Annotated in this window: 212 protein-coding genes and 2 pseudogenes (2 of these 214 only partly in view); 110 read left to right on the top strand and 104 right to left on the bottom strand. The window is 50.4% G+C overall.

Features of this window, described 5'->3' with window-relative positions; translation table 11 throughout:
* Positions 1-513 carry the 5' portion of a signal peptidase I gene (gene lepB / locus TK45_RS16340; protein WP_131257881.1) on the bottom strand. 345 nt of this gene lie to the left of the window's left edge, so the window shows 513 of its 858 coding nt (coding positions 1-513); the start codon lies at positions 511-513; the stop codon falls past the left edge of the window.
* Between the two features lie 246 nt (positions 514-759).
* Positions 760-1,218, bottom strand: a complete 459-nt coding sequence (locus TK45_RS06750; RefSeq protein WP_131257880.1) for a YciI family protein — start codon at positions 1,216-1,218, stop codon at positions 760-762.
* A 142-nt stretch (positions 1,219-1,360) separates the two neighbouring features.
* Between TK45_RS06750 and TK45_RS06745 the strand changes: the two genes are divergently transcribed.
* The 3 genes from TK45_RS06745 to TK45_RS06735 are packed head-to-tail and all read left to right on the top strand — an operon-like array spanning position 1,361 to position 4,187.
* The gene (locus tag TK45_RS06745; RefSeq protein WP_131257879.1) at positions 1,361-2,851 is read left to right on the top strand and encodes an NAD(P)/FAD-dependent oxidoreductase; all 1,491 of its coding nucleotides are present in this window, start codon (positions 1,361-1,363) and stop codon (positions 2,849-2,851) included.
* Positions 2,848-3,777: an alpha/beta fold hydrolase gene (locus TK45_RS06740; RefSeq protein ID WP_131257878.1), complete on the top strand. Its 930-nt coding sequence runs from the start codon at positions 2,848-2,850 to the stop codon at positions 3,775-3,777. The genes TK45_RS06745 and TK45_RS06740 overlap by 4 nt, the downstream gene beginning before the upstream one ends.
* Positions 3,774-4,187: a hypothetical protein gene (locus TK45_RS06735; protein WP_131257877.1), complete on the top strand. Its 414-nt coding sequence runs from the start codon at positions 3,774-3,776 to the stop codon at positions 4,185-4,187. Before TK45_RS06740 ends, TK45_RS06735 begins: the two co-directional genes overlap by 4 nt.
* Here the strand turns inward: TK45_RS06735 and TK45_RS06730 are convergent.
* The 4 genes from TK45_RS06730 to mpl all read right to left on the bottom strand — a co-directional run bounded on the left by TK45_RS06730 (position 4,135) and on the right by mpl (position 8,210).
* A complete protein-coding gene (locus TK45_RS06730; protein ID WP_165490724.1) occupies positions 4,135-4,992 on the bottom strand; it encodes a prolyl oligopeptidase family serine peptidase in 858 nt (285 codons plus the stop codon). The two genes, TK45_RS06735 and TK45_RS06730, sit on opposite strands and share 53 nt — an antisense overlap.
* Positions 4,947-6,149 carry a DUF418 domain-containing protein gene (locus TK45_RS06725; protein ID WP_131257875.1) on the bottom strand — a complete coding sequence of 401 codons (1,203 nt, stop codon included), beginning with the start codon at positions 6,147-6,149 and terminating at the stop codon, positions 4,947-4,949. The genes TK45_RS06730 and TK45_RS06725 overlap by 46 nt, the downstream gene beginning before the upstream one ends.
* Positions 6,150-6,241: 92 nt before the next feature.
* A complete protein-coding gene (locus TK45_RS06720; RefSeq protein WP_131257874.1) occupies positions 6,242-6,862 on the bottom strand; it encodes a flavin prenyltransferase UbiX in 621 nt (206 codons plus the stop codon).
* The gene (gene mpl / locus TK45_RS06715) at positions 6,855-8,210 is read right to left on the bottom strand and encodes a UDP-N-acetylmuramate:L-alanyl-gamma-D-glutamyl-meso-diaminopimelate ligase (RefSeq protein ID WP_131257873.1); all 1,356 of its coding nucleotides are present in this window, start codon (positions 8,208-8,210) and stop codon (positions 6,855-6,857) included. The genes TK45_RS06720 and mpl overlap by 8 nt, the downstream gene beginning before the upstream one ends.
* A 197-nt stretch (positions 8,211-8,407) precedes the next feature.
* On the opposite strand from mpl, the gene TK45_RS06710 reads away from it, so the two are divergent.
* Positions 8,408-9,376, top strand: coding sequence for a class 1 fructose-bisphosphatase (locus TK45_RS06710; protein WP_131257872.1), 969 nt, complete (start codon positions 8,408-8,410; stop codon positions 9,374-9,376).
* A gap of 37 nt (positions 9,377-9,413) precedes the next feature.
* On the opposite strand, the gene TK45_RS06705 is transcribed toward TK45_RS06710, so the two are convergent.
* From TK45_RS06705 to TK45_RS06670, 8 genes are all read right to left on the bottom strand, one after another.
* Positions 9,414-10,571 carry a M14 family metallopeptidase gene (locus tag TK45_RS06705; RefSeq protein WP_131257871.1) on the bottom strand — a complete coding sequence of 386 codons (1,158 nt, stop codon included), beginning with the start codon at positions 10,569-10,571 and terminating at the stop codon, positions 9,414-9,416.
* Positions 10,568-11,374, bottom strand: a complete 807-nt coding sequence (locus TK45_RS06700) for a DUF4886 domain-containing protein (RefSeq protein ID WP_131257870.1) — start codon at positions 11,372-11,374, stop codon at positions 10,568-10,570. The genes TK45_RS06705 and TK45_RS06700 overlap by 4 nt, the downstream gene beginning before the upstream one ends.
* A 13-nt stretch (positions 11,375-11,387) precedes the next feature.
* On the bottom strand, positions 11,388-12,878 hold the full coding sequence (locus tag TK45_RS06695) for a DASS family sodium-coupled anion symporter (protein WP_131257869.1): 1,491 nt from the start codon (positions 12,876-12,878) through the stop codon (positions 11,388-11,390).
* A 58-nt stretch (positions 12,879-12,936) separates the two neighbouring features.
* Positions 12,937-15,930, bottom strand: a complete 2,994-nt coding sequence (locus TK45_RS06690; protein ID WP_131257868.1) for a TonB-dependent receptor domain-containing protein — start codon at positions 15,928-15,930, stop codon at positions 12,937-12,939.
* Positions 15,931-16,132: 202 nt separating this feature from the next.
* Positions 16,133-16,477: a DUF4880 domain-containing protein gene (locus tag TK45_RS06685; RefSeq protein ID WP_131257867.1), complete on the bottom strand. Its 345-nt coding sequence runs from the start codon at positions 16,475-16,477 to the stop codon at positions 16,133-16,135.
* Positions 16,474-17,046, bottom strand: coding sequence for an RNA polymerase sigma factor (locus tag TK45_RS06680; protein WP_131257866.1), 573 nt, complete (start codon positions 17,044-17,046; stop codon positions 16,474-16,476). Before TK45_RS06680 ends, TK45_RS06685 begins: the two co-directional genes overlap by 4 nt.
* A 125-nt stretch (positions 17,047-17,171) precedes the next feature.
* Positions 17,172-17,831: a DUF1707 domain-containing protein gene (locus TK45_RS06675; protein ID WP_131257865.1), complete on the bottom strand. Its 660-nt coding sequence runs from the start codon at positions 17,829-17,831 to the stop codon at positions 17,172-17,174.
* A gap of 85 nt (positions 17,832-17,916) precedes the next feature.
* Positions 17,917-18,099, bottom strand: coding sequence for a DUF2798 domain-containing protein (locus tag TK45_RS06670; RefSeq protein ID WP_256372526.1), 183 nt, complete (start codon positions 18,097-18,099; stop codon positions 17,917-17,919).
* Positions 18,100-18,328: 229 nt separating this feature from the next.
* Here TK45_RS06670 and TK45_RS06665 point away from each other — a divergent pair, with 229 nt between their 5' ends.
* The 3 genes from TK45_RS06665 (at position 18,329) to pckA (ending at position 21,835) form a co-directional block, all read left to right on the top strand.
* The gene (locus tag TK45_RS06665; RefSeq protein ID WP_131257863.1) at positions 18,329-19,051 is read left to right on the top strand and encodes an ABC transporter substrate-binding protein; all 723 of its coding nucleotides are present in this window, start codon (positions 18,329-18,331) and stop codon (positions 19,049-19,051) included.
* 108 nt (positions 19,052-19,159) lie between these two features.
* A complete protein-coding gene (locus tag TK45_RS06660) occupies positions 19,160-19,882 on the top strand; it encodes an ABC transporter substrate-binding protein (RefSeq protein WP_131257862.1) in 723 nt (240 codons plus the stop codon).
* A gap of 342 nt (positions 19,883-20,224) precedes the next feature.
* Positions 20,225-21,835, top strand: a complete 1,611-nt coding sequence (gene pckA, locus TK45_RS06655) for a phosphoenolpyruvate carboxykinase (ATP) (protein ID WP_131257861.1) — start codon at positions 20,225-20,227, stop codon at positions 21,833-21,835.
* A gap of 70 nt (positions 21,836-21,905) precedes the next feature.
* On the opposite strand, the gene TK45_RS06650 is transcribed toward pckA, so the two are convergent.
* The gene (locus tag TK45_RS06650) at positions 21,906-23,945 is read right to left on the bottom strand and encodes an endonuclease (RefSeq protein WP_131257860.1); all 2,040 of its coding nucleotides are present in this window, start codon (positions 23,943-23,945) and stop codon (positions 21,906-21,908) included.
* Between the two features lie 321 nt (positions 23,946-24,266).
* Here TK45_RS06650 and TK45_RS06645 point away from each other — a divergent pair, with 321 nt between their 5' ends.
* The 9 genes from TK45_RS06645 (at position 24,267) to TK45_RS06605 (ending at position 33,823) form a co-directional block, all read left to right on the top strand.
* Positions 24,267-26,324 carry a glycoside hydrolase family 97 protein gene (locus TK45_RS06645; protein ID WP_131257859.1) on the top strand — a complete coding sequence of 686 codons (2,058 nt, stop codon included), beginning with the start codon at positions 24,267-24,269 and terminating at the stop codon, positions 26,322-26,324.
* 117 nt (positions 26,325-26,441) lie between these two features.
* A complete protein-coding gene (locus TK45_RS06640) occupies positions 26,442-28,196 on the top strand; it encodes a choice-of-anchor I family protein (RefSeq protein WP_131257858.1) in 1,755 nt (584 codons plus the stop codon).
* Positions 28,197-28,411: 215 nt separating this feature from the next.
* Positions 28,412-28,906: a hypothetical protein gene (locus TK45_RS06635; RefSeq protein WP_131257857.1), complete on the top strand. Its 495-nt coding sequence runs from the start codon at positions 28,412-28,414 to the stop codon at positions 28,904-28,906.
* A gap of 93 nt (positions 28,907-28,999) precedes the next feature.
* Positions 29,000-29,932: an ABC transporter ATP-binding protein gene (locus TK45_RS06630; RefSeq protein WP_131257856.1), complete on the top strand. Its 933-nt coding sequence runs from the start codon at positions 29,000-29,002 to the stop codon at positions 29,930-29,932.
* Entirely contained in the window at positions 29,925-30,695 is a 771-nt protein-coding gene (locus TK45_RS06625) for an ABC transporter permease (protein WP_131257855.1), read from the top strand. Before TK45_RS06630 ends, TK45_RS06625 begins: the two co-directional genes overlap by 8 nt.
* Complete coding sequence (locus TK45_RS06620) at positions 30,695-31,360, top strand: tRNA (guanosine(46)-N(7))-methyltransferase TrmB (protein WP_131257854.1); 666 nt, start codon at positions 30,695-30,697, stop codon at positions 31,358-31,360. The genes TK45_RS06625 and TK45_RS06620 overlap by 1 nt, the downstream gene beginning before the upstream one ends.
* A gap of 216 nt (positions 31,361-31,576) precedes the next feature.
* Positions 31,577-32,272 carry a helix-turn-helix domain-containing protein gene (locus TK45_RS06615; RefSeq protein ID WP_131257853.1) on the top strand — a complete coding sequence of 232 codons (696 nt, stop codon included), beginning with the start codon at positions 31,577-31,579 and terminating at the stop codon, positions 32,270-32,272.
* A gap of 106 nt (positions 32,273-32,378) precedes the next feature.
* The gene (locus tag TK45_RS06610; RefSeq protein ID WP_131257852.1) at positions 32,379-33,212 is read left to right on the top strand and encodes a S1 RNA-binding domain-containing protein; all 834 of its coding nucleotides are present in this window, start codon (positions 32,379-32,381) and stop codon (positions 33,210-33,212) included.
* Positions 33,213-33,223: 11 nt separating this feature from the next.
* Complete coding sequence (locus TK45_RS06605; protein ID WP_131257851.1) at positions 33,224-33,823, top strand: bifunctional 2-polyprenyl-6-hydroxyphenol methylase/3-demethylubiquinol 3-O-methyltransferase UbiG; 600 nt, start codon at positions 33,224-33,226, stop codon at positions 33,821-33,823.
* 33 nt (positions 33,824-33,856) lie between these two features.
* Here TK45_RS06605 and TK45_RS06600 read toward each other — a convergent pair whose 3' ends face one another.
* Positions 33,857-35,878 carry a methyl-accepting chemotaxis protein gene (locus TK45_RS06600; protein ID WP_131257850.1) on the bottom strand — a complete coding sequence of 674 codons (2,022 nt, stop codon included), beginning with the start codon at positions 35,876-35,878 and terminating at the stop codon, positions 33,857-33,859.
* A 334-nt stretch (positions 35,879-36,212) separates the two neighbouring features.
* On the opposite strand from TK45_RS06600, the gene TK45_RS06595 reads away from it, so the two are divergent.
* Both TK45_RS06595 and TK45_RS06590 read left to right on the top strand, forming a co-directional pair.
* A complete protein-coding gene (locus TK45_RS06595; RefSeq protein WP_131257849.1) occupies positions 36,213-37,928 on the top strand; it encodes an autotransporter assembly complex family protein in 1,716 nt (571 codons plus the stop codon).
* On the top strand, positions 37,925-41,662 hold the full coding sequence (locus TK45_RS06590; protein WP_131257848.1) for a translocation/assembly module TamB domain-containing protein: 3,738 nt from the start codon (positions 37,925-37,927) through the stop codon (positions 41,660-41,662). Before TK45_RS06595 ends, TK45_RS06590 begins: the two co-directional genes overlap by 4 nt.
* Here TK45_RS06590 and TK45_RS06585 read toward each other — a convergent pair.
* Complete coding sequence (locus TK45_RS06585) at positions 41,659-42,423, bottom strand: EAL domain-containing protein (protein ID WP_131257847.1); 765 nt, start codon at positions 42,421-42,423, stop codon at positions 41,659-41,661. The two genes, TK45_RS06590 and TK45_RS06585, sit on opposite strands and share 4 nt — an antisense overlap.
* 145 nt (positions 42,424-42,568) lie before the next feature.
* On the opposite strand from TK45_RS06585, the gene panP reads away from it, so the two are divergent.
* The gene (gene panP, locus TK45_RS06580; RefSeq protein WP_131257846.1) at positions 42,569-44,188 is read left to right on the top strand and encodes a pyridoxal-dependent aspartate 1-decarboxylase PanP; all 1,620 of its coding nucleotides are present in this window, start codon (positions 42,569-42,571) and stop codon (positions 44,186-44,188) included.
* Positions 44,189-44,213: 25 nt separating this feature from the next.
* On the opposite strand, the gene panC is transcribed toward panP, so the two are convergent.
* The 8 genes from panC to sfsA form a co-directional block, all read right to left on the bottom strand.
* Positions 44,214-45,065 carry a pantoate--beta-alanine ligase gene (gene panC / locus TK45_RS06575; RefSeq protein WP_131257845.1) on the bottom strand — a complete coding sequence of 284 codons (852 nt, stop codon included), beginning with the start codon at positions 45,063-45,065 and terminating at the stop codon, positions 44,214-44,216.
* Between the two features lie 9 nt (positions 45,066-45,074).
* Positions 45,075-45,875, bottom strand: coding sequence for a 3-methyl-2-oxobutanoate hydroxymethyltransferase (gene panB, locus TK45_RS06570; protein ID WP_131257844.1), 801 nt, complete (start codon positions 45,873-45,875; stop codon positions 45,075-45,077).
* 17 nt (positions 45,876-45,892) lie between these two features.
* Positions 45,893-46,381, bottom strand: coding sequence for a 2-amino-4-hydroxy-6-hydroxymethyldihydropteridine diphosphokinase (folK, locus tag TK45_RS06565; RefSeq protein ID WP_131257843.1), 489 nt, complete (start codon positions 46,379-46,381; stop codon positions 45,893-45,895).
* Positions 46,381-47,703: a polynucleotide adenylyltransferase PcnB gene (pcnB, locus tag TK45_RS06560; RefSeq protein ID WP_131257842.1), complete on the bottom strand. Its 1,323-nt coding sequence runs from the start codon at positions 47,701-47,703 to the stop codon at positions 46,381-46,383. The genes folK and pcnB overlap by 1 nt, the downstream gene beginning before the upstream one ends.
* Positions 47,704-47,827: 124 nt before the next feature.
* Positions 47,828-48,364, bottom strand: a complete 537-nt coding sequence (locus TK45_RS06555) for a hypothetical protein (protein ID WP_131257841.1) — start codon at positions 48,362-48,364, stop codon at positions 47,828-47,830.
* The gene (gene gluQRS, locus TK45_RS06550; protein WP_131257840.1) at positions 48,352-49,254 is read right to left on the bottom strand and encodes a tRNA glutamyl-Q(34) synthetase GluQRS; all 903 of its coding nucleotides are present in this window, start codon (positions 49,252-49,254) and stop codon (positions 48,352-48,354) included. Before gluQRS ends, TK45_RS06555 begins: the two co-directional genes overlap by 13 nt.
* A 64-nt stretch (positions 49,255-49,318) precedes the next feature.
* Positions 49,319-49,774 carry an RNA polymerase-binding protein DksA gene (gene dksA / locus TK45_RS06545; RefSeq protein ID WP_131257839.1) on the bottom strand — a complete coding sequence of 152 codons (456 nt, stop codon included), beginning with the start codon at positions 49,772-49,774 and terminating at the stop codon, positions 49,319-49,321.
* Between the two features lie 144 nt (positions 49,775-49,918).
* Positions 49,919-50,632 (bottom strand): DNA/RNA nuclease SfsA, encoded by a 714-nt coding sequence (sfsA, locus tag TK45_RS06540; protein ID WP_131257838.1) that lies wholly within the window; start codon positions 50,630-50,632, stop codon positions 49,919-49,921.
* A 68-nt stretch (positions 50,633-50,700) separates the two neighbouring features.
* On the opposite strand from sfsA, the gene pepB reads away from it, so the two are divergent.
* Entirely contained in the window at positions 50,701-51,984 is a 1,284-nt protein-coding gene (gene pepB, locus TK45_RS06535) for an aminopeptidase PepB (protein ID WP_131257837.1), read from the top strand.
* Positions 51,985-52,030: 46 nt separating this feature from the next.
* Here pepB and TK45_RS06530 read toward each other — a convergent pair whose 3' ends face one another.
* On the bottom strand, positions 52,031-52,213 hold the full coding sequence (locus TK45_RS06530; RefSeq protein WP_131257836.1) for a helix-turn-helix domain-containing protein: 183 nt from the start codon (positions 52,211-52,213) through the stop codon (positions 52,031-52,033).
* 193 nt (positions 52,214-52,406) lie between these two features.
* On the opposite strand from TK45_RS06530, the gene TK45_RS06525 reads away from it, so the two are divergent.
* The 3 genes from TK45_RS06525 (at position 52,407) to tpx (ending at position 54,144) form a co-directional block, all read left to right on the top strand.
* Entirely contained in the window at positions 52,407-52,997 is a 591-nt protein-coding gene (locus TK45_RS06525; protein ID WP_131257835.1) for a YhgN family NAAT transporter, read from the top strand.
* Positions 52,994-53,584, top strand: a complete 591-nt coding sequence (locus tag TK45_RS06520; protein ID WP_174719774.1) for a YjaG family protein — start codon at positions 52,994-52,996, stop codon at positions 53,582-53,584. The genes TK45_RS06525 and TK45_RS06520 overlap by 4 nt, the downstream gene beginning before the upstream one ends.
* Positions 53,585-53,649: 65 nt before the next feature.
* Positions 53,650-54,144: a thiol peroxidase gene (gene tpx, locus TK45_RS06515; protein WP_131257833.1), complete on the top strand. Its 495-nt coding sequence runs from the start codon at positions 53,650-53,652 to the stop codon at positions 54,142-54,144.
* 50 nt (positions 54,145-54,194) lie between these two features.
* On the opposite strand, the gene TK45_RS06510 is transcribed toward tpx, so the two are convergent.
* Positions 54,195-54,587 carry a diacylglycerol kinase gene (locus TK45_RS06510; RefSeq protein WP_131257832.1) on the bottom strand — a complete coding sequence of 131 codons (393 nt, stop codon included), beginning with the start codon at positions 54,585-54,587 and terminating at the stop codon, positions 54,195-54,197.
* The gene (gene rsmD / locus TK45_RS06505) at positions 54,584-55,294 is read right to left on the bottom strand and encodes a 16S rRNA (guanine(966)-N(2))-methyltransferase RsmD (protein ID WP_371414263.1); all 711 of its coding nucleotides are present in this window, start codon (positions 55,292-55,294) and stop codon (positions 54,584-54,586) included. The genes TK45_RS06510 and rsmD overlap by 4 nt, the downstream gene beginning before the upstream one ends.
* Before the next feature lie 202 nt (positions 55,295-55,496).
* On the opposite strand from rsmD, the pseudogene ftsY reads away from it, so the two are divergent.
* The 3 genes and pseudogenes from ftsY to ftsX form a co-directional block, all read left to right on the top strand.
* Positions 55,497-56,426: pseudogene (ftsY, locus tag TK45_RS06500) on the top strand (signal recognition particle-docking protein FtsY); the annotation flags it as partial.
* Positions 56,427-56,429: 3 nt separating this feature from the next.
* Positions 56,430-57,119, top strand: a complete 690-nt coding sequence (gene ftsE, locus TK45_RS06495; RefSeq protein WP_131257830.1) for a cell division ATP-binding protein FtsE — start codon at positions 56,430-56,432, stop codon at positions 57,117-57,119.
* Entirely contained in the window at positions 57,116-58,099 is a 984-nt protein-coding gene (gene ftsX / locus TK45_RS06490) for a permease-like cell division protein FtsX (RefSeq protein ID WP_131257829.1), read from the top strand. The genes ftsE and ftsX overlap by 4 nt, the downstream gene beginning before the upstream one ends.
* 4 nt (positions 58,100-58,103) lie before the next feature.
* Here the strand turns inward: ftsX and TK45_RS06485 are convergent, their stop codons facing one another.
* The 3 genes from TK45_RS06485 to TK45_RS06475 form a co-directional block, all read right to left on the bottom strand.
* Complete coding sequence (locus TK45_RS06485) at positions 58,104-59,321, bottom strand: EAL and HDOD domain-containing protein (protein WP_131257828.1); 1,218 nt, start codon at positions 59,319-59,321, stop codon at positions 58,104-58,106.
* Positions 59,322-59,406: 85 nt separating this feature from the next.
* Positions 59,407-60,468: an MJ1255/VC2487 family glycosyltransferase gene (locus tag TK45_RS06480; RefSeq protein WP_131257827.1), complete on the bottom strand. Its 1,062-nt coding sequence runs from the start codon at positions 60,466-60,468 to the stop codon at positions 59,407-59,409.
* A gap of 14 nt (positions 60,469-60,482) precedes the next feature.
* Positions 60,483-60,995 carry a phosphatase PAP2 family protein gene (locus TK45_RS06475; RefSeq protein WP_131257826.1) on the bottom strand — a complete coding sequence of 171 codons (513 nt, stop codon included), beginning with the start codon at positions 60,993-60,995 and terminating at the stop codon, positions 60,483-60,485.
* Between the two features lie 172 nt (positions 60,996-61,167).
* On the opposite strand from TK45_RS06475, the gene dapE reads away from it, so the two are divergent.
* The gene (gene dapE / locus TK45_RS06470) at positions 61,168-62,340 is read left to right on the top strand and encodes a succinyl-diaminopimelate desuccinylase (protein WP_131257825.1); all 1,173 of its coding nucleotides are present in this window, start codon (positions 61,168-61,170) and stop codon (positions 62,338-62,340) included.
* Positions 62,341-62,345: 5 nt separating this feature from the next.
* Here the strand turns inward: dapE and TK45_RS06465 are convergent, their stop codons facing one another.
* The 8 genes from TK45_RS06465 to pdsO form a co-directional block, all read right to left on the bottom strand.
* The gene (locus TK45_RS06465; protein WP_165490723.1) at positions 62,346-63,017 is read right to left on the bottom strand and encodes a DUF2202 domain-containing protein; all 672 of its coding nucleotides are present in this window, start codon (positions 63,015-63,017) and stop codon (positions 62,346-62,348) included.
* A 127-nt stretch (positions 63,018-63,144) separates the two neighbouring features.
* The gene (locus tag TK45_RS06460; protein WP_131257823.1) at positions 63,145-64,860 is read right to left on the bottom strand and encodes a lysophospholipid acyltransferase family protein; all 1,716 of its coding nucleotides are present in this window, start codon (positions 64,858-64,860) and stop codon (positions 63,145-63,147) included.
* An 85-nt stretch (positions 64,861-64,945) separates the two neighbouring features.
* Complete coding sequence (locus TK45_RS06455) at positions 64,946-65,740, bottom strand: UDP-2,3-diacylglucosamine diphosphatase (RefSeq protein ID WP_131257822.1); 795 nt, start codon at positions 65,738-65,740, stop codon at positions 64,946-64,948.
* A gap of 71 nt (positions 65,741-65,811) precedes the next feature.
* On the bottom strand, positions 65,812-66,627 hold the full coding sequence (locus tag TK45_RS06450; protein ID WP_131257821.1) for a peptidoglycan-binding protein: 816 nt from the start codon (positions 66,625-66,627) through the stop codon (positions 65,812-65,814).
* 346 nt (positions 66,628-66,973) lie between these two features.
* Positions 66,974-67,963, bottom strand: coding sequence for a sensor domain-containing diguanylate cyclase (locus TK45_RS06445; protein ID WP_131257820.1), 990 nt, complete (start codon positions 67,961-67,963; stop codon positions 66,974-66,976).
* Positions 67,964-68,020: 57 nt separating this feature from the next.
* Complete coding sequence (locus tag TK45_RS06440; protein ID WP_131257819.1) at positions 68,021-68,608, bottom strand: class GN sortase; 588 nt, start codon at positions 68,606-68,608, stop codon at positions 68,021-68,023.
* Entirely contained in the window at positions 68,608-70,605 is a 1,998-nt protein-coding gene (locus TK45_RS06435) for a marine proteobacterial sortase target protein (protein WP_131257818.1), read from the bottom strand. Before TK45_RS06435 ends, TK45_RS06440 begins: the two co-directional genes overlap by 1 nt.
* Positions 70,606-70,616: 11 nt before the next feature.
* On the bottom strand, positions 70,617-71,351 hold the full coding sequence (pdsO, locus tag TK45_RS06430; protein ID WP_131257817.1) for a sortase-associated OmpA-like protein PdsO: 735 nt from the start codon (positions 71,349-71,351) through the stop codon (positions 70,617-70,619).
* Between the two features lie 267 nt (positions 71,352-71,618).
* Between pdsO and TK45_RS06425 the strand changes: the two genes are divergently transcribed.
* Positions 71,619-72,935, top strand: a complete 1,317-nt coding sequence (locus TK45_RS06425; RefSeq protein ID WP_131257816.1) for a M24 family metallopeptidase — start codon at positions 71,619-71,621, stop codon at positions 72,933-72,935.
* A gap of 11 nt (positions 72,936-72,946) precedes the next feature.
* Positions 72,947-73,540, top strand: a complete 594-nt coding sequence (locus TK45_RS06420; RefSeq protein WP_131257815.1) for a cold shock and DUF1294 domain-containing protein — start codon at positions 72,947-72,949, stop codon at positions 73,538-73,540.
* Between the two features lie 67 nt (positions 73,541-73,607).
* On the opposite strand, the gene TK45_RS06415 is transcribed toward TK45_RS06420, so the two are convergent.
* Positions 73,608-74,234 carry a YIP1 family protein gene (locus TK45_RS06415; RefSeq protein ID WP_131257814.1) on the bottom strand — a complete coding sequence of 209 codons (627 nt, stop codon included), beginning with the start codon at positions 74,232-74,234 and terminating at the stop codon, positions 73,608-73,610.
* A gap of 325 nt (positions 74,235-74,559) precedes the next feature.
* Here TK45_RS06415 and TK45_RS06410 point away from each other — a divergent pair, with 325 nt between their 5' ends.
* From TK45_RS06410 to TK45_RS06400, 3 genes are all read left to right on the top strand, one after another.
* Positions 74,560-76,587, top strand: a complete 2,028-nt coding sequence (locus tag TK45_RS06410) for a TonB-dependent siderophore receptor (RefSeq protein ID WP_131257813.1) — start codon at positions 74,560-74,562, stop codon at positions 76,585-76,587.
* 12 nt (positions 76,588-76,599) lie between these two features.
* Positions 76,600-78,489, top strand: a complete 1,890-nt coding sequence (locus TK45_RS06405; protein WP_165490722.1) for a YfiR/HmsC family protein — start codon at positions 76,600-76,602, stop codon at positions 78,487-78,489.
* A gap of 87 nt (positions 78,490-78,576) precedes the next feature.
* On the top strand, positions 78,577-79,344 hold the full coding sequence (locus tag TK45_RS06400; RefSeq protein WP_131257811.1) for a hypothetical protein: 768 nt from the start codon (positions 78,577-78,579) through the stop codon (positions 79,342-79,344).
* Here TK45_RS06400 and TK45_RS06395 read toward each other — a convergent pair.
* From TK45_RS06395 to TK45_RS06385, 3 genes are all read right to left on the bottom strand, one after another.
* Positions 79,341-79,961 carry an FMN-binding negative transcriptional regulator gene (locus TK45_RS06395; protein ID WP_254426552.1) on the bottom strand — a complete coding sequence of 207 codons (621 nt, stop codon included), beginning with the start codon at positions 79,959-79,961 and terminating at the stop codon, positions 79,341-79,343. The two genes, TK45_RS06400 and TK45_RS06395, sit on opposite strands and share 4 nt — an antisense overlap.
* 66 nt (positions 79,962-80,027) lie before the next feature.
* Entirely contained in the window at positions 80,028-81,608 is a 1,581-nt protein-coding gene (locus TK45_RS06390) for a hypothetical protein (protein ID WP_131257810.1), read from the bottom strand.
* Positions 81,609-81,729: 121 nt separating this feature from the next.
* On the bottom strand, positions 81,730-86,901 hold the full coding sequence (locus TK45_RS06385; protein WP_165490721.1) for an MG2 domain-containing protein: 5,172 nt from the start codon (positions 86,899-86,901) through the stop codon (positions 81,730-81,732).
* 197 nt (positions 86,902-87,098) lie between these two features.
* On the opposite strand from TK45_RS06385, the gene pdsR reads away from it, so the two are divergent.
* Both pdsR and pdsS read left to right on the top strand, forming a co-directional pair.
* Positions 87,099-87,788, top strand: coding sequence for a proteobacterial dedicated sortase system response regulator (gene pdsR, locus TK45_RS06380; protein ID WP_131257808.1), 690 nt, complete (start codon positions 87,099-87,101; stop codon positions 87,786-87,788).
* A complete protein-coding gene (gene pdsS / locus TK45_RS06375) occupies positions 87,788-89,908 on the top strand; it encodes a proteobacterial dedicated sortase system histidine kinase (RefSeq protein ID WP_131257807.1) in 2,121 nt (706 codons plus the stop codon). Before pdsR ends, pdsS begins: the two co-directional genes overlap by 1 nt.
* A gap of 60 nt (positions 89,909-89,968) precedes the next feature.
* Here pdsS and TK45_RS06370 read toward each other — a convergent pair whose 3' ends face one another.
* A complete protein-coding gene (locus TK45_RS06370) occupies positions 89,969-90,313 on the bottom strand; it encodes a DUF6471 domain-containing protein (RefSeq protein ID WP_217350812.1) in 345 nt (114 codons plus the stop codon).
* A gap of 140 nt (positions 90,314-90,453) precedes the next feature.
* Between TK45_RS06370 and TK45_RS06365 the strand changes: the two genes are divergently transcribed.
* The 8 genes from TK45_RS06365 (at position 90,454) to TK45_RS06330 (ending at position 96,142) form a co-directional block, all read left to right on the top strand.
* Complete coding sequence (locus TK45_RS06365; protein WP_131257805.1) at positions 90,454-90,873, top strand: DUF2170 family protein; 420 nt, start codon at positions 90,454-90,456, stop codon at positions 90,871-90,873.
* 32 nt (positions 90,874-90,905) lie between these two features.
* Positions 90,906-91,580, top strand: coding sequence for a PspA/IM30 family protein (locus tag TK45_RS06360; RefSeq protein WP_131257804.1), 675 nt, complete (start codon positions 90,906-90,908; stop codon positions 91,578-91,580).
* A gap of 89 nt (positions 91,581-91,669) precedes the next feature.
* Positions 91,670-92,314: an OB-fold-containig protein gene (locus tag TK45_RS06355; RefSeq protein WP_131257803.1), complete on the top strand. Its 645-nt coding sequence runs from the start codon at positions 91,670-91,672 to the stop codon at positions 92,312-92,314.
* Positions 92,315-92,353: 39 nt separating this feature from the next.
* On the top strand, positions 92,354-94,078 hold the full coding sequence (locus tag TK45_RS06350; RefSeq protein WP_371414265.1) for a flotillin family protein: 1,725 nt from the start codon (positions 92,354-92,356) through the stop codon (positions 94,076-94,078).
* Positions 94,079-94,191: 113 nt separating this feature from the next.
* Positions 94,192-94,647 carry an OsmC family protein gene (locus tag TK45_RS06345; protein ID WP_131257801.1) on the top strand — a complete coding sequence of 152 codons (456 nt, stop codon included), beginning with the start codon at positions 94,192-94,194 and terminating at the stop codon, positions 94,645-94,647.
* 57 nt (positions 94,648-94,704) lie between these two features.
* Positions 94,705-95,124, top strand: a complete 420-nt coding sequence (locus TK45_RS06340; RefSeq protein WP_131257800.1) for an MAPEG family protein — start codon at positions 94,705-94,707, stop codon at positions 95,122-95,124.
* Positions 95,124-95,834: an SGNH/GDSL hydrolase family protein gene (locus TK45_RS06335; RefSeq protein WP_131257799.1), complete on the top strand. Its 711-nt coding sequence runs from the start codon at positions 95,124-95,126 to the stop codon at positions 95,832-95,834. Before TK45_RS06340 ends, TK45_RS06335 begins: the two co-directional genes overlap by 1 nt.
* Positions 95,831-96,142 carry a hypothetical protein gene (locus TK45_RS06330; RefSeq protein WP_131257798.1) on the top strand — a complete coding sequence of 104 codons (312 nt, stop codon included), beginning with the start codon at positions 95,831-95,833 and terminating at the stop codon, positions 96,140-96,142. The genes TK45_RS06335 and TK45_RS06330 overlap by 4 nt, the downstream gene beginning before the upstream one ends.
* Before the next feature lie 39 nt (positions 96,143-96,181).
* On the opposite strand, the gene TK45_RS06325 is transcribed toward TK45_RS06330, so the two are convergent.
* A complete protein-coding gene (locus tag TK45_RS06325) occupies positions 96,182-98,086 on the bottom strand; it encodes a M1 family metallopeptidase (RefSeq protein ID WP_131257797.1) in 1,905 nt (634 codons plus the stop codon).
* Between the two features lie 108 nt (positions 98,087-98,194).
* Positions 98,195-99,628: a YdiU family protein gene (locus tag TK45_RS06320; RefSeq protein ID WP_131257796.1), complete on the bottom strand. Its 1,434-nt coding sequence runs from the start codon at positions 99,626-99,628 to the stop codon at positions 98,195-98,197.
* A gap of 174 nt (positions 99,629-99,802) precedes the next feature.
* Between TK45_RS06320 and TK45_RS06315 the strand changes: the two genes are divergently transcribed.
* Positions 99,803-100,105, top strand: a complete 303-nt coding sequence (locus TK45_RS06315; protein ID WP_131257795.1) for a cytochrome c — start codon at positions 99,803-99,805, stop codon at positions 100,103-100,105.
* A gap of 67 nt (positions 100,106-100,172) precedes the next feature.
* Here the strand turns inward: TK45_RS06315 and TK45_RS06310 are convergent, their stop codons facing one another.
* The 3 genes from TK45_RS06310 to recQ form a co-directional block, all read right to left on the bottom strand.
* On the bottom strand, positions 100,173-102,200 hold the full coding sequence (locus tag TK45_RS06310) for a M13 family metallopeptidase (RefSeq protein WP_131257794.1): 2,028 nt from the start codon (positions 102,198-102,200) through the stop codon (positions 100,173-100,175).
* A 153-nt stretch (positions 102,201-102,353) separates the two neighbouring features.
* Positions 102,354-103,112, bottom strand: coding sequence for an MBL fold metallo-hydrolase (locus TK45_RS06305; RefSeq protein ID WP_131257793.1), 759 nt, complete (start codon positions 103,110-103,112; stop codon positions 102,354-102,356).
* Between the two features lie 5 nt (positions 103,113-103,117).
* Positions 103,118-104,917, bottom strand: a complete 1,800-nt coding sequence (recQ, locus tag TK45_RS06300) for a DNA helicase RecQ (protein WP_131257792.1) — start codon at positions 104,915-104,917, stop codon at positions 103,118-103,120.
* Between the two features lie 131 nt (positions 104,918-105,048).
* Between recQ and TK45_RS06295 the strand changes: the two genes are divergently transcribed.
* The 3 genes from TK45_RS06295 (at position 105,049) to rarD (ending at position 106,931) form a co-directional block, all read left to right on the top strand.
* Positions 105,049-105,504 (top strand): thioesterase family protein, encoded by a 456-nt coding sequence (locus TK45_RS06295; protein WP_131257791.1) that lies wholly within the window; start codon positions 105,049-105,051, stop codon positions 105,502-105,504.
* Positions 105,504-105,956, top strand: a complete 453-nt coding sequence (locus tag TK45_RS06290; RefSeq protein WP_131257790.1) for a GNAT family N-acetyltransferase — start codon at positions 105,504-105,506, stop codon at positions 105,954-105,956. Before TK45_RS06295 ends, TK45_RS06290 begins: the two co-directional genes overlap by 1 nt.
* A gap of 72 nt (positions 105,957-106,028) precedes the next feature.
* A complete protein-coding gene (gene rarD / locus TK45_RS06285) occupies positions 106,029-106,931 on the top strand; it encodes an EamA family transporter RarD (RefSeq protein WP_371414262.1) in 903 nt (300 codons plus the stop codon).
* Here the strand turns inward: rarD and TK45_RS06280 are convergent.
* From TK45_RS06280 to uvrD, 3 genes are all read right to left on the bottom strand, one after another.
* The gene (locus TK45_RS06280; protein WP_131257788.1) at positions 106,928-107,392 is read right to left on the bottom strand and encodes a DUF4440 domain-containing protein; all 465 of its coding nucleotides are present in this window, start codon (positions 107,390-107,392) and stop codon (positions 106,928-106,930) included. The genes rarD and TK45_RS06280 overlap by 4 nt on opposite strands.
* A 12-nt stretch (positions 107,393-107,404) precedes the next feature.
* Positions 107,405-108,637, bottom strand: a complete 1,233-nt coding sequence (locus tag TK45_RS06275; RefSeq protein WP_131257787.1) for a diguanylate cyclase — start codon at positions 108,635-108,637, stop codon at positions 107,405-107,407.
* A 66-nt stretch (positions 108,638-108,703) separates the two neighbouring features.
* Positions 108,704-110,881, bottom strand: coding sequence for a DNA helicase II (uvrD, locus tag TK45_RS06270; protein WP_131257786.1), 2,178 nt, complete (start codon positions 110,879-110,881; stop codon positions 108,704-108,706).
* Between the two features lie 146 nt (positions 110,882-111,027).
* Here uvrD and TK45_RS06265 point away from each other — a divergent pair, with 146 nt between their 5' ends.
* Positions 111,028-111,399 (top strand): VOC family protein, encoded by a 372-nt coding sequence (locus TK45_RS06265; protein WP_131257785.1) that lies wholly within the window; start codon positions 111,028-111,030, stop codon positions 111,397-111,399.
* Here TK45_RS06265 and TK45_RS06260 read toward each other — a convergent pair.
* The 3 genes from TK45_RS06260 to ompR are packed head-to-tail and all read right to left on the bottom strand — an operon-like array spanning position 111,344 to position 114,239.
* Positions 111,344-112,204 (bottom strand): PhzF family phenazine biosynthesis protein, encoded by an 861-nt coding sequence (locus tag TK45_RS06260; protein ID WP_131257784.1) that lies wholly within the window; start codon positions 112,202-112,204, stop codon positions 111,344-111,346. The genes TK45_RS06265 and TK45_RS06260 overlap by 56 nt on opposite strands.
* On the bottom strand, positions 112,204-113,514 hold the full coding sequence (gene envZ / locus TK45_RS06255) for a two-component system sensor histidine kinase EnvZ (protein WP_131257783.1): 1,311 nt from the start codon (positions 113,512-113,514) through the stop codon (positions 112,204-112,206). Before envZ ends, TK45_RS06260 begins: the two co-directional genes overlap by 1 nt.
* Positions 113,514-114,239 (bottom strand): two-component system response regulator OmpR, encoded by a 726-nt coding sequence (ompR, locus tag TK45_RS06250; protein ID WP_131257782.1) that lies wholly within the window; start codon positions 114,237-114,239, stop codon positions 113,514-113,516. The genes envZ and ompR overlap by 1 nt, the downstream gene beginning before the upstream one ends.
* A gap of 141 nt (positions 114,240-114,380) precedes the next feature.
* On the opposite strand from ompR, the gene TK45_RS06245 reads away from it, so the two are divergent.
* The 5 genes from TK45_RS06245 (at position 114,381) to TK45_RS06225 (ending at position 119,248) form a co-directional block, all read left to right on the top strand.
* On the top strand, positions 114,381-114,782 hold the full coding sequence (locus tag TK45_RS06245; RefSeq protein ID WP_131257781.1) for an OsmC family protein: 402 nt from the start codon (positions 114,381-114,383) through the stop codon (positions 114,780-114,782).
* Positions 114,782-115,159, top strand: a complete 378-nt coding sequence (locus tag TK45_RS06240) for a CidA/LrgA family protein (RefSeq protein WP_131257780.1) — start codon at positions 114,782-114,784, stop codon at positions 115,157-115,159. The genes TK45_RS06245 and TK45_RS06240 overlap by 1 nt, the downstream gene beginning before the upstream one ends.
* Positions 115,149-115,868, top strand: a complete 720-nt coding sequence (locus TK45_RS06235; RefSeq protein WP_165490720.1) for an LrgB family protein — start codon at positions 115,149-115,151, stop codon at positions 115,866-115,868. The genes TK45_RS06240 and TK45_RS06235 overlap by 11 nt, the downstream gene beginning before the upstream one ends.
* Before the next feature lie 191 nt (positions 115,869-116,059).
* Complete coding sequence (locus tag TK45_RS06230) at positions 116,060-117,901, top strand: S8 family serine peptidase (protein WP_131257778.1); 1,842 nt, start codon at positions 116,060-116,062, stop codon at positions 117,899-117,901.
* Positions 117,902-118,069: 168 nt separating this feature from the next.
* A complete protein-coding gene (locus tag TK45_RS06225) occupies positions 118,070-119,248 on the top strand; it encodes a methyl-accepting chemotaxis protein (protein ID WP_131257777.1) in 1,179 nt (392 codons plus the stop codon).
* On the opposite strand, the gene TK45_RS06220 is transcribed toward TK45_RS06225, so the two are convergent.
* The 4 genes from TK45_RS06220 to TK45_RS06205 form a co-directional block, all read right to left on the bottom strand.
* Positions 119,245-120,462 carry a phosphoenolpyruvate carboxylase gene (locus TK45_RS06220; RefSeq protein ID WP_131257776.1) on the bottom strand — a complete coding sequence of 406 codons (1,218 nt, stop codon included), beginning with the start codon at positions 120,460-120,462 and terminating at the stop codon, positions 119,245-119,247. The genes TK45_RS06225 and TK45_RS06220 overlap by 4 nt on opposite strands.
* Positions 120,459-121,094 (bottom strand): hypothetical protein, encoded by a 636-nt coding sequence (locus TK45_RS06215; RefSeq protein ID WP_131257775.1) that lies wholly within the window; start codon positions 121,092-121,094, stop codon positions 120,459-120,461. Before TK45_RS06215 ends, TK45_RS06220 begins: the two co-directional genes overlap by 4 nt.
* Positions 121,091-124,768, bottom strand: coding sequence for an ATP-binding protein (locus tag TK45_RS06210; protein WP_131257774.1), 3,678 nt, complete (start codon positions 124,766-124,768; stop codon positions 121,091-121,093). The genes TK45_RS06215 and TK45_RS06210 overlap by 4 nt, the downstream gene beginning before the upstream one ends.
* Before the next feature lie 203 nt (positions 124,769-124,971).
* Positions 124,972-125,544 (bottom strand): outer membrane beta-barrel protein, encoded by a 573-nt coding sequence (locus TK45_RS06205; RefSeq protein WP_131257773.1) that lies wholly within the window; start codon positions 125,542-125,544, stop codon positions 124,972-124,974.
* Positions 125,545-125,893: 349 nt separating this feature from the next.
* Here TK45_RS06205 and TK45_RS06200 point away from each other — a divergent pair, with 349 nt between their 5' ends.
* The 3 genes from TK45_RS06200 to TK45_RS06190 all read left to right on the top strand — a co-directional run bounded on the left by TK45_RS06200 (position 125,894) and on the right by TK45_RS06190 (position 130,562).
* Positions 125,894-127,855, top strand: a complete 1,962-nt coding sequence (locus TK45_RS06200; RefSeq protein WP_131257772.1) for a methyl-accepting chemotaxis protein — start codon at positions 125,894-125,896, stop codon at positions 127,853-127,855.
* Between the two features lie 441 nt (positions 127,856-128,296).
* Complete coding sequence (locus TK45_RS06195; protein ID WP_165490719.1) at positions 128,297-129,640, top strand: diguanylate cyclase domain-containing protein; 1,344 nt, start codon at positions 128,297-128,299, stop codon at positions 129,638-129,640.
* On the top strand, positions 129,615-130,562 hold the full coding sequence (locus TK45_RS06190; protein ID WP_131257770.1) for a hypothetical protein: 948 nt from the start codon (positions 129,615-129,617) through the stop codon (positions 130,560-130,562). Before TK45_RS06195 ends, TK45_RS06190 begins: the two co-directional genes overlap by 26 nt.
* Here TK45_RS06190 and TK45_RS06185 read toward each other — a convergent pair.
* Together TK45_RS06185 and ppc are read right to left on the bottom strand one after the other, a co-directional pair.
* Positions 130,513-131,412 (bottom strand): histone deacetylase, encoded by a 900-nt coding sequence (locus TK45_RS06185; RefSeq protein WP_371414264.1) that lies wholly within the window; start codon positions 131,410-131,412, stop codon positions 130,513-130,515. The genes TK45_RS06190 and TK45_RS06185 overlap by 50 nt on opposite strands.
* A 51-nt stretch (positions 131,413-131,463) precedes the next feature.
* Complete coding sequence (gene ppc, locus TK45_RS06180; protein WP_131257768.1) at positions 131,464-134,085, bottom strand: phosphoenolpyruvate carboxylase; 2,622 nt, start codon at positions 134,083-134,085, stop codon at positions 131,464-131,466.
* A gap of 110 nt (positions 134,086-134,195) precedes the next feature.
* On the opposite strand from ppc, the gene TK45_RS06175 reads away from it, so the two are divergent.
* The 3 genes from TK45_RS06175 (at position 134,196) to TK45_RS06165 (ending at position 137,397) form a co-directional block, all read left to right on the top strand.
* Entirely contained in the window at positions 134,196-134,813 is a 618-nt protein-coding gene (locus TK45_RS06175) for an FKBP-type peptidyl-prolyl cis-trans isomerase (protein ID WP_131257767.1), read from the top strand.
* A gap of 139 nt (positions 134,814-134,952) precedes the next feature.
* Positions 134,953-136,518, top strand: coding sequence for a SulP family inorganic anion transporter (locus TK45_RS06170; protein ID WP_131257766.1), 1,566 nt, complete (start codon positions 134,953-134,955; stop codon positions 136,516-136,518).
* Positions 136,519-136,692: 174 nt separating this feature from the next.
* Entirely contained in the window at positions 136,693-137,397 is a 705-nt protein-coding gene (locus TK45_RS06165) for a hypothetical protein (RefSeq protein WP_131257765.1), read from the top strand.
* A gap of 62 nt (positions 137,398-137,459) precedes the next feature.
* Here the strand turns inward: TK45_RS06165 and TK45_RS06160 are convergent, their stop codons facing one another.
* The 8 genes from TK45_RS06160 to TK45_RS06125 form a co-directional block, all read right to left on the bottom strand.
* Positions 137,460-137,825: a hypothetical protein gene (locus TK45_RS06160; RefSeq protein ID WP_131257764.1), complete on the bottom strand. Its 366-nt coding sequence runs from the start codon at positions 137,823-137,825 to the stop codon at positions 137,460-137,462.
* Between the two features lie 135 nt (positions 137,826-137,960).
* On the bottom strand, positions 137,961-138,419 hold the full coding sequence (locus TK45_RS06155) for a hypothetical protein (RefSeq protein WP_131257763.1): 459 nt from the start codon (positions 138,417-138,419) through the stop codon (positions 137,961-137,963).
* Position 138,420: 1 nt separating this feature from the next.
* Entirely contained in the window at positions 138,421-138,747 is a 327-nt protein-coding gene (locus tag TK45_RS06150; protein ID WP_131257762.1) for a PadR family transcriptional regulator, read from the bottom strand.
* 151 nt (positions 138,748-138,898) lie between these two features.
* Positions 138,899-139,111: a helix-turn-helix transcriptional regulator gene (locus TK45_RS06145; RefSeq protein WP_131257761.1), complete on the bottom strand. Its 213-nt coding sequence runs from the start codon at positions 139,109-139,111 to the stop codon at positions 138,899-138,901.
* A gap of 43 nt (positions 139,112-139,154) precedes the next feature.
* Positions 139,155-139,604, bottom strand: coding sequence for a hypothetical protein (locus tag TK45_RS06140; RefSeq protein ID WP_131257760.1), 450 nt, complete (start codon positions 139,602-139,604; stop codon positions 139,155-139,157).
* A gap of 188 nt (positions 139,605-139,792) precedes the next feature.
* Positions 139,793-140,134 carry a DUF2750 domain-containing protein gene (locus tag TK45_RS06135; protein WP_131257759.1) on the bottom strand — a complete coding sequence of 114 codons (342 nt, stop codon included), beginning with the start codon at positions 140,132-140,134 and terminating at the stop codon, positions 139,793-139,795.
* A 2-nt stretch (positions 140,135-140,136) separates the two neighbouring features.
* The gene (locus TK45_RS06130; protein WP_131257758.1) at positions 140,137-140,373 is read right to left on the bottom strand and encodes a TIGR02647 family protein; all 237 of its coding nucleotides are present in this window, start codon (positions 140,371-140,373) and stop codon (positions 140,137-140,139) included.
* Between the two features lie 177 nt (positions 140,374-140,550).
* Positions 140,551-141,036, bottom strand: coding sequence for a DUF1579 domain-containing protein (locus TK45_RS06125; RefSeq protein ID WP_131257757.1), 486 nt, complete (start codon positions 141,034-141,036; stop codon positions 140,551-140,553).
* Between the two features lie 106 nt (positions 141,037-141,142).
* Here TK45_RS06125 and ubiD point away from each other — a divergent pair, with 106 nt between their 5' ends.
* Together ubiD and fre are read left to right on the top strand one after the other, a co-directional pair.
* Positions 141,143-142,618 carry a 4-hydroxy-3-polyprenylbenzoate decarboxylase gene (gene ubiD, locus TK45_RS06120; RefSeq protein ID WP_131257756.1) on the top strand — a complete coding sequence of 492 codons (1,476 nt, stop codon included), beginning with the start codon at positions 141,143-141,145 and terminating at the stop codon, positions 142,616-142,618.
* 11 nt (positions 142,619-142,629) lie between these two features.
* A complete protein-coding gene (fre, locus tag TK45_RS06115; RefSeq protein WP_131257755.1) occupies positions 142,630-143,325 on the top strand; it encodes an NAD(P)H-flavin reductase in 696 nt (231 codons plus the stop codon).
* Positions 143,326-143,330: 5 nt separating this feature from the next.
* Here the strand turns inward: fre and TK45_RS06110 are convergent, their stop codons facing one another.
* The 5 genes from TK45_RS06110 to TK45_RS06090 all read right to left on the bottom strand — a co-directional run bounded on the left by TK45_RS06110 (position 143,331) and on the right by TK45_RS06090 (position 146,155).
* On the bottom strand, positions 143,331-144,245 hold the full coding sequence (locus TK45_RS06110; protein WP_131257754.1) for a glyoxylate/hydroxypyruvate reductase A: 915 nt from the start codon (positions 144,243-144,245) through the stop codon (positions 143,331-143,333).
* On the bottom strand, positions 144,245-144,616 hold the full coding sequence (locus tag TK45_RS06105) for a hypothetical protein (protein ID WP_131257753.1): 372 nt from the start codon (positions 144,614-144,616) through the stop codon (positions 144,245-144,247). The genes TK45_RS06110 and TK45_RS06105 overlap by 1 nt, the downstream gene beginning before the upstream one ends.
* Before the next feature lie 83 nt (positions 144,617-144,699).
* The gene (locus TK45_RS06100; protein WP_131257752.1) at positions 144,700-145,179 is read right to left on the bottom strand and encodes a YbaK/EbsC family protein; all 480 of its coding nucleotides are present in this window, start codon (positions 145,177-145,179) and stop codon (positions 144,700-144,702) included.
* Entirely contained in the window at positions 145,176-145,616 is a 441-nt protein-coding gene (locus TK45_RS06095) for a CPCC family cysteine-rich protein (RefSeq protein ID WP_131257751.1), read from the bottom strand. The genes TK45_RS06100 and TK45_RS06095 overlap by 4 nt, the downstream gene beginning before the upstream one ends.
* The gene (locus TK45_RS06090; RefSeq protein WP_131257750.1) at positions 145,613-146,155 is read right to left on the bottom strand and encodes an isochorismatase family protein; all 543 of its coding nucleotides are present in this window, start codon (positions 146,153-146,155) and stop codon (positions 145,613-145,615) included. Before TK45_RS06090 ends, TK45_RS06095 begins: the two co-directional genes overlap by 4 nt.
* 76 nt (positions 146,156-146,231) lie before the next feature.
* Here TK45_RS06090 and TK45_RS06085 point away from each other — a divergent pair, with 76 nt between their 5' ends.
* Positions 146,232-147,539, top strand: coding sequence for a DUF2254 domain-containing protein (locus TK45_RS06085; protein WP_131257749.1), 1,308 nt, complete (start codon positions 146,232-146,234; stop codon positions 147,537-147,539).
* A 10-nt stretch (positions 147,540-147,549) separates the two neighbouring features.
* Here the strand turns inward: TK45_RS06085 and TK45_RS06080 are convergent, their stop codons facing one another.
* The gene (locus TK45_RS06080) at positions 147,550-148,065 is read right to left on the bottom strand and encodes a lipocalin family protein (protein ID WP_131257748.1); all 516 of its coding nucleotides are present in this window, start codon (positions 148,063-148,065) and stop codon (positions 147,550-147,552) included.
* Between the two features lie 211 nt (positions 148,066-148,276).
* On the opposite strand from TK45_RS06080, the gene TK45_RS06075 reads away from it, so the two are divergent.
* On the top strand, positions 148,277-148,798 hold the full coding sequence (locus tag TK45_RS06075) for a hypothetical protein (RefSeq protein ID WP_217350811.1): 522 nt from the start codon (positions 148,277-148,279) through the stop codon (positions 148,796-148,798).
* On the opposite strand, the gene TK45_RS06070 is transcribed toward TK45_RS06075, so the two are convergent.
* From TK45_RS06070 to TK45_RS06040, 7 genes are all read right to left on the bottom strand, one after another.
* Complete coding sequence (locus tag TK45_RS06070) at positions 148,769-150,187, bottom strand: DUF1996 domain-containing protein (RefSeq protein WP_217350810.1); 1,419 nt, start codon at positions 150,185-150,187, stop codon at positions 148,769-148,771. The genes TK45_RS06075 and TK45_RS06070 overlap by 30 nt on opposite strands.
* 101 nt (positions 150,188-150,288) lie before the next feature.
* Positions 150,289-150,693 (bottom strand): GFA family protein, encoded by a 405-nt coding sequence (locus TK45_RS06065; protein WP_131257747.1) that lies wholly within the window; start codon positions 150,691-150,693, stop codon positions 150,289-150,291.
* 103 nt (positions 150,694-150,796) lie between these two features.
* Positions 150,797-151,483, bottom strand: a complete 687-nt coding sequence (locus tag TK45_RS06060) for a hypothetical protein (protein WP_131257746.1) — start codon at positions 151,481-151,483, stop codon at positions 150,797-150,799.
* A gap of 62 nt (positions 151,484-151,545) precedes the next feature.
* The gene (locus tag TK45_RS06055) at positions 151,546-152,310 is read right to left on the bottom strand and encodes an alpha/beta hydrolase (RefSeq protein ID WP_131257745.1); all 765 of its coding nucleotides are present in this window, start codon (positions 152,308-152,310) and stop codon (positions 151,546-151,548) included.
* A 49-nt stretch (positions 152,311-152,359) separates the two neighbouring features.
* Entirely contained in the window at positions 152,360-152,854 is a 495-nt protein-coding gene (locus TK45_RS06050; RefSeq protein WP_371414261.1) for a GNAT family N-acetyltransferase, read from the bottom strand.
* A complete protein-coding gene (locus TK45_RS06045; RefSeq protein WP_131257744.1) occupies positions 152,851-153,165 on the bottom strand; it encodes a helix-hairpin-helix domain-containing protein in 315 nt (104 codons plus the stop codon). The genes TK45_RS06050 and TK45_RS06045 overlap by 4 nt, the downstream gene beginning before the upstream one ends.
* A 45-nt stretch (positions 153,166-153,210) precedes the next feature.
* Entirely contained in the window at positions 153,211-153,564 is a 354-nt protein-coding gene (locus TK45_RS06040; RefSeq protein ID WP_131257743.1) for an antibiotic biosynthesis monooxygenase, read from the bottom strand.
* A 277-nt stretch (positions 153,565-153,841) separates the two neighbouring features.
* On the opposite strand from TK45_RS06040, the pseudogene TK45_RS16460 reads away from it, so the two are divergent.
* A pseudogene (locus TK45_RS16460) lies at positions 153,842-153,913 on the top strand (hypothetical protein); the annotation flags it as partial.
* A 131-nt stretch (positions 153,914-154,044) separates the two neighbouring features.
* Positions 154,045-154,956, top strand: a complete 912-nt coding sequence (locus TK45_RS06030) for a hypothetical protein (RefSeq protein ID WP_131257742.1) — start codon at positions 154,045-154,047, stop codon at positions 154,954-154,956.
* Between the two features lie 246 nt (positions 154,957-155,202).
* On the opposite strand, the gene groL is transcribed toward TK45_RS06030, so the two are convergent.
* The 4 genes from groL to TK45_RS06010 all read right to left on the bottom strand — a co-directional run bounded on the left by groL (position 155,203) and on the right by TK45_RS06010 (position 158,385).
* Complete coding sequence (groL, locus tag TK45_RS06025; RefSeq protein ID WP_131257741.1) at positions 155,203-156,837, bottom strand: chaperonin GroEL; 1,635 nt, start codon at positions 156,835-156,837, stop codon at positions 155,203-155,205.
* Positions 156,838-156,869: 32 nt separating this feature from the next.
* Positions 156,870-157,163, bottom strand: coding sequence for a co-chaperone GroES (locus tag TK45_RS06020; RefSeq protein ID WP_131257740.1), 294 nt, complete (start codon positions 157,161-157,163; stop codon positions 156,870-156,872).
* Positions 157,164-157,323: 160 nt separating this feature from the next.
* Positions 157,324-157,911 (bottom strand): DUF502 domain-containing protein, encoded by a 588-nt coding sequence (locus TK45_RS06015; RefSeq protein WP_131257739.1) that lies wholly within the window; start codon positions 157,909-157,911, stop codon positions 157,324-157,326.
* 6 nt (positions 157,912-157,917) lie between these two features.
* Positions 157,918-158,385, bottom strand: coding sequence for an FxsA family protein (locus TK45_RS06010; protein ID WP_131257738.1), 468 nt, complete (start codon positions 158,383-158,385; stop codon positions 157,918-157,920).
* Positions 158,386-158,531: 146 nt separating this feature from the next.
* Here TK45_RS06010 and TK45_RS06005 point away from each other — a divergent pair, with 146 nt between their 5' ends.
* The 4 genes from TK45_RS06005 to TK45_RS05990 all read left to right on the top strand — a co-directional run bounded on the left by TK45_RS06005 (position 158,532) and on the right by TK45_RS05990 (position 162,757).
* Positions 158,532-159,173: a hypothetical protein gene (locus TK45_RS06005; protein ID WP_131257737.1), complete on the top strand. Its 642-nt coding sequence runs from the start codon at positions 158,532-158,534 to the stop codon at positions 159,171-159,173.
* On the top strand, positions 159,158-160,576 hold the full coding sequence (locus tag TK45_RS06000) for a serine protease (RefSeq protein ID WP_131257736.1): 1,419 nt from the start codon (positions 159,158-159,160) through the stop codon (positions 160,574-160,576). The genes TK45_RS06005 and TK45_RS06000 overlap by 16 nt, the downstream gene beginning before the upstream one ends.
* 91 nt (positions 160,577-160,667) lie before the next feature.
* The gene (cutA, locus tag TK45_RS05995) at positions 160,668-160,985 is read left to right on the top strand and encodes a divalent-cation tolerance protein CutA (RefSeq protein WP_131257735.1); all 318 of its coding nucleotides are present in this window, start codon (positions 160,668-160,670) and stop codon (positions 160,983-160,985) included.
* A complete protein-coding gene (locus tag TK45_RS05990) occupies positions 160,982-162,757 on the top strand; it encodes a protein-disulfide reductase DsbD (RefSeq protein ID WP_131257734.1) in 1,776 nt (591 codons plus the stop codon). Before cutA ends, TK45_RS05990 begins: the two co-directional genes overlap by 4 nt.
* 11 nt (positions 162,758-162,768) lie before the next feature.
* Here the strand turns inward: TK45_RS05990 and TK45_RS05985 are convergent, their stop codons facing one another.
* On the bottom strand, positions 162,769-163,800 hold the full coding sequence (locus tag TK45_RS05985; RefSeq protein WP_131257733.1) for a LacI family DNA-binding transcriptional regulator: 1,032 nt from the start codon (positions 163,798-163,800) through the stop codon (positions 162,769-162,771).
* 324 nt (positions 163,801-164,124) lie between these two features.
* On the opposite strand from TK45_RS05985, the gene TK45_RS05980 reads away from it, so the two are divergent.
* The 15 genes from TK45_RS05980 (at position 164,125) to TK45_RS05910 (ending at position 181,851) form a co-directional block, all read left to right on the top strand.
* Complete coding sequence (locus TK45_RS05980) at positions 164,125-166,662, top strand: TonB-dependent receptor (protein WP_254426551.1); 2,538 nt, start codon at positions 164,125-164,127, stop codon at positions 166,660-166,662.
* A 147-nt stretch (positions 166,663-166,809) separates the two neighbouring features.
* Positions 166,810-167,514 (top strand): SapC family protein, encoded by a 705-nt coding sequence (locus TK45_RS05975; RefSeq protein WP_131257731.1) that lies wholly within the window; start codon positions 166,810-166,812, stop codon positions 167,512-167,514.
* Between the two features lie 8 nt (positions 167,515-167,522).
* Positions 167,523-169,079 carry a tryptophan halogenase family protein gene (locus TK45_RS05970; protein ID WP_131257730.1) on the top strand — a complete coding sequence of 519 codons (1,557 nt, stop codon included), beginning with the start codon at positions 167,523-167,525 and terminating at the stop codon, positions 169,077-169,079.
* The gene (locus TK45_RS05965) at positions 169,076-170,626 is read left to right on the top strand and encodes a tryptophan halogenase family protein (protein ID WP_131257729.1); all 1,551 of its coding nucleotides are present in this window, start codon (positions 169,076-169,078) and stop codon (positions 170,624-170,626) included. Before TK45_RS05970 ends, TK45_RS05965 begins: the two co-directional genes overlap by 4 nt.
* A complete protein-coding gene (locus TK45_RS05960; RefSeq protein ID WP_131257728.1) occupies positions 170,623-173,211 on the top strand; it encodes a family 20 glycosylhydrolase in 2,589 nt (862 codons plus the stop codon). The genes TK45_RS05965 and TK45_RS05960 overlap by 4 nt, the downstream gene beginning before the upstream one ends.
* 127 nt (positions 173,212-173,338) lie before the next feature.
* Positions 173,339-174,214 (top strand): BadF/BadG/BcrA/BcrD ATPase family protein, encoded by an 876-nt coding sequence (locus TK45_RS05955; protein ID WP_165490718.1) that lies wholly within the window; start codon positions 173,339-173,341, stop codon positions 174,212-174,214.
* Positions 174,207-175,205 carry a glucosamine-6-phosphate deaminase NagB-II gene (gene nagB-II / locus TK45_RS05950; RefSeq protein ID WP_131257726.1) on the top strand — a complete coding sequence of 333 codons (999 nt, stop codon included), beginning with the start codon at positions 174,207-174,209 and terminating at the stop codon, positions 175,203-175,205. The genes TK45_RS05955 and nagB-II overlap by 8 nt, the downstream gene beginning before the upstream one ends.
* Before the next feature lie 8 nt (positions 175,206-175,213).
* Positions 175,214-176,350 (top strand): N-acetylglucosamine-6-phosphate deacetylase, encoded by a 1,137-nt coding sequence (nagA, locus tag TK45_RS05945; protein WP_131257725.1) that lies wholly within the window; start codon positions 175,214-175,216, stop codon positions 176,348-176,350.
* A 19-nt stretch (positions 176,351-176,369) separates the two neighbouring features.
* The gene (locus TK45_RS05940) at positions 176,370-177,686 is read left to right on the top strand and encodes a sugar MFS transporter (protein ID WP_131257724.1); all 1,317 of its coding nucleotides are present in this window, start codon (positions 176,370-176,372) and stop codon (positions 177,684-177,686) included.
* 179 nt (positions 177,687-177,865) lie between these two features.
* On the top strand, positions 177,866-178,336 hold the full coding sequence (gene aroQ / locus TK45_RS05935; RefSeq protein WP_131257723.1) for a type II 3-dehydroquinate dehydratase: 471 nt from the start codon (positions 177,866-177,868) through the stop codon (positions 178,334-178,336).
* Between the two features lie 18 nt (positions 178,337-178,354).
* The gene (gene accB, locus TK45_RS05930; protein ID WP_131257722.1) at positions 178,355-178,810 is read left to right on the top strand and encodes an acetyl-CoA carboxylase biotin carboxyl carrier protein; all 456 of its coding nucleotides are present in this window, start codon (positions 178,355-178,357) and stop codon (positions 178,808-178,810) included.
* A 10-nt stretch (positions 178,811-178,820) separates the two neighbouring features.
* Complete coding sequence (gene accC, locus TK45_RS05925) at positions 178,821-180,167, top strand: acetyl-CoA carboxylase biotin carboxylase subunit (RefSeq protein WP_131257721.1); 1,347 nt, start codon at positions 178,821-178,823, stop codon at positions 180,165-180,167.
* Positions 180,168-180,482: 315 nt separating this feature from the next.
* Complete coding sequence (locus tag TK45_RS05920) at positions 180,483-180,905, top strand: GNAT family N-acetyltransferase (RefSeq protein WP_131257720.1); 423 nt, start codon at positions 180,483-180,485, stop codon at positions 180,903-180,905.
* Positions 180,906-180,971: 66 nt separating this feature from the next.
* Positions 180,972-181,412 carry a DUF3429 domain-containing protein gene (locus TK45_RS05915; protein WP_131257719.1) on the top strand — a complete coding sequence of 147 codons (441 nt, stop codon included), beginning with the start codon at positions 180,972-180,974 and terminating at the stop codon, positions 181,410-181,412.
* 34 nt (positions 181,413-181,446) lie between these two features.
* On the top strand, positions 181,447-181,851 hold the full coding sequence (locus TK45_RS05910) for a thiol-disulfide oxidoreductase DCC family protein (RefSeq protein WP_131257718.1): 405 nt from the start codon (positions 181,447-181,449) through the stop codon (positions 181,849-181,851).
* On the opposite strand, the gene TK45_RS05905 is transcribed toward TK45_RS05910, so the two are convergent.
* Together TK45_RS05905 and TK45_RS05900 are read right to left on the bottom strand one after the other, a co-directional pair.
* Entirely contained in the window at positions 181,848-182,273 is a 426-nt protein-coding gene (locus tag TK45_RS05905) for a hypothetical protein (protein WP_131257717.1), read from the bottom strand. The genes TK45_RS05910 and TK45_RS05905 overlap by 4 nt on opposite strands.
* Positions 182,274-182,339: 66 nt before the next feature.
* On the bottom strand, positions 182,340-182,795 hold the full coding sequence (locus TK45_RS05900; RefSeq protein ID WP_131257716.1) for a hypothetical protein: 456 nt from the start codon (positions 182,793-182,795) through the stop codon (positions 182,340-182,342).
* A 130-nt stretch (positions 182,796-182,925) separates the two neighbouring features.
* Here TK45_RS05900 and prmA point away from each other — a divergent pair, with 130 nt between their 5' ends.
* From prmA to TK45_RS05870, 6 genes are all read left to right on the top strand, one after another.
* A complete protein-coding gene (gene prmA, locus TK45_RS05895) occupies positions 182,926-183,810 on the top strand; it encodes a 50S ribosomal protein L11 methyltransferase (protein ID WP_131257715.1) in 885 nt (294 codons plus the stop codon).
* A 280-nt stretch (positions 183,811-184,090) separates the two neighbouring features.
* The gene (dusB, locus tag TK45_RS05890) at positions 184,091-185,077 is read left to right on the top strand and encodes a tRNA dihydrouridine synthase DusB (protein WP_131257975.1); all 987 of its coding nucleotides are present in this window, start codon (positions 184,091-184,093) and stop codon (positions 185,075-185,077) included.
* 33 nt (positions 185,078-185,110) lie between these two features.
* Complete coding sequence (gene fis, locus TK45_RS05885; protein WP_131257714.1) at positions 185,111-185,404, top strand: DNA-binding transcriptional regulator Fis; 294 nt, start codon at positions 185,111-185,113, stop codon at positions 185,402-185,404.
* A 120-nt stretch (positions 185,405-185,524) separates the two neighbouring features.
* Positions 185,525-187,123 carry a bifunctional phosphoribosylaminoimidazolecarboxamide formyltransferase/IMP cyclohydrolase gene (gene purH, locus TK45_RS05880; RefSeq protein WP_131257713.1) on the top strand — a complete coding sequence of 533 codons (1,599 nt, stop codon included), beginning with the start codon at positions 185,525-185,527 and terminating at the stop codon, positions 187,121-187,123.
* 21 nt (positions 187,124-187,144) lie between these two features.
* Positions 187,145-188,431 (top strand): phosphoribosylamine--glycine ligase, encoded by a 1,287-nt coding sequence (gene purD / locus TK45_RS05875; protein ID WP_131257712.1) that lies wholly within the window; start codon positions 187,145-187,147, stop codon positions 188,429-188,431.
* 160 nt (positions 188,432-188,591) lie between these two features.
* Positions 188,592-189,494: a phosphoribulokinase gene (locus TK45_RS05870; RefSeq protein ID WP_131257711.1), complete on the top strand. Its 903-nt coding sequence runs from the start codon at positions 188,592-188,594 to the stop codon at positions 189,492-189,494.
* A gap of 416 nt (positions 189,495-189,910) precedes the next feature.
* Here TK45_RS05870 and TK45_RS05865 read toward each other — a convergent pair whose 3' ends face one another.
* Together TK45_RS05865 and TK45_RS05860 are read right to left on the bottom strand one after the other, a co-directional pair.
* Positions 189,911-190,423 (bottom strand): DUF6436 domain-containing protein, encoded by a 513-nt coding sequence (locus TK45_RS05865; protein WP_131257710.1) that lies wholly within the window; start codon positions 190,421-190,423, stop codon positions 189,911-189,913.
* A 5-nt stretch (positions 190,424-190,428) separates the two neighbouring features.
* Positions 190,429-191,931, bottom strand: a complete 1,503-nt coding sequence (locus tag TK45_RS05860; protein WP_131257709.1) for a methyl-accepting chemotaxis protein — start codon at positions 191,929-191,931, stop codon at positions 190,429-190,431.
* Positions 191,932-192,063: 132 nt separating this feature from the next.
* On the opposite strand from TK45_RS05860, the gene TK45_RS05855 reads away from it, so the two are divergent.
* Both TK45_RS05855 and TK45_RS05850 read left to right on the top strand, forming a co-directional pair.
* A complete protein-coding gene (locus TK45_RS05855) occupies positions 192,064-194,916 on the top strand; it encodes an EAL domain-containing protein (protein ID WP_165490717.1) in 2,853 nt (950 codons plus the stop codon).
* Positions 194,917-194,935: 19 nt separating this feature from the next.
* Entirely contained in the window at positions 194,936-195,676 is a 741-nt protein-coding gene (locus tag TK45_RS05850; RefSeq protein ID WP_131257707.1) for a ferredoxin--NADP reductase, read from the top strand.
* Positions 195,677-195,683: 7 nt separating this feature from the next.
* Here TK45_RS05850 and TK45_RS05845 read toward each other — a convergent pair whose 3' ends face one another.
* Both TK45_RS05845 and TK45_RS05840 read right to left on the bottom strand, forming a co-directional pair.
* Entirely contained in the window at positions 195,684-196,157 is a 474-nt protein-coding gene (locus TK45_RS05845; protein ID WP_131257706.1) for a MarR family winged helix-turn-helix transcriptional regulator, read from the bottom strand.
* 55 nt (positions 196,158-196,212) lie between these two features.
* A complete protein-coding gene (locus tag TK45_RS05840; RefSeq protein ID WP_131257705.1) occupies positions 196,213-197,046 on the bottom strand; it encodes a GyrI-like domain-containing protein in 834 nt (277 codons plus the stop codon).
* Between the two features lie 187 nt (positions 197,047-197,233).
* Between TK45_RS05840 and trxA the strand changes: the two genes are divergently transcribed.
* The 4 genes from trxA to TK45_RS05820 are packed head-to-tail and all read left to right on the top strand — an operon-like array spanning position 197,234 to position 199,718.
* On the top strand, positions 197,234-197,653 hold the full coding sequence (gene trxA, locus TK45_RS05835) for a thioredoxin (protein WP_131257704.1): 420 nt from the start codon (positions 197,234-197,236) through the stop codon (positions 197,651-197,653).
* Positions 197,654-197,683: 30 nt separating this feature from the next.
* Positions 197,684-198,553 carry an MBL fold metallo-hydrolase gene (locus TK45_RS05830; protein ID WP_131257703.1) on the top strand — a complete coding sequence of 290 codons (870 nt, stop codon included), beginning with the start codon at positions 197,684-197,686 and terminating at the stop codon, positions 198,551-198,553.
* A gap of 6 nt (positions 198,554-198,559) precedes the next feature.
* Complete coding sequence (locus TK45_RS05825; protein WP_131257702.1) at positions 198,560-199,309, top strand: sulfite exporter TauE/SafE family protein; 750 nt, start codon at positions 198,560-198,562, stop codon at positions 199,307-199,309.
* 13 nt (positions 199,310-199,322) lie between these two features.
* On the top strand, positions 199,323-199,718 hold the full coding sequence (locus tag TK45_RS05820) for a rhodanese-like domain-containing protein (RefSeq protein ID WP_131257701.1): 396 nt from the start codon (positions 199,323-199,325) through the stop codon (positions 199,716-199,718).
* 2 nt (positions 199,719-199,720) lie between these two features.
* On the opposite strand, the gene TK45_RS05815 is transcribed toward TK45_RS05820, so the two are convergent.
* Positions 199,721-201,634: a methyl-accepting chemotaxis protein gene (locus TK45_RS05815; protein WP_254426550.1), complete on the bottom strand. Its 1,914-nt coding sequence runs from the start codon at positions 201,632-201,634 to the stop codon at positions 199,721-199,723.
* 248 nt (positions 201,635-201,882) lie between these two features.
* Here TK45_RS05815 and TK45_RS05810 point away from each other — a divergent pair, with 248 nt between their 5' ends.
* From TK45_RS05810 to TK45_RS05800, 3 genes are all read left to right on the top strand, one after another.
* On the top strand, positions 201,883-202,689 hold the full coding sequence (locus TK45_RS05810; protein WP_131257700.1) for a crotonase/enoyl-CoA hydratase family protein: 807 nt from the start codon (positions 201,883-201,885) through the stop codon (positions 202,687-202,689).
* A gap of 16 nt (positions 202,690-202,705) precedes the next feature.
* A complete protein-coding gene (locus TK45_RS05805) occupies positions 202,706-203,863 on the top strand; it encodes a hypothetical protein (protein ID WP_131257699.1) in 1,158 nt (385 codons plus the stop codon).
* Between the two features lie 179 nt (positions 203,864-204,042).
* Positions 204,043-204,519, top strand: coding sequence for a DUF1456 family protein (locus tag TK45_RS05800; protein WP_131257698.1), 477 nt, complete (start codon positions 204,043-204,045; stop codon positions 204,517-204,519).
* 137 nt (positions 204,520-204,656) lie between these two features.
* Here the strand turns inward: TK45_RS05800 and TK45_RS05795 are convergent, their stop codons facing one another.
* The gene (locus tag TK45_RS05795) at positions 204,657-206,690 is read right to left on the bottom strand and encodes a winged helix-turn-helix domain-containing protein (protein ID WP_131257697.1); all 2,034 of its coding nucleotides are present in this window, start codon (positions 206,688-206,690) and stop codon (positions 204,657-204,659) included.
* A 153-nt stretch (positions 206,691-206,843) separates the two neighbouring features.
* Here TK45_RS05795 and TK45_RS05790 point away from each other — a divergent pair, with 153 nt between their 5' ends.
* Both TK45_RS05790 and TK45_RS16210 read left to right on the top strand, forming a co-directional pair.
* Complete coding sequence (locus TK45_RS05790; RefSeq protein ID WP_131257696.1) at positions 206,844-209,132, top strand: CocE/NonD family hydrolase; 2,289 nt, start codon at positions 206,844-206,846, stop codon at positions 209,130-209,132.
* Positions 209,133-209,247: 115 nt separating this feature from the next.
* Positions 209,248-209,415 (top strand): hypothetical protein, encoded by a 168-nt coding sequence (locus TK45_RS16210; protein WP_165490716.1) that lies wholly within the window; start codon positions 209,248-209,250, stop codon positions 209,413-209,415.
* A 137-nt stretch (positions 209,416-209,552) separates the two neighbouring features.
* Here TK45_RS16210 and TK45_RS05785 read toward each other — a convergent pair whose 3' ends face one another.
* From TK45_RS05785 to TK45_RS05755, 7 genes are read right to left on the bottom strand one after another with little or no spacing between them, the layout of a single operon-like run.
* Entirely contained in the window at positions 209,553-210,005 is a 453-nt protein-coding gene (locus TK45_RS05785) for a hypothetical protein (RefSeq protein WP_131257695.1), read from the bottom strand.
* A 13-nt stretch (positions 210,006-210,018) separates the two neighbouring features.
* Positions 210,019-210,318, bottom strand: a complete 300-nt coding sequence (locus TK45_RS05780; RefSeq protein WP_131257694.1) for a hypothetical protein — start codon at positions 210,316-210,318, stop codon at positions 210,019-210,021.
* Positions 210,318-211,904, bottom strand: a complete 1,587-nt coding sequence (locus tag TK45_RS05775) for a TnsD family Tn7-like transposition protein (protein WP_131257693.1) — start codon at positions 211,902-211,904, stop codon at positions 210,318-210,320. Before TK45_RS05775 ends, TK45_RS05780 begins: the two co-directional genes overlap by 1 nt.
* Positions 211,876-212,802 carry a TniQ family protein gene (locus TK45_RS05770; RefSeq protein WP_131257692.1) on the bottom strand — a complete coding sequence of 309 codons (927 nt, stop codon included), beginning with the start codon at positions 212,800-212,802 and terminating at the stop codon, positions 211,876-211,878. The genes TK45_RS05775 and TK45_RS05770 overlap by 29 nt, the downstream gene beginning before the upstream one ends.
* Positions 212,799-214,268 (bottom strand): TniB family NTP-binding protein, encoded by a 1,470-nt coding sequence (locus TK45_RS05765; protein ID WP_165490715.1) that lies wholly within the window; start codon positions 214,266-214,268, stop codon positions 212,799-212,801. Before TK45_RS05765 ends, TK45_RS05770 begins: the two co-directional genes overlap by 4 nt.
* A complete protein-coding gene (locus TK45_RS05760; RefSeq protein WP_165490714.1) occupies positions 214,261-216,429 on the bottom strand; it encodes a DDE-type integrase/transposase/recombinase in 2,169 nt (722 codons plus the stop codon). Before TK45_RS05760 ends, TK45_RS05765 begins: the two co-directional genes overlap by 8 nt.
* Entirely contained in the window at positions 216,401-217,282 is an 882-nt protein-coding gene (locus tag TK45_RS05755; RefSeq protein WP_131257689.1) for a TnsA endonuclease N-terminal domain-containing protein, read from the bottom strand. Before TK45_RS05755 ends, TK45_RS05760 begins: the two co-directional genes overlap by 29 nt.
* Before the next feature lie 361 nt (positions 217,283-217,643).
* Between TK45_RS05755 and TK45_RS05750 the strand changes: the two genes are divergently transcribed.
* Genes TK45_RS05750 through TK45_RS05720 form a run of 7 tightly spaced genes read left to right on the top strand, consistent with a single transcriptional unit; the run spans position 217,644 to position 226,566 of the window.
* Positions 217,644-217,817: a helix-turn-helix domain-containing protein gene (locus TK45_RS05750; RefSeq protein ID WP_131257688.1), complete on the top strand. Its 174-nt coding sequence runs from the start codon at positions 217,644-217,646 to the stop codon at positions 217,815-217,817.
* Between the two features lie 9 nt (positions 217,818-217,826).
* Positions 217,827-218,741, top strand: coding sequence for a restriction endonuclease (locus TK45_RS05745; RefSeq protein WP_131257687.1), 915 nt, complete (start codon positions 217,827-217,829; stop codon positions 218,739-218,741).
* Between the two features lie 11 nt (positions 218,742-218,752).
* Positions 218,753-221,479, top strand: a complete 2,727-nt coding sequence (locus TK45_RS05740) for an N-6 DNA methylase (RefSeq protein ID WP_131257686.1) — start codon at positions 218,753-218,755, stop codon at positions 221,477-221,479.
* Positions 221,479-222,861 carry a restriction endonuclease subunit S gene (locus TK45_RS05735; RefSeq protein WP_131257685.1) on the top strand — a complete coding sequence of 461 codons (1,383 nt, stop codon included), beginning with the start codon at positions 221,479-221,481 and terminating at the stop codon, positions 222,859-222,861. The genes TK45_RS05740 and TK45_RS05735 overlap by 1 nt, the downstream gene beginning before the upstream one ends.
* Positions 222,861-223,049: a DNA modification system-associated small protein gene (locus tag TK45_RS05730; protein WP_045611013.1), complete on the top strand. Its 189-nt coding sequence runs from the start codon at positions 222,861-222,863 to the stop codon at positions 223,047-223,049. The genes TK45_RS05735 and TK45_RS05730 overlap by 1 nt, the downstream gene beginning before the upstream one ends.
* On the top strand, positions 223,046-225,040 hold the full coding sequence (dndD, locus tag TK45_RS05725) for a DNA sulfur modification protein DndD (protein WP_131257684.1): 1,995 nt from the start codon (positions 223,046-223,048) through the stop codon (positions 225,038-225,040). The genes TK45_RS05730 and dndD overlap by 4 nt, the downstream gene beginning before the upstream one ends.
* Positions 225,040-226,566, top strand: a complete 1,527-nt coding sequence (locus TK45_RS05720; RefSeq protein WP_131257683.1) for a DndE family protein — start codon at positions 225,040-225,042, stop codon at positions 226,564-226,566. The genes dndD and TK45_RS05720 overlap by 1 nt, the downstream gene beginning before the upstream one ends.
* Positions 226,567-226,695: 129 nt before the next feature.
* On the opposite strand, the gene TK45_RS05715 is transcribed toward TK45_RS05720, so the two are convergent.
* Positions 226,696-227,877 (bottom strand): NAD(P)/FAD-dependent oxidoreductase, encoded by a 1,182-nt coding sequence (locus TK45_RS05715; RefSeq protein WP_131257682.1) that lies wholly within the window; start codon positions 227,875-227,877, stop codon positions 226,696-226,698.
* Between the two features lie 174 nt (positions 227,878-228,051).
* Here TK45_RS05715 and TK45_RS05710 point away from each other — a divergent pair, with 174 nt between their 5' ends.
* Positions 228,052-228,441 carry a DUF3718 domain-containing protein gene (locus TK45_RS05710; RefSeq protein ID WP_131257681.1) on the top strand — a complete coding sequence of 130 codons (390 nt, stop codon included), beginning with the start codon at positions 228,052-228,054 and terminating at the stop codon, positions 228,439-228,441.
* Positions 228,442-228,568: 127 nt separating this feature from the next.
* Here the strand turns inward: TK45_RS05710 and TK45_RS05705 are convergent, their stop codons facing one another.
* Entirely contained in the window at positions 228,569-229,258 is a 690-nt protein-coding gene (locus TK45_RS05705) for a choice-of-anchor H family protein (protein ID WP_131257680.1), read from the bottom strand.
* Positions 229,259-229,405: 147 nt separating this feature from the next.
* Here TK45_RS05705 and TK45_RS05700 point away from each other — a divergent pair, with 147 nt between their 5' ends.
* Together TK45_RS05700 and yjjG are read left to right on the top strand one after the other, a co-directional pair.
* Positions 229,406-230,212, top strand: coding sequence for an alpha/beta hydrolase (locus TK45_RS05700; RefSeq protein WP_131257679.1), 807 nt, complete (start codon positions 229,406-229,408; stop codon positions 230,210-230,212).
* A gap of 8 nt (positions 230,213-230,220) precedes the next feature.
* Positions 230,221-230,686, top strand: the 5' portion of a protein-coding gene (gene yjjG / locus TK45_RS05695; RefSeq protein ID WP_131257678.1) for a pyrimidine 5'-nucleotidase. The gene runs 227 nt beyond the window's last position; 466 of the gene's 693 nt are visible here — the first part of the coding sequence; its start codon is at positions 230,221-230,223; the stop codon falls past the right edge of the window.

Genomic DNA, 230,686 nt, shown 5'->3' with positions numbered 1-230,686 from the left:
GACATAAATATGACCTCTTTGAACTAGCATCTCATCAGCCAGATCAGTGTTTACAACGTCAATTCCATACGTTGAATAACCACCAAACCCCCATTTCTTCACTATTAAATGATCTCCAACATTCAAAGTAGGACTCATCGATGATGCAGAAATATTAAAGGGCTCAAACAAAAAGGCTCTGAATAAGAAAATCGGAATAAAGTACGCGGCATAAATACAAGGTATAGCCCACCATCGCGTATACCAATTTCTTAGTTGGTTTGAATCGTAAGACTTTGTAATTTTGTACGCGTGTATAGGACAAATTACTATGAATAACCAACTTAGATATGTGTACTCAAATATGCTGTCTTTAACTAAATTACCGTGCAATAAATAGTCAAGAAACGTAACTACGATTGAAGCACAAAAATAACACCAAAATAATCTGGGTCTATTAACATAAAGGAAAACAAATGGCTGAAAAATGATGCCAACAATAATGGCTATCCATCCTTTAGGCTTCCAATGCATATTTTAACGTCCTCCTAATCTTTAACGAATTACATACGAAAAAGTTGTTCCTTGACTGGCTCAATGTATCTTCTAAAAAGCTTTTATATCAAGCATTTAGGGTCTAAAAAATCACGATAACGCCACTGAAATGGATTGACTAAGTTATGAACGTGGAGAACTGCAAAGTGCTAATTCTGCACATGCACAAAAAGCGCCCGTGGGCGCTTTGTTGACTCTGGCGACTTTATATTAGTTCGCAGGTGATTAAATATCCGTCTTCTGAATTTTCTTGTGGGTTTCGTTGATTAACATCAGCGCGGCAGAACTATAAAACTTGGTCAGTTCATAGTTGAACACACCTGCCGCCACGGCCGGATCGGTTTTCACCAGGGCTTCGGCTTCTTCAATGGTCGCGACGTTAAACACAAACAGTCCACGCTTAGGCGGCGACTCCATCAACGGGCCGGCCAGTACCAGTTTTCCTTCATCCGCCAGTCGCCCCATATTGGCAAAATGGCCGGCAAATACCTTGTTGCGCTCATCTTTATCGGTGAGGGTGGCGTCGTTCGGCCCAGTAACTAACGTAACCAGTACATAAGAACGCATGCCATATTGATCGGCACCTAATTTGTCGGCCAGTGCCGCATCAAACTCTTGCGGGTCGGCCCATGCAGGCGTGGTGACAATGGCAGCCAGCAGGCTGAGTAATATCCGTATCTTCATAAAAACTCGTTAAAAAGCAGATTGTTGCCAGATCCTAGCGGACTTTTTTCCGAACACCTAATTGGATCGGGTAGAGGGTTTGCGCCGACCTGCGCTCAGGGTATGCTGGTGAATAATGACCCAATAACAAACTGATAATGTCATGCGTGAATCACTTCCCCAGCCCTGGCTGGATGTCCTCATCGTCGGTGCCGGCATCTCTGGCATCGGTGCGGCTTATTACCTGCAAAAGTCCAATCCGCACAAAACCTATGCGATTTTAGAAGCCCGTGAGCACAGCGGTGGTACTTGGGCCTTATTTAAATATCCGGGCATTCGCAGTGATTCAGATTTACATACTTTCGGCTTTGCGTTTAAGGCCTGGACAGAAGATAAAGCCATTGCCGATGCTCCGTCGATCCTTAACTACCTGCGTAACACCGCCAACGAATACGGCATATCCGCGCACATCCGTTATCAGCACAAAGTCATTGCCGCCAACTGGCACAGCGACGGCGCCTATTGGCAGGTGACGGTGCAACAGGGCGATGGCACCCGGCAAACTCTGTATTGTCGCTGGCTGTTCTGTGCCGGTGGCTATTACAACTATGAGCAAGGTTTTCGCCCGCATTTTAGTGGCGAACAAGACTTTGCCGGTCAGTTAATTCACCCCCAGCACTGGCCGGATGATCTCGATTATCAGGGTAAAAAAGTAGTCGTGATTGGCAGTGGCGCTACGGCGGTTACGCTGGTGCCCGCTATGGCCAAAGAGGCGGCCCATGTGACTATGTTGCAGCGCACTCCCACCTACATTCTGCCGGTACCGGCCGAGGATAAAATTGCTAATCTGCTGCGGGCTATATTGCCCGCTGACTGGGCCTATGCTTTAACGCGGCGTAAAAATATCGCCAAGCAGCGTTATCTGTGGCGCTTTTGCATTCGTTTTCCCAACCTGGCCAAGCGCCTGATCCGCTGGGTAAACCGCAAGTCCCTGCCGGCGGGCTATGAAGTCGATAAACATTTCACCCCACCCTACAACCCCTGGGATCAGCGCCTGTGCGCCGTGCCGGACGGCGATTTGTACGAGGCGATCAACACCGCACGGGCGGATATCGTCACCGACCAAATTGAACGCATCACAGCCAACGGCATTTTACTTAAATCCGGTCAGCACCTGGATGCCGATATCATCGTCACCGCGACCGGCTTAAATATTCTGCCTTTTGGCGGCATTCAGCTGTCGGTGAACAACCAGCCTGTTGTGCTGAAAAACACCGTAGCGTTTCGCGGCATGATGCTGTCCGACGTGCCTAATTTTGCCTTTGCCGTCGGTTATACCAACGCATCCTGGACCCTGAAAGTTGACCTGTTAAGTCAGCATTTTTGCCGGATTTTGCAGTATATGGATGAGCACGACTACGCGGTGTACCTGGCCAAAGTCAGTGATCCGGCGATGCCAACCCGGCCGCTTTTGGATTTTGACGCCGGCTATATAAAGCGTGCACTGGATGAGTTACCGCGCCAGGGGCCAGCCCGCCCCTGGGTGATGTCGATGGATTATTTCGAAGACGTTAAAATACTTAAAAAGGATGCGGTCACCGATCCCGAGCTGCACTTTTATCCGCTCACGACCAATAAAGGACAAGCCGCGTGAATTTTAGCGATGCCACCCTCGAGCAATTCTGTACCACGCCAGCCAACGTGCGTTTGTGTTACCGCACCGCCGGTGACGTGAATAACCCCACGGTTTTACTGGTGCTTGGCCTGGGCCTGCAATTGATTTACTGGCCACAAGGTTTGATTGATAACCTGGTTGAACAGGGCTACCACGTGGTGTGGTTTGATAATCGCGATGTGGGGCAAAGCAGCCACTTAACCACGCCAACGCCCGGCGTGCTGGACTTACTGCTGCGCCGCAAGCTAGATGGTGCCTATGATCTTTCTGATATGGCAGCCGACAGCATCGCCTTATTGGATCATCTGCGCATCCAACAGGCCCATTGGGTGGGCATGTCTATGGGTGGCATGATCGCGCAAACCGCTGCAGCACTTTACCCTGAGCGCTGCCTGAGCCTGACCTCAATATTCTCCACCACCGGGGCGCGTACCGTTGGGCAACCGGCGTTTTCCACCATGTGGAAACTGATTCAGCCCGGAGCCAAAACCAAGCAGCAGGCTATCAGTAAGTATCTCGACATGGCGCGGCATATTTCCGATAGCGGCTTCCCGATGGATGAAGACATCGCCATCGCCTACGCAGCCCTCGCCTGGGAGCGGGGCGCAATGGCGGATGAGAGCAAAGGCACTGCCCGTCAGGTGGCGGCAATCATAAAATCCGGTAACCGCACCCGCTTAATTCAGCAGGTACGTGTGCCCACGCTGGTCATCCACGGCGATAAAGATCCGATTGTACATCCCAGCGGCGGGCTGGCTACTGCCAAAGCCATCATTAACGCTCAGCATCGCAGCATTAAGGGCATGGGACACTACATCAGTGAAGCCCTGGCACCAGACCTAACTCAGATCATCCACCAACACGTACAATCTGCCAGACTAAGCACCTTAGGGAATGACCGATGAATCATACGATATTGGCCAGTAGCGGCTTGTTTATCAGTTGCTGTCTGGCACTGACCTTTTTCACCGGTCCTTGGCTGAACTGGATGCTGCCGGGCAACATACCGCTTGGCAACCTGGTTGCCATTCTGGCCTATCTCAGTGGTGCATGGTTGAGTCGTTTACTTGCGCCAGCACGGGGCGTGTTAGCCGTATTATCGATACTGGCTGTAATTGCAGCACTGAGTTGGTTTCCACTGGGTGTATGGCTGGCGGGCAATCTACAGCTTAACTTTATTGCCGCCCCTGAACGCGCCAGGTGGTTTGTGCAATTAAGCCTGGTCTTAGCCGCTTATATCCTCACGGTGCTGCTCGCCACGCTTATTCTGCGCGGATATCGCCGCCGTTCAGTCGTTGACTCAGCAACCAGCTGAGAAGATCGGGTTCGGCAAAGGCATTGTGCCAGCTATCGTGGCCAGTGTCGGGGTACAACGTCAGACTCACATCCATCCCGCGCGCCCGCATGGCGGCGTACAGATCGCGGGAAAACTGCGGGATCACTACCCGATCCTGCTCACCGTGATACAACCTAATCGGCAGGCTCTGACGGTAAAGGTTGACGATATCGGTGCGTGCACCACCGCAAATGGCGATAGCCGCCGCAAAGGTATGCGGACGACGGGCCACAATCTCCAGCGTGCCCATGCCCCCCATAGATAAACCCATTACGTAAACCCGGGTAGGATCCACATCCTTACGGCTAATCATACTGTCGACCAGCGTCAACAGCCCGGTCATCGCAGGTGTGGGTGTCAGCGGATGTTGGCCGTCATATAAATATTCAAATTCAAAGGGGTCGCTTTGGCGGTTGATATTGGCATTTACCCAGTAATCATCGGTGCGTACCTGTGGGAACACCACAATCGCCTGAGCGTCCGCGCGATGTTGCACAAACAGACCCGCGCCGTGGGTAAGCTGAGCCTGATTATCCTCGCCCCGCTCACCGGCGCCATGCAGAAAAAAAATCAGCGGATAACGCTTTTCAGGCTGGTAGTCCTGTGGATACAGCACACGATAATCAATCGACTCGCCCTGATGGGCGGCAAATAGATCCAGCCAAGGGGGCTGTTGCGCATAAGACGACATGTTCACCCCCCCTATTAATAAGGCCAGGATCCAACGCACCCGCTTCATTAGCGCCGCATCGGTTGCATGCTGCGGTAGCTCAGGCTGCGCCATGCCCATTCAAACGGACCATAACGGAAAGACTTCAGCCATACATGCGACCAGATAATTTGCACCACCCAGATAGTCGCAACCACGATCCACAGTTCGGCGCGAGTCATGCTGTTATACCAGCCCAGACCCCAGCCGTAGAATAGGAACGCACCGATAATGCTTTGTGTCAGGTAGTTGGTAAATGCCATACGTCCGACCGGGATCAACGTGCGGGCAATCACATGACGCTGCTTAACCAGTAACATCATCCCACACAGGTAGCCCCAGGCAGTGATTAGCGCGGCCCAATAGTTATATTGTCCACCGGTGGCATAAACGACTTTCAGATCAAAATCACTGGCAATCATGCCCATCGCGCCCTGATAACTGATAAACCAGCCAAGGGCGATAAACACGAGGGCATTAACCAGATAAAAACCGGCAGAACGCGCCGCTGTCAGTACGCCGGATTTGTACAACGCCATACCCAGCAACATAATGCCGCCCATGCGGAAAATCGAGAACACCACAAAGCCGATCTGATACTGGAAGGTGGTTTCTACCCTAAGTGGCGTTTGCTCCCACCAGCTGCCTAATTGCATATGCGCTTCGTCCGCCAGTTGTTGTGCGTCCGGCGCCATCATGCGCTGAATATCCGCCATTTGCTCCGGGGTCATATGCTCCCAGCCAAGGCCCATCAACATCATCAATAACGCCAGCAAGCCATTGGCAATCAGGCCGATGGCAATCAGGTTGAACACGGTGAGGTTGCGCAGCAGATAGACCAGCATGCCGCATACCGAATAAACGAACAGAATGTCGCCGGACCACAACACATAACCATGCAGCAGACCAAACATCATCAACCAGAACATACGGCGGTAATGCAGCCCGGTTGGCGAAGTTTCGTTACGCGAGGCGCGTTCGGCCATCATGGCAATCCCGGCACCAAATAATGCAGAAAACAACGCATAGAATTTTTCAGCAAAGATGGCGTAGTTGGCAATCCAAAGAGATTGGCTGGTCGCGTCCATTGCCCCGTTAGCCACCGGATTCATATACACCGCCTGCGGCATGGCAAAAAACACGATATTCATGGCGAGGATCCCCAGCACGGCCAGGCCGCGCAGGGCATCGAGCGACTCAATGCGCTCATTTAATTGGGTACTTAACTGCATGCTACTTCCCTGTTGGATTTTCAGACAGGGAACAGCTTACGCACTACTGCGGCTCTAGAAAACCAGTATTAACAATTGGTTACGTTTGGACGTTATTCACCCTGTCGCTGATCGTAACCCCAGCGTTGCATGATGCTTTGTTCGATACCCAGATGATCGAGAATCCGCGCCACCACAAAATCCACCAGATCGGCGATGGATTGGGGATTGTGGTAAAAGCCCGGTGCGGCTGGCATCACAGTCACGCCATTTTGTGACAGGGTCAGCATATTTTGCAGGTGGATGGTCGACAATGGCATCTCGCGCGGCACCACAATCAACTGGCCTTTTTCCTTGATAACCACATCGGCGGCGCGTTCCAGTAAGTTATCACTGGCACCACAGGCAATCGCCGACAGAGTGCCGGTCGAACACGGGCAAATCACCATCTGCTTTGGCGCAGCCGAGCCAGAGGCCACCGGCGAAAACCACTCGTCTTTGCCACATACACGTAACTGCCCGGGTTTCGCTGCATACAGTTGGCTGAGTTGCTCGGTAGCCTGTTCAGGATTGGCCGCCAGCTTCAGATCCTGCTCGGTCGCCAGCACCACCCGCGCTGCCGATGACACCAATAAAAACACCTGGTAATCCGCCTTGAGCAGGATTTCTAACAGACGCAACCCGTAAGGCGCGCCAGACGCGCCACTAAACGCCAGCGTGATTTGTTTAGCCAAATTTCACCTCTAATTGTTCCAGCAGTTGCTGATGGATCCCGCCGAAGCCACCGTTACTCATCACCAAAATACTATCGCCCGGTTGCGCTTCGGCCACCACAGCGCGCGCCAATTGGGCGACATCATCACTGATCTGCACCGGCACTTCACTCTGCCCGGCGACCGATTGCATCGACCAGTCCAGTCCTGACGGTTCAAATACAAACGCCATATTCGCTTGCTGCCAGCTAGGTGCCAGCAGGTGCTTCAGCGAGCCTTGCTTCATGGTATTCGAGCGCGGTTCCAGCACCGCCAGAATGCGCTGGTGACCGACCCGCGCGCGCAACCCGGCCAGCGTGGTTTCAATCGCCGTGGGATGATGAGCAAAATCATCGTATACGGTGATACCGGCCACCACACCACGTATCTCCATCCGCCGCTTGGCATTAATAAACTGTCCCAACGCCTCACAGGCAAGATCCGGTTTAACCCCGGCATGGCGCGCCGCTGCAACTGCCATCACCGCATTATGCATATTGTGCGCGCCGATCAATTGCCAGCGCACCTTGCCGACCACCTCGCCATGCAGGCACACCTCAAACTCACTGCCATCGGCGTTGTGTCGCCCCAGCGACCATTGCTGGCCAAGCTGCTCCTGCTCAGACCAACAGCCTTTGCCGAGGGTCTCTTCGATAGCTGCTACACCGGCCGGGCTCAGGATACGGCCATTACCGGGTACCATACGCACCAGGTGATGGAACTGGGTCTGTATCGCAGCTAAATCAGCAAAAATATCCGCGTGATCGAACTCCAGATTATTGATAATCAGCGTGCGCGGGCGGTAATGGACAAACTTACTGCGCTTATCGAAAAACGCCGTGTCGTATTCATCCGCCTCGATAACAAAAAACGGCGCCGCACCTAACCGCGCGGATAAACCAAAATTCTGCGCTATACCACCGATCAAAAACCCCGGCTGCAAGCCGGCATAGTCGAGGATCCAGGCCAGCATACCGGATGTGGTGGTTTTGCCATGGGTGCCGGCAGCAGCCAGTACCCAGCGATCTTTCAGCAGATTATCCTGCAGCCACTGGGGGCCACTGGTGTAGGGCAAATTACGGTTCAGCACATACTCCACCGCCGGATTCCCGCGGCTCATGGCGTTGCCAATAATGACTAAATCCGGTTCCTCGGCAAACTGAACTTCGTCAAAGCCCTGATAAAGACTGATGCCCAGTGCTTCCAGTTGGGTACTCATGGGGGGATAAACATTGGCATCACTACCGGTAACCTTATGACCCAGCGCCTGCGCCAGTGCGGCGATGCCGCCCATAAAGGTGCCACAAATGCCCAGAATATGTATGTGCATAATTTCACAGCAAATATTTCGTTGCCGCTAAGCCTACCAGAATTGCAAAAGTTTACATCTTACAGTGTGGCGAAAGCAGATTGTGGATGGTTCGAGCGGCGAAATTAAGTACAATCGGCGTGTGGACTCAGAATAAGAAGGTTAAAGCCTGCGGTTCACTGACCCTACACCCAAAAAATCAAAGGTTTGATAACAATATGAAACGACTCAACTCGCAATTGCAGGCCGACGGTTGTCCGTTAGAGCTGATCCTGCTGATTCGCACTTTGCTTGCAGCCTGTAAGGAAATTTCCTTCCGGGTCAGTCAGGGTGCGCTGGCCGGTGTGCTGGGCTCAACCCTGAGTGAAAACGTACAGGGCGAAACCCAGAAAAAACTGGATGTGATCTCTAACCGCATCATCCTCGATACATTGCGTGAATCGGGCTACGTCAAAGCCATTTCATCGGAAGAAGAAGAGAAAGTCGTTGGTTGTAATCCGGAAGGTAAGTATCTGGTCAGCTTCGACCCACTGGATGGCTCGTCAAATACCGAAATCAACAGCTTAATCGGCACGATTTTCTCCATTTCCCATGCACCGCAGTGGATGGATGCGGACGATCCTGCCGCGTTTCTGCAACCGGGCAGTCAGCAAGTCGCTGCCGGCTATGTCCTGTATGGCCCATCCACTATGCTGGCCATGACCACCGGCCGCGGTACGCACTTGTATACCCTGGATAAAACCCACGGCGGCTTCCTGGTCACTCAGGCCAATATTCAGGTACCACAGGACACTGCCGAGTTCGCCATCAACAGTTCGAACCAGCGTCATTGGCAGGAGCCAATGCAACGTTACGTGGCGGATTTGCTCGCAGGTACCGAAGGCCCGCGTGGCAAGGATTACAATATGCGTTGGGTGGCGGCCATGGTGGGTGATATTCACCGCGTGTTATGTCGTGGCGGTATCTTTGCCTATCCGTTTGATAAGCGTAATCCCAAAACCCCTGGCAAATTACGCCTGCTATACGAAGCCAACCCCATGGCATTTCTGATGGAACAGGCCGGCGGTTTGGCCAGTACCGGCAATGGCCGCATCATGGAAATCATGCCGCAAGAAATCCACCAGCGCGTACCAGTGATTCTCGGTTCCAAAAACGAGGTGGAAGCCTGCCTCGAGTACTACAAATAAATTGCTGAATAAAAGCCACCCTCGGGTGGCTTTTTTGTCAGGACTTATCCAGCCGGCTGAGTAACTGCTGCATAAAGGTATCTGCAGCAATTTCGGCCGTCTCGTGCAGGCCCTCTGCGGCTGTATCGGCCATCTCATAAGTGATCGCGGGCACCTGATATTGGCTGTAAAACCAGGTTTTTGAAGTAGGGCTGGTTGGGTTATGCCCCGGTGCCAGCACTAAATCCAATGGGATATTGGCGTGCTGCATAGCCTGTAACCATTGCTCGGCGAACTCTGGCAGCAGCGATGGTTGATCCTGTTTTTGCACATACAACACATTACGCTGAGTGGAGTGGAAATCCAGCATCGCAACCAGTTGCTTGTCTTTGAGGTAGTTGTGAATAAAGGCATGTGAACCACGCGTTTCCGGCTGGGTAAACGGCCCCCAATCGCGGTTCAAATCAACGCCATTCATATTATGCCGCCAATAGCCGTGTTCGACGCCGTCGGGGTTAAGATTCGGCAGCATCAGCAGTGAGAATCGCTCGCGAAAGCGCTTTGCCAGCGCAGTAGCACCATTTAATCGCAGTAAAAACGACTGCATCGCGAAGGCCCCGGTGACTTCCGGCGGATGTGCTCGTCCCAGCAACAGCACGACTTGCTTCCCTTCAGTGGCGCGACTTTCAAGTAACCTAATCGGTCGGTTTTCCACGGAGTGGGCAACCACATGGGGAATCAAACCCGGATTGCTCTGTTGCAGTTGATTACGCCAGCTTTGGTAGACCTCGTTGGTCACTAAAGGCTGTGCGCTGAGGGTATATTCCCCCTGCTCCAGTGATAAATGAATAACCGCCTGACTACCATCCTCATTGACGACAACCTGCTCTGCTTGCAGATACACAGGCTTTACGTCACCTATTTTGCTGACTTTGGGGATATAACGGTGCTTACCAAACTGATATTCGAGGCTAATCGTTACCTTTCCGGGTTCTGCCACGGATAACGCCATGGCATACCAAGGGCTGGGATTAATCGGGGTATTTTCCGGTGCTACTCCGACAACAAAGTCATACTCACTTTTCACCGCACAACTGGCAATATTGCCACCGGCAAAATCATCTGTGATATGTACTTTGCCGCTTTCGCACTCCGTTGCCCAACTCCACTGACTGGCTAACAGCAGACCAGCCATCAACCCCGCACGTCTGATCATTTTGCCTCACCATAAAACTGCGTATAGGTTTGCCATGCCTGGCGTTGCAGTGTTTCTGCCGTAGATTTATCAAGGCCGGCGGTATAGGCCAAACCCAGCGGTGATTGCTGATAGAAGGTCGCATAGAACATGCATGCCGCCAGATAAGTGCCAGCCAGCGATGGATGTTTAATCGTTGCATCATAGATAGTATTGCCGGCCTCATCGAAACCACTGACATCCGGGCTATATAGATTTATCTCTGGATGCTGGCGCGCAATCTGCGCAAACGCCAACCCGACCGGTACGACCAATGCGCTCTGGGCATTCCCTAGCTGCACATAGTTATCGGCCAGCATTTGTGCCATCTCTGGCTGCCCTGCGTATCCCCAGGTCATAAACAGTACAGGCGTGGCTTTATGCTGTCGCACTTGCTTAATTAACTCATTAGCGGCACGGATAAAGCCAGCCTGACGTTTTGGTTCAACCGGCTCAGAGGAATGGCCCTGAATCACCACGACATCCCACTCACGACCAGTCGGTTGTTTGATCAAACTGCTAAACCCGTCCACATGTTCAGCCAATCGGCCGCCAGAAAGCGTTTTCAAACGGTAGCGATTGGTGCCGGTTTGCCATTTTCCTGCAGCTTTTATCAGGCTCGACACATGGTTGTGTAACCCGTTATTGAAATAACTAAAGCTGTTGCCAACAAACAGCACGCGTTGTGGCGTGGTCTGCGGTGCTTGCTGCGCCGCGTCGTCCGCCGCCGCAGCGTGAAACGTGACAAAGGCAAAGCCGATGAAAATAAGACGTCGAATTAACATAAAGAATCCATTGTTAAAGCAATACATAAGGCGCCCACCACACAGCAACCAACGACAGTAAAATCATGCCAAGAATGTTCAGCATCACGCCACTGCGCATCATTTGTGGGATCGTCAGATAGCCTGAAGCAAATACAATCGCATTGGGTGGTGTGGCAACCGGCAACATAAAGGCGCAACTGGCCGCCAAGGTGACCGGAACCGTTAGCAAAATCGGCGACACATCGGTTTGTAACGCGATGGAGGCAACAACCGGCAACAGTGTGGCGGCTGTAGCCAGATTGCTGGTTAATTCGGTCAGGAAGATCACCAGTGCAGTCGCCGCTACAATCAACGCAGCAATGCCAAAGACGGTTAGCGGCTTCAGTGACTCACCAAGAAACGTGGCTAAACCACTGGAAGAAACAGCTGCGGCCAGACTCAACCCGCCACCGAACAGCACCAGTACGCCCCATGGCACGCGACTGGCGTCATGCCAGTTCAGAATAGGCGCTGATACCTCACGATTGGCCGGGATGAGGAACAACATTAACGCGCCCCACATGGCAATCCCGGCATCTGAAACACCCGAGATCCCTAACCAGTTACTAAGCGGGGTACGGGCAATCCATAATAAAATGACGATAAAGAACACGATGCCTACACGCTTTTCTGCACTGCTAACCGGCCCCAGTTCGCGATGCAATTGGGCGAAATGTTCACGTACGCTGTGATCGGCTTTTATATCTACTGTGAAGATCCAGCGGGTCAACAACCACCAGGTTGCAGGTAGCATCACGAGGCTGATTGGCACCCCGACTTTCATCCAGTCGAGGAAATCGATCTGAATGCCATAGTTGTCGGTCAAAAAAGCCGCCAGCAACGCATTCGGGGGTGTACCAATCAAGGTAGACAAACCACCAATCGTAGTGGCATAAGCGAGCCCCAACATCATGGCTATCTGAAAATGTACTTTCTGGCGCTCGCTCGCGTCAGGTGCGTTGTCGATGATAACTTTGACCACCGACATACAAATTGGCATCAGCATTAACGTGGTCGAGGTATTGCTCATCCACATCGACAAAAATGCGCCAACCAGCATAAATCCGCCCACCAATCTGGGGCTACGCGTACCGGTCACACGTAAAATTAACAGCGCGATACGTTTGTGCAGGTTGCTTTTTTCTACCGCAATCGCTAGTAAAAACGCCCCTAAAAACAAAAAGATAATCGGGTTCGCAAAGGGCATCGCGGCATCTTTAAAACTGGCAATTCCCAGCAGATCAAACGTCACCAGCGGGACAAATGCCGTCGCTGGCACAGGAATCGCTTCGGTCGCCCACCAAATGGCCATCCAAATACCAATCGCGGCAACACGCCACGCGGTGACATCCATCACCTGTTGACTGGCATCAAACAGCATAAACACCGCAAACAAGATCGGCCCAAGTAGCAAACCGATATTCTGATATCGCGCTCGTGCCGGTTCATCGAGGTAATTTTTAAATTCTTGTGGTTGTGTCATAACACTTCTTAACGTCAAAAGTACGCCGGCTACCCACAGGTAACCGGCATGGTGCTATCTAGAATTCTGCTTTGATATCCAGATAGAAGTTTCGGCCTAAGTCAGAGTGCGCGTCAGAGAAGTAACCAAAGTTATCGTCTGCCAACGGCGCTCGTGCATCCGTTAAGTTCTTGATACCAAAACGGAAGCGGGTTTTCACATCATATATCGCGGTACGGAAATCCACACTCGCGTCATAGGTGGTCATCGCCGGGATCACATAACGGGTGCCATCTTCCAGGGTTAAATCATCCTGATAGAAACTGCCGATGCGGTTACCCGACACGGCTGCGCCCCAATCGCCTTTACGCCAGGAGACTTTCATATGGTGACGTGACTTTTGATTGCCATTTTTACCAATCAAATCAGCAAAGCCTGCCACTGGATAGTCCGCTGACAGCAAACCACTTTCCTGCGCTGCCACCAGTTTTTGCGCATCACCACCGGCCTTTTGCTCAAACTTCTGCAAGAACGAGCCGTTGTAATCCACACTGACCTTACCAAAGTCGAAGGTTTCTGTGTAATACACACCAATGTCGTAGCCGCGTACTGTGCGGGTATCAAGGTTGGCATAATTATCGTCGATATACTTGATATCACCGGCAGGACAAATCCCGGCAGCCTCGTAGATAGCAATTTGATCGGCCGTTGCATCAACCCGGTTTACCGCAGAATTGGTTGTACATGCAGCGCCACTTTCCAATCGGTAAACCAAATCCAGCAAGGTATGGTTTTCTTCGCCCAGCAACCCAATCGTGTTGTTTTTCTCTATCGACCAGAAGTCGACAGTAAAGGTCAACGATTCGGTTGGGGTAAGCACCAATCCCACCGAGGTATTGGTGGAGTCTTCCGGCACCAGATTCGAACTACCCTGCGCTATACGCTGGGTCGAATTAACGCAATCCAGTACATCCTGATCCGGATCACCACCATTTTCCGCAGCGTATATACAGGTCCAGTCTGTACGGGTGTTATTCCGTGCCACGATTTCTTCGTTGATGGTCACCAGATTTGGCGCACGGAAGGCCTCTGACCATGAGCCTCTGACAAGTACATAATCATTAGGGTGCCAACCAAATGCGACTTTACCGACTGTGGTATCTTCCACGTCCGAGAAGTTTTCATAACGCAGCGCTAACTGCACATCCAAACTATCGAACACCGGTAGTTGCAGTTCGGTAAACAACGAGGTCACGTTACGACTGCCCTCGTTATCCGGGGTTGGACTGGAGTTGACGATATCTGACACATACGGATAGGTATCACCTTCCCAGTCAGTGAAAACAATAGTGCCATCCAGGCGTGGGTCACGGTCATCCTTAAAGGTTTCACGCCGCCAGTCTACACCAAGTAAGAAACCTGCTTGACCGCCAGGCAACTCGAACAGCGCGGGATGCACCATTTTGAAATCCAGCGTGGTTAAACTGGTTTCGCCATCGCGATACACGTCCACTAGCGCCCGCTCAATATTGTTGTTTACGCCTCCGCTGAACGGGTTGTACGCCGCAGCGGTAGAATCAAACAACGCCTCTTGCATCAGCGTGTTGGAAACCCGGTTGTGAGTCACATCACTGCTGGACGCTTTCGAATATGCAAAGGCGGTTTCCCATTCCCACTCATTCCACAGGCCTCTGAAGCCTTGCAGGAAGCGGTAGCTGTCTTGCGATACATCGATAATCCGCGGCTTTTCGGCAAAACGGTAGTTATCCATGATCAGTTCAAGGCCTTCACATGGCACGCCGGGGATCACGTCATCTGGCAGACGGTTGGGCGAACCACATGGCCCGAATGGGTTGTAATAGTTCTCGGCACCAACCCGTAATGCCGATGTTGAAAACGACGCAGATGGATGACGAATTAAATTAGAGTCGGAGGTGTAATAAGACATCTCCGTAAAACTCTCGGTGCCATTTTCAAAAGTGTGATTAACGAAAACAAACAGGTTGGTGCGATCCAGAGCAGAGACTAAATCACGTCCCATCGCGTTGTAATCCAGGCGATAGGTGCCCTGACCATCAATCCCGCCGCAAATGTAATCATTAATAGCGTATTGGCAGCGATCGTCACCGATAGGGTAAGTCTCAAATTCACCAGCACTATCTGTCAGTGTACCGGATAAACCCACAGAGGATGCCCGGGTGACTACATCATACTGGCCATAAAGCGAGTTGGCCGTGTCATTGCGAAACGCAGTATCACCTTCCCAGGCAGACCCGGCAGGGATACGGCTGCGGAAATCGGAACTGGCCCAACGTGGGTCGTCTAATGAACTGACGCGGCCACGATCGTAATAATTGAAGTAAGCGCTAACGTTAGTTCTGCCACCATTAAAATCCTTACCCCATTCGACGTTAAGACTCTTGTCATCGCGAGGTAAATGCTCAAATTCCTTTAAACGAACACTGACATTTAAACCGGTAAAATCAGTTTTTAGTACATTGTTAACCACACCTGCAACGGCATCTGCACCATAAATTGCAGAGGCACCATCGCGCAGTACCTCAAGGCGGCTCAAGCCACCGACCGGAATGGCATTGGAGTTCACGCTGTTAACGGGCACGAAACTCCCACCGACTTCTTCCGTCTGATAAGTAGGCGCGTTAACCATACGGCGGCCATTTAGCAGTACGAGCGTATTGCCGGTGCCTAAATTACGCAGGTTATAGGCACCGACGTCACCACGGGCAGAGTTGACCCCACCACTGATGTTGGCAGCTTCATTAAAAAAGTTTTGCCCGTTCTCGGGGATCATATCCAGTAGTTCATCACCAGAATCGATACCCAGCTCGGCGATGTCTTCGGCACTGAAGACCGACACTGCCAATGCCTCACTGACCTGACCGCCGCGAATTTGCGAGCCGACCACCGAGATTTTTTCTACTTCTGCTTCGTCTTTTTTAGTGGATTCCTGCTCCTGCGCCGCGGCCTGTGAGGCATATGCCATCAATAGTGTTGCCATGGTGAGTGAGGAGGAATACTTGCTGCAAATTGCTTTTGTTATTTTGTTCAGCATGCTTGCTCCGATAGTTGATTTGTCACCCTTGCCTGCTGACACTCGCTTGGCAGCGTCTCAGCGGCTTGTGTTATCGCCGTCAACGCCATGCCGCGGCATGGCAGGCCACAGATAACCTCAATTAAAAATGGGTTATCAGAAGGTAAGACGCACGAGCGAGCAAAACCCCCTACGCCTTTGTTAAATTTTTATTTATTTTTTGTTACTGAAGGGCCGAGCCGAGTAGCACGCCAGCAAAAACGGCAGCCAGTGTGATCAGGGTATAAAGGTCTGCACGGGAAATTCTCGCAGGCGCGGCTGCGGGCTTATGCGCGGTTTGAATCGCGATTGGCGATAACGAGGTGCGCACGACAGATGACTTGGCCCACACCGTAGACACATCCTCAAACGCCCAGCGATGCTCCGGTTGTGCATCTAGCCAGGACTTGAATTGCTGGTGCTGCGCTTCATCCATTTCGCCGGACTCGAGTTTAACCAACCAGGCAATGGCAGCATCGGTAATTTCTTCCGGCAAACCATAGCCGGTCCATTCTTCGATAGACATCATTTACCCGACTGGTGACGAGCCTTGTCGATAGATTGGTGATTGCTGCTGATTCGACACGCCTGCAAACAGGCTTTCATGCCCTTGGCAATATGGTTCTCAACGGTTTTCACCGAGATACCCATAATGTCGGCAATTTCTTTATGGCTATAGCCGTGCATTTTGCGTAATACGAATACCTGCCGGCACACCGGTGGTAGCTGTTCAATCGCCGCGGTGAGGCGTTGTTTCTGGTGTTCGGCGAAAAGCGTATCTTGCGATACGTTAGATGGGAGTTCGAGACCCGTGGCCTCTTGCTCGGACAGAAATTGTTGTCGGACGCCTTGTGAACGCAGACGCGAAATAGCCAGATTGCGCGCCACGGTATAAACAAATGCTCTGGGGTTGTCCGGCACCGATTTATCGCACTGTTCCATCAGTGCCACAAAGGAATCCTGCACAATCTCGTCCGCATCAGATACCGAGACCATGGCACGCAACGCCTTTTTCAGCGGCCAGCGCAAAGCAGTAAACAATTGTTCAAACCACTGACTGGTAACGCTTTCTGCCTTGTTATTCTCGTTGGAAGGCATGGCCTGCGGCTCCCTGGCATATGAGGTACAGAAATGAATATCTGTTTTTATATTACACAGCGCGGGGTAAAAACCACATTTAATTTAATGCCAACGCATCTCTAAGCAATACGGTGCCGCAGCGACTATCGCCCTGACTCACCCGCCAACACAGCTTTTACTTCATTGGCAAAGCGCAGAAAACGATCCTTTAAACTCCGTCTGACACCAATCTTGATGGCGCCCAATACCATCGCCCCTTCGATAATGATGGTCGGCGCCTGGCGGTGGGCGATAGCGCGATTTTGGTTGGTCACGCTACTGAGAATATTGGAGGCACGGACGACCACGTTGACGTTCTCCGGCACCCAAATCACCTCTTCAGCGAGGATACTGGTCAATTTAATTGTCACAGTTGGGTGCTGAAATATCGCATCCGTGAAGTCCAGCTTGTTGTTACCCAGTAAGGTTTTAATCCGCAAAGTGCGTGGCACCACCCAGGGGCCATTCCGATGGTTGGAAGACAACACAGTTAACTGAGAGTCAAACTCAGCACCGACGCCGGGTTCGTAACGAACATCCAGATTTTGCGCTTTGCGCTGGTGATACTGTTCATCTGGCTGACCCAGTTCCAAATCCGCCACTAACGCTACCAGTTGTGCGTTGGACTGCGCAGCCATCGCCAGATCAAGACGACGTTCAAACGCTTCAGCGGAAATCACTCCGTGGCTGTAGTTATGAATCAATTGATCAATAACTTCTTCTTTCACTTGTTCGCGCGGACGGTCTTCTAATGCCACTGCCATGATTACACTCTCCTGCTAAGGCTGATTGGTTATCCTAGCAAGGCGGGATCAGCTCGCCAGCGACAAAGCGTTACAAAGTATGTCGTCAGACTTTCACCAGGCGAGCCACGATGCGATGCACCACAGGCGCTACCAGCATGACTGCGGGAAAGGCCACGACGAAGGCAAACAACCAGGCATGTAACCAGATTTCGACGATATTACTGACCAGCCCAACATTGAAAAGCGAAATCACCATGCTCATCAGGCCACTCATAAACAACGCCATAAAAAAAGCAAATACTACGGCACGGGACTTTTTCGGTAAGTACATCTTGCAGGGAGCTAACTTTGGAATTTAGGTGGCGCGACACTAACATGATTCGGCGCGTTCGAAAACGCGCGAATGTCGCAAATTATCGGGCGTTGAGCCCCACCTGACCCTTGCGCAGCTGGCTAAAAATCGCAAACTAACTACGCTTGTTGCATGCCTTTCCAACTGAAGTGCCCACTGTGTAATGCGATGTTATTTACTACTTCTGACGCTATGCGCCATCCCTTTTTCATACGCCAGTGATAAGGGCTTACCTAAATTAACGGTCATTACCGAAGATTTACCACCACTGCAGATTACCCATAATAACCAACTAGTCGATGGCATTGCCTACCAACAGGTACAGCGCGTACTGGATATCAGTGAGCTCAATTACAATCTGGATGTGCTGCTCTGGGCGCGTGCATTTAAGGTAGCAACGGAGCAGCCTAATGTGCTGCTGTTTTCACTGGTGCGCACCCCTGAACGGGAAAAGCATTTTATCTGGCTAACCCAGATCGTCGATATGGATCTGTATTTGGTCAGTTTAAAAAGTGCCGACATCAACATCACCACATTGCAACAAGCCAGGCAATTGCTGATCGGGGTGAAACGCCATGATGTGGTTTACGATTATCTGACTGGTCAGGGATTTTCTGATCAAAAGAACTTGCTGATCATGCGCGATACCCTTGACACTTATGATGGCTTGTTGCGCGGGCGGGTAACCCTGGCACCGGGCAATCCGGAGGTACTGAGCGCCTATTGTAAAGATCGCACCTGTAAAACTGATATGTTCCGCTACAACGTGTTGATCCCGGAATTACGCCAAAATTTTTATTTAGCCGCCTCACAGGGAACGGACCCGCGCTTATTAGCCCGCTTGAAAATTGCCATTGCAGACAGTGGCTTATTGGTTGAACGTTAGGTTTTCAGGCAAAGTTTCAGCTCAACCGGATACTAATCAAGGTTGTTATTGGCCAAGGATTTGCTACTTTCAGATCCACAGATCCATTTATTAATCCATGCAGTAAAAATGTTAAAAAAGCTTCTGTGGGTCCTGTTGGTGATAGGAACATATGTCACAGCGACTGAACCCCCATTACCCAAATTAATGGTCCTCACGGAAGACCTGCCACCCTTACAAATCACCGAAAATAACATTCTGGTCGATGGCATCGCCTTTCATGCCGTGCGCCACTTACTGGATAGCAGCGAATTGAATTACAGCATGGATGTCATGCCCTGGGCTCGCGCCTATAAAATTGCTCAGGAACAACCTAATGTCTTGTTATTTTCGTTGGTACGAACCCCGCATCGGGAAAACGCATTCCACTGGCTGACCCGCATCGCCGATATGGACATGTACCTGGTCAGCGCCAAAACGGCGCATGTTGGGCTGACAACCCTCGAAGAAGCGCGAAAGGTATTAATTGGCGTGAAGCGCAATGATGTGGTGTATGAATACCTATCGGCCAACGGTTTCGTGGATAATCAAAACCTGCTGATCATGCGTGACACTCAGGATACCTATGATGCGCTGATTAATCACCGCGTACAACTGGCACCGGCCAACCCGGAACTAATCAACGCCTATTGCAAGCTAACTGGCTGTAATCTAGAAAGTTTTCGCTTTAACGTATTGATGCCGGACATGCATCAGGATTTTTACCTGGCCGCGTCGATGGGTACCGATCCTCGTATACTTAAGCGTATTCGCCAAACCATAGTGGCAACCGGTGAGCTTGCTGCTAAATAGTACATTTCACATTCGCTGATTCATCCGATAGCAACGCCAGTTGCGTAGTGTTGAACGAAAAAACGCAGCGCCTGACCCAACTGGTAGCACAATTTACCTTGTAAAGTATTCATCACTGGCAATAACGGCGATAGCGCAGGTTTATGGGATTAGCAATTTAACTTTAGGGCTAATTTCTTTACACTGTGCTTCGCCTGTGCCGAGGTTCACAGCGCGTTGATGCAAAACAACAAAACAACGCACAACGTGATACAACCTGAAGAATATCGAGCAGTCACCCTACATGACAATTCCAGCACTCGCTCGATACGCCAATATACAAAGCGTAAGGAGTTCATTTGTATGGCTATCCATACACCAGATCTGGCCAACTATGGCATCACGGACGTTGCTGAGATTATCCATAATCCGTCCTACCAGCAGCTGTTTGAAGAAGAAACCCGTCCGGATTTAACCGGTTATGAGAAAGGCGTAGTAACCGAATCAGGTGCTGTCGCCGTACACACTGGCGTATTTACAGGCCGCTCTCCCAAAGATAAATACATTGTGCTGGACGACGTTACCCGCGATACCGTGTGGTGGAATAGCCCGGAAGCACCGAATGATAACAAACCACTTGATCCGGCTGTTTGGCAGGATCTCAAAGCGCTGGTATCCAAACAGTTATCCGGCAAACGCTTATTTGTGGTGGACACATTCTGCGGCGCCAACCCGAACTCACGTTTAAAAGTGCGTTTTATTACCGAAGTGGCCTGGCAGGCGCACTTTGTGAAAAACATGTTCATTCGCCCAAGCGATGATGAACTGGCAAGCTATGGTGAGCCGGACTTCGTGGTAATGAATGGCTCGAAAACCAGCAACCCGGATTTCGAAAAACACGGCATGAACTCTGAAGTATTTACCGTGTTTAACCTGACTGAGAAGATGCAAATCATCGGCGGCACCTGGTATGGTGGCGAGATGAAAAAAGGCATGTTCGCCATGATGAACTATTACCTGCCGCTAAATGGCATGGCCTCGATGCACTGCTCGGCCAATACCGGAAAAGATGGCGATGTGGCGATTTTCTTTGGCTTGTCAGGTACAGGCAAAACCACCTTATCAACAGATCCCAATCGTGAATTGATTGGTGATGATGAGCATGGCTGGGACGACGACGGCATCTTCAATTTTGAAGGTGGCTGTTACGCCAAAACCATCAATCTGGATCCAGAAAGTGAGCCGGATATTTATAACGCGATCCGCCGCGATGCCCTGCTGGAAAACGTTACTGTCGATGCCAATGGCAAAGTCGATTACACCGATGGGTCGGTAACCGAAAACACCCGCGTGTCCTATCCGATCTACCATATCGAGAATATCGTAAAGCCGGTGTCAAAAGGCGGTCACGCGACCAAAGTGATTTTCTTAACCGCGGATGCCTTCGGAGTTCTGCCGCCGGTATCTAAGTTGGACCATGCGCAGACCCAGTATCACTTCCTGTCAGGCTTTACCGCTAAGCTAGCCGGTACCGAACGTGGCATAACGCAGCCAACACCGACGTTCTCGGCGTGTTTCGGCAAAGCATTCTTGAGCCTGCATCCGGTGCGCTACGGCGAAGAACTGGTGAAGAAAATGGACGCCGTCGGTGCGAAAGCCTATCTGGTAAATACCGGTTGGAACGGCACAGGCAAGCGCATCTCCATCAAAGACACCCGCGCTATCATCGACCGTATTTTGGATGGTTCGATTGAGGAAGCCGACACTCAGACGCTGCCAATTTTTGGTCTGCAGATCCCTAAAGCACTGCCAGGTGTTGATCCGGCGATTTTGGATCCACGCGACACCTATGCCGACCCGGCACAGTGGCAAACCAAAGCGCGCGAACTGGCTGGCTTGTTTATCAATAACTTTGAAAACTTTACCGGCAATGCCGAAGGCAAAGCCCTGGTAGCAGCAGGCCCTAAACTGTAATCCTGCGAGTTTGATCAAAAAAGGCTGCATACGCAGCCTTTTTTTATTACCTATTGCATGACAGATAGCGTTAGTTAGCGTTAGCTTCCAACGTCACGCCGCTAAAGGCTTCATAACCATAAATACCCATGTACCAGGTACCTGCAGCCGGATTGTTGATTACGCAGCTTTCGTTGTTACCAGTGAGGTAAGGGCGGCAATCGTATTTGCGCGTGGTTGGCTGACTACCAAACCGCACGTAAAGATCTGCATCACCGCTGCCGCCACTCATGTTCACCACGAGTTGAGTTGTGCCAGCCGGTACATCCAGGCTGTAGTTAAGCCAGGTACGCTTAGCCGCATTCAGATTGATCTCATACACACCGCTGGATTGTACCGGTGCCGTCACGCTGACTGTTTGCGTTGACGTCGCCGTAGCACCCTGATTATCAGTAACTGTCAGTGTTACACTGTAGCTACCTTCGCTGGCGAAGCTGTGTGCCGTAGTGACACCTGATGCGCTCTGGCCGTCACCAAACGTCCAACTGTATGCATTGATGCTGCCATCTGCATCGCTACTGGCAGCTGCATCAAAGTTACAGTCCAGATCATTACAGCTCACATTGAATGCCGCCACAGGTGCCTGATTTACAGGCGTGGTCGAGCCACCAAAACTTTGCCCATTATTGATAGCGCCCGCTGTATGCGCCGCCGAACCCTGCCAGCTAAATGCACTGTACTCTGTACCTGTACCGGCTAATTGCAGAGAGTAACCGACAGCAGAGGTTGAACTTTCGCTAACACCGATGTCGCTGGAGGTCATGCCTGATGCCACACCATCTGTGGCGGTCATGCTGCCTTCGTAGCTGATAAACTGCACAACCGTGCCGGTGTTGTCCACCAGCGCCAGACCATCCGGCGCACCATTTTGCAGGCCAGTCGCATCAAAGCTCATCACACCGAAACCGTTTTGCATATCGGTAACCGTGCCAGATAGATCGATGGTTTTATACTGCGCTCCGCCATTACCGTTGTAGGCAATAACCTGCCAACCACTGAGATTGGTTCCTGCCGACGCAGCGATTTCAACAAATTCGTTGCTGTCGGTGCCATCGTTGTCGTAGTGCAATTCATTGATCCAGGCCGTGGCTGGCTCACCGCCAGTTCCACCGCCGGTACCGCCACCAGTTCCACCGCCGGTGCCGCCACCAGTTCCACCGCCGGTGCCGCCACCGGTAATGCCACTACAGATGTCGTAGAACACACATTCCACATACTCCGGGTGATCGATAAACGGGTTACGGTTGCCCTGTATGCTGTAAACCACATCGTTACGACGTCGTTCCATGTCATCAACCGGATCATCCTGGTGCCATTGCAATAACACCGACTTCAGCCCCATGTATGCCGCGCTCAGATTAGTCCCCTGATTTGAACTGGCAATTAAGGCACGATCATCTGTCAGTTCCAGGTCCGGCTCAGCGTAACCAGTCACACCATGGGTGCCACCTTCATAACGCACGGACAGATACATCAGCGCACGTGCTACTTCACCGCGACGTCCGCTCCAAGTTTCCCATGTGCCGGTATCGCCTGAACCTTCGGTCCAGTTGGATTCATTGACGGAACCGCCACGTCCTGCATTTATCTCAGTCGTTTTTTCAGCACACGTGGCACCGCAGTCACCATAAGGCTTGTTCGAACGTGAAGAGTTATAGCTGGAATCGGCAACAAACAGATGATGAGCATCTGTGTATGGATAGTTTGTGGCACCATCGTTAGGGAAGCCATAAGACTTCGGCCAACTGTGTTCACGGTTGTAGAAGGTATTTCCTGCACCCGCTTTTACGTAACTGGCATTTTTATAAATATCCAGTACGTTGGCCGGGTTGGTAGGATCTTCATCAGCAGAATCGAGAATATCCCAGGTATCAGTGCTGGTAGAGGTATAAGGGATCTTGGTGTGATCATCGATGATCTCATGCAAGCTGGCCTTTAACGTAGCACCGTTGGTTGGATCGATAGTGTTGTAATAATCAGCGGGCTCTGCGGCAAACACAGTGGCACTGAATACAACACTCAGCATAACGCCAGGCAAAAATGCCCGCGCAAACGAGTTGGAAGTTTTCATAGGTTTCCCTGATTAAATTATTTTTCGTTATTTTTGTGAGGATCAGGTTTTGGCAGGTATCTGCCGCTGAAAATCCGTTCAGAAGGATGGATCCGTGCATCCGGGCGATGACCACTACACGGGAAGACATTCTACAAGATTATGTTACATTTCAGTGAATTAATTAGGCTTTTTAACAAAAAAACTGTGATTCATAGTAAATATCTGCAATTCGACGCGTTTCCATCATCATCCGACCGCGACTAAATCGTTTAAGTTTTTGGTTTATTTTTATCGTTTCGCTGCTAGGCTTACAGCTCTGTTTCTAATGAGAACAAAGCAATGCGTCTTGTGATAATGCTATGTGTGCTACTTTCGTCGCCTTTGTTGGCCAAAGATATTTCGGTGTCTTCACCAGACAAGCGACTCAATCTTGCGGTCAGCGATCAAAATGGTATCGCCACCTATCGGCTCGACAAAGCAGGAAACAGCCTGATTCGTGACAGCAAACTGGGATTTACATTCCGCGATGCTCCGCCCCTGTATAAAGATTTCACTGTGTCCGAAATCAGCCGAAGCAGTCATGACAGCAGCTGGCAGCAGCCCTGGGGCGAGCAGCAAACTATTCGTGACCAGCATAATGAACTGCTGGTGCGATTTGCCCAAAAAGACAATCCGTCGCAGCAGTTTACCGTGCGCTTTCGCCTGTTCAATGATGGCATCGGCTTTCGTTACGAAGTACCAGCCGAAGGGCAGCGCATCATTACCCGTGAGTTAACCGAGTTTGCCCTGGCGGACTCTCATAAAGCGACGGCGTTTTGGATCCCGGCGCAAAATCGGGACAGACAGGAATACCTTTACCACAACACACCATTACAAGACGTCGCACTGGCACAAACGCCCTTTACCGTCGTATATGAAAACGGCACCCATGTAGCGATTCACGAAGCGGCCTTAGTCGACTATGCAGGCATGAGCCTGAAACGTTACCAGTTGGGAACCTTTATTGCCGAGCTGGCACCTCGCTCTGACGGCAGTAAAGTGCACAAATCAGGAAGTTTCATCACCCCTTGGCGCACCATTACCGTCGCCGACGATGCACCCGGTCTGGCCAATTCTTTTATTGGCCTGAATCTCAACGAGCCCGCTGAATTATCTGACACCAGTTGGATCATGCCTGGCAAATACATTGGGATCTGGTGGTGTATGCACATCACCAAATGCACCTGGGGCTCAGGGCCCAAACATGGTGCAACCACAAAACGAACTATCGACTATATGCAATTCGCTTCGGAACATGGCTTTGATGGCGTATTAGTAGAAGGCTGGAATGTCGGCTGGGACGGTAACTGGATTGCCAACTCAGAACTGTTCTCTTTTACCCAACCCTACGAGGACTTCGACATTGCCGCAATCAGCCAATTTGGCAAACAGCATGGCGTGCGACTCATCGGCCATCATGAAACCTCTGGTGGCATCACCAATTACGAAGAGCAAATGCAGGAAGCGTTCGCCTTTTATCAGCGTTATGGCGTAACACAGGTTAAAACGGGCTATGTTGCCTTTGGACAAAATCTCAAGCAAAAAGATGCTCAGGGAGTGATGCGCTATGAATTTACCGACAGCCAGCCGGTGGTGAATCATTTCCTGCATAACGTCAAAACGGCCGCCAACTATCAAATTTCCATTAACACCCATGAAGCGGTGAAGGATACCGGCCTGCGCCGCACCTATCCCAACTGGATTTCCAGAGAAAGTGCCCGTGGGCAGGAATACAATGCGGGTTGGGCTACGCCGAATCCCCCCAATCACCTGCCAACATTGGTGTTCACCCGGATGCTAGCCGGTCCGATGGACTTCACCCCGGGGATATTCGATTTCGACTATCCACCCATCCCACCCGGCGGTGAGGAATTTGGTCTGAGCGATATCATGCGCCCCCACTCCACCCTGGCTAAACAACTGGCGGAATATGTGGTGATTTACAGCCCAATACAAATGGCGGCCGACCTACCTGAGAATTATCTGAAACATCCGCGTGCTTTCCAGTTTATCAAAGATGTCCCCACCGACTGGCAAACCAGTCAGGTGTTGCAGGGTGAGGTTGGCGAGTTTGTCGTGACTGCCCGCCAGGAAAAACGCCACCGCCACTACAGCGGCAACGACTGGTATGTGGGCGCACTGACGGGTGAAGCTGCCCGCACCATTACCCTACCCCTGACGTTTCTCGATGCAACACAACGCTACGAAGCGCAAATCTACCGTGATGGAGAACAGGCCGACTGGCGGGCAAATCCTTATGCCATGATCATCGAAACGAAGACGGTCACGGCCAAAGATGTCCTTACACTGCCTATCGCCGCAGCGGGCGGCTTCGCGATTCGCTTCAAGCAACTTTAAAAACGCGGGGCTTTGCCCCGCCCGCACTGACCATCATAAAAACGTCATCTACTCGTAACCTGATTTTCATCAATCGCCGGTAGCGTGCCCGCAGCACATGGAAAAACAGGAAAAACGATGAGCGTATCATTCAAACATTCGTTGCTGGCGTTGGGACTTGGACTTGTCCTCAGTGGCTGCGGCAGCGATGGCAAAGACGGTATTGATGGCGTAAATGGTGCAGACGGCGCCAAAGGCGAGGCTGGCCAGAATGCCCCAACAGGCTTACATGCCAGTGTCGTTGGTCGCTTCGTTACTGCGGCGGCTGACCGCGAAGGGGCGGCAGAAATCGTCCAATACCATCCTGCAACCAATACTGTCTACTCGATCAATAGTTCTGGCAGCACGCCAACACTGGAAATTATTGATGCGGCCACCTTAGCCGAAGTGAGCGACCCACTTACCGCGAATAACCTCAACCACAGCAGTTTTGATTTGGCGACAGAGGTGTCACTGGGCGCAACCACACGCTTGTTATCCGACGCAAACAGTATCGCTATTCACGGCAATTTATTGGCCGTGGCCATGGCGGCCAGCGCCAAGGCAGATAATGGTGCCGTGCTATTTTATGATATCAGCACTACTACGCCGGTATTTATCAAGGCCGTCGAAGCAGGCAATTTACCGGATATGGTCGGCTTTACCCCTGACGGCAGCAAAGTGCTGGTCGCCAACGAGGGCGAACCGGCCGCCGATTACAGCCTCGATCCGGAAGGCAGCGTCTCTGTTATCAGTGTGACTAATGGCGTGCCGGCAGACACGGCTGTGGCGATCACCTTCACTGCCTTTAACACAGAGATGGCAGCGTTGGCGGAACAGGGCATTCGCTTTTCTAATCCGGGTAGCAGCACCGTGGCTCAGGACTTAGAGCCCGAATACATTACCGCCAGTAATGACTTTGCCTGGGTATCGTTGCAGGAAAACAACGCTATCGCGCGCATCAATCTTTCTGACAACAGTGTCACCCTGCATGCGCTGGGCGAGAAAGACTGGTCGCAATACACCATTGATGTGTCCAATAAAGACGGCATCAATTTCCAGACCTATCCTGGCCTGTACGGACTGTATATGCCAGATACCCTGGCCAGTTACAGCTGGAACGGCGCGCATTTTATTCTGTCTGCCAACGAAGGTGACTCCAGAGAGTATGTGTATAACACCGACGCATCTGACTGTGCAGCGGCAGGCCATACCTACAACGAAGACGATGAAGTCTGTGAGGCATACATTGACGAAGCGCGGGTAAAAGATTTGGTGTTAGACGCCAATGCGCCATTTTTCGCCAATTACAACAAAGACGTACTGGGTCGCCTGAAAGTCACACCTATGATGGGTGATACCGACAACGACGGCGATTTTGACAAACTCTACGCGTTTGGTGCCCGCTCTTTCAGTATCTGGGACAGCAATGGTCTGCAGGTATTCGACTCGGGTGATGATTTCGGTCGTATCAGCGCCTCTGTGCATGGTGACGCGTTTAACAACGACGAAGATGTCAATGAAGGCGATAGCCGTTCTGATGATAAAGGTGGCGAACCCGAGGCGTTGGCCGTCGGTAAGATAGGCGATCGCACCTTTGCCTTTATCGGTCAGGAACGGATGGGGTCTGTGTTCATCTACGACATTACCAATCCATATAACGTTAGCTTTGTGGACTATTTCTATAACCGCGATCTCAGCGAAGGTCTGGAAGTACCGGATATCGATGGCGATCTGGCTCCCGAAGGTATGGCATTTGTCACAGCAGATAACAGCCCTACTGGCGAAGCCCTATTGATCATCGGTAACGAAATCAGCGGTTCTGTCACAATCTGGCAAATCAATCCCCGCTAACTTAGCGCCCGCAGTCTGAATGTCGCGTTCAGGCTGCGGTTTTTATGGCTTCAATGGCGCCCTGTTGCCATTGCGGTGAAGCCTCTTTCTCAGCCCAGCGGCTGCAAATAAAAAACATCATGAGTTTGGTTGCAAATTCAGCAAGTTGGCGTAATGTGAAAACATAAATCACCCGCTGGAGAGGCGTCATCAACCGGTCATTTATTCCAACCATTATGGATATCGAAGCCAGTGGCTTTGGTGCTAACAGCTACCCTATCGAGATTGGCGTTGCCATCAGCGATGGCACACGTTACTGCCGCCTGATCAAACCATTTGAACACTGGACTCATTGGGACAGCGAGGCCGAGGCCTTGCACGGTATCAGCCGTGAGATCCTTGCCCAACATGGGGTTGACCCGCGTCAGGTTTGCGAAGATCTCAATCACCTGCTCAAAGACCGTAGTGTCTATTCCGATGGTTGGGTGGTGGACAATCCCTGGCTGATTAAATTGTATGAAGCCTGCGGCATGCAACCTACCTTTACCTTCAGTGCGCTGGAAATGGTACTGAGTGAACCACAAATGGTGGTGTGGCATGCGATTAAACAAGACCTTACTGAACGTTGGCCTCAGGCTCGCCACCGTGCCAGTGCCGATGCGGATCTGATTCAAAACACCTGGCTGGTCAGTCGTCAGCAAACCAATGCACAGGCAGCAGCTGCCGGTTGAAAATGCCCCTCTGCACCACCATGTGCACTGTTAACCGATAATTTCGCCCTGTTACCCGTAACGGGGCGACTTTTTTAATCCCATAAGGACACTATGAACGCCCTTGAAATCAGTGGCCTGCAGAAGACTTATGCAGGTGGCACCCAAGCCCTCAAAGGTATTGACCTCAACGTCCGCCAGGGTGATTTTTTCGCTCTGCTCGGTCCCAACGGCGCAGGCAAATCCACCACCATCGGCATTATCGCCTCGTTGGTGAACAAATCCGCCGGTACGGTACTGGTCGATGGTCACTCGGTGGATACCGATTTAGTCCGCGCCAAGGCCAGCATCGGGCTGGTACCTCAGGAGTTTAATTTTAATCAGTTTGAAACTCTGCTGCAGATTGTTGTGAATCAGGCTGGCTATTACGGCGTACCCCGCCACATCGCCAAACAACGGGCAGAAAAGTATCTCAAACAATTAGATTTGTGGGAAAAACGCGATAGTGCAGCACGTACCCTGTCGGGTGGGATGAAACGGCGCTTAATGATCGCCCGCGCCCTGATGCATGAACCGAAAATACTTATTCTTGATGAGCCTACTGCTGGGGTGGATATTGAGATTCGCCGTTCTATGTGGGAATTCCTTAAGAAAATCAACGAACAGGGCATCACTATCATTCTCACTACCCATTATTTGGAAGAGGCTGAGATGCTGTGTCGCAATATCGCGATTATCGATAAAGGGCAGATTGTGGAAAACACCAGCATGAAATCCTTGCTGGCCAAACTCAATATGGAAACTTTTATTCTTGATTTAGCACCGACCGATAACACGCCGACGCTGGCAGGCTTCACCTGCCGCCTGCTGGATAACCACACCCTGGAAGTGGATGTCGCCAAACAGGATGGGTTAAATCCGGTGTTTAGTCAGCTTAGCGAGCAAGGTATTCAGGTACTGAGCATGCGCAACAAAGCCAACCGACTGGAAGAGTTGTTTATGACCCTGTTACAAAACGGCCGTAAACCGGAGGTGAGCCATGGCTAATCCAACCTTCGTCGCGCTGCGCACTATCTGGATCAAAGAAATCACCCGTTTTATGCGCATCTGGGTACAGACCCTGGTGCCCCCCGCTATCACCATGACGCTGTATTTTGTGATCTTCGGCAACCTGATCGGTAGCCGGATTGGCGAGATGAACGGCTTTAGCTACATGGAGTTTATCGTCCCCGGCCTGATTATGATGGCAGTGATTACCAACAGTTATGCCAACGTGTCATCATCATTTTTCAGCGCCAAGTTTCAGCGCAACGTTGAAGAGTTGCTGGTTGCGCCAGTGCCTAACTGGGTGATCATTGCCGGTTATGTGGGCGGCGGGGTGGCGCGTGCCTTGTTGATTGGCATCATTGTGACCAGCGTGTCGATGCTGTTTGTGGACTTGTCTATTTACAACCCGCTGGCCATTGCGTTGACACTGCTGCTAACCGCGACGCTGTTTTCCTGCGCGGGCCTGATTAATGCGGTTTACGCCAAGACCTTTGATGATATCAGTATCGTGCCCACCTTTGTGTTAACCCCGCTGACCTATCTGGGTGGTGTGTTCTATAGCCTGTCGCTGTTACCACCATTCTGGCAGGCGGTCAGCAAAGCCAATCCTATCGTATATATGGTCGACGGTTTCCGCTTCGGATTTCTGGGTCATGCCGATGTCAGCTTCAGCGTATCTATGGCTTTGCTGCTGGGCTTTAATGTGCTGTTGTTTGGCATTGCCTGGACACTGATTAACCGCGGCGTGGGCATTCGCAGCTAATGAGCGATGGTAATTCACGCTGGGTGACCTCTAATCAGCAAGGGCCACATCCCGATGTGGCCAAGGTGGTGGCACGTCATCTGGCCCATCCCAACCAGAAGCCGGTCAGTGAACACACCCTGCAGGCATTTGAGCAGGCAGGTGAGTGGCTGGCCGACTGGCAGGGCGACCTTATTCTTGACGCCTGTTGCGGGATTGGCGAAAGCACCCATCGACTGGCTAAGTTACATCCCCACGCACGGGTCATTGGCATCGATAAATCCGCACACCGGCTGGATAAACACACTGGTCACTTCGGCGAGGCGCCGGCCAATGCCCTGTTACTGCGCGCCGATGTGGGGGATTTCTGGCGGTTAGCAAAACAAGCCAACTGGCAAATCAGCCAACATTATCTGCTATATCCCAATCCTTACCCGAAAAAAAGTCAGCTACAAAAGCGCTGGCATGGCCACCCTGCATTCGTGGATTTGGTCGCGCTGGGCGGCCATTTAACGGTGCGCAGTAACTGGCAGACCTACATTCAGGAATTTGCCAACGCGCTGCAATGTCTGCAGGTTAAAAGTGATATTTCTGAATACCGCGATGACGAGGCCTTTACCCCGTTTGAACGTAAGTATTGGGCCAGCGGCCAGTCAAGCTGGCAACTTCAGGCGAACCTGTCGTAATCACGGATACAACTAACCTTTTTAGCCTTTTGTCGCTATACCGGGACACTGATGACTGATTTACCACGGACTTTTCTATTCCACCTTTGTTCTCTAACTGGCTGATTTTAAAGGATTGTCGTGTAGTGTCGGGGGAAAGTCGTTATATAATTCTGGTATCCGGCACGCCGATGACAATACTCGCCCCGTTGTCTGTTAACGTTATTGGAGATTAGGTTGCGGCTCTCAACGACGAAATTAAAAACCCTGCGCTTAGATAAAGGCTGGTCGCAAGAGGTGTTAGCCAAAGCTAGTGGATTATCGGTGCGTACCATTCAACGTATCGAAGCGGATGGCAACGCCTCGGCTGAAACCACTCTGGCCATAGCGGCAGTATTTGATTTATCTCCTCAGGCATTACAGGCAACGTCAACTGATATTGAAGTTAACTGGACGAGGAAAAACATTGTGAAGAATAGTATCGCATTAGCCGTGATTTCCGGCGCAATTGGCATGTTGATGTGGCTTGGCGCCGATGCCTATTTCTTTTTGGATGGCCCATCAGCATTGTATTTAATACTGTTTGTCTATGCCTCCACTATTATCACCTTCGGTACCAATGGCATGCTCAAATCCCTGAGTTGCCTGAGATATCTGTTTAGCGACGAGATGGTCGGCGGGCAACAGGCGAAGTATCTGGCCACTGTGTATGCCAGCCAGCGCAAGTTTTGTTACGGCGGAGCAGTTATTGGTTTATTGATCGGTTCTATTTCGATTCACGGCAACATTGATACCTTCGAAAACTTTTTACTTCACCGGGCCTATGCAGTGAACCTTATAGTGTTGTTGTATGCAGCGGTGCTGGGCGAAGGGCTTTTCAGACCTCTGAGCCTGAAACTGAAAACCTGCGATATGGCTCAGCCAGCGTTCTAAAAACCGGACAGCCTGCCACTTTCATTTGTGGCAGGCAAAAATGCTTTGACAGGGCTAGCATATAGCAACACCATGACGGGCTTTTTTACTTTGGATCCACACTGACATGCTGCAAATCGGTAAATCACAAACCCTGACCTTCGATGAGGAAATCCCCTACGGTGCCTATCTGATCTGTGAGGATGGGGAGCGGATTATGCTGCCATTGTCGCAGCTACCTGAAGACGCCAATGTGGGCGATGCCCTGACAGTATTTGTATATCAGGATCATGATGGACAACTAACCGCCACCACGCGTATGCCGGTGATGCAGGTTGGCGAGTGTGGGTATGTCAAAGTGGTCGGCACTAACCCGGGTGGCGCATTTGTCGACTGGGGCCTGGATAAAGACCTGTTTGTACCGAAAAAGCAGCAGGATAAACCCATGGAAGTGGGCAAATCCTACGTGGTTGTGCCGTACCTGGATGAACGGGATGGGCGCCTGACCGGCTCCAGCAAACTGCACCAGCATCTGCGTGAAAAGAATGTCTATTTCCAAGCAGGTGAAAAGGTTAACTTATTGATTTGCGGCCGTTCTGACTTAGGCTACAAAGCGGTTGTGAATAACCATTCTCTGGGTCTCTTGTATCAGGATGACGTCTTTCAGCGCCTGCGTATTGGTGAATCCGTCAGTGGCTATATCAAGCAAATTCGCCCGGATGGCAAAATTGATCTGACCCTGCGCGCTCCTGCTGGCCAGGACCGCGATGAGCTCAGTGATAAAATCCTCCAGCATCTGGCCGAACAGGGTGGCGTGTCCGCGATCACCGACAAGGCCGATCCAAACCTGATTTACCGGGTGTTCGGGGTCAGCAAAGGGGATTACAAAAAGGCCATAGGCGCGTTGTATAAACAACAAAAAATCAGCCTGAGCAAAACCGAGATTCGTTTACTGGATTAATGGAGTGACCCATGTGGGATGAACGCTACGCACAGGATGGCTTCGCTTATGGCACCGAGCCCAATGACTTTTTACGTGCCCAGTTCACCCGCATTCCTCCAGGTGGCAAAGTCCTGTGCTTAGCCGATGGCGAAGGGCGTAATGGTGTATTCCTTGCCCAGCAAGGCTTTGATGTTACCTCCGTGGATTTATCCGTGGTTGGCTTGCAAAAAGCCCAGCGCCTCGCTAGTGAAAGAGGCGTCAGCTTAACCACCGCGCAAGCGGATCTGACCCAGTTTGATCCCGGCAGCAATTATTGGGATGGGGTTATCTCTATTTTTGCCCATCTGCCCGCCGAGCCCAGAGGACATTTACACCGCCGACTGGTGAGAAGCCTGAAACCCCATGGTGTGTTTATCCTCGAAGCCTACACCCCGGCACAATTAGCCACCTCGGGAGTCGGTGGCCCGCCAGCGCAACAGGCTGAGATGCTGATGACCCTCAACGCACTGAAATTTGAACTGTCCGGATTGGACTTTGTAATCGGTCATGAAACCGTACGAGAAATTCAGGAAGGCCAGTACCACCATGGCGAAAGCGCGGTGGTCCAGGTGGTGGCGACCAAGTCTTAAAAAACCGGCGTAATGAATACGCCGGACTGTCTATCAGATCTTAAATTGCCCGACTATTTCGCGCAGCTCACCGGCGACACCACTTAGCTGCACGGCTTCTGTGGCCAGTTGCTCGGCATGGGCAGAGGTGCCATCACTTAATCCAGTGATGGTCTGCAATGATTTATTGATGCTTTCTGCGGCGACGGTTTGCTGCTCAGTGGCCACGGCAATCTGACTGGACTGATGCTGCACTGAGCCAATCGCATCGCTTATCGCCTGCAATGAAGTCACCACCTGCTGCGCCTTGTCTACGCCCACATCAGATTTGTGTTTACCATCCTGCATGACGGTATCGGCCTGCTGCGCCATGCTTTGCAGGCGTTCCACCATTCGGCGGATATTTTCAGTCGACTCCTGAGTACGGCTTGCCAACGAACGTACTTCATCGGCCACCACAGCAAAGCCGCGTCCCTGTTCGCCGGCACGTGCGGCTTCAATGGCTGCGTTGAGTGCTAAAAGGTTAGTTTGCTCGGCGATACTATTGATCACATCAATCACCGCGCCGATATTTTCCGATTCATTTCCAAGGCCACTGACCACTTCCGCCGCCTGATTGATACTGCTGGCCAGACTGGCAATCTCCGCCATCGCCTCTTTGGCCTGCTCACTGCCGCTGTGGGTCAGCTTATCGGCCTCTGCCGCTGCCTGACTGGACATGGCCGCATTTTGCGAGATTTCCTGCACTGTGGTGGCCATCTGGGTCACCGCACTGGACACCATATCAACATGCTGGCGTTCTACCTGCATTTCCTGACTGGTTTGTTTCGACACATCTTTGAGGCGGTCGGCAGCCTGCGATACATCACGGGTGTGCACTGCTGTGGCAGATATCAGCGTCTGCAGTTTTTCCGTAAACAGGTTAAATTCGGTGGCCAATTGGCCGATCTCATCATGGCTACGCACTTCCAGACGACGGGTTAGATCCCCCTCACCGCTGGCGATTTTCGCCATGGCTCTGCGCATGCCTTTTAGCGGTCCGGTGATCGCCCGGCTGGCGAAATAGGTCACCACCGTAATCAGCAAAATAATCACAAACGATACGATCGTAGATGTGGTGATGGCAGCATTAATCGGCTGCTGAATCAGACTGGCCGGTATCATCATGCCCAGCGTCCAGTCCATTTTTGGGTCTTTCAGGCTGGCTGGACGAAACACCGCCAGATATTCCTCGCCGTGGAAATTAACCGGCACAAATGCCTGGCTCCCTGCGCGAATTGCATTGGTTAACTCGGCAAAGCCGTCAGTATCGCGCAATACGGTATCCAGTGACGCCAACGGCGAACTCAATTCAAAAGGTTCTGTTTGTTTCGGGAAGTACACCAGGTTTTGCTGTTCATCGACCACAAAGGCGAAGCCCTGATTGTCATAACGAATCTTATCGATGACCTGGCCTATGGTACTGATCAGGATATCCACCCCGCCGACGCCCAGTAAGGTGCCGTTTTTATACAGGGGCGCCTGTACCACCGCCGATACTGAGCCATCCTGCGAGTCCACCGCCGGAGGCGTCACATACAATTTGCCTTGCGCTACCGCGGTATTAAACCATGGGCGCTTAGTGGTGAAATATCCTTTGGTGACATCACCCGCGTCCGGGCCATCCGAGTCCACACCGACGATACCTTCTTCATAAAAGTATTCACCGGTTTGTGCAGTACCAAAAAACGCCGATTTAATATTGGCATCGCTGGAACTGATGTTGGTGAACATGGCAAACACATTTTCGCTTTGCGGAATCGCGTTCTGCGCTATCCCGCGCCGTTGATGATTTGCGAAAAAGTCCTGCAGGAATGGATTGTTCAGGAATGTGCGGGCAACGCCGCCATAGGTGGCAAAAAATTCTTCAACGGTCTGCGCTTCTAATTCCACCAGACCAACCACTTCCTGTTCTACTCTCACTCTGGCGCTATCGCCGATAAAACCGACAGTGAGAAACGCAGTGATAAACAGCATGACGGCAATGCTGCCGCCTACGATAAGCATAAACTTACGTTGCAGAGACATGGATTTCATTGGCCTACTCATTATTTTTGTTATTGTTGCTGGCGCAAAAGCCATGCATTCCTTTGCAGCCATTCATTGGCTACCCGTACGGTTATATCAAAACTGGCTAAAAAATGAAGATGCCGGACAAAATTTCACCGCTCATTCACTCCAATTCATCGGCTATGGCTCGTGATACTTAAGCTAAGCGTCTAAATTATCTACAAATATTATCAATCAAGCGGCTATGATTGGCTGACCGCGCACCGTACACTACAACCAGCAAACTGGCGCACTCTTTGCGTACATTCAGGATAGACTTGATTGCGTCCATGACGCGCCGTGAGGCAGGGATCACATCAATATGAAGGTTTTTCGCCGGCTCTTTATTACCAGCTGGCTTTGTTTCAGTAGTCTGGCCTGGGCACAGACCGTCTCGTTTGAATTGCAGGGTGCGCCGCAAGGCCCCGTCGCGGACAACATCCGCGCCTATTTACAGGGCATGGATGTGCCGCTGTCTGGTTACAGTCGCTTTAGTGATCAGGTCAAAAAGGCCTGTCAGCAGGCTATGCAGGTGTATGGTTATTACGAGCCGCTTATTGAACCGGAGCGCATTAAAGATGACCAGTGGCGGGTAAAAATTACCCCCGGAGCGCAAGTCTTACTGGCTGAACCCCAAATCCGTGTCACCACACCCGACCTGAAGCAAAGCGCATTTACCAGTGTGATAAAAGAATTCAACCTGCGCGCTGGCAAGCCACTTAATCAGGTGCAGTATGAAAAACTCAAAACGGCCCTGCAAACCCGCGCGCTAACGCTGGGATATTTTGATTTCCAGTTCAGCCAAAGTGAAATTCGCGTCAACCTCAGCGAGCAAAGCGCACAAATCATATTGCTGGCAGAATCTGGGCCGCGTTACCGCATTGGCGAAATTCGAATGCCCGAAGATGAAATCGCGCTGGAGCTGATAGGTAGCCTGCAACCGCTGCACAGTGGTGATGTCTACAGCGTGGAAAAGCTGGCTGAGTTTAACAACCTGTTGCGTGAAACCGGCTATTTTCAGCGGGTATTGGTGCGCCCTATCGTTGCCGAGGCCAAAAACGCTCACGTGCCGCTGGAGGTTAACGTCACCCACAAGCCACGGGATAATTTTGATGTAGGTGGCGGCGTTTCGTCAGACGACGAAGGGCCACGTTTTCGGCTTAAATGGCGTCGTCCCTGGGTCAATCCATTCGGGCATTCCATGGGCGCAGAAATCTTCGCCAGCCAGAAAGAACAAAATCTGGCAGTGGACTATCGGCTCCCGCTGGAAGATGCGGCCAAAAACTATGCGTCTTTCCAGTTTGGTTATCAGGTCCTGCATGAGGAAGACACCGTTCTGGATAAATTTACTTTAGGTGCCCAGCGTCACTGGCAACCCTTGGATGCCGACTGGCAGCGCATCGCATTTTTGCGTTTGGAGCGTGAAACCTTTAGCCAGGCCAATGAGCCCGAGCAGGTCAGTAACCTGCTTATCCCCGGTTTAACGCTTTCGCGTTACCGGCATCGGGGCGGTTTGGATATGGACTGGGGCGATCGCCAGACTCTCACCGTCGAGCTGGCCGCCGATGATGTGTATTCAGATATTAATATGTTGCGGATCACCGCTAACTCACGCTGGCTGCGCAGCATTGATGAGCACCGTTTTGTATGGCGTTTCGAAGCCGGCGCGATTGCCACCAATGAATTTGATCAGGTGCCTTCATCGCTGCGGTTCTTCGCTGGCGGTGACCAATCGGTGCGTGGCTTCAGATACCGCAGCTTGTCGCCAACCGATGCACAAGGGGATCTGACCGGCGGACGCTATCTGGCTGTCGCCAGTGTGGAATACTCCTATCCGGTGACGGATAGCTGGCGGGCTGCGGTATTTGTTGATGCCGGCAGTGTATCGAATAAGTTCGCCGCCGATCCGGCCATTGGTGCCGGTATAGGCGCGATCTGGCTGTCGCCGGTTGGCCCGGTGCGGGTTTATCTTGGTCGCGGTAAAAATGATATCGATACCTATACCCGCCTGCACATCACCATGGGGCCAGCATTATGAGTTGGGCAAAACGCGCAGCCTGGTTGGTACTGGTACTGTGTGCCAGCTTAGTGCTACTGACAGGTATGTTACTGACCCCTTGGGGCGCGCGTCTGTTGGTCAGCCAGCTTAATGGCGTGGCTGGTATTGAGATGCAATATCAGCAAGGTAGTCTTTGGTCTGGCCTGACGGTCTCAGATGTGGCGATGACGCAGCCCGGTTTGCAAATAAACGCCAGCAGGCTATCGGTGGATATCTCCATCACTGCCCTGCTAAAAAGTGAGATTACCCTCAGTGAATTGAGCGCCGACTCACTCACAGTGGCGTTGCTCGCGGTAAGCGCGTCGAACGATCAATCCGCCCCTCAAGCGATCCAATCGCCGATCCCAATTCGGATCAAACAACTGAAAATCAATGATTTACAGCTCAATACTGAGTGGGGACAACTTCAGGTAGCGCAACTGGGCAGCGGCCTGAAGTTTGATAACACGCTAGCACTCACGCACACAGTTATCCACAAACCACAGTGGCAGACCGCTGCGCAGAGCAATCCCCCGGACTCATCCAGCGGCTTTAATCCACATAATCTGACGCTGCCAGCAATTCATCTGCCGCCTGTGTATATCCCTGTCGATATTCAATTAGCGAGTGTCACGATCGCCGAACCGGTAATTGATGATCAAAGTCAGATCAAGTCGATCCAACTAAGTGGGCGCTTACATCAGCACAACATCGAAATAAAATCACTGGTAGTGGACAGCACACCCGCTTCACTGACAGTACAGGCCATGCTGAGCCTGACAGACTCCCCCAGCATTGACCTGCAAAGCCATATTCAGTTGCAGGATGCGACCTTACCCATCCAGCAGATTCAGGCCAGCGCTAAGGGCTCGTTACAACAACTGCTCACTAATGTGCAGGTCAGTAACCCGCAGGGTGGCAATCTCGTTGTTAAAGGCACGGTGGACCTTACTCAGGCATTTTATCCGGCCGATCTGACGGTCGATGCCCGAAACTGGCAAGTGGCAGACGCACAACTCAGCAGTATCAACGCCCATGCGACCTTCAGCGGTCCACTCAACCAGTTCAGAGCGAGCCTGAGTGCCAAAGCAAAGCATGCAAAAGCGGGCCCGCTGGAGTTGCAGCTGGATGCCAGCGGAGAACCGGTAGCCGTCGAGGTTAGCCGCCTGAGTCTGAATCAGGCGCAATTGACCAGCATGACATCCGGTACCTTACTCTGGCAGCAGGGTTGGCACTGGCAGGGTAGCAGCCGTCTTAATCTGGCCGAATTAGATAGTGTACTGCCCGATTTACGGGGCTTTAATAATCGCGTCGCCGGCAGCCTGAGCCATCAATTCCAGTTCAATGACGGACACTGGCAGGCCAGCTTCGAGCAAATTGATTTTCAGGGGCAATGGCTTAGCCTGCCCTTGTCTTTGCACGGCGCGGTGCAACTGGATGATAAACTCGATATCCAGTTATCAGACCTGCGCCTGCTGCAAGGCAGCAACCAGATTAGTCTGAGCGGCCGGATTACCCAGCAACAAACCGAAGACATTCAGGTGGCGGCGAATCTGCCCGATTTAGCCAGCTTTTATCCTGGCTTGCACGGCAAGTTAATGCTCAATGGCCACATTAGCGGCACCCTGCAACAACCGGAGGCACAATTTGAGCTAGATGGCACCGCGCTGGGTTATGGTGAATGGTTTAGTCAGGGCGTTGACGGCGAAATGACCTGGCAGGATAAGGACGACTTCAACCTCTATCTGCTGCTCAGTCAGGCGGGCAGTGCCAACCATCAGGTTGATAAAGCGACCCTGTCGCTGTCTGGCGCCCTCGACGAGCACATTTTTAAAATCAAAACCCTGGGGGGCGAAGGCCAACTGGCAGCAGAGATCCACGGTAAACTCAGCGACAACCAATGGCAGGGTCGCTGGCACAGTGGCCGGATTAGCTCGCGCTACGTCACCCTGAATCTGCTCGATCCGTTTGATATCAGCGCGAACTGGCAAACCCAGCGTTACCGGTTGTCGGCCCATTGCTGGGCGGAAAATGACACCAAACTCTGTATTCAGGAAGCGCGCCTGGTGGATAACCAGCTTGACTGGATGATAACCATCGAAGAAGTGGCAGTGAAACCTTTGCTCAATCGCTGGGTGAGCAACATTCCGCCACTGGATACCACCAGCCAGCTGAATATCGATCTGGTTGGCAGCTGGCCACTGGCCACCTTACCGACGATGACGGTCACCGCTATGCTCACCCCTGCCGACTGGCAGTTGAATGTGGGTAAAAAAGGTACGCAACTGCATATCAATGATCTGGTGATGATTGCGGAAATGAATCCCAAAGACGCACAGGTCATCTTCAATCTGGACAGCCCACAGCTAGGCAAGCTGAATTTGCAAACGGCCATCAAGGATCTTGGCGGTGCGCGCATGCTGGATGGCAACTGGCAACTGGACGCGTTGAATCTCAAGCCGTTCAAAGATTTAAGCGTGGATATTGATGCCATCGAGGGGATCGTATCCGGCAATGCCAAACTCAGTGGCAGTCTGCAAGATCCGCAAACCCACGGGAAAATTACCTTAACCCAGGGCCTGTTTGCCTTACGTGGACTCCCCATGCGGCTGGAGAATATCGAGCAAACCTTCACCCTGAACGGGCAAAAGGCGGACATTGATGGCAGTTTCAAATCAGGTCAGGGCAACGGGGAGCTGTCCGGCAATGTTCAGTGGCTGCCAGATTTTCGCGGTAATCTGGCCCTTATCGGTGACAATCTGACTGTCGCTTATCAGCGCGATCTTCGCGCCGTTATCAGCCCACATTTACTGCTGGGCTTTACCCCCAGTCAATTGGATGTGGCGGGTAAAATCGTCGTTCCAGAGGCGCACGTTAAAATTCGTAAGTTACCCACTAGTGCGGACACACCTTCAAATGACGTAATAATTGTCGACAGTGAGTCATCACAAACCAATCAGCGTCAACGGATTAAACTGGACTTAGATGTCCTTATCGATCCGAATGAAAACGACAAAGTGTATCTGGATGCTTTTGGCCTCACCACATTCCTGCAGGGCGAGTTATCTATTCGTCAGCGACCACAGGGTCTGCATACCGATGGTATCCTGCGTCTGGTCGATGGCCGCTACCGTGCCTATGGCCAAAACCTGTTAATCCGCACCGGTGAACTGCAATTCAACGGACCCATTGAGCAGCCATTGATTTCGGTGGAGGCCATCCGTAATCCGGACTTAACCCAGGACAACGTGATTGCCGGATTGCGTTTAAGTGGCAACATTAATCAGCCACAAATCAGCTTCTTCTCCGAGCCGGGCATGGATGACGCCGCATCACTGTCCTATTTACTGCGCGGCAGTGCGCCGGATAGTGGCGGCAGTAGTCAAAGTCAGGATGCGGTGTTTGCCAGCATGCTGATGGCGGCGGGTTTGAGCCGCAGCGAAAACCTGATCGGTAAAATTGGCGATACATTTGGGGTGGATAATCTGGCCATGGACGCCAGTGGTCAGGGCGATGACACCAAGTTGAACCTCACTGGCTACATCGCGCCGGGCGTACAACTGCGCTACGGTATCGGTATCTTTAACTCCGCCGCCGAGGTGGCGATCCGTTATGAATTACAGCCCAAACTTTATATTGAGGCTGTCAGCACCGCGTTGAATACCGCATTGGATATTTACTGGCGCTTTAGTCTGGATGACGATGAAAAATCGAAAGCGCCTAAGCCGGATTAAACCCTTGCCTGAGGCTGACTGAAATAAAAGCCCTGTGCATAGCGGATCCCTAGTTCGCGGGCGGCCTCGAGGGTCGCTTCGTCTTCGATATGTTCGGCGATCAGCACAATATTTTTTGCCGCAGACTGCTGGGCAAGCTCGCGAATTTGCTGCTGTACCTGCACGTCACTGGCAAAATGACGACTCAATTGCCCGTCCAGTTTAATGCCCTGAATCGGCAGACTTAAGATATGCGCGGCTGGCGAGATGGCGGGGTCAAAACGATCAATCACCACATTGATACCCGTTTCCCGACACCAACCAAGAAACTCCGCAAAGCGTTCGGCACAGGCCAGCGCCGATTCGCCTTTGACCTCAAGCGTTACCCGATGAGGGTCTGGGTAATCGCCCAGTTGCTCGCGGATAAACACCAGAAACTGCTTATCACACACATCACTGGCACATAAATTAATACTCCAGGCGGTGCTGGTATCACGAAAATAGTGGGCACTAAGGCTAAAGATACGCTGGGCCAATTGGCCACTGCAGGCATCCTGCTCTACCAATGACAAAAATTCCGAGGGCAAAAACAACTGGGCACTGGCCGTAACCAGACGCGCCAGACATTCGTAACTGACAACCGAATGGGTGTGTAAATCAATCACCGGCTGAAAGTAGGGCACTATGTGATCAAGATCGACTTTGCCATCAATGAGTTTTACATGCATGTGTGAACCAAAAACCAGATAGATTTCAAATAGTAGCGTATCTGCTGGTTTCATTCTAAGGTTGCAATCTGATCGATGTAAACAGTTTGTAACGTAACAGGGAAAGCCGGGCTGCCAGTGTGACACCGTGCGACTCACTTGGTGGAACGCCAAAATTAAGGTAAAGTCCGCCCCCCTGATGCTGTAATAGGACAATTGTGTGAATAAAGCCCGCGCCAGTCTGGAACACCTCTACCGCGTATTTACCGCGCCTGAGGGTAGTGATTCCAAGCTTGCCCAGATCGAGCAGCATTTGTCTGTCAATCTGGCGGACTTTTTGTCGCGCCACGTGGTCGCCCGTGCCACCTCGCTTGAACAAATCGAGCAGGACTTCAATGACTTCCGGGTTCCGGAAGATCCGGAGTTTGTAAGCGATCACGCCGAAAAGCTGCTGAACAAACTGGTGGCTAACTCGGTTAACACCTATTCACCACAATTTATCGGGCATATGACCTCGGCGCTGCCGTATTTTCATATGCCGCTGGCCAAACTACTGGTCGGGTTAAACCAGAACCTGGTTAAAATCGAAACCTCTAAAGCCTTTACGCCACTGGAGCGTCAGGTGCTGGGGATGATGCACCAACTGGTGTATCAGGGTGATGAGGCCTTCTACAGCACCTATTTACACAGCGCCAACCATTCCCTTGGTGCGTTTTGCTCCGGCGGCACTATCGCCAATATTTCTGCTTTGTGGGTAGCCCGCAATCAGTTGTTTAAGGCGCGCGGGCGTTTCCGTGGTATCGCCAAAAGCGGTCTGCAAGGTGCCATGCAGGAATACGGCTATAACCGCTTAGTGGTGATCACCTCTCAGCGCGGCCATTATTCATTACGTAAAGCCGCCGATTTACTCGGTATCGGTCGGGATAACCTGATTGCGCTGGATTGTCCCGGACAGACACTCGATCCGGCACGCGCATTGGAAATGGGTCAGCAAATTCAAGCCGAAGGCGGCAAAGTGCTGGCGCTGGTCGGCATTGCCGGTACCACAGAAACCGGTCATATCGACCCATTAACTGAGTTGGCCGCCGTTGCCAACCAGCTTGAGTGCCATTTTCATGTGGACGCTGCCTGGGGCGGTGCCACACTGTTTTCCAATCAATACCGCGGCCTGTTGGCCGGCATAGAACTGGCTGACTCCGTCACACTGGATGCCCACAAGCAGATGTATGTGCCGATGGGTGCTGGCATGGTGCTGTTTAAAGATCCGGACGCCAGTAATGCAGTGCGCCACCACGCCAACTATATCCTGCGTGAAGGCTCCAAAGATTTGGGCGCGACCACGCTGGAAGGCTCACGCAATGGTATGGCCATGATGTTGTATGCGGCCATGCATATTTTCGGACGTCAGGGTTATCAGCTGCTGATCGATATCAGCATCGAAAAGGCGCGACACTTTGCCAATCTGATTAATCATCACGAGGATTTTGAGCTTACCACCGAGCCGACCCTGTGCCTGATGACCTATCGTTGCGTTCCGTCGTTTGTAAAGCAGGCGCTGCTTGAAGCCCCGCATTTGCAGCCAGCCCTCAACAGTAAGCTGGATGAATTAACCGTGTGGATCCAGAAGAGCCAGCGTGAAGCGGGTAAATCCTTTGTATCACGCACCCGTTTGACCATAGAAAAGTATCCGGACCAACCGATTTCGGTGTTCCGCACGGTATTGGCCAACCCGTTGACCAATTCACAACATCTGCAGGAAATACTGCGCGAACAAACAGAAATTGCCCGCCGCTCGCCGCTATGGAACGAGCTACAGGCAATGTGTCTGCAGGAAGCCTGAGCAGGATTATCTGCTCAGGACACGATCAGCTCAGGCTGACCGGCAGGTTATCAATCAGGCGGGTTTTGCCCAAAAACGCGGCAATCAGAATCACCAATTGCAGCTCTTCAAACCCGGGCTTGAGCAGGCTAGTAGCAGAGCGAATCTCGATATAATCGGTTTTAAAGCCAACGCTATTCAGCGCCGCGGCATGTTCCGCAATCAGCTTGTCAAAGTCACGACGACCCAGTTGAATCTGCTCCGCGATGCTGGTCAGGGTTTGATAGACCTTGGGCGCCAGCTGACGCTGTTCTGCGCTGAGGTAACCATTACGGGAACTCATGGCCAGGCCATCGGCTTCACGTCGGGTAGGCACGCCGTGGATGGTCAGATTCATCGACAAATCCTGCACCATAGTGCGGATCACCTGCAGTTGCTGAAAGTCTTTCTCGCCGAAAAACGCGTGATTTGGCTGCACCATATTGAACAGCTTACACACGATAGTCGCCACCCCACGGAAATGCCCCGGCCGGCTGGCGCCACAAATCATATAGGATAAGCCCGGCACTTCGACGAAGGTTTGCTGCTCCAGCCCGCGGGGATAAATGTCTTTTGCCTGCGGGGTAAACAACACATCCACGTTAAGGCTGCGCAGTTTCGCTTTGTCTTCATCTAGCGTGCGCGGGTAGGCATCCAAATCTTCGTTTTCGCCAAATTGCATCGGGTTAACGAAAATCGACACCACCACCACGTCGCAATGTTCCCGCGCACAGCGCACCAGCTCAAGGTGGCCATCATGCAGGTTACCCATAGTCGGTACAAAACCAATCACTTTGCCGTCCAGTTGCCACTGACGGCGTTGTTCACGCAGACTCAGAATGTCACTGATGGTTTGCACAACTTACCCTTACTGAAAGCTATGTTCGGCACCGGGGAAATCACCGGCGCGCACGTCGTTGATGTACTGACTGACTGCTGCGCGCAGATCACCGGTTTCCGCCAGATAATTTTTAGAGAACTTTGGCATGTAATTGGCGCTCACTCCCAACATGTCATGCATCACCAGAATCTGACCATCACAATCAACACCGGCACCGATACCAATCACCGGGATGGTCAGGGCGTCACGGATTTTCTTCGCCAACGGCGATGGGATGCATTCCAGTACCAGTAACTGAATTCCGGCTTTTTCCAATGCTTTGGCTTGCTCGAGGATTTGTTCAGCCTGCAGATCAGAGCGGCCCTGCACCTTAAAGCCACCAAATACATGAACCGACTGCGGGGTGAGCCCTAAATGGCCACATACCGGCACACTGCGTTCGACTAACATACGTACCGTATGCAGTAGCCATTCGCCACCTTCAAGCTTAACCATGCTGGCACCCGCCACCATCAGTTTCGCCGCGTTCATACAGGCCTGTTCCGGGGTGGCGTAGCTCATAAATGGCATATCTGCGATAACAAACGCCCGCTGTGTACCCGCGCGCACTGCACGGGTGTGGTACGCCACATCATCGACACTCACTGGCAGGGTGTCATTGTGGCCTTGCAAAACCATACCGAGCGAGTCACCAATCAGGATGACATCGATGCCCTGTTCGTCGAACAACTTGGCAAAGCTGGCATCATAGGCGGTCAATGCGCAGATTTTCTCACCCTGCTGTTTCATAGTAAGCAGTGTCGCAGTACTGATTTTCTTTTGTGTCATATCACTGACCTTTTCGTTTATTGCGCGCTGAGACGAATCAGCCCGTTTACATCGCAGGTATGTTGTAAATCACTCAGCGGCGTGCCATCCGGCAACACCAGCTGCGGGGCAATTTCCAGCAATGGATAAATCACGAACTCACGCTGACGCATTCCGTAATGGGGAATGGTCAGTCTTTCATCGCTAAATTGCAAATCGTCGAACAGCAGAATATCCAGATCCAGCGTACGTGGCCCCCAACGTTCTGCCTTACGCACACGACCATGCTCCAGCTCAATTCGCTGCAAAGCATCAAGTAATTGATGGGGCGTCAGGCTGGTCTGCAGCGCGACCACGGCATTCACGTAATCCGGTTGGTCTTGCGGCCCCATAGGTTTGCTGCCGTACAGGGAAGACTGTGCGATTAGCTGGGTATCAGCTAACTGGGTCATGGCATGCAGTGCGGCCTGAATTTGCGCCGCAGGCTGGGCCAGATTACTGCCCAACCCGATAAACGCACGGGCCATCAGGATTCCTGCTTTTTCGGACGCGGTGCACGGCGACGGCGCGGACGCTTTTTCGCCTGAGTAGGTTGACGCTCCAGCATCGCACGGCGGGCATCGTTATCAGCCTCCTGAAACGCCTGCCACCACTGGGTAAGCTCTTCTGCCTGGCCACCCTCGGCCTGACCGCGTACCAACAAGAAATCAAATCCGGCCCGGAAGCGCGGATGTTCAAAGGTTTGCCAGGCCCTGCGCCCCTGACGGCGGGTCAGACGCTGCTGCATTTGCCAAATTTCACGGATCGGGGTGGTGAAGCGACGCGGGATCATAATCCGGCGGATCTGCTGTTCAATCACCTCGGTCATGGCCAGATTAAATGCATCGTTCTCGCTCAGGCCGGACTCCGCGCGCAGCTGTCCGTAGCGTATCTCAACCGGGTACCACATTAACGCCGCGTAGATAAAAGCAGGCGTGACAGATAATCCGTCCGCGATACGTTGATCGCTGTTACGCATCACCTGACGCAGGAATGCCCATTCCTTACTGTCGCGCTGTTTAACCAGTGGCGTCAGCGCCGGGAAAAGGGGCTGCAGCAGGTTGTAATCCGCCATCAATTCCAGCGTGCGTTCACCATGACCGGATAAAAACAGTTTGATCACTTCTTCAAATAAACGCGCCGGCGGAATGTTGCTCAGTAACGACGCCAACGTGCGAATCGGCTTGGCACTGCGCTCAGCAATTTGCATATCCAGCTTGGCTGCAAAGCGTGCGGCGCGCAGCATACGCACCGGGTCTTCGCGGTAGCGGGTTTCCGGATCACCGATTAAATCCAGCTTACGGGCTTGCAACGCCTCTACACCACCGGCGAAATCATGCACGGTAAAATCGGCGATGTTGTAATACATGGCGTTCACGCTGAAATCACGGCGTTCGGCATCTTCTTCGATGCTGCCAAATACGTTGTCACGCAGAATTTGACCGTGGTCGTTCTGTTTGCCGTGATTCTCATCATCCTGATGATGGCCACGGAATGTCGCCACTTCGATAATGTCGCGGCCAAAAATCACGTGCACCAACTGGAAACGGCGGCCAATTAAACGGCTGTTACGGAATAACTTACGCACTTGCTCCGGCGTGGCATTGGTCACCACATCAAAGTCTTTCGGGTGCAGGCCTAGCATCAGGTCACGGACGCAGCCGCCGACCAGATAGGCTTCATAACCGGCATTGTGCAGGCGATAAAGGACTTTCAGCGCGCTGTCATCGATATCATTACGGCTGATTCCATGCTGTTCACGGGTGAAGATGCGCCGTGAAATCACCGGCGATGCGCTTTTACCACGCATAGCATTCTTCACTCTGGATAGGACGCGCTTAATAATGACCTTGTCTCCTGCAAAAACACGCAAAAATGGGCGCACATTCTAGCCCAGACAGGGACAAATGAGAATCACCCTGCCAATCGCCGGGTTAATTGCAAAGATAATCGGTGAAATAGGTTTCGGCGCAGGCATCGAAACCTGCGGATAACGGATTCATAAAGCCGTGTGCATACGCGCAATCCCGCACCTTTACACCGGCCAAATGACTGAGCTTGGCCATGACAGCCTGCACATCAAAATGCGCTTCGTGGGCGGCGAAAATCAACTCGCAGGGTACCTGCGGCTGTTTATTCAGATAATGGCGAACCTGACCGGGATAAAAGCACAGCAACTGTCTGGCGCTGAAACTGTCACTGCAAGCCGCCAACCAAGCTGCGGCACCACCGGCGCTAAACCCCACTACCCGTTGTGGCTGAAAGCGCTTGACCCCGTCTAGTACCCTGGCGGCAAAGCGTTCAATGTCGCTGTGCACAGTAAAATGTGCATAGGCCGCGTGATCGTCAGCAAATCTCGGTGGCTGCGTGGAATAGGGCTGCACAATCTGTGCCTCACCCGGCAGGCGTGCGCACCACGACTCAAGCTCGGGCGTGTGACCAAAGATATCGCTGACAATTAACCAGCGCATTGGGGGCCTAGCTCATCTGGTAACACTTCCTGGCTGTTAGGCAGACGACTCACCTGCCAGTTGGCCACCGCCCAGGATAACATTTCACTGACTGGCGCCCCGATTAATTCGCTCGGCAAAGGATGATTCAGCCAACCCAGTACTTTGGCGATATTATCTGCCGCGCAAGCACTATCGATAGCCGGCGCGTGATTTTGCTTACTTAATTTTTGCCCTGGCTCAGTGCTAATCACCGGTAGGTGCAAATAAGCTGGCGGGGTGAGATTGAGTGCATGATAAAGCGCTAACTGGCAGGCAGTAGGTTGCAGCAAATCTGCCCCGCGCACCACTTCAGTGATAGCCGATGCGGCATCATCCACCACCGAGGCCAGATGGTAGGCATACAGTCCATCTTTTCTGCGTAGGACAAAATCCTCACAAGCAAAACCCCTATCGGCATGTATCTCACCCAGATGGGCATCCTGAAATGTCATCACCGGCTCGGTATTCAGAAACCGCAGCGAGTTACCATCGGCACCTAACCCGGCACGGCGGCAGGCGCCCAGATAGTGCCCACCGGCGGCTTTAATTTGCGCACGGGTACACTGACAAAAATAGGCTCGTCCTTGTTGCTGCAAAGCAGCCAGAGCGGCGTCGTAAGCCTCACTTCGCTGGCTTTGCCAGATGACAGACTCATCCCATTCCAACCCGTGACCTGCTAACTGACGCAAAATAAGGTCTGCCGCACCCGGCGCTTCACGGGGCGGATCGATATCTTCGATGCGTACCAGCCACAGGCCGTTGTGGGATTTGGCCTGCAAATAGGATCCCAATGCGGCCACCAGCGAGCCAAAATGCAATGGACCTGATGGGGATGGGGCAAAGCGCCCACGATAGATTGTGTCTGTCATCATCATTGCCGTAAAAACAACAAAAGCTGCCAATGGGCAGCTTTTGCAGGAAGCACAGAAGGGGTTAACCCATCATTTGCTTTTCTTTGATTTCTGCCATGGTTTTGCAGTCAATGCACAGGTCAGCGGTTGGACGCGCTTCCAGGCGGCGGATACCGATTTCGATACCGCATTGATCACAAAAACCAAAGTCATCATCTTCCAGACGACGCAGGGTCTTTTCAATTTTCTTGATCAGTTTACGCTCGCGGTCACGGGCGCGCAGTTCCAGGCTGAATTCCTCTTCCTGAGCAGCGCGGTCTACCGGATCCGGGAAATTCGCCGCTTCATCCTGCATATGATGCACGGTGCGATCGACTTCCTCACGCAACTGATTTCGCCATGCCTGCAACAGTTTACGGAAATGATCCATCTGGGCATCATTCATGTACTCTTCGCCCGGCTTTTCCTGATAGGGCATTACACCTGCCAGCGCTAGCAGGCCTGTTGCTGTATTTTTAGAATTATTTGCAGTTGGCATCAGCCTTCTCTCCTGAACTAAATGCAAACAGGTCGGTTTGACAAAGCGTGAAGGTATAGCAAAAACCCCAATCCTTGACAATCTCGCTTTGCGGTCTACCCGACCCGAAGTTAGCTTGCCAATATGGCGCTAACCTAAAAAAAATCAACCTTTTTCACCCAAACTATCATTGAGCACTTGATCTGCAAGGTATTTTTCTCCTTCCCGGCGTGCTTTGAGGGCAATCACCTGCACCCCATGGGCCTTCGCCTGCTCGAGCAAATCGGCATAGACAGGGTCGATATGTGCCGCCGCGCTGACATTGAATATCCCTTCATGTTGCACGAGAAACAACAACACCGCGCGATGGCCCTCATCCACCATCTGCATCAAATCCTGCAAATGCTTCTGCCCACGCGTACTCGCAGCATCGGGGAAGTAGCCCTGGCCATTTTCCAGCAAGGTCACGGATTTAACTTCCACATAGCAATCTGCCATTCCCTCTGCGCTAAGCAAGAAATCAATACGACTGTTCTGCGCATATTTCACCTCTCGCCGTACCTGGCTGTAGCCGGCCAGGGAAGGAATCTTGCGCTGTGTCAGGGCTTCTTCCACCAGCTTGTTCGCCATACCGGTATTGAGGCCAATCCAATGTCCTTGCGGGTTTTGACTAAACTCCAGGGTGTAGGCGAGTTTGCGTTTGGGGTTATCCGAGTGGGACAACAATACTGGCCAGCCTTCGCCGATACAGTGGCGCATCGAGCCTGTATTGGGGCAATGGGCGGTGACGATGTCGCCATTTTCAAGGCGCGCATCGACAAAGAAGCGTTTGTAACGATTAATAAATTTGGCACTGGTCAGTGCGCTGGGATAGTGCATAATCTTGTCTGTTAATCTAATTCAGCTGATAAATTTGTCAGCGCCCATCATAACCTGAGGTACAAACTATGTCGCAACTGGCGGTTTATTTAAGCCGTGATCCTGCCCCCGCTCAGTGGGGTGATTCCGCTCTGGTGTCATTTGACGCAGAACGCATTTTTATTCACTTACATAAAGACGACTCATTACGCACCATACGCAAAGCAGCCCGTCTGCTGGATAGCGTTACCGGCCGTGATCTGCTGTTAAGTGGAAAATGGCAGGCGGATCAGCAATGGGCATTTGCGACCAGCTTTGGTTCCGTGCGTAAGCCAGCCAAAATTAAATGGTGTCAGGACGAACATGCCGCGCACCTGCAAAAAATGTACGAGGCGCTGGTCTTTACCCGCAACCTGATCAACGAAACCCCACAAAACCTGTCGCCGGAATTGCTCGCGGCGCGTGTCACCAGTTGGTTAAAAGAACTGGGTGGTGATGCTATCAGCGCTACGCGCATTGTCGGTGAAGATCTGGTGAAAGCCGGTTGGATGGGGATCTGGGAAGTAGGCCGTGGCAGTGATCGCCCGCCGGTATTCCTGGAAGTGGATTATAACCCCAGCGGATTGAGCACAGCGCCAGTGGCGGCGGCGCTGGTTGGTAAAGGCATCACCTTCGACAGCGGTGGCTACAGCATTAAAGCCTCCGAGGGCATGCTGACCATGAAATGCGATATGGGCGGCGCGGCGACTGTAGCGGGCGCGTTAGGCCTGGCCATTTCACAGGGGCTGAACAAACGGGTCAAACTGTTCTTGTGCTGTGCAGAAAACTTAATCAGCGGTCATGCCTATAAACTGGGTGACATCATCACCTATAAAAACGGCACCACAGTTGAAGTGGTCAACACCGATGCGGAAGGGCGTCTGGTGTTAGCCGATGGCCTGCTGGCAGCGGGCGAAACTGGTGCCCATACCATTATTGATGCTGCAACCTTAACCGGCGCAGCGATGACCGCGGTTGGCAGTGATTTCCACGCGCTGTTTGCGCTGGATAAAGACTATCAGACTCACGCCATGGCAGTGGCAAACGAAGAATTAGAACCCGTCTGGCCACTGCCACTGGAGAAATGGCACCAGGAAGCCTGTCCATCACCCTATGCGGACACCGCAAACAGTCGTGCGGTTAAAGGTGGCGGCGCCGGCGGTGCCTCCAATGCGGCCGGTTTCCTGTCACGCTTTGTACCTCGTGATGGCGCTGGCTGGTTGCACTTTGATCTGGCGGCGGCGTTTAATAACTCCGCGACCAACCTGTATCCGGCCGGTGCGACCGGGCTGGGTATTCGCACCATTGCCCGCTTGCTACATGAAGCGGAATAAACAAAAAAGGCGCCTCTGTGGCGCCTTTTTACTGTAAATCCTGTTGTTACAAACCGCCGAGTCGTTCCGCGAATTCTTTATACTTCACTACGTCTTCGCGTTTAAACATAGGTTTGCCATTTTCGTCCTGGCCGGCAGCCACTAGCAGGCTTTCCCGCTCTAAACGTTCTACACGAATTTCCTGTACGCCGAGAAATTCCGCGACATCCGAAACTGACATTAATGACATGTTGATCCTCTTGGTTTTTAAAATTTTTTTTACAATGTAATCGCAAAACTGTCGTTTCGCTAGTTCATCAGCAGAACGACCGCATAAACCGGCTAACCTAGGGTGGTTTTGCGCAGTAATTATTTAACCATTTGAATTACTGCCTGTTTTTTAAATGCTAGAATAGCCCAGTTAATTACTTAAAGAGAGTCCCATGGATATTTGGTCAGCCGCCGTGATGTTGTTTTTGATCATGGATCCACTTGGCAATTTGCCGGTGTTTATGTCGGTTCTGAAATCTATCGAGCCCAAGCGGCGCCGTATTATTCTTGCCAGAGAACTAGTTTTCTCTTTATTAATCATGGGCTTATTCCTTTTTAGTGGTCAGCAGATTCTGGATTTCCTGAATGTACGTCAGGAAAGTGTCAGCATCGCGGGCGGGATTATTCTGTTTTTGATTGCCCTGCGGATGATTTTCCCACAGCCAGGCGGCGTGATTGGCACCGCGGTCGGTGAAGAGCCGTTTTTAGTCCCATTAGCCGTACCGATGATTGCTGGCCCGTCGATTCTGGCCGCGTTGATACTGCTGGCTAATCAGGATCCCAGCCGCATGACAGACTGGAGCATTGCACTGTTTGCAGCCTGGTTAGTCAGTGCCGCAATTTTAATGTTCAGTAATCTGTTCCACCGCCTGCTCGGCGAAAAAGGCCTGACCGCCATGGAGCGCCTGATGGGTATGATTCTGGTCATGATTTCCATTCAAATGCTGCTCGATGGGGTGGCCACCTATCTGGGGCATAAATAATGAAGAAAAAGCTCAGTACTTTCGCCCGCGCCCGCGCGTTGACAGACAAATCGGCGATTGCCTTCTCCGCGGCACTGCTGGAACGCATGCTGACTAACTATCAGTTATTCAGTGAAGCGACCGAATTTGGCGATGCCAGTGAATTTCGTACCACCCTCAATTGTGTGTGGGAATGGTTGAGCGTGCCAAAAGCGAAAATGAATTTCGCCACCCGCCTGGAACGCATTGAAGAAATCACACCGGACGCGGCCGACTTCGACATGTATGGTGTTTACCCCGCGATTGATACGGCGATGTCCATGCAGGCATTGCTGCAGTTGATTCTGGGTGAAGATCTGCAAGGTGCAGTGGTGGTAAGTAAGTTATCCCAGGGCAGCGTCGAGGCTTATATCCTGCAGGAAGCCGGTGATGATTTAGAAAATCAGCAGATTGCCGCTCATCCCCTGATGCAATGGGAAGTCGCGTTGCAAAATGAATTGCTGGATATCATAGAAGCGGAAAGCGTCAGCGCGGCGCTATGTAAGCAATTGCGCACGTTGGTGCGTGAAGAAGGTATTTCAAATATCGGTATTGAATTAACCGACTAACCCCACTGAGTGATCGCAGCACTACCCAACTCAGTATTGGCATTGCCACTTTAAAGGAGACAACTATGGCTAGCGTGACACTAAAAGGTAACCCATTTAACACCACTGGCGATCTGCCTGCCGTCGGCAGCAAAGCGCCTGCATTCGATTTAGTCAAAACTGATTTAAGCCCGGCAACCAGCGCCGACTTCAGCGGCAAACGCGTTGTGCTGAATATTTTTCCCAGTGTCGATACCCCTACCTGTGCCCAGTCGGTGCGCCAGTTTAATCAACAGGCCTCCACAATGGATAACACGGCTGTGGTGTGTGTTTCGATGGATTTACCTTTTGCACTGGCGCGCTTTTGTGGCGCCGAAGGCCTGCAAAATGTCGTGCCCGCATCTGCGTTCCGCAGCTCGTTCGCATCTGACTATGGGGTGAAAATGGTAGATGGACCGCTGGCCGGATTAACTGCCCGCGCTGTGGTCGTATTGAACGAAAAAGGTGAGGTATTACATACCGAACTGGTCAGCGAAATCGCTAACGAACCTGATTACGACGCCGCACTGGCCGTTCTGTAAGCCTGACAAACAGGTTTGCCATCCCGGCAGACCTGTTTTTCTTATTTCCCTTAGCCCACCAGATAGTTCTGATACAGCACACTGCCCCAGCACAGGGCAATAATCAGCAAGGTAATAAACACCGCTGAGGAGCCCAGATCTTTAGCCTTTTTCGACAAAGGGTGAATTTCCGCACCGATACGGTCGATGGCCGCTTCAATCGCACTGTTAAAGATTTCCACCACCAACAGCGCCATTAACGGAATGACTAACAGCAACCACTGATTTATGCTTTGCGCCAACCAGCAAGCCAGCGCAGTGCCGATCACCGCCATCAGCATTTCCTGGCGAAACGCCGCTTCATCGCGCCATGCACTAACCAACCCATCGAATGAACATTTGGTCGCTTTGATAATTCGGCCAATACCACTGCCATTGGGTTTTACGTGCTGTCCGTGACTCATGCGTCGCGATCTCCTGTCTGATAAAGTTGATAGCTAAATTGCTGGGTTTGCTTTTGTTTCAACAACTGCCAGCCACCTGGCAAATTCAGTGGCATCGCCGTTAACTCACATTCCACATAAACCAGTGCATCAGGTTTAAGACAACCTGACTGACTGAGCCAATCAATGGCCTGCTGCGCCAACCCCCGGTTAAACGGCGGATCGACAAACACGACATCGTAGCTGGCCTCCGGCAGATGTTGCTGGAACAAACTGCCCTGGCGCACGTCCGCCGCCTGCGCAGACAGTTTCAACAGATCGCGATTGGCCAATATCTGTTTGGCGGCCTGCTTATCCAATTCAACAAAGGTGCAATGGCTGGCATAACGGGATAACGCCTCAAATCCTAACGACCCGGCTCCTGCGAAGGCATCCAGACAATTCGTCTCGGCCAGATATGGGGTTAACCAGTTAAACACCGTTTCCTTGGTGCGATCCGTGGTCGGCCGCAGGCCTTCTACATCCAGAACGGGTAGCTTTCGGCCTCGCCATTGGCCGGCAATAATACGAATGGCACCCGTCGCGGGGGATTTTTGTTTGACCTGTCGCTTCATGGAAATGTTATGATTACCCGGATAAATTAAGACCAACTTAATTCCCCGTAGTGTAACGTTTTGCGCCGTGTTGAAACAGCCCAGACACATGGCCATAGAATAAAGGTCTCCCATGTCGAAATTCTTTTCCTGGTTTGGCAAAAATAAAGATCAGGCCCCCGAGCAGGATGCGCCTACTTCGGCCGCCGAAAATGCCGAGCAACAAAGCACTGCAGCAGTGCCGCAGGCCGAACCCACTGACACCACCTCAGTGCCGGCACCGAGCGCCACTGCGCCAGTTAGCCAGACTGAAACACCGCCGGCATTAAAAGAGAAAAAGCCTTCTCTTTTTGAACGCCTGAAAGCCGGTTTATCCAAGACTAGTGAGAATATTGGTTCTGGCTTTTTAAACCTGTTCAGCGGCAAAAAAATTGATGACGAATTGTTCGAGGAACTGGAAACCCAGTTATTGGTTGCTGATTTGGGCATGGATACCACCCAGAAAATCATCACCGAGTTGACCGAACGCGCCAATCGCAAGCAATTACAGGATGGTGAAGCGTTATATGGCGTGCTGAAGGAGCAAATGGAACAGTTGCTGCAACCGGTCAGTCAGCCACTGGACGTGGCCAGCGCAGGCAACGGGCCGTTTGTGATCCTGATGGTAGGCGTCAACGGCGTGGGCAAAACCACCACTATCGGCAAAATGGCCAAGCAGTTCCAACAACAAGGCAAGAAAGTCATGCTGGCTGCCGGCGATACGTTCCGTGCGGCTGCCGTTGAACAATTGCAGGTATGGGGCGAGCGCAACAATATTCCGGTGATTGCCCAGCATACCGGTGCAGACAGTGCTTCGGTGTTGTTCGACGCACTGCAAGCGGCGCAGGCTCGTGATGTGGATGTGCTGATTGCCGATACCGCCGGACGCTTGCAGAACAAAGACCACCTGATGGAAGAATTGAAGAAAGTCGTCCGGGTAATGAAAAAACTTAATCCGGATGCCCCCCATGAGGTCATGCTGGCACTGGATGCCGGTACCGGACAAAACGCCCTGAGCCAGTGTAAATTATTCAGTGAAGCGGTGGGATTAACCGGCATTACCCTGACCAAATTGGATGGTACTGCAAAAGGGGGTGTAATTTTCGCCATAGCTGATAAATTTGGCATACCAATCAGATACATAGGCGTTGGTGAAGGGATTGACGATTTACGCCCGTTTGACAGCAAAGAATTCGTCGATGCCCTGTTTGAACAGCAACAAGGCTAAGGCATGATTAAATTTGAGCAGGTAAGCAAAACCTATCCGGGCGGACAACAAGCGTTGCGTCAGGTCAGTTTTCATATTCCACCCGGCGAAATGGCGTTTTTGACCGGCCATTCCGGTGCCGGAAAAAGCACCCTGCTCAAGTTAATCAGTATCATGGAACGCCCGACCGTAGGACGGGTGCTCATCAACGGCCATGACCTGGGTAAAATCAAAAACCGTCAGGTGCCGTATATTCGCCGTGATATTGGCATGATCTTCCAAAGCCATCAGCTACTGATGGACAAGACAGCCTTTGACAATGTGGCCTTGCCGTTGGTCATCGAAGGCTACAGCCGCCGCGACATTACCCGCAAGGTGCATGCGGCACTGGATTTGGTTGGGCTGGCTGACAAAATTAATTCGTTACCGATTACCCTGTCCGGTGGTGAGCAGCAACGGGTAGGTATTGCCCGCGCCATCGTTAATAAGCCACCGATTCTGCTTGCCGACGAGCCTACCGGCAACCTGGATCCTAAGCTGTCGATGGAAATCATCAATCTGTTTGAGAAACTCAATCAAGCCGGTGTGTCTGTGTTGATTGCAACCCACGATCTGGGCCTGATTGCCCGCATGCGCTACCGCACACTGACATTGCGTAACGGCCAGATGATTACCGATGGTCTGGTGGAAGACTGGCGGGGGGACTCAGAATGAGCATTCTGTTTACCGGCCGCAGTAGTCAGGGCGCTAGCCAGCAAAAAATATCTTCATTGCAAAAAGTACTGATGTTTTTCGTCGACCATGTGCGTCAGGCATTAGCCAGCCTCGGTGAACTGTGGCGCGCGCCGGCAGACTCTATGCTCACCATTGCGGTTTTGGGCTTAGCCATTACCCTGCCATCGACCTTGTATGTGCTGGTCAAAAATACCGAACAAATCAGTTCCGGTTGGGAACAGGCCGCTGAGATCTCGTTATTTTTACGCCAGGATCTACCCGCTGGTGATATTCAACAGTTAATTCGTCGCATTAATGCCTGGCCGGAGGTCGAACAGGTGGTGCATATCACCGCCGAACAGGGCCTGAAAGATTTTCAGCAGCGCTCCGGCATGGGCGATGCACTCAAGTATCTCAACAAAAATCCACTACCCGATGTACTGCTGGTTATGCCAACCGCACGCCACACCGGGCCAACCGCAGCGGCCTTGTTGCTGGATAAATTGCGCAATGAGCGCGAAGTGGAGTTTGGCAAACTGGATATCGATTGGCTCAATCGCCTGCATGCTGCAGTCGAGATGGCGCACGATTTAGTACTGATGATCGCCCTGCTATTGTTTATGGCGGTGGTGGTGATCATCGGTAATACCATTCGCCTGAATATTTTGAATAAACGCAGCGAAATTCAGATTATGAAGCTGGTGGGTGCCACCGATGCCTTTATTCAGCGCCCGTTTTTGTATACCGGTTTCTGGTACGGCTTGCTAGGCGGGCTATCGGCGTGGTTTGCGGTGATGTTGCTGCTATGGTGGGCCGAGTCGAGCATCGCCAGCCTGACCGAGTTGTATGCCCATGACTTCAACCTGACGGGTCTGCAGGGTAATGAACTGCTTACCATGCTGGGCCTATCCATCGGCTTGGGTTTGGTCGGCTCGATGCTCAGCGTTTATCGCCATGTAAAAGACATCGAACCGCAGTAAGGCGTTAAATGGCGGTGTTTTTCAATTCATCCGCCCACTGAATCGCCTGTTGGTATTTCACTGCCATCAGGTCAGCCGGTATCGCCAGTGCTTCCGCCAGATGTTCCGTTTGCGTCCAATTCGCCTGCTCATAAGCCTGTGCCAATTCTAAATAGCGACGTAAATCCCCGCTCTCGCCACGCAGTGCCGCACTGATATCGTCTGCCAGCGGCAATCTGCGCACAATGTCCTGCATACTCAAATCCAGCATGGCATCGAGGGTGGATAACAGGCCGATCAGAAAGCCTTTGGGAGGATTTTGTTCGTCGCCCCGGTAGTCGGCGACTGCCTGACAAAATTTCGCCCGGCTCAGCGATAGGGTCAACAATTCATCCGGCTTGCTATCACCGAGGTTGGCCATGGCCAACAACGCGATGAATTTTTTCACCTCGATCTGCCCCATGTAATTCAGGGCATGCAGCAAGGACGATATCTTCTGGCGCTGATAATTGGCCGGATTATTCATATAGCGTAATAACTTAAACGCCAGCGAAGCGTCCCGCTCCAATACGCTATTCATATCACTCATAGCAAAATCATGGCGCGCACTGATTTCAATCATGCGTAACAAATTAAGCTTCATCACCGGTAGATCTTTGCGCTGCATGACTTCCGGACGGGTGAAAAAATAGCCCTGAAAATAATCCACTCCCAAGGCCAGAAACTGCTCAAACTGCACATTTGTTTCAATCCGCTCAACCACGACCTTAACCGGGCGATGACGGATACGCTCAAGCAAACCGGGAAGCTGCTGCAAAGAGCGTTCATCTGCCTCAATCTTGACCATCGCAACATAAGGAAACAGGGGATCCCAACGGGTGTCAAAATCGTAATCATCCAGCGCCAGCTTGTAGCCAAGGTCGTGCAGATGTTTGCATGCGCGGATCAGTTCGGCATCAACCTCAGTGGTTTCGATCACCTCAATCACGGTGGTGAGCGGATCTAACGATGTGGGGAAACGATAAAGCAAGGTATCGCGATAGAAATTCAGAAATGCCTTTTTACCGTCGGTGATATCGGTCAATTCGGTACTTAAATGATGCTGATTTATCAGCTTGGAGGTGGCTTCGTCTGGTTCAATATTGGGATAACAGTTTTGCTGGCCATCGCGAAACAGCAACTCGTAACCAATAACCTCTTTAGCGCGATCGAAGATAGCCTGGCGCGCAACATATGCATACATGAAAGAAAGACCCCGAAACTGATGTGACTTTCCATGTAACTGCTAAGCGTCCTGCCCCGAAAGTATATGCAGAATTGGGCTATGTTCAAATTCCGGCCAGTTTTTGTTTTACGTCAGGAGGAAACGACACCTGCTGCCACAGTGCATCACACAATTCACGGCTATCCTGCCAGTTTTCATCCAGGATCCATTCAACTAATAAATCTGCTTTAGCCGGAAATCGCACCGGCTCAACGCTATCGAAGGTCAGCCAGCGGCGTACGGCACTGGCATCCAGACGCTGCATAGTCTGGCAGCGCCCCATTTTTTCCAGCGTCACAACATTGGACAATTGCTCAAATTGGCCATGTAGCGGCTTCAACAGTAATTTTTTACCCAGATGCAGACATTCACTGGACAGTTCAAAGCCCGCGTTGCCAATCACCCCGTCACTTGCCTGTAAACAGTGCTTAAACGCGTTTTTACACGGCACATACCAGTGAATATTGTCCTGTTGAGTGTCACTGGTGAGATGAGGGTGGAACACGTCGAAGCCTTGCTCAGGAAACTGCCTCAGCAATGCACCGATTTCGTTCAGTTCCTCAAAGGGTAAATACACCAGAATACGCCCACTGGGTGCCACCGGCTGGGAAACGTCTGTGACAAATGGCGGTAAAATTGATTGGCCGAAATGATACCAATGCACCCCCAGATTATAAGTGGTTGGGGCAAAATAGCGCAACAGCAAATTATCCAGCATGCCTTTGCCTATGTTAGGCACAGGTGACAAAAAACAAGCCTGATGGCTGATAGAAATCGACGGCACATGACGTAACTGCGCGGCCCAGGCACTGATTGGCTCAAAATCGTTGATCACCAGATCATAGTCGCCCATGGGTAATTGCTGCACGTCATCGATTAATTGACGCAATTTCAGTTGTCTGGCTGTTTGCCAGCGATCCACCCGACCTTTGTGGGTTACAAAAGTCATACCCTGTTTAGTCTGATATTCGTCAAAAATCTGCATATCGAAGTATTGCTGCGGCTCACGGCCGCTAAATAGATAATCGACCTGAATATCACTGCGTCGGGATAATGCCTCGGCCAGCACTCTGGCGCGGGTAATATGGCCATTACCGGTACCCTGCACACCGTAAAGAATATTCATTTTCACAACACACCTCAGTGCAAAATGGCGATACTGGTCACAGAGATGGTCAGCCCGAGACAGGCACCGGCAAGAATATCCGTGGGATAATGGACGCCAAGCAGGATGCGTGACAGTCCCACACAGGTTGCCCAAAGGAATACCGGAATCGTCACCAGGGGATAAAACCAGCTAAGTAATGACGCCATCAAAAAGGCCGCCGCGGTGTGCCCGGATGGCAAGCTGAATTTGTCCGAAGGCTTGATGTGGGCACGGAAGTTAAACAATAGGTCGCAAGGGCGTGGACGCTTAAATGCCTTTTTAAGAATCACATAAACCGGTAATTCCAGTGCGTAGGCCAACAGCGCCGTATACATAAATAACGCACCGTGCTCTGGCTCAAAGGCCCACAATAAAATCCCCAGCAGCAGATAAAGATGACCATCACCGGTGCGCGAAATCCATTTAATCGCCTTTCCCTCGTAACTGGCAGTTTTAGCGAACAACCAACGAAACAATTGCATGTCTTTATCAGTAATCAGCCGCATCACACGTCCCTCTCTTCGCATTGATTAAAGTTTGCGCAGCCCGTGTGACTTTCCCGTGACAATTTCACGAAGACTTTATGACATCAGCACATGTCACAGGATTGTTGCCAAACTGACACGTGTCTGTCATCCAGCGCAGATGTAATGGCGTCATCCTGTGTAGGAGATGACCATGCAAAATCAACGGTTAAATCAGTCAGAATCACACGCTCATCAGAGCATCAGCTTCAGCCAGACATTAATGCAGCGAGTGTCTATTACCCCGGATGATGGCGGATGTCAGGAGTGGCTGGCTGCCCAACTGAGTGCGCTGGGTTTTACCTGTCACGCCTTTGAGCAACAGGGGGTGCGCAATCTGCTGGCAACCATTGGCAACGGGCCACAAACCATCGCTTTTGCCGGACATACCGATGTTGTGCCAACCGGACCGCGTGAAAAATGGCGTTTTGACCCGTTTGCAGCTCACATTGAAGACAACAAACTTTATGGCCGTGGTGCCGCCGATATGAAAACCGGTATCGCCGCCATGTTGGGTGCCTGGCACCAGCATATTGGCCTGCAGCGGCCTATCCGTCAGCGTTTTATGTGGCTAATCACGAGTGATGAAGAGGGTGAGGCAGAGCATGGCAGCAAAGCCATCCGCCAATGGCTGGACGACAAACGGATTGCGCTGGACAAAGTGATTATTGGCGAGCCCACCGCGCATTTACGCAGTGGCGATACCATTAAAGTCGGACGACGTGGCGCGGTATCCGCCAAGTTGATTCTGCGCGGTAAAGCCGGCCACGTAGCCTATCCGCAGCAAACCCGCAATGCACTGCATCAGGCCGCTAATGTCATCACGGCTCTGCAGCAACTTCCCTGGGATCAGGGCAGTGCGGATTTTCCCGGCACCACATTACAAATCACCTACTGCAATTCCGGTGACTTTACCGACAATATTGTACCGGCACGCTGCGAACTGTGTTTCAACGTACGCTATTCCCATCACTTCGAATTAGCCGGTTTACAACAGTTAATTGAGAACGCCATCAGCGCCCAAACCGATGATTATGAACTGCACTGGGAGCGCGCCTGTGAACCCTATTTCACTGCCAACAGCCATGCGGGCGGATTAATACATGCTGCCGAGCAGGCGATTGTGAAAACCACGGGGTGTTACCCTATGATGTCCACCGCTGGCGGCACCTCAGACGGGCGTTTCTTCGCCGGTCCACACACAGAGGTGGTCGAGTTAGGTGTACCGAATCATAGTATCCACCAAATCAATGAGCACGTGGCGCTAACCGACATCGTGACGCTGGAAGATATCTACACGGAGTTGCTTGCTAATCTGCTGAGCTGAGCGCGTTAACCGCGCTCAATATCGCTATTGATGATAGCGTTGAACTCATCAGCACTCAGGTACACTGGCGTATAGCTACCGCCATTACTGACTATTTGCTGGTAAAAAGCGCGCAGATGATTACGCGATCCGCGCTTAAGATTGTCATAAACCAGCGCGATATCTGCATTGTCCTCTAACTGCGTCTCCAAACGACTAATATCGGCAATATCCAACTCCTCGATACGCGCCCCGATACTCAGCCCGGCAACTAAATCCGAGCTGCCTTCGTCAACCAATTGCACATACAGCTGTTGAAGCTGAGGGTCAGTAAAACTTCCGATGCCCTGACTGCCAACCGGATCGGTCAGGTTGTAGCGCTGCACAAGCAGTAGCATTGCCTGCATATGAGTTTCTTCAATGTCGGCGATGTTATCAAAGATCGGCTGACTGAAAAGGTTTGCCAGACTGCGATATACATCACGGGCAAGTTTTTCTTCTTCGCGCATTAGCAGGACGCCAGCTGTCTCATCTGCGCTTAGGGTACCAACCGTCAAATTAGTTAATTGCACACTTAACTGGTTATTGTTAACCGTGGTGTAACCATTGCGATCAACACTGGCAATAGAGATAGAACCACCGTCGCCACCACAACCACCTAACAACACAAGTATGACGATCAGTAAAAAATATCTCACGCCCATCATCCGCTCCTTATTTCATTAATTTAGTTACTTGCGAAATAAGATAGAGATTGGCTGAGTTAAGTTCCATATTATTTTAGATAAGTACGAATTATATGAAGGACGGGCTGACACAGGTCAATCAGGCGGCCTTTTCGTGACGCTCAGTCAGGTAACGCTGATATTTTTTCGGCTTAAGCTGCGTAATATCCACCAGCACCAATCCATCAACGCAATCGGCAAAGTCCGCATCGACGCTAAAGCTGAGGAATTGCACGCCACCTGGCTCACACAATTCAGTGTATTGCTTATACAAAGTCGGCACGGACACGCCCATATTCGCCAACAGATGTTTGAGGGTGGTGAAATCCTGCAAATAATCCTCGCCAGAAAACATGTCCTGCAAGCCGTCCGGTAACGGATAAGCAGACTTAGGCGAGGCATATTGCTGCACCGAACCGAAGTAACGCTGGTAAAAATGTACCAGTAAGTCCTTAGCTGCCGTCGGATAGGCATTACTCAGGCTCACTGGCCCGAACAAATAACGATAATGGGGATATTTGCGCAAAAATGCGCCAATGCCATACCACAGGTATTCCAGACTGCGTTTGCCCCAATACTTGGGCTGGACAAAGCTACGGCCTAATTCCAGGCCCTGCTCAAAGTACTCGGCCGGCATATCCGTGTAATCAAATAGCGTTGCCGTGTATAGCCCCTGCAAACCTTTGCTGGCTATTTGCTGGCGGGCATCACCTAAGCGATAGGCGCCCACAATTTCTAAATCATCGCGATCCCATAAAATCAGGTGAAAGTAATCGTTGTCGTAGCCGTCGATATCCCGACGACGGTTGCTGCCTTCACCTACCGCGCGAAACGCAATTTCTCGTAAACGGCCAATTTCACGCAGGATCGGGGAACTGTCGGCATGTTGGTATAGATAAATCTGTTTGCCGTCGGCGGTTTCACCCAGCAACTCGCATTGGCGAATCGCCCTTTGCAGCGTCCGACGTTCTTCCGGCAGCGCGATCGCGGCCTGTGTAGCAAATACGCCCGCTTTACCAGCGCCAACGGCGTACAAATGGCGTTTAAACAACTTACTCAGAATTTTGAGCGGCAGAGCCTGATTCTGCCAGCTACTGAACGGGATTAACTCACCAACCCGCATGGGTAAGTGCCGCTGCTTACGCACGAACATCTCGCGCACCAGCAGTAACGTTGCCAGTGGCTTATATAACATGGATACGCCGTAAAATAATGGCGAGTTTTTCCCGTCGATAAACACCGGCAATATAGGTGCTTTGGCTTCTCTTGCAATACGTAAAAAGCCTGTTCGCCAACGGGTATCGCGCACCCCCTGAGGACGCAGGCGCGAGACCTCACCCGCCGGGAAAATAATCAGTACGCCTTCCTGATGCAGATGCTCAGAGATCGCCTGCAACTGCACTTTAGCAGTTGCGCCCTGAAATACATTTACGGGCAGCAACAGGCTGTGCAAGGGTTTGAGTGTCATCAACATATCGTTGGCGACCACTTTAATGTCGCTGCGTACTTCACTGATCAACTTTATCAGTGCCAACGCATCGAGCGAGCCAATCGGATGATTGGCCACAATAATGGCGCGTCCCTGCTCGGGGATCCTTTCCTTTTCAACATCCCTGACCGAATAACTGGTGGCAAAATAACTCAGCACCTGCTCGACGAAATCCAGCCCCTGTACATGGGGATAGCTGGCACCGAACTCTTGTACCTCACGTTCGTGCAATAAATGGCGCAATACAAAACTGGTAGATTTGAACAACAGTGGCTTCTCAGCCATGCCCGGAAAATGCTCGTTAAGTACCTGCTGCACGCTAAACATGGGAGTTTCCTGTTATTTTGCTGCTGGCATTATCTAAAGCCTTAGTGACAATCTGGTTGCACTTATATGAAGAAAAAATGTCCGGTTAAGCCACTTTTCGCGTGGGTGTATTCTCCACCGCATACAAAATGTTTGGCCGCTTCACTGAGGTCCAGGACAGGATCTGTAATTCTCCGCGATGGTTTTCGGTCAGTGCGCAACAGCTTTCCAGCCAGTCACCGTCATTGCAATACAAGGTACCATCCACATCCGTCACTTCGGCGTGATGGATATGCCCGCACACCACACCATCCAGGCCCCGCGACACGGCTGCGTCGACACAGGCCTGCCGGTAACGTTGCATCGCAATATTGGCACTCAGTACTTTGCTTTTGATATGACCGGCCAGCGACCAGTAGCGGCCACCCAGCGCGATGCGTGCTTTGTTGTACCAACGATTAACGAACAACAGCAGATCGTATGCCTTATCGCCTATCCAGGCATGCAAGCGGCCGAAACAGACTTCCTCATCAAATTGGTCACCATGTAATACCAATAAACGTTTGCCGTCGGCGGTGGTATGGATCAGTTCGCGGCGAATGTCGATATCGGCAAAACTCAGCCCATCATACTTTTGCACCGGTGCATCATGATTGCCGGGCAGATAAATCACCTGCGTGCCCTGAGCGGTCAGGGTTAACAATCTATGGAGTAGTTGATTGTGGGATTCAGGCCACAGCAGGCGTTTGCTCATTTCCCACATATCAACAATATCGCCAACCAAATACAGGGTATCGATGCGCACATGGTTGAGAAAATCCAGCAGGAATTCGGCTTTACAATCTTTGTGACCCAAATGAATGTCTGACAGCCAGACAGTACGGAAGTGTTGCTTTTGCATGGTGGCACTCCATAGCAGGTTTTGCTTAACCTAGGTTGTGCCTGTGACAACTGCGTGACTAAATTTTGAAGTTAGGATGACAATCCGTCTTGCAGTAATTGTTTACCCAGTCGATAGCAGCGGCTGAATTCCGGCAAGCCGTGGGATCCACCGTTAATCAGGCGGCGTGCAGCTTTTAAATCATCGTTTGCCAATGCTTCGCGCAGCGGTTCCTCGCAACGTTTCAGAAAACTGGCCAGCACTTTGGCTGCCACATCGGGATCATTGGCTAACTCCGGATCATGCTCTAACTCGTTGTTCATGCCGATACGTTTACTGATATCCCGATAATTGGCGCGCCCCGTCAACTGAATGTAGCCACGGCCTTTATAGCGGGCACCGTCCGGGTATCCGAGATTGCCCAGGTCCTTGCGATCATCATATTTATCAAAGGGATGGCCAGTAGCCGTGGAGTTGAAGCGGGATTCGTATTCATCCAGCGGTGCAAAGCGCCCGGTCTCCACATACACAGTCGCCACGGCCATCAATAGCATGTCGTTATCGCTAAGCTCTTCGTCCAGCATGGCATCGAGAATACGTGGCCAATGATAGGCAATATTTTGTGCCGGGGAATCGTGACAAATACGTTGTACCAGTCCCACATCGAAATGCTCGCCGTCATAGCTGCGCGCCTCATCGGACAAATCCAAGCCTAACTGGCCCATGGTCCGACGCCCAACCACGCCATCTGTCACCAGCCCGTGATGCTGTTGATAGGCTTCGACGGCGGCCAGCGTTTTGGCACCAAAGTCGCCATCCAACGACGCCTGATAGAAACCCAGTTGGGTTAAGGTTTGCTGCAGGCGCCGTACTAATTCGCCACGGCAACCAAATCGTAATGTCTGCACTCGTTGCGTCCTGTGGTTTTACTGCAAAGGGTAGCAGGCAAGCGCTAAAGGTCAGGTGCAGAACGAAAATTTTTTACATCGTGGCCGCTATACGCAAACTGCGCCAGCCGCGGGCACGCCATTTGACTGCCAGTGGTGCCGGTAATCTTGCTAGTTTTTGCCAAAGGGATTTCATGGTCTTTCTCCGTAACAGTTCATCCAACATGATGAACTTTCCTAATACCTAACCAACTTCCATGCCAAATCGATAGGCCGACATAAACTATTGAAAATAAAGCAATTGTTGATTTTAGAAGAACAACGAGAGAAATCAGCAATTGGTCAGTTTCACCACTTTGTTTAGATTTTACTCACTGCCTGTTGAAAACTGACGCTGACGACGTTGCTGACTTTTAATGGTGTACATTGAACTATCCGCGGCATGTAACAGCGCATCCAATGAATCAGTAATCTGCTCCTTGCTAAAGAGTGCCGTACCATGGGCATAACTTAATCTGAACGGCTCATGGGTGCGTTGATTGAACGCGTTAACCTCGTCCGCCAGACGTTTTTTCGCGACTTCCAACCCGGCCTCATCAATGTCCGAGTGCAGGCAAACAAACTCATCACCGCCGATGCGCGCGACCACATCACTCTCGCGAAACACCTTAGCAATCAACGAGGCAAATGCCTGTAGCGCCCGGTCACCCACTATGTGGCCAAACTTATCATTAATTTGTTTGAAGTCATTCAGGTCGAGCAAGCTGATCCCCAACGAATGCTTTTCCCGTCGCACCAATTTAACCACCTGCCCGGCTACCATATAAAAGCCGCGGCGATTGATCAGGCCAGTAAGTTCATCGGTGTGGGCAATCTGATGGGCTTCCATCTCACTTTCCACCGACGCAGCTAAATCGCTCAGCAATAATTTATCTTCATCGCTGAGTTTGCGTGGTTGGCTATCCAGAATACAAATCGTGCCCATGGTGTAACCGCCGGAACGAATCGAACAGCCTGCATAAAAACGGATAAACGGCTCTCCAATCACCAGCGGATTATCAAAGAAGCGTGAGTCTTTAAGGGTATCCTGCACTTCAAAAATACCGCCGGTTAAAATGGCATGCCCGCAGAAGGACACGCAACGGTCGGTCTCCGACGCGTCTATGCCCTGACGGGACTTAAACCACTGGCGATGCTCGTCCACCAGGCTAATCACGCAGGTTTTAACATTAAATAACCGGCATCCCATACGTGTTAAACGGTCGAAGCGCTCTTCCGGCTCGGTATCGAGCAGCTGCAACGAATGCAGTTGTTTGAGACGTTCAGCGTCATCAGCAGGGATTTCAGGTAACTTCACATAATGCTCCGGTTGATAGACTCGTTCCATAAGCCTATATCAAGCTGGAAATAAGTGTTATTTCAAAGTGTTAAATTCATGCGCTGGCCCCACCGGCAATGCCGTGACCACCATGCGCTGAGTCGCCTGACCGGCCAGCCCATCAAACGGATAGCAGGTGATCAGGGTAAGGCGATCATCTCCTTTTTGGTGCAAAACCTGCGTGTCGGACTCGCTTACCACCTGAATATTGGCAATGCGATAGTGTCTTGTACCGCGCGCCGACTCCAACCAAATATCGTCACCCAGGCTGGCCTCAGCCAATCGGGCAAAATGGGTATCGCGGTGAGCTGCCAATACAATATTGCCAGACTCACCGGGCAACGCCGTGCCAGTGACATGACCGGGTGCAAACGCCAGGGTGCGGCCCGACGACCCGGCTAATACAAAACTATCGTCCTCAGCAATCGTTAAACGACCAAGGGGATAGGTATCTGCCCAGCGCCACGGTTTGGCCTGTTCGCCGGTTTGCACAGTGACATACCAGGCTTCAGCAATCAGATACTGAGCCACATGAGCTTTTAACCAGATGTAGCCCCCGGCAAACGCCTGCCAACTGGCCAGTAAGATAAGCCCACCCACGATTAGATGTTTTCTGGCTGGCATCAGAGTCTCCGGTTAATCCATAGCGCACAAAGGCCAGCAAACAGTGCAAGCAGCAGATTCAGCTTCCAGCCGCTGGCACCAATTGGCAGCATCCCCAGTGGCAATGCATTGGGCACTCCGCGTAGTAAGGCCAACTCTCGTTCTGGTTTCGTCGGTGTCTTATCCACTGCCACCAGCGAGGTAAATTCGCTGACCAGCTCAAATTCCAGTGCAACATCGGTAATCGCCTGATTAAACGCTTCAGGCTCCTGTGCCTGACGGCGCTCACGCTCCAACTGAGTAATTTTGCTGCGCGCCCATAGCTTTTCCAGCCCCTGTGCAGCCGATTGCTGCATGACCAGAGGTTGCTCAAATGGCATACCATCAAACATGCCGCTTAAAACGAGATCCCTTTGCCTGGCATTGCTCCGAAACGTCACACTAAGCGGTTGATCGATATAGACATCCGGCAAGACACGGGGGAAAAATTCGGTATCACTGCTGAAATTAATCGCCAGATCGGTCAAAGCCACGTAGCGCAATTTATTCAGCAAGACCGTCATCTGACTGCTTACTTCGCGAATATCTCCAATCAGGGTATATGCGCCGCGCCCCATCTCGGCCGCTTCACTCATAAAATAGCTGTTGGGTGCCGAGCCGATCCCCACAGTAAACAGCCGGGACACCCCTAACCGACGCTGGATAATCTGCATCAATTGCTCTTCGTTGCCCACCGCGCCATCAGTAATAAAGACAATCTGACGTAATCTGTCCGTCGGTTCGGAGTCTTGCAGGGCAAAGGTCAAAGCCGATGCCATTTCAGTGCCCCCATCGGCCTGCAGAGCATAAACAAACCTCTGCGCCAGTTGAATGTTCTGTGCAGTGGCAACCTGCGCAACAGGCCACACAGCACGAAAATCCGAATTAAATTCAATCAGGTTGAATGTATCTGCATCGGTCAGACTGCCCAAAGCCTGCCTCACCGCCGCCTTGGCCTGCTCTATCGCATCACCGTACATGGAGCCTGAGGTATCCAGCAGCAGGATTAATTCCCGCGCCTGTACCTGTCGTTGATCAGGTTGGCTGGCGGGAACCACCATCAATACGCCGTAGTCGCCCTGCTGAATCACAGATATTTGTGGCACCGCAGATTGCGCAGCGCGCCAGCGCAACTGAAAGTCCCGGTTGGCGATATCGGTTTGTTTCAGTTGCACTTCATATTGTTGCTCAGCGCGATTCACGGTGACATCGTGATATGGGCTAGACAGCCCGGCCAGTTTAAAACCTGGCAATAATGTGGCGCGTAACGAAATCTGGTTGGCTGGCCGCCCATGGGGATCATGTAAATGCGAAAGCGCTGCGACTTCCTCCAATAAATTGCGCGGCTTGGCCTCTACCCCCTCTTCCTGTTGCCAGGTGGGTAACAGGGGCGAGTAGCGTGGCGTCACTGTCATCGGGAAACGCACGTGGAACTGGCCGTTGTCATATAACACAGTCTGTTGATAACGAATTTCGACTTCAATGCGTTCACCCGGTCCGATATTAGCAATCTCATTGGTAAACAGGTTGGGACGATGCTGCTCGACCAGACTGGCTTTTTTGCCCTGCGCTTTGGCTTGTTCGAAAGTTTCCCGCGCCTGTTGTTTAGCCTGAATCTCGCCTTCAATTAATCTGTCACCAATACGCATCGTCAGACCGTCGACCGCCGACTGTTCCGGTAGCGGAAACAGGTAGGTCGCATTTACCCACTGATTATCTGGGTTATAGAAGCGTTGTTTAACTGTGACCCGTGCAACCAACCCGGTGATCTGCATGTCCACCTGGGTATCCAGTTGCGGACTCAGGCGCATGCCATCCCAATCCGGATGGCGCAATAGCAAACTGCCCTGCTGGATGTCATCCAGACTGGTCAGGGGTGGGGTAGCGAACGTTTGTGCATGGCTGAAAAAAGGCGCTGCAAACAGCAGCGCCAAACAACAAATCAGCCAGCCCTGAGGCATCGTGGTGCTGTTTGTCATGGGGACTTTCCTTATTGATCTGCCGCTTGTGCCATCATGCCGGTTTGGCTGGTGACCACGTTCAGCATCACCCGACGGTCAAAGAAATTGCCCTCATTGCTGCCATCGGTATTTACCAGTTCCTGTTCGCCTTTGGCGCTGGCGATAATTTGCGACCCGTCAACGCCTTTATCCAATAAATACTGGCGGACCCGTTCGACGCGCTGCTCAGACAGGCTTAGGTTGTAGCCATCGTCACCACGCTGATCGGCAAACCCGGTCAGGCTGACTGACAACGCCGGATTACTCAGCAGGCTGTCAGCCAGCGTATCTAATTGTTGCTGGTAGTGCGGCTCCAGATTGGCGGATGCCGTTCTGAACTGAATGTTGCTACTGAGCGAGCTGGGTAAACGCTCCAGATGTTGTTGCACTGAAGCCAGTTGGCTGGCCTTTTCCCGGTAATGCACCAGCGATTTATGCAAGGCGACTAACTCCGATTGCTTGGCATCCAGTTGTGCATTGGCATCGGCTAACTCCGCCTGCTTACTGGTCAAACGGTGCTCGTCGTTGACGTCATCAACCAACAACACGCCGAATGTCGCGCCAAGAATGGCACCAATGGGGCCGCCAACCAATGCACCGGCCACCAGGCCAGAGCCAAAGCCAATCGCTTCATTGCGTTTTTGCTCCTTTTCGGTCGGTACAGCAGCAAAGGCAGCAGTGTTAAATAACATGGCAGTAGTCAGGGCTAATACAGTCTTTTTCATGAGAATCTCCAACAGGTTGTTTGTTTGCTTCCCTGTTAGTAAACCAAGCGCGGATGGCAAAAGCGGGCAGCCTTTATGGCAATGTGGCGATCAAATATGGCGAAAATATGCAAAGCAGCGGTGAAGTACATACTCAACACTCGGGTGCCGCTCACCCAGGAATATAAGATATAGGTTATCTTCAATTGGGGTAGCTCGAAACGGCTGGATTGAAGCGGCGCAAACAACCTGATAGCTTGTTCAAATCCATGATTAAAAGGACTTTTTATGAGACTGATTAGTCTTTTCCTGTTACTTATCAGCAGCGTGAGTGTGGCTACGGAGCTTCCTCTGCCCATGCGTGAGCGAGCGCAGATCATCGACGACATTCTACAGGAGCGCCTGACCACTGTACTGCCGACGCTGATGCGTCGTGAAGGCATTGATATGTGGGTGCTGATTTCCCGCGAATACAATGAAGATCCGGTCCTCAAAACCATGCTGCCCAGCACCTGGCTTTCCGCCCGGCGCCGCACCATTCTGGTGATTTATACCCCCAGTGTCGGCGAGCCGGAGTTTTATGCTATTGCGCGCTACAAAGTCGGTGAGCTGTTCGAAAAAGCCTGGGACAAAGAAGCACAACCAGACCAGTGGCAAGCACTGGTTGACTTGATCAAAGCTAAAAGCCCCAAAGCAATTGGCGTCAATCAATCTGCGCGAACGGCGCTGGCAGACGGCATCAGCGCCACCGAACTGACGGCATTCAGACAAGCCATGGGCGAGGCACAAAACAAAATTGTGTCGGCGCAGAATCTGGCCATCGCCTGGCTGGAAACCCGCAGCCCTAAAGAGCTGGCGGTTTATCCGCAGATTGTAGCCATGGGGCATGACATTATTGCCGAGGCATTTTCTAATCGGGTTATCACCCCTGGCAAAACCACCACCGACGATGTGGTTTGGTGGCTGCGAGAAAAATCCCGGGAAATGAAACTGACCAATTGGTTTCATCCCACTGTCTCTATTCAGCGTGCCAACGCGGATAAATTCGACCATCTGCAGGCCTTTAGTGAACGTCCCGGCGAACAGGTGATTCTGCCCGGTGATTTGTTGCACGTGGATTTTGGCATCACCTACCTGCGCCTCAATACCGATCAGCAGCAACATGCCTACGTGCTGCGTGCGGGTGAGACCGATGCACCGGATTACCTTAAGCAAGCGCTAGCCAATGCCAATCGTGTACAGGACATCTTTACCGCCAACTTTAAGGCCTGTCGAACCGGCAATGAAGTACTCAAAATGTCATTAGAACAGGGCAAAGCTGAAGGGCTGCGCCCGCATATTTACACCCATCCTATCGGCTATCATGGGCATGCGGCAGGCACTACGTTGGGCATGTGGGATGCACAGCAGGGTGTACCCGGAGAGGGCGACTATCCGCTGCATCTGAATACCGCTTACTCCATCGAACTGAACGCGGCGACCGACATTCCGCAATGGGGTAAAGACATTCGCATTATGCTGGAAGAAAATGCGCTGTTTGACGATAAAGGCGTGCATTATCTGGATGGTCGCCAAACAAAATTTCATTTGATTAACAGCCAGTAAGGGTCATCGCGGTGGGTTATCAAGGACGATTACAAAGTTGGAATGACGATAAAGGCTTTGGCTTTGTCGAACCCAATGGCGGTGGACAGCGCTGTTTTGTGCATATCAGTCAGTTTGTACGCCGTACGCCCCGACCCGAAGACGGCGAACTGCTTGTGTATGACGCGGTTCGCGATGAAAAAGGAAAATGGCAAGCGGCAAATATTGAGCGCCCTGCTGATAGAAAACGAACGTTGCAACGGCCACACAAACCAACCCCACATGCCGTTTACCTGGGCGTGCTTTACCTGATTGTGCTCGCTGGCCTCGCCTCTAAACAGCTGATACCACTCAATCTGTTATGGGTGATCTTAGGCGCTAACTTATTGGGTTATATGGCCTACGCCCGAGATAAAGCATCCGCGCAAAGTGGAGCTTGGCGCGTTAAGGAGTCGACACTTCACCTGTTCGCTTTGCTGGGCGGCTGGCCCGCCGCCGCATTGGCGCAGCAGCGCCTGCGACACAAATCCGCTAAAGCCAGCTTTCGCCGGGTCTATTGGTCAACCGTTATCATCAATATTAGTGGCCTGACCTGGTGGTTAACTCATCCAACCTTCACGTTGTAAAACCACAACGGGGTAAAAGTGTTTTTTGCCTTACCCAACTAAGTGTAAGGCACCCCGGAAGTTAGGTTTACATACTGGTAAACAGCAGCACCACCATCACAATCGGAACGGCCACAACCAGCATTGCGACAATACTATTGGCGAGCGCCATCCAGGCTGAAAACCCCTGCACCTGACCGAGACATTTTAAAAACACCACGATGGCCCATACTCCGATAACGATTTCGATCAAACCGTAAACAATCAGTGCAACAGCCAAGCCAAGATTGCCGTCTAAACTGGATGTGTCGCTGGTGAAAAGTACATCGCCAAACATCGCGATGGCAGGGATCCAAAGTAGTCCGGCCCAGATCACCGGCACGCTCGACCAGGCGATTGCAGCACGAATCGTCTCAGATGAGCCAGTTCCACCCATCCAGTTACCCACCCAACGCAGCAGTGCACCACCCAGATACAAACCAATGATGCCCCCAATTGGCCCGCTTATCGCGGCGATGGCAATAATGGTCGTAATGTCATATTTATCGCCCATGTCGCGCATGCTGGCGCGGTCTAAAGCATGCAAAAATCCTGACACCGCACTTAGCAATAAAACCAGATGAAATGGATCTGAGGTAACAATTTGCTGAATCGTGGCACGCGGGCGCGTCCACATAGAGAACCAAGGATTAAGCGTAACCTGGCTAGTTTCCATCTACATTTTTCCCTTTATAAAAACTGACGAATAAGCAACCGACACCGGTCGCGTTTAAAAAATAATAATCAACAAATCAGGCGATCAAGACAAGCATTTGTTTTCCATTGTGTTTCTCTCGTTGGGCAGTTCGATGATGACTCAATCCTGTAAGCACTCGACACAACTGGTATTCACAACGTCACGTTAGCCGCTGCCTAAATACGGTTTGTTAACCCTATTAACTTGATACACCTCAAACTTTCACGAAATCACAGCGTCGCGGTTAACCGTTTCAAGCCGCACAATCTACACTCAAGTCTTATCCGTAAAATAGAAGCGTTTTATGCCCGAGCAGGCAAGTAAGGGAGTTGTTCGATTGACCAGCGGCGCGTTAATCACTGTGCTGATGACACCGCTATGGGCAGAGGAGATAGCTGATATATACAGTTTGTCACTTGCTGATCTGCTCAATGTCAAAATTGAATCTAATACCCTCACAGAGAAGACGATTCGCGATATTCCTGCCCCTGCCACCATTTTTACCCGTACTGAAATTGACGCGCTTGGCGTCAGATATCTGCATGAATTGCTTGAGTTTGTGCCCGGTTATCAGGTGTCACGCTATAGCACATACCCCTATGAATACTCGGCCAGCTCTCGGGGGCTGAGTGACGGTTCTTCCTCAAAAAAAATCCTGTTTTTACTGGATGGTCATGCCATAAACGCCCCGAGATCCGGCAACGTTGCTCACCTGGCGAATTTCTCTTTGCAGCATGTTGAACGGGTGGAGATCTTAAGAGGGCCGGGATCGTCAATTTATGGCAGCAACGCATTTACCGGCGTGGTCAATATAGTGTCTCGGAAAGATATCTCGGCCGCCTCACTCTCGTCTGGAAATCGGCTCGACTATGACCTGTTTGCCGCCCATTCATTTCAGGACACGCTGAATTTGACCATTCAGGCCAATATCGCCGACGCTCGCGGCGAGCCCTATCTGGTGGCAGACAGCTACAGTAATCAACGCGTCACCACGTCAGATCCATTCAAACAACATTCATTACACGTGGCGCTGGAAGGCGAGCACTCACGCATCGAATGGCACACCCGTGAACTGCAGATGGCGGATTTTTATCACACCAGTCGTATCAGCAATCAATACAACCGATCGTTACAAAAGGCCCAGTTCCTGTTTGCAGAACATGAATTCCAACTCACTGAGCAGATTCAATCTACGCTACTCATGGACTGGGTTGAAACGGAAATCCACAACGGCAATCAGAGCACAGCCCCGGGGCTATTCGCCACTATCAGTCAACCTGCCAGTGATGAGCCATTACATGGCGTTGGCATATTTGAAGACAGACGCATTGCCCTCAACTGGCAGAATAACTGGTCTTATTCCCCTCAAACCAATGTGCAATTTGGTCTCGAATGGCAACAAAATAGCGAACTGCGGGCGGAGGGCTATACCAATTTCGACCTCGTGAGTCTGCTATCACGCGACTACCCCATCCAATATTTCCCCAACACCGACAGTGTCAGCAAAATCGGTACTGAAGGCTCGCAACGTTTCATGGGCGCCTATACGCAGATACAGACCCATGCCATGGGAGTTGACTGGATTTTAGGAGGTCGCTATGACAGATATCAGGGCCTGTCGGGCCAATTCAATCTGCGTTTAGGCGCCATTTTCTATCCTACGGACGCGTGGCAGCTCAAATTGCTTTACGGTGAGGCATTCCGCGCACCGGAGATCAGTGAAACAGGCCTGATTCGCGGGATTACCCGGGCTGGTAACCCATATTTAATCAGCGAATCAATCAATACCACCGACATTATCCTGCAGTATCTTGGTGACGACCTGCTGCTATCCGTCGGGGCCTTTTACAACCATTACACTCATCCCATCATTGTCGGCGATGTGGATGGACTGGTCAGTTTTGTTAACGGTACGCAGCAATCCAGTCAGGGGCTGGAAACGGAATTGCACTGGCAGCTTAACAATCAAACCCGACTGCGTGTCACTGCAACGCATTTTTTTAAACTCCCAACCGCGGCTTTTCGTGAATCAGACAGCATGGCGTCGATTCAGCTAACCAACCAGTGGCAACGCTGGCAAACCAGCCTCTCCGCCGTGTATCGTGCTGAGCGTGAAACCGAAGCATTAAATAATGATCTCACCACACTGGACGCTTATTGGCTTTGGCGCGCTCGCATCGCTTACCAAATGAATAAAGACTGGTCGCTGGCGCTCAACATCGACAATATCGCCAATACCGATTATCGCTCGCCATCCATCAGCGCGGAAATACCCGATGGCGTACCCAACAAGCGTCGAAATTGGACGCTGTCGCTCAACTGGGCATTTTAAATGGGAATATTGGTGGGCAGACGACTAGTGTTGGTGATGATGGCTGGGCTGATAGTGTTATCAGGCATGCTGCATGCTCAGTCTCAGGTTTCCGAGGCACAGCTGAAGGCTGCATTTATTGCCCGATTTAAAGAGAGTATTCAATGGCCTGAAAACCGCGCGACGCTCAACGCACTGTACTGGGGTAACGACGACGAATACTGGCAAAGCCTGCAACAAATGTCGCAACGCCCAACCGGTAAAAAATCGATCACCCTGCGCCGAATTAACCGACTCAGCGATATCCAGTCGGCGGACATCCTGATCCTCGCTGCCAATCAGAGTCGCGAACTGGAAGCAGTCAACGGCATTATTGCGCGCCACGCCACATTAGTAATCAGTGAAGGTGAGAACAACCAAAATCTTATCGGTATCAACTTCAGGGTCAAAGACGAAGGTACCCTGAGTTTCGAATTGAACCGCTATAACCTGGTATACCAGGGCCTGTCTTTAGATGAAAACTTTGTGCTGCTGGGTGGGTCGGAAATTGATATCGCCAGCATGGTACGCGATATGTCTGTCAGGCTGTCCGAGTCTACCGGCTTGATCACTAAGTTAAATTCACAAATTACCCAGCTCAACCAATCGCTTGAAGACAAACAGCGCCAGCTTACCCATAAAACCGATGAACTAGCGACGCTCAGCACCAATCTGCAAAAAGCACAATCCGACTATCAACGTTCGATTCAACAGATCAACGATGAATTAGCGTCAGCACGCACAGAGCTCCAGCGAGAATCTGACCGGGTCGAACAAAAGCAACGTGAGGTATCCGACAGTCAGCAGGAACTATCGCAACTTAGTCAGGAGCAACAAAAGCTCAACCAGCAGGTCATTGAAAATATTGAAAAAATCAGAACGCAGACGCTGCAACTCAGTGAATTGGAGCGAAATCTGCACGGCACTGAAAGCCTGCTCGAGAGCACCGTACAAACGGTACAGCAACGCACGCAAGGCTTGTATATTAGTCTTGTGGTCTTGGGCTTACTGTTACTTATGGTGTTAATGATGTATCGCCAGTACCGCACCAAACAACGCTTAAGTGAGCTACTCGTTGCACGAAATCAGGAATTGCAACAGGCCAATAAACAGTTGGTCGCCACCCAAACACAACTGGTGGAGGCAGAGAAAATGTCGGCGCTGGCGAGCCTGGTGACTGGCGTGGCCCATGAGGTGAATACCCCTTTGGGTTCGGCAATCACCGCAATTTCCAGTTGCTCTGATGTGATTGATGAGCTGTTATCAGACTTCAACGCTAATCGCCTGAAACGCAGTGAATTTGTGCAAAAACTCAGTCTTACAGTGGAATCCTCCCATATTGCACTGAATAACCTGATGCGCGCGGCCGAGTTAATTCGTAGTTTTAAACAGGTGTCGGTAGATCAGGTGGCAGAAGATGCCAGAGAGTTTAATCTGGACAGCTACGTGGAAGGAGTCACCACCAGCCTGTATCACGAATGTAAACGCCGGGGAGTAACCATTGAACGCCACTGTGACCCGAGCCTTAGCATTTACAACTACCCTGGCGTGCTGTCGCAGATACTGACCAACCTGATTATGAATTCCATGGTGCATGGCTTTAAAGAGACCGAATCGCCCCGAATAACCATGACATTTAGCGAGCAACAGAATGACATTATGTTGCGCTATCAAGACAATGGCTGCGGCATTACCGAAGCTGTGCGTCCGAAAATATTCGACCCCTTCTTTACCACCAATCGCGCCAACGGCGGATCCGGCTTAGGTCTGCATATTTGCTATAACCTGGTCACGCAAAAAATGGGTGGGGCGGTCAGCTGTTTACCCAGCGAAGGTGGTGCGCTATTTGAGCTGCACTTTGCCAAAGATATACGCAGCCACTAAACACTTACCCTTTTAGCCAGTTTTACAGGCGTTTTTCTGCATATAAGTTATTGTTTTAAAAAGTATCCTCAAGCATTGAGAAGCATTATGTTCGGTCGAGCACACGTCCACCTCCTATTCGCCCTGTTGTTAGTCACACCATCTGCGTTTGCCGATACCGAACTACATATTCAGCAAGCGGCATTAGTTCAACCCTTCGGTGACCAAGCGGGTAGCAAAGCCGATACACTGATTTTTACCCTGCAACACAGCAGCAACTGGGCTTATGGCAGCAATTTTTTCTTTGTGGATACCATCCGGACCCGTTACAACACCGACTTCTATGCTGAGTGGTATCCCAGTCTAAGTAGTGCCAAAGCCTTTGATTGGCAGTTTTCAGGCTGGATAAAAGACCTGCGCCTGGTGGCCGGCATCAATGCTGGCGCAGATAGCAACGTCATGAAGTACCTGCCCGGCGTGCAAATAAGTTGGGATATGCCCGGCTTTACCTTTTTTAATACCATGCTGACTGGCTATCTGGATGACAATCAGGGCCTCGCCTCCGGTGGCGCGCCGCGAGAAGGGGATAGCTGGATGCTGGATATTGCCTGGCGTTACCCGATCAGCACATCCTCACAAAAGTTTTCTATTGAGGGACACGCAGAATTTATTCAGGGCCGTAGCACCGAACTGGCAAATGTGCGCAAGAAAGACTGGGTACTGGCGCAGATTCAACTGCGCTGGGATCTGGGCCATGCTTTGTGGAACACACCTAATCAGTTGTTTGTAGGCACCGAATATCAAATCTGGCGGAATAAACTGGGCACATCACTAAACGAGGATGTCGCACAAATATTAGTGGTGTGGCGCTTTTAGTCGTCCAGCCCCAGCCCAAGCTGGCGCTGCTGCATATAACTTAACAGCGGCGCCGCATCCGGATGCTGACTGGCCGATAAACCCGTCACAACGCCTTGTTGATCTGCAGCGCTGCGGTGCTGACCAAGCTTCTCTTTGCCCTGCACCTCATCCAGTTCAATACGAAATGCCACAATGGCCTTACGTAACTTGTGTTGATAGGCCATATCGCTGTCGGAAAGACGGTTTTGCCAGCCCGGCTCATATTGCGCCATCAACTGATCAAGAATATCTGCAGTTAGCGTTTCATCAACCAGCACAAAACGACCATAGGCATGCACTGCCGCATAATTCCAGGTCGGCACAGCTGGCCCTGCCGCATACCAGGCAGGAGAAATATAGCTATGTGGCCCCTGGAAAACAGCCACACAGCGCTGCCCTTGCAACGATTTCCAGTGGGGATTGGCCCGTGCCATATGCCCGATTAACACGCCGAGACCGTCGGTTTCAGTCACCCACTGCAAAGGCACATGGGTGACCTGCAAATCCTCACCTGCCAGCATGGCAAAGCCAAATTTACCAACAAAGTCCCGCTGAACATCCACATCGGTTAACGCCATATTTTTCGGGGTATACACCGCATTACTCCTAACGCCTTTGGTGCCAATTTGGCTAACACCACACAGATGTACTTGTTGAAAATGTTACTTCGCTTCTTTTTCCTTGCGCATCTGCTCAAAGAAGTGAGACGACAAGCTGGTCAATTCCAATGCCCATGTCGCGCCATCATCCTGTGAATTCTGAATCATCTCGAAGCCATAGGCGCCGTTTGAAACCAGAAATAACCCGTGATTTTTGGTCGTCCACAGTTTGTCGGACAAGGCATTTTCATTAGAAATCTTAAACCAGTTCAGACCACCGTTTTTAGAGGCATAAATCCCCTCGTCACTGAATACGCCCCCTACTTCTAATATAAGGTCTTCACGCAGCACCAATGGCGCCGATGCTTTAACGGAGTATGGGGAATCTGTCTCTGTCCAGGTTTGTCCGCAATTAGCAGAATAATGAGTCTTGGCGAATACACCAGCGAATCCACCTCCTGCTCCGGTCAAAATGCCCACGTAATCGTTCGATGCCGCAGCGGCGACGGCGATAACCGGACGTTTATCTGGCGTGCTGTTTTCGGTCCAATTACCACTTGCGAAGTCATAACACTTCACACTGCCGTCAACTGACGCGCTAAACCCGATACCGTTCGGTCGACGCCAGTAGATACCGTAGCGCATGCCATCCCAGGTGTTCATTCCCACTTCGGCACGGTTTATTTGTTGCCATTCACCCTGTTGCAGATTGCTCGACTGATACAATTCGGTAAAACCGTCACGGGTTAACGCAACAAACCACTGGCGGTAGTCTGGCGAGGAATGAATGAAATCTACTTTACCGTCAGGTAAGTTGCCTTTGTTCACTTCAGTTAACTTGCCTTCATCAGACACGGTATATAGCAGACCAAATTCATCGACCAACACGGCGATCTCATCGCCCTGCTCATAGGCTGCGGTGGCCACTATCTGGTGCAGATTCTTATTGCTGGATAACGTCCGCCACTTACCGTCTTCACTGCGGATCAGCGTCATCCCCATACGGGTGCCTGCGATAATTTTTCCGTTGGTTAACTCAGAAAAATTACTCACGCCCTGTGGATGGACGAGCGCAAATGCTTCTACCACATCAATTTCCTGATGCGGCTTCGACCAGCCATAGAATGTTCCGGTTTGCAGAACTTGCTCAGTTGGGAAGAAGCGTGCCACCAGCTCGTCATTGGACACAATGTACTGACTGCGCCCCACGCCGGCTTTCAGATCCAGTGCGGAGAACACCAAACGGCCCAAATCAGCCACTTCACCGGCTTTTACCGTGAATGTCCCCAACACGGAGGCATCATCAATATTCAGATACTTGCTCCCCGTGGGAATAGCCGCAGCCACTTTTGAAATACGATACTCACCGGCCGGTAGCGAACCCCAAAACAGCGATGTACTGTGAGATTTGCCCCCAATTTGGTTATACAGCAGGTAATCTTCGGACTTCTTGCCCATCAGGCTTTTAACCGTCACTACACTCAACGGTGGAATCTCACCTGTGTTTACGGTGGTAGACATCAATACCAGTCCGGATGTCTGCCGGTTCACCTGAAAATCACTGATACTGCCAGCCGTATTGGTGGATTGGCAGCCTGACAGCAACGCAAATACAGCCAGCAGAGACGCGAGTTTCCTCAACATTTTGATTTCCTTTGTTGTTATTATTCTTTGACTAAAAAGCGTTCAAGAATAATGGTTCCATTACACAAGTGTAAAGCGAAAAGGCGCAGTAAACCGCGCCTTTTCTAGGACATAAAAGCACTTAGGGCTGCACTTGCCACCAACTGGCCGCGCCCCGTCCATTCACCTCTGGCTGGTACATGGCCTCTATCTGACTCCCCGGCGCCAGATAGCGTCCGGCAAAGCGTACTTCGGCCTGGTAACTGAAACGGCTTGAGCCACTTGGTAACCAATATGGGTAAAAGAACACTTTGTTCTGGAATGCCTCCACCGGGGTGCGCGGCCAACTGCGCAGCCCACCCAGCTGTTGGCTATCTTGCTGCACCACGTGCCAGCCGGCAGGGACGAAGTCGGTTAGCGCTATCTGTTTACGCTCGATAGGCGATTCGACCAACAACTCCACCTTGATGCGATCGCCGATCGCTAGCGGCGTATCCACATCAATCACCTGCCAATTCTGTCCTTGCAGACGATACACCTGACGTTTCACCGTTAAGCCATTGCGCTGCACCGGCAACTGCGCCAGCGACTGCTGGAAACTGGTATCCAGCCACAACATATTTTGCGCAGGTAACGTCAGATTCAGCTGCCACTGCTCATCGACTTTTTGCAGCGAGTCGGCCTTTATCTCATGCATAACCGGCTGCTTCGCATAGCCATGCAGGGCAACCGCACACACAGCGTTGGTCACAGTGTTACCAAAGCGTCCCTGTTGCGCCTGCTCCCGTAATACCTGAGCCAGAATGTGCTGATGCTGTTTATGGGTGCTGGGTAACACCATCAATGCCAGACACCGACTCTGGTTATCACCAAAGCGGCTGCTACTGGTGTCCTGATAGCCCGTATCCAGTAATGTCTGCATGTCGCCTTGTACGTCATCACCTGCCCACTGACGCGCCAGCAATAATTTAAGCTGTGATTCCGGGCTGTTGTGGCCAAGGTCCTTCACCGCCAGCTTTGCCCCCATACCCGCTTTAGCCAGTGCCAGGTTGGCCATCAGACGAGCATCATCACTTAGGTCGCTGTTATCACGAATTGCGCGGGTACGTACCACCAGTGGTGCAAATTCAGAGGTAAAGTCGACACCCACATCCTTCAACCAACTATGTGCCAGCAAGGTATAGGCAGTCAGCCATTCACTGTCGTCAGTCTGCGGGAAATAACCATAGCCATCGCGGCTGATAAAACGTGCCTGCTCGGCCAGCAATGCCTGTAATTCTGCTTTACCCTGCGGCCAGATTTCTGCCGCTTGGGGGTTGTAGGCATAGGCCAGTAGCCGCGACAGGATCTGCTCCCAGCATTGATGCAGATAATCACGGTTATACACCAGCTCTGCCTGCCAGTTGGGACTCACCTCACTGGCATCAAAATAGCGCAGATTCAGTGAATCAGGCAGCATCGCCTGACTAACCCGCACCGCCTGCTGCTGCAAGCTATCGAACAACCAGCGCGCTGCTACCTGATTGGTCGTTGGCACCAATGCCAATGCCGCCCGACTTTCAAAATCCGGATTTTGCAGTGAAATTAAGCGCAACTGATGGGAGCCCTGCGCCAGCATCGGCAGGCGCAGCGAGCGGTTGGTCAGCCCGGGCGCCAGTGTCAGGGTTAAACGTGCCAGTTCCTGATCGCCATTGAGCAATACATAGGTGTCGGTCGCGCTTACATCGGTGAAATTATTGAAGCTCAGATTCAGCTGAATCTCATCATCGACAAACGCGCGTTTCGGCGCGCGCAGGCGATATTCCACATCCTGTTTTACCTCCAATTCGCTGATCGCGATGCTGCTGCCGGAGGCATGCACACCCAGCGCCAACACCTGCCAGCCGGACAGCAACATCGGCGCGTGATAAGTCAGCGTCGCGGGCTGCTGTTTGCCTACCGCAACTATCCCCAGCGATTGGCTATGGGCAAACAGGCTATCCGGTAGTGGCTGCGTTGACTCATCGGCTTCTAGCCGCGATCCAGTCACTTCAATGGCTTCTGTCGTGTCATTTCTGCTTACCCGCTGCGATTCTGCCTCTGCCATCATCATGGGTGCCATTTGCCGTATGCTGGTTTGTTTGGCCAATGCATCCAGCTGTTCAGGGGGTAATTTGTCGCTCAATTGACGCGCGATATCCTGCCATGCACCATAAAAATCATAGCCATTTTGGCGTAAATCGCGGGACAGGCGTTCCATCAGATCCGGCATCACCTGTTCAGCCATTTCAAACAGGGCTTTATCCACCAGCCAGACCTGTACATCGGCATCCTGATCACTTTGCACAATCAGGCTTTGCTGAGTACCGGGTTTCACCTCCTGCTGTTTTGGCGTCACCCGAATAATTGGTGGCGGATTGGCTGGCAGCACCTCAATGTCAGCACTGGCCTGATAGCTGCGTGAGCCGGCCTGCACATCCTGTTGTTGCGCGCGGGGGAGCTGCATATAAGCGTAAAGGCGCGCACTGGGCAGGTCAGCCGCAGAAAAAGATAATTCAATTGGATTCGCGCCAACTTGCGCGGCTATCTGCCAGTGCTGTAAACCCCGCGGGGTTTGCAATACCAGTTGCACTGTACCGGCGATATCGGACTGCAGGTTAAGCTTAAGCCCTTTACCGGCACGGGTGGCCAGCGTCTCGCCCTGCAATGGTAAAATCTGTAGCCCGGTAATCTGGCGCTGATTATCCAGCGGGCGCCAGCCCAGCCACAGGGATTTGATCAGAGTAGGCTGATTCGGCGCGCTGAACTGCACCTGAAAATTGTCCGGGCGGTTAGCCGGTAACTCACAGGTTTGCGAAGTCTTGCTTAACAGGCACTGTCCCAGAACTTCCTGCACGCCGAAGTTATCGGCGATAAAGCGCAATTTTGCCCCTGCTGGCGGTAGAGCCGGCTCGCCGTTTGCATTGAGTAACATCACCTGTAATGCGTTTTCCTCAACGCGCACACCCGGATACAGCGTCAGCCCGCGATAAAGTTGAGTATGCGAGAAATTGCGGGTTTCGCCCGCCGCTGACGTCACACTGATTTCATTGGTTACCCACAAAAATGGCCAGGCTGCGCTTAAGCTTGGATAGCCCAGTTGATATTCACCCGGCGTGGTCAGCTGACTGATTTCACTGGAATATTGCGGCAAAGATTGCGCACTTTCGAAATCAAATTCGAAGTCCTGCGGCCAGCTATCCGGCGCATGCCCCGCATCAACCTCGGTATGCACCAGCACTTTCGCTTGCTGTATCGGTTGGCCATTAATCTGCAGCAACGAGAAGTCGACCGTTTTACGGGTATTTATCGGCAGTTGACCGTTATCGTCAACAAAGCTGAGGCTAAATTCCGGCGCGATATACTCCTCGACCCGCACACTGGACAGGTATTGCGTACTGTTATCTGGCCCTTGCAATATCAGGCGGTAATGACCGGGTTTAGCATCATCGGCCAGGGAATAACTGAATTCCGCCAGGCCAAAGCGGCTAAGGTTACTGAGCGGCCAATTGGCTAATTCGACTCGCTCATCGTCCTGCAGCGTCAGACGGTACTGACTCATATCGCCAGCTGGCTTCCAGCCCTGATTAAAGCGTTTTACCAACGCGCCGATGTGCAATGTCTCTCCGGCCTGATAAACCGGCTGCGCTATCCAGGCAGTCACCAGCGGCTGCGACGCTTTTTTATTGCGCACGTAACGACGTTGTAGCTCCAGCAGGGCCGAATCATCGCCTCGTTGAGCCCACAAATAGCAATCTTCACGAAATACCGGCGCCAGCTCAGCCACCTGCAACCACCCGCTGGCGTCTGTTTGCCCTAGTGCAGTAATGCCACTGGCACACACCCGACTGATGGCAACATTGTTAAGCGGCGCGGCCTGTTGCCAGTCAAATGCGCCCACCAGCAGATCATCCTGATTCAATGCCACCAGATTAAAAGCAGCCCGCTGGGCACTGGCCCCCTGAGGGCCATAAGCAACGTTTTCAATTGGAACTTGCATTTGGACCTGTCCAGACCCGCTGTCTAACCAGCGTGCCGGGTCGACTTCGTTGCCTTGAGTGTCTTGCCAGATTGGCGTGGGTTGTTGTTTTGCAAACAGGTTACGGCCACTGGCTAACCAACGTTGCAGATCCTGCGGGGTCTCGATTGGCCACACATAGGCGTCTTTACTGGCAAAGCCGTATTGCTGCACCTGCCAGTTAAGCGGCGCATCTGCCTCAGTCACTAAATTGGGCGGAAGTAACATCCAGTACTTTTCCGGCGCCGGCGTGGTCAAAGCTACCTCGGGCGTGCTTTCCAGTGAACTGCCGAATACATCCTGTAGCCCGCTGAGATTCAGGCGGTAATCGGAGAGAGGCTGCCACGCTGGATAATAGTAAACCCCATCATCGGCGAAAATGTCCTGAATATTGGGTGACTGGCCTGCGTCGTCTTGGATAAATGCCGCGTTGCCTTTGGCGTACAATGATGCCAGTGGCCGCGAAAAGCCGATAATGATGCGGCCACTTTTGCAAACCAGCGGCGCAGCGCCATCTTCATTTAAGCGGGTGCGGGTGCCGTTGCCTTCTTCACAAAACAGCCCCAGATAGCGGAAGTGCTCAAAATACCGTGCCTGACCCAGTTCGGTAACGGTATTCATGCGGTCGCTTCCGGCAGCCGGACGATAACCAGCATCGATATAGAAGCGATAGACGCCCGCCTTAGGCGTTTGCAATGGCGCAATGCTAACACCCTGTCGCCAATAATTGCTTAACGACTCGCCGGCAGAAAGAGCGACTTTGCTGCCATCTTCGTGCTCTGCCCACAGATGTCCCTGCAAGCGGCTGAAATCCAGCGGAAAATTCCCGTCGAAAGTGATACGCGCATTGCCCGGGAAAGCGCTAGCGCGGTAATCATGCTCCAGCGTCAGGCGTGGCACTGGCGTTGCAAAGGCAAAGCGGGCAGGCTCGGTTAATTGCTGACCTTTGGCAATAAAATCGCGGGTTAAGGTGGCGACAAAGGCTGCGTTGGGCGGCAGTGACTTTTGCAGTTCACATGCCAGCCTGGTTTCGCTGACAAAACGCCAGTCGCAAGCCAGGCCCGGACCTTGCAGCGTAATCGCGGCCAGTTGCTGATCATTGGGCACTTCGCCCTGCAGCGCCACATCAGTGCCAAACTGAAAGACAATCTGTTTGGGGTTGCCGGGGTTGTCCAACGTAACCGCCGTCACCCCCAAGGCAGGTAACGCCCCGTGACCACTGGCTAGGCAACTGCTGAGTAATAAGCTAACAATCGGAATTAAAAATGATTTTTTCATAGTGTGCCCAGCCTGGCGGTTTTTCCCTGAACGAATGATGAACCTCATTGGGGTTAGCTCATCATGAAAGACAATGTGCAATAAAACCAGCCTAACCACCAATTGTGGCGAAAAAATGGAAATTGCCGGTGCCAGCTTATCTGCGCAGCAGAATCTGGTTATAGTGTTGGCAAACAGTCGTTAAAAACCAACTACCTATGAGTAAACGTATCGCGCTGATTGAGGATGATGCCGCCATCCGCGAGAACTACACCGCAGCGCTAAACAAGCAAGGTTACGAAGTCAAAGCCTATCCAAATCGTGCGTTGGCAGAGCAGGCTTTTGCCAATCGCCTGCCGGATCTGGCCATTATCGACATTGGTTTACAGGGTGAGATTGATGGCGGTTTTGCGCTGTGTCAGTGGTTGCGCAACCAGAGTAAAACCCTGCCAATCATCTTTTTTACCGCCCGGGATAATGATTACGACACCATCTGTGGCCTGCGTATGGGCGCCGATGATTACCTGACCAAAGACATCAGCCTGCCACATTTGCTGGCAAGGATTGCGGCGTTATTCCGCCGTACTGAATTGCTTAATCAACCCATCCAGCAACAGGATTTGCTCGAATGCGGGCAGTTAGTGATGGACAGTAATCGCATGACCGTAAGCTGGCACGGTCAGGCCATCGAGCTGACTGTGACCGAATTCTGGATGCTGCACGCCATCGCCAAATACGCCGGCCATGTAAAGAGCCGCCAGCAACTGATGGACGAGTCACGCATGGTGGTCGACGACACCACCATTACCTCTCATATCAAGCGTATCCGTAAAAAGTTTATCCACACCGACAGCCAGTTCGATTGTATCGAAACGGTCTACGGTATGGGTTATCGCTGGAAGTGCTGATGCCACATCTACGTATCGGCATTCGCCTCAAACTGGTTCTGCTGTCGTTATTCCTGTTTGCCATCCCCTGGCTGGGTTATCGCTACGTGTGGGAGCTGGAAAGCTTTCTGCGCCTGGGGCAGGAACAAACGCTGGTTGGCACGGCGCGCGCGGTGGCAACGGCACTGCATGAACGCCCCGCACTGTTTGATAAGCAATCGGCGTTTTTACCCAACGTAAAGCCCGGTACCGACCTGTATGCGCATAAATTGCCCACGCCTATCCGCCTCGATGGTGACCTGAGCGACTGGCAGGAAATGCGCCATCTGGCCACCTGGTACGACGATAAATACCTCATCGATCCGGTTGAGCCATGGCAACCGGCCAGCCTGAGCTTTGAGCATATGGTCGGCCAGTATCAACAGTATCTGTATGCGCTGTTTGCCGTGCTGGATGACGTGGTGGTGATGCGCCCACCAACCAGCGCGCGGGTCGACGGCAATGATTTTTTGCAACTGTCCATGACCAGTGCCAATGGCGAGTTTGAACGCTATATCATCGCCCCTTATCAATCCGGCTGGGTCAATGCGTATCGGCTCAGCGAGGACGACACTATGCGCCCGGTTAGCCTGGAAACCCGTATTCAGGGCTACTGGCAACAAACACCGCAGGGTTACAACATCGAGCTGCGTTTTCCGCTGGCCATGACCGACGGCAAAATCGCCTTTGCGATTAACGACATCGACGACCCGACCCAACGCGCCCGCCAGTACGCGATTGGCACTGCCAATCCAGAGCAGGTTGATTCGCTGGGTACTGTGCTGGTGCCATCACCAGAAATTGAGAACATTATCAAAGGGTTACAATACTCGGATGCAAGGGTTTGGGTGGTCGACAAACACATGCGGGTGTTGGCACGCTCCGGCTCCATTAGTGAAGCCAGTGGTATCCATGCCCAACCAGACAGTGACCCCAGCCCGATGTGGGACGCAATCAAACGCCTGCTGCAGCCGCTTTATGACAGGATTCTGACCCGCCCTCCGGCAGATTTTATTGATGAACTCAACGATGCCTACGCATTGCAGGGGCAGGATATCGCCAATGCCCTGCAGGGTCAGGCAGATACCCTGTGGCGCTTAACCCCGGATAACAAAGCGGTGATCCTGTCGGCTGCCCATCCCATTTATATTGACGGTCAGGTGATGGGCGCAGTGGTCGCCGAACAAACCACCCATGGTATTCGTACGCTGCGTAATCAGGCGCTGGAAAAACTGTTCAACGTAATTCTTGCGGTCATGGGGCTGGGGACACTGGCGCTGTTTTTGTTTGCTTCACGCATGAGTTTTCGCATTCGCACCCTGCGCAATCAGACCGAGGGCGCCATCGATAGTCATGGCAAAATAATCGGCACCTTTACCCCGTCGCCGACCCGGGATGAAATTGGCGACTTATCCCGTACCTTCCATAACGTGCTGGAGCGACTAAGTCAGTACAACCAATATCTGGAAAATATGGCCTCACGCCTGAGCCATGAGCTGCGCACACCGGTAGCCATTGTCAATTCGTCGCTGGAAAATCTGGCTATGGAGCAGGACAAACACAGCCCCTATGTTGAGCGCGCACAACAGGGCATTCAGCGTTTATCGAAAATTCTCTCCAGCATGAGCGAAGCCACCCGACTGGAGCAGGCCATTCAGCAACATGAGCGCGAAGCGTTTGCCCTGCGCGCTGTGGTACAAGGTTGTGTGATGGGTTACCAAAGTGCCTACCCACAGCACAGCTTCGAACTATCGGGTGACAGCGATCTCACCCTGCAAGGTTCGCCCGAATTATTTGCCCAGATGCTGGACAAAATCATCAGCAATGCCTGTGATTTTGACGATGGTCGCACGCCAATTCAGATCGTGCTGGCTGCCAACGCCCTGACCATTACCAACAGCGGCCCATCATTACCCGATGGCATGCAGGATAAATTGCTGGACTCCATGGTATCGATGCGTTCTGCTCAAGAAGATGGCAATCAGCCTCACCTTGGGCTGGGCTTATATATTGCACGCCTGATTGCGGAATATCATGGTGGGAGTATCAGTTTACAAAATATGACTGAACACGCTGGCGTGGCTGTGAAATTAAAGTTCTAGCTAGCAATCAACGGACAGCGGTGAATGCCGATTTGGATAATCGGCCAGCGATGCACTCGCCTAGCTCTGTCCCTCATTCTTTGTCTTAATTTTGAGCGCCGCACGGTCATAACACTCCCTGATTTCACCCAGATTGACTTGTTGATCACAAATTAACAAAATTTGCAGCAGCAGTTGTCCGTCGACCGTTCCCTGACTGAACTTAGAGCGTAAATTAGTGGTTTTTTGACGCACGTTAAATTGTGACCATAACTGTTTTGACAGTTCATCATGGTCAATACCTGCTCGTTTAATAAATGCGGGGAGCCAGGTTTTAAGCGTCTCTTTCCATTCCAACTTACTCACCACCAGCAAATTTTCCATTGCCTGACTGATGGCTGGATCTTTCTTGGGCATAGCTGCCATTCGTCCACTTGTTATCAATGCTTACAGCATACGCGACCATTCAATATTTTCAACATTAATTAAATATTTTTAATTTTTATTGATTATTTTAAATCTCAAACTTATAGTCGATGTTAAATTAGTCAACCAAGGATGTTGTTATGAGCTGGACTGTGGAAACCATTGAACAGCAATTTATCGAAAGCGGATTTTTTGCCCGATACGATATCGTTGCGCAACGTAGGGAAGATTCACTGCTTCTGACCTTTACCACCAGAGGGGATCTCCCGGTAGTACTGGTCGTTGGAGAAAAGCAGATACTGGCTGAAGTGGCTCTGGTGGAGCGTGATGAATTTACTGATCCCAAAGAAATTGATTATCGCCTGTTAACAACCCACAAATATCTGCCACTAAGTTGTATCGCCATTCAAAGCATTGCTGGCACAGATTGGTACGTGTTGTTTGGGGCACTGTCGATTCATTCGAAAATCGAAGTCATCGGTGAAGAGTTGATTGAACTGGTGAACAACACGTTCTCAGTGATTGATGCACTGGAACCCCTATACAAATTCAACAATTAAGTGGCGCCAAGCGCACACAAGGAGAATTATCCATGAACATTTTCAGTAAAATTTTTAGTGCTTTAAAAGGCGGCGCCAACGAAATGGGCGAAGCGATAGTCGATGCTAACGCGATTCGGATTTTTGAACAGGAATTGCGTGACGCAAGGGCTGACCTTGCCAAAGCAAAAGAAAGCGAAGTGTCGCTGGTTGCAAGTAGAAAGCAGTCGGAAGCGAAGCTGGCACACATCACTCAGCAAATTAGTGAATACGAAAATCACGCACGTAAAGCGCTGGAACAAGGTAACGAAAATCTGGCATTAGAGACTGCAGGCCGGGTGGCTTCATTACAAAATGAGCATACCCGCTTACAAGCTGATATCGGCGGATTGCAAGCTAGCTGCGAAAAGATTCGACAACAAGTCAGTAAAACCGAGCGCGAGATTCAGGAAATGGAAAACCATCTGGCACAAGTCAAAGCCACTGACTCAGTGCAAAAAGCGCAGGAATCGATTCATAGCAACATTTTGGCGGGCAGTTCTTCGGTAACGTCTGCGAAAGAGAGTCTGGAGAGAATCAAAGCCAAACAGGCCGCTTTTGATGCCCGTCAGGCTGCGGCGGAAGAGCTGGCAACACAGGATGACCTCGATAAGCAATTAGCAGATGCTGGAATCAAGAAGAACGGCGTTTCCGCACAAGACGTTTTAGCTAAATTGCGCAGCGAATAATAACTGCGCGAATAAAAAACGTTTTGGTCCATTGGATTGGCAATGCTATAAGGTCGGTCCTCAGGATTTCGTAGACAAGGAGTTTGCTTATGCTGTCGTTCCTCACAAACGATGCTAATAGTCTGTTCAATATTGCGGTGCTCATAGTGATTGCATTGGGCATCATTGAAGGACTTGGATTATTGGTCGGTCTCAGCCTGGCCAATGCACTCGACTCATTAACTCCCTTCGACATCGATGTCGATTTTGATGCCGATGTATCCAGTGGTGGCTTAACAGCATTACTTGGGTGGTTGTGTTTGAACCGACTACCTCTGATGGTTTGGTTGGTGCTGTTTCTGACCTGTTTCGCTATTTGCGGATACCTCATCAATTTCACACTGATGAAATTGCATCCTGCTCTTATGGCTGGTTGGTTAAGCGCATCTGGCGCCCTATTGCTAGGAAGTTTGCTAACCAACAAAGCTGGTAAACGTCTTGCCAAGCTGGTCCCAAAAAACGAGTCGAGCGCAATTAGTACAGAAACCTTTGCCGGACGCATTGCCACAATTACTTCAGGCAACGCACGTCAGGGTTACCCGACTGAAGCAAGCTTTGTCGATAACTTCCAACAAAAACATTATCTGCTCGTGGAACCAATTGAGGCAGATGAACAGTTTCAAGCCGGCCAACAAGTTGTGCTGGTACAAAAAGGATCAAACGGATGGCAGGCCACCCGTTTGTCAGTGGAATAACGTGTAAGGAACTCACTAATGTTAGAAACTAACAACACTATGTTTATTGTTGCCATGGCTGCCATATCCTTAATTGGCATCCTGACAATTGCGCTAATTCTGGCCAAATTGTATGTACGTGCGACCAAAGAAATGGCTTTTGTACGTACCGGTTTGGGCGGGGAAAAAGTTATCAAAGATGGCGGTGCGATTGTCCTGCCAATTTTGCACGAAACCATACCGGTTAATATGAACACGCTGCGCATTGAAGTAGAGAAAACTCAAAAAGACGCACTGATCACCAAAGACCGGATGCGAGTCGATGTTAAAGCAGACTTCTACTTGCGAGTGGCGCCTAACGCTAACGGCATTTCTATGGCTGCGCAGACTCTCGGCACTCGTACTACACGTGCCGAGGAAGTGAAAAAACTCATGGAATCTAAATTCGTCGACGTTCTGCGTGCGGTTGCAGCAGAAATGACGATGACCGAAATGCATGAGCAGCGCGCCGACTTTGTGCAAAAAGTACAGCAAAGCGTTGCCAACGACCTGGAGAAAAACGGTCTTGAACTGGAGTCCGTATCACTCACCGGATTTGACCAGACTGACCTGCAATTCTTCAATGAAAATAATGCATTTGACGCAGAAGGCCGCGCACGCCTGGCCAAAATCATCGAAGAAAAGCGTAAGGAAACTAACGATATTCAGCAGGAAAACCGCATCAAGATCGAACAACGTAACCTTGAAGCGGAGAAAATGTCGCTGGAAATTAAACGCGATGAAGAAGAAGCACGCTTGTTACAGGAGCAGGTGCTGGCATTTAAACGCCAAGAGCAAAAAGCAGAAATCGCTAAGCAACGTGAAATGAAGCAACGGGAAGAACGCGAGGCTGAGATCGCGAAAGAACGCGCCATCGAAGCAGCTGAAATTGAAAAATCCCGCGAAATTGAAACACAGGAAATCGCCAAACGTCAGGCGCTTGAACAGGCTCGCATTCGTCAACAACAGGAAGTTGAAGTTGCTGAACAGGTGAAACAAATTGCAGTCGCAATCAAGTCCGAAGAGGAATCCGCCGCCCGCGCCAAGGCTGCCGAAGCGGAAAAAACTAAAGTCGAAAAAGAAGAAGCGGTTATCACTGCCCGCCAAGTCGCTGACGCCAACCGCCGCAAAGAAATCGAAGTTATCGATGCGAAGAAGGAAGCAGAACGTGACGCAGTAGGGATCACTGTCGAAGCTCAAGCCAAGAAGGAAGCAGCGGAAAATACGGCAGCGGCGATTCTGACTGAAGCTAAGGCCAATGCCGATGCCAAGAAATTACAGGCAGAGGCAGATGAAAAAGTCCTGGCGGTCGAGGCGGCCGGTAAACAGGCTTTATATGAAGCAGAAAACACACTGAAAAATGAGCAAATTGAACTGCAACGCGCCTTGGCAATTCTGAAAGTGCTGCCAGAAATCGTCGCGAATGCCGTCAAACCACTGGAAAATATTGAAGGGATCAAGATTTTGCAGGGTTATGGTGCAGCCAACGGCCAGCAGGGTGCTTTATCAACTTCCTCTGGAAATGGTGGCTTAGCCGAACAAGTTACCGGTGCTGCACTCAGTTATCGCGCGAATGCCCCGGTGGTTGATGCATTACTGCAAGAATTAGGGCTAGTAGAAGGGGAAAAAGGTGGGCTTAGCGACCTTTTGACCGGCAATAGTCCGATGCTTACCCGGGCTAATGGGCATCTGAATGGTCAGTCTGTGGAGTTATCTCCCAGTCCACAAGCCGATCAGGAACATTAAAAAATCAGCCGCCTCTTCAGGCGGCTTTTTTTATATTTTATTGCGCTGGCGCAGGGTTTAATTGGCTGGGCTATTCAATACTGGCTGCACACCTCGTGAGGGAGAAACAAAAGATGAGTGACGAACAGCACACTATTGATGTGCAGTTAACATTGCTGGACGGCTACAAATTTGAAGTGGATTTTGGCGAAATGGGTCAGTTATTTACCGACGAACCTCCGCCACTGGGCAAGGGGCATGGCCCGAACCCGGGTAAATTGTTGATTGCGTCGGTGGCCAATTGTCTGGCCGCCAGCCTGATGTTTGCCATACGCAAGTTTAAAGAAGACCCGGGTAAAGTGTCCGCCAATGTGCGTGGAGATATGCAACGCATCGATGGTCGCTGGCGCATCACACACATTCAGGTGGATCTCAAACTAGGTAAAACGGCAGCGGAGATGCCCCATCTGCAGCGAGCATTGGCGCAATTTGAAGACTTTTGTATTGTGACCCAAAGCGTGCGCAGCGGGATTGATGTGACGGTCAATGTCACCGACAAGCAAAACCAGCCTCTGATGCTAAAGCCCTGACAAAGCAGTAAAAAAGCCATACATTGGTCATTCTTTAAGCAAGACGGATGGCCACATATGTTCTCTTACACTGCAATTGCTCTGCTTGGACTGGTGCTATGGACGCTGCTACTGTTGGTGTGGATGGAAACACTGCGCAGTAAACTGGTGATCAGCGGGGCCATTGCCTCTAATCAGTTTCAGCCGGATAACGGCAACCTGTCTCCCTTTATGCAAAGACTCGCCAGAGCCCATGCAAACTGTGTAGAAAATCTGCCGATTTTCGCTTCGTTAATGCTGTTGGCAATCAGCACAGAGTCGCACTTTATTACCGATTCGTTGGCGATGTGGTTGCTGTTGTCACGGTTCGGACAATCCTGTATCCACCTCGTCTCCCTCAGCGTCTGGGCGGTCAATCTGCGCTTTAGCCTTTTTGTGGTACAGGTGGCCATCGCGCTTTACTGGACCATTAACCTGCTGATCCATTTTCATCAGTGATGCAACTGTATCAACTAAGTTTACCGTTACTGGCACCGCTGTTGCTGCAGCAGGGTAAACGCGTTCGCCGCGATACTCTGCGGCTGCCGGAGGCCGAAGGGGACAGAACAGGCCAGCAAGGACATGGCCGGCCTTTACGGTTACTGATTTTTGGCGATTCTGCGGCCGCGGGTGTTGGTGCAACACATCAACATCAGGCACTTAGCGGCCAACTAATCCAATGTCTGACACCGCATCACCCTGTCGATTGGCAACTTATCGCCCATAGTGGCCTGACGACCGCTAACGCTTTGGCGTTCCTGCAATCCCAATCGCCCCGACCGGCGGATGTGTTGGTGCTCAGTCTTGGGGTGAATGATGTTACGTCACGTATCAGCGTAAAAGAATGGATATTCCAATACGAAAAACTCTTAAATTTCGCCCGTCAGCAGCTGGATGTCTCACATATCCTAGCCACCGCCGTACCACCCATGCACCAGTTTCCGGCATTGCCACAACCGCTGCGTTGGTACTTAGGCCAGCGTGCGCAGCACTTTAATCAGACTCTCGCCGCGCATTTACACTCTGCCAATGACGGCGAATTTGTTAGTATCGCCGGCCAGTTAACCGGCCAGCATATGGCTAGTGACGGATTTCACCCGGGCCCCGCGATATATCAGGCATGGGCCAACACCATCGCAAAGCGGATTTTGACCCGATTATCAAAATGACAGAACAACAACTCATTCAAGCACTCACCGCGTTATGTGAACAGTGCAAACAAGACAACAACGGTTTTGGGTGGCTTACCCATACCGGGCGACCTACCTCCCCCGTGGTGATTGCCGTTTTCGAACATGAAGCGCAGCGTATTGCCGCATTAAAAAGCGGCTGGGATGAGGTGTTCTCACAGCGCCTTGACGCTCATCTGGCTGGGTTAGATTGCAGGGTAAAGTCCATACGCTTCGACAGTGAGCAGGCCTGCACCCAAATCAGCAACGGCAACTGGGAGCGCCATTTACAGCGCAAACCCCATTAAAAAAGCCGGCATTGGCCGGCTTTTAGTCAGTACTCAGGTTTATTCAAAGAAACCTTCATTGGCTTTCACCGTTAACGGGTGATAGCCGGGCTTGGCTTCCTCGAAGGCTTTCTTACCGAATGCCTTGCCTTTTTCAGTCTTGGCCAGTTCGCGATACAGCGGCTTGACCAGTTTATTACGACCGATATGGGTCAGGTAATCATACAGACGCGGCAGAGCAGGTTCATACCAGTTACGCACCACATGCATCAGCCAGCTGTGGGCAATCTCATTGTTAGTGGACTTGGTTAAACCCAACGCGGCATCCAGTTCAGCCAGTTGCTCTGCGCTCAACTGCTCAGGCAAATTATTCAGGAAGAATAACCACTGGTGTGTGGTCCAGGCTTTGGTATCAATATCCGCCGCCATGACTTCGCCATTGAGCCAGTTGTTACGGGCCTGATCGACAATCGCAAACGCGTCTGACTGCGGTACCGGTGCGCCTTCCGGAATACCCGGGGTGAAGATCCATTGCTGAATACGCTCCTGAGACAGTTGCTCAGGATATTGCTTCAACAGGGTTTCCTGCAGGTAAGTTAAAAACTCATCGGTGGTGATACTCTGGAACGCGAAGTGCTTAAAGTAGCCCATCAGGAACGCATCGAAATTATCACGGCCAATCTTTTGCTCGATTTCACGCAGGAATAACGCGCCCTTCTCATAAGGGATATTCGAGAACACATCATCCGGGTCACGACCACGCAGGTCGATGGCGAGGATTTCGTCGCCCTCTTCTAACGAGTCGACGTCCGCCTGCAGATCCTGATAACCCAGCACGGCTTCCTGATTAAAGCGGTCTTCACCATAGATAATTTCCATAATGCGATAGGTCAGATAGGTGGTGAAACCTTCGTTCAGCCACAGATCACGCCAGGTGGCGTTGGTCACGGTATTCCCCGACCAGCTGTGTGCCAGTTCATGGGCAATCAATGATACCAGTGACTTGTCGCCGGCAATCACGGTTGGCGTGATAAAGCTCAGGCGCGGGTTTTCCATGCCGCCAAACGGGAACGACGGTGGCAGGATCAACAAATCATAGCGGTCCCAGCTGTACGGCCCATAACGCTTTTCGGTGGCAATCAGCATGGATTCGGTATCTTCAAACTCTTTCGCCGCCGCATCCAGCATCGCCGGCTCTGCATACACACCGGTACGCTCGCCCATCGGCTTAAATTGCAGATCACCCACGCCCAGCGCGATCAAATAAGACGGAATCGGCTGTGGCATATTGAAATGATATTCACCATCACGGGCGGTATTAGGATCATTAGCCGCACTCATTACCGCCAACAATTCTTTCGGGGTATGAATCGTCGCTTCGTAAGTTACCCGCACCTGCGGAGAATCTTGCAGGGGGACAAAGCTACGTGCATGGGTCGCTTGTGCCTGAGTAAACAGGAATGGATGTTCTTTACCTGCAGTTTGTGCCGGTGTCAGCCATTGCACACCTGATGCGTCAGGCGAGGTCGCGTATTCGATGGTCAGGCTGGTGCCCTCGGCCGGCAGGTCGATGGTTAATGGTGCACCCATATGATCGCTGGCTTCACCCAGGGTGTAATTCAATGGCTGGCCGTTGGCAGTGATACTGCTAATGGTCAGATCACGGGTATCTAATACCAGTTGCTCAGCAGCCGGATCGACTTTGCTGAAATCCAGCGTGGCGGAACCACTGATGATGTTGGTATCGAAATTGACGTTCAAATCCAGTGCCAGGTGCTTTACCACCACCTGCTCAGGATTAGAGAATGAATGATAATCATGGCCGGCCAGCATCTCTGCATGGCTATTCAGCATTTCTTTGGCACCGTGCTGTGCCTCAGTAACCGTTTGCTCTGGCGCAGGCTGGCTGCACGCAGTCAAACCAGCGGCGGCAAACAGCGCCAATAATGTTTTTGTTGGAGTCATGGAAGGTTTCCTTGTTGTAACCCGCTAATACTACTGGCTTGCACGCCCGTTGATAAGTGGTTGGCACATATTTGCGTGCCATTTACCCGTTTTAGCAGTTAGAACACATCAGGTTCCACAAAACGTGCGGTAACCCACATCACCATTTTCAGGTACATCCTGATAGCGACCGGTTAATGCACTTTGCTGGTAGGGTTGGCTCAGAACCTGTAAAAAATCCTGCATATCCGCTAACCCGGCATGTTGCTCATAGTGGCTGAGTAATCGTTCCACATGGTGGTTACGCGGAATTACAACGGGGTTTGTTGTGGCCATTAATTGCTGTGCTTGTTCATCGGCGGAAACGCGTGCCAACCAACGCTCAACCCACTGGCCCAGGCTGGCTTTTAAAGAAGAACAAACAGTTTCATTTGTGAGGCTCTCGCCAAGTTGCGAGAAGGTATGGGTGTAATCCAGCTTGAGGGTTTCCATCAGGGCCAGCAATTCCCCGATAAGCGCCGCGTCCTGTTCACTGTGGATATCGCGCAGACCAATTTTATTCGCCATCATTTGCTGATACTGTCGCGTGTAGTGTTGATCGAAGCTATCCAGAATCGGCATCACTTTGTCGACCGCTTGCTGCTGGTTCTGGTCAATTAAAGGCAATAAGGCCTCGGCCAGACGCGCCATATTCCATTTGCCGATGCCGGCCTGATTGTTAAATGCGTAACGCCCGTCCCGATCGATGGAGCTGAAAACCGCATCGGGGCGGTAAATACTCAGCATGGCGCAAGGCCCAAAATCAATGGTTTCACCACTGATGGCGCAGTTATCTGTATTCATCACACCATGGATAAAGCCAACCCGCATCCAGTGCACCATGAGGCTAATCTGGCGCTGCATGACCGCATCAAGAAACTGTAGCGCCGCGTCCGGAGCCTGGCTATCGATGTGCGGATAATGACGCGCGATGCTGTAATCCAACAGTTTATTCAGCGCGGGCAGATTATCCCGCGCCGCAAAATACTGGAATGTACCGACCCGGATATGGCTACTGGCAACACGGGCCACCACGCCTCCCGGTACTGACAACTGGCGGAATACCCGCTCACCTGTGGTACAGACAGCCAACGTGCGGGTGGTAGGTACACCCAGATGGTACATGGCCTCACTCATAATATATTCGCGTAGCGCCGGGCCAATCCCGCAACGACCATCTCCATTACGGGAAAAGGGTGTGCGCCCTGAGCCTTTTAAATGCAGATCCCAGTGTTTGCCCTGGGTATCCTGCAGTTCACCCAGCAAGTGGGCGCGGCCATCGCCCAAATAGGGATTGAAATGGCCAAACTGATGACCAGAATAGGCCATCGCAACCGGCTTCGAGCTGGGATGTAGCTGATTACCACTGAGAATCTGCGCCAGTTGCTGTTCACTGGCATCAATAGCCAAATTGGCCATTAACGGCCGGTTGAGCAATAACAATGTCGGTTCGGCAACCGGAACAGGCTGGGCGGCAACCGCAAACTCTTCGCCAAGTTCCTGATAGCTATTGAAAAATTTCATGAGAAAAGCCAGCTAATCGAATTAAGTGTGTTATACGTAACACCATTGAGTAAGGATGTTTGACGCCCGTCAAACTGCAAATGGATATTTCTGCTAGGCTGCATGATTCAAATTTTATGACATGACGGCATACCCGCACAGGGGTGTTATGCCACAGACAACAGGAGAGTAACAATGAAAAAGTTTTTGGTGATCGCCGCAGCTGCGCTGGCATTTAATGCCACTGCAGGTGATGTTGCCGCCGGTAAGGCCAAAGCCGCTGTTTGTGCTGCGTGCCATGGTGCCAATGGCATCTCACAGATCCCCATGTACCCCAATCTGGCAGGCCAGAAAGAACAGTACCTGCAACTCCAGCTTAAAGCCTTCCGCAGTGGTGAGCGTAAGAATGCCATCATGAGTGGTCAGGCCGCTGCCCTGAGCGACGCGGATATCGATAATCTGGCCGCTTACTTTGCCAGCCTCAATCCAGCAGGCTAACTGATACGGCCACTGGCGTGCGATGCCAGTGGCTTTAAACAGAACTAAACATTCTTCTATCTTTGCATCACCAGAAACTGGCGCGTAACTCAGGCGCGAGATAATGCTTATCTCCCGGCTTGACGCCGAACGCGGCATAAAATTCCGGTATGTTCTGCACCACACCATTTACCCGATAGCGCAGCGGCGCATGGGGATCATTCACGGCCTGGGCTAACAGCGCAGAATCTGTCAATTTACCGCGACGTGTCATGGCATAACCGATAAAAAAGCGCTGCTCACCACTAAAGCCATCCAACACCGGAGACGGCTTACCTTGCAAACTGTCCAGATACGCATAATAAGCGAGACGCAAACCAGCCAAATCGCCGATATTTTCATTCAGGGTTAACTTGGCATTCACTTTCAGATCTGGCAACACGTCGAACTGACTGTACTGGGCAATCAGCTTATCGGCGCGCTCGGCAAACGCCTGTTTGTCCTTATCCGTCCACCAGTGTCGCAAGTTGCCGTTGGCATCAAAGCGGCTGCCCTGACTATCAAAACCATGGCTGATTTCATGGCCAATAATGGCTCCAATCGCTCCGTAGTTTACCGCATCATCGGCTTCCAGCTGGAAAAACGGAGCTTGTAAACGGGCCGCCGGAAACACGATTTCATTCATGGTGGGGTCGTAATAGGCATTGACCGTTTGCGGCGACATAAACCATTCAGTTCTGTCCACCGGTGCTTTCAGTTTGCGCAGTTCCGCCTGGTAATTGAACAGAGCCAGTTGTCTGACGTTATCCATGTGCTTTTTCGGGTCGAACGTTAACCCGCTGAAATCGCGCCAGCTTGTTGGATAACCGATCTTAGTACCAAAGCGCTGTAACTTTTCCAGCGCCGCCAGTTTGGTCTCATCACTCATCCAATCCAGCACTTTTAAACGCTTTTCAAAGGTGGTGAGCACCTGTGACACCATTTTTTCGACGCGCTGCTTGGCCTCTGGCGGGAAGTTCTCCGCAACATATAATTTGCCAAGCGGGTCGGCCATACGCTGGCTGATAAATGACACTGAACGGCGCCAACGGGTCTTTTTCTGCTGTTGACCGGATAAGATAGTGCCATGTAATAAATGATGCATATCATCAACCGCGGCAGGCAAATGTCGGGCCCGGCTATCAATCAAGCGATACAGCAAATAGGCCTGCCAGTCCTCGAGCGGGGTGTTGTGCAACACAGATGCTAACCCCTGCAGGTAACGGGGATGATCAATATTGATGCGGTCGGTGTAATCCGCCAACACGTCTAACCCTGCCCACGGAAATTGCGGGCTAATTTGTGCCAGCTCGTCCAGTGCATAAGGATGATAGGTTTCATCGGTGTCGCGACTACTCATCTCTTCTATATGCAACGACGCCAATTGTTGTTCTATACCCAGCACGGCCGGCACGCGCTTCTGCCATACCGGGTCAGGCAGAAATCCCAACATTTGTTGTACATATAAGCCCAACGCCTGACGATAGCCGGCAAACTGGGTGTTGTCGTTGTCCAGATAATAGCGGCGTGACGGCAGGGTCAGGCCGTTCTGGTGCAGGTAAAGTAAGTTGCGGGTAGCGTCTTTTAAATCCGGTTGCACATACAGCGTAAAGGGCACCATCACGCCACGCATTTCCAGAAACAGCATGCAACGCACCAGTTCTTCATGATTACTAATGGCAAGGATTTGGCGGATTTCAGGAGTAAGTGGCGTTAATCCCAGCAGCTCAATCTGCGCAGTGTCCATCCAGCTCCGGTATAAATCAGCAATCAAGCGTTGCTCATCGCTGGGATCACGAGCCTGCGCAGCCTGCTCAACAATACGCTTTAACGCCTGTTCGGTCTGTTCGTAGGCTTCGGTATAGATGGAATAACTGGTGAATTGTGCGGGAATCTTAGTACGCGCCAGCCAGGTGCCGTTCACATACTGATAAAAGTCATCCTGAGGGCGAATACTGGTGTCCATCGCTGCGAGATCAAGCCCGCTTTGCACCGGTACTGTGACCTGAGCAAATCCGCTGACAGTAAGCGCAACCCACAGGATCGCAGCATGCACAATTTTCGCGCCATTTCCCATGCTGTACGTTACGTCCCTGATCCTGTTTAAGCCCACCACATTACCTTAATTTTGCTTAATTAGCTCACAACAAACGCAATCTTAATGAAATTATCATGCACTCAGGACCTGCAGAGTCTGTGGCCAAACCCCGCTCTGATTCAACCTTGTGTATCAGTTTTTACTGGTACGCAGAATCAACTGACGCACCTTTAATTTGGTGGCACGCCAATGGGTTTTCGGTTTATTCGGCGCCAGCGTCAGAACATGTTCAAACTGGGCGTCTGTTAACGTTACCTCACCCACATGGGCAAGCCATAGCGCGGCGGGCTGCATGGCTCTGACTTTGTGCAGAGATGCACGGTATTGATTAGGATGAAACACGGGAAATGGCGGGCAAAAACGGCCCTTAACCTGCACCATTAAATCGGCCACATACATCTTGTTGCTTGGCATGTGCCACAACGAAATATCGCGGTCAGTATGCCCGGGAGTCGTCACCACCTGCCAGTCCTCAAAGCCAGGCAAAAGTTGCCCATCAGCCAGCTGCCGATCGGGTCGTAGCAACGGGGAATACCACACATTTTGCCGGCGCTTACCAATACGCCCAGCCACCCACTGGGTCAGGATCAGATCCGTAGCAAACATCAGCCAACCGGACATACCGCGATACCACGGCCGCTCAACCACGCCACTGATGATCTGACAACCGGTTAAATCCCTGAGTGTATGTGCAGCGCCAGCATGATCCGGGTGCATATGGGTGACCACCACCAGCTTTAAGTCGCTAAAAGGCCGCGCCAAGGTTTGCTGGATAAAGTCCCTGAGCAGGCTGACATCAGGACGACTACAGCCATCCAGCAACAACAACCCATGAGGGTACTCAACCAGATATATTTTTTGGATGTAACCATCAAGAATATGTAGTTTCACAACCGTCAGCCCTCGGCCAGATAAGTTTGGATGGCGTCGAGAAATTCCTGCCCATAGCGTTCCAGTTTAGTCTGCCCAATCCCGTAAATTGCCAGCATTTCGGTCAGGCTTTCCGGCGTAACATCCGCCAGTTCCATCAGCGTTTGATCACTAAAGACCACGTATGGGGGCACTGCGTCACGCTCAGCGATTTGCTTGCGTTTATGTTTCAGACGGGCATACAAACGTTTGTCATAGAAACGTCGCTCTGGCTTGGCCCGCTGCTGCCAGTCCATGGTCAGACGAGGCACCGCGAGGGTTACCGTCTGTTCGCCTTTCAATACAGGGCGCGCCGCTTCAGTGAGCTTCAATACCGCCCGCTGCGTGATATCCACCCGCAATAATCCCTGATGAATCAATTGGTTAATCACATTGTGCCAATAGGCATCAGGGGAGTCATGGCCAATCCCGAAGGTGGTGAGCTGATCGTGACCCGCATCCACTATGTGTGCGAGCTTTTTGCCACGCAATATATCCACCACATAATCACTGTCGGATGTCTGCTTTAGCCGGTAGACACAAGACAGCACTTTTTGCGCGATTTCGCTGCCGTCGAACTGGCGCGGCGGATCGAGACAGATATCGCAGTTACCGCAGGCTTTGGCATTGTATTCACCAAAGTAGTTCAACAGCACCTGACGACGACAGGTTTGTGCCTCGGCCAGTGCATGCATGGCTGCAAAGCGCTGCAACTCGACAGCCTGACGCTCCGGGTTATCATTTTCACTGATCCACTGGCGGATTTTAGCCACATCCTTTTCATCAAACAGCAATAAGGCTTCCGCCGGCAAGCCGTCCCGCCCGGCACGACCAGTTTCCTGATAATAAGACTCGATACTGCGCGGCAAATCCACATGCACCACAAAGCGTACATCCGGCTTATTGATGCCCATGCCAAACGCCACAGTGGCTACCACCACATCGATACGATCCTGAATAAATGCCCGCTGCACATACTCGCGCATATCGCTTTCCATGCCAGCATGGTAGGCCATGCAATTGATGCCCTGCGCGGCCAGCTTAGCGGCCACGTCGTCCACCTTACGACGACTATTGCAATACACGATGCCGCTGCCTTCCTGGGTGGCGATGTATTTTTGTAATTGTTCCTGGGGCTTAAACTTAAGTAATTGTGAGTAGCGAATGTTGGGGCGATCAAAACTGCCCTGATAAATAAATGGATTTTGCAGGCCCAACTGAATCAGGATATCGCGCCGGGTTGCCAGATCGGCAGTGGCGGTTAGCCCCATCACCGGAATGGCCGGAAACAGCTGTTTAAGCTGCCCAAGTTGGCAGTATTCCTTTCGAAAATCGTGTCCCCAATGAGACACACAGTGCGCTTCATCGATGGCAAATAACTGCACATCCCACTCCTGCACCCGGTGCAGGAAGTCCGCCTGCATCAGACGCTCGGGAGCAACATACAGAATCTTAATTCTTGCTTCATGCAGGGCATTGAGCACCGCAATTTGCTGCTCTTTAGGTTGCGACGAATTGAGTAACTCCGCCGCCACACCCGCCACTTTGAGCGCATCGACCTGATCGCGCATCAGCGAGATCAGTGGCGACACCACGATAGTCAGACCGGGTAATAACAACGCAGGAATTTGATAACACAATGACTTCCCCCCGCCAGTGGGCATCAGCACCAGCGTATCCTGACCATCGAGGGTGTGTTCAATCACACTCTCCTGCCCTGGCCGGAAAGTACGATAGCCAAATACCTGTTTAAGTACCGAGAGGGCACTAGTATGCGGTGTTGTCATTATTCCTGTTGATGGTTATGGGTCCGGCCGCGCAGTTTAGCGCAAAAGCCGCTCTCGCTGGAGCAGGACTTACTTGAATTTACCTAAAAGGCAGGAGATAGTCAGACTACATCCAAGACTAGCTATTCTGTATGCAACAAACTGATACAATCAATGAGGCTATTACGCAGATTTTCCGCGATATGCCATTTAACCAGCTACTCGGCCTGGTATTCGTCCGCTACGATAACGAACAGGTGGAAATCCACATGCCAGCCAATCAGCAGCTGACCGGTAACCCCATGCTGGGGATATTACACGGCGGGGTAACCGCGTCGATTTTGGATACGGCCGGCGGTTTGATGGCGGTGTTAGAAGCCGTGCGCCACATGCCAGATGTGGCCATTGATGAACTACGCCAGCGCTTACGCAAAGTCGGCACCATTGATATGCGTGTGGATTATCTGCGTCCGGGTTCGGGTGACACCTTCATTGCTACCGCCCATGTGATTCGCAAAGGCAGTCGGGTCGCGGTCTGTCGCATGGAATTACATAACGATCAGGGTACCCATATCGCAGTAGGTACCGGTACCTATATGATTAGCTGATGACAGAACTCAGACCTTTCGACCTCACAGATTTCGACACACTGACCGGTTGGTTTCCCAATGAACACGCGGTATTCCAGTGGGCAGGGCCTAGTGGAGGTTTTCCACTTCGGCACGAACACCTGCAACTGGCCAGCTGTCACAGTTTCAGCCTGTGGCACAACCAGCAATTGGTGGGGTTTGGTCAGTTTTATCTTCGCCACCAGCGGGCGCATATGGCCCGGTTGGCCATCGCACCGCACGCACGCGGTCAGGGGTTAATCCAGACATTACTCAATGGGCTGGAACAGACCGCACAACAAACGCTGGCGCATCATGGCTTTAGTCTGTTTGTACTGGCCGACAATACCCCCGCGCGACAGGCTTATGAGCGCGCCGGTTATTCTTATGCCGACTATCCGGATGTTATGCCGCTGGAAAATTGTCTGTATATGCTAAAAGTGGCTAACTAAGCGCTGAACAGAATTGTAATTTCATTGCGCTTAGCGCACCATTTGCGCCCATTTCCCTGACCTGACGTGACCATGCAGCAAAATCCAGCGCGTGCCGGTGTACTCTATGCCATCGCAGCTTACAGCATGTGGGGCTTTGCCCCTGTCTATTTCAAAGCGATCAAAGCCATTCCCGCCACTGAGATACTGATGCACCGCATCGTATGGTCCATGTTAATTTTGGTGGTACTGGCGTTTGGATTAAAAAATATTCACAAGGTCAAAGCTGCGTTACGCCAACCCGCGGTGCTGAAAACCCTGCTGATTTCCGGGGTGTTGCTGGCCGGCAACTGGCTGTTGTTTATCTGGGCGGTGAATAATGATCATCTTCTCGAGGCGAGCCTCGGTTACTACATAAATCCACTAATCAACGTGTTACTGGGTTTTGTCTTCCTCGGTGAACGCTTATATCGGCTGCAACAGGTAGCAGTAGGACTGGCGCTGATTGGGGTCAGTTATCTGGTGATCAGTGTGGGGCATTTACCATGGATCGCTCTGGTATTGGCCGGCAGTTTTGGCATTTATGGCTTGTTGCGTAAGCAGGTGGCAGTGGACTCGTTACCCGGCTTGTTGATCGAAACCAGCATGATGATGCCCTTTGCGCTGGGTTACTGGATTTGGTTCGCCAGTCCCAGTGCCGACTTCACCCAAAATAGCAGCAGTCTGAATTTATTGCTGATGGCCGCCGGCATTGTCACCACCGCGCCGTTGCTGTGCTTTACCGCCGCGGCCAAGCGTTTGATGTATTCAACCCTGGGGTTCTTTCAGTATATCGGCCCGAGTGTGATGTTTATTCTGGCCGTCGCCTTGTACAACGAACCACTAGAACCGGCACGCCTGGTCACATTTGGCTTTGTGTGGACAGCATTGGCGCTGTTTAGTTTTGACTCATACCGGCGCTACCGTCAGCAGCGCCGTGCGCGAAAGACCGCTTAAGATTTTGGATTGGGTAACGGCTGGACAGTAAGCTGATAAAGCTTCCAGCCATCGCCTTCGCGATGCCAGGTCTCCGCCAGCGCAGACGTGGACATAGAACTTTGCTGATTTGGGCCGATATAGGCTTCAGTCACAATGCGGCGACTAAACGCGAAGTCCCCTTTAACCTGAATATCAACAATATCGGCGGTACGCGCCGCCACTGACCAGCCACGTGCAATCCAGGTCGACACACCCTCAACCCAGCCATCTTTGTCATTCACCGCCTGGCTGCCAATGGTCCAGCGAGTGAAATCGTCACACAACTGGCTGGCATAGTCGTCGATACTGGCAGACTTATAATCACTGGCATCGGCCAGTTGCTGCATGGCGTGGACAATTTGTTGCTGTTGCTCATCCCAGCGTGGCGCAGCGTTAACTGTGCCGGCTAACCACAATGCTATCCAAAGTAATCTTCGCATTTGCTGTTCCTGTTAATCACTAATGACGCGGTTACGCCCCTGTTGTTTGGCGCAATATAGTCGCTTGTCTGCTGATGCAATTGCCGCATCCAGCTCAAAACTGCGAATTTGTGCCACGCCAATACTTATGGTGCATTGCAGTGTTTGCTGACGATAGCGAATGGTCAGGCTCTCAACCTGTTGGCGTAACCCATCCAGCCGTTGCCGGATAACCTCTGGCTCACCATGCAGCAGCAATACAAATTCTTCACCGCCCATGCGGGCTGCCAGACCATCCGCACTGTTTTGTTTAATAATACCGGCAACGGCCTTAAGCGCGGCATCACCAGCATCATGGCCATAGGTATCATTGACCATTTTAAAGTGATCAATATCCAGCAGTGCCACCTGGCTGGATTTAAAGCGACGCAAAAAATCCGGCGCCTGCGCGAAAAAATGCCGGCGATTAGACAGCCCGGTAAGCCAATCCGAATGTGCGGCCTCGCTTAACGCGCCAATCACATCCAGATAGTCCACGTTCAACTGCACCCGACAGAGCATCTCTTCGACACTGAAGGGCTCAATAATATAGTCATTGGCGCCGCCTTTGATAAAACTAGCTGATACCCCGTTGGACTTGTCTGGCGCTACACCAAGAATAGCCAGTCTGTCTTTGCTGTATTGCTGGCGCAACTGCTCCACCAACAAAATGCCTGACTGACCGGCAATCTCATCGGCAACAATCAACAAACGGATATGTGGGTACTGACTGAGCATTCGATTGACCTTTTTCAGGTCATTTACCGCAAACACATCAAAATTGTAGCGCTGTAAAATCTGCTGGATATTACGTCGCTTGCGTTCAATGGCCTCCACCACTAACACCCCAACGGCACGGTTCTTATCCAGCCGGGTCAGTAAGCGGCTGATATAGTCATACACCTGGGCATTGCCTTTGGCGAAATAATCCACCACCGGTATTTTGAACATGGCGTTACGCACACTGGGCTCGTCGGTATCGGCCATCACAATCACCGGAATATAGGCGTCGAGCATTTCGCGTACAGCTTCACCATGACGCGCATCTGGCAGGGCATAATCAACAATGGCGCACAGATAAGTTTCTGGCTGATCCTCAGCAAACAGATAGCGTGCCTGGGTCAGGCTGGTGGTCATCACAGGTTCAAAGCCGGCGGTATCCACCACCTGACGCAAAATCTCGCCAACCTGTTGGTTATCCTCAATGACCAGCACTTTTAGCCGCATGCAGCAACTCCCCCACTCTGTGATTGCAGCGCAACGAATAAAAGCCAACGCCGCAAAATGATCGGCTTAACTTAACGCCTGCAATTTAGCGTAGGCGACCATCAACCATTTGCTACCTACATCGTCGAAGTTGATCTGCACTTTCGCCAATTCACCACTACCTTCGTAGCTGATCACCACACCTTCACCAAATTTCTGGTGCAGCACCCGCTGTCCGAGCTTAAATCCGGTTGATTCAAATGCCAGGTGCGACGTAGCTGATTGCATGCTGCGCCCGGTGTGCACAGGGCGGCTGACTGTGGTGCGCAAGCGTACTTCCTGCACACATTCAGCAGGAATCTCGCGGATAAATCTGGATGGACGATGGAATTTTTCCTGACCGTACAAGCGGCGCGACTCCGCATGAGAAATGACCAGCTTCTCCATTGCGCGGGTCATGCCCACATAACAAAGACGCCGCTCTTCTTCCAGGCGTCCCGGTTCTTCATTGGTTTGCTGGCTGGGGAACATGCCTTCTTCTACCCCGGCGAGGAAGACTAACGGGAATTCCAAACCTTTCGCGGTGTGAATGGTCATCATCTGTACCGCGTCCTGATCGGTGTCAGCCTGGGTTTCGCCTGCCTCCAGCGAAGCGTGGGCCAGGAATGCAGTGAGTGGCGTCATTTCTTCCGCGTCTTCCGGCATCTCAAAACTCTTACAGGCAGTGACTAATTCATCCAGGTTGTCGATGCGGCTTTGAGCCTTTTCACCCTTTTCCGCCTGATACATGGCACGTAAACCACTTTGATTGATCGCCACTTTGGCCTGGTTATCCAGGGTCAGTTCGCGACAGGCGTCCTGCAGTTCTTCCACCAGTTGAATAAAGCTACTGAGGGCATTGGCCGCACGGCCAGACAGACGCTTCTCGCTGATCATCTGCATTGCGGTATGCCACATGGATTTATCATGATGGCGAGCCAGTTCCCGGATCTGTTCCAGCGTGCGATCGCCGATACCACGGCTCGGTGTATTGACCACCCGCTCAAACGCCGCATCATCCATCGGCTGGGCAATCATGCGCAAATATCCCAATGCGTCTTTGATTTCCTGACGCTCGAAGAAGCGCGTGCCGCCATACATGCGGTAAGGGATCGCCTGGGTTAACAGCGCCTCTTCCAACACCCGCGACTGCGCGTTGTTACGGTACAAAATCGCTGTATCGGTTAATGCGCCGCCTTTATCCCGCCAGTCACTGATTTGCGCCACGATAAAGCGAGCCTCATCCAGTTCGTTAAATGCGCTGTACAGAGAAATAGCCTCGCCATCCGAGCCGTCGGTCCACAGTTCTTTACCTAAACGCCCTGCGTTGTTATCAATAACGGCATTCGCCGCTTGCAGGATTTTGCCGGTTGAGCGGTAATTCTGTTCGAGACGAATGGTTTCTGCGCCCGGATAATCACGCAAAAAGTGCGAAATATTTTCCACGTTGGCACCGCGCCAGCCATAGATAGACTGATCGTCGTCGCCCACAATCATGGTGTTGTTATCGGGGCATTGCAGCAAGCGTAACCAGGCATACTGGATGTTATTGGTGTCCTGAAATTCGTCCACCAGAATGGCGCGAAAACGGCGACGATAGTGAGCCAGGATCTCCGGATTATTCGCCCACAATTCATACGCGCGCAGCAGCAGTTCGGCAAAGTCCACCAGCCCGGAGCGATCGCAGGTTTGTTGGTATGCCGCGTAAATGTCACGCATCTTCGCTTGCTGGGCATCGCCATAAGTTTCGATATGCTGCGGGCGTAATCCTTCATCTTTATTGCTGTTGATGTACCACTGCACATGCTTGGGCTGATAATGCTTTTCGTCCAGATTCAGGCTTTTCAGTACGCGGCGAATCAGACGGTACTGATCGTCCGAGTCAAGGATCTGAAAGGTCTGTGGTAATTTACATTCTTCAAAATGGCGGCGCAGCAAGCGGTGCGCAATACCGTGGAACGTGCCCATCCACATGCCATGCAAACTGGTCTGCATCAACGACTCAATCCGGCCGCGCATCTCACGGGCGGCTTTATTGGTAAAGGTCACGGCCAGAATGCTATGAGAGGAAATCCCTTCGACCTGCATCAGCCACGCGATACGGTGTACCAGCACCCGGGTTTTACCTGAACCAGCGCCGGCCAATACCAGCATATCCTGGCGTGGCGCGGATACTGCCGCACGTTGTTTATCGTTCAGGTCATCAATCAGGTGGGATACATCCATCGGCTTACTCGTTGTGGCAGATCTATTGGCGCAAAGTATACCAAGCATACTGTTTTTTTATACATTAAATTCGGTGCGGATCGGTCTGTTGCTTTTTCCGACAAGGGCTGCCATAACCAGAGCATCAACAAAAAGGACACATGACAATGACGAATCCAATCGGTTGGTTTGAAATTTATGTACAGGACATGCCACGGGCAAAAGCATTTTATCAGCAGGTTTTTCAGCGCGGGTTTTCCCCCATCAGCGACACGGGCGCCGTGCAAATGTGGTCATTTGATAACGATATGCAAAATTACGGCAGTGGCGGCGCATTAGTCCGGATTGACGGTATGCCATCCGGCAACAACAGCACCATTGTGTATTTTCAATGTGAAGACTGCAGTGTCGAACAAGGCCGGGTAGAACAAGCGGGAGGCAAAGTGTATCGCGCTAAAATGGCAATCGGTGAATATGGCTTTGTCAGTCTGGTGAAAGATCCGGATGGCAATCTGCTTGGCCTGCATTCGATGCAATAACGTCAGCATTAATCTGCCCCTGGGAGTAGGTCAGTGCGTAACCCGCGACATTGACCCGCTCACTGCCTACCTGACAATAAAGCGTGCCTCCGCGTTTTGATACTTGTTTGGCCACCAGTGTGGATTTATTCAGCCGGGTCGCCCAATACGGCGCGAGCCCTGCGTGGATTGACCCGGTGACCGGGTCTTCATCACTCCCATTAGCCGGCCAGAAATAACGGCTGACAAAATCTGCCTGGGCCGACGAATCCGGCGCGGTCGCTACCACATCATAGGGTGCCAGCAATTTAAGCTGTGCGGAATCCGTCGTTAATTCAACTACCTGACTGGCATCCGGATAAATAGCAAACCAGGCCTGTGTGCTGCGTAATACTGCGATGGGTGGAATGGATAAACCGGCCAGCAAGGCAGCAGGCGTAGCATCAATGGGCTCAGGCTCACGTCTCGGAAAGTCCATTTCAATCCGTCCTTCAGGCCCCCGGCAAACCACCAGCTGCCCCACTTTTTCGGTGTGAAAGACCAGTTGCCCTTCTAGATGCTTATGATGAAACAACACATGGGCACTGGCTAACGTGGCGTGACCACAAAAATCCACCTCAGTAAGCGGGGAAAACCAGCGAATTGCATAATGATTTGGGGCGCTGAGCGGCTGCACAAATGCCGTTTCAGAAAGATTATTCTCACTGGCGATGGCTTGCATCAGTGCTTCGGGCAAGGCTTCGTCCAGTAGCACCACTGCAGCAGGATTACCGGCAAAGGCCTGCTGAGTAAATGCATCAACCACATAAAGCGGTAACGTTTGCATCAGCCCAGCAATCCCAACTTAACCGGTAAACGCACGGTTGCCATCAGGCCACCCTGAGGATGGTTGGTCAGCTGAATTTCACCAGAGTGCATATCCACAATACGCTTGATAATCGCCAGGCCAAGACCAGAACCCACGCTACCGCGCGCTTTATCGCCCTGAGCAAAAGGCTGGAATAAATTTTCAATCTGGTTTTCATCGATGCCCGGGCCATGGTCACGCACCACAAAATACACACGCTTGGCGCGCTTATCATAGCCGGTGGTGATATCGACCTGTTCGCCACCGTAACGGAAGGCGTTTTCCAGTAAGTTATCCAGTACCCGTTTGATGGCGACCCGGCGAATTTGCACATCCGGAACCTGGGATAGTTCCAGCGACACCTGACGGGATTCTTCGCGTTCCCAACGGGACGCCACTTCATCTATCAGATGATTGATATTGCTGACTTCAATTTTTTCGGTCTGATCCTGGCGCACATAATCAATAAACTGGTCGATAATCGCGTTCATATCTTCTATGTCAGACACAATGCCATCTTTAATCCATTCGGCTTCTTGCGGCATCATCTCAGTAGCCAGGCGTATGCGGGTCAGCGGTGTGCGCAGATCATGGGAAATACCTGCGGTTAGCAAGGCACGATCATCTTCTAACTGTTTGATACCTTTAGACATTTGGTTGAACGCCCGCGTCACCGCCATCAGCTCGGTCGAGCCCCCTTCTTTGAGTGGTTTGGGGAACATTCCTCGTCCCACCTGCATCGCAGCCAACTGCAAAGCCTTTAATGGTCGATTCAGGCGCCGCACAAATAACCAGCCACCGGCCACCGACAGCACGCCGATCACCATCAGGTAAATGGTCAATGGCGACAAGGCTTCCGATTCACGCGCGCCATCCAGCGGTACTACTACCCAATAATCCGGATGATGATCACTGCGGATCCACACCAGATACGGCGATGTAGCCGACATATGCACCTCGGCGTTCAGCCCCAGTTGCTGAGACATTTCGCGAGATAACACCTGGTAATACTTGGCCTGTTTTAGCCCGTTGTTTTCCGCTTCAGCATTGCTAAGAATGCGTATTCCTGTTTGCTGCTGAAGTAAATCGCGGCTTTTAGGGTCAACAATGAAGTGCTCGTCCAGATATATCAGGCCAACCTGCTTGGCCATCAAACTATTAATTTGCTGGTAGCTGGGCAAAATAAAGTAGTAGGTGACCGACACATAGGACACCACCTGATTAATCAGTAGCAATACGCCAATGAGCAACACTGTTTGCCCAAAGGCGCTACGTGGCAGGACGCGCATCAGGCTGAGGCTTCACCATCTGGTACGAAAACATAACCTAAGCCCCATACAGTTTGAATGTAACGGGGGTTGGCAGGGTCAACTTCCAGCATACGGCGCAGACGCGATACCTGCACATCAATCGAGCGTTCCAGCGCACTGTAATCACGTCCGCGCGCCAGATTCATCAGTTTGTCACGGGACAGTGGCTCACGCGGATGGGTCACCAGCGATTTCAGTACCGCAAATTCGCCGCTGGTCAGCAACATTGGTTCACCATTTTTGCTCATTTCACGGGTAGCCAGATTGAGTTTGTATTCACCAAACTCAACCACTTGCTCTTCTTTGGAAGGTGCGCCCGGTGCATCGTTGGATTTGCGACGCAACACCGCCTTGGCACGCGCCAGCAATTCTCTTGGATTAAACGGTTTTGGCAGGTAATCATCCGCGCCCATTTCCAGGCCGATGATGCGATCCACTTCATCGCCTTTGGCGGTAAGCATGATGATCGGGATCTCATTCTCGCGCTGTCGCAAACGACGGCAGATAGACAGGCCATCCTCACCGGGCAGCATCAAATCCAGCACCATCAGGTGAAAGTTTTCTCGCTCCAACAAACGGTCCATTTGCTCACTGTTTGCCGCCGCGCGCACCTGAAAGCCCTGCTCGACCAGATAACGTTCCAGCAGGCTGCGCAAACGCATATCATCGTCTACGACTAATATCTTAGGTGTTTCCTGCCCCATGAGATTGCTCCACAATTTTGCTTTATGACACTATAAGTGAAAGGTAACTGTTTCAAAAGCGTCGCTTTTTTTGTTTGTAGCTTGCTTTGTTACAAAGTTTGTCGGGTAAACTACACACACAAAAGTTAACGGAGATTTTCCATGCAAGTAGAAGTGAAATGGCAAGGCGAACTGCAGTTTGAAGCAACCACCGAATCCGGCAACAAATTGGTGTTAAGTGGCGATAAAACCCAGGGCACCACACCGATGGAAGCCGTATTGGCCGCCGCCGCCAGTTGTTCGTCGGTCGATGTCGTGAGTATTTTGCAAAAGGCTCGTCAAAACGTCAGTGGCGTGGAAGTGAAAGTATCAGCCGTACGCGCCGATGCGGTTCCTGCTGTATTTACCGATATTCACCTGCATTTTGTGGTGACCGGAATCGAGGTTAATCCTAAGCAGGTCGAACGTGCGGTGGATTTATCTGCTGAGAAATATTGTTCGGTATCGATCATGCTCGGCCATGCAGCAAAAGTGACCCATTCCTACGAAGTAAAATCAGCCTGATGAAATCCCGCAACGCGTGGTGGCAGATTCCACTAAGTGCTGCAGCCCTGGTGCTGCTGCTGGAAATCAGTGCCCGCGTTGCCCCTCTGCTTCCCTTTACCCTGCCAGTACCGCTGTTCGCACTGTTTATACTGCTCGTCAGCTTTATGCTGCTCGGCCGGGTTCCTGCTGGCATTCGCGCGATATCTAAAGTGCTGCTCAGCCACTTGAGCATCTTTTTTGTGCCGGCAGTCATCGGGGTTGGCCTGTATATGCAGCAGCTTTTGCCCTGGTTAAGCACACTGGGCTTTGCGCTGGTGATCAGTACCGCAGTCAGCCTGGTTGTCACCGCGTGGCTGGCGCAAAAGCTGGAAAAGGAGCACCCCAGTGCTGACTAAGCTACTGGACGCCTGCATCGGATTAACTCAGTGGCACAATTTGCTGTGGCTACTGGCGACCTTGCTGTGTTATTGGCTGGCACTGCGACTGGCTAAATGGGGCAAACAGCATACCTTGCTGCATCCACTCAGTCTGACCGTACTGATGATTACCGCGCTGATGTTAGTGACCGATACGTCCGTCATGACTTACCGACACGCCAACAGCATTATCGATTGGTTATTGATTCCGGCCACGGCCATTCTCGCGGTACCCATATTCGATCAACTGCAGTACTTGCGCCGCCATTGGCAACGGCTGCTTATTCCGATTATCGCGGGCGGCATTATCGGCCCGCTGCTCGCCACGGCCTGGATGGCCTTCAATGGTGCGGATGCGGCCTTACAAGCCACCATGGCGACTAAGTCCATCACCTCACCGCTGGCGATGGAAGCCAGCAAAGTGATCGGCGGGTGGCCAGATGTGGCGGCCACGCTGGTGATCATCACAGGCCTTATCGGCGCGCTGATTGGCCCGCTGCTGTTTAAGATCTTCCATTTACACTCCGAAACCGCCCAGGGTATTGCTTATGGTACCGCCGCGCACGTGGTAGGTACGGCGAGAGCATTCCGGGTAAGTCCCCGTGCTGGCGCTATGGGAACCGTGGCACTTTGTGTGAACGGTATTCTGACCGCGATTATCCTGCCCATCCTGTATTTGTGGTTATAAAACCAGCGTTACTTTCGATTCGAAATTTTTACCGTTTACCGTAATTTCTTGTTGTTTCGTCGTTGAACATAATTTATGTTCAGGTCACGAGGGAGTGAGAATCCAAATAAAAAACTATTATCCAGGGCGGTGCTGTACTGGTCAGGGAGACCTGCACATCAAAATAAAATATATAATAAAGACAACAAGTTATGAAAAAATTTGCATTAAAGCCGCTAGCCGCGGCGACGCTGACACTGGCGTCAATCTCCACCGCTGCATTCGCAGCAGACGATCGTTACATCATTCAGGTAGATAACAACGGAAAAGGCATTGTGAAAGCACTGGCTAAGCAGCTGGGTGCGGATATTCACATCGATGCTGACGGTTTTATCGCCGCCACTTTCGCCGGAAAATCATTGGACGACGTCCGTGGTCTGATGAACAACCCGCATGTCAAACTGGTAGAGGCTGACCATCGTCGTCAACTGATGAGCCTGTACAGCGATGATATGGGCGATCCGATGCAGCAGCAGTTAACCCCTTACGCGGTTTACCAGTCCAATGCTAATCAGGTGAGCTTCGATGCCAATGCGGGTATCAAGGTGTGTATCATCGACTCAGGTCTGGATGCATCTAACCCTGACTTCGTATGGTCAAATATCACCGGTGATAACGATCCGGGTACAGGTAACTGGTACGTCAACGGTGGCCCACACGGTACACACGTAGCCGGTACCATCGCCGCAGCCGACAACTCATTCGGTGTAGTGGGTATGGCACCGGGTGTGGACTTACATATCATCAAAGTATTTAACGAAAGTGGCTGGGGATACTCTTCTGGTCTGGCACAAGCAGCACAATTGTGCGGTAACGCCGGTGCCAACATCATCAGCATGAGTTTAGGTGGTGGTGGTTCAAGCTCGACCGAAGACAATGCATTTAAAGCCTTTAACGACGCTGGCGGTTTAGTTGTCGCAGCTGCAGGTAACGACGGCAATAGTGTACGTTCTTACCCGGCCGGTTATTCCTCAGTCATGATGGTTGGCGCTAACGATGCCAACAACAACATCGCGGATTTCTCGCAGTTCCCAAGCTGTACCACGGGTCGCGGTAAATCTGTCACCACTGACGAGTCTATCTGTGTGGAAGTCACTGCAGGTGGTGTGGACACCCTGTCTACCTACCCGGCTGGCGGCGCAACTGTACCTGCTCTGACCGTTGACGGTACAGGCCTTGCCACTTCTGCGATGGAAAACACCGGTTCTGCCTCTGCTGCGGCTTACTTCATGGGCACCGCCGAGTCTGTCGACAGCAATGCTGCCGGTAAAGTGTGCGTGATCGACCGTGGCGTGATCTCTTTCCACGATAAAGTGCTGAACTGTGAAAACTCAGGCGGTGTCGCGGCGGTGGTTATCAACAACGTTGACGGCATGCTGTATGGCACATTGGGCGATCCAAACCAAACCAGCATTCCGGCAGTAGGCGCAGATTTCGCAGACCGTGCCGCCTTGTTGGCCGCAGGTAGCATCAGCGTTGCCGTTGAGCCAGGCGACTACGGCTATATGAGCGGTACCTCCATGGCGACGCCAGCGGTTTCTGGTATGGCTGCACTGGTTTGGTCAAACCATCCTGAGTGTACCGGTCAGGAAATCCGTGCCGCACTGAAAGCGACTGCAGTAGACAGTGGTGCAGCGGGTAAAGACGTGTACTTCGGTTACGGTATTGTTGATGCCAAAGCCGCACATGATTACCTGACCGCCAATGCGTGTGCCGGCGGCGATAATGGCGGCGGTACCGGTGGCACCGGTGGTGATTTCAGCCTGAGCGCGACTGGCTACAAAGTAAAAGGTTCACCACGCGTTGACCTGAGCTGGTCAGGTGCCACTGGCAGCAACGTAGACGTGTACCGTGATGGCCAGAAAGTAGTTACCACGGCTAACGATGGTGCTTACACTGACAGCCTGAACTTCAAAGGCGGTGCGGTATTCACCTACCAAATCTGTGAAGCAGGCACAGCGACCTGTTCCGACACAATTCAGGTTGTATTCTAAGACTTAACGAACCCAACCGAATGTAAAGGCCGCTTTTGCGGCCTTTTTTCTTGCGCTTTACCCAACCTCTACTTAACTAACTAATGCAGTAATCATTTCCTTATCTTTCCGGCGGTTACTAAAACCTTTCCTAGCAGGACATCCGTTCGTTATCAGCAAGAGGACAACATGAAAAACAGTGTTTTACGTCAGCAGTTTCTCGCGTTTGTGGGCTTTGGTTTAGTAATGGGATTAATTTTTCCGTTGTTTGCCAGCCTGTTTGTGGAATGGAAAGACGGTATGCGTGGCTGGTTTGTGGTGAGCTGCTTAGTCGCTGGCGTGACCATTGGTCTGGTCAATTTCTATCTGGTCAAAGTCCTGCTGTTACCCAAAATTGCCGAGGTCGCCGATGTTGCTAAGGCTGTTGGCCAGAATGACCTGACCCGCACCTGCCGGGTCGAAAGTCAGGATGTTATCGGTAAAATCACCACCAGCGTCAACAACATGGTGATTAAACTGCGCGATATCGTGCAGCAATTACAAGACATGAGTTGTGCCTTGAATGATGAAACCAGCACATTGGCACAAGTCAGTGGCAACGCCCGCAATCGCGTTATCGAGCAACAAAAACTCACCGATGCAGTCATGCAACTGCTAGATAACACCGTCGCACGTTTGAATGATATCGCCGGCTCGGCCAATGAAGCCGTTACGCTCGCCAATGAAGCCGATCAACATGCGCACAGCAGTCTTAAGTCGATTGAGGTCAGCCTGAAACGCACCACCGAGCTAACTAACAACGTCGAGGCTGCCAGTGATGCGATGCAGACCCTGGCACAACAGACTGAAAATATTGGGTTGGTGCTGGATGTAATTCGCGGGATTGCCGATCAAACCAACCTGCTGGCACTGAATGCCGCGATTGAAGCAGCGCGCGCTGGCGAGACCGGACGCGGCTTTGCCGTGGTTGCCGATGAAGTGCGAACGTTGGCAAACCGTACCCAACAATCCACCACTGAAATTCAGCAAATTATTGGCGAATTACAGCAGGGCTCCGGCACGGTTCTGCAATTGATGAAAGTCAGCCGCGACAATGCCAGCAGCACCCTGGCGGAAGCAAAGAATGTCGCTAACACCCTGCAAACAGTAAGTCAGGCGACCCATCAGATAAAACTCAGCAATGATCGCATTACCATTTCTACCCAAGAGCAGGTGAAAATGACCGGCGAAGCCAACCGTCAATTAAGGGCATTAAACGAACTGACTGGCACCGCTGCGCAGGGCGTCACGCGCCTCGCGCAAGCCATGGACAGCCTGAGCAATGCGTCTGCCAGTATGGATAAGCTAATCGGCCAGTTTCGCCGTTAACGCAGGCCGAGCTCCACATCCTGCACAATAAAGTTACCGGAATAGATCGGGTGTGGCTGCCCGGTAGTATCGATAGCAAAATATTCCTGCTCTTCGGCACTTAACCCCTGATAGCCACCTATCACCTGATAGATCCACGCCTCCGGGTCGAACTCCAGCTGTTGTTGCTGCAGATAATCCAGCGCGGTAAGGCGTTTACCCGAGTCGATAACCTGCAGGAAGTAGGCTTCCACCGCTTTTTTCAGCGCATTATCTTCCACCGTAATCGCCGCCTGTTGCTGCACCACAATGGTCGATGCGGTTCTTTCGCTGGCCGCTTTAGGCGTGTGATACAGCGCTTTGATACGCCCCACTAACTGGTGCAGTTCCGCCTCATGGGCAACGTTCGTGACGTCTGCGTGCGCCGGCCCCATCACTCCTGTCGCTTGGTTAAATAGCATCGGTACCTGAGTCAGTTTGGCGTAATTGCCCGGCTCAAAGCCCGGATGTTGCTCCATATGCAGCACGAAGCCTTTCAGCAGACGCGTACGCCCGCGATATTCGCGGAAGCGCCCCAGCAACTCCAGCAGGCGCCCCTGCACGATAGAGAGTTCCTGATTAACCCGCGCAAATGCCTGCTGCAGAGTGACCACCAGCAATAAGCGTAATTCACGGTTGGCACCGGCCAAATCAGATAGTTCATCGAAGCGGAACAGTTCAATCTGACGCAGCAATTCTGACACCTGCGACTGGGCTAATTCGTTTTCGCGAATTTTGGCATCGATAGAAGACACATAGCCGAACTCGTTATTAATACGGCCAAACAAAACCCGCACGCTGTTACCAAGCGATTCGGTCAGCGCATAAACATGTTCGCGCAAGTCGCCCAGATAGCCCTGAGACTCGGCAAAACGGCCGTAGTGCAGGGCTTCTTTGTAGTGCCCCGCCAAAGTTTTCAGGCTACCCAACGCCGAGCCGATATTGGCGTCGATCTGACGATTGCGTTCATCCTGCAACGACGATTCCAGCAGATTTCGCACCGCAGATTTAAGGCGTAATCCGGCCTCGCTCTCCGGGCGCCACAACACCCCAGCTTTGACCAGATTGTCGATAATTTGCGGCGTGGTGCTGGCTTCATCCAGGCTACCATTGAGGTAAACCTGCATAATCAAATCAGCATGGCGGCTGAGAGTATTGAGCAGCTTTACCCCGGCTTGTTGCAGATTGTGGTTCACAGCAATGACCCTTGTGACGCGGCCTGCTCCGCCTGCTCAGCCAGTGACAACGACTCGGTTTCATCTATAAAGCGCAACACATCGAACAGGTATTCGACCTTGCCGGTGGCCAGATAAATCTGTTTATCCTGATTCGGCTTAATCAGATAGCCCAAATCCACCAGGCGCTTAAACACCAGCTTGAGCTGGGCATCCACTTCACTACTAGTGGAACCAAACAGGCGGTAGCGGGCAATTTTTGCCAGCTGCTCTTTGTACGCGGGCGTGTCTTCAATCTGGGTTTGTAGTTCCGGCAAACGAATTGCTTGCCCCTGTGCTAACGGCACATCATCGGCTTTGGCTTGTTGCACCAGCAGCAGCCATTCCACCAGCGGCAACAACCCCGCGGCTGTCTCCTGAAACTGATTGGTCAGAACTTTGCGCTCATCATCACCGAGACTTTGATAGCCGGCAAAAAACACATCGCCATCGGCACAACTGGCCAGCGTGCGGTTAAGCGTATTCAAATAGCCTTCCACCGCCTGGGCATGCCCGCTGTTTTTCAGATAACGCCAGCCATCTTCGTCGCTGATCTGGCAGATAAACGCGCCGGACAAGAGTTTTTCAAGAATACGACCCTGTTCGCTAATCATTGTGCGACCTCCTGTTTACGCTGACGGATACGCTCGCTCAGCGCGCTCACCCGAGGCTGCACTACCTGCAGCTGACGCGTGGTTTTATCAATCAGATAGCGGTTATTAAACAACTGCAGTACCTCTGATTCCGGATTCGGGAAAGCCCCCAACACACAAATATTGTTGTTCTGGCAGGCATCGAAAATTTTCTTCACGTTGCTCTGGTGTAGCGTACCCAATTCGTCAATCGGCCAGTGGATAGTGGCATCCACATCGCCGCGCAACAGGCGGGTAAACGCCAACAGGAACTTACATAAAATCAGATAAGCCATACCGTGGCTGGACGATTCGTTTAACTGACGGTCAGTACGAATGGTCAGGTGACTGTTGCCCTCTTTAATGTGCAACTCGATATCCAGCAGGTTAAATACGCCACCGCTTAACGATGCGCGGCCGAGAATATCCAGCACGCGGCGCATGCTCTGCGCGTAGTCGTCATCCGGCAACTGGTTGGCACCACTTTCCATCCACTCATTGTACAAACGAATAAACTGGCTCAGTTCCGGCCAGAACTCTAACTCACTGATTCTTGAACGGATTTTCACTGCAGAGTCGGATACACCATCAAGGAACAGTTCTTCATCCACCTCTTTGGTGATGCGCTTACTCTGGCCTTCGATGCGCTTATCGATATCCGCCAGCACGTTGTAATACTGGGCCAAATCGGCACCAAAAATGCGACCCTGTTCTTTCAAACCCTGTAACTTCTGCGGCACCATTTCATTCAGCAGACGTGACAAATGCCCAACGAGGCGACGATGATCGAGCACACGTACGCCCTGTGGATTAACCGCCATACATTCCTCGCGGGCACGATCCCAGGTATCTGATAAGCCTGTACCGGCTTGCTGGGCAATCACCTGATCGAAATGCTCTACCAGTTGACGCACGTCCTGAGTCAGTTGTTCGCGGGTTTGTAGTAGCTCTTGTCCCTCAGAAATGCGCTGCGCCAATTGATGCTTATCCCCGCCAATTTCACCCGCTTCCACCGTTGGCAGACGCAGTTTATTCAGGGTTTTAAGCATGGCAGTCAGGCTTTCACGCTGCTCTTTGGCTACACGCAGGCTTTGTTCCAGCGCCGTTTGCTGCTGTTTATCCGCCTCACGACGGCTGGTGTACTCCTGTTGCTGACGCAGCAGGGTGCGCTCCGCCTCACCGGCCGCCTTTTTGGCTTTTTCCAGCAGGTTTTGCCATTTGACCTTGTGCCCGGTAAACACGGTTTTGTACCAGTGCTCGTAGTCGCGCACTTTGTGACGGTTGGCGTCGGTATGGCTTATGCGCGTTTTGAGATCTTTAATATTGCGCTGCAGGGAACCGATCTCGTCCACATCCACACCACGTTTATTCAGCTCATCCTGCAGCCACTTGGCAGCCTGTTTCTTTTCCAGTTCGGCTTGCTGACGGGTTTTATCCCGTAGCTGACGCGCCTGGGTTAGCTGCGCATCCACATCACCTAACACCTGCTGCCAATGGAACTGGCGTTCCGTTTCCGCTTCACTTTGTTGATCGTGCAGCAATCCCAGCGCTTCATCGTGTTGGGCCTGACACTTTTGTAATTCCTGTTCGGCTTTTTGCAGGCGCTTGCGCCCGGATTGCTTACGCTCAGACAAGGCAGCCAGATACTCCTGACGCAATTGCTCCCGATCCTGCGCGGCACGCTTACGGTTAGCCTGCGCGGTGCGGGCAGCTGACTCGGCTTTGGCCTGGGTCAGTTCGGCGCTACGTACTGTTTCGGCGGCCTTGGTTACGTCCTGCTCAACCTGACTGAATGCCTCATGCAGGGTTTCCATCTCAGCGCGGGCTTCAGCTAAGCGGGTTTGTAGTTGTTGTTCGTTTTGTGCAAATTCTGGTGCATCGATACCCGCCAGTTCCAGCTTCAACCCGAACAGGCTGTCACTTTGCCCATCCGCTGCCGGCTTGAGATCTTTGCGAGTTAACAGATCGGCACGCAACACCTTACCCAGATTGGTCTCCCAGCCCGGCATATCACGACGCAGGAACTCCAATAGTGTGTTATCGCCCGGATAGAGCAGAGCTTCGATACGGTCGATGGCGCTTTGTTGTTGCTGCACCTTACGGCTGGTGTCATCCAGTGTCTGAGACAGGCGTTGGCGTTGCTGCTGAGCCTGATGGGTCGCACTACGCGCCAGGCTCAAGGCCTCATTGGCCGCTTCCTCGGCTGCCGTGGCCTCTTGCACACCGGCTTCGAGCAGATCCAGCTGGCTTTGTTCGAATTCGCTGAATCCGGCGTTTTTCAGGCTGGCGTTAATTTCCGCCAGTTCAATTTTAAGCGCCGCCGATTGGGCCTGAAAATCCTCATTCAGGCGGGCACGCTGAGCCTGATAATCCTCACGAATAGAAAGCATATCGGCCTGTTCAGCCGCCTGTTGCTGACCACGCTTGTGTTGTAAGTCCTGAATTTGCTCGTTGTAGGTATCCAGCTCCAGTAACAGCTTTTCGTCCAGCTCGGCCAAACGGCGGTTATAGCTGGACTCCACATCCTGATGCTTTTCAGTCAACAGAATGTAGCGGCTTTCCAGGGTTTCCAGCTCGGTTTGCCACTGGGGTAATTGCTGTACGTTGGCCTGCAGGGTATCAATATCCTGCGCCTGCCAGTCACCAAATTCCTGTTCTACCTGATCCAGGTCTGCCGACAATTTACTTACATCTCCTTTGGCAGCAGAGAGCGTCTGGTTCAGTGCATCACGGGTTTCGCTCCACTGGGCATCCTGCACCTTGCGATCCAGTTGCAGGGTTTCCAACTGGCCTTCCTGTGCGACGATATCGGCCGCCAGAGTATTGTTATCGCTGACAAAACGCTGCTGTAATCCGGCCAGACGCTGTTCAGTCTGCTGTAACTGATCATCCGCCTGCTGCAACTTGCCAAATTGCGGGCGAATGGCGTCGAACTCTTTAATCAGGTGGCATTCACGGATCCAATCTTCCACCCGATGGCGGCTAAGGCGCGACTCCGGCGGTGTGACGCCATCTTCTTCCAAAATCGCAGCAATCATAGCCTTGATGGTTTCCATCTTGCCTTCTTTGCTGTGCACCGCTTTGGCCAGTTTCTCGATATGGCGTAAATTACCCTTTTCGCCAGACAGGCTGAAAATCCGCGCATAGCCCAGCAATTCACGGCTGCTGGCACTGGCGGTCAGGGTCGGTTTATCGTTCTGCAATACCGCGCGGTATTCTTTGGTGTTGAGCAGGTTAGTGACCAACACATTGGTCCGTTTGAGATTACGCGCCAGCTCATTCATGGTCAGGCTATGCAGCTCGCCCGCTTTGTTCTTATACAGATAGTCATCCAGGTCGAATGGCTTGGCAATAAAACGGTATTGCACCCCATTGCCGTTTGAACTCAGCACCACCTGGCATAAATCACCTTCGGCACGCACAAATTCGTAGATGATAAAACTGGATTGACGCGGCAGATACCAGCGTTCAAAGCTGTCACGGGTGGCCGGTACCACGCGGCTGGGGTACTCGCCATAAAACACCGGGATCAGCCGTTGTAATGTGGTTTTACCGGATGCGTTGGTACCACAAATATTGGTGTGGCCGTCCAGCTTAAGTTCGACCACACCTGGCAAATGTGTGTCGATTAGAACTATGCGCGTTAACCCTGGCATGCTGCTCCTTGGTGTTCTGTTTTACGGCGAGATTCCGCGGGTAGAAAGGCTGGATTTTACCGCTATTTATACGGCTAACACCACCCCTGCGAAAGGCAATATGCCAGCGCTCTGGCGCGCCAAAACGGAGTAAGGGGATATTCGTGCGTAAGCCACAGACAAAAAACAAAAAAGGCTGCATCAAGCAGCCTTTTGGCGGGTGATTAGAAGTGGTATCTGACGGTGACCTGCGTCACATCGTAACTGTCCAGATTTTCATAGCTGGCGCCAACGGAAAATTGTGGGTCAAAGTAATACTGGGCACCGACTTTAAAGGTCAGATCGTCATCGCCACCATCCCATGACAAGTATCCAATTTGGCCTGACAGTTCCAGAACATTGGTGATCATGCTGCGCACACCGGCATCCAGACTAAAGCCATCCGGATCATTGCCGTCCACGTCCAGACGTTCATAGTTAATGCCGGCAAAGGCATCCGTGCGCGTTGATAACGGCATAATGTAACCGACACCCACGGTTAGCGTGTTTACATCGATGTTTTCATCAAATAAATCACTTTCCATGTAATCGTATTCGCCATGCACATATATTTGTGGGGCGATTAATGTCATGCCCTTAATGACGAACCCATCCGGGTCGAAACCACCATCATAACCATCAAAATCCATGGTGGTGTAGCCACCTTCTACAAAATGCCAGCGTGGACCGTCTGCCATCGCAGTGGCACTGAGTAAAACCGTTGAGGTTGCAGCGAGTGTTGTCAATGTGTTTCGCATTCTAGACTCCTGTAATTCATGGATTGGCCGAGACGCCATGCCAATTCAACAGCAAACCTTGTTCCACTATGTAAATTAGATGAATATATTAATTAAATCAGCTGGTTACGCTTTTCTCCCAACATAAATTCATGTGCAAACAACTTGCTTCACGGTAAGAATTTCCGCTGAACATGCAGCTTTTTCTTAAACTGGCCGCGCGGCACACAAACTAAAATATGAGAAAAACCATCAACTTGACAAAAACGATTAAGAATTGTGCAAATAACCCTTGCGAATAATGGACTTTGCGGCACAATCGCGCCAAACGCTGCATTCTGGTTAAATTTCGACCCACCAGGAGTTAGTTATGAAGTTCAGCTCACGCATCCGCCTGTTTGTTCTTGGCGCCACCATCCTGCCTGTGTTAATTGCACTGATCATCACGGAAGTCATTGCTAATCAGCAAATCGCAACCCTGAATGAGCAACGCCTTGTCGCCGTGCGCGATATCAAGCGCGATCAAATTCTGAGTCTATTTGAAGAGTTCAGGAATAATCTGACAAGCATTGCCGACGTCAGCAAACTGATACACAAAGACTTAGGTAGCGATGCCCATCATCAGTTGTTGACCAAGCTCAACACTGAGCTGGGCTTTTACGATATTTTCCTGATCAATCCGGCCGGGGAAGTGGTGTATACCGTCGCCAGAGAAAAGGATTATCGCACTAATATGCTCAGCGGCCCCTACGCCTCGAGTGGGCTGGGTAACTTGACCCGGGCCATCCTAAAAAACAATCAGGCTGAATACCTCGCAGACTTCGAACCTTATGCCCCCTCCAATGATGAACCGGCTGCTTTTATGGGCAAAGCCACGATGCTGGATGGGCAAAAATGGATCGTCGCGGTGCAGCTGTCCACCGGCCGTATCAATGATGTGATGACTGCTCGCGCGGGCATGGGAAAAACCGGTGAAACATACCTGATTGGCAGCGATAAACTCATGCGTTCTGACTCTTTCCTTGACCCTACAGGCCATTCAATCAAGGCCTCGTTTGCCGGTAACGTCGCGCAAAATGGCGTGGATACGGAAGCCGCCACTCTGGCACTGAGTGGGCAAACGGCAGTAAAGGAAATTATCGATTACAACGGCAACCCAGTTTTATCGGCATTTGTACCGATCGAATTTATGGGGCTTGATTGGGCATTGCTGGCAGAAATCGATGTGGCGGAAATCGAAGAAACCGCGGCGATTTTACAAAAAGATGGCGTGTTGATTGTTATTGGCGCACTGATCATCGGTTTTTTCGCTGCCTGGAAAATTAAGCACATGGTGATGCGCCCACTCGGTGGTGAGCCGGGCGAAATGCGCCGATTAATGGAGCAGGTTGCCACCGGTGACTTCTCCCTAACCATCGATCGTAAAGCCGATGGCAGTTTACGTGAATCGCTGGCGAACGTGGTCGATACATTAAACAGCGTGATGTCACAAATACGCTCAACGTCCCAGCAACTGGCATCTTCCTCGCGGGAGTTGACGACAGTTAATACGCAAACCGAAGTCAACGTCACCCAACAGCATCGGGAACTGGATCAATCGGCTGCCTCGGTGGAAGAATTAAGTGCGTCCATTGCAGATGTGGCCAGAAGTGCCGTAACGGCAGCGCAACACTCTACCCACGCCAGCGATCGTTGCGGAAATGGTAGCCGCGAAATTACCGTAACTATCGAGAACATCAACCGCATGGCCGGCATCGTCGCCGAAGGCCACCAGGGTGTATTGCGACTGGCAGAAAATATTCAGGAAATCAGCGGTGTACTGGATGTTATTCGTGGTGTATCGGAACAAACCAATCTATTGGCACTCAATGCCGCTATAGAAGCGGCGCGGGCAGGCGAACACGGGCGCGGATTTGCGGTGGTTGCCGACGAAGTCAGAAAATTAGCGCAACGCGCACAGGAAGCGACCACCCGAATTGAAAACATGATTCATCAGGTTACCGCGCAATCTGGTACCACGGTAACCGGCATTCAGGGCGCTAATCAGGAAGCGCTGGATGCCGTGCAACACGTTAAAGACGTGGGCTTATCCATTCAACGCATAAGCGACGCTTTAAAAGAGCTACAGGATCAGGCCGATTCAGTCAGCAGTGCCACAGAGCAACAGGCGTTAGCCTCGGGTCAGGTCGGCAAGAGTCTGGTGCGTTTGCGTGACCTGTCGCAAGAAACTTTGCAAGCCGTTCATCACACCGCCAGTTGCAGTGAAGAACTCTCTAAGATGGCGACAAATCTTAACGATATCTTGGGTAAATTTGCCCTGCGGGTCGCATAACGAACGATTGTCAGCGGCCATGCCGCTGACTGCGACCAACGCACGATAATTCAAGACCGCTGATTTGCAGGCGAACGGATAAGTTGGCATTTTTGCCAATACCCAACCATGCTTGTCAGGCACCTTCTGATAGTGGTTTTTGAACATGCTGAATAATGTGACTCATGATGACCTGCGCGAGCTGCGCTCCAAAGCCAAGCGGCTCACAACCACATGCCATTTTGAATATCGGCCAATCACCACGATAAAGGTCAACAAGCCGGCTGGCACTGTGTATGTAATCACTCCCAAAAGAATTAACCGGAAATCGTAAGTTCTTCAATTCTGGTAACATTTCCTCACTGTTCTACGCTTTCCTTTCCTTCATTTTTCGTGCAACTGACTATTTAACTAGCGTTAAACTCTGTTATGTTAAGAACATATTTTCAGACTTGGTGCGTCGTGCGATTCACTAAAGACACCCGTCGCTTGTTCATGGTCGTTATTTCAGCGCTTTATTTTGCCGCTGGGCTAATTGCCGCACAGCGGATAATTGCCGTGGTGGCTGAGAATAATGACCACCAGAACGAACTGCAGTTTGAGCAACAGGTGGCAGTATTCCGCTCCAATCTGGAGTCGGCCATTTACAACGACATTTATTTAGCGGCGTCCTTTGCCACGCTGGTCACAGTTAAACCCAGCATTATCAGTGAGCAATGGGACACGTTTGCCGAAGCAATCACCCGCCAATATACGGATATAACTAGTATCAGCGTGTATCCGAATGACGTTATCAGCTATGTCTATCCGCTCACAGGGAATGAGTCCGCGTTGGGATTAGACTTTCGGAATTTGCCAAAGCAATACAAGATTGTAGAGAAGGCGCGGGAGACTCAAAACGTGGTTATATCCTCGCCGTTTACGCTGGTACAGGGCGGGACCGCTATAGCGATTCGCATACCGATTTTTGCGGATTACCCGCAGAACAATGATTATTGGGGTGGAATAAGCCTGTTGATCAATTACGACCTGCATTTGCAGCAAGCGATGCCAAGTGGATTACCGCCTGATTTTCTGGCTATTCAGGATATTTCCAATCCGCTTTCCCCTCAGTTGTATTGGGGAAATCCTGCGATTCCTAATACCGCTACCAGCAGCTTGCCAGTTCGTTTTCCGGGTGGCGAGTGGTTATTAAGTGCACGCTACGAACCCAGTGCAGCCCCCAAGCAAACGCTGACTGTAAACATTATCCGCTATGTAAGCTACGGGTTAATTATTCTTGTTTATCTGATGGTTTTATTGCTTTACCGGGCTTTTGTGCGCACGCGCCGCCTGGCTTATCAGGATGAGCTAACCAAGTTAGCCAATCGTCGCTACGTCATGAAAAAGCTGCACGAACAGGTAGAACAACCCTCAAATAAAAAGGATTTCGCCGTACTGCTAATGGACGTCAATAAATTCAAATCGGTGAATGACGCCTATGGCCATGATGCGGGGGATAAGCTGTTAAAATTTATTGCCCATGGGCTAAAAGATATGCTGCGCACAACAGACACGGTAGCCAGATTAGGCGGCGATGAGTTTTTGGTGTTATTGAGCAGAATAAAAGACGAGGCCGCGATCGCTAAAGTAATCAGTACCATACAGGACTACTTTGCAAACAACAGGTTCGAATATAAACAGCATTCAATGCCAGTGTCCTTAAGCATTGGGTACGCCATGGCGAATAATGAAACAACTGAGATTAGTGAGCTTCTGCATGCAGCAGATCAGGTGATGTATGCGAATAAACAAGCAACCAGATAATCCCATTCGCTGGCTGGTCAGGCTCTCGCTGCTCTTTATATGCGCGAGCAGCAGCGCCCAGGACAGCATAAAACTGGTTGATGCCAGCGCCAGCAATGTTAATGACCACAGTCACTATTTTGTTAAGTTGCTCACGGCCAGTTTAGAGGCGACGAAAGAGGAATATGGTGGGTTTAGTCTGGAGCCCCACAACATTACCATTGGTCAAACACGTCAGTTACGTGAACTTTCGAAAGGCACCTTTGACGTATTCTGGACATTATCCACGCCCGCCCGGGAAACACAGGCACGTGCGATAAACATACCGCTGATGAAAGGCGCATATGGCATCCGCCTGTTGGTGGCAAATACGGCGGATATTGGCACATTTGAGTCACTTTCATCCGCTCAGCTAGCAGAGCATCCCGCGCTACTTGGTGTGGATTGGCCAGACACCTCGATATTGAGAGTTAACCGGCTAACGGTGGAAACCTCATTACAGGACAACCAATTTTACGACCTTTTGCGTAAGCGCCCCGGTTATTATTTCCCGCGCGGCTTTTTTGAAGCTGTGCCTGAGATTCAGGACTTTCCTGCCGGCACATTCGGCATCGTTAAAAATAAAATACTCTTGTACCCCATCTCAATGAAATTTTTTGTTGCGCCAGACAACGAGCGTCTTGCGGCACGTCTGGCATTAGGACTATCGCGGCTTAAAGAGAATGGGATGTTTGATAAACTTTTTTACGAATTCACCCCACACAAACAAACCATCGACGCCCTTACTCTGCAGCAACCAGACGTTATTGAACTGGTAAATCCCTTCTTGCCAAGTCTAAAGGACGCAGCGGAAATTTACGCAGAACAGTATCAATTACTCGAGCGAATTGGGGTTAAAGTACCTTCACGCCAGCAGCGAAAAATAACTGTAGATGCACCTTAACCAGCGCATCAATATCCCGCTGGTAACCACCACCAATTACACTGGCAACCGGCACGCCATGCTTCCTGCAGGTATTGATAACTAATTGATCACGGCACAATACGCCTTGTGTGGTGATATTCAGCAGCCCTAAATCATCATCCACATGGATATCCACCCCAGCATCATAGATCACTGCATCGGCACCACTTTGCATAAATGCCAGATGCAGCGCCTGCTCAAGTGTCGTGAGGTATTCATCATCCTCGCAGCCACTTTGCAGCGCGAAATCCAAATCGGAAATTTGTTTACGATAAGGGAAGTTCTTTTCGCCATGCAAAGACAGGGTAAAGACGTCATTATCATTTGCCGCCAACGCGGCGGTACCATCCCCTTGATGCACATCGCAATCGACAATCAATACCCGGTCGACTCCCGGTTGGGTCAACATGTGTCGTGCCGCCAGATACAAATCGTTAAAGATACAAAACCCCGAACCAAAGTCGGCAAACGCGTGGTGATAACCCCCGGTCAGATTCAGCGCAATCCCCTGCTCCAATGCACGTTTGGCGGTCAGCAAGGTGCCGCCCACGGCAGTGCGGGTGCGCCTGACCAGTTGTTCAGACCAGGGAAAACCAATCCGCCGCATGGCCTGTGGTGGCAGCTGGTTGGTCAGAAACTGCTGAACATAATCAGCCTGAAAAAACTCGGTAAGCAAATGCTCACTTATCTCATCAGGCCTTTCATACATAATTTCAGGATTTAGCCGGTTTAACGCATCGGCAATGCCCTGATACTTTTCAATAGGAAAGCGATGCCGCTCGGGCAAATCAAGCTGACTATAAATGGGATGGAATATTAATGCTGGCATCATAAGCGAGGCAGGATAATTGGGCTGAGCTAATGCCCAGCCCACAATACATTAACCAGTATTACGCATACCTACCGCGATACCCGCAATGGTAATCATCATGGCGCGCTCCAATACCGGGCTAACCGGTTGCTCGCCGTATTTGCGCACCCGCTCTAACAGTTCAATCTGCAGGAAATGCAGGGGTTGTAAGTAGTGCGCGCGCAGCTGCATGGAGGCTTTGCCTTGCGGGTCTTTCTCCATCACTTCCTGTTGACCGAGTAAGTCGAGGATCAGCGCCATACTGTCGGCCAGCTCAGTACGTAAGCGGTCACCAAAGTAACGAATGTCTTCCGGCACCAAACGACTGTCATAAGCCGCACTGATACTGGCATCGGCCTTATGAAACACCATGTCCAGCATAGATAAACGTGAGTGGAAAAACGGCCAGTCACTCAGCATTTGCTCGATGTGTTCACGTTGCCCCTGTTCTATGGCCTGACGAATGGCCGGCATTACGCCCAGCCAACTTGGCAATACCAGGCGTGTCTGGGCCCAGGCAAAAATCCACGGAATAGCACGCAAACTTTCCACCCCACCTTCCGGGCGCCGTTTCGCCGGGCGGCTGCCTAGTGGCAATTTACCCAGCTCCAGTTCCGGTGTGGCGGCGCGGAAATAGGGCACAAAGTTTTTATCATGACGCACAACCGCACGATAATTATCGCAGGCCTGTTGCGCCATGCTATCCAGCAGGTCACGCCATGCCTGTTTAGGTGCCGGTGGAGGGGCAACGACCGCCTGTAATATCGCACTGGCGTACAACGCCAGGCTTTGCAAAGCCAATTTAGGCATACCAAACTTATAGCGAATAGTTTCACCCTGTTCAGTGACACGGAAACCGCCATCCAATGAACCCGGAGGTTGTGAATGAATCGCCTGTGCCGCCGGCAAACCTCCACGACCAATCGTGCCGCCACGTCCGTGGAATAAGGTTAGTGTGACGTTATGTGCTTTGGCGAGCGCGACCAGCGCTTCCTGCGAGCGATATTGCGCCCAGCCTGCGGCCAGTGCACCCGCATCTTTGGCGGAGTCAGAATAGCCAATCATCACATACTGACGGCCGTCGATTTCCCGTTTATACCACTCACATTCCAGTAGCTTTTGTGTGGTCGCGGCAGCCTGATTCAGGTCATCCAAGGTTTCAAACAAGGGGGCCACCGGCATCGACCAGCTTACACCGCATTCTTTTAGTAACAGCTTCACGGCCAGTACATCCGAGGCTTCCGATGCCATAGAAATAATGTAAATGCCAAAGCCGGTCTGCTCGTTAGCGGCAATCACCCGGCAGGTATCAATTACTTCCTGCACCTCAGAAGACGGTTGCCACGCGCGCGGGAATAGCGGGCGTTTGGATTGTAATTCCTGCAATAGGAACGCCTGCTTCTGTTGTTCATCCCAGTTGGCATAATCACCCAAATCCAGGTAACGGGTCAGCTCGGAGAATACATCAGCATGGCGGCCGGAATCCTGACGGATATCCAGGCGCAGCAGGGTACAACCAAAGGCGTGCACCCGACGAATACAGTCCAGCAAGGCGCCATCGGCAATTTTGCCCATGCCACAATGGTGTAGGGAGCGGTAGCACAGCATCAATGGGGTGAGCAGTTGTTCATCTTTGGTGATCCACTGAGCCCGACTGACCTCTTCACCACTTAGCGTGGCGACGATACCCCGATAGGTTTGACGTAATTGCTCACGCAATTCACGCAGCACCGCACGATAGGGTTCATGGGCTTCGTCACCCACTGCGGCGCGCAGAGCATCGTCACAGACATTCATCGACAATTCTGACTGCAACGCATCCACATCTTTGAAAAACAGATCGGTCGCGCGGCGACGGGCCAGTAACAACACACGCTCGGTAACTTTAGCGGTTACAAACGGATTTCCGTCGCGATCGCCGCCCATCCAGGAGCTAAAGCGCACCGGCACGGCGTCGAGCGGCACACCTTTGGCAAATTTTTGCTGCAGGGTATGGTCCAGTTCGCGGATAAAGTCCGGCACGGCCTGCCACAGTGACTTTTCAATTACCGAGAAACCCCATTGCGCTTCGTCTTCAGGGGTTGGGCGAGTGGTACGGATTTCATCGGTGTACCAGGCTTGCGCCACGAGTTCGGCGATGCGTTCTTCGACTTTTTCGCGTTCACGCTCAGTCAAATGACTCTGGTGAATTTGTTTTAAACACTCGGCCAGTTCAGTGTATTTATGGATCAGAGTACGGCGACTCACTTCGGTAGGGTGGGCCGTCAGTACCAAATCAATTTGCAGCTTAGTTAATGCCTGTTCCAACGTATCGGCGTCCACATCCAGCGTGCTCAACGCATGATTCAGTTGTGCCAGCGGATCGCTGTGCTGCTGCGCAACGTTATATTCCTGCTCTGCAATATTGGCCAAATTCAGGAATTGGCAGAACGCGCGGCCGAGAACTAACAAGTCCTCATCCTGTAACTCCGCGAACAGCGTTTTAAGGTGGTCGGTTGCGCTGGCATCCCCTTCATTGGAACGGCGACCGGTTTTGCGCACGTCTTCAATACGTGCCAGCCATTCTGGCCCCAGTTGCTGCTGGATAGTTAAACCCAGCATCTTGCCTAAATCACGCACTGTGTTTTGCAACTCAGAGTCAAAAAACGCCATGAGATTCCTTTGGTTGGAGAATGAACTATTTACCTTAACTGATTTAAACGGATATTTGTGCTAGTCTGGCGGCCTTTTTTGCAATTTAACTCAGCATTTTTGGAATAAGCATGTCAGAAAAATTCACAACGATTGAGCAGCGCGCCAGCTACGGCATCGGTCTGCAAATGGGTCAGCAACTGGGTCAGAATCCTTTCGATGGATTCGATATCGACGCGGCACTGGCCGGTATTCAAACCGCATTTAACCGTGCGCCCAGCGAAGTCAGCAACGAAGACATGCAAGCGGCCTTTCAGGAAATCAGCCAGCGTATTCAAGCTGCTAAAGCTGAGCAATCTAAAGCGGTTATCGAAGAAGGTGAAAAATTCCTGGCTGATAACGCTGCCCGTGAAGGTGTATTCGTCACTGAATCTGGCCTGCAGTATGAAATCATCACAGAAGGTAATGGTGATAAGCCAGTGGCCAGCTCGACTGTGCGTACCCACTACCACGGCACCCTGATCGACGGTACGGTTTTCGACAGCTCTTATCAGCGTAACCAGCCAGCTGAATTCCCGGTCGGTGGCGTGATCAAAGGTTGGACTGAAGCCCTGCAAATGATGCCGGTTGGTTCAAAATGGCGTTTATACGTACCATACAATCTGGCTTACGGTGAACAGGGCGCAGGCTCAGCCATTGGCCCATACACCACATTAATTTTCGACGTAGAGTTACTGGATATCCTGTAATCGCTTCGGTGCCTGCGTTCTGCGGGCACCTTTTCTGCCTTTTGCACTACCCTTTTTAACATTCTGTTAAACACATCCTGGCGCAGAAGCTGGTAAACTCGCGCACTTTTCGCACACATACTCACTTTTTGGAGAGATGATGTTTGATCTATTCACCAATCGCGACAGCAACGTAAAAAATGATGTGCTGTCGGGTATTACCGTCGCGCTGGCGTTGGTACCGGAAGCCGTTGCTTTCGCTTTTGTTGCCGGCGTTGAGCCGATGGTCGGTTTATATGCCGCCTTTATGATGGGGCTTATCACGTCAGCCATTGGCGGACGACCGGGGATGATTTCCGGTGCCACCGGTGCCACTGCCGTGGTGATGGTAGCGCTGGTGTCTCAATACGGGATTCAGTATCTGTTTGCCGCTGTGTTGTTGGCCGGTTTACTACAGATCATGGCCGGGATATTTAAGTTAGGGAAATTTATCCGTCTGGTGCCCTATCCGGTCATGCTGGGCTTTGTTAATGGCCTGGCGATTGTGATCTTCCTCGCTCAGCTGGGTCAGTTTAAATTTGTCAACGAGCTAGGGCAGAGTCAGTGGCTGCAAGGCAGTATGCTTTACATCATGCTGGGTCTGGTGGCACTGACCATGGCCATTATCTATTTCCTGCCCAAGCTCACCACAGCCGTACCTGCCTCTTTAGTGGCGATAATAAGTGTCACGTTGCTAGTACATGGACTAGATTTAGACGCGCGCACGGTTATCGACTTTGTGCGCGATATTGTACCGGCAGAGCAAAAGGCCACAGTTACCTTAGCCGGCGAATTACCCACGTTCAGCATCCCTATGGTGCCGTTTACCTGGGATACGCTGATGATTATTCTGCCCACCGCAGTGATTTTATGTCTGGTTGGCCTGATTGAATCATTGCTTACCCTGACACTAATTGACGATATGACTAACACCCGCGGTTCAGGTAACCGTGAATGTATAGGTCAGGGCGTTGCGAATACGGTTAACGGCGTATTCGGTGGCATGGGTGGCTGTGCCATGATTGGCCAGTCGATGATTAATATTAACTCCGGTGGTCGCGGCCGTTTATCCGGCATCACGGCGGCATTAGTGCTGCTTGGCTTTATTCTGTTTGCAGCCCCGCTGATTGAAATGATCCCGCTTGCCGCGTTGGTGGGTGTGATGTTTGTGGTGGTGATTGGCACCTTTGAATGGGCCTCTTTCCGCATTATTCGCGGTGTAAATAAAGAAGACGCAATTGTGCTGTTCCTGGTTACTGCGATTACGGTTATCGCCGATCTGGCCATTGCCGTGGTAGTAGGTGTAATCGTGTCGGCCCTGGTGTTTGCCTGGAAACATGCCACCCATATCGCGGCCAAGACCCATACGGATAATGACGGTTGGAAGGTCTATGAACTGGATGGTCCGTTGTTTTTCGGCTCTGTCAGCTACTTTAAAGATCTGTTTGACCCAGCCAATGACCCGCAGGACGTGGTAATTGATTTCAACGAATCACGTATCTGGGATTCATCTGGTGTCGATGCACTGGATAGTCTGGCCGATAAATACGAGGCACTGGGCAAAAAGCTGCATATTCGTCATATCTCGGAGGATTGTCGAAACCTGCTGCACAAAGCGCAGAAGTTCGTTGAGATGAATGTCAACGAGGATCCACGCTATCGGGTCGCGACTGACCAGTTAGATTAAGTATTAGAAAGCCGGGAATCTCCCGGCTTTTTAATGTCGGCTTTTTTTACATTATTTCACATAACTTAACTCGTCATGCATTAACTTATTGTTTTTTATATATTTTAATGTTGGCACTTTATTTGTATTGCAGACTCTGTAAATAAAAATTTTTGTAGTAGAGGTTGAAGTAAAATGAAATTAATCAAAGTTTTAACTGGGCTTGTCAGTAGTTTATTTCTATCTACCTATGCGATTGCTGGTTATATTCCTGTGGGTGTGCAGACAGATGTACAAGCGACAACATTTGACACTTGGGGTTGGACGGCTTGTTATCAAAAAGTCGAAAATACAGCTGACTACACAACTATTTCACAAATATCTTCACGTTGTAACGGCGGATACACCCTGATGGGGCTGTATGATATTGCCAATCAGAGCTATGCAATCCTAGCAGCCGGTGAATCCAATGTGGTGTTTAATCAAACTCCCGGAGTTTTCGGTAGCTACTTAGTCGATGGCTTCAACATCTCCAATGGCGTTAATTGGTATTTGTACGATAATCCGACATCCGTTTACGGAGGATGGGGTTTCTTTTCACCTGATTCAACAGTCAGACCCATTCACTGCGACTATCAGGACCAGGGCAACGTTAATAAATACTCTATGTGTCTGCACATGCGAGATATCGATGGTGCAGGGGACGGTGACTCATCAGATGACTACTATAATGATGTCTATACTTACTTCAATGCGGGACAAATGACATCCGCAGGCACTAATTTCGAAATTCGTTTGTTTACACAAGACATTACTACGAATGATGTTCCTGAGCCGTTTAGTATTGCTCTCGTTTTGTTTGGACTTTTGGGCTTACGTTTTACAACAAAGTCAAAATAAATAGTCATTATTACGAAGCCGGGAATCTCCCGGCTTTTTAATGTCGGCTAACGTCCCAACGTTTAACCAACGATGACTTCCTGCTTACTAACCTTAAACATTAAATAGCTTTCCATCGCTTTAATTAGTGATGCGTCTGGATCGTCTGCACAAAATCGTTGCAAGTGTGGGAGTAAAACCTCTTCGTATTCAGTTGCAGACGCTGGGCTTTTACCATCCAGAAAATACACATTTTTGCCACTGAAATAGCCAGCCATCCAGGCATTAAACAACATACTTTTGTTATCTTCCGCCTGTAAATGTTCGCTGACTTTTGCACAGTTAAAATTCCCCAATCCTATAGCGGATTTTTTAAAATCCTCTGCATTAGCCACTAGCGCACTACATAATGTGAAAAGCGTAAATATAATTCTATTAAACTTTATCATACTGTTTCCTTGTGCTTTCTCTTTACCTGCACGCTATCAAGCAACGAATGTTAGCGTTCGCTAACACTTGTTAATGCATAAAGTACAGGTCAAAAATAAGTCAATCAAAATAATTCCTAAAAGCAAAGTGAATGCTCACTTAATGACGATTTCACGCTTGCTGTTAAGACTAAATATGCTCATCAAGGCCAGCGGTACGTAGACAAAAATGGTCAGATATTTCGAATTTGGATGATCCCCCACTAATATCGCGCTCGCTAACATTGCTGCCGCCCATAAAATAGATTGGGTCACAATTACTTTGGCGCGTTTATAATTATCAGGTGTTTGTTGTTTACCACACTCCAATTCAATTAGTTTATTAAACAGGCGATTTTTTACTTTCTCATTATCCCTTAACAGTGGGTGCTGTCGTATCGAATCTACCGCACAGGTAAATGCCGATTTAGCCGATAACCCTTCTGCAATTCTGCTCTCAATTTCACACATCAGATGATCCTGTAACTCATCAATATGCGCCTCGTCAACCATGTGCTCCCGTTTGAGCAGGCTAACCCATGCCTCAACTGCCTGTTGCAGATTAAAGTCGTTCATTTTATTCCCCTTCTGTCAGGTTAATTAGCACGTCCGATACTGTGTACCAGGCATCGATTGCCTCACCCAGATGTTGTTCACCGGCCGGCAACAGGTGATAGTACTTGCGCTTACGTCCGGTCTCAGCTTCGCCCCAGCGAGCTTCCACAAAACCATTTTTCTCCAGACGATGCAGCACCGGATATAACATGCCTTCGGTCCAATCCAGGATGCCATCAGACTGCATTTTTATCCGACGTTGAATGTCATAGCCGTAACTTGGCCCTTTGCGTAAAACTGCCAGCACTAACATATTGCTGATGGCCGCATTGAGTTCTTTTGAGATCATAATTACCTTGCACTATTAGGTATAAACCTAGATTAGCTAGGTAAAAATTTTTAAACAAGGAAAAATTTGGAGAGATGCATAGAAGTCCTATGCATAATTTGTAACATGATGTTTTTATTAAAATAATTGAGATATTTTACAAACAGCAGGCCTAAGCCTGCTGTTTAAGAGAAAAAACCGCATCTACCGGTAGGTTAAAAAATTGCGCAATTTTTAACGCGATCACCACCGAGGGCGTAAAGCGTCCGGTCTCTACGGTGCTGATGGTTTTGCGTGAAACGCCAATCGCATCGGCCAGTTCCTGCTGGGAAACCTTGTGTTCCAGCCGCAGTTTATGAATGTGATTATCTAATTCGTCGTGCATCGCGAATTACCCCAACCTTTTCCATAATGGCGCATAAGATTGATTAATCTTCATCGGTATCTCTCATTCCTTTTACGATCGTAATGCCCATACTCAGGAACCAGATCGCTGCCAATGTTTGGCAGAATTCGGCGATGCTCATACCCTGAGGTATTAGCCATGAAAGATCATCCAACATTGCAAATGCTAATATCACAAAGCCAAGAATACCCAGGCCCACCCTGTTCGCCAGATCATAGACATGTTGGGAAAACTCATCTTCAAAGGTACCTAACCAAAATGCTTTCGCTTTTATTTTCCCGACAAGCTTAAGATTTTTCACCACTTCATAAATGAGATACATCAACAGACCAATTCCCAAAGCGGTAAACCATGCGTTATCCGGGAGCACCGAGGACTTATCCAAACGATAAAGCGCAATAAATGAACCGAGAGTGACACTCAAGCGCCCGGTACTTTTTAAATAATCAACTTCTGCATCTACCTTGCTCATCAATTTTCCCTTACGTCAAAACGATTGTTAAATATTGAACCTAAGGGTTACAAATGAAACCCTTAGGTTACTATTGATACCCTAGGGTTACAGTTTTGGCAAGTAGAGAGTATAAATTATTTTGTATTGAGTCTTTCGCGAGTAATAAAAAACGCGCCATCTGGCGCGTTTTTATTCAAATTAAGTAATCAGGCTAGAGGGGATTCGACGACGCCACCATCGTGTTGCAGTGGAAACACGATGATGTCCAAATCATCATCTGCCAAACCGGGTAACCATTTTTGCTGCCAGTCCTGTAACGAAATTTTATGCGGACGGCAGTGCGCCCAATCTTCGTTAATCCACTCTTTGACAAACACTTCTGCCGGCCACACCGGCACACAGTCCAGTTCCTCATCCACCAACAATACCGCACCGTCATCGTCGATGAGGGTCCACACTTCGCGATTGGCGGTGACAGACTGGTGATGATATTCGGCACGTTTGTCGGCGTTCATCGCCAGCACTTTCTGAATTTCATCTGCGTTCATAATTACTGCTCCTTTAACGCATTGAAAATAAGGTGAGCATGATGACTGAGGTCCAGCCCCAGATCAGTCAGGTATCCACCATCGGGTTTGTCTATTATGCCCTTATCAAACAAGCGCTGACAGGCCGCTAGCATCGCGGGATCGGCATCATGGTGAACTTTTAAGCCCTGTAAACGGCTATCGGTAGGAAAAGTCAGTAACAATCCGAGCTCGTCGGCAACGTGTTGAGGTAACTGCATGGTGCGTTCCTTCTGGTTAGGATAGGTATCCGACAATCAGTGTAGACCAGTTAATCAGGCTTGCTGAGGGCAGAAAATACCGGTTAACAAACCATAGGGTTTTCACTGATACGACTGTCAGAATACGCCTACCCGGCTAAATTAGACAATTGATAATTTTAGAATTTTTCCTGTAATTCAATGCATTGGCACATAATGGCCATCAAACACCGTCTGCCACTCACCTAGTTCCGCCAGGCGACTTTGCCAGTGCTGGCGCACGCTGCCATCCGGATTAGGCGTCCATCTTATTTTGTGGGTAACAGCATTGCCTTGTTGGTCGGTGCCACTGCCCTGTAACACCATGTCTCCGTTAACCAGTTTACCCTCCAGCAACAACAGCGTACCGGCATTATCAATCCAGGTTTGATGCCATACCTGACGCGACGCATCGTAACTGTTCACACTCAATCCTTTGAATCCGGTGGGGGTGGCGTAACTTTCTTTGATCACACAATGCGTCAGGTCAGCCTCAATGCGATTGGTGCCAACCACCTTCCCACCGGCCAACACCTGCCAGTTGCCTAACCAAAAGTCGAACTCGTGGGCATTACCGTCACAGGCATAGGAACCCGACGATATACAAAACAGGCCGGTTATCAGCAGCTTACTCAATGGCTTCATCAAGCTTTCCTCGAATCAACAGGGCGTCACAGGTATACTAGCGGCAGTTTATCCCGCTGCGAATATCCTGCGCCGGGCAACCCAACGACACGACCAATGGGTAACAATGAAATACAACGACTTACGCGACTTTATTAGCCAGTTAGAAAAACGCGGCCTGCTGAAACGTGTGACGCAGGAAATCGATCCCGTGCTGGAAATGACCGAGATCTCTGACCGCACCTTGCGCGCCGGCGGCCCGGCAATTTTATTTGAGAATCCCAAAGGGCATAGCATGCCCGTGCTGGCGAATTTATTCGGCACGCCGGAACGGGTCGCGTTGGGCATGGGTCAGGAATCCGTCGAAGCGCTGCGAGAAGTGGGTAAGCTGCTGGCGATGTTGAAAGAACCCGAGCCACCAAAAGGCTTTAAAGACGCCTGGGAAAAGCTGCCGGTATTTAAACAGGTACTCAACATGTCGCCGAAAGTAGTCAAAAAGGCCGCGTGTCAGGAAGTGGTGTTAAGCGGTGACGACGTGGATCTGACTCAATTGCCGATTCAAACCTGCTGGCCAGGCGATGTGGCACCACTGATTACCTGGGGTCTGACGGTTACCCGCGGCCCTAACAAAGCACGTCAGAATTTGGGGATTTACCGTCAGCAATTGTTAGGTAAGAACAGACTGATTATGCGCTGGTTATCCCACCGCGGTGGCGCACTGGATTTTCGTGAGTGGTGCCAGCAACATCCGGGTCAACCTTATCCTGTCGCAGTTGCCTTAGGCGCTGATCCAGCCACTATCTTAGGTGCGGTTACCCCCGTTCCGGATACATTATCCGAATATGCCTTCGCGGGCTTATTGCGTGGCGATAAAACAGAGGTTGTACAGTGTGTGAGCAATGACTTACAAGTCCCTGCCAGCGCTGAAATCGTGTTGGAAGGGTATATCGCTCAGGACGAATCTGCGCCAGAAGGGCCGTACGGCGATCACACCGGTTATTACAACGAAGTGGATAATTTCCCGGTATTTACCGTGACCCACATTACCCATCGTAAACAGCCTATTTACCACAGCACCTATACTGGCCGGCCACCGGATGAACCTGCCATTCTGGGTGTGGCCCTGAATGAAGTGTTTGTACCGATTTTGCAGAAGCAATTCCCGGAAATCGTGGATTTTTATCTGCCACCGGAAGGCTGCTCCTATCGCCTCGCCGTGGTGACCATGAAGAAACAGTATCCAGGTCATGCCAAGCGCGTGATGATGGGCGTGTGGTCTTTCCTGCGTCAGTTTATGTATACCAAGTTTGTGATTGTATGCGATGACGATGTGAATGCCCGGGATTGGCAAGATGTAATCTGGGCAATTACCACGCGGATGGATCCTGCACGGGATACTGCGCTGATAGAAAATACCCCGATTGACTACCTGGACTTCGCCTCACCAGTATCTGGCCTGGGCTCTAAAATGGGGATGGATGCCACCAATAAATGGCCGGGTGAAACAGATCGCGAATGGGGTGAGCCGATCGTGATGTCGGACGAAATTAAACAACGAATTGACGCAATCTGGGACGACCTCGGCTTGCTGGATAACCAATAGAAATAACTCAGATGACTGAAATACGCTGTAAACTGCAACACCTGGAACCCTTAACTGACGCCGTGCAGAAAGTCGTACTGCGGCCAGAAACGCCGATGCCGTTTATGCACGGCCAATACCTGCGGGTTGTGATGGGTGCCGACGACCGTCGCCCGTTCTCCATTGCCAATACCCCCGACGATGACACGCTGGAATTACACATTGGCGCAACGCCGGACAACGCCTATGCGTGGGCGGTGCTGGAAGCGATCAAAAGCAATCAGGGTTGCAGCATCGACGGACCTCATGGCAACGCCCATTTGCGCACTGACAAAACCATGCCAAGCATTTTGCTGGCTGGCGGCACCGGCTATTCCTATGTGCATTCGGTGTTACAAGGTTTGTTGAAACACAATGGCAAAGAGCCGGTTTTCCTGTACTGGGGCGTACGTCACGCCGCTGATTTGTACGATATGGAAAATCTGCTGGCACTACAAACCACCCACAAACACCTGCGGATCATTCCCGTGGTGGAGTTTGCCGACGCAGATTGGCAAGGCCGCACAGGACGGGTACACGAAGCCGTCGAAGCGGATTTCACCAGTCTCGAGCCATATCGTGTTTATGTGGCCGGGCGCTTTGAAATGGCTGGGGTAGCCCGTGAAGCCTTCCGTGAAAAAGGCCTGCTCAGTGACAATCTGTTTGGTGATGCCTACGCGTTTATCTGAACAGGCTAATAGCCGCGCTGGCGATCAATCAGGTGCTTAAGCGGCTGGTTGTTCATCAGCGCATGATAGTTTTCAATGATCTGCGCCGCCACCGCGTTGATATCGGTCAGACTGGCGCAGTGCGGAGTGATCAAGATATCCGGATGCTGCCAGAATGGATGGCCGGCCGGTAATGGCTCCTGACTAAACACATCCAGCGCAGCGGCAGATAACTGCCCACTGGCAAGTGCACTGAGTAAATCCGCTTCAACCAGATGCGGTCCACGCCCCACATTAATCAATACCGCGCCTTGTGGTAACTGTGCAAACAACTGGCGTTCGAGGATACCTTCAGTAACTGGGGTGAGTGGCAGGCAATTGATCAACACCTGACAGCGCGGTAAAAAGTGCTCCAGTTCGGTTGCGCCAAAACAGCTTACATTTGGTATGCCTTTTCTGGTATGTGACCACCCACTTACATTAAAACCATTACCTGAAAAACCCTCTGCAATAACACGACCGACCTCACCTAAGCCCATTACCCCCACCGAGGTTTTCGCCATCATACTATGCCGGCGTGGTTGCCATAATGCCTGCTGTTGTTGCCGGCGGTAATGATGCAGATCCCGTGTAAAATACAAGGTGGTGGCCAGGGCGTATTCAAACATAGCTTGTCCCAATGTGGGTTCCACCAGCCTGCCGATTGCCACCGTGTCAGGGATCGTCTCATCTTGCAGCAAAAAATCGACCCCAGCGCCCATGCTATAAATGGCTTTGAGATTAGGAAACCGGGCGCACACATTGGCGTCGGGTTTCCAGCACAGCAGCATAGTAACCTCATCAGGGTTTTGAATGTCTGGCACAGCTGCGGCGGGGATATGCGGGGTGAGAGCGTTTAACCAGGGCTGATAGCGATTGTCATGTCGGGCGATGGCAAGCATCAATTCTCATCCAACAGCCAGCTTATACCTGCGTCGCGGTCTTCAAAATTGCGTAATTGCACATCCAACTGACTGAATACCTGCTCAATCATCGTTTGACGGTAGTCTTCACTATTAACCACTCTTGCAACTTTAAAGTCTTTAATCAGGTCAGCCAGTCGGTGAGAAACGTCTACTACGCTGGCCGATGAATACGCCAAATCGGATTGGCAAAAATCCAGTAACAAACGGGTAATCTTATGGGTGTTACCGATAAAGGTAAAAACCTGATACAAAGCAATCACGTCCTGAGAGTTCAATAAACCCTGCACAGTGGCGCGTAGCAGATTCTGCTCGGTATCGACGTCTATCTGGTATTGCAAAGCCTGCATAATATTCCCGAAGGCCCGGTAATGATGGTTATTACTCTACTGCACTTGGCGCTAATCTCAAGCGCTACCCCGCCCAAACGCACCTAAGAACAGACAGAAATCCATTGCCCACCCGTCAGGCTGGCTAACTGCGCAGGAGAAAGTGGCATCACACAGTGAGGTGTTCCTGCCGCGGCCCAGATAAGCGGATATTGCTGTAGCGTTTCATCCAAATAAAGCGCAACTGGTGTCAAATGGGCGCACGGCGCGACACCGCCGATGGCAAATCCTGTTGTTTTGCGCACGAAGTCAGCATCCGCCTTGACCAGATTCAACTGATAACGCGTTGCCATATAGCCGATATCCACCTGATGACTGCCACTGACCACCAACATCACCGCCTTTTGCGTATTTTCATCTTTGAAGATCAATGATTTGGCAATATGTTCGACCCGGCACCCCAACGCATCCGCCGCTTCCTGCGCGCTGCGGGTAGACGCGTCGAGTTGCTGAATCTGGCTATCGATACCTGCCTGATGCAACGCAACGTGTACGCGCAAGGCGGCGTCCGGTAATTGACTCATAAGGTACCTTTGCGGCGATAAGTCGCCATTTTCCGATTGAACTGCTTTTCCACTGCCAGCATATCCTGCCAGCTTTGTTTGCTATTTTTCGTCAGCGCTTCGCTCATCACGGTATAAAGGCTCAGACGCAGCGTTTCAGTCACCTTTTGTTCGGCATACAGGGCATGCTCTGGCGGGTACATGGTACGGAAACGATCAAAATTATGCCGCGCTTCAGTCAGGGTAAGCCCATGATTTGGCCCGCCCAGATAGACATCTGCATCCTCATTGTCCTGACCATCATCTTCCCAAAAACAGATGGCGCAAATCTCATAACTGCCCCGGCGAGTCAGGGTTGGCATAAAACAACAGGGGCACAGAAAACGGTCACGTACTTTCACCCCGCGCGGCGCGGTTTCACGCCATTTGGCATATTCAATTAACCACGCAATGCTCATAGCGCTTTTACCAGCGGTAATATCTGCCGGAACACCGGGGCATGACTATCGCCTATCAGCTCATAGATGGCCATCTCCACGCTGGTTAATTCGGCACCGGCACGTAGCATTTTTTCCAGCGCCAGATCACGGTTTGCGGACTCCCGGGAGGAACATACATCACTCACCAACTGCACCTTTTTACCCAGCTTAAGTAAGTCTGATACCGTCTGATACACACAGATATGCGTCTCAATCCCGCACACCAGCCACTGTGTGATGCCACTGGACTTTATCGCATGCAGGATTTCCTCATCCCCCAAGGCGCTGAAGGTATGCTTGGCAAAAATCGGGGCGTACAACAGATTGGCAATCTCAGGGACAGTCTCACCTAACTTTTCTGGTGTTTGCTGGACGGTGATAACCGGTAAATCCAATAATTGTGCGACCTTAATCAGGGTAGCGGTGCGCTGAATCACCTGATGGCTGTTGACCACCAACTCGGCCAGCCGCCCCTGAATATCAATTACCAGCACCCCACAATTCGCTGCCTGTAACATTTGCATCTCCACTTGCGTTTGCCCTTCAATCACTTTACTTCTATCTATACAACTTGCCCAGCACAAGGACTTTGTGATGAAAAACCTGTTCGGCCAACAGTTTATCCTCCATCAGTGGGAACGTTTTCGCGCTAGCTACTGGTTTATTCCCGTGTGTCTGATGCTAATTTCCTGTAGTAGTGCATTCGTTTTTATCAGTCTGATTGACCGCCCCGACTTACCTGACTGGGTGCAAACCATCGCACCGATGATTGAACAGGACGCCGCGCGGCAACTGCTCTCGACGCTGGCGTCGTCGATTATTACCGCCACATCCATCGCGTTCTCCATGACCATCGTGGCGCTCACTATGGCCTCGGCACAATTTGGCCCACGGTTATTGCGCACGTTTATGCTGGACAAGGGCACACAGTGGATTCTGGGTATTTTGTTATCCAGCTTTTTGTTTTGCCTGATTGCCACCCATCAACTGGACAGTTTCGCCGAATTTGCTGACGCGCGTTCCTTGTTAGTTGCCACTGCCATGCTGGCAATGATCATCGATATATTCGGCATGATTTACTTCCTGCACCATATCGCCAGGTTTATTCAGGCAGATCAGGTAATTTACCGTAGCTACCGCGAGTTTATTGGCAATATCAATCACTTATTTCCGCAGCCTGCGGCGAAATCAACGATTCGTGTTATCGCAGACAGCTTGCCTCAGCCGACGGAATTTCAGCATGCTGTGTTTGCCGCCGATTGTGGCTACGTGGAATATATAGATTATGAATGCCTGCTACAGACGCACCCTGACCTGATTGCAGGCATCGAAGTGTTTGCCCGCAGTGGTGACCATATTTTTACCGGCCATCGCCTGATGACCATTCATGCCAATCTGCCAGTAAGTGATGCCCATCTGGCAGACTTTGCCAAACAGATTCGCGTTGGCACAAATCGTACGCCGATTCAGGATGTGGAATTTGCGATTTCACAGCTGGTTGAACTGGCACTACGCGCGCTGTCCCCTGGCATTAACGACCCTTACAGTGCGATGGCGTGCCTGGATAAGCTCACCAGCGCCTGTGCCGCCATCGGCCAACTGGAATTTCCCGCCCAAAGCATCGTAGACACCCAGTCCAATAGCTGGTTGAAACGGCGGACATTCACCCTCGAAGGCGTGATCAATACCGCGTATGACCAGATTCGACAGGCCAGTGTCTGTCATGTGGCAATGATAATTTACCAGTTACAGTCGCTGTACTCGTTAAGGAAAGCCATGCCTGACACAGTGCAGCCGCTTATCAGCGCCCACTGTGATGCCATTTTTCAGCTCACGGACCAACAGGACTTTTGTGGCAAAGACCGCCGCGATATTGAAGAAGCCTACGCGCTAGCCCGCTAATCAGCGCGGGCTACTGCTGTTCCGAGTAAATTAATTTGCTGGTGTCGAAACCAAGCTCAGCAGCCGTTTGCTGAAAATGCGCCAGCAACTCGGGGCTAACCGTTGGCGTGCGGGCCAGAAACCACAAGTATTCCCGATCCGGACCAGATACGAAGGCATACTGATAGTTCAGGTGATCCAGTTCAAACACCACATAAGCACCATAGAACGGACCAAAGAAAGACACTTTCAAATGGCCAATTTGGTTATCCTCCACAAAATACGCTTTACCTTCCGCCTGCTGCCATTTTCCGGCATCGGTGTCATAACCACGGTTAATGACTTTTACACCACCATCTTCGCGCAGACTGTAATTGGCCGTCACCTGATTCAGGCCATCCTCAAAACTATGGGGCATGCGGGCGATTTCATACCAGGTGCCTAAATAGCGCTCCAGATTAAATGGCGAGACCGGCTTGATCCCCTCGGGCACGCCGGTACAGGCTGACAACAAGATTAATCCAATCGCTATGCAAAGTTGGCGCATCATGACCTCCTTTATTAATTTGATGAACTCATACGTTAACGACCCGCCATTAGATTTACTGCCTCCCAACAAATTTGCCACCAATTAAACAAAATAACCGTATTTCATTGGGTTACGGCGTTGCGATATGCTGACGCCTGCATAATGGCAGTGCTGGTTTTGATAAACTGGCAGAGCAACCAACAATTAAAAACAACAGGAAGTGACATTCGTGCGGGTATTTTTCAGCTATCTCATCATCGTTTTTGCTGCTGGCTGCGCATCTCGTCAGCAAGCTCTGCAGGACGCGGCAGGCACCCCATTGACTGATCTCAACATCGTTCGTCAGGAGATTCCGGCACCCTTAGTGCAAGCCTGCGATAACCCTTATTTCCTGCCAAACGACTTAATGTGTGTGAGTATTTTCAGCGAAATCCGTGAATTAGATTTATTGCTGCCTGCAGATTTCGACGCGCCGAAGGGTGTCAAAGACGATAGCTTGCTCAACAAGGGCTCTGACACACTGGCGCAAGCTTCAGTGGATGCGGTAAAACGCACGGCATCCGATATCATTCCTTTCCGCAGTTGGATTCGGAAATTGACCGGTGCACAGCGTCACTCAGATCTGGTAAAGCGCGCCATATTAGCCGGCAATGTTCGTAGAGCATTTCTCAAGGGAGTGGCATCAGCTCAACGCTGCTATGTTGAGCCGCCACAGGAAAACTCAGTGCCCTCTGCCCTCGTTGATAATTAATGGTTCTGTTTGTATGCCCGGTCTTGTGCCGCTGAGTCTGAATCCATTGGCAAGATTGCCATCGTGACAATCAAGTCCCTGGCGAATACACCCTTCGAGTATCTGCTGCATAATCTGCGGATGCCAGGCATTAAACCAGTCTCCGTGTAATGACATTCCACCGGGATTAAGCTCGTCAACCTGGTAGGAATCAGACGCAAATCGCCAACCTTTGCTACTTTGCGTGACCGGCTCATAAACATCCGGTTTAACACCAAATGCATAGTGAAAACTAACGCGGACCAGCGGGATTGGATGGGAAGAGGGGCAGGTCAGTGTCCTGTCGCCTCCCTCGCTCACCGGGTATGCCATATGACTTTTGTGATCTGCTGAATCCAGGTCTGCTCCATTCCAACAACTGGGGAAAAACACATCCATTCTGACACGGTCTGGCGCGACACATTCAGGGATACTGCTACTCCAGCGTGGATTGGTAGCGTCATTGGACTCCCAGGACTGACAGTGCCATCGCACGATAGCAGTATCCTGTTCATTGCCCGGCTTACCCATGTGGTCACCGGCAATCATTTTTAAGCCGACGGGAATGGGCTGAATCGATGAAAGATCAGACACGCCCGCCGAATAATAAAAAATCTCATGTGCTTCCTCATCGTTGCCCACAACGGCAGGTACCGCTTTCCATGCCGGTTCGCCCTGTGAGTCAATAACCCGATCACCTGATATCGGATCATAATCAGGCGCAAGCAGGGCTGGCACCCAATAGGCAGAACGATTGAGAAAATTCCCCTGACAACTGGACTCACCGAGGGTAAAAAGCGTCTCCGTCGTGCTATTTTCGTCGGTTAATGTGTTGCCATAAAAGTGGTGCAGATGCGCTGCATTACTCTGATTAGGAAACACAATGGGATCGTTATATGCACCATGGGAAAAGTCACAATTTATCCTGAAAATGCCGCGCCAGCTCAATGGGTCGGCTGGTTCAGGATGAATGCCTGTGACGATTACATCCTCAGGTACCTGACCGACAAACACATCGTCTACCGACCACTGATACTCCTGCCCTTGCCCGGCTACGCCGTTATCGTCGACAGCTCGCACAGTAAACGAATGGGGACCTTTTTCCAGCGGATATATCAATTCAGGACTGTTGCACAGATAGGGAGACTCATCGTCCAATTGGCACTCGAACTGATTTGTGTGGATGGAGCTAAACCCAAAGCGTACATAGGCTTGCTGGGTCTGCGTCCCGGGTACGTCAACAAAAGTTGGGGCGGCAAGAAGTGTGTCGCCGGCGCTGTCTTTGATGGCACTTTGGGTATCCTCACCTGCACATCCAGCAAGGTAAATGACGGTTAAAAGTCCGCATAGTCTGTATTGACCTGACATCATTTCTGTCTCTCTTATTCAACATCAAACAACCTGTGCCGTTAAGTGTAAAAAGAGATATGTCAGTTGCGGTCAATGCAATGTAAATGTTCTGTAAAGGTCAATCAGCGACCGGGTTCGTGAGCGACATAGTGAGGTAAATCAGCGTCAAGCTCTTCCCAGTTGGCTTTGGACGTGACGAAATTATGTGACATGGGGCGTTCGCAAATATCACTATCGAGACTGCCGATACGCAAACGATAACGCTCCGGAGAGTTGGGATTGGCGCTGTAAATGGGCGTGCCACAGTGACGACAGAAGTACTTACGCGTGCCAGCTTTGCTTTCAAAAAATGTTAGCGTGTTTTGCTTGTCTGTCAGGGCAAAATCTTGAGCCTGAATAAAGCCATTGGTGGCATAGGCACTACCGGTCGCTTTGCGGCAAAGCGAGCAGTGGCAGTGAATAATATTGCTAATCGCACCTTGCAGCGTATAGGTGAGTGAACCGCATAAACAACTTCCACTGTACATTTAGATTTTTCTCTATTTTATCAATCGCTTACATATATGGATAGAATGCCACGCATCAACAGGCATGTCCGCATTGATCCAACATTATTCACATCGCGCCGCTTTAGTCAGTCACAACCAGCTTATATTCCAGCGTGCCAGTTAGCTGTGTGCTGGCATGAACAGCAATAAAATATTGTTCGCCAGGGATCAGATAGGGGCGGCTAAACACATGGCCGTTGGCCTCAGGCACAGCAGTAGTATCGAGCAACACCCGGTTGTGATCGTAGAGCGCTAAATACATTTGATCTCCCTGGTACCAGGGTTGCAAACAATCATCCGGGGTTTCACACAGATAAATAAGAATGGACGCATCACCATCCACAATAAACGCGTACATATCGGCCTGATCAGTGTTTGCATCCAGTGAGCCCCGAATCAATACACCAGAACTGGCACGCAAAATAAATGGCTGAGCTTGATCAAATGTGGAGTTGGGCTCTTTATCTGTCAGGCTGCTGGTCGTCCAGTTTGCCGCAATAAAATTATCATCAATGATGCCATTGGCAGGATCTACAGCAGGCAAGTTAGGGTCATCTGCACACACCACTTCACGAGTGCACTGGCCGCTATACCACGCCAGTGTGAAAGAAATACCAAACGGATCAGTAAAGGCGGAGCTGGGGCAATAATAGATACTCGTTTGGGTACAAACCTTCGGCGGCTCTGCCTCGGTACCCTCTTCGCCACCACAACCCAATAAAGAAAACAGCAACATTAGCAGGACGAACGAACGCAATATTTTGCTCATTTTCACCGCTCCCGTTTTTACATCCTTAGCAGGGAGTATAGCGCTGTGGCATCACAAGATGACTACTGAGTGCCAAGTGACTGGAGTTGTACACAGTTAAGATTGCGCAGTGACCCCGACACAACCTGCGCAATATGCTCTTTGAGCCAAAGTGGGCCCTGATCGGTCAGTTCGTTATGTTTAGCACCGGCTATGGTAAGCACACAGGCATCAAATCGGGCTTTCTCCGACTCACTCAGCAACACACCCTCATCGGCCGGGAAGTCGCTGGCGCGTATCGATAACACCCTGATATTTTTATTTCGTGGCAACGGTACACGTCGGTGATCCAGTGTAATCAGGGCACTCACCAGTTCGGGATGCGCGTTGGCGAACCAGGCAGATATATCGCCGCCATTGGAGTGGCCAACCAGAGTCAGACGGGAAAAATCAAAGCCGGGCAGTTGGGTTTGCAGTGCTTGCTGCACAAACTCCAGCGTTACCGCTCCGCGCTGCCAGTTTTCACGACGGGTCTCAAATAAATTACCCTGCACGGACAGGGGAGGATCCTGGGCTAATTCGTGGCCAATGGCGACGACCAGATACCCGGCCCGGTTCAGCACCTCAGCCACAAAGCGGTACTCGGTATGGGCCACGCCATAGCCGGCGCTGAGCAAGGCCACCGGGCATGGATGCGTTGCCAAACAGTCATTCGCATTCGCCGGATAATATAATTCGATGGGGATTTGTCGTTGGCGACTGGCATCAAACAGGGTTGTGGCCGTACCTATGGCGGGATATAAAACCCACGCAAGCAGACAACACCGGAAAAAATTTAGCAGTCCCATCGAAGACATTCCATGCAGTAACATTAACGCTCGGAATATATCATAAAAATCAATACGTTAATGACTTTTGCCAGAACACGGCGCTACCAGCCGTAGGATCCAGTTCATACCCGGCAAAGCCATACTTTTGATAGGCAGATTTAGCCACATGATTATTACTCAGGACCTCCAGCGTGATCTTGCAGCACTCTCGTTGACGGGCCAGCTCTTCGACTTTCGCCAGCAATTTTTGGCTCACACCCAGCCCACGGAATTCTGCACGCACACAAATATCGTGGATGTTAATCAAAGGCTTACACGCAAATGTTGAGAATCCTTCAAAGCAATTAGCCAGCCCTGCTGGCTCACCATTCACATAAGCAAGTACGCTGAATGCATGAGGTAAGGCCTGAAGTCGTGTTACCAGATTCTGCATGACCTGTTCGGTTAAGGGCGTGCCACCGCCCATCGGGTCGCAAGCGTATGCATTTAGCAGCAGTGGAATATGTTGCCGATGGCGCTCGTTGTTGTAGTCCGCCTGAGTCACCTGTATATCCATCGTCATCTTTGCTCACTAGATTCTTTTTCGTTACCTAACAAGGCATTTTTGCGCTCCTCGGTATATTCCCACCAAACTTTTGGTGCTTCACCGTGCATAAAGCGGGTAACGGAAATAAACACATCGATGACACAGGGGTCGTGGCGCTGCCTTGTTATTACACATAGCTGTTCATACATCTGGTAAGGATCTCGCCCGAGCAAATCCTGTGGGCTGTTGATACCCAATAAGACCAGATCTGCTGCCCCTGCCTTTCCTATATTAGGCAGGTCGGTGAGCTTGCGGGTGGTGTCACGAACCACTTTATCCGGATGCATGATATTCCTTAACTTGCCTGGCTGAATGACATTAGCGGCGATTGGTTATAGCAGATTGTCGCCGAGGGTTTCATCGATGATGACATACTGCCCCGGTGAGACGCTAATTGGCGCCGGAAACCCCTTGCCCAACACTTTGCGTCCGTCGCGGTTTTCGCCCTCAGCATTGTCGAAACCGGCATTCACCACCTGCTGAAAATGTTCGATGGATTGCCACACCACAGTGTTGATGTAGCGAATAGCGCCGTCCGGCTCCCGCTGCAGCGCGCGATAAAAGGTGGAACTGACAAAGCCCGCCTGCTGGCTAAAATACGCCACGTAATCATGACGAATGTCTTCGGCCATCTGTTCCATACCGGCAGGTACGGTAATCGTATTAATCACACTGATGTGCTGCATGCGTCCCTCTCCCTTGTTCATCCTTCTGACACCACACTATTGTGCCAGTCAGTGCAAAGTAAAACAGAATACTTGCGGCCACATCAACTATGTAGATCCCAAACGTAACTAATGATGTGGCAGCAATAAAAAACCCGGCCGAAGCCGGGTTTTCTAATTTGGATTTGAACGTATTTTTACGTCGGGAAATTGCGGTCTGACAAGGCGTTGTGCGCGTCGCGTAGTTAATCCTACATGAGCGAAACAGTGAGCGCATTAATATCCGGTTAACGTTGTCTGGGTGCGAGGACATGACGGTATCGTTAGGAATGAACTTGCAGATAGCCTAGCGACTGAAGCGTTATCGTGACTCAATATGCAAGTTTATATGTTTACAAAATAAATTAATAATCGCCCTCTTTTGTTGAATTTTCATTAATGAGGGCGTATTGAGTATAGGTTCAGTTAATATCGCTACATTTCAATACAATAGGGAAGACAATGTATTCAATTAAACGTTGGAGCTTAAATAGTCCGCTTGAGGAAAAAATAACACAAAAAGAATATGTCGAGTTAAAAAATGCTAAAGAGACCCTGTCTTCTGGACTTGCAATGGAAGAAAAATATGAAATCCTAATTTCTAACTATTTAGATTTTGAGAAAGAATGCCTCAATCAAATGACAGACTATATGATGAGATCAGATTTTATTTATGAAAGAAGTTTCCAAACTAGGCTGACTTTAAACACTCGTTTTGTAAACCTCCTAACATCTGCACGACTTTATGTAGATCAAATTCGTCAACATGTGGGAGCATGTGCAGAAGATAGCGAATTTGCTAAGACCGAAATCAAAACCCTAATGGCTTCGATGTACGATTCAATATTTGAATATCGCTTTATGGAAGCTATTCGCAACTTTGTGCAACATAGAGGCTTAGCTATACACAAAATTAGCTACAATGGAAAATGGACATCAATCAATGAACCTGATTCTGAATTAGAGTATAGAATTTTGATATCAGCCATGAAATCAAAACTTAGCGGAGATAGCGCGTTCAAAAAAGGGGTATATAACGATATGCCAGATGAGGTGAATATATCTGAGGCTACTAGAGTGTATATTGCCGCACTCAATCAAATTCACTCTAGAGCAAGAGAGTTAACAAACCAAAACCTCACCATAGCTAGAAGCATGATTTCAGATGTTATCGACAAATATAAACCTGCCAAAGAGGAAGATAACTTTGGCATTGAGGCAATTCATTTTACGAATGGTACTGAGACCTTAGAGGTGCTTGAAAGGCTTCCACTGATGTTAGAGTGGGACGACATGAGATTAGCGCTTTATAAAAAAAATAAGAATATCTCAAACCTTAGGAAATGGGTTGTGACAAGTAGCCTAAATCACTAATGCTAACCTTTGATCTAGAATCGAAGTAAGTCATGAAAAAATAGCCTTCGTGCAACTTAAACGTCGACCTAATTACTGAACCTCCGTATACAAAGAGCTTGCATTAAAAAAGGCGCTGAGTGTTAACCCAACGCCTTCTTTTAGTACTTCAGAGTGTCTTCAAAAGTGTCTACATTTCTGTCTACTATTGACTACGCATGCCGCGTAAATCATTGATTTTTAAAGACTAGCTCTTTGGTTGGTGGCTTACATCATGCCGCCCATTCCGCCCATACCACCCATATCCGGGGCAGCTGGTGCTTCTTTAGGAATTTCTGCAACCATGGCTTCAGTAGTAATCATCAAAGAAGCGATAGACGCAGCGAATTGCAGCGCACTACGGGTTACTTTAGTTGGATCCAGGATACCCATTTCCAGCATGTCACCGTAGGTGTCGTTACCCGCGTTGTAACCGAAGTTACCTTCACCACCTTTAACCGCGTTTACAACAACAGATGCTTCAGCACCGGCGTTAGACGCGATTTGACGCAGAGGCGCTTCCATCGCACGCAGAGCCAGTTTGATACCGTGAGTCTGGTCTTCGTTGTCACCGGTCAGGTCAACCAGTTTAGAGGCAGCACGTACCAGTGCTACACCACCACCAGCAACCACGCCTTCTTCAACCGCAGCACGGGTAGCGTGCAGGGCGTCTTCTACGCGGTCTTTCTTCTCTTTCATTTCTACTTCGGTCGCAGCGCCGACTTTGATTACTGCTACACCACCAGACAGTTTCGCCAGACGCTCCTGCAGTTTTTCTTTGTCGTAATCAGAGGTTGATTCTTCAATCTGACCTTTGATTTGCGCACAACGGCCTTTAATCGCGTCTTCTTCACCAGCGCCATCAACGATAGTGGTGTTGTCTTTGTTGATAACAACACGCTTAGCAGTACCTAAGTCTTCCAGCTGAGCTTTTTCAAGCTCCAGACCGATTTCTTCAGAAATAACCGTACCACCAGTCAATACAGCGATGTCTTGCAGCATAGCTTTACGACGGTCACCGAAACCTGGGGCTTTCACCGCAGCCGTTTTCACGATACCGCGCATGTTGTTCACAACCAGGGTTGCCAACGCTTCGCCTTCAACGTCTTCTGCGATAATAACCAGTGGCTTACCGGCTTTGGCTACGCCTTCCAGTACTGGCAGTAATTCGCGGATGTTTGAAATTTTCTTGTCAACCAACAGGATGAATGGATTATCCAGCTCAACGGTGCCATTTTCCTGATTATTAATGAAGTACGGAGACAGGTAACCACGGTCGAACTGCATACCTTCTACAACATCCAGCTCGTTCTGCAGCGCCTGACCTTCTTCAACGGTAATTACGCCTTCTTTACCTACTTTCTCCATTGCATTGGCAATGATTTCGCCAATTTCAGAGTCAGAGTTGGCAGAGATGGTACCTACCTGCGCGATCGCTTTGCTATCAGCACAAGGTACTGACAGTGCTTTCAGTTCAGCCACGGCTGCAATAACCGCTTTATCGATACCGCGCTTCAGATCCATCGGGTTCATACCCGCAGCCACAGACTTCAGACCTTCTACGATGATGGCCTGTGCCAGTACGGTTGCAGTAGTAGTACCGTCACCCGCTTCATCGTTGGCTTTAGACGCAACTTCTTTAACCATCTGTGCGCCCATGTTTTCGAACTTGTCTTCCAGCTCGATTTCTTTGGCAACAGACACACCATCTTTAGTGATAGTCGGTGAACCGAATGACTTATCCAGTACCACGTTACGGCCTTTAGGGCCCAGGGTAACTTTTACAGCGTTGGCCAGGATGTTTACGCCTTTCAGCATCTTTGTGCGGGCGTCATCACCAAAACGTACTTCTTTTGCTGACATAATTGATTTCCTCTTGAGATTCGTTTGACTAATTAGGCTTCAACGATGGCGAGAATGTCGCTTTCGCTCATGATCAGGACGTCTTCACCGTCCAGCTTTTCGGTTTTTACACCGTAGCCATCGTTGAAAATCACGATGTCACCTACTTTTACGTCTAACGGTTTCACGTTACCGTTTTCCAGCACGCGGCCATTACCTACTGCTAGCACTTTACCGCGAGTAGATTTTTCGGCTGCAGAGCCAGTTAAAACGATGCCACCAGCAGATTTAGTTTCCTGCTCCTGGCGCTTAACGATAACGCGATCATGTAACGGACGAATTGCCATTTTCATCTCTCCTGAAAATTACAGTTTTACTGCCCCGCATCGCGGGAATTGGGCAAGGTGGCGTGGATTCACACCACCTCAAAACTTTGCTGCCTGCCAAGATGGGGGTTAACAGCCTTAGTTCAAGTGTGGGAATAAATTTTTTTATAAAAAATTCTAACTATTTGAGCTTGTTTGATTTTTTAGCCTTACCCGGGCCACTGCCGGTAATCGCCATACGCATCGCCTGTTCGACCGGAATATCCAGCGGGGTCAACTTGCTGCGCGACACATACAGGGTATAGCCACCTATCTGGTAACTGAATGGCATGTACACCGCCACTACATCCTCATTACCCAATAAGGTTTTGCCCACCTCTTCATTGGTGATAAAGCCAATTAACTGCATACCTTCGCTGATTTCGACCATCACGGCTTTATTCAAATTGGCGTGCTTGTTTTGATTAAACAAGGTCGCCACATCCTGTAGCGCCGCATAGAGGGACTTCACCAACGGGATCTTTTCCAGCAATCGGTCGCTAAGGTTGATAAGTAAACGAAACGCGAAGCCATGCACCAGCAGGCCCACGGCGACCAATAGTGCCAGTCCGGTTAAGATTCCCGCACCGGGGAAATACCAATGGGCAGGAATAAACGGCCCAACCAAAGACTCCAGCGAAGAAAATGCCCAGAACAGCACCCATAGAGTCAGGGCGACTGGCAGGACTGTCAGCAAGCCAGTTAAGACCAAATTGGCCAGTTTACGCATAGTGTTTTAATCCAGTTTATTGTGGTCGGTGCGACGATATTCGCCTTCGAACACATCGCCATCCTGCGTTGGCGCTTGATTGAATGGGTTGCTTTGATGAGGCTGGCCGTGGCGGACCGTTTGCACCACCATCCGCGCCATAAGCGCTTTGACAAAGTATTTACGACTCAGCGGGAACGCCAGTAAGAAGCCAATACCATCGGTAATAAATCCCGGTGTCACCAGCAGCACGCCGGCGACAACCAACAGTAAGCCTTCTGCCATTTCCTGTCCGGGCAGCTGCCCCTGCTGCATCTTTTGCTGCGCGGTGAAAAAGGTTTCAATGCCCTGCTGACGCACCAGATACGCCCCCGCCGCGGCGGTTAAGATCACCAGTGCCACGGTATTCCAGCCACCAATACGCTCCCCCACATTAAGTAACAGGGAAATTTCAGCAATAGGCATCAACACAAATAAAAAAAACAGTTTTCCCACGTCGGCATCCTTTGATTGCAAACTGGTTAAATGGGGATCATTCGTCCGGGTACAAGCATACCATGGGCGACTTTTAATCGCGCGACTAAGCAGATTCCCGTGCGCCAGCTATGCTCAGAGTATTCAGCAATACAGGGAAACGTCTTGTGCTGGTCTTCTCTCAACTATTCGCCAGTCTTGGCATTGGTTTACTCATCGGTTTGTTAGTCGGTTTATCCGCGTCCCCTGTGGTCGGCATGTTGGTCGGTGCAGTTACCGCGCTACTGGCCTCATTACTTGGCGTTAAGCTACCGGAAAAAAATGGTGAGCAAGAAAGTCTGCGACAACAACAGCAACGCACTCTGTTAACCGGGATGCGCGCAGGCATGTTTGGTGTGGCGTGTATTGCCGGATTGTTCACCGGCATGCTGATCCGCACGCACAACTGGCTGTCCCCGCCCGCACCAACCTTGCTGGACTATAAAATGGAGTTGCTCGCTGCGGGGCTTAGCGAGCCGGACGTGAACCAGTTAGTCAAGCAGCGGGCTGGTGTACCCGCTTCGTCAGCAGCCGCCAAGCCTGCACCGACCGCGCAAGATTCCGTATTGTTTGGTGTCAGTGCCGAACTGTGCGAAAAACTCCCACCGCGGCGTTTTGCCACCTTACAGGCAGCCGCCGATTACTACCGGAATGTTGAACAAACAAAATTAGCCGAACTGACTGAAACCCTGATTCGCGGTACTGAATCCGAGGCACAACAACGCTCACTGTTAACCCAAATGGTGGATCTGATATGTACCGACGACTAATCCCCTTACTCACGCTGTTAAGCCCATTACTTCAAGCTCAGGTACCTGAACATATTCTGCGTCAGGTAAGCCCTTCGATTGTAAAGATTGAAACCACCAGCAGTGCCGCCAGTGGGTTTATCTGGCAGGATAAACACCATGTTGTCACCGCCCTGCATGTTATCGATGGCAAAGGCCCGATCACGGTCAGTTATGTTAATGAACACGGGCAAATCTCGGCCAGCAGCGCCGCCACAGTCATCAAGGTGTTCAAAGAAGCGGATCTGGTGTTATTGCAATTAAGCAATCCGCAGCCCCGCACACCGCTGACGGTACAAACCAGTTTACCGGCCATCAAACAACAACTGGATGCCGTCGGTTTCCCCATGAACATTGCCGGGCAAAGCAGCACCGAGGTGAAAGTTCGCTTTGGTGGCAACCAACTGGTGTCCATCGTGCCGCCAAAGGTACTGGCAAAAATTGTTGATTACCCCAGTGTTACTGAGCCCATTGTGAATCTGGAGGGCAACCTGGTACCCGGCTTGTCCGGTGGGCCGATTGTCGATCACAACGGCCATGTGGTGGGGGTAGTCAACGGTGGGCTGGAGCACGGTGCAGTGGGCATTTGCTGGGGCATTCCATCCAAACAGCTTGATAAACTCGCGGCCTCGACTATCAGCAAGACACCCGGGGGCAATGGCATCAACGAACTGTTTTCCGCCGATCTGGATGTCAGTATTGATACCGTGAAGGTGGCCGGACAAACCCTGATAAAGTTGCGCAGCCGCAGCTTTGCGGAACTGGCAGAAACAGCCGATGACCAACTAGGGCTGGCGCAATTAGCGGATGTATTTCAGGCATTTAACCCAGCCGGATTTATGTTCGACATCTACCAAGATGACGCATCCGGCGGCATCATCGTGGTGCCAAGTGGGGCAACTATGACACAGGTAGAGGGCTATACCGCGGCAACGCTTGAGGATGGCCGCAACCTGATGGTGTACAAGGTATTTCGAGGCAACGGCATCATGGACCTCAATGACAAAAGCAATCAGTTTGAAAATGAATTGCTGGAACTGGACGATACCTCCACTGCACAACTGGACCCAAACTGGAGTTATCTGGAACCCTATCAATTTGGTGACGTACTGATTAACCGCAAGGCGTTTTTCCGCCATGTGCACGACGGATTTCAATGGCAATCGGAACGCTATTACTTTGAAACACTGGCAGCCAACGACGATACATTACTAGCGGTCGCAGCGGTAGATATGACTAAAACGCCCGACGTATTGGCAGCCGAAATGCTTTGTAGCCAGGGTTATGTGGATCCCTATTGCCAGACACTGATCACCCAGAACCGGAACTGGGCGCATCTCGTGTTAGCCGTGTTGTTTGCCACTATTCCGCCCAGTCAGTTTTAATCTCGTTATCCCGCCGCCGGCCGCAAGGCTGGCGATCTTATCCAGAAAAGTGCCAAAATGGACGGCATCAATTCCCGTTACCAGATGCGTTATGTCGGATTATTGTATTGCTTTGTGTACCTGCCCCGATCGTGACACTGCCGAACAGATTGCCCGTACGGTGGTGAGCGAAAAGCTGGCAGCCTGCGTAAATATCCTGCCGGGCATCACCTCGGTCTATGCGTGGCAAGGCGAGATTTGTTGTGATAATGAGGTGCAATTAATCTTCAAGACCCGCCATCGCGACGCGGACAAACTTTTTAATCGGGTGTTAATGTTGCATCCGTACGATGTTCCGGAATGGTTGTTACTGGATGTCGCCGATGGCGGCGCGGATTATCTGAAGTGGATCGCAAGCAGTCTCTCATGAAAAAACTGATGTTATTACTGGTCTCCTGTTGGACCCTATTCGCCATGCCGGCGCTGGCACAAATCGATAAGTCGGAGTTGGCAGATTTATTTGCCGAAAAAGACGATGAATTTCTGCCGGTTGATGATGCCTTCGGGTTTGAATTCTCACAGCAAGGCAATCAGCTGGTACTGACCTGGCAGATTGCCGACGGCTACTATTTATATAAACACCAGTTCAAGACGGTAAATAAAGATGCCGTACTGGGTGAGGCACAGTTTCCACCGGCCAGCCCTCATGAAGATGAATTCTTTGGCGTTACCGAGGTGTACTACCAAACCGTCAGTATTCGTTTTGATATTCAGCAGGCGCAGCAGGATGGCGTAGTCAAAGTCCAGTACCAGGGCTGTGCCGAAGCCGGGCTGTGTTACCCGCCAACGGTCAAAGTTGTGTATCTGGATCAGGTGGAAGCGGGCACTGGCACCACACCGGCAGCAGACAGCACACCACCCGAGTCTGAGCAATTCCAGCTGGCACGCTTACTGGAAAGTAACCTGCCGCTGGCGTTACTGACGCTACTGGGCGGTGGCTTATTGCTGGCGTTTACGCCCTGCGTATTCCCTATGTTCCCTATCGTCTCAGCGATCGTGCTGGGCGGTAAAAAGCAAGTCAGTACCTCTCGGGCATTTACCCTGAGCGCCGTTTATGTGCAGGGCATGGCGCTGACCTATTCCATTCTGGGGTTGGTGGTGGCTTCGGTTGGCGTGCAATTCCAGGCCATGCTGCAACATCCTTACATTCTATCTGTGTTTATTGTGCTGTTTATTGTGTTGGCAGCGGCGATGTTTGGGTTGTGGGAGTTGCAGTTACCCTCAAGCTGGCAGGTGAAATTAAATAATGTCAGTAACCAGCAACAGGGCGGCAGCCTGTTCGGCGTATTCCTGATGGGCGCGATTTCCGGGCTGGTTGCCAGCCCTTGCACCACCGCACCACTGACAGCAGTATTACTGGTTGTGGCACAAAGTGGGGACTTACTTACCGGATTTGTTGCCCTCTATGCGTTATCCATTGGCATGGGCATTCCATTGATTTTATTTGCCATGACCGGCGGTAAACTGCTGCCCAAAGCCGGCGCGTGGATGAATGTGGTTAAAACCATCTTCGGTTTTATGATGCTCAGCGTGGCGTTGTTTTTTGTCGAACGCATGGTCAGCAATATGTGGACGGAACTGGCATGGGCCGCGTTGGGTTTGACGATGTTCACCTATCTCAGCGTGTTTAATCAAACCACCGCCGCCAGCTTTGCCAAAGGTGTGCGTGCACTGGTCATTTTCCTCGGCTTGTTCGCCAGTGCCATGTATGGCTACCAGCAGCTGAATCTGGGATCACCACAAACCGGCACCTCGCAAGCGAGCAGCACAACACACAGCAGCGACTTTATGCGGGTACGTGATTTAGCTGATTTTGAACAGAAACTGGCGGCTGCCAATGCCGCCGGCAAATCGGTGATGGTCGACTTGTACGCTGACTGGTGTGTAGCCTGTAAGGAATTCGAGAAATACACCTTCCCTGCGCCCGAAGTGAAAGCCGCGCTGGCCAATACGGTTTTGATGCAAATCGACTTAACCGACAACACCCCGACCAATCTGGCATTTCAGCAACATTTTGATGTGAAGGGCCTGCCGACCATTTTGTTATTTGATACAAACGGCAAGGAGCTAAATCGCGCGCGGGTTACCGGCTTTATGAATGCCGAAAAATTTGCGGCTCATGTCAATCAGGCGCTGAATTAGCGCCGGATGTATCAGCCTTGCAGTGGCTGAGTGGAATCGCGTAATACCAACGTTGGCTGGAAATGTTGGTGCATGCTACCACCGCCTTTCTGGCCACGGCTGACACCAATATTTCTGATCAACGAAGACGCAGCCTGTCTGGCAATCTGTCGGGTTGGCTGTGCCGCCGTTGTCAGCTTTGGCAATGTCTGGCGGGAAAACGGGCTATCCTCGAAACCCGCAATCGACAGCTGCCCTGGGACATTCACCCCAGCGAGACGCGCGGCGAACAAGGCACCAGCCGCGATCTCATCGTTACAGCCAAATATGGCCGTTGGCGGGTGCGGGCATGCTAAAAGCTGCTGCGCACCACTGACGCCTGAATCGAACGCATAGCGACCATCTACTTCCCATTCAGGCTCGATGCTGAGTCCGGCCTGTTGCATGGCTTGGCGGTAACCGGCTAGTCGTTCCAAGGTAGAATTGTGATCTTTCTCACCACTGATAAACGCAATTTTTTTGTGTCCCATCTGAATCAAGTTATCCGTGATTTCAAACGCAGCTTCACGGTCGTGAATAAACACGCAGGGGGTATGCTGGGTGGATTCATCCGAGCCGGAAACTACCCGAATAAACTGGATATCCAGTTCGGCAAGCTCATCCATTAATTCACTGTTTTCAGACAAAGGCGGGCAAATAATCAAACCACTTAGCTGAGAACGACGTACCAGTTTGGCTATTTCATCGACCACTTGGGCGTTATCGGCTTCACAGGGGTGAATCAGCAGTTCATAACCCTTTTCCTGACATTCATCCAAAATGCCCCGTTGCATATCGATAACGTAATAAGCGTTGGGGTTGTTGTATATAAAACCGAGCGCATAGGCACGGGTGCCAGCCAGTGATCGGGCGGCATTGTTTGGTTGATAACCCAGTTGAGTAATGGCGTCCCGCACCCGGGCGACCGTATCAGGCTTGACTGAATCTTCATTATTAATGACGCGCGAGACCGTCTTAAACGATACGCCGGCCAGTTTTGCGACATCTTTAATAGTGGATTTCATCGTATTCCTTATTTTTATTATTGATGTTCCATACCCCCGCCAATCTGCGCCAGATAAGGGGTTTCATCCTGAGTGGAACGACAGAATAACAACTTATTTGTAACAATTATGTAATTTTTATTTGCCTTCGCCTAGAGCCTGTTGTAGATTCTTTGAGCAAATGACAACGCTGTCATGACAGTTTACCTAGTTTTTTGTCAGCGGTCATTTTTTTTAAATGATAAATGACAGCGTTGTCATTTCCCTGAAAATGCGACCAGAGTGAACATAACCATGAAGACTGTGAAGATAAATAAATTGACACACAGCATTAACGCAGCACTTATGAGTACCGCCCTTGGCGGGGTTATTGCCCTACCTGCCACTGCGATTGCACAGGAAGCTACTGCAGACAATGTTGAAGTAATCCAGGTAAAAGGTCTGCGCGCCAGTGCTGCAGAAAACCTTAACCAAAAACGTTTCTCCGATAGCATCGTCGATGCCATCACCGCCGAAGATATCGGTAAATTCCCAGATAAAAACGTAGCTGAATCACTGCAACGTATTTCTGGCGTTACCATCCAGCGCCAGTTTGGCGAAGGTGCCGGTGTCTCGATCCGTGGTGCGGGTCTGGATTTGACCCTGACTACGCTTAACGGCCAAAACGTTGCGTCTACTGGCTGGTTTGTTCTTGAGCCTGCCAAGCGCTCGTTTAACTATGAATTACTGCCTTCTGAGCTGGTAGGTAACCTGGAAGTGTATAAGAGCACTCAGGCCGACCTGGCTGAGGGTGGCGTTGGTGGTACCGTGGTGGTTAACACCCGTAAGCCATTATCGTTGGATGCCAACACTTTCTATGGATCTGTAGAAGCCCAATACCAGACAGACTCTGGCGAAACCGACCCGCAATTATCGGGCATGTATAGCTGGAAAAACGACGAAGAAAACTTCGGTGTATTGGTTTCTGCCGTGATGCAACAACGTTCTTTGCAACGTCAGGGTAACGAAGCATTCTGGGAATGGGGTGCAGGCCCAGTTGCGTTTGAACAGGAACGTGAGCGTCAGGCGTTATCCGCTACATTGCAATATGCACCATCCGCCAATCTGGACTTCGTATTGAATGTCATGGATATGCAGATGGATGCCAACAACACTAACTATGCGCTTTGGTTAACACAAGCAGATACCACCTGGGGTGTAGGCACCACCACAGCGTGGATCGGTGGTGACGGCAGTGGCGCTGACGCGGGTGTTCAGGCAGCGGGCCCATTAAACGTCCTTTACTATCAGGCGCGCCCTCGTGAAGCGACAATGAAATCAGACGTTATCGATCTGACCATGAACTACAGCACTGACGATTACAGCATCAAACTGCAGGTTGGTGACACAGGTTCAAGCGGTGGTACCGATTTCGAAATGGTGGTGGATGACGGCACAGGCGGCACACCGGTGAACGGCACATACGATTTCACCAACGGCCACCAAACCTGGAGCTACACCTCTGAACAGATGGCAGCCTACGATCCGGGTTCACTGGCCATGGGTACCGGCTCTGCGTTCAATAAAACCCCAAAAACCGATGACGAAACCTATGCACAGGTTGACGTGGAATTTAACGTTGAATACGGCCCAATCAACAGCATCAAAACCGGGTTCAAATATTCGGATCACAATACCACCAGCCGTCAGTTCTTCTTTGACCAGGTTGATGGCTTTAATAATGTTATCTCTACCAGTGGTTTAGGACAGGGTACCGTAGATGTAGGTGCCGGCGATTATCAAATTATGAAGTTTGATGCCGATGCGCTGAAAGACTGGGCGAAAGCCAGTATCGTCGGCGAAACTGAGTCGTTGGGATCTTACAGCGAAATTCAGGAAGACAACCTCGCGGCTTATGTCATGGCAACTTATCAGTCAGAGCATATTCGCGGTAACTTTGGTCTGCGCTATGTCAGTACCGATGCCACATCCATTTATTACCTGGACGATCAAAAAACCAGTACGGATGCCAGCTACTCTGAATTCCTGCCAAGCTTCAATATGGCAATGGATTTAGCTGATGATGTGATTTTACGTGTGTCTGCTGGTCGCGCCATGGCTCGTCCTCAGTATGTTGACATGTACGTCAATCCAAGCCCAATCGGGGTTAACGACGATACACCAAACAACCAATACTGGGTGGTGGGTAACGTTGGCCTGAAGCCATTCATTGCAGACCAGTTCGACTTAGGTCTGGAATGGTATTTTGATGCCAGCTCCATGGTGTCTGCGACGTGGTTTAAGAAGGACGTGAAGAACTTCGTGACCATTTCTGAATACTCTGCGACCAACGCGGAAGTGCCATTCCAGGGTACTTTGCGTCCGGATGAGCAGGGTTGGACTGTGCAGGAAAAAGATAACGGCAAATCAGCTGAAATCGAAGGTCTAGAACTGCAATATCAGCAGGACTTTGATAATGGTTTCGGCGCCATTGTTAACTACACCTACACAGATGCTCGCGCAGATGAGATGACATTTACCGATATGAATGCGGTATTAAGCGATAGCTCGCGCCATTCATATAACGTGTCAGGCTACTACGAAGATGAGCGCTTCCAGGTACGTGTAAGCTATAACTGGCGTAGCGAATATATGCTTCGTGAGTCAGGTTCGTATGGTAACCGTTTGCATGACGCCTTCGGTAGTTTGGATCTGAGCGCGGTTTATCACCTGACCGACAGCATCGATCTGAAACTGGATGCAAATAACCTGCTGGAAGAGTCATCGGTACAAACCGGTAACAATAACTTCCAAACCAACTACAGTGGTTTCGCTCGCGGATTCCCATTGTATGAGTACGAAATGGCCCGCCGCATCACCTTTGGTGCAAGCGTGCGCTTCTAGTCCCGTTAAGACAACAGGCCGGAGGGGATTCCCCTCCCGCTGCCTGTTTGTCTTACCGCTTTCTCCTTTTTTAAAAGGGATGAAGCGATAAGGCAAACACGCCATACTGGCGAAAAATCCGCCAACAGAACAATAACGAGATGTAGCATGACGCAATCAATAGCCGCCCTGAATCCTGCCCGCCACGGCAAGCTCCACGTTGTGACACAACGCGATTTCTCCCACGCCAGTGAGGATCAACTGGTGCCCGTGGTCGTGCAGGAATGTGTTGATGCCGCCACTGAATTCCCGCTGGTATTTGTTAAAAACGCACAAACCGGGGAGTTTACATTGGTGGCAATGATGGGACTGCAACCGCAACAAAATCTGTATTGCGGTCAAGGTGACATTCAGGCCAATTACGTTCCACAAGTCCTGCGCCTGCATCCATTCTCGTTGCGCCCCTCTGAACAGGCCGAACAGCTCATGCTATGTATTGATGAGCAGAGTAACTGTGTCTCTGAGGAACACGGGCAGGCGCTTTTCGACGAGCAAGGCAATAAAACTGCATTTTTACAGGCGCAATCGGATGCTTGTATGCAATTCATCGAACACCAGCAAATTACACGTCAATTCGCGCAACTCCTGTTGCAGCACAATTTACTGACGGCGCAACGATTAACCATTCGTTTAGGTGACGAGCAGCCACGTACTATTGATGGGGTGTATATCATCGATCAAAAGCGGCTGTCTGAGCTCGATGCTGAAACGCTCGCAACACTCAATCGCAATGGCGCCTTGCAGGTTATTCACGCCCAGTTGTTGTCACTAAAGCAGCTCAATCGCCTGTCAAAACGGGCCAGCCAGCGCTGAGTGTCAGTATGGAGACACCAAAAAAGATTTCGTCGGTAATTGTGCTCGGTGGTGGAACGGCGGGATGGCTGACCGCCAATCACCTGGCCAAGAAGCTGCAACCGGGTACGGCAAATGGGGTTTGTGTGACCCTGATTGAGTCACCCGACATTCCAACGATTGGTGTCGGTGAAGGCACCGTGCCGGCCATCCGGGATACGTTGAAATACCTTGGTATCAGCGAAACCGAATTACTGCGCGAATGCGATGCCACCTTCAAGCAAAGTATCGAATTTATCAACTGGATGGCACCAAGCGACCGACAAACACATCGTTACCACCATGTGTTTGACTATCCGCCAGCCGAATATGCACCGCATTTGCTGGACTGGGTGATGCAAAAAGAGCAAAAGCCCGACTTTGCCAATGCATTTTCCTATCAGCAAGCCGTTATCGAAGCCGGAAAAGCCCCCAAGGGCATCACACATCCCGAATATGAAGGCGTGTGTAACTACGCGTACCATTTCGATGCCGCTAAATTTGGTCAATTACTGGCACGCCATGCACGAACCAATTTGGGCGTGAAACATATTCAGGCCAACATCTCACGCGTAGACACTGATGAGGCGGGTAATATCTGTTGCCTGCACAGCGACCAAGGCCAGCAATTTGTAGCTGACCTGTTCGTCGACTGCAGTGGCGCAAATTCGACTTTGCTGGGCCAGACCCTTAACGTGCCATTTATCAGTAAAAAGGCGCACATATTTACCGACACCGCGCTGGCGGTACAGGTACCTTATACCGATCCGCAACAACCCATAGCCTGCTCCACCTTAGCCACGGCACAACAGGCCGGTTGGATATGGGATATTGGCCTGACCACCCGCCGTGGCGTAGGTTTGGTGTATGCCAGCGATTTCCAGACAGAACAAAGTGCGCTGGACGACCTACAGCGCTATTTGGGAACCGACGCCGATGCACTAACGGTGCGCAAAATCCCCATGCGCACTGGCTATTATGAACGCTTTTGGCAAGGCAACTGCGTCGCAGTTGGCATGTCTCAGGGATTCGTCGAACCGCTTGAAGCAACCGGATTACTGTTGTTTGACGTCAGTGCGCGCATGCTGGCCGAGCAGTTTCCGGTTACCCATCAGGACATCTGTCGTTGCGCTGCGCGATACAATAAAAAATTACGTTATGCGTGGGATCGGGTGCTGGACTTTGTGAAGTTGCATTACTGCATCAGCAATCGCCGCGATAGCGAATTCTGGTTAGCGCATCAGGACAGCAACACTTGGTCTGCCACGCTTGAAGAGGATATTCAGCACTGGCAGCGACATCTGCCCAGTCAGTATGACTTTACCGATCGGGCCAGCGTGTTCAATCTGGAGAACCACCTTTACGTATTGTACGGCATGCAATTTAACACGATGCCAGCCGCGTTTTTGCAGCAACAGGCTGATCACACACAAGCTCAGCAATTCTATCGCCGTATTGCCGATTATGCGCAGCAGGCTGCAAAGCAATTGCCTGAACACCGCGACCTGTTGCAGCGTATTGCCCGCTTTGGATTACAACCCCTATGACCACCTCAAATTCCACAAAAAAGACACTAACTATCGTCGGCGGAGGCAGTGCGGGTTGGATGACAGCCTTGTATTTACAACGCTATTTCCATCAGCAGGGAGTTCAGATTCACCTGATCGAATCGGATAAAATCGGGCCAATTGGCGTTGGCGAAGCCACGGTGCACAGCATTCGTTTTTTGTTCGCCGCGCTGGGATTAGATGAACAGGAGTTGATGCGCGAGACTAACGCCACGCTGAAACTGGGTATTTTATTCCGCAACTGGATGAAACCCTCCGCTGCTGGGGTGCATGAATATTTCCATCCGTTTGAACAACAACGGCCGGCCGGCGCCATCGACATAAGCAGTGAATGGGTCATGGGGCAGCACTTCAACCACCAGCGCTACGATCAGGGGGTTTGCCTGAGTAGTCTGCTGGCAGAAAAATCCGCCAGTCCGAAAACGCCGATGAGTCGTCCTTATCAGGGCGTCGTCCCTTACGGCTATCATCTGGACGCCACCCTACTGGGTCAATTTTTACGTAAAAAAGGCCTGGAGGCGGGCATCACTTACCAGGTGGCGACCGTTACCAACGTGAACGTAGAGGATGGAGAGATTTCTTCATTACAGACGTCAGAGGGTGTTCATCAGGCGGATTTTTATATTGATTGCAGTGGATTTTCCGGCAAGTTGATTGATGCCCTGCAGCCCGATAACTGGGAATCCTTTACCGACGTGCTGCCCTGTAACAAGGCTGTCGCCATTCAGCGTGACTATGCTCCCGGCGAGACGCCAAGACCGTTTACCACTTCTACGGCATTGAGTCATGGCTGGGCATGGCAGATTGACCTGGTTAATCGTCAGGGCAATGGCTATGTGTACGATGGCAATCGTCTCAGCGCCGAGCAGGCGGAAGCCGAGCTGCGCGAGTTCCTCGGAGACGAGGCCGCAACGCGCTCCGCCCTTCATCTGGATATGAAAGTTGGATTTCGTCCACAAAGCTGGGTCGGCAATTGTGTTGCCATCGGCTTATCTTCTGGTTTTATAGAACCGTTGGAGTCTACCGGCCTGCATTTGATTAATGTCGCTGCACGGCTCTTTGCCACACATTTTTCGGCGGCAAACATCTCCGATAGTGTACGTCGCAGTTTTAATCGCCAGATGCGCGGCGTATATGAGGATTTGAAACAATTCATTGTGCTGCATTACTGTCTGACGGATCGCGACGATACCGACTTCTGGCGTCAGGCGCAGGCATCGGCAGAGGGCTGTGAAGGGCTCGCTGAAAAACTCACCTTGTGGAAACACAAAGTCTGCGAGTTTATGGACTTAAGTGGCGGTTACAGCACCACGTTTAACGACGAAAACTATCGCTACATTCTTTATGGCATGGGACACCTACCGGCTTTGCACTTACAACCCAGCAGCACACAGAATCAGTCACTATTCGACCAGGTCAATCACATGGCCGCAAATCTGTTACTGCAAACTCAGTCTCATCTGGCCTATCTGCAACATTTACACGGCAAACCACTATTTTCAGCTAAGGACACACGCTCACAATGATTAACCGGGTTTCATTACGCCAGACCGGCAGACTGTTTGTAACCATCGCTGCACTGATTTGCATGTTGGCCTGCCAACCGAAAGCCACGCCAACGCCAGCCATATCGGCACAACAAACACTGGATACGGCCGCTGAACAAATCGGTGTACGGTTGACTGTGCTGTCAAATCTGGATGTGGAAGATTGTCCGGCAGCATCGGCACAATGTTATCTGGCACAATTGGACCTGACCCTGCCTGCGGCCATGCCAGCGGATTGGCGTATTTACTTCAGTCATATTTCGCCCATCGGTTGGCATGACAGCGAGCTGTTTGAACTGCAGCATATTAATGGTGATCTGCATAAAATTACGGTCAAAACCGGGCAACAGGTTAACGCCGGGCAATACCGTATTTTGTTTAAGGGGCCTAACTGGCTTGTCAGTGAATCAGGTTTATTCCCCAATTTTATTGTTGAAGCACCGGGTTTAACACCACAAGTGATCAGCGCCACCCGCGAAGTTAAGCGCGATGGCGACCCACTTGCACGCGCGGCACACGTCGCCGCATTTGAAACACCGCAACAACGAAAACGCAATCCGGATGACAACATGCCGCTGGTTGATGCCACGTGGCGCTTTCAACAGCAATCTGCACTGCAAACCCTGCCGCTGTCTGCAAGTCCCAGGGTGTTGCCCTCCGTACAAACAAGTGACTGGCAATCAGAGCGACGCACTCTCACTAACGGAATCTCACTACCCGCAGATTCCCGGAATCAGGCGACGCTCTCGCACTTTCTAACCTGGTTTGGACTCCCGCTGCAAAACAATGGCGAGGCGGTATTATTTACTCTGGATTCAACTCTGGGTGATGAGGCCTATGCGCTGACAATCCAGCATGAAGGCATCGAGATCCGCGCTGCCACAGAGCAGGGGCGCTTTTACGCGCTAATGACATTAGCGCAACTATATCGTTCATCAGACACCAGCTTACCACTCGGCTCAATCAGCGATGCGCCGCGCTATCCGCTGCGTGGTTTACATTTAGATGTCGCGCGAAACTTCCGCAGTGTCGCCTTTGTCCAACGCTTATTGGATGTGATGGCTGCTGTGAAACTGAACACCCTGCATTTACATCTGGCAGATGATGAAGGTTGGCGTCTGCAAATACAGGACTTGCCTGAGCTAACCGAAGTCGGCGGCAAACGTTGTCTGGATTTAACCGAAGAGCATTGTCTGTTGCCGCAACTGGGCGCTGGTGTCGATCCCACATCACAGGTTAATGGCTACTACAGCCGCGAAGATTATATTGGCCTGCTACGTTATGCTGCTCAGCGTCATATCGAGGTTATTCCTGCTCTGGATATGCCGGGCCATTCACGTGCGGCCATCGTTGCGATGCAGGCACGGTACCGGAAATTAATGCAGGCCGAGCAATCCGACGCAGCCAACCAGTATTACCTGAGTGAACCACAGGATCAGAGCCACTATTCGTCGATCCAGCACTACCACGACAATACCCTGAATCCCTGCATCGACAGTACCTACGCTTTCGTTAATAAGGTGCTGGATGAAGTGCAGATTCTGCATAAAGAGGCCGGCGTTCCCCTAACCCGCTACCATATCGGCGCGGACGAGACCGCTGGCGCATGGCAGGATTCACCGGCATGTCAGGCGCTAATTGCACGGCAACCAGAACTTACCGAGGCCAAGCAGCTAAGCGCCTATTTTGTCGAGAAAGTCGCCAATATGGTCAGTCAGCGCGGCATGATCCCCGGAGCCTGGAGTGATGGCCTCTCCCATGCCAATCCCCGCGCGTTGCCACGCCCGATTCAATCTAACGTGTGGGACACCCTGTTTTGGGGCGGCAGTGCACGTACTCACGACATGGCCAATCAAGGCATGCAGGTCGTATTGTCGTTTCCCGATATGCTTTACTTGGACTTTCCCTACGAATCAGATCCGAAAGAGCCCGGCTACTATTGGGGTTCGCGCGCCACCGACAGTGAGCAAATTTTTCAGTTTATGCCCGCCAATCTGCCTGCACACGCAGAAATTTGGCCTGATCGAATGGGCAATCCATACGCGGACAAAGATCCTACTCCGTTAAAGAAACCGGAGAATATCATAGGCTTACAAGCACAATTATGGAGCGAAACGGTTCGTAGTGACGAACGCGCAGAGTATATGCTTTATCCGCGCTTATTCAGTGTCGCCGAGCGAGCCTGGCATGTGGCCCCGTGGGAACAAGCCTATCAGGCGGGGCGGGCTTATTCCGCGCAAACCCGGCATATGGACGATACACGCATTGCCCTGAGAAATGCAGATTGGTGGCAATTTAGCAATCAACTCAGCAACCGTTGGCTACCTATGTTGAGTGAACATCAGATTGCATACCGTACTCCACTACCCGGCGCACAGGTTAACGATGGACGTTTGTATATGACACTGCCTTTTGCTGGTTTAGTTGCTGAATATCAGCTGGCTGACAGCGGCTGGCAAACCTACCTGGCGCCATTTGATGTTGGTAATCGTGCAGTGCGGGTGCGGGTGCGCGCGCGCGTGCCTGGCTCCGACCACACCAGCCGGGTACAACAGGTTCAATAACCATGAGAATAAACACCACATCCGACCTGCAAAAACAAAATGACAACGCTGTCATTTTGTTGATAAACTGCTCAATCAGTTATTCAGGCAAGGACACTCCCACCATGTTTAACGAGGGATTAGCCCTGTGAAAGCACCACTTTTTATTGGCATTGATGGCGGCGGCACCAAGTGCAAAGCCCGACTGGAAGATGCCGCAGGAAATGTACTGGCAACCAGTGTTGCCGGACCTGCTAACCCTGCGCGGGATTTTTCTCAAACCCTGCACTCTATTGAGCAGGCCGTGATGGCGGCGCTCATTCAGGCTGGCCTGAGTAGCGACGATATTAACCGCATCCACGCGGGCATTGGCCTTGCCGGGGTGAACCTGCCTGTTTACCGGGACAAAATGTTGCAATGGCAACACCCATTTATATCGATGCATCTGACCACAGACCTGCATATCGCCGCGTTGGGCGCACACAATGGTGAAAATGGTGCGATTGTGATCGTGGGTACCGGTAGTTCTGGGGTTTATTTACGTGATCACCTGCAGTTGGAAATGGGTGGCCATGGTTTTGGCCTGGGCGACAAAGGCAGCGGTGCCTGGCTCGGCAATCAGGCGGTTCGTCATTGCCTTGAGTCATTAGATGGATTAACCGCGCATACCCTGCTAACCGAAGCGGTGCTGGCTCACAGTGGCAGCCGTAATAGCGCGGAATTAGTTCAACGTTACTTAACCGCTCGACCGGCCGAATTTGCCAGCCTCGCTCCACAAGTCTTCGCCTGCGCAGAGCAGGACGACCCCATAGCACATGCGATTATTCTCGACGGGGCTGACTATCTCAGCCGGCTGGCAGCAAAATTACGTGAACAAGGGGCACCGAGGCTGTCGTTTATTGGCGGACTGGCGCACAAAATAACACCGTATCTGCATGCCACTGTGCAGCAATTTATTCAACCCGCTCAATTTGCACCTGAATACGGTGCCATCTTATTTTGTCGTGAGGACGTCAATGAATAGTTCGATTATGGCGCGCGAAGCCGCCGATGCAGCGCGAGTGATCGCCAATCAATTACAACACAATGCCGCCATTTGTGCCGAATTAGGCAATACCATTCGTGATTTTAATCCTGCCATGGTGTACATGGTTGGACGAGGTTCATCCGATCATGCCGGCGTATTCGCCAAATATCTGATTGAGGTGGAGTTAAATGTGCCGGTTTGTGCCGCCGCCCCGTCCGTCACCAGTATTTATGGCCAGTCACTCAAGTTGGATCGCGCATTAGTCATCTGCATTTCCCAGTCAGGACGAAGCCCGGACATTCTCACTCAGGTAGATGCGGCCCGCAAAGCGGGCGCGCTGGTTGTTGCTTTGGTCAATGACGAGTCTTCTCCACTTGCCGAAAAGGCCAATGTGGTGGTGCCGTTGTGCGCGGAAAAAGAGCACGCTGTCGCTGCCACCAAAAGTTATTTAGCTACCCTCAGCGCATTGCTGCAGTTAGTCGCCCACTGGGGTAAAAAATCCGATCTGTTGTCTGCGTTAAACACCTTACCCCAGCATTTAGCCGATACCGTAGCCAGCCCGCCCCAACTATCAGTAGCGTTTATCACCCCGCTTAAGCATTGTGTCGTACTTGGACGAGGCTTTGGCTATGCCATCAGTCGTGAAATCGCATTGAAGCTAAAAGAAGTGTGTGGCATCCATGCTGAGTCCTTCAGTAGCGCAGAATTTTTGCATGGCCCGGTTACTCTGGTAGCCAATCAGTTACCGGTACTGGATTTACGCATTGAGGATGAAAGCGCCACTGCCCACGGTGAACAAATGGCCGAACTGACACGCCGGGGTGCGCCGATTGCCTCCATGCACCAGGTAGGATCTGACGTTCATCCGCGTCTCGCGCCACTGACCTTACTGCAACGCTTTTATCTGGATATTGAACAAATTGCATGTAGCATGGGACGCAATCCCGATGCGCCCGTTGGACTGAATAAAGTGACGCAAACTCTCTAGGACGAAACATGACTGACCATTATTTCGCAGCGCAATTGTTTGATGGCACGCAGTGGCATAAGCATGTCGCGTTTTCAGTTGAAGATGGGCTTATTGTCGACTTTCGTCCTGACAGCGAAGCCACAGGAACAGTGCTGCCAGGCATTGTTAGCGCAGGACTGGTCGACATTCAGGTCAATGGCGGTGGTGGCATGCTGTTTAATCAACAGCCCAATTCCGACTGCCTTAAGGCGATGATAAACGGCCATAGCCGATATGGCACTACGTCGATGTTGCCAACACTCATCACGGATGAATTGTCGGTGATGCAACAGGCGGCAGACGCAATCGCTGAGGCTATCGCGACATCATTGCCCGGTATCGTTGGCGTCCATTTTGAAGGCCCACACCTGAGTGTACCCAAGCGCGGGATCCACCCCCAGCACTGTGTCCGTCCTATATCGGATGCGGAATTGGCATTATTCACCCGCCAAGATTTAGGGCAGGTTATGCTGACTCTGGCACCAGAAAACGTCAGTCCTGATGTGATTCGCGACTTAACTCAGCGTGGCATCAAGATATGTCTGGGTCATTCTAACGCCGATGCAGACACTGTGATGGCCGCCTTAGATGCCGGTGCCAGCGGGTTCACGCATTTATACAACGCCATGTCCGGATTGACGGGACGCGCACCAGGCATGCTGGGCGCAGCGCTTTTACGCAACGATGCGTGGTGCGGCCTGATCGTCGATAAACACCATGTCAGCGATTTAGCCTGTCAATTGGCTTACAAGACCAAAGGTGTTGAAAGACTGATTCTGGTCACCGATGCCATGGCTCATGTTGGGTCTGAGCTGCAGAATATGCCTTATCTGGACACTGAAATCCTGCGCGATGGCGACAAGTTAACATTACCGAACGGTACACTGGCGGGTTCCGCGCTGGATATGGCCAGCGCCGTACGCAATATGCATCAGTTGGGTGTTCCCCTTGAAGATGCCTTGCAAATGGCCAGCGCAACACCCGCACAATTCCTCGGATTCGATTCCATTGGCCATCTGGCCAAAGGCAAACGCGCCGATTTCACCCTATTTAGTCAGGATCTGCACGTCACCCATACCTGGATTGGCGGTACGCAGATGTTTGATTGTTCTGCAAACCGATAACGACAATAAAAGGTACCCCATGCATACGTCACAAGCCATGGCGACACGCCAACCCAGCAGCCTGATGCCTATGGTCATCATCGGCACATTGTTTTTCATTTTTGGATTTATTACCTGGTTAAATGGCTCTTTGTTGCCATTTTTGAAAATCGTCTGCGAACTCACGGAAATTCAGGCGATGTTTATCACGTTTAGTTTTTATATCGCCTATACGGTGATGGCATTCCCCATGTCACTGATTCTCGACAAGGTGGGCTACCGGCGTTCAATGACGCTAGGTTTATGTCTGATTGCAATGGGCTGTTTATTGTTTATCCCTGCCGCGCAAACTCACTGGTTTCTGGTCTTCCTGCTGGGACAGTTTGTGATTGGCAGCGGTCTGACTATCCTGCAAACCGCATCGAACCCCTACATTGTCAAAATTGGTCCACAAGAGAGTGCGGCGGTACGTATCTCCATCATGGGGATCCTCAATAAACTCGCAGGCGTTGTTGCGCCGTTGCTGTTTACCGCACTGGTGCTGGGTGAATTTAGCGGGGTCAATGAGAAAACCATCAATGCCCTGAACGAGACCGAAAAGGCCGAGCAAATCGCTCAATTAGCCAATGGACTGGTGATGCCCTATTTAGGGCTGGCGATTGCCTTGTTTGTTCTGGCCTTTGTGTTCAGCAAATCTGGCCTGCCAGAATTGGATTTGTCAGACGAAACGCACGCAGCAGAAACGGAAAACAAGCGCAGTGTCATGGAGTTTCCCCATCTACTGTTAGGTGTAGCAACCTTGTTTATTTATGTTGGCGTCGAAGTCATCGCCGGCGACACCATCGGCTTATTCGGCTCTCAGCTTGGCGTTGCCAATGCGACCGCACTCACCTCCTATACCATGGCCTTTATGGTACTTGGCTACGTGCTGGGGCTGGCGTTAATTCCGCGCGTCATTAATCAACGGCAGGCGCTGGGCGCCTCTGCGGTGTTAGGTGTCATGTTATCCTTGGCGGTCGTGTATTCATCCCACGAGAGTCACGCGGTCGCCAGTTTGCTATGGGGTTGGACGGGCATTGCCACCGTACCGGATACCATCACGTTTGTCGCCCTGTTGGGCCTGGCCAATGCCATTGTCTGGCCTGCAGTTTGGCCATTGGCGCTGGCGGGGTTGGGTAACTTCACCGCCAAAGGCTCTGCATTACTCATAATGGGGATCGCAGGTGGTGCGTTATTGCCCTTCGTGTACGGCGCGCTTGCGTCCTCGTTGGGTAATCAGGCAGCCTACTGGATGATGCTGCCCTGCTACCTGTTTATTCTTTTCTATGCCGTTAAAGGCTGCCAATTGCGCAAATAGCGCGTCATCAATTGCCGGCAAATCCCAGAAAACTTTGCCGGCATCTTCGCTGATAAGACCAGTATTTTGCTGCTAAATAAACAGGCATCTCTATAATGCAATAAAACCCGTGGGTAACTGTTGCTTTTTTGCGCAACTTCGAGAACAACAACTCGATCTCTCACGAAAAATTGTGCAGGATGGTGTTTTACCAACAAGATCGCAGCAATATTGTGAAAATTTTACTGATAAATGGGCCTAACCTGAACATGTTAGGCAAACGTGAACCGCATATTTATGGTTCGCAAACACTGAATGATATCGTCGACCACCTGCAACAGGTTGCGCAGCAACAGGGTGTGCAGTTGACGCATATGCAATCGAATGCTGAGCACGAGATTATCGACTGCATTCAGCAGGCGATGGGCGAGCAGGATTTTATCCTGATTAACCCCGGTGCCTTTACCCACACCAGTGTTGCCATCCGTGACGCTCTGGCGGCGGTGGCGATTCCATTTATCGAAGTACATCTGAGCAATATTCATGCGCGTGAATCCTTCCGCCAGCATTCCTATTTGTCCGACTTGGCGAAAGGGGTCATTTGCGGTCTTGGTGCACAAGGATACGAATTCGCATTAATCGCGGCTTGCAAACAGCTGGCCACTCAATAGAACAGAAGAGAGTTTTTCATGGATATTCGCAAAATTAAAAAACTGATCGAGTTGGTAGAAGAATCAGGCATCGCCGAACTGGAAATCACTGAAGGTGAAGAATCGGTACGTATTCATCGCGGCCATAGCGCCATGCCAGCACCGGTGCATTACAGCGTGCCTGCTCCGGTAGCCGCTCCTGCTGCAGTTGCCGCACCTGCCGCTGCACCAGCACCAGCCGCCCCGGCGAATGAAATTGCGGGCCACACCGTGAAATCCCCAATGGTAGGCACCTTCTACCGTGCACCTTCTCCAGGCTCCAAGAACTTCGTCGAAGTTGGTCAGCAAGTTAAAGTCGGCGACCCACTGTGTATCGTCGAAGCGATGAAAATGATGAACCAGATCGATGCAGACAAGGCCGGTACGGTTACGCGTATTCTGGTAGATAATCAGGAACCTGTAGAGTTCGATCAGCCGCTGTTCGTTATCGAATAAGGCAACTGACATGCTGGATAAAGTACTCATAGCAAACCGGGGCGAAATCGCCCTGCGTATCCTGCGCGCCTGTAAGGAGCTGGGGATAAAAACTGTGGCAGTGCACTCCACTGCCGACCGCAACCTCAAACACGTATTATTGGCAGACGAGTCCATCTGTATTGGTGCCCCTTCCGCCACCGAGAGTTACCTGAATATCCCGCGCATTATTGCTGCGGCTGAGGTGACAAACTCTATCGCCATTCACCCGGGTTACGGTTTCCTGGCAGAAAACGCCGAGTTCGCCGAGGTCGTTGAGAAAAGCGGCTTCGTCTTTATTGGTCCAACAGCCGACACTATCCGTCTGATGGGCGATAAAGTCTCTGCCATTAACGCCATGAAAAAAGCAGGCGTACCTTGTGTACCTGGTTCTGACGGTCCCTTAGGTGATGACGAGGCAAAGAATAAAGCCATCGCTAAACGCATTGGCTATCCGATTATCGTCAAAGCCGCTGGCGGCGGTGGTGGTCGCGGCATGCGCGTCGTACGCAGCGAAGCCGAACTGATTAAATCCATCGAAATGACCCGCGCCGAAGCCGGTGCAGCATTCGGTAACTCCATGGTTTATATGGAGAAGTTCCTGGAAAATCCACGCCACGTGGAAATCCAGGTTCTGGCTGACGGACAGGGCAAAGCGATCCATTTAGGTGAGCGTGACTGCTCCATGCAACGTCGCCACCAGAAAGTAGTGGAAGAAGCACCTGCACCGGGCATTACACCGGAAATGCGCGCCAAAATTGGCGAACGTTGCTGTCGTGCCTGTATTGAAATCGGCTATCGCGGTGCCGGTACTTTCGAATTCCTGTACGAAAACGGTGAGTTCTATTTCATTGAGATGAACACCCGAATTCAGGTAGAACACCCGGTATCTGAAATGATCACTGGCGTTGACCTTATTAAAGAGCAGCTGCGCATTGCTGCCGGTCAGCCTCTGTCCATTGATCAGTCGCAGATTCAAATTCGCGGTCATGCGATCGAGTGCCGGATTAATGCCGAAGACCCGAATACCTTTATTCCGTCTCCAGGCAAAATCAGCATGTTCCATTCACCAGGTGGTTTGGGCGTGCGCTGGGATTCGCATATTTATGCCGGTTATTCAGTACCGCCAAACTATGACTCTATGATAGGCAAACTGATCACCTATGGTGAAAGCCGTGACGTGGCGATTGCCCGTATGCGTCTGGCGCTGGATGAATTAGTGGTAGATGGCATTAAAACCAATGTGCCATTACAGCGTACTATTATGGCAGATGAAAATTTCCGTAATGGTGGTACTAACATCCACTATCTGGAGAAAAAGCTCGGCATGCATAAGTAAGCCGGGAATGTATCCAAAAGCCTGCTCACAGCAGGCTTTTTTATTAGGTTACAAAATAAACACTTTTAAAATTATCTATCATATAAATGGCTGAAAAGACCATTGCAAACAGTCAGTTTTACACCAGAAATCGTTTTATCGTTAGCTAATCGCTTTAACTTAAATTGAATGAAACAACCCAATGATATATAGCGACTTTTTATTATTTATAAAAATATAAACCACACATGTAAGCGCTTGCATACAGTTGTTAACAATTGTTTTATACGCTTTATTACAGGGTTCCATACCAATCCTAAATAATCGGGAATCAAGATGTCACAGGGCAGCCATCAGCTAAAAATCAGGTCGATTCGAGCGGAGCAAACCCTGCCCCTTCGGCAACAGGTTTTATGGCCAGACATGCCTGTCAGCAGTAGCGTGTTACCCGATGACCATGCAGCGTTACATCTGGGTGGATATTGGGATGAACAGTTAGTTTGCGTGGCCTCGGTGTTTGACGATAAAGGGGCGCGTTTGCGTAAGTTTGCCACCCATCCGGATTTTCAGGGCCGGGGTATCGGTTCAGCCATGTTGACGCACATCATCGCCACGCTAAATCAACAGGGTGCGAGCCGCTTTTGGTGCGATGCGCGACTCAGCGCGCAGACTTTGTATCAAAAATTCGAATTGCAGCCCTATGGTGAACCCTTTGTCAAACAAGGTGTTATGTTTATCCGCATGCAGCGATTTCTCTGATAGGCTGTAGTAGAAGTGATCGATTTTCCTGCACTGGGGTTATAACGCTACAAATAAGGAAATGCCATGTCTGATTCAAAACACCCTGCAAACGTACTCACGATTCTGACCTATGCCGGCGCAGCGCCTTTCGTCGTCAGCCTGCTGATGATGTGGCTGGGGCTATCACTTTGGTTTATCCCCGCTGACAAACTGTTTTTAAGTTACAGTGCGGTCATCAACGCGTTTATGGCAGGTAGTATGTGGGGCAGATTGCTGCGCGAAAAATCCAGCGCCAATCAAACCATCATCGCGGTAGTGAGCAACATTCTTGCATTAGTAGGCTGGGCCGCGATGGGTGTGGTATCCGGGGTGCACGCCAGCATCATGCTGATGGTAAGCTATCTGCTCATTTTGTTGGTCGATACCCTAAACCGCCATGAATTGCCCGAATACTATTTACCACTGCGGATTAAAGTCACCCTGGTGGTAGTGTTACTGCACGGGTTGTTCAGCTGGACGGTATAAGCCTGTGCTTTATCAGCCCTGACAAGGTCACACCATGCCGACTGAATCTGCTGCGCTCACCCTGTTTTACGATGGCTATTGCCCCTTGTGCGTGCATGAAGTCACTCAATTGGGCAAACTTTGTCGCGATGGGCAAATAGCTTTTGTGGATATTCAGACTGCACACTTCGCTAGTCATTTCGCCCATATTGACTATCAGGAAGCGAACCGAATTTTACTCGGACAGCGCGCCGATGGGCAGATTTTACGTGGATTGGATGTCACCCGCTACGCCTGGCAATTGGCCGGCAGAGGCTGGTTGGTCGCGCCGCTTGGTTGGCGCTGGGTAAGATGGCTGGCCGATCCGTTGTATTTGTGGTTTGCCCGTCATCGCTATCGAATATCCGGCTGGTTAACCGGACAACAACGTTGCGACAACGGACAATGCCGACGTGACTAATTCAACCAGCCGTTAGCCTGACCTTTACGCGCCAACAGAATCAACAGCACACCGATTACCAGCACTATGGCCGGCATAATCAGACTGGTGTACCCAAACACGTCAATCACATTGATAACCAAAAAGCTGTGGTAATCCTGAACCAGCACACCAACCAGCGACACAATCAGTAACGGCAACGCCAGTGACTTTTTCATCACCAGCATCAGTGCACCCAGCGTGCCACCAATCGTCGCCACCCCGAATGCAATCGTGGCCCATAACGGGATATTGGCGTAGAGCATGTTTTCTGGTGCTGGCATCGCGGCGATCATCTCATCAGTGATCATCACCTGCGCCGTAAACGCCAGCAGACCGAGAATGTTCCAGATTAGCGCCATAATCGACACTGGCGTATACCAGCGTGGAAGGGAGTCAGACATAAGTATTCCTTTTTGTTGTTATTCATAACCACTATGCCCAAAGACGCTATGCTCGCCAAGGGAATATTAAATATCCTGTAACGAATAAATGTCTGTCGACAGGCGTTTCTTTTCCTCGGTGATATGCTGAGCCAGATTTTCAAACATGTCGCGCACTTCACTGTGCTCCACCGCCTCGCGCATTTCCTCGTATAGCTGCAAAAAATATTCATCAATACGGCTGGCCAGCGAAATCACCTCATCTTCAGTGGTGAATTCAGCATCCTCCACCTGCATCAGTGATTGCACGCTATGTTCATGATCATACTGAAAAAATGTATTGAGTACGTTGTCACACCCGGTCTGCAGATAACGATTTAATTCGCCGGCTAACTGCGTTTCGTGCTGATGTAATGTGGTGAGTAACATGGCGGCACGTGGATTACTGGTTTGTGCAGCCAGACCGGCATAAAATTGCGCTATCTGGCTATGCTGTTGCTGATTATGTTTGAGTAAATCCCGGACCTGCGAAAAGTGGCTCATAAAACCGTCTCACTGTTAGTAATTGGCTTAACTATAGAAAAAGATTGTTATTTTTTACCACTTGCACAAGACACCTGCGCGTCAAAGCAATTTACGGTATGATGCGCGCCCTTAAAAATGAGGACTCACCATGGCCTGGTTACAACTACGTATTGAAACGACTCCGAAAAAAGCTGAACAAATCGGCAATATCATGAGTGCCAATGGTGCGCAGGCGGTGACCTTTCTGGATGCCAAAGACAGTCCTCAGTACGAGCCAAAACCCGGCGAAATTATGTTATGGCCGGAAACCATCGTGGTCGGCTTATTCGATGCCAGTGATGACATGCCACAAATCATTAAAAACCTGGGTAAAGCCCGGGTACTTGGGGCCAATTTTAAATACCGCCTGGAACCGCTGGAAGACAAAGACTGGGAACGGGAATGGATGGATAACTTCCACCCCATGCAGTTTGGCGAGCGTCTGTGGATTTGCCCCAGCTGGCGCGATGTGCCGGATCCAGATGCGGTCAATGTCATGCTCGATCCGGGTCTGGCCTTTGGCACCGGCACCCATGAAACGACTGCATTGTGCTTACGTTGGTTAGACAAACAGGACCTGCGCGGCAAGGTCGTCATCGACTTCGGCTGTGGATCAGGCATTTTAGGGATTGCCGCTTTAAAACTCGGCGCCGCACGCGTGATTGGTATCGACATCGACCCGCAGGCATTGCAAGCCAGTCAGGCAAACGCTGACCGTAACGGCGTAGGCGAACAGATCGAACTGTATCTGCCGGATGCTGCACCTGATATTCAGGGTGATTATGTGTTGGCGAATATTCTTGCTGCCACCTTGCGGGATCTGAAGCCCATTATCGATTCTTACTGCAAGCTCAACGGCAAGCTGGTGATGTCCGGGATTCTCGATGAGCAGGTCAGCAGCATCACTGATTTATATCAAGCCACCTATCAATTAGAAGACGTTGCCATAGATGGCGACTGGACACGGGTCAGCGGCGAAAAAACCAACGCCTAGTCAAGGCCACCTTGCGGCTGAATACGTATGTAAATTCAACGATTTGTCAATATCGGCCGTGCCTGCAAAATTCTATCTGAGCCACGCATTTCAAGCCTTGTAAGTAAATCGTTAATTACTGAACCTTGTTCATTTATTTTTCAAATGATTCAAAAATGTCAAGCCGTCAGGGCGAAAAAAAAGCCACTTTTGTTCAATTATTCGGCTTTTCAAGTGGGGGCAAAAAACGTAAACTTGCCGGCCGTTTTAGAGGGGTGAACATTTTTTGAACGACGACACGATTAAAATCGGACCGTACGTACTGCCAAACAATGTTTTCCTGGCACCTATGGCGGGCGTTACGGATCGTCCTTTCCGGCAACTATGTCGCGAGATGGGCGCGGGCCTGGTGGTATCAGAGATGCTATCCAGTAACCCCAAAGTCTGGGATTCGGAAAAGTCCCGACAGCGTATGAACCATGATGGCGAAGTCGGCGTTCGTTCTGTGCAAATTGCAGGTTCGGACTCGGAACTGATGGCCCAGGCTGCACAGTTTAATGTGCAAAATGGTGCTCAGATTATCGACATCAATATGGGGTGTCCGGCCAAGAAGGTAAATAAGAAGTATGCAGGTTCTGCTCTTCTGCAATTTCCGGATTTGGTCACAGATATCATTCGCGCCGTGGTGGCGGCGGTTGATGTTCCGGTCACTCTGAAAATCCGAACCGGTTGGGATACTGACAACCGCAACGGTGTGCGTATTGCTGAAATTGCTCAGGCAAACGGCATTCAATCACTCGCCGTACATGGCCGGACACGAGCATGTATGTACAAGGGCGAGGCAGAATACGCCACAATTCGGGAAATAAAGCGAGCGATTGATATTCCGGTGATTGCCAACGGGGATATCGATACAGCAGAAAAAGCCAAATTTGTCCTCGATTACACCGGCGCCGATGGCGTGATGGTGGGTCGCGGCGCCCAGGGTCGTCCCTGGATATTTCGCGAGATAGTGCATTACCTGCGCACCGGCGAATATCTGGACTCGCCAACGGCCGAGGAAGTTTGTCGGATTTTGCTGACGCACATCAAAAATGTGCATGCGTTTTACGGTGACCATTTGGGACCGCGCATTGCTCGCAAGCACGTCGGCTGGTATCTGGCCAGTGACGAGCACGCAGGACAATTTAAGCGGCAATTCAACACCATTGAAGATGCTGCGGCGCAATTGGACGCGCTACAACAGTATTTTGAAAATACAGCGGGCGTCGTTCGCGTCGCCCTCTAGCAAAACTAAATTTAAACAAAGAGCCTGAAGTTTATGTTCGATCAAAATGTAAGTTCTCCATTCACCACTACCGTTACTACTGCTGCACAAACGCAAACGCAAAAGCCACTGCGCGACACAGTAAAACAAGCGGTAAACAAGTACCTGAAAGAATTAAACAACGCTGACATCGACAATCTGTACGACCTGGTTTTAGCCGAAGTTGAAGCGCCGCTCTTAGAAGAAGTAATGACTTACACTCGCGGCAACCAAACCCGCGCTGCCATCATGATGGGTATCAACCGCGGCACCCTGCGCAAAAAACTGAAGCAGTACGGCATGAACTAAACTGCACAACGACAAAGAGCACCCACGGGTGCTCTTTGCGCTTATATGGCTCGTAAATTTTTTATTTTATTGTTTTATCCCTAGACTGTTGAACCAAACCCGCCGAGGAATGAAAGAGACATGGCCACTGCTAAACCTATCCGTCGCGCTCTGCTGAGTGTATCTGACAAAACAGGAATCGTTGAATTTGCCAAGGCGCTTGCCGCCATGGATGTGGAAATACTGTCAACTGGCGGTACTGCGAAATTATTGGCCGAACAAGGCCTGCCGGTAATCGAAGTCTCTGACTACACCGGTCACCCTGAAATCATGGACGGCCGGGTTAAGACCCTGCATCCAAAAATCCATGGCGGTATTTTAGCCCGTCGTGGCCAGGATGACGCCGTGATGGCCGAAAATAACATCCAGCCAATTGATATGGTGGTGGTGAACCTGTATCCGTTTGCTCAAACCGTGGCCAACGAAGACTGCACGCTGGAAGATGCCATAGAGAACATCGACATTGGTGGCCCAACCATGGTGCGCGCGGCAGCCAAAAACCATAACGACGTGGCGATCGTGGTCAATGCCAGCGATTACACCCGGGTACTGAGCGAAATGAACGACAACAATAGCTCTTTGTTGCCGCATACCCGTTTCGATCTGGCGATTGCTGCGTTCGAGCATACCGCCCAATACGATGGCATGATTGCCAACTATTTTGGCAGCATCCTGGAACAAGGCGATTGTGAGGATGACTGTGACCACCATCACAGTGAGTTCCCGCGCACCTACAACATGCAGTTTATTAAAAAGCAGGACCTGCGCTACGGTGAAAACAGCCACCAGGCCGCCGCATTTTATGTTGAGCCTACGATTCAGGAAGCCTCCGTTGCCACAGCTGAGCAACTGCAGGGTAAAGAACTGTCTTACAACAATATCGCTGATACCGACGCGGCACTGGAATGTGTTAAGGAATTCGATCAGCCAGCCTGTGTTATTGTCAAACATGCTAACCCGTGTGGCGTAGCAATCAGCGACGACATTCTGCAAGCCTATGATTTAGCGTACAAAACTGATCCAACGTCGGCATTTGGCGGCATTATCGCGTTTAACCGTGAATTGGACGCGGCCACGGCCCAGGCCATTATCGACCGTCAGTTTGTTGAAGTAATCATTGCACCAACCGTCAGTGCCGATGCGCAAGCGGTTTTAGCTGCCAAACAAAACGTGCGGGTTCTGGCATGTGGTGACTGGCAGGGTCAATTGACCGATGAGTACGATATCAAACGGGTTAACGGCGGCCTGCTGGTGCAGGAACGTGACTTCGGCATGGTCGACGCAGAAGATTTGCAGGTTGTCAGTAAACGCCAGCCAACCGAGCAGGAATTAAAGGATCTGTTGTTTACCTGGAAAGTGGCTAAGTACGTGAAATCCAATGCGATTGTATATTGCAAAGATGGCCGCACTATCGGTGTCGGCGCCGGTCAGATGAGCCGCGTCTACTCAGCCAAAATTGCCGGTATTAAAGCGGCTGACGAAGGTCTGGAAGTGAAAGGCTCGGTCATGGCATCTGACGCCTTCTTCCCGTTCCGCGACGGTATTGATGCAGCGGCAGCAGCAGGTATTACCGCGGTGATTCAACCGGGTGGTTCGATGCGCGACCAGGAAGTGATTGATGCGGCCGACGAACATGGTATGGCCATGGTATTCACTGGTATGCGACACTTCCGCCACTAAGCGGGAATAAAGGAAGCAAATATGAAAGTTTTAGTCATTGGTAGCGGCGGACGCGAACATGCTCTGGCATGGAAAGCCGCGCAGTCGCCCAACGTCGATATAGTCTATGTGGCACCGGGTAATGCCGGCACTGCACTGGAACCTGGCCTGAAAAATGTGCCAGTTAGTGCCGAGGACATTGACGGCTTGCTGTATTTCGCCAACGAAGAACACATTGATTTGACCATTGTGGGGCCAGAAGCCCCGCTGGTTAACGGTGTGGTGGATGCGTTCGAGCAGGCAGGTCTGAAAATATTCGGTCCGTCCAAAGGGGCCGCGCAGCTGGAAGGCTCCAAGGCATTCACTAAAGATTTTCTGGCTCGCCACCATATCCCGACCGCTGATTATCAGAACTTTACTGAAATCGAACCGGCGATTGCCTACGTGCACAAAATGGGTGCGCCAATTGTGGTCAAAGCCGATGGTTTGGCTGCGGGCAAAGGCGTGATTGTCGCAATGACCATCGAAGAAGCCGAAGCCGCCATTCGCGATATGCTGGCGGGCAATGCGTTTGGTCAGGCTGGTAGCCGGGTGGTTATCGAAGAATTCCTCGATGGCGAAGAAGCCAGCTTTATCGTGATGGTCGATGGTAAAAACGTACTGCCGTTTGCCACCAGCCAGGATCATAAACGTGCCTACGATGGTGATCAGGGACCAAATACCGGTGGCATGGGCGCCTATTCACCCGCGCCAGTGGTCACCCCGCAGATTCATCAACGCGTGATGGACGAAGTGATTATGCCCACAGTGCAGGGCATGGCCGCGGAAGGCCATCCTTATACTGGCTTCCTGTATGCCGGACTGATGATCATGGCAGATGGAACACCTAAAGTGATTGAATACAATTGCCGCTTTGGCGATCCGGAAACCCAGCCGATTATGCTGCGCTTACAGTCGGATCTGGTCCCACTGTGTCTGGCCGCAGTCGACGGCAAGCTGGATAGCCAAACCATTGAGTTTGATAGCCGCGCTGCCGTGGGTGTCGTACTGGCCGCAGGCGGTTATCCCGGCAGTTACAACAAAGGTGATGTTATCAGTGGCCTGTCTATCGATGAGGACACCGATGCCAAAGTATTCCACGCCGGCACCGCGTTAAAAGACGCAGTGGTGGTCACCAATGGAGGCCGTGTGCTGTGCGCGACCGCATTAGGTGAAACTGTCTCTGCCGCGCAACAACGCGCCTATCAACTGGTTGATGATATCAGTTGGCAGGGCATGGAATATCGCAAAGATATCGCCTGGCGCGCTATTGCCCGCGAGCAAAACTAATCCGCTCAAAAGCCCGCCCAGTGCGGGCTTTTTACTGTTTTTAGTCGCCAATTTATTGTTTTTCCAATCATTTTTTAGCTGCTTACGGCCACAGGTAAACTTGACCTGATACCCCGCCGTTGCTTATAAATAGCCTTCGTTCCTAAACATTCGAGTGTGTATGTCGGCAAAACATCCGATTCTCGCCATTACCGGTTCATCCGGTGCCGGCACGACCACCACCACGGCTGCCATCCGGCATATTTTCCGCAATCTTGGCGTCAATGCTGCGGAAGTGGAGGGCGATGCTTTTCACCGTTACACCCGCCCGGAAATGGAAGTAGAAATCCGTAAAGCCCAGGAGCAGGGCCGACATATCAGCTATTTTGGTCCAAGAGCCAATGATTTTGTGCAATTGGAAAGTCTGTTTAAAGCCTATGGCGATACGGGCTCAGGCCAAGTTCGTCGTTATCTGCACACCTTCGATGACGCCGTACCGTTTAATCAAATGCCCGGCACGTTTACGCCTTGGCAAACCCTGCCTAATAATACCGATTTACTCTTTTACGAAGGCTTGCACGGTGGCGTGGTGACCGACGAAGCCAATGTCGCGAAGCATGTAGATTTACTGGTGGGCATGGTGCCCATTGTTAACCTGGAATGGATCCAGAAGATTGTGCGCGACACCACCGAACGCGGCCACTCCCGCGAGGCGGTCATGAGCAGCATCGTGCGCAGTATGGAAGACTACTTTAATTACATCACCCCGCAGTTTTCCCTGACCCACGTGAATTTTCAGCGCGTGCCTACGGTAGATACCTCCAATCCGTTCAGTGCCCGTGAGATCCCGTCACATGATGAAAGCTATGTCGTGGTGCGTTTCCGTCGCGAGATGAAAAACGTCAACTATCCCTATCTGTTGCAGATGATTGATGGCGCGTTTATGTCGCGGGTAAATACTATGGTGGTACCCGGCGGTAAGATGGGCCTGGCGATGGAGCTTATCCTCACCCCCTTGATAGAAGAGCTGCTGGAAAAGAAACGCAAAGCCAGTTTTCAGATGGATTGGGTGTCTGAAAAGTAACTCGCATGGTAAGACTTTGCAGACTGCTAATTTGCTGTTCAATTTTAACAACTGGAATAATTGCCGACGCCATTGCGTGTCGAATACCTTATTCTTCACCGGCTTTAGATCAAATAATCCATCTAGAAAAGTCTTCAGTTGATAGCGAACTTACACTTAGCTTGCCCCTGCAAATTCAAGGATATAAATCGCCCCGCCTTTGGTTTTACTATGGTGATACAGAGCCTGACGAAAGGTCACACAATGTTTATCAATCCGTTGAATTAACAGAACATGTCGATTCCATCGAAGCTCACCTCAATATTGTGCCAAAGCTATACAGTCGTTTATTTGTCAAAGTAAGTTGGCAAGGTGAGGAAGCCATATGTGGAGCACTGGCGAAACGCAGTTTTTACATTGCTCGTTAAAAACTGGAACTAAGTGTGGCAATAACAGCCACTGGTCAGGTTGTTAATCTGCGCCCCAAGATATTGCCCGCCAATGATACCAGCAACTAATCCGGCGATTTCATTGGTGGCTGGCGTACATACATAACCGGCAGACATCGGGCCTACATAACGCAGGTGTTGCTCAGCATCAAAGACCACCAACGCCGGTACCGACGGAATCAGCCGCCTGAGCTCTGAGTCGGCGTTCAACACCACTTTACGCACCGAATAGTCTTGTTCACTGAGCAGGCGATGCATTTGCTGCTCTAATGGGGCATTAAAATTATTGCACTGGCAGGCTTCTGCAGACACCACAAAGCCGGTTTGCTCAAGATTGCCAAACGTTTGCTGAAATAACCGGGTAATGGACTGTTCAGCGTCAGCAGCTGCGAGACTGTCGGCTGGATCGAACGCCACCACCCGCTGCCAGGTAAAAATGCCCAACAGCGCGAGGCTCAATAATGGCCAGAGGACCAGCAATAGCGTCTGACGCTGGCGCATGGTAATCAGGCAAGACGGCTTAACTGCAATTGCAATTGATTGACCGTCTCAGCCAACGCCCGGGTTTCGTTACTGATGGTTTGAATTTGTCCTAATTCCGCTTCGGTCAGCGCTTTAAGCTGAGCGGTAGAGTCCGCGATCATGGAGCCGGTATTACGCTGCTCTTGCGTGGCATGGCTGAGTTGCTCAATGGTTTGGTACACGGTGGAAATAATCGACTGCACGTCCTGCATCAGGCCACTGGCGCGCCCGGCCTGTTCGTTAGTCGTGCTGCTAAGCGACATACACTCATTCATCGACTGACTGGACAGGCGAGAAGACGACAACAACTTCTCAATAATGTCGCTGACCTCTTCGGTACTGGTTTTGGTGCGTGAGGCTAACTGCCGTACTTCATCCGCCACCACGGCAAAGCCACGCCCCTGTTCACCGGCACGGGCCGCCTCTATGGCCGCGTTGAGCGCCAACAGATTTGTTTGGTCGGCAATCGCCTTGATGGTTTCCAATACATTAGAGATGTCCGCACAGTTTTGCGCCAACGTCTCCACATTGGTCGCGGTTTGCTCAATTTTACCCGACAAACTCTGCACGTCCTGCTGTGCACGGCTCACCACAGTGCGCGCCTCGTCGGTGTTTTTGTTGGCATCCTGAGCCTGACCATTAACCATATTGGCCTGTTCTGCCATGGACTTAACCGACATGGACATCTGCTCTGAGGCACTGGCAATCATGGCCACTTCATGCTGGCTTTTCTGCTTGGACGTATTAAGCGCTTCAATGCGGGTTTTATTTAACTCGGCGTTATTTTTCACCGAGTCGGCAATAGCCCTGACCTGCTCAATCAGAGCTTCAAAAAAATCCAGCAATCGGTTGAATGAGGTTAATGTACTGGAATTTATCTGGTTGTTTGCCCGCACCTGCAAGGTGATTTTCTCAGGATCCTGCATGATGCCCGCCACGCATTTTTCCAACTCGATGCCCGTGGTCATGTCTTTGGCACTGCCATAGGCGTTCAACCCCAGCATCAATGCCTGTGCGCCAGCGTAAACCGCATGCACTACCAGCAAAATAAATAACAGGCTGTCATCCTGCATCAGGTAAACCGGTACCCCCATTGACTGCAGAACAAAGAATCCGATGTGATGCACCGCCACCACTAAAAACGCGGTAACAAACAATTGCCAGTTACGATATACCGCCAAAAATGACATCAGCACGAAGATGCCAAAGTGCATTTCAATCAAGCCGTGCATTTGATGAATATGTAACGCAGTAAATAGCATAAAGCCGATGGCAATGGCATGTTGCGTAATACGCGAACGCCCCTGAGAAGCCATCAGGAACAGCGGGATGCCAGCTGCGGGAATTCCCACCAACAAGGCAGCCAACCAGGTTTGATTTATACCGGCCAGCGCAAGACTGATCACCAACAGAATAATCAGGGTATAGCGATTAAATTTATGTGCGTTTTCCAGCCACTGCGAGCCGGATTGACCGTCGTTTTGCATACTCACCTCGAAACATTTTAATTCTTTTTATGCAATCCCTGGCTATGTAGTTGCCGTAAAGTTCGGATCTATCTTTACAATTCAATCTGTTACAGCTGCTCTTTATTTGCGCGGTTTGCTATGCTGGCGATGATGAAGATTCGTCTTGTGAGCTGTTTAATCCTTCTCTTCGCCATTCTGTTGCATGGGATGAGCTTTGCCGCACCTGTGCTAAACATAGAAGCTGATTTCCACGCGCGCAACGCCAACCCCTTTGTCGAAGTGCTACAAGTTGATGTAAATCAGCAACTTTCTCAAATCCAAAGCAACGAAAACTGGCAGCCATTCGACAGCATTGAGCCAATGCAATCCGGTAATGCACTGTGGTTACGTCTACAACTGAGCAATCTGGCCGATTTTGAACAAAAAATACAACTGGTGTTGGCCAATGCCAGCCTTAAACAGGCCGACTGGTATGTGGTGGATGAACGTGAACGTATTCGCCGCTCAGTAGCGATGGGGTCAGCGCAAATCAACCAGAGTGAATATCTGCAACACGGTCAACTGGTGATGCCATTATCTGTGCGAGCCAACGAAAATCTCAGCGTGTATCTGCGCGTGATTGATGATGGCAACCTGATTATTCCTCTCACCCTGCTGGGCGAGAGTGATTTCCAGCAACAATTATTTACCCGGCAGATGACCACGGCCGCCGTGCTGGCAGTGCTGGGTTCACTGGTGGTGTATTTCTTCTTTAGTTACCTGTTGATGCGCAGTCCTGCCCGCTTCTGGCTGGCGCTGGCTGGATTAAGTGGCTTATTGCTGCATCTGGCTGCAAACGGTGCGCTCGGACAATGGTGGCAGTTAACCCAGTATAATCATGCCTTGAGTATTGTATTGCTGGCCCTGACCCTGCTCACTCTGAGCAAGGTAAATCACACCGTACTGCAGCCCGTTCCCGTGTATTGGCGTTGGGTATCCTACAGCCTTGGTGGAGGATTATTAATCGCCAGTATCCTGCCAGCGCATCTGCAACTGGTCAGCAGCGCCGCCCTGACGTTTGCGATTTTATGGTTACAACTTGGCTTATGCATCGCCCTCAATCATGGCCCAAGGCGCACTCCCAATGCGCTGATGGCATTGGGATGGTTACTGATCGCAGGCATGGCCAGTTTTACCCTTGGCAGCTATCTGCTTGGTGTGTATCCGCAATTTGCCTGGCTATGGCTGACACCCGCCATTCTGGTCGGTGGTTTATTTTTCATTGCCATCGCACTGGCTGCCTACGAACAGGCCAGTCATATCCACAAATTACGTCAGCAGCAACAAATCATTGCTGATTTAAGCCAGTACCAGGAACGATTTCTGCAGGCCAGCGAAGGCATGTACACCTCGTCAGTGGAAGGTGAACTCATCAGTATCAATCCGGCCGCCGTACGCATATTCGGCTTTGATTCTGAGGCACAAATGCTCAAAGAAGTCCGCCATGTGCAGGAACTCTATGCCGATGCGACTGGCAGAGAACAGGTATTACATACCCTGCGGCATGACAAATTATTATTGGGTGCTGAAGTGCAGATCCGTCGTCGTGATGGCAGTACCAGTTGGGTGGCGTTAACCGCCCATTTAAAGTCGCAACGCAACAAAGACGTGATCGTCGGGTCTATTGTCGATATCAGTGAACGTAAATATGTCGGCACCAATATCGCGTATCTGCACAGCCATGATGGCCTGACCGGGTTACTGAACCGGCAATCATTGATGAACCGTCTCGAGCAGGCGTTTGATTACGCCCAGGATCATCATGCCGGACTGATGTTGCTATATCTGAATATTCATAATTTTAATGCGGTCAATCAGGCCTGCGGCGTTGAAGCCGGTGACAAACTACTACAACAGTTCAGTCAGTTGCTGCATGAAACCATTAATCCACGGGCCGTGCTGGCTCGCCTGAGTGCCGACCATTTTGCCATTATGCTGGAAGGTGATCTGGCAGATCGTGAAGAGCAGACGCGCCTGCGTCTGGCAGAACGCATCCAGGCATTTCGCTTTACCTGGCAAAACACGGTGTTTGATGTGCAGGTCAGCTTGGGCGCCGCGCAGTTTGATATCACTTTGCGCCACCCCTCAGAGCTACTGACCATGGCGGAAACCGCCTCCAGACAAGCTCGACAGAAGCGCCATTTTTATGCGCGCTTCACCGCCGAGTCCGGACATATCGAGCAAATTTTGCGTGATTATGATGCGGTGCAATGGGTACGGGATGCACTGGAACAGCAGCGCTTCGAGTTATATTTCCAGCCTATTCAGCCGCTCAAGGCTGGCCAAAGCGCCATCTGCTATGAACTGCTACTACGTCTGTTATCACCGCAGGGCGATATGGTCAGTCCGCGGCAATTTTTACCCGCCGCCGAGCGTCATCATATGGGGATGCAGATTGATCTGTGGGTAATTGGCCGTTACTTGCAATGGCTGGCGGAAAATCCACAGCATTATCAAATGCTTAATTTCTGTAGCATCAATATCAGCGCGCAAACCCTGGAAGACACAGGTTTTATGCGTGAATTACTCAATATGCTTGAGCAATATCAAATCGAAGGAAGCAAACTGTGTTTTGAGATCAGCGAAGGGGCCGCGCTCATCAATAAAGTCGCGCTGCGCCAATTTATGCAGCGTTTACAACGTCTGGGTTGCCGCTTTGCGCTGGACGATTTTGGCTCTGCCTTTGCTTCTCACCAATACCTGCAGCAATTGAAAGTGAATTATATCAAGCTGGATCAGGCACTGATTGAGCCGGTGTTAACCTCCGCAGTCAGCAGTATTACCGTATCAGCCATGTGTCAGATTGCCGCTGAACTACAGGTGCAAACCATTGCGGAAGGCGTAGAAAACAGCGATACCCTGGTGGCGCTGGCCAAGCTGGGGGTGGATTATGCACAGGGCTATGCCATTGCAACGCCACATCCGCTTAATCATGAGGCACTGGCGCAGATCTTCAGCTTATAAATCGATAAGGAATAAGACTATGGCGAACTGGCATCGTGCCACCGTACAGCAGAACCATGCCTGGAGTGACAACCTGTTCAGCCTGAAGGTAGATTATCCCCATGGGGATTTTATTGCCGGACAGTTCGTGCGTCTGGCGCTGGAGGTCAATGGCGAACGGGTACAACGAGCCTATTCATTAGTGAACCCACCTGGCGTTGATTACGCGGAAATCTATTTTACTTCAGTCGCAGACGGCAAATTATCACCGGCTCTGGCAGCGCTGCAGGCTGGCGATAGCGTCGACATTTCCTATCCTGCCAGCGGCTTTTTTACCCTCGAAGAAGTCCCGCAGGGTGAGGCTTTATGGTTGATTTCCACTGGCACCGGTATCGGGCCATTTTTATCCATGCTTGGCACCGATGCGCCATGGCAACGGTTTAACCAGATTGTGCTGGTGCACGGCGTGCGCTGGCAGCGGGATCTGGCCTATCAGTCACTGATTCAGCAGTTGCAGCAACAACATCCCAGGCAATTGGATTATGTACCTGTCGTCAGCCGCGAAAGCGTGCAAGGCGCGCTACAGGGCCATTTGACCCAACACCTGCAAAATGGCGCAATTCAGGCACAAACCGGAATCCTCATCAATCCACATTCGCAGGTCTTGTTGTGCGGTAATCCACAAATGATCAGCGAGTGTAAGACCTGGTTGTTAGAACAGGGGCTGGAAAAGAATTTACGCCGCAAACCGGGGCAAATCACCACCGAGCAATATTGGTAACGGACGGTTAGTCGCGTTGCAGCTGCCCTACATCCAGCATAGGTGCGGCATCCAGTTCCTCGGCATCCATCATTTTGGCAATGCGCTGTACGGCCGCCAGCATCTGACTTTGCTCCCACTCCTCCAGCGACTCAAAACGCTGTATGAAGTGTTGCTGCAATGGGGTAGGCGCACTTTGTACCAGTTGCTTGCCCGGTTCGGTCAGATATAACTCCACCCGACGTTTATCCTGATTGGAACGCTGACGAATAATCAATTGGCGGGCCTCGAGCCGGTCAAGAATACTGGTGACTGTTGCCGGGCTCAGATTAATGCTTTCGGCAATCTGACGCGCCAGAATGCCATCATTGGCTGCGATCTGCTGCATCACAATCAATTGAGGGCCGGTTAGTCCGGATTCGCGGTTTAATTTTTTTGAATACAAATCAATGGCGCGAATCACTCTGCGCAATGAAATCAATAATTCTTCGTATTTTTGCACGCCTGTTTCCGGCCAATTACTTTCAGCGCGAACCATATCAGACTGACCGCCAGAATCAATTTTCTGACATCAACGGCAAATAAATATCACTGATCAGCGCATGTTCCGGTGTGTCGGGATACAGATTTACCCGCTCAATCATCAGCGGAAAATCGGCCAGCGATTCGGCATTTTCGGCCAACCATTCTGCATATAAATACCGTGCTACGGCCTCTACGCCGGCCCAACTGCCCACGTGCCGGGTTTTAGCCCAGCGCATGGGCGGAATCTGGCGGGCATAAATGTTTAACTTAGGCGCCTCCATCGGCGCCGGCGTTTCCACGCCTATCAGCACGCGGTTTTGTTGCGGCTCAACACTGTGCGGGTCGGTAAGATACAGGTTAAACGTACGGCTGCTGTGCGGGGATAAACCGTTCGCTCGCCGCCACTGGATAAAAGGTTGCAGGGTTACCAGCAAGCTTTGCATCGGCCCGCAGTGTTCAATACAGGCAAGTTGCAACGTTGGGGTGGTAACAATATCAACCTGAGGTTGCATAGATTGCTCCTGATGGACAATGGGTTGAGGCCAATGAGGTTGAATACGGAATTGACTGGGTGAACGGCCGGTATACTCGCGAAAGGCGCGGCTGAACGCTTCTGCGGACTGAAAACCACAATCCAGCGCAATATCCAGAATCCCGGTATGCGGCTCCCGAATCAGTCGATGAGCAGCCTGATCCAGTCGCCAGCGTCGCATATAGGCATGTAACGGCCATCCCGTGGCAGCACGAAATAACCGGTGTAAATGATACGCCGAACACCCCACCGCCTGACTCAACCCATACAGATCGATCGTTTGCTGCGGATTATCACTCAGCCATTTGAGGGTACGGGTAACTGCCGGATGCATCACATTCTCCTTTTTTTGCGATTATGCCGCGATTTCCCGCTTAACCCATGACCATTCTTGCGTTTTATCTTTATGTACAGCTTTACTGACAAATTCTGGCTGGCCTTTATTTCATATTTTGCTAAATTAGATGAAACTAAAATTAAAGCCCGCTACTCTAAACAGCAAATTCACTGTGGAGAATATCATGATCAAAGTCTGTCCCCACTGTCAGCAAAAAAACCGCATTCCGGCAAAGTTTCTGGCTAGTCAGGGAAAATGTGGTCAGTGCAAACAGGTGATGCCTGCCAGCGATACACCACTGGATGTGAATGCCACAGATTTTGACGACATTATCCAGCAGGCGAGTGTGCCGGTGCTGGTAGATTTTTGGGCCAGCTGGTGTGGCCCGTGTCAGGCCGCCGCCCCGGAAGTAGCCAAACTGGCTAAAAGTAACGCCGGCAAAGCATTAGTTCTCAAAGTTAACACCGAACAACAGCAGGCACTGGCCGCCCGCTACGGTGTACGTAGCATTCCATTTTTTGCCGTCTTTAAAAACGGACAGATACACTGGCAACAGGCCGGGTTAATGAGCGCAGCCCAACTGAATCAGGCATTGCACAGCTAACGCCAGACAAGCGTAACAAGGAGACAGACAATGCAAAGCGCATTTCACGTAGAAGCCTTTTTGGATAACGACAGCGAAACCTTTAGCTATGTCGTCAGTGATAATCAGTCGGGCGAGGCGCTTATCATAGACCCGGTGCTGGACTTCGATCCTAAGTCTGGCCGCACCCGTACCGACAGCGCTGAACGCATTCTTGCTTATGTGGGTGGCAAACATCTGGCGGTAAAATGGATATTAGAAACTCACGCCCATGCCGACCACCTGTCCGCCGCGCCCTTTCTGCGCGACAAACTCGGGGCAGGTATTGCTATTGGCGAACACATCACTGATGTACAAAGCATCTTTAAGCAGGTGTTCAACCTGGAAAAAGAATTTCTGCCCAACGGTGAGCAGTTTGATCGCTTATTTGCCCATGGCGACACGCTGCAAGTCGGCAATCTGCATATTCAGGTGCTGCATACACCCGGACATACCCCGGCTTGTGTCAGTTATCTGATTAATGGGTCGGCATTGTTTGTTGGCGACACCCTGTTTATGCCTGATGTGGGTACCGCGCGCTGCGATTTCCCCGGAGGCAGTGCGCACACCCTGTATCAGTCCATCCGCAAGCTACTGGCTCTGCCGGGCGAAACCGCTATGTATGTGTGCCACGATTACCCGCCCCAAGGGCGCAAGCACGAATCGCGCACCAGTGTGGCGGCGCAGCATCAACATAATATTCACGTGCACAATGGCGTCAGTGAAAATGCATTTGTCAGTATGCGTGAAGCCCGCGACGCCACATTGTCTATGCCCCGGCTGATACTACCGGCCATCCAGGTCAATATTCGCGCCGGTCAACTGCCGCCAGCTGAAGACAATGGCACGGTATACCTGAAATTACCGATCAATGCGCTGTAATCTGTCATGCTGATTAATGCCATTATCGGCGCCCTGATTATTGGCCTGTGCCTGAGTATTTTTGGCTCTGGCGGCTCAATTCTGACTATTCCGGTACTGTTATATCTGGTGGGTATGCAACCGGAACTGGCTATCGCATCGTCGCTATTGATTGTCGGCATCATCAGCTTATTTAACGGTAGCCTGCTAATTCGCCATCGGCAGGTGTCCTGGCCGCATGTGCTGCTGTTCGGCTTTCCCGGCATGGTAGGCACCTACCTGGGTGCCTGGCTGGCACTTCAGATAGACAGCCGCGTCCAGCTGGCGGTGTTTACCGTACTCATGCTGTTATCTGCGATATTAATGTGGCGCAGCAAACCCAAACCGACGCAGCAACCGGTACAACACCTAAAACTCATGCTGGATGGTATCGTGGTCGGCGTCGTCACCGGTTTTGTTGGGGTGGGCGGTGGTTTCCTGATCGTACCCGCACTGGTATTGATGGGCGGTTTACCGCTAAGCATTGCGGTGGGCAGTAGCCTGCTGATTATTAGTATCAATGCGGCCAGTGGTTTTTATAAATATTATTCCGTGATGGCTGCCGCCGGCGTGCAATTTGACTGGCAGATTATTGCGATAATGGCCGGCGGGGGGGTTGTTGGCGGTTTGGCTGGTCGCTATATCAATCAATTTATCAATAAAGACAAGTTACAAAAGGCCTTTGCCATCTTTTTAGTCATGATGGCAGGCGTGGTTCTGGTTAAATCGGTACTTTGAGGAGAAGAACATTATGAAAACAGCACAACAACTGGTGGGTGAAGTTAAACCGACCATCAATGAAGTGAGCATCGAACAACTGCAACAGGCTTTAAACGACCATCACACGATTTTAATCGATGTGCGTGAGCAAAATGAATTCGCCAATGGCCATATCGATCGGGCAGTGAACTACCCTAGGGGTGTGCTGGAATTTCGCATCCACCAGCACCCATCCGTCACCCAGTTATGTGATACCGAACAGGCGCTGCAGGAGCTGGCAAACAAACCTGTCTATTTGATTTGCCAGTCTGGCGGACGCTCAGCGTTAAGCGCCGAAGCACTGACCCGCATGGGTTTCAATCAGGTGAAATCTGTCGCAGGCGGTATGCAGGCCTGGACAACTGCCGGCCTGCCAGTCACTCAATAAGCCTAACGGCGGAACTGATCCAACTGGCTGTCTACCTTAGCGGCCAGTTCGGTCATCTGCAGCGTATGCTTGGCCATATCACTAATGGTGTGCATATTCTGCCCGGAGTGTTCACTGATTTTGTGCATATTCTGGTTAATCTCACGAATACTCACCGATTGTTGCTCGGTAGCAACCGCAATCTGATTGGTAATATCCAGAATCTCGGCAAAACGCTGCTTATTGCTGGCCAGAATCTCTTCTGCCTGTTGAATCGACTCAGAGGTTTGTCTTGAGCCCAGCACAATCTGATTGATTTCGTCGGTCACTGAGCCAGCAGACTGGCGCAATTGCTCGATAATTTGCTGAATTTCTTTGGTCGACTCGGCAGTTTTGCCGGCCAATGAACGCACTTCGTCGGCTACCACCGAGAAACCCCGCCCCTGCTCACCGGCACGCGCTGCTTCAATGGCTGCATTGAGTGCCAAAAGGTTAGTTTGATCAGAGATCGACTGAATCACCTCCAGCACACCGGCGATGGTTTGGGTATTATTGTTGAGTGTCTCAATTACCTGCGCCACATCATCAATTTTATTACTCAGCCCATGAATATCCTGACGGGAACGCGCCACCACCCCAGCAATTTGTGCGCGGTTATCTTCAACCTCGCGTGCGGTATTCGTCGCATGTGAGGCATTCGAGGCAATCTCACTGACCGCAGCATTGATTTGGGCCATCGCGGCAGACATATGGGTGGTGTTGGTGTCTGTCTCATGGGAACTATGCATACTTTGCTCTGCCTGGCGACGCAGCTCAGTAGCCAATCCCCGAAGTTGCGCAGCTTCAGCAGAAATCGAGTCAAACACCTGCTGCAACTTGGCCGCAAACGCATTATATCCGCGCGCCATGGCAACTACTTCGCGCTCGCCTTCTTCCGGCAAGCGGTAGTTTAAATCTGCCTCACCCATACCCAAACGCTTGAACATGCGCGCCTGACGGTGCAGCGGACGGGTCAGCGTGCCGGCCAGATACCACCCCAATAACGCAGTGACGGCCGTTGCCAGCAAGGTCCAAATCACACTCTCCCACACCATACGGCTCACGCCGGCAAAGACTTCACTACGCGGCACCTGTGCGACTACATACCATTGCATGCTGGGAATGTAGCTGGCCGCAACAATCCAATCTTGCCCATCGAGACTGGCTTCACTGACTGCAAACGTACTTTGCTGTAATAACGCGGAGGCTGCGGCATTGCCGAATTGGCTGGCCAGCGTGGCAGTGCCCAACAGGTTGGTATCATTGTGGATTTGAATTACGCCCTGACTGTCTGCCAGAAACACGAAGCCGCTCTGCTCCAGAGTAAAGCTTTGTAAAAAGGTAATCACGGACTCAAAGGATTTGGCCGTACCAGACAAACCACGCCCGCTGACCTGCTGATAGTTAACAAACAGGTCTGTTTTACCATCCGGGTATCGGTAGGTACTGACCATGTCCGCCAGCCCACTGCGTTTGTAAGCGTAAAACCAACCATCTCTGTTATCGTCCTGCAAGGTGCGCAAAAAGCCATCCTGATTCCAATATTTGGCGGATTGTCGGTCGGCAAACGAAGCAGCGCTAAGGCCATTTTGCGTAGCAATTTGTTTAAGCTTAGCCACCAGCAAACGCTCACCCTCTACGGACTGGCCACGCTGATTCCAGTCAAGAATCATGGGATCGGTGGCAATTTGCCGGGCGATAGTTTGCATCTGACTGATTTCTTTATCGATCTCTACCGCAATGCGTTGCACAACATTGGGTAGCTCTTTTTCCAGTACCCGCTGTTCTACACTGCTGCTCACCCGCAACAGATTAATCGACGCGACCAAAGCCGCTGCTATCAGTACAGACGCAATCAGGCTAAAGGCAATTTTTTGTTTGATAGACAGGTTTTTCATACAACTACTACGCGTTCTTTCCGTGACACCCTCGCCAGTTAAACGGCGAAAAGTGCGAAATCATGAGAGTTTTTTGCTCAATGCAAATAAGCAAGCCAGCTTATCACATACAAATTGTGTTGCGGCTATCGACTGAGATTAATCACTCGAGGTTGCATAAAAGTGACACTGCGACTGGCAGCAACAGCATTGCACCCAGTGGATAGCTGTGAAATTATCCGACCAGACTCATTAAACAGGCCAGATCTATGTCACAACCCAACCGCGTAACGCTGGATATTCAGGGGCACATTGCCCATGTACGGCTGAATCGTCCGGACAAGCACAATGGGTTGGATATGCCGATGTTCCGCCAGCTGATTCAAACCGCCAGAAAAATCGAAAAAAGCCGCGATATCCGCTGCGTGATTTTAGCCGGTGAAGGCGCGTCTTTTTGCGCCGGGTTAGATTTTTCAGCCATCGCCAAACAACCCTCTATGGCGGCACGGTTATTTTTAAAATGGCCGTGGCAAAAAACCAATATGGCGCAGGAAGTCGCCCATTGCTGGCGACGATTATCCGTTCCGGTAATCAGTGTCATTCATGGCAACTGTTTCGGTGGCGGGATGCAACTGATTCTGGCCAGCGACATCCGCATTGCCCATCCGGATACCCGCTTGTCGATTATGGAAATTAAATGGGGACTGATCCCGGATATGAGCGGCACCATCCATCTGGCGCGCCTGACTCGTGAAGATATCGCCAAAGAACTGACCATGACCGGCCGTTTATTTAGCGCCAGCGAAGGCGCTGAATATGGCCTTATAAGCCACGTCAGCAGCGAACCCATGGCCCACGCAGAAGCGTTAGCGGCAGAAATCTGTGCCAAGTCGCCCACTGCCATCGCTGCGACCAAGTCGCTGTTTGATAAAACCTGGCAAGTGGGAAGCTGGCGCGCATTATTCTGGGAACGCTGGACGCAAGCCAGACTGCTTGGCCGTAAAAACCAGCGTATCGCGATGCAAAACGGACTAGCTAAAGACAAGCCCGCGAAACCCTTTTTACCGCGAAACTGAATCCGGAGTAGTGATTGTGTTATTAATCAGGACGATTGGTATTGCCCTTATCTGGGTATGGATGACTGGCACATTACGCGCCGAAACGGTTGAAACCATTACATTGCCCCATGCCAGCTTCGAACAGGACTTAGCATTCAGCGTGCATTTACCCGATGGTTACATGGACAATCCGGATAAGCGTTACGTGCTGTATTTCGATTTTGATCCCAAAGCGCAGCGTTACCTAGGGGGTATACATCATTGGCTGAGTTTCAACGGCGAGTGGCCGTGGCTGCAAAGCATTATTGTTACACCGGCACCCGGCAATATGATCGGCACCTTATTCGATGAATCTGGCAACACCACGCCCATCATTGATTTTATTGGCGATAACCTAGTCCCGGAATTGGAAAAACGCTACCGCCTGAATGCATTTCGCATTTTTAGTGGCTTTCGGGTCAATGGCACCCTGGTACTCTCTGCGCTACTGCACCGTCCGGAGATTTTCGACGCCTATATCGCCGTTAATCCCGAGGTAAAAGATAATCTGGCCGGGGTAAGCCAGCACGTAAAAACCCATTTGCCCAAACTCGATGGCAATCCGCGATTTTTATACCTGAGCACCGGCGAAAATATTAAGGTCGACCATCAGTTCGCCGAATTGCGCCAATTGATTAGCGATGTAGAACAATACGCGCCCTCCTCCTTGACGTTACATGGCCAGACATTCAGCGATACCAATGCCATGGCACTGCCACTGTTATCTGTGATCCGCGCGATTGAACTGATGTTCGATGATATCCATAGTGGCTTATCCCCCACGTCAGATATTTCCCAACAGGGTGTATCGGCGATTAAAGCCCATTATCAGTTTATTTCAGAAAAGAAGTACGGGTTTCCGGTATCGCCACAGGACTCGATCATTGCACTGGCTAACTATGAGTTAAAGAATAATCCGCAAAAGGGATTAGCCATTCTCAAACAAAATACCCGGGATTATCCGCAAGATGCTTACGCACACCACGCACTGGCGCAGGCTTATATGCAATTGGGTCAGTATCAGGACGCGGTTAACGCACAAACCACAGCGGCGCAACTGGCCGAGACTATGCTGACCTGGCACAGCAAGCGTATGAAACGATTTTTAGCGGAATACCAACAGAAACTCGTTGAAAATAACATCGAACGCTAAAGCCAGCGGCAGCCGCGTCCCTGAAAAAAGGGGCTGCCGCCGTTTCGGTGTTGTGATAATGACGTGACGCTTTACTTGCTGTGGTCACATCAACTTTCGCCCCTGAACACTTCAATATTTCCGCAGCAAAGCGCAACTCTGTATACTCCGCCCATTCACATTGCCGGATTGGGCACTCCATGCTTTTAAATGACGTTTTCCGCCGCTTGCGCTTCGCATTAAGTCTCGACAACAGTGCCACCATCGCCATCTTTAAGCTGGTTGATTACGACCTCGAAGAAGAATACCTGATGAGTATGATGCGCCGCGAAGATGAGCCGGGCTTTTTGCCCTGCCGCGACAAAATACTGAGCTTGTTTCTGGATGGGTTAATTATCAAAAAACGCGGTAAACAGGAAGGCGCAGCACCTGCCCAAATGAAAGCAGGCGAGCGACTCACTAACAACGACATACTGCGCAAAATCAAAATCGCCATGACATACCAACAAGACGATATGCTGAACATCTTGCGCGCCGCTGGTTTCCCGGTCGGCAAAAGCGAACTCACTGCATTATTCAGAAAGTCAGACCACCGCAGTTACCGCCCATGTGGCGATCAACTCCTGCGCAATTTCCTGCAAGGGATGGTGAAAGTTCATCGACCTAACGTGCAATAAACGGAACAGACTGAGCGCAGGGCTTGGCGGATTTTTTCGCTAAGCCTGTTTTATGGGATGCTCCGCCTTTCCAAAATACCGCAGCTTAGGCGGCTATGAGTCACATCGAATGCCCAGCTGCTGCATTTAAAACGGCCCTAACGAGCGGATTCGGTGCTGTAGATATTGGCGTTTTGCTGCACCAACTTGCTGAATAGCAGGTAGCCGCCCCGTACATCAAAACCATTGGTAGTGGCGTTGAACAGGGTGCTGACATCGTCGTTGTCTTGGTTGTAGTGATAGAACTGATAATCGGGATAGCCACTTTGCCAATACCAGTGTTTACCCTGCTTGATCAGATTGAGTTGGCGACCATCAGTAAAATGGGCGGTTCTGAGTACTGGATCTGCGACAAGCTGTGGTTGTGCTCCGACGTACAAATTGCCCTGCTGATCGAGCCAAAGGCTGTCATCCGGATGGCTGCTGAAGCGCGCGAATTGCCAGGTATGCGGCGCTTTTTGCAGGGCTTTTTCCTGCAAATCATAAAAATATAGCTGCCAGTTGGTTTGGGTTTTCAAACTGAATGCCAGGGTGTGCGCATCTTTAAATGACAAGCCGCGGATTTCCGCCTCAGGTAAGTCGAGCACCTGTGTTGCGCCATTACCGGTATCAATCAGATGGATCTGATTCAGCGTCAGTCCCGCCAGTTGCCTATCATCGGGCGACCAAACTAAATCAATATAGTGGCGACTATCGCTGAAGTGCGTGAGCTTACGTGGCGTGGCTGCCGCTGAGTCGGCCAACCAGATTTCTTCATTGCCCGAGCGCTGACTCACAAACGCAATGCGCTCACTTTGCGGTGCAAAATGCGCCAGCCTGTCATCGGTGCTACTGGTGAATACCGCTGCACTAATGGCATCATTCAGCGAATACAGCTGGCTGTTGTAATAGTTCTGGCCACCAGTAAACAAGTAGTCGCGGCCGTTGGAATGACGTTGCGGCCACGACAGGATCAACGGGCCACTAAACAGGGTATTGGTCTTGTCACCGTCGAGGCTGAACTCGCTGAGCTGATAGGTCGGATGCTCTCCGGTCACCACCACATGTTCGCCATCCTGGCTCCAAATCCCACAGCACACATATGCATTTTGTTTGAACAGCAGGGTCAGAATGTTGCTGTTCAGATCGAGCTGATAAAAGCCCTCCCATTGCTGTTGGTCGGGCGAGGAGATGAGTAGCTTATTTTCAACGGGGTGCAGGTCGAACTGACTGTTGCCAGCCAACACCGCCTGCGGTTGATTCAGCCGTTCCACTTGCTGGCTATTCAGATTCAGCCGGTAGAGCAAATAAGGTGCGCCATCGCCATTGGTGGCGGTAAATACTAACTCTGCCGGTTTATGGGTATAGCTGATAATGCCGTAACTCCCCGCCGGGCATTGATGAATCAGCTGTGGCTCACTTAACTGCATGCCATCCAAATCACGCACATAATATTCGCAGCGACTGGGCGAGGCGGCCAGATAGACGATTTGCCTGCCGTCGTCGCGCCATTTAGCTGGCCCAACACCCAGATCTTCACCATGGGAAATCTCAATTAACTGCTGGTCCGACACACGTTTGAGAAATTGCCGTACCTTGCCCTCGTGATGGATGGTGTAAAGCAATCTGTCACCGCTGGGCGAGAGTTGTGGGAATGAGGCAGTTCCCTTGTCGCTGGTCAGGGCTTTCACGCTGGTGAATGTCTGGCGGTTTTCGGTGGGCAAAAATTGCCATAGCAATGCCACAATCAATACTGGCAATAGCATTAACATTGCCGTGATATTACGTTTCTGTTGTGTGGGAAGGTCGGGTTCTGGTTCGGTTGCCGGCATAGTAACAGATTCTTCAATCCGTTCCGCCCGGGCGATAAAGCTGTAGCCTTTCTTGGGCAGGGTGGCGATAAATTCCGGCTGACGTGGATCGTCGCCCAGCGCCTTGCGCAGTTTGGTCACTAGCCGACTGATAGCATTGTCGGTTACCACCCGACCTTGCCAGACCTGATCAATCAGTTCGTCTTTACTGACGGTACGATTGGGCTGGGTACAGAAGTATGCCAGCAGCTCGGCGGCCATCGGTTCCAACGCTATGGTTTCACCATCACACCACAGCTTTTGCCGTGCCGGGCAAAATTCAAACCGGCCAATCCGCCACATTTCTGGTTTTCCACCTCATTGATTTGCAAAGCAAAATAGCATTATTGCAGGTGCCGGTCATCAAAAGTCACGAAAAATCACCGTACCATCATGTGTTTCCGCCTCGTGTTTTTTAGGCTGTGCGGCAATCCCAAAACATGCAGGAATAACTGAATGAAACACCTAGTCCACACTGCCCTTTTACTGATGCTGCTGTACCCGATCCTCAGCCCGGCACAAACCCAGGAAGCGACCTTTGCAGTGCCTACGCTGATCCAAACAGCCGATTTATCTACAGAAAGTGCAATCGCCCCCTTGATGAAATCACCTGCCTTATGGCAACAACTGGCTGAACTCCATCAGACATTAGATCAGCAAACCTCAAACGAGCAGCCCCGACTGTTTGATCAACTTGCGTTGTTGTCATTTGCCGGGCAGCACGAGGCGGTGCTCGCCGCCTATCAGCAGGCCAAGCGTGCCGAGGATTTTTATCCTTATGTGCTATACAGCCAGGCCGCCGCCAAGCATCCGCCGCAGTCTGACGGTTGGCCCAATGCCATTCAGCAGCAAATTGAAGCGGTTTTGCGTCAGGCGGATGACGAAACATTTGTACAACTGAGTCAGTACCTGGGCTGGTCGGTGCCAAGAGCGGAGCAGTATTTGCGCAATGTATGGCAGCAGGTTCAGTCACAGCAAAGGGTCAATCGCCAACAAGCACTAGCCATTTTAAGCAACGCCCAATTGCTGGAAGTGTTGTATCAGGTGATCCCCTTGAGTCAGCAGCAAATCAAACAAGAACAGTCACGTCGCTTCGAGATCCAGCCCAGAGTGATGATAAAAGATGGCGACATCGAACTGACAGCGACGATTGTGCGCCCTAAAAGCGCTCAGAAGCCGCGCCCCACGGCATTACAGTTCACCATTTATGCTGATGAAAAAGCCCATATCCTGACTGCAATGCATGCTGCCGCGCATGGTTACGTGGGGGTGGTTGCCAATTCACGCGGCAAACGCGGTAGCAAAAATCCGATTGTGCCCTGGGAGCACGAAGGCGAGGATGCCGTGCGGGTAATTAACTGGGTTGCACGTCAGCCGTTCAGCGATGGTCGGGTGGCCATGTACGGCGGCAGCTATAACGGTTTTACTCAATGGGCCGCTGCCAAACATGTGCCCGAGGCGCTGAAAACTATCGTGCCTTACGCCGCGGCCAGCCTGATAACCGGCTTGCCGCTGGAAAATAACATAGTGCTGACCAGCAATTATGAGTGGGCCTGGCACGTGACCAACAACGACACCATGGATCACAGTGTCTATCAGGGCTGGCAAGCGTCGGAAAACTTTAAGCAGAAGTTTTATCAGTCAGGCCTTGCCATCCGCGATATTGAGCAAACCGACGGCAAGCCCAATCCGTGGTTTCAGAAGTGGCTGCAACATCCTGGATTCGATACCTATTACCAGGCCATGCAACCCTATAAAAGCGATTATGCGCGCATCAACATACCAGTTCTGAGCATCACCGGCTATTTCGACGGCGGGCAGATTTCGGCGCTTGATTACCTGCAACAACATGAGCTGTTTAACCACAATTCGCAGCACTATCTGCTGATTGGCCCCTACACCCATGGCACAGCACAAGGCCGACCCTATGAATTCTTCAGCAATTACCAACTGGATCCGGTCGCACTGGAAAAAGACACCGAAGAGCTCACCTTTGCATGGTTTGATCATGTATTGGCCGGCGCACCAATGCCTGCTCTGCTCAAGGACAAAATCAATTACCAGTTGATGGGCGCTAATAGCTGGGTATCAGTGCCGTCATTTACCGCACTGAATCAGCAGGGGCAGAACTTTTATTTGCGCCAGGAGCAAACGAGCGGAGCGCTAATTCTGGCCACCACGCCAGCCGAAACGCAGCAATCATTTACCATCAGCGTGGATATGGCCGATCGCAGCGAACAGCGTAACCTGCGGCATTACCCGCAAATCCTCAGTGAATTACCGGACGAAAAGGGCCTGGTTTTTACCACCGACGCATTTGAGCAGCCAATGCAATTTGCCGGCAGCGTAACCGGGTATTTCTCACTGGCGTTAAATAAACGCGATGTGGATATTGGCTATAACCTTTATGAACTGACGGCAGAAGGCGAGTATTTTCATCTGATCAACTACATCAGCCGCGCCAGCTATGCTGCCGACATGGCTACAAGAACGCTGCTGATACCAGGGCAGAAAGCCCGCATCCCAATGACCAATACCCGTATGAGTGCCCGCTTGCTGGGCAAAGGCAGCAAACTGGTGATGGTACTGAACGTCAATAAAAACGCCGATGCGCAGGTTAATTTGGGTAGTGGCAAGCCGGTGGCCGACGAATCGGCAGCGGATGCCGGTGAGCCGCTAAAAATTAGCTGGTTTAGTGACTCGCTGATCCATCTGCCGCTAATTCCTTGGGTGGCACCTGAATAAATCATCGTTGAAATCAGGCGGGGTGACGGCGTTTAAGGCCCACTATTAATTTATTTCTGAGCAGAAATACGATATTCCCGCTCCTGCGCGAGACTTAATCTTCGCGCAGGCTAATATGCAGTTAGGTCAGTTTCAGGATGCGGTTAACGCACAAACCACAGCAGCTCATATGGCCGAGAATATGCAGACCGGGCACAACATGCGTATGAAACGATTTTTAGCAGAATTCCAAAACACTTTAGACAAAGCGGTATCGAAAAACTCTGGCCCCTTGATCTCTTAAAATTAGAACGAAGACAAAGTTGCCCTGCATCCCTTGTCAAAAGAGGGCTATTTTGCCTTATTAGATTTAATTAAAACGAAGACAATTCTAACCAACTAAATTTAAACAATTTTTAAATTAGATGAATACAAAATCTTTTAGCGAGATTTCGTTTCAGTATCCCCAGGTTTATATGTTGCTGCTAGCTCTTCATCGCTGACATCAAAGAGATGTCTCGCTGCACGTGATGATGACGCAATATGTGCAAACAACACTTCGAATTGCATTTCATTCCAACTTGCGTCTAAACGCTCAATCAACGCGTCTTCACCGCACTTGTATACATCAGGTATATTGAGAATAAAGACTTTATCTAAAAATCGTTCCCCCGTGTGCTGCTGAATTCGCTTGACGTGTTCATCTTCCATCACAAAAATAATGTCAGCGTCTTCGAGCATTGCCTCAGTACACAGCGTTGTTTTGTGTCGATTGCACTCCTTTTCACTCAGCCCAGCTGAGCAATAAATATGACTAGCGTCTTTCGTTCGAAAATGCAGTTCTGCTGTTTTGCTACGATTCAAATTTGATGTACATAGAATCAATACTTTCATATTTTTTCCTTAGTTAGCTAATGTCATGGACTGCGGCTAGATTGAGCAGTAATTGTGTTTCATCAAACAGTGAATTCAGCACTTCATTACTGATGCAGGACGGTAGCATCAGATGCAATGTCGGTATGTGTGTAGTTTTGCATATCTCTACGTACAAGACTTCCACACTTCCGTTACCGGCCAGAAACGACAGGGTTGTCAGCAATCGGTGCAGAATGAAAATGAATTTCTCATCAATGTTCAGCGGTTCGTAAAAAATCACATTCGGGCAGAGTCGCATGAGGCGATGTTCGAGAACTGAAGCGCTGGTCATCATGCTCTCCTGTTTGTAATACACAGGAGCTTCAGCTCCACCAGCAATGCCTTGGTTTTCGGCAATAAATGCAACCGCTCTCTTAGATGAGCACGGTCCTTCACTACTCGCCCTAAAGCGGATAATGATTTGGGGTACGGTGGCTTAAGTGCTGAAATTGCTTCAAATAGACGAGAATCTTCTTTAATCCAATCAAGCTTTGGGGTTTGAGGTGGGAGTTTCTCGGGCAACACCAACTCTAACGCCGCCTTATCATTGCGGTAAAGACAGAAAAACGCATTGGTACAATATGCTTTAATATCTTTTCTGACCCAGTCCGGATGTGCTAAACGTGCAGCAGTAATGGTTTCTTTAGCTGCTGCAACTTTCTGGAATTTCGCGAGCGTTTTTCGCCAACTCACCAGCTCTGGCGTGTTGGAAATAACTTGTTCAACATAACCAACACCGACTCCCAGGTTATTGGCGATCACTTTTCGATGCAGTCCAAGCTGCGCTTGAAACACGACCAAATCACGAGTTTTATGGCTATTTGCCAAGCTATTCGTCCGGTGCTGTAGTTTATTCAACTCTGCGATTCGTCTGACATAGCAACGACTCTTACCTGTCTGTTTTGCTATTGCGTTTAGACTCAAGCCATTAACCACCCCCTGTTTTATCAACTCGTCGGCAGATGATGTTTCTTCTATCGGTAATGACAACTGCTCAATTGCCGTAGGAACATTGAAGTAACAGGCCGCATCCCCAGAAAACAACCAATATCCCACCAGCAAGTGTTGCAGTGGGTGCCTCGGTGAATGGGTTTTCTTTCGCAGCAGCGGCCCAACAAAATCAAAAGTCAGTAACGCTTCTGCACCTCTGGGTAATCTAATATCCGCATAAAAATCTCTCAAGGCATCGATAAGCTGCCTCAACCTCAGATGCCCCCGCTTGGTAATGAATCCTTTTCTATCCAGTACATTGAGATAACTGTGTTGGCTGCATACGGCATCAGAATGATCAAGAGCACCATCAAGGACCTCAAAACAGAAAGCCGAGAAATGCGCCTCTTTCGTTAAGCACTCCTGAAGTACCGCTACAACTCGTGGAAGACATATTTGCTTATCAAGTGCGCCATCACCACTAGCAATTGAAGCCAATAAGCATTGATGGAGCGGACAGGCTACAACGCCGGGAATTTGATATCGAATATCAAAATAACTAAAACCAAGTGTTTGTCGCTGCGCTTTAGCACATAGAGGACAATACCGATGCTCTAGAGCAATACCTATAGCCGCTTGCGGAATATGGGCCGCAAGTACTGGAGAACCGGAACGGCACATTACACGCCGAAGCTGCCCTTTAGTATCATGTTCAAAGAAGCGAAATAATGCGTACAATGTATGTTGCACCAATAATGTTTCTTCATCGATACCGCTTGATTGGGTAATACCGTGCAAATGGTTGGGTAAATAAGGATGCAACCTGATATCAAAGACATTTAGTAATGCTTGGTAAGTATTGCGAACATGTCCCACGCCACAGCGCAAGTGGCAGCGAGAGACCCAACTAAATACTGTCTCATGAGCCGTGATCTGAACGATGTTCATGCAAGAAAGCCAGCTCAGGTAGGGCGCTTCTAAGCCAAAACAGACAAGCAAGCCAATAAAGCGGATGACGAAGCCCTTTACCTTGAGAATATCCTGATAACGTCAACCACAAGATATTAGGCTGACGTCCATTGCCTCTTGCGAAACGAGTAAACAGACCCGCCAAGCAGTCTTGTCCCAAGTCCTCCTTCATACATTCAAAGAAACCACCAAACCGCACTCGGTGAGTGTGTTTAATCACACGCTCTAGGCCCAAATAGGACTTCATACAGTGAGCGACATTTCGAGCCCATTCGGGGTTCGATTGAAGCTGACGACTCATACGATAAATAAAAGACTGCCAATCATGTTGCCAGTTAGCTTCGAGGACGAGCGCCTGGGATTTGTGAAGGTAATGATGAGGGAGTTTAAATGCTAAATAGCGCAATTCATCGTGACTGTGCAGAGGCGTACCGTGTTCTTCACAGATAAGCGCCCCAGGTAATTGATGGGTGGCTCGCCAGTAACTAACCCCAAATTTTGCTTTGTGTATCTGCATGCAATTTGGGCAGTACTTCCAGCGCCGATCTACCTGAAAAGGGTTTTCTTCAGTGTTTGGCCGATGACTCGCCTCTTTGAGCTCATGCGGGGCCATGCTGCCAGGCAATGACAATAACCACGGCGCAAATGGGGTATGATTAAGGCGTAAGGCAAACTGCTTGTCAGGCTCTGGCGTAATAATATCCAGGGTCTCACGCATGAGATGATTAAGTGGTACTTGCGAGCGAAACCATTGATAGGGTAATCCGTTATGGGAAAAAAATCGCTTGTCACTCATCACACCCTGCCCCATTCGAATGCGATAGCGAATGAGACCGCTGTAGATGTGTTCATCTGGGTAAAGCGATAACCACTTCATGTTGCTTTATGCTCGATAGTCTGTGGACCTAACACCGCCTGACTTTTTTCAACCAGCTTATTCTTGATATCCAGTAACTTGTTACGCTGCTGGCTATTAAGCTCGACAGCATTAAACGAACTATCGATGTCTTTAATCACATCGCTGGCGGCTTCGCCCTTCACATCAACTTTTTCAGCAAATTGTTTTAAATGCTTCAGCGCCAACGCATTGTTATCTTCCGCTAAGTACTGCTGCACCGTCAGTAAATCAGCATAGCCCCCTCTGCGATTATGATTGATATTGCGCGTGGCGGTACTCAACAGCGGAAAGCGTTCTCGACACGCTTGTTTAATCAGCGTAACCGACATTTTCTCTTTGCCTGTACGTATGGCTTTGATAAGCGTCGCTTCCCAAAGCCCTAATACAAACGCCGGAACCGCTGCGGTTAAGTGCAATAAGGCTGCGTCAATCTTGTAATCTCGCGCAATCGGATGGGCCAGCGGCTGAAAGTCATAAAGCATCGTCAACAACCGCTCCCACGTCTTAGGCTCATTCAACCGATTTAACTCAAACGGTTTGCCTAGGCGGCGCTTATGCCGAGCGTTATCAAACATCATCAGCGTATCTGGTGTGCCGATTTTGATAGTGGGAATGAAAAGCTGATTAGCAAGCTCATCGAAAAGCTGAAGCATTTCGTTGCGGTAGCGCAGTGACGCGACTTTCATGTTCTGAAATTCATCAATCACCAATAAACCGACATGATGGCGATTACACGCTGTGATAAGCACTTCCATCATTACATCGAGCTTAATGTGGTCACCATTCTTCTTTTTGATCACGTCTCGATAACGCGGGTCCCCATAAGATGTTGCAGTCAGTACCCGATCTAACTCGGTAAGTAGGCGCGAAATTAACCCTCCCCGCGACGCGTTGTGGGGCATATCCACTTTTAAGTAAACGACTTGCGGCTCATCAAAGTCAGCGGCAGTATGTTCGATGACCTGTGGAAAGAGGTTGAACAGTAAGTGTTCGGTCATCGTCGACTTGCCATTGCCGGAAAAGCCCGTCAAAAATAACGCTTCTGCCACAGTCGGTGCCAAAGCATCCGCTAGCAATGGTTGATTAACATCTTTTTGCTCAACGTTCGGATCGGCGATGTCATAACTCCAGGCGACGACCTCCGCCCGCACTGGGTTGCGATGCACATAGCCATGCCGAATCATGGAATACATGTCGTAGTACAAGTCTAAATGCTGCTGCGATAACAAACGTATGTCGAACAGCGTGTGTATATGATCTTCGCGCTCGCCTAAACTTAAGTGCTCCACATGCGTGCTGTTGGGCTTCACCGTCAAACGTTGGCGTAACAGTTTGGATCCCAACCGAGGTGGCAATGCTTCGATCAGCGGATTTCCCGCATATATCGCTACATCAGACGGAGTATAGTGCGCTTTTGCGACTGAAACAGGGCGACGTTTAGGCATCATCTTCCTCGAATTCGTCATAGATATTGGTGGAATTTGGTTTATCGGGCAGTTCAATAGGCTCAATCTGCACTTGGTCCAACTGCACAGCGGCTAAAAACTTATTGATGTCGGCATAACGATTTAAGATAGCTTCAAGTTTGCGGTTGTCTTTTAACGTGGCGGTAGAGGGCATGACGCCTGGCTGCTTTTCTTTTTGTGCAACCTTTAAAAGGCGTTGCATAGCTTGGGAAACGCCCAGTGCAAACTCCATTTCCTCATCTTTTGCCAGTTCATCATCTCGCGCCATGGATTTACGCTGTAGTGTCGCTTCATAACATGAGAGCCCCTGAAATGCTTGGCAGCGCACATCAAGAGTCGCTGGTTTAAGCCCATCATCAGTTTCAAGAAAAATGACATCCACCAAATTCTCGTTGTAGCGAGCACGTAACTTCACGACGCGATTACGACTTACCCGCTTGTCTTGCAGTCCACTCTCAAGCACGTACTCACAGTTATACCAGAGCCCCACCTCAGCAAAGTAAATACCCCGTTGATGTACCGACACCTCCGCCACGGGTAGTAACGCCCGATAGAGATCCCGCTCATCATATTTCAAGGTATGGCCAGGTCGATACCGCTGCCCCCATTCACACAACTTGGCAGGAATCGGGGGAACGTCGTCTATCAACATTTCTTTGCAATATTGATAGTTTTTTAGTCGCCTGTGATTGTTGTGATAGTTGATGTAAATGATGGCGATGATATAGAGCTCGGTGAGATTGAGTGACGCGTGCTTACGAGCTAATTGTGCGGCGATATCGGCCAACGATTTGGTTTGCTGGCCTTTACTTAAACCTTTAAACCACAGTGAAAACACGCGAAAAAGTTGCTCTACATGGGGCTTATCATCACCACGCCCACGTCGGGAAAACTGCACTTTCATCGCCAAATCGCTTACAGCGGCCTCTGATTTGCGGTTACGAAATTCCGCGTTATCAACAAACAATGTGGTCGGTACACCGTGATATTCCCACTTCACTTCACCGGGCTCGAAACCATACTCTTCTAGGAATTTTTCTTTATTTATGGCGGCATTAAACACTGCCTGACGCACCGTCTTAAACGACGGCGCTTCCGTTGTGATATATAGCCCAGTGATGTAGCGCGAGAAACGGTCCACCACAAAATAAAAGGTAGGTTTTCCTATCTTTGTTTGACGGGTTTCGTCAAATTGAGATACCGCTTCCTCATCAAACGGTGTTTCATCCAGCTCAAACGTTTTGCCAAAGCCATCATCCGTGCCAAACGCGTCGCCAGTACGCCCAGCAAGGTCCTTGCTGTGCTCTATGGGGTTTCGTCGCTTTTGGTCGCGTTTGGGTAAACTGCCGCCGCATTGCTTTTTCACCCAGTATGTAAATTGCGCGATAGTGGGGCGCTCAGTACGCGGCTTTAACTCTACATGAAAGCGGCTACTGTTAGCGTTAACAACGCCCGTCGCAGCACGTGTGCGTGATGCGAAGTAGAACTTGCCCAGCATTTCGAGAAACACACGATCCAAAGACGGGCCATTGCGGCTTTGGTATTTTTTGAGTGCCCACGTAAAAGCTTTGATATCGTACTCAACGACGATTTTTCCTCGCGCCACGAGCTCATTCGGTCGGCCTTGTTTTACTTTAATGTCTCGCGACGCTTTTGCTTTGTGAAAGATATACTTGCCGATGGGCAGTGCCAACGCCCACCGGCGTTGACCGTAAAATAGATAGCCGTAAAAGCAGTTATACACGTATTGTTTCGAGCGACCGCTGGCTGCAATCACCTTTTGAAATACAGCGTCCCCATGTTTGTTTCGGATAACGGCTTCTAAATCACTAATGAGCGGGGCGATTAACGCGTAGCGTGATTGAGCTTTCGCCTGTTCGCTTTTTGTCAGCTGGTCGAACGCTCGCGTGACTTCGTCATCCCAATCCATATCTACCACCCCCAAATGTCCGGCATTAATGGCATCTAAAAGGGCCTGGTACGGCAGCCGAATAGGCTTTTTGGGTGTCGATTCGATGTTGATGACAAAGGCTTCATCAAGTCCTACATCGACTTGCACGAGCAACATGTCTTCTGTAAGGGTTTTATCGCCTAACGTAAAAGGGTGACTGTCATCTTCGCGAACCACAACACGGTTCACTTCTAGTCCTGACGCGGGCACTATGGTACCAGGCAGCATGTGCACCCAATCCTAAATCAGATGCGGCTTTTTCCAAGCGTAAGTACTGCGACCAATTGAAGCTGATTTGCTTATGCCACAGTGCATTGTAGAAAATCGATACGCCTGTCTCGTAATTAACCCCAGTTGCGATACTCGCTCGCTCGACAAGATGTGCCGCTCGCGCATGTCTATCATCAGACAACGCACCGAAGAAATTTGGTAGCCAGCGCTTGGCCACGCGCCCAAGAAACACGGACAGCTCGCGATGGCGGTACAACGTGTCTAAATTTTGGCTATGCACGGTGCGCAGGACGTCGCTTGTGATTAATTCATATTCAATGTCTTCTAAGCGGCAATACCCTTCTTGCAAAGCAAGTTTTTGTGCAGTTCTCAGCTTTTGAGCGTCTTCAGGCTGCTTTACAGGAAAGGCTTTTAAAGACTCTTCGCCGGTTTCCGGATTAATCATTCGCGCCATGAAATCAATAGTCTGAACAATAGGCACACGTGTATCGGCGTAGACCGGATGCTTCACTTCGAGCATATCAGCAATGGCTAACGATGCATCGAGCGGAATAGCGTACTGCTCGTACACATCAATCACGAAAGGATTGTTGGCGAGATGCAGGTACATCCAAAGCTCGTTAAGCGACAAGACATGCACTAAACGCCGTGCATCGCGAAAATGCGGCACCTTGCTTTTAATGCCGTGACTTGGCACATCATCAGTGCGTAGAAACGGCTCATACACTCGCCCTGCCTCAAAGCTTTCGCGATGCGCTTTATACCAACTATCTTGCCGCTCTAGCGTGCAGCCTTTAAATTTCTTCCCCATCGTCTTATCTCGAAAAATTTAAACTCAGAGAAAAGATGAAGGCTTGTATTGAGAATTGATTTTGCATTTTAGCTATCCGTTTAGTGAACCATAAACAGCGTAACCAAAACCAACAAAAAGATCAAATTATCCTTATAAAACAATAATATAAAGGAATTAATACTTTCTGTCAAAAAACGAATTTTTTATAAAAATCGGAATTTTTTGCCATTTAAAAAATGACATAATTTGTAAGTGTTTCTTTTAAAAAGAGATGGCAAAAGTTGGTAACGACTTAATATTTAAGTAATTAATAGAATGACAATGGCATTTTCCGCAATTTTCTCATATCCTAGCCATATTCAATGCATGAGAAACACCCATGAATGATGGAATAATGACCATTCAAGAGGTCGCTTTGTACCTAAAGCTGAATGAAAAGACCACCTACAGACTAGCAAGTGAAGGTAAACTTCCTGGTTTTAAAGTAGGTGGAAGTTGGCGCTTTAGGCGGACCGATTTAGAAAAGTGGATTGAAGAACAAAAACAAAAATAAGGACGTTGTATGATACCAAGTTATCAAGAATTCATGCGCCCCTTTCTCGAAATTGCTCATCAAGCTGATGGCAAAGAAGTTAGATTACGCGATGTGATAAATCAGTTAGCTGATAAGTTCTGTCTATCTGAAGCTGAACGTGAAGAGACACTGCCAAGCGGCAGACAATCTATTCTTGATAACCGTGTTGGTTGGGCTAGGACTTACCTAACCAAAGCAGGCTTGCTTGAGACCACACGGCGAGCACATTTTGTGATCACCGCTCGTGGTATATCCGCTTTGCAAGATCCCAGTGTTAAAATTGACAATGACTATCTAAAGCAATTTGATGAATTTGTAGCATTTAAGCAAAAGACAAATGAATCAGATACGCCTAGCATTGACGTAGAGTCAGATAAAGAAATCACCCCTGACGAAGCACTAAGAGCCGCATACAAAAAGATTAACGATGCACTAGCGCAAGATATCCTCGATAGAACCCGTAAAGTCACCCCAGCTTTTTTTGAAGACCTATTAATTGAGCTTCTAGTCGCCATGGGATATGGCGGTACAGGCGAAGGTGCTGCTCACGCACTTGGTAAAACCGGTGACAATGGTGTAGATGGAGTAATTGACCAAGACCCACTAGGAGTTGATCAAATCTATATCCAAGCCAAACGTTATGCCGAAGGCAAAAACGTAAGTGCTGGTGACATCCGAGACTTCTTTGGAGCGCTAAATCTTAAAAAAGCGCAGAAAGGTATTTTTATTACTACCTCAGATTTCACCACATCAGCTATCGAGACAGCACAAAACTTAGGTACTCGCATTGTCCTTATCAATGGCACTGAATTAGCCAAGCTCATGCTGCGATACAACATCGGCAGTCGAGACGAGCAGGTATTGCACCTGAAGAAAATAGACGAAGAATTTTTTGAGAATTAAAAGGCATCATAATGATTACAAAAGAAATAATGGATAAGATCTTTAAGGATCCAACAACAAAATATGAGCTTATAGAGTTTGATAATCTTGGTAAGCCTTTGCACCAAATAATCGAAATTTATCCTAAAACTGCTTCTACAGGCCGTGATGCAGGCAAAACAAAATATTTCATGAAAAGCTTTGTCCCTTTCTCATCAGGAAAAGAAGAAGTACAAGTATTCGATGAAACAGGTAAGTCAAACCCAGAAGAGATAGTTCGTCAATTGTGGGTCTATAAGCTGCTTAACCATTATGAATATAAGCCAGAAGAGCTTGAATTAGAAAAAAGCGTACATTTTGGCACTGAAGTGAATACTAAAGCTGCCGATATCGTCGTATATACGGACGCTACTAAACAAACGCCAAAAATAATAATCGAAGTAAAGAAACCTAAACGTAAGGATGGTATCGAACAACTTAAAAGCTACCTTAACGCAGAAGGATCGCCTGTTGGCGTATGGTCCAATGGTAGTGATTCTATTATTTTATTTCGACCTTACCCGGCAAATTTTGACGATACATTAACAGATCTACCGAAACGTGGCCAGGAGCCAAAAGATGTGCTGGAAGCAAAGCGCACCCTCGCGCATCTAAAGCGAAGTTTCAACTTCAAAAAAATTGTCCAGGATCTTGAAGAACTAGTATTAGCTGACAGTGGCAAAGATGAATTCAATGAAATTTTTAAACTTATCTTTGCAAAAATATGGGATGAGAAAGAAGCTGAAGAAAATAGGCCCAATCAAGAGGTTGAGTTCCACAAAGCTTTAGATCCAGAAATTACCTACGACCGCATAAATAAATTGTTTCGGAAAGCCTGTGAGGAGTGGCCAGGTATATTCAAAGAAAATGAAGATATAGAGCTAACAAAACGGCATTTACAAGTTTGCGTTGGTCCTATTGAAGGGGTACGTTTGATGGGCTCAAACCTTCGCATAATGGATGACGCATTTGAATATTTACTTCCATCAGAAGCGAAAAAGAAAAAAGGCCAGTTTTTCACACCTCGTCATGTCATTGAGATGTGTGTGCGTATGCTTAATCCGAAACGAACCGAATATGTGATGGATCCGTCATGTGGTTCAGCCGGTTTCTTACTACATGCAATGGAATGGTGCTACCCAGCTACTAGTGCCGATGACAGGGAACTCAGAAAACACAGGTATGCAGGTAAGTATTTGTGGGGAATTGATTTTGAGGAACGCGCAGCTAAAACTTCTCGCGCTTTGATGCTTATTGCAGGCGATGGACACACGAATATATTTGGACCTGACGTAAGTAGTCTAGAGCCAAGAAGTTGGTATGAAACCAGCTCTGGTCAGCATCTGATGCAGAAACTCATATCTTCTAAGCTAATTAAAAATAAAATTGCTAAAGAAGATGAAGCAAATGTCATCAAAGACGATGACTTAGCCTGGAAGTATTTTGACGAGCTAAAGTTCGATATTATTCTCGCTAATCCACCATTTGCAGGCGAGATAAAAGATAAAAAAACCTTAGTACAGTATGAACTTGGCAAGCCAGCACTAAAACGTGCAAAAGATAAAGCTGCTAAAGAAGAGCGTGATGTTCTGTTCATTGAGCGAATTCTTAAGTTCTTGAAACCTGGCGGACGAGCAGCCATTGTGTTACCACAAGGCAAGTTTAATAACTCTTCCCTTGCTTTTATTCGTGAATGGATTTTACGAAAAGCGCGACTTTTGGCTGTAGTCGGGCTACATCCTAATAGTTTTAAACCACATACTGGTACAAAAACATCGGTTCTCTTTATACAAAAATATACTGATTCTCAACTTTCTGATATTCAAAACATCAAACAACAGGTTGCGGCAGCGTGCCCTGACTATGAAGCGCAGATTCAAACATTGTTAACTACTTTTGATTCAGAAGTAGACATTCAGGAAGAAAACATCCCTGAAGAAATTGCAGAATTGCTGTTTGAAGCATTTGGTGAAATAGAGAATGAAGTAGCTGATGAGGAAGTGGAATCTACAGATGCCGATGATGAAACACCCAAAGATTTAGAGGATCTAATTGCACAAGCAGAAGACAAGATTTCAGACTTACGTCGCGAGCTGCTTGGTGAAAAGCAAAAGCTCGAAAATCTTGATTCAGATGTTGAAGCGTTAGAGATGACAGTTCAACAAGAAATTGATGTGATTTCGGCAAACTGGTCTGGCACTAAGAAAGATTTAAATGCTGAACTAAAACCACTTAAAGATAAATTAAAAGCTGATAAAAAAGCACTAAAAGACAGCCAAAAAGAGAAAAGCAAGAAAATTAAGGCTGCAATTAGGTCTCTTGAAAACGCTATTCCAGAGGCTGAATTTGAGCTTAAAAAATTGACTAACAAAGGTAAGCTGGAACTGCTACTTAACGATGATGAATTGCTCGGAACGCTTAAAGAGCGTTGGATTGATGCGGAAGTCGCGAAAAAGTTAGATTATCCTATCTTCATGGCAGTCTCTGAACGAGGCGGAAAAAATAATTCGGGTGATTATGACTACCTTACGGATGATGACGGCAATCTTATTGAATTTGAAGATGGCCAGCCAGTAATAAACCAAGATCTTGTTAACTTTGATCTGAGTGCAAGTGATCTAAACGATGTTATTTCTATTCCTGAAGAGCAGCTATGCATTGCTGAGGCATTTGTCAGATTTGCTCAAAAGCATAAGTTTGACTTCTGGGAGGTTAAGTAATGGCAGTTTGGAGTGAAATTAATGTATCTAGTCTAGCAGAGGTTAGAAGATTTGATGCCGATTTCTTTAAACCGGAATATTTAAATGTTGATAGAAAAATAAAGTCAGGAAACTTTGAAAAGTTAGGTAGCTTTATTGCAACATTAACTGATTATCACGCAAACGGTAGTTATGAGACGTTGAAAAGTCATGTTTCTCTGCTTGATAATCCAGACTTTGCTTATATGGTTAGGACTGCTGATTTAGAAGAAGAGCAGTTCTCAGAAGGTGTTAAATATATTTCTGAGCATGCGTATGAATATCTAAGTAAGTCGAAGGTTTTTGGTGGTGAAATTCTAATTAATAAAATTGGGAGTGCAGGTAAGGTATATTTAATGCCTGAGCTAAATAGGCCTGTATCCCTCGGTATGAATTTATTTCTCATCAGAACAAGTAAAGAAATTTCAACGTTTTTTTTGTATGCATACTTTCAATCATTTTACGGAAAAAAAAGCATTGAAAAACATGTTACTGGAACGGTTCCGCTTACCATCGCAAAGGATGCTGTTAGGAGTGTGTTGATTCCAATTCCAAATAAAGAAATACATGATCTTATAAGTCAATTAGTTAAAAGTTCATTTGAGAAAAAAAATCTATCAAAACAATTATACGATAGTGCCAAATCAGCACTAATAAAAGAACTTGGGCTAGATAAATTGGTATTGGACAGGCCTAAAAGCTACGAAACTAGTTTTAGTGAAGTCGTTAGCGGCGGCAGGATTGATTCTGACTATTTTCAAGTCCATTTCAAACAGCAGGCAAATCATCTGAGTATGATTCAGTCTAAACCTCTCCGAGAATTAGTTGATTTTCAAAAGGGGATTGAGGTTGGCAGTCCTGCATATACAAGCAGCGGAAAACTTTTTGTTCGAGTTAGTAATGTAAAGAAAACGGGTGTTGTTACTGGGAATAGTGATAAATACATCTCAGAGACACTTTTCAATAGCTTGGTAAGTTATCAGCCTAAAATTGGAGATATTCTTTTAACCAAAGATGGGACTGTTGGTGTTTGTTATGTAGTTGATGAGCCTGTAGATGGAATTATCTCCGGTGGAATTATGAAGCTCTCGAAAAAGGATGAGTCGTTACCATCTGAATACTTGGCTTTAGTAATTAATTCTCCGATTTGTCAGTTCCAGATAGACAGAGATTGCTCTGGTGCACTTATTGTGCATTGGAAACCCAAGGATATTGCCGCTTTAAAAATTCCGATCTTAACAGAAGATAAAATGGCTGAGCTTTCTGATTTGGTTAATCAGTCAAAAATTGCCAAAAAGGAATCTGAGCAACTACTTGACCAAGCGAAAAGAATGGTGGAAGAACTGATTGAGGGAGCAGTCTAATGAAATTGAATGATGATGATAAAAAGTTGCTTGCTGAACTTTGCTCTCAGCACCGTGTCAGCTTTGATAAAGTCATAAAGCTATTAGATACAGAAAGGGATTTTGAGTTTAAAGAGCGGCGGACGGGAATATACGATGCTTTACGTGAAATTGTGAATAGCTCTTCGATCGAGGAGTCAAAAGCATGAAGTTCAGAAAGCTTTCAATCGAGAATTATAAGTCATTTCAGTTTCCTACCGAGATTCATTTTCCAGACAGTGAAAATGGGAAGTCGATTTTCTTAATAGGCGGTATGAACGGGGCCGGTAAAACATCCATCATGGAGAGTATCAACTACTGTCTTTATGGTGGTAAAGCAGATGAAATTTTCCGTGCAATTAACCGTAAAGAAATAGCCAAAGGAAATGCGGCAGTTAGTTTTGAATTAACCGCTGAACTGGATGATGGTAGTGAGCTGATTGTAAAACGTTCATGGAGTTCTGGTGTAATCGAAAGCCCGAAGGCTAAAGATCTGAATGAACGTTTGGTCGTCGTTAAAGATGGGAAACGAGTGTCAGTTCAAAATCAGCAGATGTGGCAAGATTTTATAAGAGCAACTGTTCCCCCAGGTATCACGCAGTTTTTCTTTTTTGACGGTGAAAAAATTCAAGAAATTGCGGCGGACGACCACTCAGAAGTAAGGTTAAAGTCATCACTAGAAGCGGCACTTGGTATTCAGAATATCAACCAGCTTTCCAGCGATTTACTTTATTTAAAGCAAGAAGAGCGCAAAGGGTTCGTTGAGATATCTGACGAAGATTTGACATTTAAAGAAAGTGAACTCAAAAAAGAGCAGGCTAAATATACTCGACTTAACCGAGAACGTGATGAAATAAAAGAAGATTTGACTGCTTTTAAGGAACAGTACGATGAAGCTAAAAAGCGTTTTCAAGCTACTTTTAACCGCGATCCTGAAAGCAGAGATGCTATTCGTGAAGCAGAGAAAAGACGGATTCAAACCTCTAACAGGTTAGGACAGTTAGAAAATGAAATCCGTGGACTGTGTGAGAAAAGTTTACCTTTTAGTTTGTTAGGTGGTTTTTTTGATGGGATCCGTCAACAAATTGAAAATGAAAGAGAATCACTCCAGGGTGAGGCGATTAAAGAACACGCAGAGGAATTAGCTAAAAAGATTGTCAGAGTTGTAGAAGAGCCTGAGCCAATTTACAACGAAAGATTATCAGATGAGAAAATGGTTGAACTTGAGAAGCGGATTTTCAACCTTTTACGTGAGGGTGATGCTCAAGCAGCTACTGATAAACTACTTAATCTTTCGGATCGCGATGCTGCGAGGATTCTTCAAAAAATTGAAGAGCTTGAGAATAGTGATGTCTTTTTGATTAAGCCTCTGGTCGAAGAAAAACAGGAACTGGAGGTTGAACTTAAAAAGATTGAATCTTCGCTTAATAGCGGCAGTGCAACTGAAAGTGAGCAAGAGCTTTTCGGCCAACTCCAAGAAGAAATGGAGAGCTGTGCAACTCAGATTGGACGTAAAACTGAGCAACTTCGGATCCTTGAAGAAGATATTCTTTCTTTAGAGAAGAAAGTTCGTGAAATTGAATTTGAAATCGAAAAGCTTTACGAAAAGCATAATGTATCGAAAGAGAAAAGCGATTTTATCAATGAGTGTGATGCAATTGCAGGATTGCTCAACCAGTTTATTGTGAGAATGCGGAAAAGCAAAGTTCATCTACTTCAAGAAAAGACCTTTGAGATGTACAAGTTGCTCTCATCAAAAAGTGGTTTAATTAAAGATATCACTATAGATGAGAAGAGCTATGAAGTTAAAATTTCAGATCGAAATGGCCATGAAATTAAGAAGTCAGGCTTGTCCGCCGGGGAAAAGGAAGTATTTGCATTGTCTTTGCTTTGGGGACTTTCTCAAACAAGTCAGCTAAATTTGCCAATTATCATTGATACACCTTTATCTCGTCTGGACAGTACGCATCGCGACAATATTATTAGAAATTATTTTCCGAATGCAGGTGATCAAGTCATTATTCTTTCCACAGATACGGAGATTGATGAAAACTACTTTAAAGTACTAGAAAGCCATCTTAGTGGCGCTGCTAGTTTAGTTTTTAATCACCAACAAGAGCTCACAACTCTTAAAACCGGCTACTTCTGGGAGGAAAAATAATGGCTGATAGATTATATACGTCGGTTCTATCTGATGAGATTCTCAGTGGTCTTCGCTTCGAAACTAAGCTTGAAAAATATGTTTTAGCCAGAATTGCATTTTCTGTCTCCATTGCAGTAGACGGTAAGAATGTACCTAGGAGTACTGACTTTTCTGGTCCTGAAATAAAAAGACCAACTTTTATTGGCTCTGATGAGCTTTTTTTTAAAACCGTACTCAGTTTTGTTCATGGTATTAAAGAACTTTCCGAAGATGAGTTTTATTCGAATAAGTCACTAATAAAAGATCACATTGATAACGGTAGCAAACATTTGACAGCTATGTTTGATGACTCAAACAAAGATGCTGAGATTTTCTTGAAGAAAATTACTGATATGGTGCAGTTCTCAGGCCGTAAAGAAGTTAAAGGGACTGGTTTGGATATCTTTATTGGAAAGACTATCTTAGACAAGAAAGACCAGCTACTTGAGCTTAACAACACAGCAAAGCATGCAAATTCGCATTTAGCAATTATGGGTAAGCCTGGTGTCGGCAAAACCCAATTTTTATTGAAAATCCTTGCGGATATTAGGACGCAATCAAACTACCAAACTAACTTTATCTTCTTTGATTACAAAGGTGATGTTGTTGATAACCAAAAATTCTTAGATGTCGCAAAAGTGACCCCATACCGACTATTGCAAGGAAATCAAACATTACCTATAAATCCATTTGTACTGCCTTCGTATGATGAACAAACTATAAATATTTCAGCTCGGGAAAAAGCTGAAAGTTTTGCTTCGATTAATTCAAAGCTTGGTGTTGTGCAGAAGGGTGCACTAACCGAAGCTATTCGAGCAGCGTATGCTAAACGTTCAGATATGCCATTACCGTTCCCTGATTTTCGAGATGTTTTGAACATTGTTCAGGAGATGTACGAAGAGGAAGGGAAGAAAGACGACAGTCTAATTGAAGTGCTAAGAGACCTTTCAGACTTCAACCTATTCTGGGGACATGGCAGTGACATTGCGCCGATTGAGAAGGTATCAAACCGTTCGTTTTTAGTAGATGTTCATGCGATGCCCGTACTTAAAGAGCTGGTTGGTTATTTAATAATCGAACGACTTTATAAGGAAATGGCGTCTCTTCCGGATAGCCCTGTGCAGTCAGGAAGAAGAACCATTCGAACAATTCTGGTCATCGATGAGGCACACAATTATCTAGGTCAAAAGAATATATTCCTTGAAAGGATAATTCGTGAAGGTCGTTCAAAAGGGATTGTTGTATTTTTTGCTAGTCAGTCGCCTAATGACTATCAACAGAAGTTTTTCAACTTCCAGGAACTTCTTGAATTTGCGTATATTTTCCAGTGTGAAGGGGTTTCGACGAGTTCTGTTCAGGATATTCTTGGTTGTACAAATAAAACTGCCAAAGATTTACAAACAGAAATCGCGAGGTTGGAACCTTTTCAGGTAATCTCAAGAAGTAGCGAAAAATCTGCTGAGTTTATGAAATTCGAAGCCGAGGCATTCTATAAAAGTTATTGATTACACAAAAAAGAAGACAATATTTAAGGCTTAACTTTCAATAGGTTAAGCCTTTTTAGTTACAACTTGGTAGTGAGATAGTCTTCGCTTCAATTTAAACAGTCTTCGTTTTAATTATCTCAAATCACCCTAGCAGTTTTGACCGGCCACCCAGCCACTGCTCCAGGCCCACTGGAAGTTATATCCTCCCAGCCAACCTGTGACGTCGACCACTTCACCGATAAAGAATAAGCCCTCTACGTCCTTGCTCATCATGGTTTTCGAACTGAGATGGTCGGTATTAACGCCGCCGAGGGTGACTTCGGCGGTGCGATAGCCTTCGGTGCCATTTGGTTTCACCGCCCAATCATTGAATGCCTCGGCTACCTGTTGTAACTGTTTGCCCTGATACTGTTTCATCGGTTTATTCGTCAGCCCAAAGTAAGGCAGCGCAATTTGTATAAGGCGCTTAGGATAGTGCTGACTCAATATGGTTGAAAGTTGTGCATCGGGTTGTGCTTGCTGCGCCTGTTGCAAAAAATCATGCAACGACAGATTAGGCGACAAATCAAAGTGCACCGCCTGGCCAGGCTGCCAATATGAGCTGATTTGTAATACCGCTGGGCCGCTTAATCCCCGATGGGTAAATAACAGCGCCTCTTTAAAACTGGCTTCGTCATTACTGGCAGTGCAGTCCACTGCGATACCGCTCAGTTCCGCCAGCACCTGTTTGTCTTCTTCATGTAGGGTAAACGGTACTAATCCCGCACGGGTGGGTAACACACTTAAGCCAAATTGTTCGGCGAGCTTATAGCCAAATGGGCTGGCGCCCAGTTTTGGCATAGATAATCCACCGGTAGCAACCACCAGCGATTCGCACTGCCAACTGCCTTGCGACGTTTCCAGACGAAAGCCAGATGTGTCTTTCTCAACCTGCTGAATCTCGCAGCGGGCGATGATTTGAGCGCCTGCGCGCTTACACTCATCCAGCAATAAATCGACGATTTGTTTGGCGGAATCGTCACAAAAAAGCTGGCCAAGCGTCTTTTCATGATAGGCAATGCCATTGGCCGCTACTAACGAGATAAAGTCCCATTGGGTATAACGGCTTAGGGCGGATTTACAGTAATGAGGATTAGCCGACAGGTAGTTTTCATGGCTGGCATACATATTAGTGAAGTTGCAGCGTCCTCCACCGGACATCAGGATTTTACCGCCAATACGTTTGGCGTGATCCATCACCACGACTTTTCGGCCACGCCGTGCAGCCTCAGCAGCACAAAACAAGCCCGCAGCACCCGCGCCAATAACGACCACATCTGTTTTTTGCACAATACTCACCACCCAAAAGAACCAACGCTATTCTACGCTAGCCAAGCGGATAAATCTCCGCGCCAGTTCAGATATGTAAATTCATACTTAGTTGTTAAATCTGACACGCTGTTTTTGCTAACTGGGTCTATTTTTATTGAGTGTGTTTCACTTCATTTCGAAAGAGGCGTCGCAATGAGAATCTTATCTACTGCTGTGCTGAGCTGTGCGCTAGTTATCTCCCACGCTGCTGTGGCCGATATCAACGAAGACTTACAAAATATATGCACCATCGTCAAAAATAACGATAAGGGTGAAATCCGTAAAAAATTGAAAAAAATCAAGGATGAATACCGCTTCCGATTAGGTGACGTCTACGACGGCGTGGCCTGTGATGGCAAAAGCCTGATCCGCTGGGCGATGGAAAACGGCGCAAACGATGTCGGCGCCTTTATGGTCAAACAGATGAGCAAAAGTGACTTATCCAAACCTGAAGCCGACGGACTCACCATTCAACAGTGGGCTGAGGCAAATGGCCATATTGGCAGTGAAATTGGGCAGGAGCTGATAGCGAGGCTGAATTAATGTTCTGTAACAGGCAAGATTCGCTGAACCGTTTTGGGCGCTGTTTGTCCCAAGCCATACGACGCCTCTTGGCGAAGGATGAGTACGCCCACCCTATAAAAAAGCACCCAGTTGGGTGCTTTTTTGTTTAACCTTTGCGACGTTTGAGCCACATTACCGGCAACAATAGCCCCAATAACCACGCCATACTGCCGCCGTATTCAGTGGTGACCGTTACCTGTGAAGTTTGCGGACGGTCATAGTCTTTGCTTTCCAGCGGCAGGTACACCAGATCCGCATCATCGTAACCGTCGTACACCGCCACCAGCGCATTTGAGTATGCGTCATATATTTCGATCAATACTTCATAATCGTCCGGATAAAAACCCTGCACTAGTTCAGTTTCTACTATCAGGCTGTCGTCACTGCTTTCGCCATCGATGGAAAAAATACTGGTGGTGTAGTATTCGTAAAATTCATCATCGACACCCAGATAAATCCGCGCATACACATCACTGTGATACGCCGAGGTATCTACATCGAATTCAAGGGTAATGCCTGAGTAATAGCCATCGTAATCGTGATCCCGGTACAGGGAAACAAACGCATCATAAACCCATACATCATGTTGCTGTACAGCCCCCCGGGCACTGAGTTTTTTCGCACCTTGTTGCTGGATCATGCTGCCCTGCGACTGACCGATGCGACTGCTTTTCAACACGGCGCTTTGCGCCTGACCTGCCTGAGTTTGCACTGAAGTGGCCTGCCAGTTCTTATCCGTTGTGGTCGCCATCGCCAGGGTAGGTATTAAGCTAAGTAATATAAGGGCTCGTTTCACGGTGATTCTCCAACTCACTTTGTTTGTCACAGTGTTGGCAAATCTGCATGAACCTTTTCTGAACGGGATCTGAGTGTATATTCAGCTAAGTGGACACTGGCCGCTTTCAATGTCAGGCTGGCACCTCGTTACTAAGGGATTATTAAAATGACAAGACCGCTCACACTTATCCTTCTCCTCATAAGCACCTTGGCACAGGCAGACGTCACACCGCTACAAATCGGTGACACCTTTACTCTAGAGTCAAAGGTGTTGAGCGAACGCAGAACCATCAATGTGTATCTGCCAGCCGCTTACCAAGATGAGCAACAGCCCAATTTACCCGTGCTGTATATGCCAGATGGCGGCATTGGCGAAGACTTTCTGCACATTGCCGGATTAGTACAAATCGGTTCACTGAATGGCACCATGCGCCCGCATATTCTGGTGGGCATTGAAAATACCCAGCGCCGTCGGGACCTGACTGGCCCCACTGAGGTTGCGGAAGACAAAGAAATCGCGCCGGTTGTCGGTGGTTCGGCAAAATTTCGTCAGTTTATCCGCGATGAATTAATGCCTGTGATCAATCAGCGCTACCGCACTACAGGTGAAACCGCCATTATGGGTGAGTCATTGGCCGGGCTATTTGTGACCGAAACCCTGCTGCTCGAACCGGATCTGTTTGACACTTACATCGCCATCGATCCCAGTTTATGGTGGAATAATCAGGCCGTAAGCCAGGCCATGATTAAGCAATGGCCAAGGTATCAGGGGCCAGCCAAACGCCTCTATCTGGCAGCAGGCAACAAAGTGAGCAACCTGGAATCAACCCAGGCGCTGGCCAGCCAGCTTCATAGTCACGAGCGCCTTAGCGTGGATTTCATTGCCTATCCTGATGAAAATCATGGCACCATATATCATCCGGCAGCGCTGGATGCGCTGCGTACGCTATTCCCGTTAAGTAGTTCAAAGTAAGTTATTTTATGTCCGAAATTCACGTCTCCACTCTGGACTGGGTGTTATTCGATGCCGATGAAACCTTATTCCACTTTGATGCGTTTGCCGGCTTGCAACGTCTTTTTAGTCAGTTTGGCGTTACCTTTAATAAACAGGATTTTGCTGACTATCAACAAGCTAACCTGCCATTATGGACCGCCTATCAAAACGGTGAAATTGATGCAGAAACCCTGCAGATAACCCGTTTTGAGCCGTGGGCAGCAAAACTCGGCGTTCAGGCAAAAGCGCTCAATGATGGATTCCTCGATGCCATGGCAGATGTGTGTACACCCTTGCCTTATGCCACAGAATTACTCAACAGCCTGCGAGGTAGGGTAAAACTTGGCATTATCACCAATGGCTTTACTCGGTTGCAGCAAATTCGGCTCGAGCGCACAGGCCTGGCGGAACACTTTGATGTACTGGTGATCTCGGAGCAGGTAGGCATGGCAA

The organism is Bowmanella sp. JS7-9, assembly GCF_004329715.1.
Classification (GTDB): domain Bacteria; phylum Pseudomonadota; class Gammaproteobacteria; order Enterobacterales; family Alteromonadaceae; genus Pseudobowmanella; species Pseudobowmanella zhangzhouensis.
Note: the sequence above shows the minus strand (reverse complement) of the source record. Positions and strands in the feature narration are given on the sequence as shown.

What these genes read in the sequence shown, in the direction of transcription:
- TK45_RS06750 (WP_131257880.1), bottom strand. Translation starts at nt 1,218, where the DNA reads ATGAAGATACGGATATTACTCAGCCTGCTGGCTGCCATTGTCACCACG.
- TK45_RS06745 (WP_131257879.1), top strand. Translation starts at nt 1,361, where the DNA reads ATGCGTGAATCACTTCCCCAGCCCTGGCTGGATGTCCTCATCGTCGGT.
- TK45_RS06735 (WP_131257877.1), top strand. Translation starts at nt 3,774, where the DNA reads ATGAATCATACGATATTGGCCAGTAGCGGCTTGTTTATCAGTTGCTGT.
- TK45_RS06730 (WP_165490724.1), bottom strand. Translation starts at nt 4,992, where the DNA reads ATGGCGCAGCCTGAGCTACCGCAGCATGCAACCGATGCGGCGCTAATG.
- TK45_RS06725 (WP_131257875.1), bottom strand. Translation starts at nt 6,149, where the DNA reads ATGCAGTTAAGTACCCAATTAAATGAGCGCATTGAGTCGCTCGATGCC.
- mpl (WP_131257873.1), bottom strand. Translation starts at nt 8,210, where the DNA reads ATGCACATACATATTCTGGGCATTTGTGGCACCTTTATGGGCGGCATC.
- TK45_RS06710 (WP_131257872.1), top strand. Translation starts at nt 8,408, where the DNA reads ATGAAACGACTCAACTCGCAATTGCAGGCCGACGGTTGTCCGTTAGAG.
- TK45_RS06705 (WP_131257871.1), bottom strand. Translation starts at nt 10,571, where the DNA reads ATGATCAGACGTGCGGGGTTGATGGCTGGTCTGCTGTTAGCCAGTCAG.
- TK45_RS06700 (WP_131257870.1), bottom strand. Translation starts at nt 11,374, where the DNA reads ATGTTAATTCGACGTCTTATTTTCATCGGCTTTGCCTTTGTCACGTTT.
- TK45_RS06695 (WP_131257869.1), bottom strand. Translation starts at nt 12,878, where the DNA reads ATGACACAACCACAAGAATTTAAAAATTACCTCGATGAACCGGCACGA.
- TK45_RS06690 (WP_131257868.1), bottom strand. Translation starts at nt 15,930, where the DNA reads ATGCTGAACAAAATAACAAAAGCAATTTGCAGCAAGTATTCCTCCTCA.
- TK45_RS06685 (WP_131257867.1), bottom strand. Translation starts at nt 16,477, where the DNA reads ATGATGTCTATCGAAGAATGGACCGGCTATGGTTTGCCGGAAGAAATT.
- TK45_RS06680 (WP_131257866.1), bottom strand. Translation starts at nt 17,046, where the DNA reads ATGCCTTCCAACGAGAATAACAAGGCAGAAAGCGTTACCAGTCAGTGG.
- TK45_RS06675 (WP_131257865.1), bottom strand. Translation starts at nt 17,831, where the DNA reads ATGGCAGTGGCATTAGAAGACCGTCCGCGCGAACAAGTGAAAGAAGAA.
- TK45_RS06670 (WP_256372526.1), bottom strand. Translation starts at nt 18,099, where the DNA reads ATGGCGTTGTTTATGAGTGGCCTGATGAGCATGGTGATTTCGCTTTTC.
- TK45_RS06665 (WP_131257863.1), top strand. Translation starts at nt 18,329, where the DNA reads ATGCGATGTTATTTACTACTTCTGACGCTATGCGCCATCCCTTTTTCA.
- TK45_RS06660 (WP_131257862.1), top strand. Translation starts at nt 19,160, where the DNA reads ATGTTAAAAAAGCTTCTGTGGGTCCTGTTGGTGATAGGAACATATGTC.
- pckA (WP_131257861.1), top strand. Translation starts at nt 20,225, where the DNA reads ATGGCTATCCATACACCAGATCTGGCCAACTATGGCATCACGGACGTT.
- TK45_RS06650 (WP_131257860.1), bottom strand. Translation starts at nt 23,945, where the DNA reads ATGAAAACTTCCAACTCGTTTGCGCGGGCATTTTTGCCTGGCGTTATG.
- TK45_RS06645 (WP_131257859.1), top strand. Translation starts at nt 24,267, where the DNA reads ATGCGTCTTGTGATAATGCTATGTGTGCTACTTTCGTCGCCTTTGTTG.
- TK45_RS06640 (WP_131257858.1), top strand. Translation starts at nt 26,442, where the DNA reads ATGAGCGTATCATTCAAACATTCGTTGCTGGCGTTGGGACTTGGACTT.
- TK45_RS06635 (WP_131257857.1), top strand. Translation starts at nt 28,412, where the DNA reads ATGGATATCGAAGCCAGTGGCTTTGGTGCTAACAGCTACCCTATCGAG.
- TK45_RS06630 (WP_131257856.1), top strand. Translation starts at nt 29,000, where the DNA reads ATGAACGCCCTTGAAATCAGTGGCCTGCAGAAGACTTATGCAGGTGGC.
- TK45_RS06625 (WP_131257855.1), top strand. Translation starts at nt 29,925, where the DNA reads ATGGCTAATCCAACCTTCGTCGCGCTGCGCACTATCTGGATCAAAGAA.
- TK45_RS06620 (WP_131257854.1), top strand. Translation starts at nt 30,695, where the DNA reads ATGAGCGATGGTAATTCACGCTGGGTGACCTCTAATCAGCAAGGGCCA.
- TK45_RS06610 (WP_131257852.1), top strand. Translation starts at nt 32,379, where the DNA reads ATGCTGCAAATCGGTAAATCACAAACCCTGACCTTCGATGAGGAAATC.
- TK45_RS06605 (WP_131257851.1), top strand. Translation starts at nt 33,224, where the DNA reads ATGTGGGATGAACGCTACGCACAGGATGGCTTCGCTTATGGCACCGAG.
- TK45_RS06600 (WP_131257850.1), bottom strand. Translation starts at nt 35,878, where the DNA reads ATGAAATCCATGTCTCTGCAACGTAAGTTTATGCTTATCGTAGGCGGC.
- TK45_RS06595 (WP_131257849.1), top strand. Translation starts at nt 36,213, where the DNA reads ATGAAGGTTTTTCGCCGGCTCTTTATTACCAGCTGGCTTTGTTTCAGT.
- TK45_RS06590 (WP_131257848.1), top strand. Translation starts at nt 37,925, where the DNA reads ATGAGTTGGGCAAAACGCGCAGCCTGGTTGGTACTGGTACTGTGTGCC.
- TK45_RS06585 (WP_131257847.1), bottom strand. Translation starts at nt 42,423, where the DNA reads ATGAAACCAGCAGATACGCTACTATTTGAAATCTATCTGGTTTTTGGT.
- panB (WP_131257844.1), bottom strand. Translation starts at nt 45,875, where the DNA reads ATGACACAAAAGAAAATCAGTACTGCGACACTGCTTACTATGAAACAG.
- folK (WP_131257843.1), bottom strand. Translation starts at nt 46,381, where the DNA reads ATGGCCCGTGCGTTTATCGGGTTGGGCAGTAATCTGGCCCAGCCTGCG.
- pcnB (WP_131257842.1), bottom strand. Translation starts at nt 47,703, where the DNA reads ATGCGTGGTAAAAGCGCATCGCCGGTGATTTCACGGCGCATCTTCACC.
- TK45_RS06555 (WP_131257841.1), bottom strand. Translation starts at nt 48,364, where the DNA reads ATGCGCTGGTTAATTGTCAGCGATATCTTTGGTCACACGCCCGAGCTT.
- gluQRS (WP_131257840.1), bottom strand. Translation starts at nt 49,254, where the DNA reads ATGACAGACACAATCTATCGTGGGCGCTTTGCCCCATCCCCATCAGGT.
- dksA (WP_131257839.1), bottom strand. Translation starts at nt 49,774, where the DNA reads ATGCCAACTGCAAATAATTCTAAAAATACAGCAACAGGCCTGCTAGCG.
- sfsA (WP_131257838.1), bottom strand. Translation starts at nt 50,632, where the DNA reads ATGCACTATCCCAGCGCACTGACCAGTGCCAAATTTATTAATCGTTAC.
- pepB (WP_131257837.1), top strand. Translation starts at nt 50,701, where the DNA reads ATGTCGCAACTGGCGGTTTATTTAAGCCGTGATCCTGCCCCCGCTCAG.
- TK45_RS06530 (WP_131257836.1), bottom strand. Translation starts at nt 52,213, where the DNA reads ATGTCATTAATGTCAGTTTCGGATGTCGCGGAATTTCTCGGCGTACAG.
- TK45_RS06525 (WP_131257835.1), top strand. Translation starts at nt 52,407, where the DNA reads ATGGATATTTGGTCAGCCGCCGTGATGTTGTTTTTGATCATGGATCCA.
- tpx (WP_131257833.1), top strand. Translation starts at nt 53,650, where the DNA reads ATGGCTAGCGTGACACTAAAAGGTAACCCATTTAACACCACTGGCGAT.
- TK45_RS06510 (WP_131257832.1), bottom strand. Translation starts at nt 54,587, where the DNA reads ATGAGTCACGGACAGCACGTAAAACCCAATGGCAGTGGTATTGGCCGA.
- rsmD (WP_371414263.1), bottom strand. Translation starts at nt 55,294, where the DNA reads ATGGGAGACCTTTATTCTATGGCCATGTGTCTGGGCTGTTTCAACACG.
- ftsE (WP_131257830.1), top strand. Translation starts at nt 56,430, where the DNA reads ATGATTAAATTTGAGCAGGTAAGCAAAACCTATCCGGGCGGACAACAA.
- ftsX (WP_131257829.1), top strand. Translation starts at nt 57,116, where the DNA reads ATGAGCATTCTGTTTACCGGCCGCAGTAGTCAGGGCGCTAGCCAGCAA.
- TK45_RS06485 (WP_131257828.1), bottom strand. Translation starts at nt 59,321, where the DNA reads ATGTATGCATATGTTGCGCGCCAGGCTATCTTCGATCGCGCTAAAGAG.
- TK45_RS06480 (WP_131257827.1), bottom strand. Translation starts at nt 60,468, where the DNA reads ATGAATATTCTTTACGGTGTGCAGGGTACCGGTAATGGCCATATTACC.
- TK45_RS06475 (WP_131257826.1), bottom strand. Translation starts at nt 60,995, where the DNA reads ATGCGGCTGATTACTGATAAAGACATGCAATTGTTTCGTTGGTTGTTC.
- dapE (WP_131257825.1), top strand. Translation starts at nt 61,168, where the DNA reads ATGCAAAATCAACGGTTAAATCAGTCAGAATCACACGCTCATCAGAGC.
- TK45_RS06460 (WP_131257823.1), bottom strand. Translation starts at nt 64,860, where the DNA reads ATGTTTAGCGTGCAGCAGGTACTTAACGAGCATTTTCCGGGCATGGCT.
- TK45_RS06455 (WP_131257822.1), bottom strand. Translation starts at nt 65,740, where the DNA reads ATGCAAAAGCAACACTTCCGTACTGTCTGGCTGTCAGACATTCATTTG.
- TK45_RS06440 (WP_131257819.1), bottom strand. Translation starts at nt 68,608, where the DNA reads ATGCCAGCCAGAAAACATCTAATCGTGGGTGGGCTTATCTTACTGGCC.
- TK45_RS06435 (WP_131257818.1), bottom strand. Translation starts at nt 70,605, where the DNA reads ATGACAAACAGCACCACGATGCCTCAGGGCTGGCTGATTTGTTGTTTG.
- pdsO (WP_131257817.1), bottom strand. Translation starts at nt 71,351, where the DNA reads ATGAAAAAGACTGTATTAGCCCTGACTACTGCCATGTTATTTAACACT.
- TK45_RS06425 (WP_131257816.1), top strand. Translation starts at nt 71,619, where the DNA reads ATGAGACTGATTAGTCTTTTCCTGTTACTTATCAGCAGCGTGAGTGTG.
- TK45_RS06415 (WP_131257814.1), bottom strand. Translation starts at nt 74,234, where the DNA reads ATGGAAACTAGCCAGGTTACGCTTAATCCTTGGTTCTCTATGTGGACG.
- TK45_RS06410 (WP_131257813.1), top strand. Translation starts at nt 74,560, where the DNA reads ATGCCCGAGCAGGCAAGTAAGGGAGTTGTTCGATTGACCAGCGGCGCG.
- TK45_RS06400 (WP_131257811.1), top strand. Translation starts at nt 78,577, where the DNA reads ATGTTCGGTCGAGCACACGTCCACCTCCTATTCGCCCTGTTGTTAGTC.
- TK45_RS06390 (WP_131257810.1), bottom strand. Translation starts at nt 81,608, where the DNA reads ATGTTGAGGAAACTCGCGTCTCTGCTGGCTGTATTTGCGTTGCTGTCA.
- TK45_RS06385 (WP_165490721.1), bottom strand. Translation starts at nt 86,901, where the DNA reads ATGAAAAAATCATTTTTAATTCCGATTGTTAGCTTATTACTCAGCAGT.
- pdsR (WP_131257808.1), top strand. Translation starts at nt 87,099, where the DNA reads ATGAGTAAACGTATCGCGCTGATTGAGGATGATGCCGCCATCCGCGAG.
- pdsS (WP_131257807.1), top strand. Translation starts at nt 87,788, where the DNA reads ATGCCACATCTACGTATCGGCATTCGCCTCAAACTGGTTCTGCTGTCG.
- TK45_RS06370 (WP_217350812.1), bottom strand. Translation starts at nt 90,313, where the DNA reads ATGGCAGCTATGCCCAAGAAAGATCCAGCCATCAGTCAGGCAATGGAA.
- TK45_RS06365 (WP_131257805.1), top strand. Translation starts at nt 90,454, where the DNA reads ATGAGCTGGACTGTGGAAACCATTGAACAGCAATTTATCGAAAGCGGA.
- TK45_RS06360 (WP_131257804.1), top strand. Translation starts at nt 90,906, where the DNA reads ATGAACATTTTCAGTAAAATTTTTAGTGCTTTAAAAGGCGGCGCCAAC.
- TK45_RS06355 (WP_131257803.1), top strand. Translation starts at nt 91,670, where the DNA reads ATGCTGTCGTTCCTCACAAACGATGCTAATAGTCTGTTCAATATTGCG.
- TK45_RS06350 (WP_371414265.1), top strand. Translation starts at nt 92,354, where the DNA reads ATGTTTATTGTTGCCATGGCTGCCATATCCTTAATTGGCATCCTGACA.
- TK45_RS06345 (WP_131257801.1), top strand. Translation starts at nt 94,192, where the DNA reads ATGAGTGACGAACAGCACACTATTGATGTGCAGTTAACATTGCTGGAC.
- TK45_RS06340 (WP_131257800.1), top strand. Translation starts at nt 94,705, where the DNA reads ATGTTCTCTTACACTGCAATTGCTCTGCTTGGACTGGTGCTATGGACG.
- TK45_RS06335 (WP_131257799.1), top strand. Translation starts at nt 95,124, where the DNA reads ATGCAACTGTATCAACTAAGTTTACCGTTACTGGCACCGCTGTTGCTG.
- TK45_RS06330 (WP_131257798.1), top strand. Translation starts at nt 95,831, where the DNA reads ATGACAGAACAACAACTCATTCAAGCACTCACCGCGTTATGTGAACAG.
- TK45_RS06325 (WP_131257797.1), bottom strand. Translation starts at nt 98,086, where the DNA reads ATGACTCCAACAAAAACATTATTGGCGCTGTTTGCCGCCGCTGGTTTG.
- TK45_RS06320 (WP_131257796.1), bottom strand. Translation starts at nt 99,628, where the DNA reads ATGAAATTTTTCAATAGCTATCAGGAACTTGGCGAAGAGTTTGCGGTT.
- TK45_RS06315 (WP_131257795.1), top strand. Translation starts at nt 99,803, where the DNA reads ATGAAAAAGTTTTTGGTGATCGCCGCAGCTGCGCTGGCATTTAATGCC.
- TK45_RS06310 (WP_131257794.1), bottom strand. Translation starts at nt 102,200, where the DNA reads ATGGGAAATGGCGCGAAAATTGTGCATGCTGCGATCCTGTGGGTTGCG.
- recQ (WP_131257792.1), bottom strand. Translation starts at nt 104,917, where the DNA reads ATGACAACACCGCATACTAGTGCCCTCTCGGTACTTAAACAGGTATTT.
- TK45_RS06295 (WP_131257791.1), top strand. Translation starts at nt 105,049, where the DNA reads ATGCAACAAACTGATACAATCAATGAGGCTATTACGCAGATTTTCCGC.
- TK45_RS06290 (WP_131257790.1), top strand. Translation starts at nt 105,504, where the DNA reads ATGACAGAACTCAGACCTTTCGACCTCACAGATTTCGACACACTGACC.
- rarD (WP_371414262.1), top strand. Translation starts at nt 106,029, where the DNA reads ATGCAGCAAAATCCAGCGCGTGCCGGTGTACTCTATGCCATCGCAGCT.
- TK45_RS06280 (WP_131257788.1), bottom strand. Translation starts at nt 107,392, where the DNA reads ATGCGAAGATTACTTTGGATAGCATTGTGGTTAGCCGGCACAGTTAAC.
- TK45_RS06275 (WP_131257787.1), bottom strand. Translation starts at nt 108,637, where the DNA reads ATGCGGCTAAAAGTGCTGGTCATTGAGGATAACCAACAGGTTGGCGAG.
- uvrD (WP_131257786.1), bottom strand. Translation starts at nt 110,881, where the DNA reads ATGGATGTATCCCACCTGATTGATGACCTGAACGATAAACAACGTGCG.
- TK45_RS06265 (WP_131257785.1), top strand. Translation starts at nt 111,028, where the DNA reads ATGACGAATCCAATCGGTTGGTTTGAAATTTATGTACAGGACATGCCA.
- TK45_RS06260 (WP_131257784.1), bottom strand. Translation starts at nt 112,204, where the DNA reads ATGCAAACGTTACCGCTTTATGTGGTTGATGCATTTACTCAGCAGGCC.
- envZ (WP_131257783.1), bottom strand. Translation starts at nt 113,514, where the DNA reads ATGCGCGTCCTGCCACGTAGCGCCTTTGGGCAAACAGTGTTGCTCATT.
- ompR (WP_131257782.1), bottom strand. Translation starts at nt 114,239, where the DNA reads ATGGGGCAGGAAACACCTAAGATATTAGTCGTAGACGATGATATGCGT.
- TK45_RS06245 (WP_131257781.1), top strand. Translation starts at nt 114,381, where the DNA reads ATGCAAGTAGAAGTGAAATGGCAAGGCGAACTGCAGTTTGAAGCAACC.
- TK45_RS06240 (WP_131257780.1), top strand. Translation starts at nt 114,782, where the DNA reads ATGAAATCCCGCAACGCGTGGTGGCAGATTCCACTAAGTGCTGCAGCC.
- TK45_RS06230 (WP_131257778.1), top strand. Translation starts at nt 116,060, where the DNA reads ATGAAAAAATTTGCATTAAAGCCGCTAGCCGCGGCGACGCTGACACTG.
- TK45_RS06225 (WP_131257777.1), top strand. Translation starts at nt 118,070, where the DNA reads ATGAAAAACAGTGTTTTACGTCAGCAGTTTCTCGCGTTTGTGGGCTTT.
- TK45_RS06215 (WP_131257775.1), bottom strand. Translation starts at nt 121,094, where the DNA reads ATGATTAGCGAACAGGGTCGTATTCTTGAAAAACTCTTGTCCGGCGCG.
- TK45_RS06210 (WP_131257774.1), bottom strand. Translation starts at nt 124,768, where the DNA reads ATGCCAGGGTTAACGCGCATAGTTCTAATCGACACACATTTGCCAGGT.
- TK45_RS06205 (WP_131257773.1), bottom strand. Translation starts at nt 125,544, where the DNA reads ATGCGAAACACATTGACAACACTCGCTGCAACCTCAACGGTTTTACTC.
- TK45_RS06200 (WP_131257772.1), top strand. Translation starts at nt 125,894, where the DNA reads ATGAAGTTCAGCTCACGCATCCGCCTGTTTGTTCTTGGCGCCACCATC.
- TK45_RS06190 (WP_131257770.1), top strand. Translation starts at nt 129,615, where the DNA reads ATGCGAATAAACAAGCAACCAGATAATCCCATTCGCTGGCTGGTCAGG.
- TK45_RS06185 (WP_371414264.1), bottom strand. Translation starts at nt 131,412, where the DNA reads ATGCCAGCATTAATATTCCATCCCATTTATAGTCAGCTTGATTTGCCC.
- ppc (WP_131257768.1), bottom strand. Translation starts at nt 134,085, where the DNA reads ATGGCGTTTTTTGACTCTGAGTTGCAAAACACAGTGCGTGATTTAGGC.
- TK45_RS06175 (WP_131257767.1), top strand. Translation starts at nt 134,196, where the DNA reads ATGTCAGAAAAATTCACAACGATTGAGCAGCGCGCCAGCTACGGCATC.
- TK45_RS06170 (WP_131257766.1), top strand. Translation starts at nt 134,953, where the DNA reads ATGTTTGATCTATTCACCAATCGCGACAGCAACGTAAAAAATGATGTG.
- TK45_RS06165 (WP_131257765.1), top strand. Translation starts at nt 136,693, where the DNA reads ATGAAATTAATCAAAGTTTTAACTGGGCTTGTCAGTAGTTTATTTCTA.
- TK45_RS06160 (WP_131257764.1), bottom strand. Translation starts at nt 137,825, where the DNA reads ATGATAAAGTTTAATAGAATTATATTTACGCTTTTCACATTATGTAGT.
- TK45_RS06155 (WP_131257763.1), bottom strand. Translation starts at nt 138,419, where the DNA reads ATGAACGACTTTAATCTGCAACAGGCAGTTGAGGCATGGGTTAGCCTG.
- TK45_RS06150 (WP_131257762.1), bottom strand. Translation starts at nt 138,747, where the DNA reads ATGATCTCAAAAGAACTCAATGCGGCCATCAGCAATATGTTAGTGCTG.
- TK45_RS06145 (WP_131257761.1), bottom strand. Translation starts at nt 139,111, where the DNA reads ATGCACGACGAATTAGATAATCACATTCATAAACTGCGGCTGGAACAC.
- TK45_RS06140 (WP_131257760.1), bottom strand. Translation starts at nt 139,604, where the DNA reads ATGAGCAAGGTAGATGCAGAAGTTGATTATTTAAAAAGTACCGGGCGC.
- TK45_RS06135 (WP_131257759.1), bottom strand. Translation starts at nt 140,134, where the DNA reads ATGAACGCAGATGAAATTCAGAAAGTGCTGGCGATGAACGCCGACAAA.
- TK45_RS06130 (WP_131257758.1), bottom strand. Translation starts at nt 140,373, where the DNA reads ATGCAGTTACCTCAACACGTTGCCGACGAGCTCGGATTGTTACTGACT.
- TK45_RS06125 (WP_131257757.1), bottom strand. Translation starts at nt 141,036, where the DNA reads ATGAAGCCATTGAGTAAGCTGCTGATAACCGGCCTGTTTTGTATATCG.
- ubiD (WP_131257756.1), top strand. Translation starts at nt 141,143, where the DNA reads ATGAAATACAACGACTTACGCGACTTTATTAGCCAGTTAGAAAAACGC.
- fre (WP_131257755.1), top strand. Translation starts at nt 142,630, where the DNA reads ATGACTGAAATACGCTGTAAACTGCAACACCTGGAACCCTTAACTGAC.
- TK45_RS06110 (WP_131257754.1), bottom strand. Translation starts at nt 144,245, where the DNA reads ATGCTTGCCATCGCCCGACATGACAATCGCTATCAGCCCTGGTTAAAC.
- TK45_RS06105 (WP_131257753.1), bottom strand. Translation starts at nt 144,616, where the DNA reads ATGCAGGCTTTGCAATACCAGATAGACGTCGATACCGAGCAGAATCTG.
- TK45_RS06100 (WP_131257752.1), bottom strand. Translation starts at nt 145,179, where the DNA reads ATGAGTCAATTACCGGACGCCGCCTTGCGCGTACACGTTGCGTTGCAT.
- TK45_RS06095 (WP_131257751.1), bottom strand. Translation starts at nt 145,616, where the DNA reads ATGAGCATTGCGTGGTTAATTGAATATGCCAAATGGCGTGAAACCGCG.
- TK45_RS06090 (WP_131257750.1), bottom strand. Translation starts at nt 146,155, where the DNA reads ATGTTACAGGCAGCGAATTGTGGGGTGCTGGTAATTGATATTCAGGGG.
- TK45_RS06085 (WP_131257749.1), top strand. Translation starts at nt 146,232, where the DNA reads ATGAAAAACCTGTTCGGCCAACAGTTTATCCTCCATCAGTGGGAACGT.
- TK45_RS06080 (WP_131257748.1), bottom strand. Translation starts at nt 148,065, where the DNA reads ATGCGCCAACTTTGCATAGCGATTGGATTAATCTTGTTGTCAGCCTGT.
- TK45_RS06070 (WP_217350810.1), bottom strand. Translation starts at nt 150,187, where the DNA reads ATGATGTCAGGTCAATACAGACTATGCGGACTTTTAACCGTCATTTAC.
- TK45_RS06065 (WP_131257747.1), bottom strand. Translation starts at nt 150,693, where the DNA reads ATGTACAGTGGAAGTTGTTTATGCGGTTCACTCACCTATACGCTGCAA.
- TK45_RS06060 (WP_131257746.1), bottom strand. Translation starts at nt 151,483, where the DNA reads ATGAGCAAAATATTGCGTTCGTTCGTCCTGCTAATGTTGCTGTTTTCT.
- TK45_RS06055 (WP_131257745.1), bottom strand. Translation starts at nt 152,310, where the DNA reads ATGGGACTGCTAAATTTTTTCCGGTGTTGTCTGCTTGCGTGGGTTTTA.
- TK45_RS06050 (WP_371414261.1), bottom strand. Translation starts at nt 152,854, where the DNA reads ATGACGATGGATATACAGGTGACTCAGGCGGACTACAACAACGAGCGC.
- TK45_RS06045 (WP_131257744.1), bottom strand. Translation starts at nt 153,165, where the DNA reads ATGCATCCGGATAAAGTGGTTCGTGACACCACCCGCAAGCTCACCGAC.
- TK45_RS06040 (WP_131257743.1), bottom strand. Translation starts at nt 153,564, where the DNA reads ATGCAGCACATCAGTGTGATTAATACGATTACCGTACCTGCCGGTATG.
- TK45_RS06030 (WP_131257742.1), top strand. Translation starts at nt 154,045, where the DNA reads ATGTATTCAATTAAACGTTGGAGCTTAAATAGTCCGCTTGAGGAAAAA.
- groL (WP_131257741.1), bottom strand. Translation starts at nt 156,837, where the DNA reads ATGTCAGCAAAAGAAGTACGTTTTGGTGATGACGCCCGCACAAAGATG.
- TK45_RS06020 (WP_131257740.1), bottom strand. Translation starts at nt 157,163, where the DNA reads ATGGCAATTCGTCCGTTACATGATCGCGTTATCGTTAAGCGCCAGGAG.
- TK45_RS06015 (WP_131257739.1), bottom strand. Translation starts at nt 157,911, where the DNA reads ATGCGTAAACTGGCCAATTTGGTCTTAACTGGCTTGCTGACAGTCCTG.
- TK45_RS06000 (WP_131257736.1), top strand. Translation starts at nt 159,158, where the DNA reads ATGTACCGACGACTAATCCCCTTACTCACGCTGTTAAGCCCATTACTT.
- cutA (WP_131257735.1), top strand. Translation starts at nt 160,668, where the DNA reads ATGTCGGATTATTGTATTGCTTTGTGTACCTGCCCCGATCGTGACACT.
- TK45_RS05990 (WP_131257734.1), top strand. Translation starts at nt 160,982, where the DNA reads ATGAAAAAACTGATGTTATTACTGGTCTCCTGTTGGACCCTATTCGCC.
- TK45_RS05985 (WP_131257733.1), bottom strand. Translation starts at nt 163,800, where the DNA reads ATGAAATCCACTATTAAAGATGTCGCAAAACTGGCCGGCGTATCGTTT.
- TK45_RS05980 (WP_254426551.1), top strand. Translation starts at nt 164,125, where the DNA reads ATGAGTACCGCCCTTGGCGGGGTTATTGCCCTACCTGCCACTGCGATT.
- TK45_RS05975 (WP_131257731.1), top strand. Translation starts at nt 166,810, where the DNA reads ATGACGCAATCAATAGCCGCCCTGAATCCTGCCCGCCACGGCAAGCTC.
- TK45_RS05970 (WP_131257730.1), top strand. Translation starts at nt 167,523, where the DNA reads ATGGAGACACCAAAAAAGATTTCGTCGGTAATTGTGCTCGGTGGTGGA.
- TK45_RS05965 (WP_131257729.1), top strand. Translation starts at nt 169,076, where the DNA reads ATGACCACCTCAAATTCCACAAAAAAGACACTAACTATCGTCGGCGGA.
- TK45_RS05960 (WP_131257728.1), top strand. Translation starts at nt 170,623, where the DNA reads ATGATTAACCGGGTTTCATTACGCCAGACCGGCAGACTGTTTGTAACC.
- nagB-II (WP_131257726.1), top strand. Translation starts at nt 174,207, where the DNA reads ATGAATAGTTCGATTATGGCGCGCGAAGCCGCCGATGCAGCGCGAGTG.
- nagA (WP_131257725.1), top strand. Translation starts at nt 175,214, where the DNA reads ATGACTGACCATTATTTCGCAGCGCAATTGTTTGATGGCACGCAGTGG.
- TK45_RS05940 (WP_131257724.1), top strand. Translation starts at nt 176,370, where the DNA reads ATGCATACGTCACAAGCCATGGCGACACGCCAACCCAGCAGCCTGATG.
- aroQ (WP_131257723.1), top strand. Translation starts at nt 177,866, where the DNA reads ATGGTGTTTTACCAACAAGATCGCAGCAATATTGTGAAAATTTTACTG.
- accB (WP_131257722.1), top strand. Translation starts at nt 178,355, where the DNA reads ATGGATATTCGCAAAATTAAAAAACTGATCGAGTTGGTAGAAGAATCA.
- accC (WP_131257721.1), top strand. Translation starts at nt 178,821, where the DNA reads ATGCTGGATAAAGTACTCATAGCAAACCGGGGCGAAATCGCCCTGCGT.
- TK45_RS05920 (WP_131257720.1), top strand. Translation starts at nt 180,483, where the DNA reads ATGTCACAGGGCAGCCATCAGCTAAAAATCAGGTCGATTCGAGCGGAG.
- TK45_RS05915 (WP_131257719.1), top strand. Translation starts at nt 180,972, where the DNA reads ATGTCTGATTCAAAACACCCTGCAAACGTACTCACGATTCTGACCTAT.
- TK45_RS05910 (WP_131257718.1), top strand. Translation starts at nt 181,447, where the DNA reads ATGCCGACTGAATCTGCTGCGCTCACCCTGTTTTACGATGGCTATTGC.
- TK45_RS05905 (WP_131257717.1), bottom strand. Translation starts at nt 182,273, where the DNA reads ATGTCTGACTCCCTTCCACGCTGGTATACGCCAGTGTCGATTATGGCG.
- TK45_RS05900 (WP_131257716.1), bottom strand. Translation starts at nt 182,795, where the DNA reads ATGAGCCACTTTTCGCAGGTCCGGGATTTACTCAAACATAATCAGCAA.
- prmA (WP_131257715.1), top strand. Translation starts at nt 182,926, where the DNA reads ATGGCCTGGTTACAACTACGTATTGAAACGACTCCGAAAAAAGCTGAA.
- fis (WP_131257714.1), top strand. Translation starts at nt 185,111, where the DNA reads ATGTTCGATCAAAATGTAAGTTCTCCATTCACCACTACCGTTACTACT.
- purH (WP_131257713.1), top strand. Translation starts at nt 185,525, where the DNA reads ATGGCCACTGCTAAACCTATCCGTCGCGCTCTGCTGAGTGTATCTGAC.
- purD (WP_131257712.1), top strand. Translation starts at nt 187,145, where the DNA reads ATGAAAGTTTTAGTCATTGGTAGCGGCGGACGCGAACATGCTCTGGCA.
- TK45_RS05870 (WP_131257711.1), top strand. Translation starts at nt 188,592, where the DNA reads ATGTCGGCAAAACATCCGATTCTCGCCATTACCGGTTCATCCGGTGCC.
- TK45_RS05865 (WP_131257710.1), bottom strand. Translation starts at nt 190,423, where the DNA reads ATGCGCCAGCGTCAGACGCTATTGCTGGTCCTCTGGCCATTATTGAGC.
- TK45_RS05860 (WP_131257709.1), bottom strand. Translation starts at nt 191,931, where the DNA reads ATGCAAAACGACGGTCAATCCGGCTCGCAGTGGCTGGAAAACGCACAT.
- TK45_RS05855 (WP_165490717.1), top strand. Translation starts at nt 192,064, where the DNA reads ATGAAGATTCGTCTTGTGAGCTGTTTAATCCTTCTCTTCGCCATTCTG.
- TK45_RS05850 (WP_131257707.1), top strand. Translation starts at nt 194,936, where the DNA reads ATGGCGAACTGGCATCGTGCCACCGTACAGCAGAACCATGCCTGGAGT.
- TK45_RS05840 (WP_131257705.1), bottom strand. Translation starts at nt 197,046, where the DNA reads ATGCATCCGGCAGTTACCCGTACCCTCAAATGGCTGAGTGATAATCCG.
- trxA (WP_131257704.1), top strand. Translation starts at nt 197,234, where the DNA reads ATGATCAAAGTCTGTCCCCACTGTCAGCAAAAAAACCGCATTCCGGCA.
- TK45_RS05830 (WP_131257703.1), top strand. Translation starts at nt 197,684, where the DNA reads ATGCAAAGCGCATTTCACGTAGAAGCCTTTTTGGATAACGACAGCGAA.
- TK45_RS05825 (WP_131257702.1), top strand. Translation starts at nt 198,560, where the DNA reads ATGCTGATTAATGCCATTATCGGCGCCCTGATTATTGGCCTGTGCCTG.
- TK45_RS05820 (WP_131257701.1), top strand. Translation starts at nt 199,323, where the DNA reads ATGAAAACAGCACAACAACTGGTGGGTGAAGTTAAACCGACCATCAAT.
- TK45_RS05815 (WP_254426550.1), bottom strand. Translation starts at nt 201,634, where the DNA reads ATGAAAAACCTGTCTATCAAACAAAAAATTGCCTTTAGCCTGATTGCG.
- TK45_RS05810 (WP_131257700.1), top strand. Translation starts at nt 201,883, where the DNA reads ATGTCACAACCCAACCGCGTAACGCTGGATATTCAGGGGCACATTGCC.
- TK45_RS05800 (WP_131257698.1), top strand. Translation starts at nt 204,043, where the DNA reads ATGCTTTTAAATGACGTTTTCCGCCGCTTGCGCTTCGCATTAAGTCTC.
- TK45_RS05795 (WP_131257697.1), bottom strand. Translation starts at nt 206,690, where the DNA reads ATGTGGCGGATTGGCCGGTTTGAATTTTGCCCGGCACGGCAAAAGCTG.
- TK45_RS05790 (WP_131257696.1), top strand. Translation starts at nt 206,844, where the DNA reads ATGAAACACCTAGTCCACACTGCCCTTTTACTGATGCTGCTGTACCCG.
- TK45_RS16210 (WP_165490716.1), top strand. Translation starts at nt 209,248, where the DNA reads ATGCAGTTAGGTCAGTTTCAGGATGCGGTTAACGCACAAACCACAGCA.
- TK45_RS05785 (WP_131257695.1), bottom strand. Translation starts at nt 210,005, where the DNA reads ATGAAAGTATTGATTCTATGTACATCAAATTTGAATCGTAGCAAAACA.
- TK45_RS05780 (WP_131257694.1), bottom strand. Translation starts at nt 210,318, where the DNA reads ATGACCAGCGCTTCAGTTCTCGAACATCGCCTCATGCGACTCTGCCCG.
- TK45_RS05775 (WP_131257693.1), bottom strand. Translation starts at nt 211,904, where the DNA reads ATGAACATCGTTCAGATCACGGCTCATGAGACAGTATTTAGTTGGGTC.
- TK45_RS05770 (WP_131257692.1), bottom strand. Translation starts at nt 212,802, where the DNA reads ATGAAGTGGTTATCGCTTTACCCAGATGAACACATCTACAGCGGTCTC.
- TK45_RS05765 (WP_165490715.1), bottom strand. Translation starts at nt 214,268, where the DNA reads ATGCCTAAACGTCGCCCTGTTTCAGTCGCAAAAGCGCACTATACTCCG.
- TK45_RS05755 (WP_131257689.1), bottom strand. Translation starts at nt 217,282, where the DNA reads ATGGGGAAGAAATTTAAAGGCTGCACGCTAGAGCGGCAAGATAGTTGG.
- TK45_RS05750 (WP_131257688.1), top strand. Translation starts at nt 217,644, where the DNA reads ATGAATGATGGAATAATGACCATTCAAGAGGTCGCTTTGTACCTAAAG.
- TK45_RS05745 (WP_131257687.1), top strand. Translation starts at nt 217,827, where the DNA reads ATGATACCAAGTTATCAAGAATTCATGCGCCCCTTTCTCGAAATTGCT.
- TK45_RS05740 (WP_131257686.1), top strand. Translation starts at nt 218,753, where the DNA reads ATGATTACAAAAGAAATAATGGATAAGATCTTTAAGGATCCAACAACA.
- TK45_RS05735 (WP_131257685.1), top strand. Translation starts at nt 221,479, where the DNA reads ATGGCAGTTTGGAGTGAAATTAATGTATCTAGTCTAGCAGAGGTTAGA.
- TK45_RS05730 (WP_045611013.1), top strand. Translation starts at nt 222,861, where the DNA reads ATGAAATTGAATGATGATGATAAAAAGTTGCTTGCTGAACTTTGCTCT.
- dndD (WP_131257684.1), top strand. Translation starts at nt 223,046, where the DNA reads ATGAAGTTCAGAAAGCTTTCAATCGAGAATTATAAGTCATTTCAGTTT.
- TK45_RS05720 (WP_131257683.1), top strand. Translation starts at nt 225,040, where the DNA reads ATGGCTGATAGATTATATACGTCGGTTCTATCTGATGAGATTCTCAGT.
- TK45_RS05710 (WP_131257681.1), top strand. Translation starts at nt 228,052, where the DNA reads ATGAGAATCTTATCTACTGCTGTGCTGAGCTGTGCGCTAGTTATCTCC.
- TK45_RS05700 (WP_131257679.1), top strand. Translation starts at nt 229,406, where the DNA reads ATGACAAGACCGCTCACACTTATCCTTCTCCTCATAAGCACCTTGGCA.